The organism is Flavobacterium sp. LC2016-12 (assembly GCF_015351595.1).
GTDB lineage: Bacteria > Bacteroidota > Bacteroidia > Flavobacteriales > Flavobacteriaceae > Flavobacterium.
In genome coordinates this window covers 173,015-374,244 of sequence record NZ_JADKPT010000004.1, presented here as the reverse complement: position 1 = coordinate 374,244, position 201,230 = coordinate 173,015, and the positions used below count along the sequence as shown (strand labels likewise).

The 201,230-nt window shown below is 34.0% G+C and carries 167 protein-coding genes, 3 tRNA genes and 1 other RNA gene; 81 read left to right on the top strand and 90 right to left on the bottom strand.

The window, feature by feature from the left end; all coding sequences use genetic code 11:
• Nucleotides 1-90: 90 nt before the first annotated feature.
• From IRZ99_RS09710 to IRZ99_RS09690, 5 genes are read right to left on the bottom strand one after another with little or no spacing between them, the layout of a single operon-like run.
• A complete protein-coding gene (locus tag IRZ99_RS09710) occupies nucleotides 91-1,326 on the bottom strand; it encodes a glycoside hydrolase family 26 protein (RefSeq protein ID WP_194657087.1) in 1,236 nt (411 codons plus the stop codon).
• Between the two features lie 40 nt (nucleotides 1,327-1,366).
• On the bottom strand, nucleotides 1,367-2,557 hold the full coding sequence (locus IRZ99_RS09705) for an AGE family epimerase/isomerase (protein WP_194657086.1): 1,191 nt from the start codon (nucleotides 2,555-2,557) through the stop codon (nucleotides 1,367-1,369).
• Between the two features lie 6 nt (nucleotides 2,558-2,563).
• Complete coding sequence (locus tag IRZ99_RS09700; protein WP_194657085.1) at nucleotides 2,564-3,754, bottom strand: glycosidase; 1,191 nt, start codon at nucleotides 3,752-3,754, stop codon at nucleotides 2,564-2,566.
• Between the two features lie 27 nt (nucleotides 3,755-3,781).
• On the bottom strand, nucleotides 3,782-5,173 hold the full coding sequence (locus IRZ99_RS09695) for an MFS transporter (protein ID WP_194657084.1): 1,392 nt from the start codon (nucleotides 5,171-5,173) through the stop codon (nucleotides 3,782-3,784).
• A 35-nt stretch (nucleotides 5,174-5,208) separates the two neighbouring features.
• Nucleotides 5,209-6,348: a glycoside hydrolase family 26 protein gene (locus IRZ99_RS09690; protein ID WP_194657083.1), complete on the bottom strand. Its 1,140-nt coding sequence runs from the start codon at nucleotides 6,346-6,348 to the stop codon at nucleotides 5,209-5,211.
• Nucleotides 6,349-6,652: 304 nt separating this feature from the next.
• Here IRZ99_RS09690 and IRZ99_RS09685 point away from each other — a divergent pair, with 304 nt between their 5' ends.
• The 8 genes from IRZ99_RS09685 to IRZ99_RS09650 all read left to right on the top strand — a co-directional run bounded on the left by IRZ99_RS09685 (nucleotide 6,653) and on the right by IRZ99_RS09650 (nucleotide 19,024).
• Entirely contained in the window at nucleotides 6,653-7,531 is an 879-nt protein-coding gene (locus IRZ99_RS09685; protein WP_194657082.1) for an AraC family transcriptional regulator, read from the top strand.
• Nucleotides 7,532-7,845: 314 nt separating this feature from the next.
• Nucleotides 7,846-11,013, top strand: coding sequence for a TonB-dependent receptor (locus IRZ99_RS09680; RefSeq protein ID WP_194657081.1), 3,168 nt, complete (start codon nucleotides 7,846-7,848; stop codon nucleotides 11,011-11,013).
• 11 nt (nucleotides 11,014-11,024) lie between these two features.
• Nucleotides 11,025-12,587 carry a RagB/SusD family nutrient uptake outer membrane protein gene (locus IRZ99_RS09675; RefSeq protein ID WP_194657080.1) on the top strand — a complete coding sequence of 521 codons (1,563 nt, stop codon included), beginning with the start codon at nucleotides 11,025-11,027 and terminating at the stop codon, nucleotides 12,585-12,587.
• Between the two features lie 20 nt (nucleotides 12,588-12,607).
• On the top strand, nucleotides 12,608-13,684 hold the full coding sequence (locus IRZ99_RS09670) for an IPT/TIG domain-containing protein (protein ID WP_194657079.1): 1,077 nt from the start codon (nucleotides 12,608-12,610) through the stop codon (nucleotides 13,682-13,684).
• Between the two features lie 84 nt (nucleotides 13,685-13,768).
• Nucleotides 13,769-15,034: a fasciclin domain-containing protein gene (locus tag IRZ99_RS09665; RefSeq protein ID WP_194657078.1), complete on the top strand. Its 1,266-nt coding sequence runs from the start codon at nucleotides 13,769-13,771 to the stop codon at nucleotides 15,032-15,034.
• Nucleotides 15,035-15,120: 86 nt separating this feature from the next.
• Complete coding sequence (locus IRZ99_RS09660) at nucleotides 15,121-16,362, top strand: glycoside hydrolase family 27 protein (protein WP_194657077.1); 1,242 nt, start codon at nucleotides 15,121-15,123, stop codon at nucleotides 16,360-16,362.
• A 6-nt stretch (nucleotides 16,363-16,368) separates the two neighbouring features.
• Nucleotides 16,369-17,334 carry a glycoside hydrolase family 5 protein gene (locus tag IRZ99_RS09655; protein ID WP_194657076.1) on the top strand — a complete coding sequence of 322 codons (966 nt, stop codon included), beginning with the start codon at nucleotides 16,369-16,371 and terminating at the stop codon, nucleotides 17,332-17,334.
• Between the two features lie 613 nt (nucleotides 17,335-17,947).
• Nucleotides 17,948-19,024: an outer membrane beta-barrel protein gene (locus IRZ99_RS09650; protein ID WP_194657075.1), complete on the top strand. Its 1,077-nt coding sequence runs from the start codon at nucleotides 17,948-17,950 to the stop codon at nucleotides 19,022-19,024.
• A gap of 354 nt (nucleotides 19,025-19,378) precedes the next feature.
• On the opposite strand, the gene IRZ99_RS09645 is transcribed toward IRZ99_RS09650, so the two are convergent.
• The 5 genes from IRZ99_RS09645 to IRZ99_RS09625 all read right to left on the bottom strand — a co-directional run bounded on the left by IRZ99_RS09645 (nucleotide 19,379) and on the right by IRZ99_RS09625 (nucleotide 24,965).
• Nucleotides 19,379-20,284 (bottom strand): N-acetylmuramoyl-L-alanine amidase, encoded by a 906-nt coding sequence (locus tag IRZ99_RS09645; protein WP_194657074.1) that lies wholly within the window; start codon nucleotides 20,282-20,284, stop codon nucleotides 19,379-19,381.
• 33 nt (nucleotides 20,285-20,317) lie between these two features.
• Nucleotides 20,318-20,869, bottom strand: a complete 552-nt coding sequence (locus tag IRZ99_RS09640) for a hypothetical protein (protein WP_194657073.1) — start codon at nucleotides 20,867-20,869, stop codon at nucleotides 20,318-20,320.
• Between the two features lie 41 nt (nucleotides 20,870-20,910).
• On the bottom strand, nucleotides 20,911-22,224 hold the full coding sequence (gene rimO, locus IRZ99_RS09635; protein ID WP_194657072.1) for a 30S ribosomal protein S12 methylthiotransferase RimO: 1,314 nt from the start codon (nucleotides 22,222-22,224) through the stop codon (nucleotides 20,911-20,913).
• Nucleotides 22,225-22,445: 221 nt separating this feature from the next.
• Nucleotides 22,446-23,951 (bottom strand): OmpP1/FadL family transporter, encoded by a 1,506-nt coding sequence (locus IRZ99_RS09630; RefSeq protein WP_194657071.1) that lies wholly within the window; start codon nucleotides 23,949-23,951, stop codon nucleotides 22,446-22,448.
• A 48-nt stretch (nucleotides 23,952-23,999) separates the two neighbouring features.
• Nucleotides 24,000-24,965: a hypothetical protein gene (locus tag IRZ99_RS09625; RefSeq protein ID WP_194657070.1), complete on the bottom strand. Its 966-nt coding sequence runs from the start codon at nucleotides 24,963-24,965 to the stop codon at nucleotides 24,000-24,002.
• A 101-nt stretch (nucleotides 24,966-25,066) separates the two neighbouring features.
• Here IRZ99_RS09625 and proS point away from each other — a divergent pair, with 101 nt between their 5' ends.
• The 5 genes from proS (at nucleotide 25,067) to rpsT (ending at nucleotide 27,331) form a co-directional block, all read left to right on the top strand.
• Entirely contained in the window at nucleotides 25,067-26,545 is a 1,479-nt protein-coding gene (gene proS, locus IRZ99_RS09620) for a proline--tRNA ligase (protein WP_194657069.1), read from the top strand.
• 77 nt (nucleotides 26,546-26,622) lie between these two features.
• Nucleotides 26,623-26,694, top strand: a tRNA-Glu gene (locus IRZ99_RS09615).
• 44 nt (nucleotides 26,695-26,738) lie between these two features.
• Nucleotides 26,739-26,810: transfer RNA gene (locus tag IRZ99_RS09610), tRNA-Glu, on the top strand.
• 43 nt (nucleotides 26,811-26,853) lie between these two features.
• Nucleotides 26,854-26,925: transfer RNA gene (locus IRZ99_RS09605), tRNA-Glu, on the top strand.
• Nucleotides 26,926-27,079: 154 nt separating this feature from the next.
• Nucleotides 27,080-27,331, top strand: coding sequence for a 30S ribosomal protein S20 (rpsT, locus tag IRZ99_RS09600; RefSeq protein ID WP_007803459.1), 252 nt, complete (start codon nucleotides 27,080-27,082; stop codon nucleotides 27,329-27,331).
• Between the two features lie 156 nt (nucleotides 27,332-27,487).
• Here the strand turns inward: rpsT and IRZ99_RS09595 are convergent, their stop codons facing one another.
• Together IRZ99_RS09595 and IRZ99_RS09590 are read right to left on the bottom strand one after the other, a co-directional pair.
• Nucleotides 27,488-27,904 carry a response regulator gene (locus IRZ99_RS09595; RefSeq protein WP_194657068.1) on the bottom strand — a complete coding sequence of 139 codons (417 nt, stop codon included), beginning with the start codon at nucleotides 27,902-27,904 and terminating at the stop codon, nucleotides 27,488-27,490.
• A gap of 6 nt (nucleotides 27,905-27,910) precedes the next feature.
• Nucleotides 27,911-29,620 (bottom strand): PAS domain-containing protein, encoded by a 1,710-nt coding sequence (locus tag IRZ99_RS09590; protein WP_194657067.1) that lies wholly within the window; start codon nucleotides 29,618-29,620, stop codon nucleotides 27,911-27,913.
• Nucleotides 29,621-29,787: 167 nt separating this feature from the next.
• On the opposite strand from IRZ99_RS09590, the gene typA reads away from it, so the two are divergent.
• Nucleotides 29,788-31,584 carry a translational GTPase TypA gene (gene typA, locus IRZ99_RS09585; protein WP_194657066.1) on the top strand — a complete coding sequence of 599 codons (1,797 nt, stop codon included), beginning with the start codon at nucleotides 29,788-29,790 and terminating at the stop codon, nucleotides 31,582-31,584.
• Between the two features lie 101 nt (nucleotides 31,585-31,685).
• Here typA and IRZ99_RS09580 read toward each other — a convergent pair whose 3' ends face one another.
• The 5 genes from IRZ99_RS09580 to IRZ99_RS09560 form a co-directional block, all read right to left on the bottom strand.
• Nucleotides 31,686-34,130: a T9SS type B sorting domain-containing protein gene (locus tag IRZ99_RS09580; protein ID WP_194657065.1), complete on the bottom strand. Its 2,445-nt coding sequence runs from the start codon at nucleotides 34,128-34,130 to the stop codon at nucleotides 31,686-31,688.
• Nucleotides 34,131-34,304: 174 nt separating this feature from the next.
• A complete protein-coding gene (locus IRZ99_RS09575) occupies nucleotides 34,305-36,773 on the bottom strand; it encodes a T9SS type B sorting domain-containing protein (RefSeq protein ID WP_194657064.1) in 2,469 nt (822 codons plus the stop codon).
• A gap of 172 nt (nucleotides 36,774-36,945) precedes the next feature.
• On the bottom strand, nucleotides 36,946-39,294 hold the full coding sequence (locus IRZ99_RS09570; RefSeq protein ID WP_194657063.1) for a T9SS type B sorting domain-containing protein: 2,349 nt from the start codon (nucleotides 39,292-39,294) through the stop codon (nucleotides 36,946-36,948).
• A 15-nt stretch (nucleotides 39,295-39,309) separates the two neighbouring features.
• Entirely contained in the window at nucleotides 39,310-40,146 is an 837-nt protein-coding gene (locus IRZ99_RS09565) for an ABC transporter permease (RefSeq protein WP_194657062.1), read from the bottom strand.
• Nucleotides 40,147-40,149: 3 nt separating this feature from the next.
• On the bottom strand, nucleotides 40,150-41,061 hold the full coding sequence (locus IRZ99_RS09560; protein WP_194657061.1) for an ABC transporter ATP-binding protein: 912 nt from the start codon (nucleotides 41,059-41,061) through the stop codon (nucleotides 40,150-40,152).
• 109 nt (nucleotides 41,062-41,170) lie between these two features.
• Here IRZ99_RS09560 and IRZ99_RS09555 point away from each other — a divergent pair, with 109 nt between their 5' ends.
• Both IRZ99_RS09555 and IRZ99_RS09550 read left to right on the top strand, forming a co-directional pair.
• Nucleotides 41,171-42,223: a hypothetical protein gene (locus IRZ99_RS09555; protein WP_194657060.1), complete on the top strand. Its 1,053-nt coding sequence runs from the start codon at nucleotides 41,171-41,173 to the stop codon at nucleotides 42,221-42,223.
• A 130-nt stretch (nucleotides 42,224-42,353) separates the two neighbouring features.
• Nucleotides 42,354-43,214, top strand: a complete 861-nt coding sequence (locus IRZ99_RS09550; RefSeq protein WP_194657059.1) for a hypothetical protein — start codon at nucleotides 42,354-42,356, stop codon at nucleotides 43,212-43,214.
• Nucleotides 43,215-43,339: 125 nt separating this feature from the next.
• Here IRZ99_RS09550 and IRZ99_RS09545 read toward each other — a convergent pair whose 3' ends face one another.
• A complete protein-coding gene (locus tag IRZ99_RS09545; protein WP_194657058.1) occupies nucleotides 43,340-47,074 on the bottom strand; it encodes a metallophosphoesterase in 3,735 nt (1,244 codons plus the stop codon).
• 26 nt (nucleotides 47,075-47,100) lie between these two features.
• Here IRZ99_RS09545 and IRZ99_RS09540 point away from each other — a divergent pair, with 26 nt between their 5' ends.
• Together IRZ99_RS09540 and IRZ99_RS09535 are read left to right on the top strand one after the other, a co-directional pair.
• Entirely contained in the window at nucleotides 47,101-48,279 is a 1,179-nt protein-coding gene (locus IRZ99_RS09540; protein WP_194657057.1) for a Pycsar system effector family protein, read from the top strand.
• Nucleotides 48,280-48,377: 98 nt separating this feature from the next.
• Nucleotides 48,378-48,617 carry a hypothetical protein gene (locus tag IRZ99_RS09535; RefSeq protein WP_194657056.1) on the top strand — a complete coding sequence of 80 codons (240 nt, stop codon included), beginning with the start codon at nucleotides 48,378-48,380 and terminating at the stop codon, nucleotides 48,615-48,617.
• A gap of 166 nt (nucleotides 48,618-48,783) precedes the next feature.
• Here the strand turns inward: IRZ99_RS09535 and IRZ99_RS09530 are convergent, their stop codons facing one another.
• Nucleotides 48,784-51,150, bottom strand: coding sequence for a GAF domain-containing protein (locus tag IRZ99_RS09530; RefSeq protein ID WP_194657055.1), 2,367 nt, complete (start codon nucleotides 51,148-51,150; stop codon nucleotides 48,784-48,786).
• Between the two features lie 227 nt (nucleotides 51,151-51,377).
• Between IRZ99_RS09530 and IRZ99_RS09525 the strand changes: the two genes are divergently transcribed.
• A complete protein-coding gene (locus tag IRZ99_RS09525; RefSeq protein WP_194657054.1) occupies nucleotides 51,378-52,130 on the top strand; it encodes a glucose 1-dehydrogenase in 753 nt (250 codons plus the stop codon).
• Between the two features lie 72 nt (nucleotides 52,131-52,202).
• Complete coding sequence (locus IRZ99_RS09520; RefSeq protein WP_194657053.1) at nucleotides 52,203-52,784, top strand: TetR/AcrR family transcriptional regulator; 582 nt, start codon at nucleotides 52,203-52,205, stop codon at nucleotides 52,782-52,784.
• Nucleotides 52,785-52,877: 93 nt separating this feature from the next.
• On the opposite strand, the gene IRZ99_RS09515 is transcribed toward IRZ99_RS09520, so the two are convergent.
• From IRZ99_RS09515 to IRZ99_RS09465, 11 genes are all read right to left on the bottom strand, one after another.
• The gene (locus IRZ99_RS09515; protein WP_026984812.1) at nucleotides 52,878-53,936 is read right to left on the bottom strand and encodes a nucleoid-associated protein; all 1,059 of its coding nucleotides are present in this window, start codon (nucleotides 53,934-53,936) and stop codon (nucleotides 52,878-52,880) included.
• 43 nt (nucleotides 53,937-53,979) lie between these two features.
• Nucleotides 53,980-54,339 carry a four helix bundle protein gene (locus tag IRZ99_RS09510; protein WP_194657052.1) on the bottom strand — a complete coding sequence of 120 codons (360 nt, stop codon included), beginning with the start codon at nucleotides 54,337-54,339 and terminating at the stop codon, nucleotides 53,980-53,982.
• Between the two features lie 113 nt (nucleotides 54,340-54,452).
• Nucleotides 54,453-54,992 (bottom strand): hypothetical protein, encoded by a 540-nt coding sequence (locus IRZ99_RS09505; RefSeq protein ID WP_194657051.1) that lies wholly within the window; start codon nucleotides 54,990-54,992, stop codon nucleotides 54,453-54,455.
• Nucleotides 54,993-55,088: 96 nt separating this feature from the next.
• The gene (locus IRZ99_RS09500; protein ID WP_194657050.1) at nucleotides 55,089-55,688 is read right to left on the bottom strand and encodes an HPP family protein; all 600 of its coding nucleotides are present in this window, start codon (nucleotides 55,686-55,688) and stop codon (nucleotides 55,089-55,091) included.
• Between the two features lie 5 nt (nucleotides 55,689-55,693).
• The gene (locus IRZ99_RS09495; RefSeq protein ID WP_194657049.1) at nucleotides 55,694-56,971 is read right to left on the bottom strand and encodes a chloride channel protein; all 1,278 of its coding nucleotides are present in this window, start codon (nucleotides 56,969-56,971) and stop codon (nucleotides 55,694-55,696) included.
• A 229-nt stretch (nucleotides 56,972-57,200) separates the two neighbouring features.
• Nucleotides 57,201-57,590, bottom strand: coding sequence for a VOC family protein (locus IRZ99_RS09490; protein WP_194657048.1), 390 nt, complete (start codon nucleotides 57,588-57,590; stop codon nucleotides 57,201-57,203).
• A gap of 3 nt (nucleotides 57,591-57,593) precedes the next feature.
• A complete protein-coding gene (locus IRZ99_RS09485; protein WP_194657047.1) occupies nucleotides 57,594-58,166 on the bottom strand; it encodes a sugar O-acetyltransferase in 573 nt (190 codons plus the stop codon).
• An 8-nt stretch (nucleotides 58,167-58,174) separates the two neighbouring features.
• Complete coding sequence (locus IRZ99_RS09480; RefSeq protein WP_194657046.1) at nucleotides 58,175-58,630, bottom strand: YciI family protein; 456 nt, start codon at nucleotides 58,628-58,630, stop codon at nucleotides 58,175-58,177.
• Between the two features lie 10 nt (nucleotides 58,631-58,640).
• On the bottom strand, nucleotides 58,641-59,264 hold the full coding sequence (locus IRZ99_RS09475) for a hypothetical protein (protein ID WP_194657045.1): 624 nt from the start codon (nucleotides 59,262-59,264) through the stop codon (nucleotides 58,641-58,643).
• Nucleotides 59,265-59,274: 10 nt separating this feature from the next.
• On the bottom strand, nucleotides 59,275-59,733 hold the full coding sequence (locus IRZ99_RS09470; protein ID WP_194657044.1) for a DinB family protein: 459 nt from the start codon (nucleotides 59,731-59,733) through the stop codon (nucleotides 59,275-59,277).
• A gap of 74 nt (nucleotides 59,734-59,807) precedes the next feature.
• Complete coding sequence (locus IRZ99_RS09465) at nucleotides 59,808-60,536, bottom strand: carbon-nitrogen hydrolase family protein (RefSeq protein ID WP_194657043.1); 729 nt, start codon at nucleotides 60,534-60,536, stop codon at nucleotides 59,808-59,810.
• 147 nt (nucleotides 60,537-60,683) lie between these two features.
• On the opposite strand from IRZ99_RS09465, the gene IRZ99_RS09460 reads away from it, so the two are divergent.
• The 9 genes from IRZ99_RS09460 to IRZ99_RS09420 all read left to right on the top strand — a co-directional run bounded on the left by IRZ99_RS09460 (nucleotide 60,684) and on the right by IRZ99_RS09420 (nucleotide 67,597).
• Nucleotides 60,684-62,849 (top strand): TonB-dependent receptor, encoded by a 2,166-nt coding sequence (locus IRZ99_RS09460; protein ID WP_194657042.1) that lies wholly within the window; start codon nucleotides 60,684-60,686, stop codon nucleotides 62,847-62,849.
• 298 nt (nucleotides 62,850-63,147) lie between these two features.
• Nucleotides 63,148-63,771: a hypothetical protein gene (locus IRZ99_RS09455; protein ID WP_194657041.1), complete on the top strand. Its 624-nt coding sequence runs from the start codon at nucleotides 63,148-63,150 to the stop codon at nucleotides 63,769-63,771.
• A 21-nt stretch (nucleotides 63,772-63,792) separates the two neighbouring features.
• On the top strand, nucleotides 63,793-65,151 hold the full coding sequence (locus IRZ99_RS09450; protein WP_194657040.1) for a 2TM domain-containing protein: 1,359 nt from the start codon (nucleotides 63,793-63,795) through the stop codon (nucleotides 65,149-65,151).
• Nucleotides 65,152-65,153: 2 nt separating this feature from the next.
• Nucleotides 65,154-65,456, top strand: a complete 303-nt coding sequence (locus tag IRZ99_RS09445) for a 2TM domain-containing protein (protein ID WP_194657039.1) — start codon at nucleotides 65,154-65,156, stop codon at nucleotides 65,454-65,456.
• A 2-nt stretch (nucleotides 65,457-65,458) separates the two neighbouring features.
• Nucleotides 65,459-65,767 (top strand): 2TM domain-containing protein, encoded by a 309-nt coding sequence (locus tag IRZ99_RS09440; protein ID WP_194657038.1) that lies wholly within the window; start codon nucleotides 65,459-65,461, stop codon nucleotides 65,765-65,767.
• A gap of 2 nt (nucleotides 65,768-65,769) precedes the next feature.
• Nucleotides 65,770-66,099 (top strand): 2TM domain-containing protein, encoded by a 330-nt coding sequence (locus tag IRZ99_RS09435; RefSeq protein ID WP_194657037.1) that lies wholly within the window; start codon nucleotides 65,770-65,772, stop codon nucleotides 66,097-66,099.
• Between the two features lie 2 nt (nucleotides 66,100-66,101).
• Entirely contained in the window at nucleotides 66,102-66,407 is a 306-nt protein-coding gene (locus IRZ99_RS09430) for a 2TM domain-containing protein (RefSeq protein WP_228519062.1), read from the top strand.
• Between the two features lie 18 nt (nucleotides 66,408-66,425).
• Complete coding sequence (locus IRZ99_RS09425) at nucleotides 66,426-66,794, top strand: 2TM domain-containing protein (protein ID WP_194657035.1); 369 nt, start codon at nucleotides 66,426-66,428, stop codon at nucleotides 66,792-66,794.
• Between the two features lie 35 nt (nucleotides 66,795-66,829).
• Nucleotides 66,830-67,597 (top strand): LytTR family DNA-binding domain-containing protein, encoded by a 768-nt coding sequence (locus IRZ99_RS09420; protein ID WP_194657034.1) that lies wholly within the window; start codon nucleotides 66,830-66,832, stop codon nucleotides 67,595-67,597.
• On the opposite strand, the gene IRZ99_RS09415 is transcribed toward IRZ99_RS09420, so the two are convergent.
• The 3 genes from IRZ99_RS09415 to IRZ99_RS09405 form a co-directional block, all read right to left on the bottom strand.
• Complete coding sequence (locus IRZ99_RS09415) at nucleotides 67,578-68,603, bottom strand: heme A synthase (RefSeq protein ID WP_194657033.1); 1,026 nt, start codon at nucleotides 68,601-68,603, stop codon at nucleotides 67,578-67,580. The genes IRZ99_RS09420 and IRZ99_RS09415 overlap by 20 nt on opposite strands.
• Nucleotides 68,604-68,929: 326 nt before the next feature.
• Nucleotides 68,930-69,217: a hypothetical protein gene (locus tag IRZ99_RS09410; RefSeq protein ID WP_194657032.1), complete on the bottom strand. Its 288-nt coding sequence runs from the start codon at nucleotides 69,215-69,217 to the stop codon at nucleotides 68,930-68,932.
• An 85-nt stretch (nucleotides 69,218-69,302) separates the two neighbouring features.
• The gene (locus IRZ99_RS09405; protein WP_194657031.1) at nucleotides 69,303-70,733 is read right to left on the bottom strand and encodes an HD domain-containing protein; all 1,431 of its coding nucleotides are present in this window, start codon (nucleotides 70,731-70,733) and stop codon (nucleotides 69,303-69,305) included.
• Nucleotides 70,734-71,159: 426 nt separating this feature from the next.
• On the opposite strand from IRZ99_RS09405, the gene yaaA reads away from it, so the two are divergent.
• Complete coding sequence (yaaA, locus tag IRZ99_RS09400; protein ID WP_194657030.1) at nucleotides 71,160-71,918, top strand: peroxide stress protein YaaA; 759 nt, start codon at nucleotides 71,160-71,162, stop codon at nucleotides 71,916-71,918.
• Between the two features lie 260 nt (nucleotides 71,919-72,178).
• Here the strand turns inward: yaaA and IRZ99_RS09395 are convergent, their stop codons facing one another.
• The 24 genes from IRZ99_RS09395 to IRZ99_RS09280 all read right to left on the bottom strand — a co-directional run bounded on the left by IRZ99_RS09395 (nucleotide 72,179) and on the right by IRZ99_RS09280 (nucleotide 96,866).
• A complete protein-coding gene (locus IRZ99_RS09395) occupies nucleotides 72,179-73,768 on the bottom strand; it encodes an MDR family MFS transporter (protein WP_194657029.1) in 1,590 nt (529 codons plus the stop codon).
• Between the two features lie 4 nt (nucleotides 73,769-73,772).
• A complete protein-coding gene (locus tag IRZ99_RS09390; RefSeq protein ID WP_194657028.1) occupies nucleotides 73,773-74,852 on the bottom strand; it encodes an HlyD family secretion protein in 1,080 nt (359 codons plus the stop codon).
• A gap of 12 nt (nucleotides 74,853-74,864) precedes the next feature.
• Nucleotides 74,865-76,187 (bottom strand): TolC family protein, encoded by a 1,323-nt coding sequence (locus IRZ99_RS09385; RefSeq protein ID WP_194657027.1) that lies wholly within the window; start codon nucleotides 76,185-76,187, stop codon nucleotides 74,865-74,867.
• Nucleotides 76,177-76,806 (bottom strand): TetR/AcrR family transcriptional regulator, encoded by a 630-nt coding sequence (locus IRZ99_RS09380; RefSeq protein ID WP_194657026.1) that lies wholly within the window; start codon nucleotides 76,804-76,806, stop codon nucleotides 76,177-76,179. Before IRZ99_RS09380 ends, IRZ99_RS09385 begins: the two co-directional genes overlap by 11 nt.
• Nucleotides 76,807-77,140: 334 nt before the next feature.
• Nucleotides 77,141-77,902, bottom strand: a complete 762-nt coding sequence (trpA, locus tag IRZ99_RS09375) for a tryptophan synthase subunit alpha (protein WP_194657025.1) — start codon at nucleotides 77,900-77,902, stop codon at nucleotides 77,141-77,143.
• A 253-nt stretch (nucleotides 77,903-78,155) separates the two neighbouring features.
• Nucleotides 78,156-78,890 (bottom strand): carbon-nitrogen hydrolase family protein, encoded by a 735-nt coding sequence (locus tag IRZ99_RS09370; RefSeq protein ID WP_194657024.1) that lies wholly within the window; start codon nucleotides 78,888-78,890, stop codon nucleotides 78,156-78,158.
• A gap of 8 nt (nucleotides 78,891-78,898) precedes the next feature.
• Entirely contained in the window at nucleotides 78,899-79,216 is a 318-nt protein-coding gene (locus IRZ99_RS09365) for a gamma-glutamylcyclotransferase family protein (RefSeq protein WP_133524612.1), read from the bottom strand.
• 58 nt (nucleotides 79,217-79,274) lie between these two features.
• A complete protein-coding gene (trpB, locus tag IRZ99_RS09360; protein WP_056195987.1) occupies nucleotides 79,275-80,456 on the bottom strand; it encodes a tryptophan synthase subunit beta in 1,182 nt (393 codons plus the stop codon).
• A gap of 12 nt (nucleotides 80,457-80,468) precedes the next feature.
• Nucleotides 80,469-81,101: a phosphoribosylanthranilate isomerase gene (locus IRZ99_RS09355; protein ID WP_194657023.1), complete on the bottom strand. Its 633-nt coding sequence runs from the start codon at nucleotides 81,099-81,101 to the stop codon at nucleotides 80,469-80,471.
• Nucleotides 81,102-81,257: 156 nt separating this feature from the next.
• Nucleotides 81,258-82,037, bottom strand: a complete 780-nt coding sequence (gene trpC / locus IRZ99_RS09350; protein ID WP_194657022.1) for an indole-3-glycerol phosphate synthase TrpC — start codon at nucleotides 82,035-82,037, stop codon at nucleotides 81,258-81,260.
• Between the two features lie 89 nt (nucleotides 82,038-82,126).
• Nucleotides 82,127-83,119, bottom strand: coding sequence for an anthranilate phosphoribosyltransferase (gene trpD / locus IRZ99_RS09345; protein ID WP_194657021.1), 993 nt, complete (start codon nucleotides 83,117-83,119; stop codon nucleotides 82,127-82,129).
• Nucleotides 83,120-83,220: 101 nt separating this feature from the next.
• Entirely contained in the window at nucleotides 83,221-83,787 is a 567-nt protein-coding gene (locus IRZ99_RS09340; protein ID WP_133524606.1) for an aminodeoxychorismate/anthranilate synthase component II, read from the bottom strand.
• Nucleotides 83,788-83,873: 86 nt separating this feature from the next.
• Complete coding sequence (locus IRZ99_RS09335; protein ID WP_194657020.1) at nucleotides 83,874-84,317, bottom strand: hypothetical protein; 444 nt, start codon at nucleotides 84,315-84,317, stop codon at nucleotides 83,874-83,876.
• 217 nt (nucleotides 84,318-84,534) lie between these two features.
• Nucleotides 84,535-85,935, bottom strand: coding sequence for an anthranilate synthase component I family protein (locus IRZ99_RS09330; protein WP_194657019.1), 1,401 nt, complete (start codon nucleotides 85,933-85,935; stop codon nucleotides 84,535-84,537).
• Between the two features lie 299 nt (nucleotides 85,936-86,234).
• A complete protein-coding gene (locus IRZ99_RS09325) occupies nucleotides 86,235-87,515 on the bottom strand; it encodes a hypothetical protein (protein ID WP_194657018.1) in 1,281 nt (426 codons plus the stop codon).
• 216 nt (nucleotides 87,516-87,731) lie between these two features.
• Nucleotides 87,732-90,149: a mechanosensitive ion channel family protein gene (locus IRZ99_RS09320; protein WP_194657017.1), complete on the bottom strand. Its 2,418-nt coding sequence runs from the start codon at nucleotides 90,147-90,149 to the stop codon at nucleotides 87,732-87,734.
• Nucleotides 90,150-90,415: 266 nt separating this feature from the next.
• Entirely contained in the window at nucleotides 90,416-90,982 is a 567-nt protein-coding gene (locus IRZ99_RS09315) for a YceI family protein (RefSeq protein ID WP_194657016.1), read from the bottom strand.
• 31 nt (nucleotides 90,983-91,013) lie between these two features.
• On the bottom strand, nucleotides 91,014-91,646 hold the full coding sequence (locus IRZ99_RS09310) for an NAD(P)H-dependent oxidoreductase (protein ID WP_072972877.1): 633 nt from the start codon (nucleotides 91,644-91,646) through the stop codon (nucleotides 91,014-91,016).
• A gap of 4 nt (nucleotides 91,647-91,650) precedes the next feature.
• A complete protein-coding gene (locus IRZ99_RS09305; RefSeq protein ID WP_194657015.1) occupies nucleotides 91,651-92,112 on the bottom strand; it encodes a MarR family winged helix-turn-helix transcriptional regulator in 462 nt (153 codons plus the stop codon).
• A 705-nt stretch (nucleotides 92,113-92,817) separates the two neighbouring features.
• Nucleotides 92,818-93,591, bottom strand: coding sequence for an alpha/beta hydrolase (locus tag IRZ99_RS09300; protein WP_194657014.1), 774 nt, complete (start codon nucleotides 93,589-93,591; stop codon nucleotides 92,818-92,820).
• Nucleotides 93,592-93,679: 88 nt separating this feature from the next.
• A complete protein-coding gene (locus IRZ99_RS09295) occupies nucleotides 93,680-94,195 on the bottom strand; it encodes a GNAT family N-acetyltransferase (protein ID WP_194657013.1) in 516 nt (171 codons plus the stop codon).
• A 27-nt stretch (nucleotides 94,196-94,222) separates the two neighbouring features.
• The gene (locus IRZ99_RS09290) at nucleotides 94,223-94,702 is read right to left on the bottom strand and encodes a DUF6691 family protein (protein ID WP_194657012.1); all 480 of its coding nucleotides are present in this window, start codon (nucleotides 94,700-94,702) and stop codon (nucleotides 94,223-94,225) included.
• Between the two features lie 10 nt (nucleotides 94,703-94,712).
• A complete protein-coding gene (locus tag IRZ99_RS09285; protein WP_194657097.1) occupies nucleotides 94,713-95,276 on the bottom strand; it encodes a YeeE/YedE thiosulfate transporter family protein in 564 nt (187 codons plus the stop codon).
• Nucleotides 95,277-95,447: 171 nt separating this feature from the next.
• Nucleotides 95,448-96,866, bottom strand: a complete 1,419-nt coding sequence (locus IRZ99_RS09280) for a rhodanese-like domain-containing protein (protein WP_194657011.1) — start codon at nucleotides 96,864-96,866, stop codon at nucleotides 95,448-95,450.
• Between the two features lie 359 nt (nucleotides 96,867-97,225).
• Between IRZ99_RS09280 and IRZ99_RS09275 the strand changes: the two genes are divergently transcribed.
• From IRZ99_RS09275 to IRZ99_RS09260, 4 genes are all read left to right on the top strand, one after another.
• A complete protein-coding gene (locus tag IRZ99_RS09275; protein ID WP_194657010.1) occupies nucleotides 97,226-97,822 on the top strand; it encodes an HD family hydrolase in 597 nt (198 codons plus the stop codon).
• 283 nt (nucleotides 97,823-98,105) lie between these two features.
• Nucleotides 98,106-99,452, top strand: coding sequence for a cytochrome ubiquinol oxidase subunit I (locus tag IRZ99_RS09270; RefSeq protein ID WP_194657009.1), 1,347 nt, complete (start codon nucleotides 98,106-98,108; stop codon nucleotides 99,450-99,452).
• Nucleotides 99,453-99,454: 2 nt separating this feature from the next.
• The gene (gene cydB / locus IRZ99_RS09265; protein WP_194657008.1) at nucleotides 99,455-100,531 is read left to right on the top strand and encodes a cytochrome d ubiquinol oxidase subunit II; all 1,077 of its coding nucleotides are present in this window, start codon (nucleotides 99,455-99,457) and stop codon (nucleotides 100,529-100,531) included.
• 161 nt (nucleotides 100,532-100,692) lie between these two features.
• Nucleotides 100,693-101,400 (top strand): Abi family protein, encoded by a 708-nt coding sequence (locus IRZ99_RS09260; RefSeq protein ID WP_194657007.1) that lies wholly within the window; start codon nucleotides 100,693-100,695, stop codon nucleotides 101,398-101,400.
• Nucleotides 101,401-101,591: 191 nt separating this feature from the next.
• Here the strand turns inward: IRZ99_RS09260 and IRZ99_RS09255 are convergent, their stop codons facing one another.
• Both IRZ99_RS09255 and IRZ99_RS09250 read right to left on the bottom strand, forming a co-directional pair.
• A complete protein-coding gene (locus tag IRZ99_RS09255; protein WP_194657006.1) occupies nucleotides 101,592-102,377 on the bottom strand; it encodes a sulfite exporter TauE/SafE family protein in 786 nt (261 codons plus the stop codon).
• A 197-nt stretch (nucleotides 102,378-102,574) separates the two neighbouring features.
• A complete protein-coding gene (locus IRZ99_RS09250) occupies nucleotides 102,575-103,207 on the bottom strand; it encodes a Crp/Fnr family transcriptional regulator (protein ID WP_194657005.1) in 633 nt (210 codons plus the stop codon).
• Between the two features lie 431 nt (nucleotides 103,208-103,638).
• On the opposite strand from IRZ99_RS09250, the gene IRZ99_RS09245 reads away from it, so the two are divergent.
• The 4 genes from IRZ99_RS09245 (at nucleotide 103,639) to IRZ99_RS09230 (ending at nucleotide 109,246) form a co-directional block, all read left to right on the top strand.
• A complete protein-coding gene (locus IRZ99_RS09245; protein ID WP_072972856.1) occupies nucleotides 103,639-103,950 on the top strand; it encodes a rhodanese-like domain-containing protein in 312 nt (103 codons plus the stop codon).
• 77 nt (nucleotides 103,951-104,027) lie between these two features.
• Nucleotides 104,028-105,608 carry an NADP-dependent glyceraldehyde-3-phosphate dehydrogenase gene (locus IRZ99_RS09240; protein ID WP_194657004.1) on the top strand — a complete coding sequence of 527 codons (1,581 nt, stop codon included), beginning with the start codon at nucleotides 104,028-104,030 and terminating at the stop codon, nucleotides 105,606-105,608.
• A 425-nt stretch (nucleotides 105,609-106,033) separates the two neighbouring features.
• Nucleotides 106,034-107,905, top strand: coding sequence for a M1 family metallopeptidase (locus tag IRZ99_RS09235; protein WP_194657003.1), 1,872 nt, complete (start codon nucleotides 106,034-106,036; stop codon nucleotides 107,903-107,905).
• An 84-nt stretch (nucleotides 107,906-107,989) separates the two neighbouring features.
• Nucleotides 107,990-109,246 carry an alpha/beta hydrolase-fold protein gene (locus IRZ99_RS09230; RefSeq protein ID WP_194657002.1) on the top strand — a complete coding sequence of 419 codons (1,257 nt, stop codon included), beginning with the start codon at nucleotides 107,990-107,992 and terminating at the stop codon, nucleotides 109,244-109,246.
• Nucleotides 109,247-109,384: 138 nt separating this feature from the next.
• On the opposite strand, the gene IRZ99_RS09225 is transcribed toward IRZ99_RS09230, so the two are convergent.
• On the bottom strand, nucleotides 109,385-109,948 hold the full coding sequence (locus IRZ99_RS09225; protein WP_194657001.1) for a hypothetical protein: 564 nt from the start codon (nucleotides 109,946-109,948) through the stop codon (nucleotides 109,385-109,387).
• Nucleotides 109,949-110,131: 183 nt separating this feature from the next.
• Here IRZ99_RS09225 and IRZ99_RS09220 point away from each other — a divergent pair, with 183 nt between their 5' ends.
• The 9 genes from IRZ99_RS09220 (at nucleotide 110,132) to IRZ99_RS09180 (ending at nucleotide 120,962) form a co-directional block, all read left to right on the top strand.
• Complete coding sequence (locus tag IRZ99_RS09220) at nucleotides 110,132-110,539, top strand: GNAT family N-acetyltransferase (protein ID WP_194657000.1); 408 nt, start codon at nucleotides 110,132-110,134, stop codon at nucleotides 110,537-110,539.
• A gap of 256 nt (nucleotides 110,540-110,795) precedes the next feature.
• Nucleotides 110,796-111,176 (top strand): hypothetical protein, encoded by a 381-nt coding sequence (locus IRZ99_RS09215; RefSeq protein ID WP_194656999.1) that lies wholly within the window; start codon nucleotides 110,796-110,798, stop codon nucleotides 111,174-111,176.
• A 176-nt stretch (nucleotides 111,177-111,352) separates the two neighbouring features.
• The gene (locus tag IRZ99_RS09210) at nucleotides 111,353-112,435 is read left to right on the top strand and encodes an efflux RND transporter periplasmic adaptor subunit (RefSeq protein ID WP_194656998.1); all 1,083 of its coding nucleotides are present in this window, start codon (nucleotides 111,353-111,355) and stop codon (nucleotides 112,433-112,435) included.
• Between the two features lie 112 nt (nucleotides 112,436-112,547).
• Nucleotides 112,548-115,715 (top strand): efflux RND transporter permease subunit, encoded by a 3,168-nt coding sequence (locus IRZ99_RS09205; RefSeq protein WP_194656997.1) that lies wholly within the window; start codon nucleotides 112,548-112,550, stop codon nucleotides 115,713-115,715.
• Nucleotides 115,708-117,147 (top strand): TolC family protein, encoded by a 1,440-nt coding sequence (locus IRZ99_RS09200; RefSeq protein WP_194656996.1) that lies wholly within the window; start codon nucleotides 115,708-115,710, stop codon nucleotides 117,145-117,147. The genes IRZ99_RS09205 and IRZ99_RS09200 overlap by 8 nt, the downstream gene beginning before the upstream one ends.
• A gap of 405 nt (nucleotides 117,148-117,552) precedes the next feature.
• Nucleotides 117,553-118,524 (top strand): hypothetical protein, encoded by a 972-nt coding sequence (locus IRZ99_RS09195; RefSeq protein WP_194656995.1) that lies wholly within the window; start codon nucleotides 117,553-117,555, stop codon nucleotides 118,522-118,524.
• Between the two features lie 150 nt (nucleotides 118,525-118,674).
• Nucleotides 118,675-119,091 (top strand): hypothetical protein, encoded by a 417-nt coding sequence (locus IRZ99_RS09190; RefSeq protein WP_194656994.1) that lies wholly within the window; start codon nucleotides 118,675-118,677, stop codon nucleotides 119,089-119,091.
• 137 nt (nucleotides 119,092-119,228) lie between these two features.
• Nucleotides 119,229-120,029: a hypothetical protein gene (locus IRZ99_RS09185; protein ID WP_194656993.1), complete on the top strand. Its 801-nt coding sequence runs from the start codon at nucleotides 119,229-119,231 to the stop codon at nucleotides 120,027-120,029.
• A gap of 159 nt (nucleotides 120,030-120,188) precedes the next feature.
• A complete protein-coding gene (locus IRZ99_RS09180) occupies nucleotides 120,189-120,962 on the top strand; it encodes a DUF1835 domain-containing protein (RefSeq protein WP_194656992.1) in 774 nt (257 codons plus the stop codon).
• Between the two features lie 78 nt (nucleotides 120,963-121,040).
• Here the strand turns inward: IRZ99_RS09180 and IRZ99_RS09175 are convergent, their stop codons facing one another.
• Entirely contained in the window at nucleotides 121,041-122,750 is a 1,710-nt protein-coding gene (locus IRZ99_RS09175; RefSeq protein WP_194656991.1) for an ATP-binding protein, read from the bottom strand.
• 70 nt (nucleotides 122,751-122,820) lie between these two features.
• Nucleotides 122,821-123,018 carry a hypothetical protein gene (locus IRZ99_RS09170; protein ID WP_194656990.1) on the bottom strand — a complete coding sequence of 66 codons (198 nt, stop codon included), beginning with the start codon at nucleotides 123,016-123,018 and terminating at the stop codon, nucleotides 122,821-122,823.
• Between the two features lie 644 nt (nucleotides 123,019-123,662).
• Between IRZ99_RS09170 and IRZ99_RS09165 the strand changes: the two genes are divergently transcribed.
• The 5 genes from IRZ99_RS09165 (at nucleotide 123,663) to IRZ99_RS09145 (ending at nucleotide 126,913) form a co-directional block, all read left to right on the top strand.
• The gene (locus IRZ99_RS09165; protein ID WP_194656989.1) at nucleotides 123,663-124,295 is read left to right on the top strand and encodes a hypothetical protein; all 633 of its coding nucleotides are present in this window, start codon (nucleotides 123,663-123,665) and stop codon (nucleotides 124,293-124,295) included.
• A 352-nt stretch (nucleotides 124,296-124,647) separates the two neighbouring features.
• Entirely contained in the window at nucleotides 124,648-125,016 is a 369-nt protein-coding gene (locus IRZ99_RS09160) for a hypothetical protein (RefSeq protein WP_194656988.1), read from the top strand.
• Nucleotides 125,017-125,046: 30 nt separating this feature from the next.
• Nucleotides 125,047-125,541, top strand: coding sequence for a hypothetical protein (locus tag IRZ99_RS09155; RefSeq protein WP_194656987.1), 495 nt, complete (start codon nucleotides 125,047-125,049; stop codon nucleotides 125,539-125,541).
• A 73-nt stretch (nucleotides 125,542-125,614) separates the two neighbouring features.
• Nucleotides 125,615-126,148 (top strand): hypothetical protein, encoded by a 534-nt coding sequence (locus IRZ99_RS09150; RefSeq protein ID WP_194656986.1) that lies wholly within the window; start codon nucleotides 125,615-125,617, stop codon nucleotides 126,146-126,148.
• Nucleotides 126,149-126,217: 69 nt separating this feature from the next.
• Nucleotides 126,218-126,913, top strand: a complete 696-nt coding sequence (locus tag IRZ99_RS09145; RefSeq protein ID WP_194656985.1) for a hypothetical protein — start codon at nucleotides 126,218-126,220, stop codon at nucleotides 126,911-126,913.
• Nucleotides 126,914-127,005: 92 nt separating this feature from the next.
• On the opposite strand, the gene IRZ99_RS09140 is transcribed toward IRZ99_RS09145, so the two are convergent.
• From IRZ99_RS09140 to IRZ99_RS09110, 7 genes are all read right to left on the bottom strand, one after another.
• Nucleotides 127,006-127,170 carry a hypothetical protein gene (locus tag IRZ99_RS09140; protein ID WP_194656984.1) on the bottom strand — a complete coding sequence of 55 codons (165 nt, stop codon included), beginning with the start codon at nucleotides 127,168-127,170 and terminating at the stop codon, nucleotides 127,006-127,008.
• A gap of 34 nt (nucleotides 127,171-127,204) precedes the next feature.
• Nucleotides 127,205-128,557 carry a GH1 family beta-glucosidase gene (locus tag IRZ99_RS09135; protein ID WP_194656983.1) on the bottom strand — a complete coding sequence of 451 codons (1,353 nt, stop codon included), beginning with the start codon at nucleotides 128,555-128,557 and terminating at the stop codon, nucleotides 127,205-127,207.
• A 459-nt stretch (nucleotides 128,558-129,016) separates the two neighbouring features.
• Nucleotides 129,017-129,427, bottom strand: a complete 411-nt coding sequence (locus IRZ99_RS09130; protein ID WP_194656982.1) for a hypothetical protein — start codon at nucleotides 129,425-129,427, stop codon at nucleotides 129,017-129,019.
• Between the two features lie 76 nt (nucleotides 129,428-129,503).
• A complete protein-coding gene (locus tag IRZ99_RS09125; protein WP_194656981.1) occupies nucleotides 129,504-130,568 on the bottom strand; it encodes a type I restriction endonuclease in 1,065 nt (354 codons plus the stop codon).
• A gap of 144 nt (nucleotides 130,569-130,712) precedes the next feature.
• Entirely contained in the window at nucleotides 130,713-131,381 is a 669-nt protein-coding gene (locus tag IRZ99_RS09120; protein WP_194656980.1) for a response regulator transcription factor, read from the bottom strand.
• A gap of 7 nt (nucleotides 131,382-131,388) precedes the next feature.
• A complete protein-coding gene (locus tag IRZ99_RS09115) occupies nucleotides 131,389-133,098 on the bottom strand; it encodes a tetratricopeptide repeat-containing sensor histidine kinase (RefSeq protein ID WP_194656979.1) in 1,710 nt (569 codons plus the stop codon).
• Nucleotides 133,099-133,149: 51 nt separating this feature from the next.
• Nucleotides 133,150-133,347: a hypothetical protein gene (locus tag IRZ99_RS09110; protein ID WP_194656978.1), complete on the bottom strand. Its 198-nt coding sequence runs from the start codon at nucleotides 133,345-133,347 to the stop codon at nucleotides 133,150-133,152.
• A 353-nt stretch (nucleotides 133,348-133,700) separates the two neighbouring features.
• Here IRZ99_RS09110 and IRZ99_RS09105 point away from each other — a divergent pair, with 353 nt between their 5' ends.
• Nucleotides 133,701-134,639, top strand: a complete 939-nt coding sequence (locus IRZ99_RS09105) for a hypothetical protein (RefSeq protein WP_194656977.1) — start codon at nucleotides 133,701-133,703, stop codon at nucleotides 134,637-134,639.
• A gap of 59 nt (nucleotides 134,640-134,698) precedes the next feature.
• Here the strand turns inward: IRZ99_RS09105 and IRZ99_RS09100 are convergent, their stop codons facing one another.
• The gene (locus tag IRZ99_RS09100) at nucleotides 134,699-136,324 is read right to left on the bottom strand and encodes a murein L,D-transpeptidase (RefSeq protein ID WP_194656976.1); all 1,626 of its coding nucleotides are present in this window, start codon (nucleotides 136,322-136,324) and stop codon (nucleotides 134,699-134,701) included.
• A 281-nt stretch (nucleotides 136,325-136,605) separates the two neighbouring features.
• On the opposite strand from IRZ99_RS09100, the gene IRZ99_RS09095 reads away from it, so the two are divergent.
• Nucleotides 136,606-137,391: a hypothetical protein gene (locus IRZ99_RS09095; RefSeq protein ID WP_194656975.1), complete on the top strand. Its 786-nt coding sequence runs from the start codon at nucleotides 136,606-136,608 to the stop codon at nucleotides 137,389-137,391.
• A gap of 7 nt (nucleotides 137,392-137,398) precedes the next feature.
• Here the strand turns inward: IRZ99_RS09095 and IRZ99_RS09090 are convergent, their stop codons facing one another.
• On the bottom strand, nucleotides 137,399-140,029 hold the full coding sequence (locus IRZ99_RS09090) for a glycoside hydrolase family 3 protein (RefSeq protein ID WP_194656974.1): 2,631 nt from the start codon (nucleotides 140,027-140,029) through the stop codon (nucleotides 137,399-137,401).
• Nucleotides 140,030-140,559: 530 nt separating this feature from the next.
• On the opposite strand from IRZ99_RS09090, the gene IRZ99_RS09085 reads away from it, so the two are divergent.
• The 11 genes from IRZ99_RS09085 (at nucleotide 140,560) to IRZ99_RS09035 (ending at nucleotide 156,134) form a co-directional block, all read left to right on the top strand.
• On the top strand, nucleotides 140,560-142,722 hold the full coding sequence (locus IRZ99_RS09085; RefSeq protein ID WP_194656973.1) for an alpha-glucuronidase family glycosyl hydrolase: 2,163 nt from the start codon (nucleotides 140,560-140,562) through the stop codon (nucleotides 142,720-142,722).
• 18 nt (nucleotides 142,723-142,740) lie between these two features.
• Nucleotides 142,741-143,478, top strand: a complete 738-nt coding sequence (locus tag IRZ99_RS09080) for an SDR family NAD(P)-dependent oxidoreductase (protein ID WP_194656972.1) — start codon at nucleotides 142,741-142,743, stop codon at nucleotides 143,476-143,478.
• 17 nt (nucleotides 143,479-143,495) lie between these two features.
• Nucleotides 143,496-144,668: a mannonate dehydratase gene (gene uxuA, locus IRZ99_RS09075; protein ID WP_194656971.1), complete on the top strand. Its 1,173-nt coding sequence runs from the start codon at nucleotides 143,496-143,498 to the stop codon at nucleotides 144,666-144,668.
• A gap of 153 nt (nucleotides 144,669-144,821) precedes the next feature.
• Complete coding sequence (locus IRZ99_RS09070) at nucleotides 144,822-145,958, top strand: endo-1,4-beta-xylanase (protein WP_194656970.1); 1,137 nt, start codon at nucleotides 144,822-144,824, stop codon at nucleotides 145,956-145,958.
• 190 nt (nucleotides 145,959-146,148) lie between these two features.
• Nucleotides 146,149-147,582: an MFS transporter gene (locus IRZ99_RS09065; RefSeq protein WP_194656969.1), complete on the top strand. Its 1,434-nt coding sequence runs from the start codon at nucleotides 146,149-146,151 to the stop codon at nucleotides 147,580-147,582.
• A 32-nt stretch (nucleotides 147,583-147,614) separates the two neighbouring features.
• A complete protein-coding gene (locus tag IRZ99_RS09060) occupies nucleotides 147,615-148,643 on the top strand; it encodes a glycoside hydrolase family 43 protein (protein ID WP_194656968.1) in 1,029 nt (342 codons plus the stop codon).
• 603 nt (nucleotides 148,644-149,246) lie between these two features.
• On the top strand, nucleotides 149,247-150,257 hold the full coding sequence (locus IRZ99_RS09055) for a GntR family transcriptional regulator (RefSeq protein ID WP_194656967.1): 1,011 nt from the start codon (nucleotides 149,247-149,249) through the stop codon (nucleotides 150,255-150,257).
• A gap of 3 nt (nucleotides 150,258-150,260) precedes the next feature.
• Nucleotides 150,261-151,748 (top strand): xylulokinase, encoded by a 1,488-nt coding sequence (locus IRZ99_RS09050; RefSeq protein ID WP_194656966.1) that lies wholly within the window; start codon nucleotides 150,261-150,263, stop codon nucleotides 151,746-151,748.
• Between the two features lie 5 nt (nucleotides 151,749-151,753).
• Nucleotides 151,754-153,079, top strand: a complete 1,326-nt coding sequence (gene xylA, locus IRZ99_RS09045) for a xylose isomerase (protein ID WP_194657096.1) — start codon at nucleotides 151,754-151,756, stop codon at nucleotides 153,077-153,079.
• Between the two features lie 351 nt (nucleotides 153,080-153,430).
• Nucleotides 153,431-154,087, top strand: coding sequence for a fructose-6-phosphate aldolase (gene fsa / locus IRZ99_RS09040; protein WP_194656965.1), 657 nt, complete (start codon nucleotides 153,431-153,433; stop codon nucleotides 154,085-154,087).
• Nucleotides 154,088-154,220: 133 nt separating this feature from the next.
• A complete protein-coding gene (locus IRZ99_RS09035; protein WP_194656964.1) occupies nucleotides 154,221-156,134 on the top strand; it encodes a sialate O-acetylesterase in 1,914 nt (637 codons plus the stop codon).
• Nucleotides 156,135-156,258: 124 nt separating this feature from the next.
• Here the strand turns inward: IRZ99_RS09035 and IRZ99_RS09030 are convergent, their stop codons facing one another.
• From IRZ99_RS09030 to IRZ99_RS09000, 7 genes are all read right to left on the bottom strand, one after another.
• Nucleotides 156,259-160,272, bottom strand: a complete 4,014-nt coding sequence (locus tag IRZ99_RS09030; RefSeq protein ID WP_194656963.1) for a PAS domain S-box protein — start codon at nucleotides 160,270-160,272, stop codon at nucleotides 156,259-156,261.
• Nucleotides 160,273-160,284: 12 nt separating this feature from the next.
• Complete coding sequence (locus tag IRZ99_RS09025; RefSeq protein WP_194656962.1) at nucleotides 160,285-160,734, bottom strand: response regulator; 450 nt, start codon at nucleotides 160,732-160,734, stop codon at nucleotides 160,285-160,287.
• A 422-nt stretch (nucleotides 160,735-161,156) separates the two neighbouring features.
• Nucleotides 161,157-161,897, bottom strand: coding sequence for a ZIP family metal transporter (locus IRZ99_RS09020; RefSeq protein ID WP_194656961.1), 741 nt, complete (start codon nucleotides 161,895-161,897; stop codon nucleotides 161,157-161,159).
• Between the two features lie 70 nt (nucleotides 161,898-161,967).
• Nucleotides 161,968-163,398: an anion permease gene (locus IRZ99_RS09015; RefSeq protein ID WP_194656960.1), complete on the bottom strand. Its 1,431-nt coding sequence runs from the start codon at nucleotides 163,396-163,398 to the stop codon at nucleotides 161,968-161,970.
• A 22-nt stretch (nucleotides 163,399-163,420) separates the two neighbouring features.
• Nucleotides 163,421-164,572 (bottom strand): porin, encoded by a 1,152-nt coding sequence (locus tag IRZ99_RS09010; RefSeq protein WP_194656959.1) that lies wholly within the window; start codon nucleotides 164,570-164,572, stop codon nucleotides 163,421-163,423.
• 257 nt (nucleotides 164,573-164,829) lie between these two features.
• Complete coding sequence (locus IRZ99_RS09005) at nucleotides 164,830-165,723, bottom strand: dienelactone hydrolase family protein (RefSeq protein WP_194656958.1); 894 nt, start codon at nucleotides 165,721-165,723, stop codon at nucleotides 164,830-164,832.
• Nucleotides 165,724-165,808: 85 nt separating this feature from the next.
• Nucleotides 165,809-167,398 (bottom strand): hypothetical protein, encoded by a 1,590-nt coding sequence (locus IRZ99_RS09000; protein WP_194656957.1) that lies wholly within the window; start codon nucleotides 167,396-167,398, stop codon nucleotides 165,809-165,811.
• Nucleotides 167,399-167,606: 208 nt separating this feature from the next.
• Between IRZ99_RS09000 and IRZ99_RS08995 the strand changes: the two genes are divergently transcribed.
• The 11 genes from IRZ99_RS08995 (at nucleotide 167,607) to IRZ99_RS08945 (ending at nucleotide 181,847) form a co-directional block, all read left to right on the top strand.
• Nucleotides 167,607-167,861 carry a hypothetical protein gene (locus IRZ99_RS08995; protein WP_194656956.1) on the top strand — a complete coding sequence of 85 codons (255 nt, stop codon included), beginning with the start codon at nucleotides 167,607-167,609 and terminating at the stop codon, nucleotides 167,859-167,861.
• Nucleotides 167,862-167,942: 81 nt separating this feature from the next.
• Complete coding sequence (locus IRZ99_RS08990) at nucleotides 167,943-169,169, top strand: DcaP family trimeric outer membrane transporter (protein WP_228519060.1); 1,227 nt, start codon at nucleotides 167,943-167,945, stop codon at nucleotides 169,167-169,169.
• Between the two features lie 48 nt (nucleotides 169,170-169,217).
• Nucleotides 169,218-170,666: an aspartate ammonia-lyase gene (locus IRZ99_RS08985; RefSeq protein ID WP_194656955.1), complete on the top strand. Its 1,449-nt coding sequence runs from the start codon at nucleotides 169,218-169,220 to the stop codon at nucleotides 170,664-170,666.
• A gap of 23 nt (nucleotides 170,667-170,689) precedes the next feature.
• A complete protein-coding gene (locus tag IRZ99_RS08980; protein WP_194656954.1) occupies nucleotides 170,690-171,757 on the top strand; it encodes a type II asparaginase in 1,068 nt (355 codons plus the stop codon).
• Between the two features lie 18 nt (nucleotides 171,758-171,775).
• The gene (locus IRZ99_RS08975; RefSeq protein ID WP_194656953.1) at nucleotides 171,776-173,086 is read left to right on the top strand and encodes an OprO/OprP family phosphate-selective porin; all 1,311 of its coding nucleotides are present in this window, start codon (nucleotides 171,776-171,778) and stop codon (nucleotides 173,084-173,086) included.
• Nucleotides 173,087-173,436: 350 nt separating this feature from the next.
• Entirely contained in the window at nucleotides 173,437-175,758 is a 2,322-nt protein-coding gene (locus IRZ99_RS08970; RefSeq protein ID WP_194656952.1) for a TonB-dependent receptor, read from the top strand.
• Nucleotides 175,759-175,944: 186 nt separating this feature from the next.
• On the top strand, nucleotides 175,945-177,930 hold the full coding sequence (locus IRZ99_RS08965) for an ATP-binding protein (protein WP_194656951.1): 1,986 nt from the start codon (nucleotides 175,945-175,947) through the stop codon (nucleotides 177,928-177,930).
• 75 nt (nucleotides 177,931-178,005) lie between these two features.
• Entirely contained in the window at nucleotides 178,006-178,371 is a 366-nt protein-coding gene (locus IRZ99_RS08960; RefSeq protein WP_194614705.1) for a response regulator transcription factor, read from the top strand.
• Nucleotides 178,371-179,585 carry a YaiO family outer membrane beta-barrel protein gene (locus IRZ99_RS08955; RefSeq protein ID WP_194656950.1) on the top strand — a complete coding sequence of 405 codons (1,215 nt, stop codon included), beginning with the start codon at nucleotides 178,371-178,373 and terminating at the stop codon, nucleotides 179,583-179,585. The genes IRZ99_RS08960 and IRZ99_RS08955 overlap by 1 nt, the downstream gene beginning before the upstream one ends.
• A gap of 1 nt (nucleotide 179,586) precedes the next feature.
• Nucleotides 179,587-180,405, top strand: coding sequence for a hypothetical protein (locus IRZ99_RS08950; protein WP_194656949.1), 819 nt, complete (start codon nucleotides 179,587-179,589; stop codon nucleotides 180,403-180,405).
• 11 nt (nucleotides 180,406-180,416) lie between these two features.
• Nucleotides 180,417-181,847 (top strand): glycosyltransferase, encoded by a 1,431-nt coding sequence (locus IRZ99_RS08945; protein ID WP_228519059.1) that lies wholly within the window; start codon nucleotides 180,417-180,419, stop codon nucleotides 181,845-181,847.
• Between the two features lie 39 nt (nucleotides 181,848-181,886).
• Here IRZ99_RS08945 and ssrA read toward each other — a convergent pair.
• Both ssrA and IRZ99_RS08935 read right to left on the bottom strand, forming a co-directional pair.
• Nucleotides 181,887-182,282: a transfer-messenger RNA gene (gene ssrA, locus IRZ99_RS08940) on the bottom strand.
• Between the two features lie 66 nt (nucleotides 182,283-182,348).
• Nucleotides 182,349-183,551 (bottom strand): serine hydrolase, encoded by a 1,203-nt coding sequence (locus tag IRZ99_RS08935; protein ID WP_194657093.1) that lies wholly within the window; start codon nucleotides 183,549-183,551, stop codon nucleotides 182,349-182,351.
• A gap of 240 nt (nucleotides 183,552-183,791) precedes the next feature.
• On the opposite strand from IRZ99_RS08935, the gene IRZ99_RS08930 reads away from it, so the two are divergent.
• Nucleotides 183,792-184,994, top strand: a complete 1,203-nt coding sequence (locus IRZ99_RS08930; RefSeq protein ID WP_194656948.1) for an NAD(P)-dependent oxidoreductase — start codon at nucleotides 183,792-183,794, stop codon at nucleotides 184,992-184,994.
• Nucleotides 184,995-185,159: 165 nt separating this feature from the next.
• Here the strand turns inward: IRZ99_RS08930 and fumC are convergent, their stop codons facing one another.
• Nucleotides 185,160-186,545 (bottom strand): class II fumarate hydratase, encoded by a 1,386-nt coding sequence (gene fumC / locus IRZ99_RS08925; RefSeq protein WP_194656947.1) that lies wholly within the window; start codon nucleotides 186,543-186,545, stop codon nucleotides 185,160-185,162.
• Nucleotides 186,546-186,934: 389 nt separating this feature from the next.
• Here fumC and IRZ99_RS08920 point away from each other — a divergent pair, with 389 nt between their 5' ends.
• A complete protein-coding gene (locus tag IRZ99_RS08920; protein ID WP_026984685.1) occupies nucleotides 186,935-187,108 on the top strand; it encodes a hypothetical protein in 174 nt (57 codons plus the stop codon).
• A 153-nt stretch (nucleotides 187,109-187,261) separates the two neighbouring features.
• Here the strand turns inward: IRZ99_RS08920 and IRZ99_RS08915 are convergent, their stop codons facing one another.
• Together IRZ99_RS08915 and IRZ99_RS08910 are read right to left on the bottom strand one after the other, a co-directional pair.
• Complete coding sequence (locus IRZ99_RS08915) at nucleotides 187,262-189,724, bottom strand: outer membrane beta-barrel family protein (RefSeq protein WP_194656946.1); 2,463 nt, start codon at nucleotides 189,722-189,724, stop codon at nucleotides 187,262-187,264.
• Between the two features lie 88 nt (nucleotides 189,725-189,812).
• Nucleotides 189,813-190,163: an ArsC/Spx/MgsR family protein gene (locus IRZ99_RS08910; RefSeq protein WP_194656945.1), complete on the bottom strand. Its 351-nt coding sequence runs from the start codon at nucleotides 190,161-190,163 to the stop codon at nucleotides 189,813-189,815.
• A gap of 112 nt (nucleotides 190,164-190,275) precedes the next feature.
• Between IRZ99_RS08910 and IRZ99_RS08905 the strand changes: the two genes are divergently transcribed.
• Nucleotides 190,276-191,208: a CPBP family intramembrane glutamic endopeptidase gene (locus IRZ99_RS08905; RefSeq protein ID WP_194656944.1), complete on the top strand. Its 933-nt coding sequence runs from the start codon at nucleotides 190,276-190,278 to the stop codon at nucleotides 191,206-191,208.
• A gap of 6 nt (nucleotides 191,209-191,214) precedes the next feature.
• Nucleotides 191,215-192,258, top strand: a complete 1,044-nt coding sequence (locus tag IRZ99_RS08900; protein ID WP_194656943.1) for an AMP-binding protein — start codon at nucleotides 191,215-191,217, stop codon at nucleotides 192,256-192,258.
• Between the two features lie 85 nt (nucleotides 192,259-192,343).
• Here the strand turns inward: IRZ99_RS08900 and IRZ99_RS08895 are convergent, their stop codons facing one another.
• From IRZ99_RS08895 to IRZ99_RS08885, 3 genes are all read right to left on the bottom strand, one after another.
• Complete coding sequence (locus IRZ99_RS08895) at nucleotides 192,344-193,558, bottom strand: RsmB/NOP family class I SAM-dependent RNA methyltransferase (protein WP_194656942.1); 1,215 nt, start codon at nucleotides 193,556-193,558, stop codon at nucleotides 192,344-192,346.
• Nucleotides 193,559-193,705: 147 nt separating this feature from the next.
• Nucleotides 193,706-195,679: a KUP/HAK/KT family potassium transporter gene (locus IRZ99_RS08890; RefSeq protein ID WP_194656941.1), complete on the bottom strand. Its 1,974-nt coding sequence runs from the start codon at nucleotides 195,677-195,679 to the stop codon at nucleotides 193,706-193,708.
• Between the two features lie 129 nt (nucleotides 195,680-195,808).
• A complete protein-coding gene (locus tag IRZ99_RS08885) occupies nucleotides 195,809-197,218 on the bottom strand; it encodes a hypothetical protein (RefSeq protein WP_194656940.1) in 1,410 nt (469 codons plus the stop codon).
• A gap of 120 nt (nucleotides 197,219-197,338) precedes the next feature.
• On the opposite strand from IRZ99_RS08885, the gene IRZ99_RS08880 reads away from it, so the two are divergent.
• On the top strand, nucleotides 197,339-198,400 hold the full coding sequence (locus tag IRZ99_RS08880; RefSeq protein ID WP_194656939.1) for an oxidoreductase: 1,062 nt from the start codon (nucleotides 197,339-197,341) through the stop codon (nucleotides 198,398-198,400).
• 84 nt (nucleotides 198,401-198,484) lie between these two features.
• Here the strand turns inward: IRZ99_RS08880 and IRZ99_RS08875 are convergent, their stop codons facing one another.
• From IRZ99_RS08875 to IRZ99_RS08860, 4 genes are all read right to left on the bottom strand, one after another.
• Nucleotides 198,485-198,940 carry a sensor of ECF-type sigma factor gene (locus IRZ99_RS08875; RefSeq protein ID WP_194656938.1) on the bottom strand — a complete coding sequence of 152 codons (456 nt, stop codon included), beginning with the start codon at nucleotides 198,938-198,940 and terminating at the stop codon, nucleotides 198,485-198,487.
• A 17-nt stretch (nucleotides 198,941-198,957) separates the two neighbouring features.
• Nucleotides 198,958-199,374, bottom strand: a complete 417-nt coding sequence (locus tag IRZ99_RS08870; RefSeq protein ID WP_194656937.1) for a hypothetical protein — start codon at nucleotides 199,372-199,374, stop codon at nucleotides 198,958-198,960.
• 33 nt (nucleotides 199,375-199,407) lie between these two features.
• The gene (locus tag IRZ99_RS08865) at nucleotides 199,408-199,950 is read right to left on the bottom strand and encodes an RNA polymerase sigma factor (RefSeq protein ID WP_194656936.1); all 543 of its coding nucleotides are present in this window, start codon (nucleotides 199,948-199,950) and stop codon (nucleotides 199,408-199,410) included.
• Nucleotides 199,951-200,052: 102 nt separating this feature from the next.
• Complete coding sequence (locus tag IRZ99_RS08860) at nucleotides 200,053-201,192, bottom strand: SRPBCC family protein (protein WP_194656935.1); 1,140 nt, start codon at nucleotides 201,190-201,192, stop codon at nucleotides 200,053-200,055.
• Between the last annotated feature and the right edge of the window lie 38 nt (nucleotides 201,193-201,230).

Below are 201,230 nucleotides of genomic sequence, written 5' to 3'. Positions count from 1 at the left end.
ACAAGTAACTCTACAAAGATTGGCGATTCACTGGGCGGAATTACTTGTGGGGATTCCTCGTTCCTCGGAATGACATACAGAGCGAATATATTACTTCGGCAACTCATACATCTTAGGCAAAGAATTCACCAATGCCGATTTTGTTTTAGAACTAAAAGTTTTAAAATCACTTGCATTTGAAACCGTGCCATTTGGTACCCAATAAGCATCTTTAGTATTATTCCAAAACATAACATAGCTCACTTCAATACTATTCGATATCAAAGCACTGTATAAATAGGTTGAAAACCAATCTGTAACCGGTGGTTTTGTACTAGTAACCTGATAACCGGTTTCAGTCAAAGCGGCAATTTTCACTTTCGTTTTAGCCAAATCAGCTATTATTTTTAATTTAGAATTCGCTCTGCTAGCTCCGGTTGAACCCTGATTATCAAAATCACCATAATTGTCCATTCCAATAACATCGACATAATTATCACCGGGATAACGGCTTAAATAATCTGCTTGAGTGGTGTATGAATTATCAGGAGAAAAAGCATATAAAATGTTATGGACGCCTTTGGTATTCTTCAAATAATCAACCGTAAACTGATAGGCTTTTTTGTATTCATCGGGAGTTGAAAAATTCGCGCCCCACCAAAACCAGCTTCCGTCAAATTCATGAAAAGGCCTGAAGATTATCGGAATCAGTTCGCCATTTGTTCCTTTTAAATTAGAAACTACACTAGCAATTTTGTCCAGTTTTTTCTTGTACCATTCGTGATTCGCTCCGCCTGGTAAAATACTTTTAAAGGCAGTAGCTTTTTGTTCCGATGTCAGATCGGCAGCATAAAACGATTCTTCTTTATTAGGTTCTCTTAAATGCCAGCAAAAAGTATTGATCATGCCTTTGGTGTAAGCAAGTTTCACATCGGCTACAATTTTTACTTCCTCCCCATAAAACCAGTTACCTACTTGGTTGTTGTTTCCTTTATCAGCAATAAACATAAAGTCTGAACCTAAAACAGCGGGATCATAACCGGTATTCTTTTTGATATCAGAATCACCGCCTGCATCCTGGTAAAAACTATTAAAAGCTGCCTGCTGACCAATTGCAAATTTGGTTTTGGCTAGTTTTTTTAAATTATAAAACAAAGCCACGGTTTCTTTTGTTGCATTTGCGTCAACTAAATAGGTTGCTGCATTTGAAGTGGTCAACGGATCAGTATCAACAATAACGGGTGGATCAACGACAACTTCCGGATCTGATTCCTCATTAGAAGAACATCCTGAAATTGTCAAAATCGATAAGCTTATAAAAAGAATATTTAGAAGATTTTTTTTCATTTTGAGTTGTTTTAAAAAAGCTTAAATTGAAATAAATGTTTTAGTCTTTTATTCTCTGAATAAGTTCCAGACAAGCGCGACTATTGTGATAAGGACATTTCCAGAAACCTGCTTTGTCTTTTTCTATCAATGAATAATCGCGATAAAGTCCCCAAAACCATTCTCCGTTTTGCTTATCTAAAATGTATTTTTTTGTAAAATCCCAGTTTTTCAATACAATGTCTAAAAACCTTTCATTGCCCGTTAATTGATAAGCATTATAAAAACCAATTAAAGCCTCAGCCTGAACCCACCAATGTTTTTCGGCAATCAGTTCATTATTTTTTGGATCTAATTCATACCATAGCCCTCCATCAGTATCCAAGCCTTCCTTTGTAACTTCGGCCATCTGAATTGCGTGTTTTTTATAATTCGCAATTAGATTTTCATCTTCTGAAATTTCGGCACATTGTAATAAAAGCCAGGCTGCTTCAATATCGTGTCCGTAGGAGATCATGTCTGGTTTTTCAATCCAGTCTTCGTTAAAAAATAAACGTAAATGCCCTGTTTCTGTATTAATGAAATGTTTTTCTATCGTCTCTAATAATTCAGTAATGGAGTTTTGTAGCTTTTTGTCTTTCCAAACCTTAAATAAATTGGCATACGCTTCCACAATATGCAAATGCGTATTCATGGTTTTCTTTTCGTTCGCATCTTTCTCACTCAGACGCAAATCGGCAATGGGTTTCCATTCCCGTGTAAAAGCTTCTAAGTAGCCTCCGTTTACTGAATCGTAGCTGTGTCTTTCTATTTGTAAATATAAATTGATGGCTATCTCTAATGCCTTTTCCTCTTTAGAAATAACATAATATTCTGATAGACCGTAAATCGCAAAAGCTAAGGCATAAATCTGATTTTTAGTGTCTTTTGGTGTTTTGTCAGCATTAATACTCCAAAATAAACCTCCAAATTCGGCATCGTAAAAATGTTTTGAAAGAAATTCAAATGCTCTTGTAGCTATTTTTTTATGTTCTTCATTTTTAGTAACCTGATAACTGGCAGAAAAGGACCATAAAATTCGGGCGTTTAAGACAGAACCTTTTTCTGCATTAGCAATCAAATTATCGTTAAAATCAATCTGACCAATAAAACCTCCATTTTGATTGTCAAGAGTATGTTCTGACCAATATTTTAAAATGGAATCAAGTTCGGCAGTTAATTCAGATTTAAGTTCCTTTAGTTTTGTTGACACGTCTAATTATATTGCGTTATTTTTCTCAATCTGATTGATAATTGTTTTCACAGAACCTGCTGAAATAAAAGTGTCAGCTGGTGTATTGGTTACATAATCAACCAGTTTTGCTACAGATGAAACGGCAACGTGCATTCTAGTATCTGACGATGCATAATATACATAAACAGTTCCGTCAGCATCTTCAATCCATCCGTTAGAGAATAAAACATTCGATACATCGCCAACTCTTTCAATACCTTCAGGACCCATAAAATGACCCGCCGGAACGTGTGTTACTTTTGTAATATCATTCAAATCAGTCATAAACATATAAAGCGTGTAACGTAATCCTGCAGCAGTATTACGAACGCCATGCGCCAAATGCAACCAGCCTTTATCTGTTTTGATAGGAGCGGGGCCAAGACCATTTTTCAATTCATAAATGGTATGATATTGTTTTCCAAAAATGATTTTTTCCTCTTTTACAACAGGATTCGTCATGTCATCCACATATCCTAAACCAATTCCGCCACCAGCGCCAACATCAATAAAACCATCTTGTGGACGTGTGTACAAAGCATATTTTCCATTTACGAATTCCGGATGCAAAACTACATTTCGCTGTTGACCTGTATTCGAAATTAAATCAGGAAGCCTTTCCCAGTTCACTAAATCTTTTGAACGTACAATTCCGGCATTGGCTACAGCCGAACTAGTGTCACCTTTTGGTGCTTTTGGGTCTTTTCTTTCGGTACAAAAAATACCGTAAACCCAGCCGTCTTCATGATTGATCAAACGCATATCGTAAACGTTCGTATCCGGTTCATCTGTTTGCGGAATAACGCAAGGTTTCTCCCAAAACTTGAAATTATCGACTCCGTTTGGACTTTCCGCAATAGCGAAAAAAGATTTTCTGTCAATTCCTTCAACACGAACTGCTAGCAGATATTTGCCCTTCCATTTCATGGCTCCAGCATTAAAAGCAGCATTCATCCCGATTCGTTCCTGTAAAAACGGATTTGTTTTTTCGTTTAAGTCAAAACGCCAGTTCAGTGGTACATGAGCCGCTGTAACTACCGGGTTTTTATAGCGTTGGTATATACCGTTTCCAGCATTTTCTTCTGGAGTATTTTTTTGCTCCGTCAGTGTTTTATGTTCTTTCTCTAATGCTACTTTTCTATCCTGAAATGTAGTGGAAGTGGCTATTGTTGTCATAGTAATCTATTTCTGATGTCTTTATAATTAATTGGTATGGTCTCTTTTTTCGTTTAAATCTTGTTCTATGGTTTGTAGTTTTTCTTCAGATAAAGGATAAAACAAAATAAAAGCGACTGATATAAATGCTGCGATGGCAGGTAGTATGCTTAACATTAATTGTATTCCGTTTTGGGCCACAGCAGTTTGTTCAACATTGGCCTGAAAACCATAATAACCTAAAAGCCATCCGGCTCCGGCACCTCCAATGGTCCATCCAAATTTTTGTGACATTGAGGAAGCGGAAAAAACTAATCCTGTTGCTCTTCTTCCCTGTTTCCATTCTGAATAATCAGCGCTGTCAGCATACATCGACCAGATTAAAGGGAAAATACAACCTGCACAAATGCTGATTAAAACCTGAAAACTTAAGATTAAGAAAATATCTTCTTTTCCGAAGAAATAAAATACTAAACTCAAAATGGCTGCTAAAGCCATAGCACCAAAAAAGGTTTTCTTTTTTCCGATTTTATTGGCAATTGGTGTGGCAATAATTACTCCGATGATATTGGCAGCCTGACCCAGAACTAAATAAATAGAAGTGGGTGTCATGTGAAAGTCTGTTCCAAAAAGCGTGAAATCAAAGTTGATACTGCTGCTTACATAGTATTTAAAATAATAAACGGCAGCACCATCCCTAATAGAATTGAAAACTAAGGCACCAATTCCGGCTCCCAGCAAAATCCACCACGGTTTATTTTTCCACAAGTCTTTTAAATCTTCTTTTAAGTTCGATTGTTCATCAGAAATTGGTTTTACTCTTTCTTTTGTGAATAAAAAACAAGCCCAGAAAAAAGCGGTTGTAATTACTCCAAAAACGGCAATTGTAGCCAGCCAGCCAGACTTAGAATTTAGGTTTCCGCCGAAATAATTTACAAGCGGTTCAATTAACCAAAGTGCCAGTAAACTTCCTCCAAATGCAAAAACCATTCGGTAAGAAGACAACGTGTTTCTTTCTTTTCTGTCAGACGACATTACGCCTAAAAGTGACGCATACGGTACGTTGATTAACGAGTAAATCATCATCATTAAAGAGTAGGTAACGTAGGCATAAATTATTTTTCCCTTTGCATCAAAATCAGGTGTGTAAAAAGTTAAAACACCGATTACGGCAAACGGTATGGCAACCCATAATAAATAAGGCCTGAATTTTCCCCATTTGCTTTTGGTTCTGTCGGCGATGATTCCAACAATTGGATCAAAGCAGGAATCCCAGATTCTGGTGATTAAAAACATGGTTCCTACGACGGCAGGTGCCAATCCGAAAACATCGGTATAGAAAAAGAGCAGGTACATACTGAAAATTTTCCAGAACATGGATGATGCAGCATCTCCAAGACCATAACCTACTTTTTCTTTTAAACTAATTTTGTCGTGCATTGGGTTCTTTTTAGAGGTTGTAATTTAAGTTGGGGTTATTTTTTTAATGCTTTCTGAATGTCTTTTTCAAATAAAGTTTTGTCGAGCTTATAAAAATCAACAAAATCCTTTTCGCTTATTTGCCCTGTGTATGGAGCGTAATAATGCATTTTTTGTTCTTTTTCCTGCCAGCCGTGGTTTCGCCACAACAAAACATAAGAGATTTTGTAATCGCCAATGGCTTTTGATAAAGTTCCGGTCCACCATTTTGGATCTGGAACTGCTTCGTAACCTGCTTCTGCAATCGCGATTAATTTATGTTTATCAGCACCAATTTCATTTATGATTTTAAGTTGATTCTGAACTTCACTAATAAATTTAGCTCCTTCTTTGTCATCATTATTCTGATAGGAATCGAAACTCAAAACATCCGCATAATTATCACCTGGATAATGGGCTAAGAAATCTTCTTTTGAATTGAAACTGCTTGTATTGTAAATATAAATTAAATTGTGAACACCTTTTTTCTGAAGATATTCAATGGTGAATTTCCATAAAGATTTAAATTCTTCCGGAGTACAATTTCCTTTTCCCCACCAAAACCAGCCTCCGGTAAGTTCATGATAAGGTCTGAAAAGAATGGGAATGTTTTTTCCTTTTTTATCTTTTAAGGATAAAAGATAGTTGGCTGCTTTGTCTAGCCAAATGGTAAATTTTTGATGATTTTCGCCGCCAGGTAAAACGGTTTTTGCAGCATTTGGAGTATTGTCCCAGGCGCTTTTTCCGGTTGCTGGATTATCAAAGTGCCAGCTTATAGTTGTAATTCCGCCTCTTGCATGACTTTCTTCTATATATTGTTTCATTTTTGTAAATGGAATTCCATCGATATTGTTAGGGCTGTCTTTTTCCAGTCCGGCTAAGTCCCAACCATAGACTGCAGGATAATCTCCAACCACATCTTTTATATCACTTCTGTCGTTTTCGTATTTCCAGTTTACACCATAAGCTAAGTCATCCTGATGTCCAAAAAGATACCCTTTTTGAGTTAATTGATTTAGTTTTTTATAAAGCGAAACAGTTTCAGGTGTTGCTTTCTTATCTGAAAGTGACAAATTAGTATTATTAATAATGGCCTTAGAAGAACATGAAGTTCCTATAAGTACTGTTGTTATTAGTATCAGTATGTTTTTTTTCATTCGAAATCAGTTGTTTTTCAGTGTGATAAGTGTATAAGTAACAATTGATAAATGTATTATAAAACGGTCAATTTTTCAATCTTTAAATCAATATTGTTTTTCCACTAAAATTATTAAAACTTTAAAAAGTTATTATATTAAAAATGATTAATGTTTATTATTGATATACTTTTTAGAAAAATGATAATTCTATTTTTCAAAGATAATCCGATGTTTATCGTGTAATTAATATTATTTTATCAATTATATATCATATTATTGCAAAACAAAAAGGATAAAAAACTTCATAAATAAGATTTTAAAGATGAGTAGTGCTAAAAATTTTTACAGGGAAATTGCTCCACTTTCGGCTGGAGATAGTTTTTTAGTTTTCGACAGGGTTAAAGATAGTTTTGATTTTCCGGTACATTATCATCCGGAATTTGAGATCAATTTTATTTTAAATGGAAAAGGAGTAAAGCGGGTTGTTGGGGATAATATAGAAGAAATTGACAGTGTTGAGTTGGTTTTAATTGGGCCAAATTTATATCACGGTTGGGAATTAAATAAATGTACAAGTAAAAAGATTCACGAAATTACCATTCAGTTTCATAACGATTTATTTCATGAATCTTTGCTTTCAAGACGAATTATGAATCCAATTCGAGATATGTTTAATCGTTCAATTCACGGTATCTTGTTTTCAAAAAAAGTAGCTGAAGAATTAACTCCAAGACTTGTAAGGCTTTCTAAATTAGATGGTATGGATTATTTTTTGGAAATTACTTCCTTATTATATGATTTGGCTAATTCGAGAAATCAGCGTTTGCTTTCTACTTATACTGTAGATTATGACACGTTTGATGATTATGATAAAATGAAATTGGTTTATGAATATGTGCAAAAACATTTTGCTGAAAAAATTACCTTAGAAGATGTTGCCGGTGTTGCCAGTATGTCGATAATTTCCTTTAATAGATTTATAAAAAAACGTACGGGAAAAACTTTTGTCAATTATATAAATGATATCCGAATTGGATATGCGGCACGTTGGCTGGTTGAGAAAGACATGAGTGTTTCTGAAGTTGCTTTTAAATCAGGTTTTAATAATATTGCAAACTTCAATCGTAGTTTTAAAGCTACTAAAAATTGTACACCTAGTCAATATAGAGAAGATTTTTCTGGGTTAAAGCGTATTTTATAGTGATACTTTTTTAGCACAAACAAATATTATTTTTAACGAAATCGTTTGCTTTTTTAATGATTCGTTAATTTTTGTTTATAATTCGTACTGGATTAAGGGATGATTGTTGCGAAAAATGCATTTTTTCATAGTTTTTATTTTCATATATGTTTTTTTAAGATGATATAGTAAAAATATTATCATCAAATGATATAATACTATCGATTTAATGTTTGGTTCTGTTATAGATTTGTTAAATAATTTAGATAATAAATCACACCCTTTTTTATTACTTCATTATGAACTAACAAATTTAAACTAACCAAACATTTATTATGAAAAAACTAATGACTAACTTTATTCATTGGAATGCTGGCCACAGAGCAGTTCCTTTGATTTTATTCTTGTTACTGACGAGTAATTTTATTACTGCTCAGGTAAAGGTTTCGGGAACAATATCTGATGATAAGGGCTTAGCTATTCCTGGAGCTAACATATTAGTTACGGGAACAAAAAAGACGGCTTCAACAGATTTTGATGGAAAATATTCTATTGAAGCACCCGCAAATTCTACAATCTCTGTTTCATTTATTGGCTACAATACGCAGACAATTAATGTAAAAAACGGAGGGACCATCAATGTAATCTTAAAACTTAGTGCCGAAGATTTACGTGAAGTATTAGTAAATGTCGGATATCGAAGTGTCAAGAAAAAAGATTTAACCGGAGCTATTTCTACGGTTGGAGCCAAGGATATTGCAGATTCTCCTCAAGTATCAGTAGATCAGTTATTGCAAGGACGTGCTGCAGGGGTGTCAGTTACCAATAACTCTGGTCAACCAGGAGGTAGTGTGTCAGTAAAAATACGTGGAACGACTTCTATATCCGGAACTAACGAACCATTATATATTGTAGACGGGATTCCGATTTCAGGAGATGCTGCCAATACAAATACAGGAGGTTCAATTGTTAGTGGTTATTTGGGTGCAAACACAGGAAACGTAACTTCGAGTCCTATTGCATTTTTGAATCCTAATGATATTGAAACAATGGATATTTTGAAAGATGCTTCAGCGACTGCAATTTATGGCTCAAGAGCGTCGAATGGAGTTGTAATTATTACTACAAAAAGAGGTAAGAAAGGTACGGGGAAAATCACTTATGATTCCTATTTTTCTATTCAAAATGTAACTAGTTTGTTGGATACCATGACTTTGAGTCAATACGCGACGCAACAAAATGCTTTAGCTGCTGTTTACGGTGTAGCGCCAAGAGATGAATTTGCTGTTCCTTCAGTTCTTGGTAAAGGAACAAATTGGCAGGATGAGATTTATAAAACGGCGGTGATGAGTAATCATCAGGTTTCATTTTCAGGGGCAAAAGAAGGTACTACGTATTATATTTCAGGAGGTTATGTAGATCAGGAAGGTATTGTTATTGGTTCTGGTTTTAGAAGATATAATTTTAAAACAAACGTAGATAGCAAAATAAAAGATTGGCTGACTGTTGGCGTTTCTATTGGCGCAGGTATAACAAATGAGGATATTACAATTAATGGTGCGAGCAATGGTATTATTAGTACTTCTATTTTATCTACTCCTGATGTTGCAGTAAAAGATACTAATGGAAATTATGCAGGTCCGCCGGCAGATGGGTCAATTGGGGTTTGGATTAACCCTGTGGCTTCAGCTTTGATGAATACTAATAAGTTGATTAAAAAGAACTTCATAGGAAATTTTTATGCTAATTTTAGAATAGCAAAAGGACTTGATTATCGATTTGATTTTGGAGGATCTACAAATATTGATAATTTTGAAGGCTTTCAGCCTACTTATGTTTGGGGTGCTGCCGTTAAAGAAACAAATCAGTTAGTAGAGAGATCGAACAATTGGTATGGTCTTAATATTAAAAATGTTTTAACTTATAAGATTGATACAGGCGCACATCATTTTAATGTCTTAGCTGGTCAAGAGGCTAATGATAGTCATTGGACAGGAAATTCGCAATCAGTTTCTGGCTTGGTAAGTAATGATATTCACTCTATTAGCTTGGGAGATCCTGACACACTTACAGCTTCAGAATACAAAGGGAGCTCTGGATTGTACTCTTTCTTTGGGTCTTTTAATTACGATTATGACAATCGATATGGTTTGCAGGCAACAATGAGAGCGGATGGAAGTTCTAATTTTGGTCCAGGCGAAAAATGGGGTTACTTTCCTTCATTTTCAGGTTATTGGAAACTTTCAAATGAAAAATTCATGGAAGGAACCGAAGAATATGTTGATAATATCAAATTTAGGGCTGGTTATGGTGAGACTGGTAACCAAAATGTTGGCGGCGCAGGTTACATGAGTACAGTTCGTGCAATAAAATCAGCATTAGGTAATTTCTTTACCGTTAATAATATTGCAAATCCTGGATTAACATGGGAGACTTCTAAGCAAACAAACTTTGGTTTGGATTTTACGCTTTTTAAGTCAAAACTTCAGGCTACATTTGATGTATATAGAAAAGAGTCAGAAGGATTTTTATTTGTTTTACCATTGCCTTATTATGTTACAGGAACAGATACTTACCAAGGAGGTTTAGGAGCGCCAAATGTAAATTTAGGAAGCTTAAGAAACGAAGGTTTTGAGATGACTTTAGATTATAATGATAAGTTTGGGAAAGATTTTACCTGGAATTCAAAAGTAATATTTTCTACAAATAGGAATGAATTGTTAAGCTTACAGGATAATTTTGATTTAACAAAAGATGTAATGCTTAATGATTATACGAATAAAGCAGTAACCAAAACAGTGGTTGGTCAGCCAGTTGGTCAATTTTACGGATACCAGGCAGTTGGCATTATCAGAACCAATGAACAATTGGCAAATGCACCTATTCCTTACACAGGAAATAAAGCGGTGAAAAGTCAATTGGGAGATGTTGAGTATGTAGACCAAAATAAAGACGGTTTAATTGATGACAAGGATTTAACTTACATTGGTAATCCTCAGCCGAAATTTACTTATGGCTTCAATAACACTTTTAAATACAAAAACGTTGATTTAGGGGTCTTTTTACAAGGATCTTATGGTAATAAAGTTATGAACTTAACCAGACGTGCCGGTACTAAAAACCAACGTTTGTATGAAAATCAATTAGCAGAAGCTGCCGATTTTTGGACACCGGAAAATGTTGATGCAAAATATCCAAGACCTGATGGTGGAGACGGACATCCAAATATAGCAATCTCTGATCGTTATGTAGAAGATGGGTCATATCTGAGAATTCAACAAGTAACTTTAGGTTATAACATGCCTTCGGATGTGATTTCAAAAGCGAGTATTAGTAAATTAAGATTTTATTTCGGTATTCAAAATCTTTACACATTTACAAAATATACTGGTTATGATCCAGAGATAGGAGCGTACAATCAAGATCCATTATTAGTTGGAATTGATTCAGGGCGTTACCCGACCAATCGCAGTTTTACTTTTGGAATGAATTTAGAATTTTAATTACTACTCTTATGAAAAAATATATCAATATAAAGACCTTAGTTTTATTCTTAACACTAGGTTTGGTAACTACTTCCTGCAGCGAAGATTTCCTGGATCGCCCATCTGAAGATAGTTATAGCAGTGACCAATTTTATAATAGTGATGAGCAGGTAGCGAGAACAACTTATGGTATGTATGGCGCAATGTGGGCTCCTTATTACACTAAAAACTTTTATGCATTGGCAGAGTTGTCATCAGGGAATTGTTTAGCATATGCAGATGGACCAGAGCTAATTCAATTTAAATTAACTTCTGATAGCCCAATTTTATTAGATCCATGGAGAGCCTGTTTTGCTATAGTTGCACAGTCCAATAATTTAATTAATAATATTGAAAAAGATGCTACTGCAAATGTGAGTGCGGCTGTAATTAAAAATACTGTTGCAGAAGCACATTTTTTTAGAGCTATCGCTTATTTCTATTTGGTGCGTTTATATGGAACGGTGCCTATTATTGAAGATAATTTAGCTTTGGCAAAAGATCCGCTGGTTAATACAAATAGAATTGAGGATGTTTATACATTTATTGAAAACGATTTGAAATATGCAGCGGCAAATCTAAAATCAAAAATTAGATCCAGAACTCCGGGTGGTGAAAATATTTTTGTAACACAAGGTTCTGCCGAAGCATTTCTGGCTAAAATTTATTTGTATGAGAAAAAATACGCAGATTCTAAATTAATGGCTGAAAAAGTTATTAATTCTGGTGAGTTTGGTTTGGTGCCAAATTTTGCAGATTTGTTTTTGACAAGTAAAAATAATAACGAAGAGTCTATTTATTCCTGGCAATGGTCTGGTGCTATCAATACTTATGGCGGGGGAAATTTTTCAAATATTCAATATGGTTTGGATATTTTGAATGATAACGCTTCCTATGGTGCGACCTACGTACCAAGTAATGATGTTCAGGATGCTTTTGAAATTGGAGATTTAAGAAGAAAAGAATCTTTTATGATTTACGGTGATTCTTACCCTAATTTAAAAGCTAAAGGAGAGGTAGGTTTTGTAATGGATAAGGATAAATATGGTGATGTTTTAGCTAATACAGGTGCGGCGGTTAAGAAATATGTTGTAGGACAGGCTACTAGTGAAACAGGACCTGCTGATCAATGGGGAGGCATGAATAATTGCAATTATATTATGCGTTATGCAGATCTTTTATTAATTCATGCTGAGGCTATTATGGCTGGAGCCGATGAAACTGCAAATCCTGCGGCGAAAGAATCGTATAATAAAGTGAGACGAAGATCAGGTCTTGCTCTTTTAGGAACTAATGTGCCTTTAACAAGAGCAGTTTTGTTTCATGAGCGTAGAGTTGAGTTTGCTTTTGAAGGAGAATTTTGGTTTGATTTAGGCAGACTGCCACGTCAGGAAGCAATTAGTATAATCTCTCAACAAGATAGAGGTTTTGATTCTCAAGGTGTAACACATTATACTCCGACAGCAGCTGACTTTACCTATCCAAAACCAGATATCGAAGTTAGAAAAAATCCAAAATTGAAAGAGGCACCAGTTCCTTACGATTTCAAATAATTTTTTAAAAGTATATAACTATGAAAAATATAAAAAATAGAATGTTATTGAAGTTGTATTTTTTGGCTTCAATTTCAATTTTACTGTTCACTACTTCCTGTTCAAATGATTCAGGAGATTCCTCTGCCGGAAAGATTGAAGTAACAGGAATAACTAAATCTGTTGTTGATGATCCTTTGGTTGACGGGGATAGAGAAGTTGATGTTCCTACATATATTATTAACGCTGGAAATTATTATATCATTAGAGGATCAGGTTTTAGTACATTAAAATCAATTTCGTTTAATGGATTAGAATCCTATTTTAATCCAACATTCGTAACAGATAATGCTATCGTTGTTTTAGTGGACGAAAAAACGCCCTATTATAATGAAATGGATGAAATGAAAATAGTTACTAATATAGGTACTTTGAAATATAAAGTGGCCATCAGGCCTCCAAGTCCTAATATTCAGGGATTTCCAATCAATCCTAATGCTGGAGATATAATCACGATCAAAGGAGAATATTTTTTACGTCCTGTAGTAAATTTTGGAACTACGAAAGTGGAACCTATTGAATCATCGTTGACTGAAATAAAAGTTAAAGTTCCGGATGATTTTAAATATAAATACCTATCGATAACGAACGTTTCAGGAACAACTGTTGCTAATCAAGCATTTGGTAGTGCGCTTTATGATGATGCTCCTACTAATATCTGGGGTTGGGATGAAAAATGGGATGGAACTAATGTTTTCGATTTGGCTTATACTAAAGACTTTAGCCAGGGATCTAAATGTATTGAATGGAAATCAGGTGAGTGGGATGGTTATCTTATTGCTCTTGCTTCCTGGAATTTTACAGATACATATAAATTTAAAGCTGTAAGGTTTTCTGTTAAGGGTGCAAAAGCTGGAAAAGTAAAGTTTTTCATTAATGGAAATGCAGATAGTAATTTCAAGGTGGTAGAATTTAAATCTGATTCATGGACTTATATAGAAATTCCTTTTAGTGACGTTGGTAATCCGGATGTATTAAGTAAAATAGGATGGCAGGAATTTGGTGGTTTTGGTGGGAATACCATTTTACTTGATGATATTGGATTGGTATTAAAATAATTGTGAAGGATTCAAAAAAATAAATATTAATGGTCAAGTTGACTTTGTTTATAAGGATCCATAATTAAAAACTAAAAGAGAAATATGAAAAATATATATAATAAAGTAAAACATATTGCTATATGTGTCTTTTTGATTGTTGCAGTTTCTTCTTGTGATAATGATATTAAAGATATTGGAGGAGCGCAGCAAAATTATAACACGGCATACGGATTGCTTCAGGCAAATAGTAATTTATCTACTTTTGTAAAAGCAATAGAATTAACAGGATTGCAGTCAACATTAGACACGCCGGATGATTATACTTATTTTGTTCCTAATGACGAAACTTTTGCTGCTTATTTAGTTGCAAATGGTTATGTAAATGATTTGGGATATCCAGATATTAATTTGGTTCCGGTAGAAGATTTAAAACAACTTGTTTTGAGTCATGTTATTAAAGGTGTTAAAAAACGAGTAGCCGCACTTGAAGGTGTCGAAGCTGATTATTTAACAACTGGCGAGTATTCTACAATGGCAAATGCGGTAAATCCTGATTTGTATTTATTGAGTATAAATGTAACCAATAATGTTTTAAAGGTAAACGGATCTGATAAAGCAGCACCGGGCTTAGATTATTATGGGACAAATGGTTTTATAAATGTTTTAAGTAATGTAATTGAATTAACTCCTCCGGCTCCGGTAATTTCAACTCTTTCGCAAGTATTAGCTTCGCCGGGAGATGTTATTACTATTAAAGGTCAGAATTTTGTTAAGGTTGAAAGTGTGAAATTTGGAGCTACAGAGGCTGCGTTTACAGTAGTATCTAAAACAGAAATTCAAGCAACTGTTCCAGCTGATTTTGGTTCTTACGCATCAATTGTGGTCGAGACTGAATTTGGAGTGTCTGCTCCGAGTAGTATAGGCATTACATACCTTTTGTATGCTGATGATACATCTAAAATTAGTTACCAATGGGATTGGGGTGGTAGTTTTGATATGCTAAATACCGAGCAGGTAAGTAGAGGTACACATTCTATTAAGAAAATTACTGGGCCTTGGTCGGGATTTTATATAGGTTTTAAAGAAACTTTGAACACAAGTGATTATCAATTCGTTAAAATATCTGTGTATGCTACAGAAAGTACAAAAATATTAGTAAGTATTCATCCTAAAGGAAATGAGAATGATGCTTTTGGAACGACCGTTCAGTTAGTTGCCGGACAATGGAATAATATTTCAATTCCGATGTCAGATTTGAAGCTGGATCAGGTAGGGGCTACTTTTAATAATGTGTTTATTAAAGAGTATTCTGGAATATCACTTACGCCAGGAAATACTATCTATTATGACGATATAGGATTTTTATAAAATATTATTTGTTTTGAGTCAGTTTGAAAATGTTCCCTTATTGAAAAATTAGGGAACATTTTTTTGAATATTTAATTTGAAAAAGAATGAAAAAAATTGCTTTATTACTTGTTTTAAGTATATCCGGGATCTGTTTTAGTCAAGGAAATACTCATAATCAGCAAGCCGGAAAATTTGAAGGTTTGGCCATGACGCCCCCAATGGGCTGGAATTCCTGGAACACTTTTGAAACTAATATCGACGAGAAGTTAGTAAAAGAAACAGCCGATATTATGGTTTCGTCCGGAATGGCAGCAGCAGGATATAATTATATAGTGTTGGATGATGGCTGGATGACCAAACAACGTGATGAAAACGGAGATTTGGTTCCGGATCCGGTTAAGTTTCCAAGCGGAATGAAAGCTGTCATTGATTATGTGCATAGCAAAGGTTTAAAATTTGGACTATATAATTGTGCAGGAACGCAAACTTGTGCCGGTTATCCAGGAACACGCGGTTACGAATATCAGGATGCTCGTTTTTATGCTAAACTAGGTATAGATTTCTTAAAATATGATTGGTGTAACACACAAGGAATTACAGCTAAAGAAGCTTATGCAACAATGAGCAATGCTCTTAAAACAGCGGGTAAACCAATTGTTTTTAGTCTTTGTGAGTGGGGAGACAACCAGCCATGGGAATGGGGGAAGCCAGTTGGTAATCTTTGGAGAATTTCAGGAGATATTTATCCTTGTTTTGATTGTGAATACAAACATGTAGAAGGAAATTGGTCTTCGTGGGGATTTATGAAAATTGTTGAGATGAGAAAAGACATCCGAAAATATTCAGGTCCGGATCATTGGAATGATTTTGATATGATGGAAGTGGGTGACGGAATGACAAATACAGAAGATAAATCTCATTTTGCTATGTGGTGTATGATGGCTTCACCATTGATTGCCGGAAATGATTTCAGAAAAATGTCTAAAGAAACGCTTGCTATTTTAACTAATGAAGAATTAATTGCAGTGAATCAGGATAAATTGGGGATTCAGGGATTTAAATTTTCTGCTGAAGATGGATTGGAAGTTTGGGTAAAACCTTTATCAGATGGAAATTGGGCTGTGACATTTTTAAATAGAAGTGACGTTTCTAAAAAAATCAATTTCGATTGGAAAAAGAATGCAGTTAAAGATGTTGATTTCGGATATGACGCCGATTTTAATAAAATGTTTTTTAAATTAAAAGATCTGTGGAAGAATAAGGAGGCAGGAAATACTAAAAAGAATTTTCAGGCAGATATTGCCTCTCACGATGTAATTACATTAAGATTAATTCCAGTAAATTGATTTAAAATGAAATCAAAAGCTAATTTTTTTACACTTATAATGGTGTTTGTATTTTGTGCTTCAAAAGCGCAATTTGTAAAACATCATGGGCAACTTCGTGTGGAAGGAACTCAGCTAACAGATCAAAATGATAATCCAATTGTATTGCGTGGAATGAGTTTTGGCTGGCACAGTATGTGGCCGAGATTTTATAATGAGAAAGCAGTAAATTGGTTGAAGAAAGATTTTAGTTGTAATGTGGTTCGCGCGGCAATGGGAATAGAATTGGGGAAAATGTCCTATATAAAGGAGCCGGAATTTTCAAAAAAGAGAATTGAAGCTGTTGTAGATGGCGCGATCAAATCGGATGTATATGTTATTATCGACTGGCACAGTCATAATATAAATCTAAAAGAAGCAAAAGCCTTTTTTGCAGAAATTTCTAAAAAGTATGCCAGGTATCCTAATATAATATATGAGGTTTTCAACGAGCCTGATGATGAAAGTTGGCCAGAAGTTAAGGCTTACGCCGAAGAAGTAATCAAGGTAATTAGAGAAAATGATCCGAATAATATTATTTTGGTTGGTTCTCCGCATTGGGATCAGGATGTTAATCTTCCTGCTGCTGATCCTATAAAGGGATACAGTAATATAATGTATACGATGCATTTTTACGCCGCAACGCATGGTAAAGATTTACGCGACAGAACAGATGAAGCCTTAAAAAAAGGTCTGCCAATATTTATTTCTGAGTCTGCAGGAATGGAAGCATCTGGAGATGGACCATTAAACATGAAAGCCTGGAAGAAATATATCGATTGGATGGAAGATCGAAAGCTGAGTTGGATAACATGGTCAGTTTCTGATAAAGAGGAAACATGTTCTATTCTTAAAAAATCTGCAAAGTCAGATGGGAAATGGAGAGAGGAAGATTTACAAGAATCCGGAATACAAGTTCGTGAATTTTTAAGAAAGTATAATTCGCAAGAGTAGAAGTGGTTACTTATATTTCAAAAAAAGCCTGTTCAGTTTGAGCAGGCTTTTTTGTTTTTAATTGTAAAACTTTTTGCTTTTGATTTAAAAATTATGCTGAGTGTTTTAAGCTTCTCAGGATGTTTTTTGGTGTTTATTTTTGTAGGAATTTTTGTTTTTAAGAGAATGGTTTTGTTAGGGTTTTGTAAATTTTTAAAATAAATCATGTTTTTAATATTAAATACACATACCCTATGTTTTTTAAGGGGTTTTATTTTTTTATTATCGTTTTATGGCTGTTTTTTGGTTGTTTGTTGGTTTTATTTTGTTGTTTACCCTAAAAATTTTCTGATTTTTACTGAAATTGCGTTAGTGAATTTTCAAAAATAAAACAGTATTAATGTCAAATAACGATTATTGTGAATTTAATTTTTGTAATCCATAATTCTGCTTGTAAAACGTCAAAAAAATAGATTTCAATTCTTTTACTCATACAAAAGTTAATAAATTCGCTAATGAAAATGAAGAGGTTTTAGGGGGAGATTAAAGGTTTTAGAAGTGACTTATAGTAGAATATACATATATAAAAGATTAACTAACCAGAATCAATTAATAACTAAAAACCAATTAAAACATGAAAAAAGTATTACACATTTTAGCCGCGATGTTAACGAGTTCTTTTGCATTTGCTCAAGAAGATGCCGAAACTCCAGTTTCACCTGCGACAACTTGGGGAGGATCAGCGGATGCTTACTATAAATATGATTTTTCAAAACAAATGAATGGATTAACGAGCTTTACCAACTCTCAGGATTCATTTGAATTAGGAATGGCATCTATTAATGCAGGTCATACTTTCGGAAAAGCATCTGTATTTGTAGATTTAGGTTTCGGAAAAAGAGCAGGAGAATTTTCATATAATGAAACAACAGATAAAGACATAAATGCAAAATTTTTAATTAAACAGTTATTTTTTACATACCAACTTACAGAAAAATTTAAATTAGTTGCGGGAAGTTTTGGAACTCATATTGGATATGAAGTGCTTGATGCAGTAGGTAATAAAAACTACAGTATGTCATACGCTTTTTCTTACGGACCATTTTTTAATACTGGGGTAAAAGCACAATATACTTCAGGGAAATTTACTGCAATGTTTGGTATAACTAATCCAACTGATTTTAAATCGGCTATGGATGCAGGTTCTTCTCAAAAAACATATATAGGTCAATTAGGGTATATAGGTGAAACAGGTAGTGCTTATCTAAACTTTACATCAGGAAGTAGTAATCCGGCTTCTGAAGATAATAAAACACAATTTGATTTAGTAGCTTCAAAAACAATAAGCGATAGTTTTGGTCTTGGTTTTAATGCAACATATGCTAAAACTAAAAATGATATTTCAAGCTTAGGTGATGGTGAATGGTTTTCATTAGTAGGATATGCTAATTATTCTTTTAGCCCGTCTTTACTATTGGCTTACAGGATAGAATATTTTGATGCTAAAGATGCTGCTCCGGCAAGTTTAGGGACATTAACAGGATCAAATGTATTTGCAAATACTATTTCATTGAACTATAAAGTTGGAAAACTTACTATAATTCCTGAGTTTAGATATGATGCTGCATCAGAAGATATCTTTTTAGATAGTGATGCTGCTCCAACAGGAGGGTCATTCTACGGATTAATTGCTACAACATACTCTTTCTAGAGATAAAGATTGATATTTTTTTTTTTTTTGGAGCTGTCAAAACATGTAAATGTTTTGGCAGCTTTTTTATTTGTTCAAGATGGGGTATTAAGAGTAAAGAGTAAAGAGTAAAGAGTAAAGAGTAAAGAGTAAAGAGTAAAGAGTAAAGAGTAGAGAGTAGAGAAGAAATATCAGTTAGGTGTGGTATATACAGATATAAATAGTATTTTAAGAAAGCTTAAATATAACTTCAGTTCATTTGTATTCTTTGTTCTGTGCTCTTACATCTTTCATGATTTATAAGGTATCTAGAAATAAAAAAAGCGCGTTTCTAAAGTATAGAAACGCGCTTTTGTATATAGGTGTAAAACTCTTTTATTGAATTTGCTTTTTGTAAATCGAATAAATTGTATCTATTGTTTTTCTATCTAAAACTGATGTAGCATCTGTTTGAATATAGTGCAATTTAAAAGCTTGAATTGCAGCTGAAAGATTCTTAGTATTGTAACCAATAATACGTAAAGCGGGTTCTATTTTAAAGTCAAAAGGGGCTTCTTCCAGAATTTCATCTGGCCATATGCCAAAACCTTTCTCTGCTAAAGTTTTCCACGGAAATAAAGCGCTTGGATCTTGTTTTCGTCCTGGTGCTATATCAGAATGTCCTAATATATTTTGAGTCGGAATATTATAATCTTTTTTCAATTTTGTCAAAAGCGCTACAAGACTGCTAATTTGTGCCTCGGTAAAAGGTTTAAAGCCATTATTATCAATTTCAATACCAATTGAGGATGAGTTTAAATCTGTGTTTTTACCCCAGGTAGAGGCACCTGCGTGCCAAGCTCTTAAATAGTCGTTTAACATCTGTACCACTTTTCCATTTTCAGAAATTATATAGTGGGCACTTACTTGTGTTCTTGTTTTGGTAAATGTGCTAATAGTTTGTTGTACTGAATCTTGTGCAGTATGGTGAAGAATGATAAAACTCGGCTTTCTTAAATTAAAATTAACTGTACCAATCCATTCTGTGTTAATACCGTTTAACAAGGCAGTTGAACCTGTTTTTGATAAAGTGTCCTTTACAATTCCTAATTGCGAAGCATATGAAGTATCAATAACGACTGGACTAACAGCGGGAATTGTTTTTACTTCTTTGCTTGTAATCTGGTTTTCTAAGGTTTTAAGCTGCTGATCGTAGACTTTTTCAGTTGATTTATAAGGATTCGTTGAGCAAGAAGTTATTATAATTGCTAAAATCAAATAATAAAAATGCTTTTTCGCCATGGTTAATTACATTTTAGGATTAGGTTGAAACAATTATTCGTGAACTTTTGTCGCTTCTGTTTCCTCTTTTATTTCTTTTACTTCTTTTGTGTCAGAATCTTTTTTCTTTTTGTTTTTTGTTTTCTTGATCTCTTTAAAATTTGCCATGAAAGTGGTATATTTTTCTATTTGATCAGGGTTCAGAAAAGCAGTGATTTTTTTGGTTGTACTTTCTCTCAAAGCTGTCATTTGCTCAATTTTTTGATCCTGGCTGCTATTTTCGTTTTTCAAAAGAATTCCTTGTTCTCTCATGCTGTCAGCAATAACATTCGTAATTGCTATAGCTTGCAAGTCATCAAGTTTTACCTCCGGTTTCATTTGTTCAACAATTTTTGCGGCAGTTTCTTCAGCAGGGATTTCTTTAGGTTTGCTAGGAGAACTTTGTGGACCCGACATCATACTTCTATCCATTCCCATTCCGCCGCCTCTGCCGTAACCGCCACCACCGCCGTAGCCATTATTATATCCATTTCCATATTGTGCCGAAACAGAATTGAAACACAATAAAGTGAAAACTAAAATAAAAAGTGTTTGTGTAGGTTTCATAAAAATGATTTATCTAAAATTGATAATAGTTTACCGTAAATTTAAGCAGGTTCTCCGTATAAATCAAATTCTGTTGCTTCAATTATGCGGATATTAACAAATTCTCCTGTTTTTACATAATGTTTAGAGGCATCGATCAAAACTTCATTGTCTACATCCGGACTATCAAACTCTGTTCTCCCTACAAAGTGTGCGCCTTCTTTTCTGTCAATAATACATTTGTAAACTTGTCCAACTTTTTCCTGGTTTAAATCCCATGAAATTTGAGATTGCAATTCCATGATCTCATTAGCTCTGGCTTGTTTTACATCATCCGGAACATCATCTTCCAATAAATATGCGTGTGTATTTTCTTCGTGCGAGTAGGCAAAACATCCCATTCTGTCAAATTTCATTTCCTGAACAAAGTCTTTCAGAATTTCAAAATCTTCCTGAGTTTCTCCAGGATAACCAACGATCAAAGTAGTTCTGATAGCCATTCCTGGAACAGCTGCACGGAAATCTTTTAATAATTGAGTCGTTTTAGCCTGAGTTGTACCGCGACGCATCGATTTTAGGATTGAATCTGAAATATGTTGCAACGGAATGTCGATATAATTACAGATTTTAGGTTCACGTTTCATAACTTCCAAAACATCCATTGGGAAACCAGTAGGGAAAGCGTAATGCAAACGAATCCATTCAATTCCTTCCACTTTTACCAATGCTTCTAAAAGTTCAGCTAGATTTCTCTTTTTATAAATATCAAGACCATAGTAAGTTAAGTCCTGAGCGATTAAGATTAATTCCTTTACGCCATTTTTAGCTAATCCTTCAGCTTCTTTAACTAATTTTTCAATAGTTTGAGAAACGTGTTTACCACGCATTAAAGGAATTGCGCAAAAACTACAAGGTCTGTCGCAGCCTTCTGCAATTTTTAAATAGGCGTAGTTTTTAGGAGTTGTAGTTAAGCGTTCTCCTAATAATTCATGTTTATAGTCGGCTCCTAAAGCTTTTAATAGTTGAGGTAATTCAGTTGTACCAAAATATTGATCGACATTTGGAATTTCTTTTTCCAGATCTGGTCTGTAACGTTCCGATAAACATCCGGTTACAAAAACTTTGTCAACTAAACCTTTGTCTTTTTTATCAGCATATTCCAAAATCATGTTTACTGATTCGGCTTTAGCGTTATCAATAAAACCACAAGTGTTGATTACGATAATGTTTCCTTCTTCTGCCGCAGGAGCTTCATGTTGAACCTCTTTACCATTGGCACGAAGTTGTCCCATTAATACTTCACTGTCATATACATTCTTCGAACACCCAAGAGTGATTACGTTAATTTTGTTCTTTTTTAAAGACTTGGTTCTCATACTTTTATAAATTGGAGTGCAAAATTACACTTTTTTATTCAAACACAACTGGTTTCGGTTTCTTTTAGATGATTTTTATGAAGGCATCTCCCGAATTTTATGGATTTGTTATTTTTTTTTCTGATAAATGAAATTGGAAAATCAATGCAGCTTCATTATGGCAAAAAAAAACCGTTAAGCGTGGCCTAACGGAAATTTCAAATTAATCTATTTTAATTTAATTACAATTCAAATAATAAAGTCAAAGAAACATTATTAAGTTTCGATGAAATGTTGGCGCCATCCGTAAATCCGGTGGCAAAAAATCCCTGATTTGATTTTCGTTCTAAATAAGAATAAGCCAAATCTAATTTAGTCGCTCCAAAGCTATAGCCTAAACCTCCTGAGTAGCTGTTTAAATCTCCAATAGTTGATCCATTTTTATAAGGACTTCCTTCAAATCGGTAACCACCTCTTAAGCTTAATCGGTTTATTTTGTATTCGGCACCAATTCTTAATTCGCCATTAGTAGTTAATTGATTGCTGATGTCTCCATTTAATCCGCTAAATCCCGGATCGCTCGTTGGTTTGTATTTAGTATTTGAATAATCTTTAATCGCATAATCAACACTAATTAAGCCTGATTTTCCAAATACATAAGCGCCGCTGAATGTCCATTTTGCTGGAGTTTGTAAAGTGTAACGTTCGTAAACGTTTACAACATTTGGATTGATATTTTCATTTATTGGTTGCGCTCCATTGGCTTGTCTTGTTGTTTGTAGGCTTTGAGCGGTTTCATCATAAAGTTCATACCACGTGTTTGATTCATATGCTAAACCAAGTCTGAAAGCCTCAGTAACTTTAGCAATGGTTCCTAATTGAAAAGAGAAGCCATTTCCGTAAGTATAAAGATCATTATTAAAACGTAAGTTAGATATAGTTTCTGTTTGTTCTAATGGCTTGTTATTGTCTTCATAAAAACTGCTTGACCTTCTGTAGTCTGTAATATGCGCATTTAGATTTGCTCCAAAATAGATTTTGTCTTTGTATGAAGTTGCGATATTGAAGCTAACTTTACTATTGTATCCACTGGTGTATACTGAATTTTCCTGATAATAATTTCCGCCAGCAGGAATATTTGTGGTGTATTGCGTGTTGTCTGGATCATTCTCATTAACTGGGTCTATAACATGTCCCCAGTAACCTAAGTGTGCTTGTTGTTCATTATATAAGAGGTCTCTGTATTCTAATCCGTCAATGATATGTAAAGGAATTCCATTAGCAAAAGTCAAAAAATATTGATCGATAGAATTTTTTGGGTTAGTTCCTGCTGAAAAAACTTCATTATTAAAGTTGTTTGTATTTTCATAAGTTCCTCCAATGGCAATTTTTTTCCAATTACTATTTGGATTTCGGTCATTGAAAACAAAAACACCGCCAGCCTGATTTAGAATAAAAGAATTTTCTTTATCACTGGTTTGGGTTCCAAAATAATTGGAATTATTTTTAATGCTTTGATTGCTAAAAGTTGTTCCAAACTGATTGTTATTGAATATTGCAGAACCGGCAGGGTTTACAGTTAGAGATGATAAATCTCCTCCAACAGCACCAAAGGCACCACCCATAGCTCTGAATCTTGCAGTTCCGGTTATATTATCTTGTGCATAACGCACAGCATCTGATACTTCCTGAGAATGTGAGACGCTAAAAGTTAGTCCTGTAATAAAAAGGAAAAGTATTTTTTTCATGTGGTTAAGTTTTAAATGTGAGTTATCCGATTAGTGAGAGGGGGGGAATTATCTTCTTCCACCACCACCGCCAGATCTTCCACCACCGCCACCGCCGTATGATCCTCCACCAGACGATCTCATGCTTCCGCCGCTGCTATTCATCGAACGAGATGGGCTAGGAGAGTATGATCTTGTTGAGTTACTGTTGGTATTGTTGTAACTTCTGTTTGTAGTTGTGCCAGATCTTCTGTAGTCATAACTGTTGCTTTGACCTTGTGCTGTCCCTCTTCTGTTTGTGAAAGTCGGGCTTGTTGAGTAGCTTCTGCCGTTTGCATTAGAGCTTCTTCTGAAGTCAGAGTAGTCTGTACGTCTGTTGGTTGTGTACCCGTTTCTGTTTGTGGTATAGTTTCCTCTTCCGGCATAATTTCTGCCAGTATTGTAGGAGCTTCTTGTAGAATATCCTCTTGATCCGTAGTAGGCAGCAGATCCTCTTCTTCCATAGTTGTAAGAGTAGTTGTTGTATCCGTAACCATAACCAGGGTAATAACCTGGATAGCCCCAACCTGGGTAATATCCTGGGTAGCCCCATCCGTAATAAGGATAACCCCATCCGTAGCCATAGCCATATCCGTAATATGGGTATCCCCATCCAAATCCAATTCCCCATGACCACATTGGGTCAGAGTAAACGGTTACAGATACATCTGTATTAGCGCTTCCCCAAGCAGGATAAGCTTTTGCTGCAGTTTGTGTACTGTCGTTTTCTGCATAATTACCATAGTTGTCTACATCAGTGAAGATTTCTGTAGGCTGGTCGTCAGTGTCTTGTAGTGATTTGAAATAATCTTTATATTGGCTGTTAGCAGAAGTGTTTGTTGATTGTGCGTATGTTCTTGTCGAACCACCATAAACGCCATCATTGTCCTGATAGGATGTATTTTGATAAGAACCACACGAAGCAACTAATAAACTCAGTAGTCCAATTAAGTAAAAATGACTTGAGTTTTGGCGGAGAGTAGTAGAAGTTTTCATATCTGTGGTGTTTTTTATTGTTGCACATTACAAAAATAGTTAGTTTTGTCAAACTATTTAGTTAAAATTATTAAAACAAAATTTGTGCCAAACTATTCAATATGAGTAAGAACCTCACTACAAGATCAGAAGATTATTCGAAATGGTATAACGAACTGGTTGTTAAAGCAGATTTAGCTGAGAATTCAGGAGTTAGAGGCTGTATGGTTATTAAGCCGTACGGATATGCTATTTGGGAAAAAATGCAGGCGGAGTTAGATCGAATGTTTAAAGAGACAGGACATCAAAATGCATATTTTCCTTTGTTCGTGCCGAAAAGCATGTTTGAAGCGGAAGAGAAAAATGCAGAAGGATTTGCAAAAGAGTGTGCAATTGTAACACATTATAGATTAAAGAATGATCCGGACAAACCCGGAAAATTAATGGTTGATCCAAATGCTAAATTGGAGGAAGAACTTATTGTTCGTCCAACCAGCGAAGCTATTATTTGGTCTACCTATAAAGGATGGGTGCAATCTTATAGAGATTTACCTTTATTGATTAATCAATGGGCAAATGTGGTTCGTTGGGAAATGCGTACGCGTTTGTTTTTAAGAACGGCAGAGTTTTTATGGCAGGAAGGACACACGGCGCATGCTACAAAAGCGGAAGCTTTGGAAGAGTCTGAGAAAATGATGAATGTTTATGCAGATTTTGCAGAAAACTTCATGGCAATTCCGGTTGTTAAAGGTATAAAAACAGAAACAGAGCGTTTTGCAGGTGCAGATGAAACTTACTGTATTGAAGCATTAATGCAGGACGGAAAAGCTTTGCAAGCTGGTACTTCTCACTTTTTAGGACAAAACTTTGCAAAAGCTTTTGATGTAAAGTTTGCGAATGCTGAAGGGAAACAAGAACACGTTTGGGGAACTTCATGGGGAGTTTCAACTCGTTTGATGGGAGCTTTGGTTATGACGCATTCTGATGATCAGGGATTGGTTTTGCCTCCTAATTTGGCACCTATTCAAGTTGTTATTGTTCCTATATATAAGACAGATGAACAATTGGCTGAAATTACAACTGCTGTTAATGATTTAACTGCGAAGTTGAAAAAATTAAAGATTTCAGTTAAATACGATGACAGAACAACTCAAAAACCAGGATTTAAATTTGCTGAATGGGAATTGAAAGGTGTTCCTGTTCGAATTGCTGTTGGGCCAAAAGATTTAGAAAATGGAACTTTTGAGGTTGCGAGACGGGATACATTAACAAAAGAGGTAGTTTCTGCTGAAGGAATTGTTGCTTATGTGAATGATCTTTTAGAGCAGATTCAGGCAGACTTATTTAATAAAGCACTGGACTATCGTAATACACATATTACAGAAGTAAATAGTTTTGAGGAATTTAAAGAAGTTTTAGAAGGTAAAGCAGGTTTTGTATCCGCTCATTGGGATGGTACGGCTGCTACTGAAGAGAAAATAAAAGACTTGACAAAGGCAACGATTCGTTGTATTCCTTTGGATAGTGTTGAAGAAGCAGGAACCTGTGTGTTTACTGGTAACCCGTCAACAAAAAGAGTGTTGTTTGCGAAGGCATATTAATTTTTTTTGATTTTTTTTGCATCAGGTATTGTACATCTTAAAAATAGTTGTATTTTTGCATCCGCATTAGAGAAGCAGGCCCGTTCGTCTATCGGTTAGGACGCATGGTTTTCATCCATGTAAGAGCGGTTCGATTCCGCTACGGGCTACTACTTTTTATGCGAAATTGTTCTTAAAATACTGAGAATAAAATGGCCCGTTCGTCTATCGGTTAGGACGCATGGTTTTCATCCATGTAAGAGCGGTTCGATTCCGCTACGGGCTACAATAATACCTCTATTTAATTATAGAAAAACTTAGAAGGATATGGTCTGTTCGTCTAGGGGTTAGGACTCCAGGCTTTCGTCCTGGTAACAGGGGTTCGATTCCCTTACAGACTACTGAATTAGTTGTAAATAAGTTTTGTAAAATAAAAGTTGGTGTCTCGATTTTTGTTTTATTAGTTAAAACCAAAGTGATTGTTTTGCAATTGTGGGAGGTTTTTCTTTTTTAACTAGTATTTATAATAATTATTACATCTAAAATTAAGAAAAAATGGCAAATCATAAGTCAGCATTAAAAAGAATCAGAAGTAACGAAAAAAGAAGAGTTCTTAACAGATACCAACATAAAACTACTCGTAATGCAATTAAAGCATTAAGATTAGCTACTGAAAAATCTGATGCAGCTTCTAAATTATCAACTGTAATCTCTATGATTGATAAGTTAGCTAAAAAGAACATCATTCATGATAATAAAGCTTCTAACTTGAAGTCTAAATTAACTAAGCATGTTGCTAAATTGTAATTAACTACAATTTCCTAAATATACGAAAAGCCCTCTTTAGAGGGCTTTTTTGTTTGGATAAATAGCGTAAATTTTAAATTCCAAATAAGAAATTCCACATTCCAATATTGCTTTTAAATGAAGTTTAGCATTGGAATTTCTTATTTGGAATTTTTTTTACAGATCTATCTTCTTTTTAAGATATTCCAGCATTGGCAGGGTAATTGGTTTGGAAAGGAAATCGATAATTATGGGGTATTTTTTTGCTTTGGCTAAATCTTCAGGGTCAATTGTAGAGGATAAAACAATAACGCTTGCTGCGTTGCTGAACTCGGTATAGTCTCCGGATGTAAAATGATCCAGGAATTCCCAGCCACCCATGACCGGCATGTTTAGGTCTAAGAAAATTAATTCGGGTTTTTTGCTTACTTTGTTTTTGTTGTTTGTATATTTTAGGGTATTGAAGTGGAGTAGTGCTTCTTCGCCATTTTGAGCCGTAATAATTTCATTCGAAAACTCGGATTTTGAAATTACTTTTTTGCATAGCATTAATGTGATTGGATCGTCATCAATGCATAAGATTTGCTCAAGCATAATAGGTTAATTTTTAAATGTTATTGTAAATGTGGTTCCTTTGTTGACCTCGCTTTCGATGCTTATGGTGCCACCCATGGTTTCAACCTGCGATTTTACCAGATATAATCCTAGCCCTTTGCTGTCAGGATAATTGTGGAATCTTTGATATAGTCCGAAAACTTTGTCCCGGTTTCTTTCTAAATCGATACCAATTCCGTTGTCTTTAAAAGTTAATATGGCTTTATGATCAATTTGTTCGGCCATTATTGATATTTTTAATTTTCGATTTTCTGATTTGTATTTTATGGAATTCGTTAGCAAATTAAGTAAAATACTTTCTATGTAAGCTTTGTTTGTGTTTAATAGAGGAACTCTGTCGAACTTGAGTTTGATGATTGGTTTGTGTAATTCTATTTGAAATGATAATTGACTAAATACGTTTTCGAATACTTCTTGTAAAGAGACTTCTTCTTTTTGCATTGAAGGGTTGTCTTTGATAATGATGACTTTTACCAGGTCATTGATTGTTTCGTTTAGCAGGTGTGTCGATTTTGTGAATCCTGCAATGATTTCTTCGAGTTCAGTGTTTTCGACAGGTATGTCTTCAATAAGATTTAAAAGACCGATTAAATTAGATAGTGGGGCTCTAAGATTGTGTGATGTAATGTATGAGAATTGTTTTAAATCCTTGTTATTTTGTGTTAATTCGCGAATAAGATGTTCTTTTTCTGTTTCTAATTTTTTCTCATCGGTAATATCTCTTTGTATGGAGATCCAGTGTGAAATAACGCCTTCATTATTGAAAATTGGAATCATTGAAAATCGTACCCAATATTCTTCTTTTTGTTTTGTGTAGCTAATTGTTTCTATTAAGCATTCTTCTTCATTTTTAATGGCTCTTAAAAGTTTTTTTAGCTCATCTGAATCTGATTTTGGTCCTTTGAAAATATTTGGAGATTTTCCTATTATTTCATTAGACTGGTATCCTGACATTTGAGAAAATGCCGGGTTTACATAAACAATCTTTGGGATCCTGCGGGCAACAGAATTTGCTTCTGTGATTAAAATGGAGTCTTTAGATTGTGTAATTACAGTTTCTAAAAGTTTTAATCGTTGTTCTTCTTCTTTTTGTTTCGTGATGTCCTGAATAGCTCCAATCATCCTGATGGCTCTTCCTTTTTCGTCTTTTAGCAAAAAGCCTCTGTCTAATACATATTTATAAGTTCCGTCTGCACATCTAAAACGGTATTGATCTTGCCATTTTTCGGTTTTTTGCTCAATAAACGAATATAACTTAATCGACATCCTAATGCTGTCTTCGGGATGAATTTTGTCAAACCACCATTTTGAAGTTTTGCCGACATCTTCCGGGTTATAGCCAAATATACCTTCGATACCTCTGTTCCAGCTGATGCTGTCTTCCTGGATTTTCCAATCCCAAATGGTGTCGCTTGTTGCTTTTGCTACAATATCATATTTTTCATTAGATTCTTTGATTTCTTCGTTGGTCTGTTTTAGTTTTTCAAAAACAGATTTATTCTTGACTTCATTTTTTGAGAGTATATATTTGAATACCAGTCCTGTGGCTAAAATAAAAAAAATGTCTTTGACGAGGAATAAATTATAGTTTTCTATTGGTGAAAAGTAAATAGTGAGTAATTTATGACAAACTATAGCCATAAATAACGAAATGATAATATAAATTAGAGTAATTTGGAGAGTTTTACTTTTCATTACTCAAATATAGTTAAATTAACGATAATTCAGCAATTATTGAATGTCAATTTGACAGTTAAATTCAAATTGATTATTGAACTAATTACTTGGATATACGCAAACTATCAAAGAAACGTTTTTTATATCAAAATAAAGTGTACCTTTGCACCCATTAAAAATCTCAGATGGAATCTATTAGAAACATTGCAATTATTGCCCACGTCGATCACGGTAAAACCACTTTGGTTGATAAAATTATGTATCACTGTCAATTATTTCGTGACAACGAAAACACAGGTGATTTAATTCTTGATAATAACGATTTAGAGCGTGAGAGAGGTATTACTATTACTTCTAAAAACGTATCAGTTCAATATAAAGGAACAAAAATCAATATTATTGACACTCCAGGCCACGCGGATTTTGGAGGTGAAGTAGAACGTGTATTGAACATGGCCGATGGTGTATGTTTGCTAGTGGATGCTTTTGAAGGTCCAATGCCACAAACTCGTTTCGTATTACAAAAAGCTATTGACTTAGGTCTTAAGCCATGTGTAGTTATCAATAAAGTAGATAAAGAAAACTGTACTCCTGAAGAAGTTCACGAAAAAGTTTTTGACTTAATGTTTGAATTAGGTGCTGAAGAATGGCAGTTGGATTTTCCAACAGTTTATGGTTCTGCTAAAAACAACTGGATGTCTGATCATTGGGAAAACGTAACTGATAATGTTGAAGCATTATTGGATATGGTTGTTGAAAATGTACCTGCTCCTAAAGTTTCTGAAGGAACACCACAAATGTTAATTACTTCTTTAGATTTCTCAGCTTTTACAGGGCGTATTGCTATTGGTCGTTTAGAAAGAGGAATTCTTAACGAAGGTATGCCAATCTCATTAGTTAAAAGAGATGGTACTATATCTAAATCTCGTATCAAAGAACTTCATACTTTTGAAGGACTTGGTCGTAAAAAAGTACAACAGGTTATTGCTGGAGATATTTGTGCAATCATTGGAGTTGAAGGTTTTGAAATTGGTGATACTATCGCTGATTTTGAAAATCCAGAAGGTCTAAAAACGATTGATATCGACGAGCCTACTATGAGTATGTTGTTTACAATTAATGACTCTCCTTTCTTTGGTAAAGAGGGTAAATTTGTAACTTCTCGTCATATTAGAGAGCGTTTGACAAAAGAATTAGAGAAAAACTTAGCTATGAAGTTAGGTGAAACTGATTCTGCTGATAAATTTATGGTTTTTGGTCGTGGTGTACTTCACTTATCTGTTCTTATTGAAACAATGAGAAGAGAAGGGTATGAGTTGCAAATTGGTCAGCCACAAGTTATTATCAAAGAAATTGATGGTAAAAAATGTGAGCCAATTGAAGAGTTAACAATTGATTTACCAGAATCACTTTCAGGAAGAGCAGTTGAATTCGTTACAATTCGTAAAGGAGAAATGCTTTCTATGGAAACTAAAGGTGATCGTATGATTGTGAAATTTAATATTCCATCACGTGGAATTATTGGATTGCGTAATCAATTACTTACTGCAACAGCTGGTGAGGCTATTATGGCGCACCGTTTTATAGGATATGAGCCTTACAAAGGAGAAATTGCCGGACGTAACAAAGGTTCATTGATTTCTATGGAAAAAGGAAAAGCTATTCCTTATTCTATCGATAAATTACAAGATCGTGGTAAGTTTTTTGTTGAACCAAATGCTGAAATCTACGAAGGTCAGGTAATTGGAGAAAACTCTCGTGGTGATGATATGTGTGTGAACGTAACTAAAGAGAAAAAACAATCAAACGTACGTTCTTCTGGAAACGATGAAAAAGCTAGAATTATTCCTCCAATTATTTTCTCTCTTGAAGAAGCTTTAGAGTACATTCAAAAAGATGAATATGTAGAGGTTACTCCTAAATCTATCCGTTTAAGAAAAATTTATTTGACTGAAACTGATAGAAAAAGATTTAAAATCTAATATTTTTAAATTTCAATATAAAATCCCAAATTCCTTATGGAGTTTGGGATTTTTTTTTCTTTGAGAATATTAGATTTTTAAATTTGGTGTTTATTTCAGTTTTATCTTTTTAAACTAAAATGCCCTTTTGTTTCTCGTCCATCTTCAAGTTTTAAACTATACCAATAATCATCTGCAGGCATTGGGTTTCCAGTAAAGGTGCCGTCCCAACCTAAATCTGAGGGGTAAATTTGTTTTAGTAATTTCCCGTACCTATCATAGATATATATAAGAGATTTTTTGTTAGCACTTGTATTCAGTCCAGTTATATTCCAATAATCATGATAACCATCGTTATTTGGTGTAAAGTAATTTGGTGCTCCAATTACAGCAACGGTTTTGTTTATTAAACCACAATTTTTCTTGTCATTAATGTAGATTTCATGAATGCCAGAAATGACGTTTTCAAATACATTAGATTTCTGAAATGGCCCGTTGGGCATATTTAGACTAAATTCATAATCTCCTTTTCCTGTTACATTTACTGTGATTTTATTCGAATTGTCTACTAATAAATCAATAATATCAATACTGGTAATTGTTGCTATATCCGAAGCGGTAACTTCTATTGTTCGTGTTTTTATGCAATTAGAATTATTTTTTACAGATACTTTATATATTCCAGTTTCATTTATATTTAATTTTGAAGACTTTTCATTGGGGATTTCAAAATTATCTTTAGTCCAGGTAAATGTAAAATTGTCTATTGCTGCATAGTCAAGTATTCCTGCGTCTAAAGTTGTGAAATATGCCTTATTATTTTCGCAAACATTAGAAATTGTATTTGTTTTAAGATGTGGAAGTTTATTTACTTCGAGTTTGATTTTGCTGATACCGTAACAATCATTTCCTTCTTCAATTCTAGCGTAGACAAATTGATTGTAAGGAGTTTCATTTTTATAGGAAGTAAAATTTTGAATAGGATTTTGTTCTAATAAAGCATGATTTTCATTTGCATAGTATTTTATGTTTTGTGTGTTGGAAAAAGGAATACTCGCATTATTCAAATCAAAGACATAAAATCCATCTTCGTCACCATCGTCATCGCAAACAGGATCTAAAGCATATAATGTTTCAGAAATAGCATTTACTTTTAGAGTAAGAGAATTAATCGTTGAACATCTGGTCTTATTGTTTGAATTTCGAACAAATAGTGTTTGAGGATTGCTAGTGTTAGTATATGTTGTGTTGACAGGGTTTATGTTTTCTAGGGCATCTTCTTTGGTAATATGATAGGTTGTTGTGATATCTGAGTTGTTATTATTAAATATCGGAGTTGCTTCGTTTAAATTGAAGTCACATAAGCCATCAGGGTTTATTCCGATTTCACATTGAACTAATGTACTGTTTAGTGATTTCGGGAGACTATTAACGATTATTTTAATTTCTTGTATAGTTGTACTTGATTTCTCGGTGGAAGCTTTTGCAAAAATGGATTGTTTAAAAGAAATACTATTGGTGAAAGAATTTAAAATTGGATTACTATTTGTTTTCGCATCATTTTCACTTAAATAATAATTGATTGTTAAGTTAGATGTGTCTTGATTGGCTAAAATGCTCGCAGTAATATCGCTTAAATTAATTTTTGTTTTTCCGTCGGTAGTATTTGTATCATTATCATCACAAGTTTCATATTGTGTTTCTGTAAAAATAATTTTATCACTGACTTTAATTGTAAAGGAGCTCCAGTTATAACACTGGGTAAGTGTATTTGTAATTCGTGCGTAAATTGTTTGCGGATTTTCAATATTTTTATATTGTGAAGGATCAGTAATCGGATTTGAATTTATTATTGCATCAGTTGATGAAGTGTGATAAGTTACTGCGACATCAGTTTGTCCGTCAATTATTGTTTGGTTGTTTTTCGTTAAATCAAATGGTAGTGATTGATTTGCTGTTCCAATTTTATCTGCTTTTTCCATATTTAAAGCTGTAATATTTGGAATATTCAAAGTAGGGGGACTATTGAAGGTAGCACTTCCTAACCATTGTAAAGAAAAATTACTGCTTCCAATTGGCCTGTCGACAACTAAAAAATAAGATTCTCCAGGAGTAACATTTATCCATTTTACATAGCTATTTCCATCGCTGCCTGGACCTTCAGTAGTATCACTTTCTGCATTGGTCATTCCTGTGTAGTTGTGGTTGAGATTTGCCTCTTTCGGATTTGTAGATGAACATCTTAATGCTTGACCAAGCGAATTACATGTTGCATTTGGACCAAAGATGATAAAGTCAAAATCTTCATTTAAATCGGGACTTTCAGGCTTTAAAATAAAACCTAATGTTCCCGCAGTTTTAATCGAGAGCCTGAGCCATATACTATTAGATTCGACTAGAACGCAGCTATTTAAACTAGAATATTCAATTATTTTTCCCTGGCCTAGTGCTTTTAAGCCTTGAAATCCTGAATTTCCACAAACGACAATTGCATCACTGCAATCATTTTGTGCATAGATGACATTTGAAAAGAGAAATAAAAACAAATAAATTTTAACTAGATTCATCTTATAAAAATATGATGTAAAAATAAGATAATACAGCTGTTATCTTATTCCTTGGCTCTGTTGTTTGTTGAGAGTTTTGAGCTTTATGTTGAATTTTTTTTTGATTATTGTGTTAAAAAGAATATTATCTTTTAATTTTATTCTTAAAATATTGTTCTTGATAAATTTTTGGCTTTACCTTTTTAAACTAAAATGGCCTTTTGCTTCTCGATTATCTTCTAGTTTTAAAGTGTACCAGTAATCATCGGCAGGAAGAGGGTTGCCAGTAAATGTTCCGTCCCATCCTAAACTTGAAGGTTGGATTTGTTTTAATAATTTCCCATATCGATCATAAATTAATATAATGGCATTTTTACTGTTGTCATTTAGTCCTTCGATATTCCAGTAGTCGTGATAACCATCATCATTTGGGGTGAAATATTTTGGAGCTCCAATTACTGCAGTAGTTTTATGTACAGTACCGCAGTTTTTCCTGTCGTTTACGTACACTTCATATATTCCAGGCTCCACATTATTGAAAATGTTAGATTCTTGAAAAGGACCATCGGGTAAATTCAAACTAAATTCATAATCACCTTTTCCAGATACATTTACTGTGATTTTATTTTCGTCTGATAAATCGAGAATTTCTATGTCTTCAATAGTTGCTGTGTTCGATTCAAAAACCTCTATAATTCTCGTTTTGGAACAATTTGTTTTATTAGTTACTATGACGGTATAGATTCCCGTTTTGTTGACATTTAAAACAGAAGTTATTTCATTCGGGATTGTTGTTCCGTCTTTTGTCCATTTATAGAAAAAATTGGTTATTGAATTATTGATTAATCCAGCATCTAAATGCACTTGATACAAAGTGTTGTTTTCGCATACATTAGTACTTGTATGCGTTTGTATGTTTGGTAATTGATTAACCTCTAATTTTATTTTACTAATTCCAAAACAGCTATTTTGTTCTTCAACCCGTGCAAAAACAAATTGATTGTAGGGTGTTTCATTTTGGTAGGAAGCAGGATCTGTAATCTTATTTTGTTCTAATAAAGCATTGTTTTCATTAGAATAATATTTTATATTTTGTGTTGTGTTATACGGAATATTCGCCTTGGTTAAATCAAATACATGAATTCCATCTTCGAGGCCGTCATCATCACAGACTGGATCAATAAAATATTCTGGCAGCGTAATTGGATTTGTTTTTAATGTTACAGTACCAATACTCCAGCATTTAGTTTCTAAATTGGTTATTTTGACAAAAAGGGTTTGTGGATTTATAGTATTATGAAAAGCTACTTCAAGAGGATTTTGGTTATTTTTAGCATCAAAATTACTAAGAAAAAACTGTGTTGATAATCTTGAATCATTATTAGTCAATTCAGCATTGGCCTGATCTAAATTATATAACACTAGTCCCGTTTGATTTTTGCTTGAATCACATTGAATTAATGTAGCATGTGTTATAGGGGGGAGCATATGTACTATTAATGATATTTTTTGTATCGTTGTACAGTATTTATGGGTATAAGCTTTAGCGTAAATATATTGCTGATTTGGAGTTGTATTGTAAAAGGAGTTTACGAGCTCATTTGAATTTGTATTGGCATCGTTTAGAGCTGCGTAATATTTAATAACTAAACCATCTTTCTCTGCATTTGGGAAAAGTGTTTCTGTAATATTTTTGAAATAGAAGACAGCTTTTCCATTTGTACTGCTTCCATCGCTCGAGTCATCACAGTTATTAACTGAAGTAATAGGAAACTGAAGTTTGTTTTTAGTGACCTTTATTGTGAATTCTGTTGTTGAAAAACACTTTGTTAATGTATTTTTTAGTCTCATGTAAATTTGCTGACTAATTGATGTGTTTGCAAATGCGCCGGGATTTTGAATGGCATTCTCGCCTGTTATTACATCATTGGCAGTTGTGTGAAATGTAACCTCTATATCTTGCAGGTTATCAACAGCAGCTTTAATGTTTGGAGTTAAATCAAATACAGTGGAGTCATCATCGACAGTATCAGTATCGCATTTTTCGAGATCGAACGTGGTGCCAGGCTCCGGAGTTTTAAAAGCTGGTGGTTCAAATAATAGTGCTGTTCCAATCCATTTCATTGAGAATTTTGCGGTACCTGAAAATCGAGAAATGACAATAAAATAGCTTTCGTTATCGTTTGTATATAACCATCTGACAAAACCATTTCCGCTATATCCTAAATCTTTACAATCATCTCTTGTACCAATTCCGTCAAAACTTTCAATTGCTGAACCATTCATTCCTGTAGTATTATCAGGAAGATTTGCAGCCACTGGACTTGTATAAGAGTATCGTATTGGAGTCTTTAAATTATCGCATGATACATTAGGACCAAATACAAAAAAATCAAAATCAACATCGAGATCTTTGTTTTCAGGAGTTAATATAAATCCTAATGTTCCACCCTTTTTTACATCGATTTTTAACCAAAGACTATTATATTCTCCAATTTTACAACGACTAATATTACTGAAATCCTCAATTAAGCCAGTTCCTTCAGCTGTCAGATCAGATAAATTGCTATTCCCGCAAACCGTTATCATGTCGTGACAATCATTTTGCGCATAAAACAGGTTTGAAAAGAAAAATAAAAGCAAAGAAATTTTAAGTAGATTCATCTTATAAAAATAAGATGCAAAAATAAGATAATGTGGATGTTATCTTATTTTTTAGCACTGCTGTTTGTTGAGTGTTTTGAGCTTTATGTTGAATTTTTGTAATTATTGTGTTAAAAAAAAGGTTATTTATTGATTTTGTTATTAAAATCTTGGTATTAATAACTTTTTGGTTTTACCTTTTTAAACTAAAATGACCTTTGACATTTTTGCCGTTATCAAAAGTTAAAGTAAACCAATAATCATCTGAAGGTAGTTCCTGACCATTAAATTGTCCGTTCCAACCAGTGCTGCTTTTGTTCATTTGTTTCAATAATTTACCGTAACGATCAAAAATAAAAATTTTATAATCAGGAAGCAGATTAGAATTTTCAATTGCCCATAAATCATGATAAGTATCTCCGTTTGGTGTAAAGTATCTTGGATAGTCTAAAACAATTACCTGAAAAGTATTAGATGGTCCGCAACCATTTTTATCTCTTGCAATTGCATTGTAGATACCTGGTTTTACATTGTTGAACATTGGGCCTTCCTGAAAGTCCAGGCCATCTATTGAGAATTCATAATTTCTAGCTCCGGTATACTCAAGTATAACCGAATTGTCATTAGCTGAAAAATCCTTAACTACCGCTCCTGTTATTATTGCAGGTTCTGATAAAATAACTTTGAAAGTTTTAGTCTTTTCACAACCATTAGAATCTTTAACGGTAACCGAATAATCGCCAGCATTATAAATAACTAATGAATTAGTTGTATTTGTGGGGTCAGTGTTCCATGAATAGCTATTAAAACCCGGATCGACAGTTAGTGTTATATTGCCATTTTTACATAAAATTACTGAATCGTCATCAAAATTAGGCGGATCAAAAGTATTTACAACAAGTGTTATAGGTGTAATATCATAACATTCTGGCCCATTTACAACTCTCGCATAAATGGTCTGGGAAAAAGCAGTGGTATTTTTAAAGATAGTTGGAACTTCATTGGTTTCTGTTACAGCATCATAGGGAGCTAGGTAATATTGTACAGTTAGTCCGTTTGGTAGCCCGAATAGGATTTGCGAAGTTGCTTCGTTCAAATCAAATTGATAAAAACCATCCTGAATTCCATCTGCATCACAGGTTTCTATTGGGTTTTGATTTGCTATAGTATTGTTGGAAATTTGTAATGTAACTTCTGCAATTTTATAGCAGCCGTATTTATTTTCTAACCTTGCATAAACAACTTGATTGAGCGATTTATTTTGATATTTATCAGGAGTTGAAATAGGATTTGTTTTTGCTTCAGCATTGGCCGCTGATTCATAATAACCGCTATTTAAAATTTCGGAATCATTATTTTTTACAATATTATCGGCTTTGGTTAAATTGAAAATAGATATCCCATCTGTATTATCATCACATTGTACCAGAGAAGTATTTGTTGAAGGAATTTCCGGAGCATAATCAATCTTTATTTCACCCGATAGTATACATGTTGTACTTATAACAGTTGCTTCAACCTTGTAGGTTCCGGTTTCTGTAACTTCAAAAGTTGAACTTGTACCTAGGATGGTAGCAGGATTGTCTTTTTTATACCATTTAAACGTATAGTCTGCAGGAGAAAGTTTGCTGTCTAAAAGGATTTTTTCTTGAAAACAAGCGGGATTGTTGGCTGCCATTGTACGATCTTCTCCAAGAACAATTTTTGAAGCAAAACTACCTGCTTCGAGGAAAATTGCTGAATTTTGATATCTAAAATCAGCATCGCCGATTACCAATTTTACATGGTATTTTTTTCCAGTAACTACAGTGCTTTGAGCAGTCATAACAACTGTTTGTCCCGCATAATTTATTGGGCTGGTATTGGTATTTAATCCATTAAAATAGCTTTCATTTGAAGCTTCACAGCCTGTGTAAGAAATACCACCGGGTCTTGTTCCAGGTTCAATTTTTGGATGAATGTTTATAGAAGAAACGGGTATACTGGTATTGGGTATTACAGCTAAATTTTTATACGGATCAGTAGTTCCTGCTTCTTTTATTAAAAAGGCAAATCCGTCAGAGTATTGGCAAGGATAATTATATTGATATTCATTTGAAGCAAAAACATAATTAAAACTTAATAAACTTGTATAAGCGATAAAATCAAACTCTAAAACTGTCGTATTTAAAGAATTAATGCTGAGTATCGCATCAAGATCGCTGTCGTTACCCCACTGAGGACTATCACTAGCACCTTCATTTGCATCACTAGTAAATGGCCCAACTGCACTTTGAGCTGTTGATGTTACTAAAACAATACCTTCATTAAAAGGAAAATTGCTTCCGTTGCTATTAAAATAAGCAAAACTTTGTTTTCCTTGGGTAAAAGTGTCTCCGCTACCAGAAAAATTTGAAGCGGAGGCACAAGAGCTATTGACTAAAGTGTTTTCAATAAGTTGTTGCGGTGATCTTTGATCATCAATAGTTATGACCTGTGCATTTATCTTTGCAGACAGACAGCATAAAAATAAAACGATTAAAAAACTTTTTGCCTTATTCATAGTATAACAAATATACTATAAATCTCGATTTTTTAATAATTTGTAAGAGAAGTAAACAAATAAAAATGTCCAGACTGCGACAATTATAATGGAAGAAAAATGTACATCATAATCTTTGATATTGTCAACTCCCATTTGAGTTCCAATGTTTCTAATTACAGATAATCTTGTAAAAGGTTCGACAATTAAATTGGACATTGCTTCTAATGGAAAAAACTTCATTATAGTATATCCTATAGTGCTTTCGGGAAAGATTTTGAAGACTAAAACTCCTTTTGCTATGGCCTCAAAAATACTCCAAACCAATAAAAAACCTAAGGCAAAAGCAGAACGTTTAACTAAAATTCCCAGAAATAAACAGAAAGAAAAGAAACCGGTAAGTTTTACAAAAAAAGCCAGAAGGTAATCTAAATCACTAAAAACAATTCCGAATTCGGTATAAGATGAGAAACTTAATCCAAGAATTAAGCTCATAACGAAAATAAAAATGGTTGAAAACAAAGCGAAAACAACAACGGTTAAGAATTTGGATAAGATGAATTCTTTTTTACTTAATCCGTCAATTAAGTTTTGTTTTAAGGTACCATAACTATATTCATTTGCCATCATGGAAACAATTACAATTGCTAAGAAAAATTTCAGCCAAGCGGCGATATAGGTATTAAAATGCCAAATAAAAGGGAAGTTGAATATTCCCATTTCGGCTAGATGAAATTTTATAACTCCAATGTCAAATTTTATAGATGCGATTAAAGCAATGAAAGAAAGTAAAATAAAATAAGTTAAGGTAAGAACACGGCTGGCTTTGTTTTTCCAGATTTTTTGAAGTTCTATAGAGATAAGTCTGTTCATGGTTTAGTTTTTTTGGATAGTGGCGTTTTTTGTTAATTCTAAAAATTGTGCTTCTAAACTGTTTTTGCGTTTTACTAAATGACTCAAAGCAATATTTTTAGAAAACAAAAATTGATTTAATTCTGAAGCTGATAATTCTGATTTTAAGTACACCAAAACTCTTCCATCTTCTTCGGTAATTCTGTCGATAGCAGGATGTTCTTGTAAAGTTGTTTTCAAAAGTAAATTGTCATCGGCCTGAACTTCAAAGAAACCTTCATTAGCCGACATTTCGTCAACTGAACCGGAATATAAAATTTCGCCTTTTCTTAATACAATGACATGAGAACATACTTTTTCTACTTCATCCAATAAATGGGAAGCCAGTAAAATAGTAGTTCCTTGTGAAGCTATTTTTTTTATAATATCACGAATCTGATGAATTCCCTGCGGATCTAAACCATTTGTTGGCTCATCTAAAATCAAAATTTCAGGATCGTTCAATAATGCCGAAGCAATGGCTAAACGCTGTTTCATCCCTAATGAAAAAGTACTGAATTTGCTGTCTTTTCTTTCGGATAGCCCAACCAAATCAAGCTTTTCATTGATTTTAGTATAATTGATGCTTTTTATTTTACAAACCAGTTTCAGGTTTTCTTCGGCTGTCATGTACGGGTAAAAGTTAGGTCTCTCAATAATAGCTCCCACTTTTTTCAAAGCTTCGTGTGTTTGCATTTGTCCGTTGAACCAACGGTAATCGCCTGAACTTCTGTTTACAACACTAAGAACAATTCCTAAAGTAGTCGATTTCCCGCTTCCGTTAGGGCCCAAAATGCCGTAGACACGGCCTTTCTGTATTTCAAAAGATACATTTTTTAAGGCTTGAATACGCCCGTATCTTTTACTAAGATTTTCAATGGTAAGAATGGTTTCCAAATTTATTTCGGTTTTAGTTTTTAGTATGACGATCCAACTTGTATATTGTTACGCTAAATTTATTTATATCATGCGATTGATGTAAATTTGTGCTAAAGATATTTAAAAAATGAGTGAACCTTTAATGGTTTTGAAAAAACCGTCTTATCCTTTAAGACCTTCTCTTTTAAGTTATTTAGAACGTTACGAACGGATCTCGAAAGTATCTGTGTTCTATGACGATTTGTTGCGATTTGCCGGTTCTATAAATGTCTATGATAAAAATGAAACCGATACTTTGTGGATTCGTGTTTATTATAGTGAATTCGAAAGAAATGAAATTGACTTAAATCTGAAAAAAATCTATTCGCTTTTGCATTCTGATGGAAACAGTGAGATTATTCAGTTTCTAAATATTGATGCAATTGATTATTGTACTTTCGGAAACTCAAAACCTTTCCGAATTAAGGTCCGAAATATTCTGAATGATAATTACGTTCATTTTTATATCAAGAAAGCAGATGCCTCAAGAATTTATGGTTTAGAATTAGAGGATATTCTTTCGCCTGACAAAATCAACTTTTTAGTTTTTAAAGATACTTTAATCGAAGAGCACATCATCGGAATTCCGGGTGACGTTTTCATGGATACTTTATTGGATAGCTGTACTGAAACTGAGAAGTCTCAAATTGCAAAAGAGTTTGTGAAGTTCAACGAGCGTTGCATGATTCGACTTTTAGGCGATATGCGAGCGTATAACTATGTAATTGTCCCAATTCATGATTTTGATCAGGTAGTTTATAAAATACGTCCTATTGATTTTGATCAGCAATGTTACGAGGGGAATTTTAAAGTCTATCGCCCACAGTTTTTCAAGGAAAACTATCCGATGATAAAACTAATTAAAGAGAAATTAGAAGAACGTTCGATTATTCAGTATAAAGATGAAGAAAGAGCAATTTTAGCGAAACGTATTCATTCTGCCGAAAACCGAATTAAAAAGCTATTGAATATAATGTGTCACGATACCATTTCGACAGAGGAACATCTTAATCAACTAAAAATGGAATTGTACCGTTATACCAATGATATGAAATTTAAAAATGCCAAATCAATGGGACATATTATGTTCGCGGCATTTGAATTTATTACACGTAACTTTAAAAACACGAATTTAATATAGTACATAATATTGTCCTCCTGAGCAACGAAGGATCACACAAGATGCTCAGTACAGTAATTCTCCACTCTTTGTCGAGCTACTTGTGTGATCCTTCCTCCGTCAGGATGACAAGAACAAATAAAATAATCTTATGAAAAAGTCTCTTTTATTGGTAGCGTCTATTTTTTTATTAGCTTGTCAACAACAATCAGATAATAATTTGAAAACGCTTTATTCGCTTCCAAAAAAATTAAAAGAAGTTTCCGGAATTACTTATTTTCCTGAAAAGAAACTAATTTATACTTTAGAAGACAGTGGAAATAAAAATGCGATTTATGCTATAAATTCTGACGGTAAATTAGATAAAACGATCACGATTTCAAATGCAAAAAATGTAGATTGGGAAGATATTACCAAAGATAAAAGTGGGAATATTTATATTGGCGATTTTGGAAATAACGACAATGAACGAAAAGATCTTTGCATTTATAAAGTAAATAAAAATCAGCTTAATAAAGATCAGGCTTCCGCCGAATATAAAGTTTCATTTTCATATCCGGAACAAACAGAATTTCCTCCAAAGAAAAAAGAAATGTTTTACGATGTTGAAGGTTTCTTTGAATATCAAAACAACTTTTATTTATTTACAAAAAACAGAAGTAAAGGATTTGAAGGAACTGCTTTTATTTATAAAATAGCAAATAAGCCCGGAACTCAAAAAGCAACTAAAATTGGTGAGTTTAAAACTTGTAATAATTACAATCATTGTGTGTTGACAAGTGCAACCATTAGTCCTGACGGTAAAAAAGTAGTTTTATTGAGTCATGATAAAATTGTTTTGTTTAAAGGTTTTAAAGGAGATTTATTCCACAAAGGAACTCAAACAGAAATAAAGCTAAATCACTTTTCTCAAAAAGAAGCCATAGTTTTTAAAGACAATAATACCTTACTTATCGCTGACGAAAAAACAAATAAGGTAGGGGGAAATGTCTATGAATTCAAATTAAAATAAAGTAAGGTTCTAAGATGCTAAGAAAAAGTTAGCCACGAATTCACGAATTATTTGTAATAAAAATTCGTGAATTCGTGGCTAAAAAAATCTTTGTTACTTTGAGCCTTTGCAACTTTGAACCTTTCCTAAAAACTATATGCCGCACCAAAAATAACTCTTCCCACTTCGTCAGGAGATTGGAAATAAGAAATTCTTGCTGTAATCACATTGATGGCATTTAACCAAAGTCCACCTCCGTAATCCTGATGCCATTTTTTAGAGTCTTCACCGTCAAGCCAAATTCTTCCATAATCAAAACCGCCTAAAATACCATAGGTTAAAGGAGCAACAGTACGCTGGATTTTACCAATAGTAAGTCTTAAATCAGAACTCTGAGAGAAATACGAATTTCCTAAAAAGCGTTCATTTCTATAACCACGCAAATCGGTGTCTCCACCTAAAGCAGCACCTTGATAAAATTCGTAATTGTTGTTTAAGATGGCTTTTCCTTTTAAGATAGTAGCTAAAACTAACTTTCCATTTTTGTCTATTTTATGTGTAAATCCAAGAATACTTTCCAGTGTAGGGAAATTTTGTTTAGTTTCGTTTAAGTTTGCTGTCCAGGTGGCTGCAAACATAAAGGCCATTCCTAAAGTAGGTTTTGCAGCAAAATCAGCATTTTTAAAAAGATATTTTACTTTTAATCCTCCATAATTCTGACTGTCGAAAACAGCCGGATTAACTATATTCGGAGTATCGATATATCTATTTTCTGTTTCTTCAACCGTCATTCTCTGATAAATAGGTTGCACGCTAAACTCGCTGCCATAACGCCCCACGTGTCTGATTGCGCCAGAAACATTAAATTTTCTGATGCGAACACGGTTGTAATCCAATCCAAGTTCATCATCATTATTTACAGTCTCATTTCCATACCCAAAATAGTTCATCGCAAAGTTTGGTGTAGTATATAGTGATTCAACATCAATAACCCACTTACCTAATAAACCTGGGAAATGAGCAGCATAATTAAACTCTAAACCGCCAGTAGCAAAATAGTAAAAGGCATTAAAAATATGTCTTTGTGTGTACGGATTTTGTTTAAAATTATTTACAGTATAATTTACATTAATACCAACTTTTACACCGTCATCAGGGTTGTAACCAATATTTGGAAGACCTGAAATTACATTATATTTTGGTTTTTCATAATTGTATAAATTCACATCATAATCATCTGTAAGTTCCGTTTTTGTTTTGGAATCCAGGTTATAAGTGTTTTCTTTTGATTTGAAATCGTAAACAATAACTTTTGTTCCGTTTTCGATATTGTATGTATCGTTGTTTTGACCACCAATCAAACGGATTTTTATATCAGATTTTTGTTTTCCGGTAACCTGAAAAACATCAGCATCATCTAAGCCGTAAATCCATAGATTTTCAGTTTTGTCATCTTTTACTGTTTTAGTATAAATCAATTCATCGCCTTCTTTCTTCATTCTGTAAACCTGAATTTCAATACTTTTTCTGGCGTTATGATTTAAAACAAATTTGTCTTTTTTATCTGTCCCTGCAATCATTACCGTTTTATTAAGAACATCTGAGTATTCCGAAGCATATTTTTGAAGCTCTTTTTTTCTGCTTTTTAGCTTTTGTTTGATGTCTTCAATCGTTCCGTCCTGAACTTCTTTAGGTAAATTTTTAAAGGCGTTATCTATGTCGCTGTCTGATAAATTTTCCTGAATGTATTTAGCCTGGTCAATCCAGTCTTTTTTTTCTGCGGTTTTTAAGAAAGCTAAATCTAATGGATAAGGTTCTCTATTAAGCCATTTTACATTGTCAATTTTGCTTTTAAAAGTTCGCATATGGCGAATCGCCGGAACGTTCATTAAGATTGAAAGTAATGTTCCGTCGTATTTAGGAAAAGCCTGATCACGATCGCGTGGAATAGCTTTGTAAACTACTTTATCGCCAATTTTGTGTTCTGCCCAACGCCATTGATCACTATGTCTGTCCCAATCGCCAATAAGCATATCAAATAAACGGACTTTCATATATTCTTTTTCATCTACTGAATATTTTTCGTCTTTATGGAGATTGGCCATCATATCATCTGTACTAATAATGTTAATTGGTTTTCCAAAGTTCTTTCCATCAAGATGATTGTCTGCTGGTCTTTCTTCAACCATGTACAATTGATCTCCAAAATTCGAATTAAATTCCTTTAAACCTTCCTGTTTTGGAATATAATATAAAACCGGATTTGTATGCAGAAGTCCCAATTGATCAGACAAACTTGCAATTGCAAAAGGCGTGTAGGGGTGTGTTGTAGTGTAAAAATCTAAAAGAAAATCTTCAGCATAGGTTTGTTCAAAATCGTTTACAACATATTGATCTTTAAAAGCAACAGACTGCAAAAACACAGTGGCGCTTTTTTTCATCGCACGCATTACATATTCTCTTCCTTTTGGATCAGACATTCTTAACGAAACAGATTGATGTCCCCCGCCTTCGCGAATAGGTTTTAAACCGCCCTTCAGCGTGTCTAAAGTAGCGGTTCTGGCTTCAATAGGCATACTGTAATATTTTCTGTAATGCTGACCGAATAAAAATTTGTGAAAGATGCCTTTATCAGTCATCTTAGTCGAATAAATAGAAGTGGTTACTGTTGGCGGAAATTTATTCGGAACATTTGCAGCCCAATTTATCTCTTTGGCTTTTATAATTTCACGCTCAAAAAGCATTTTTTCGTGATTATTTTCGTTTCCAAAGAAATTTACTTTCGCATCACCGCTTTTAAATAAAGTCAGGGTTGCATATCCATTTCCACCATATGAAAAATCAGTTGGATTGACAGCTCTTGCTGCTTCAGATTTAGATCCTGCACCGCTAATAATCTGCGTGATGTTTTCGTTATTGATATATTGCAAATTATGATCATGTCCTGAAACTACGATAACATTTTTTTGGCCTTGTAATAATGTTTTTATTCGCTTGGCATAAACGATATATTGTTTGTTTTGAAGATCCTGCGGGCTTACTCCGGAAGTCTTTCGAAGTAAATTAATAAAAGAACCAATTACTGGCAGTGGAATTTTTTTCTCCAAAGGGAATAATTGTTTTTCCCACGAATATTGTCCACCGTGTGATCCATTGCTTAATAATGGATGATGAATCGCCAGAATAACCGTTTTCTCCTGATTTTTATTTAAAATGCTTTCAAGCTCTTCAAAAAAAGCTTCACGGGTTTTAATATCACAATTGTCGTTTATTGTTGGGTGATTGTCCCAATCTTCCAGAAACCATTCACTGTCAATGGTAACTAGTGTCGCGGTACTGTCAATTTTTACATCTTCTATCGGACAACTTTTTCGGGGAAGAAATGCTTTTTTATCATTAAGATATTTGGTCACAAAATCAGACTGATTTTCTAAACCTTTTATGCCACTGTACCAATCATGATTTCCCGGAATTATAATGGTTTTTCCTTTAAATCCCTTGGTTAATTTTAATTGATTGGTAAGTTTGGTTTCGGCTAAAGCCTTTTGTGAATCATTTTTATCCGCAGGAAAACCTTTCGGATAAATATTATCTCCCAGAAAAACCAAAGTCGATTTCTTATTGGCTTTCTTTAGTTTTTCGTGTAATAGTTCTAAGGTTTGCTGTGCTTGCTCTTCATCGGCATTTCCTGCATCACCAACTAAAAAAAAGGTGTGGGCAATTTTTATAGTATCTGTTGCGTTCTCCGTTTCGTTAGCACTTATATTTTTACCATATTGAGCTTTATGTGTCGCACAGGCATTTAATAAAAGCAGTAGAGTTATTACAAAAGAATACGTTTTAATCTTCGTAATAAAATGGTTATACAAAAACAATTTCATAATTTAGTGGTATAAAAATATTCTCAATGAATCTTATAGAACAATCCGAAGATTTCGTCAGTAATTTACTCAAAGATAAACTTTCTAATTTATATTCTTATCATAATCTCAATCATACTTTAACAGTTGTAAGTGCTGTAAAAGAGTTGTGCAAAAAAGAAGAAGTAAAAGGAGAAGAAAAAGAACTTTTGCTTGTGGCAGCCTGGTTTCATGATACTGGATACATTGTAGGTTTTGAAAATCATGAAAAGGAGAGTGTAAAAATTGCAACTGCTTTTTTGAAAGAGAAAGACCAATCTGATGATTTTATCGAAAAAGTTTCTAAACTTATTTTAGCAACAGTTAAAGAATATATTCCGAAAACGCTTTTAGAAAAAATTATAAAAGATGCCGATTATGCACATCTTATGGGCACTGAGTATGAGATTACCTGCGAATTACTACGCTTGGAGCTAAAAAATGCTTTTAATATTTCGTATTCAAATGCAGATTGGGCGAAAGAAAATTTGAGTTTTTTAATGAACAAGCATCGTTTTTATACTGATTTTGCATTGAAAAAATGGCAGCCCCTTAAAGAAAGAAACATACTTTTGGTTCAGAAAAGAATTGAAAAACAAGAACAGAAAGAGGCTGATAAAATTGAAGAAGAAAATAAAAAGAAAGATAAAGTCGAGAAACCTGATCGCGGCGTTGATACTTTATTCCGCGTAACTTTGGGAAATCATACTCGATTAAGTGGTATTGCTGACAGTAAAGCGAATATTTTGCTGTCCGTAAATGCCATTATAATTTCGATTGCACTTTCGTCTATTATTCCGAAGCTAGATAGCCCGAAAAATGCGCATTTGGTGATTCCGACTTTCATCATGCTGATTTCGAGTGTTATTACAATTATTTTTGCGATTCTTTCGACGCGACCAAAAGTAACTTCCGGATTTTTTACACGTGATGATGTTGAGGCCAAAAAAGTGAACTTAATGTTTTTTGGGAATTTCTACAAAATGCCATTGGTAGAATACGATTGGGCCATGAACGAAATGATGAAAGATCGTGATTATCTGTATTCAACCATGATCAAAGATTTGTACTATCTCGGATTGGTTTTGCAGCGAAAATACAACCTATTGCGAATTGCCTACAATATTTTTATGGTTGGACTAATCGTAACGGTAATCTCGTTTGTGATTGCTTTTAAATCAATTTAATTTTAAACTCCTAGAAGCATAGATATTGAAAACTGGAAAAGGCAGGCACTTGTCCAGCAAATAATTAGCAACTATTGTAGAAACATACACCGACAATAATGGGGAAAATTAGGATTACAAAAGACAATATCAAAAAATGGCCGAAGTTTGAAGCGTTACTTAATGACGGGAAGATAAAGTTCGATTCAACTGGACGACTTAGATATTTACATGGTGCTCCTGTTGGTGACTTAATTCAAGCTAAAATTGACAAAAATGGGCTTCCAATCTTTCACGAAAATACAGAAGAATGGTTCGACCCGGAAAGTCAAAAAGCAAAAGAATTTGTTTGGGAATAGAACTTAAACGATTAATTATTAAATCCGATTTTTATATATGACGTTTTGTTGCTAGCAGATAGTAAAATCAATTTAATTCCAAACCCACTGTAATCATAGAATGCTATCAATGACTTGAATTAAAATTTTAGACAGAATATAATATCCAAAAAAAAGCTCAACTAAATTAGTTGAGCTCATCTAATAAATCCTGATAGGTAATTTTTTTTGCAGGACTTGCAGTATTGTTAATGACTTTGACACGTATTGCTCTCAAGCCCGAAACACCCTGAAGATCTTCAACTTCAAATTGTTCGATAGCGGGTTCCAGAATTTTTTTGTGCTGTAGATATTTGATGTATTTCAAATACTCCGTTTCTTCGTTATTCTGAGAATAAACAATTGTAATTTTTTCTTTTTCTGTAATTCGTTCTTGTGTGCCTTTGATATTTGCCTTGTCAATTCGTTTTTTCACGACTTCATATCTGGCATTATAAGTGCCGTCAACATCAAAACGTTTTTCATCCATTCTGAAACGAATCGAAAGCGGTGCACTGAAAACCAAAATTAAAGAAGTTACATCCAATTCATATGGAAGCGATTCTTTAAGTTGATGATGCTCCAGTTCCATTTCGCATAAAGTCTGCAACTGCCACAAACGTAAATTGTGCAGATACATAATATCAAAAGGTTTTGTTGGCGAAATAGACGCTCCAATGTATAAATTATGCTCGACACCATCGGTTTTAAAACGCTCGTAATAATGCGGATAAATTTGCTGTGCGTCCAATTGTTTTCTATCTAGAACAGAAGCTAGTTTCTTGTTTATAATAGACATTGCATTATCAAACTTCTTTCTCTCCTGATAAAACAGACCTGTTTTTTCATCCAGGTTTTCAAAATACAATTCTTCTAATTTTTCGTTTTTAGCAGAACCTTTTGTGTTTTTTAAAATCGGGTGAATTTCTTCTTCAATATATCTTTGAATATGTTGCTCTGTATCTGCTTTTAACGGAAAATCCAATTCGTTTCGAAGCGATTCCAACTCAAATTTTCTTTGTTCCAAAAGAACCAGATTGGTATTTGGTTTCTGATTATCAAAAATTTCTAAAAGGGTACTCAGCTGACTTTTTAAATCTCTTTTTACCGTTTCATTTCGATGCTCAGATGAACCTTTAATATCAATTTGACCATACAAAGGGTATACATTTTTGAAGACAATTTCCTTAAAAATATAATCTTTTGTAGGATTATTATTTTGGAAATAATTCTGAGATTCTTTTCTGAATTTCCAATAAACACTAGGGTGTATCGTAGTATATTCACGTTGAATGATCGCTTCAATCTGGTGTTGCATATCCGTATTATAACGATCAATAGTATCTGTTAAATAGGGAAGGACCAATTCCAGTTTTTGAGCATTTACACTATTTAAAGCTCTTGAATTTGAAGAAACCAATTCTAAAACGCCCAATAAATGATCGTCTTTAATTACCGGTGCAAAAATACAGCTTTGAATATTTTGACTTAGCAAATGTTCTCCCAATTTTCTATTTGGAGATTCTGCTATGAATTTGTTTACATTCGAAATAACAAACGGCTCTTTATTATTTAATAGATTTTCAAAAGAACAACCAAAGAAAGCATTTTTACAATCAATTTCCTGATCGTGTGAAAGTAAAAAACTCTTCAACTGACTTTCTAATTTTGCAGGTTTGACAAATTTTTCTTCTTCAGGATTGTATATAATGAAACCTACTTTTAGATCAGGAATTTTAAATATTGATCTGAAAATATTAGCTACAACTTCGTCAGTTGTAACAGATTCTCTATCTTTTTTCAATAAATTACTTTTCAAATTAGAGATAGAACTTTCTGTAGTGGCATCAAACAAAGAAACAATTCCGAAACCTTTTAATATCCAGCTTCCTTTCGGAAATTTAGATTTCCAAAGTTCAATATCATCGTAATTGTCAATTAAGTTATCAATATCATCCTGAGTTAATTGAATTGCATTTTCTGTTGGAGTAATTTCCATAAAATCTGCATTGTACAAAATGCGATAATGTTTTTCGATACCTTCTTCATCTGGAATGTCATAGAAAAAAGGTCTGTTGAAATCGATGTGTTGTTTGTAATAACTACTAAGAATTAAACAACAGTTGTTGATATAGAACTGATGATCGTCAAAATCACGAATTTCCATATAAAATTCATCACCGGCATTACGCAGGATTTTTTTAAAACGCTCGGTATAATTAAAAGATATATTTTGAAAAGGAATCGTAACTGCTTTTATTTCATTTTGAGTTAAAGCTGTTGGAAATAGATCAGCTAAAATATATTTAATTAAACCTTCATTATTTTTAATTATAGAATAATCCTCAATTCCTGTTCTCAACTCAGGTATTGATTCTATTTGTTTTAGTATGGCCTTAGCATAGTTTGCACGATAATCGATATCTGAGGAAGCAATTTCTTCAAAAGATTCGATTAATTTATGAAAAGAAATGATCGTTTTAAAAGGACTTTCGTTATGTAAATGAATATCCATCTTTTTTGTTTTTAGGCTACAAAATTAAGCATAAATTAAGAATGTTTTGCATTTTATAATTTCTTTCGTTTATGGTTCGATAGATAAAGTGCCTGTGTTTATTGGTATTTTTTACGAGGTTAATTATTTTAACTAAATATTAACATTAATAATAACGGAACGATCGTTCCGTTATTATACCTTTGTACCATAATAATTGAATAATCAATAACTTAAAACAAATAAAAATGAAAAATTTAGAAAACAAAGTTGCAATAGTAACTGGAGGAAACAGCGGAATTGGATATGCAGCAGCAGCTGAATTAGTTGCTAAAGGTGCAAAAGTAATTGTGACAGGAAGAAATAAAGAAGCTTTGGTAAAAGCAGAACAAGAATTGAATGTGACAGGAATTGTTTCAGATCAATCAGACCTGAAATCTATTGACTCATTAGTAGAAGAAGTAAAAGCAAAATTCGGAAAAATCGACATTCTGTTTTTAAATGCTGGTATTGCATCTTTTGCGCCAGTTGAGTCTGCTTCAGAAGAACATTATGACAGTATTATGAATGTCAATGTTAAAGGAGTTTATTTTACAGTTCAAAAAGTATTACCAATATTAAACGATGGAGGTTCTATTATTTTTAATACTTCTATAAACGCTCATGTTGGTATGCCAAATTCAAGTGTTTACGCTTCAAGTAAAGCAGCAGTTTTATCTTTAAATAAAGTTTTTGCTACCGAATTAGCACCAAGAAAAATTAGAGTAAACGCCGTTTCACCTGGTCCTGTTGAAACTCCTCTTTATGGAAAATTAGGTTTAGAAAAAGAACAAGTAGAGGGATTTGGAGCCGTTTTAGGAGAGAAAATTTTATTGAAACGTTTTGGACAGGCTTCTGAAATTGCTAAGACTGTTGGATTCCTTGCTTCTGATGATGCATCCTTTATTACAGGATCAGAAATTGTAGTTGATGGTGGTCTTACTGTTAACGCTGTAGTCTAATTTTTTTGCAGAAATTCAGGAATGATTGTTCCGTATTTTTGTATCTTTGTAAAGTAATTTAATTTTGAAGTCATGGCTAGAACAAAAGAATTTAATGAAGATCAGGCTTTAGACAAAGCGATTGAAATATTTTGGCACAAAGGTTACAACGGAACGTCGGCGCAGGATTTAGTAGCACATTTAGGTTTAAGCCGTTCTAGTTTGTACGATACTTTTGGCGATAAGCAAAAGCTATTTAGCCAGTCTCTGCAACGTTATCAAAAACAATCGCAGGATCAGGTTATAAAACTTTTAGACGAATCTCAGAATATCAAAGAAACGCTACATGATCTTTTTAAACAAGCTGTTATAGAAAGTTTGGAAGACCGAATTACAAAAGGTTGTTTTATGGTAAATTCTTCTGTAGAGCTTGCCATGCATGATGAAGAAATAGCAAAAATTGTTAAAAATAACAGCCAGGTCATGGAGGAAGTGTTTACAAAAGTAGTTCAAAAAGGGCAGGAGGCAGGACATATTTCCAAAGCTAATGAGGCCAGGGTATTAGCCCGATTTATTTTTAATAATTATTCAGGAATTCGTGTTTTGGCCAGAACTGGAGAAAGAGATAAGCAAGTGTATGATGATATAGTAAAAGCGCTGTTTTCTATCTTGTAAAATCTGAAGCTACCTAAATAAAAAAACGGCAGATACAATTTGTATCTGCCGTTTTCTTTTGTAGTAAGTAAGTAATAGAAAATGAATGACTTCTTAGCTTTTTTCTTCTTTATTGAAATACACTAAGTAGTAATACATTTGTTTTTCTTCATCCCAGCCTTTTTCAACAAATTTCTCTGCGCTTTCAGGATTGATGAAATCCATTTTAATCTGAATATGGGTATCCAGGTTAATAACGTTTTTAATCGATTTTCTGGCGTCAGAAACTGCTGCATTGGCAATAGGGAATGAGGTTACATCTTCGATGCTGTATTTTTCTCCTTTATCAACTTTATAGTTTTTAAATTCAGGAATTAAGTCAGGATTGTCTAATACTTCATTCAGGAAATTTTGTTCTTCAAACTGATCGTTTTTAGCGAAATAATTCACAGATCGGTTCATAAACATTACTTCCTCTTTCTTGTCTTCTGCTGGTAAAACAACGTCTTTTGCGAAGTTTTGGCAGAATTTTAAATATTTTTTAGTGATGAAGTTTTCATCTTCAAAAGCATCAACAGATAAAAAGTGCTCTAACCAGTAACGCGCATCATAACGGTTACTATCAACAGTCAGAATTTTATATCCTTCTTCTTTTTTATAGTTGAAAATCAAACATCCTTTATCTAATTTACTCAGGTTGATACCTTGCTGTAAAATCATTTCCAGGTTGCTGTCTTTTTCTTCAAATTGTAAAAAGTCAGCTTGTAACTCACTTTTAAAAATCCCGATAGCATCTACAACATTATTGTCGATACTTAAATTCGTTAAGTACGTTACATAAACCTCTCCGTTTTTTATATGCGGATGATTTGATTGCTCAAATAAATGTGTTGTAATTTTTTTTGAGATCTCTTGTAAATTCCCCGGATTAGTAAAAATCTCAGTTGCATATTTAAACATGTCGTTGTAATCCAAATCGACTTCATGCGCAAACTGATAATAGTTTTCTTCTTTCTCTCTAAAAGGTTTAAAAAAGTACTCTTTTATCAAAGGCACAATTTCATCATTCAAATTAAAAGGCTGTTCCGATAAAAAAATCGCTTCGTTTCTGCTTTTGTTTCCTACGCGGTGTATCGCAAGCGTCTCGATGTGGGTGTTGAAAAGGTTGATCATATTTTTTAGGTTCAGAGTTGCAGAGGTTCAAAGGGGCAAAGGTTTATTTTCGGTCTTTTATTTTTCTGATAAAAGCACTTAACATTCGCTCTATTTCCCTGCTTTCTCCATTTGTCTTATTAAATTGAATTTGATTAATATATTTTAGATTATATGAAATTTCAAGTTGTGTTTGTATTTCAAACAGTGATGAAATAGAGATGTTTAAAAATCGTAAATAATCACTATTTCCATCTCTTCCGTAACCTTCTGCTATATTACTTGGTATTGATATTGCACTTCTTCGAATTTGTGAAGATAGCCCATAAATTTCTTCTTTAGGAAATGAATTTGTTATTTGGTAAATTTCAGTTACCAGGTTCATTGATTTTTGCCAGATTAAAAGGTCTCGAAAAGTTTTCATATTTGCTATTTAAAAAATTAAACACAAAAATAAAAATATTCCTACATTTTAAATCAAAGATTTAAAACAAAAACCTCTGACCCTTTGAGCCTCTGTAACTTTGAACCTTTCTCCTAATTCCAGTTTTCCTCAAACCCATAATCCTCAAAGCTGTCATCGCCTTCGAACATATCTAAGTCGTCTTCGTCAAGATCGTCTTCAAATTCCCCGTAGATGTCGTCGTGCATATCGGCTTCGAAGGTTTTTTCTGTAGCTTCATCCGGCATTTCTCCGTGAGAGAATAATGTTTCAGGATAAATGGCACCAGCAGATTCTTCATCAATAGCAGCCAATTCGACTAAGAAAGTCCACATACTGATAAAATCATATACGTAGATGATTTTGGTATTTTCTTTATCTAAAATAGACGATAAAGGATAATCGTTCATGGTTCTTTGTTCACCAGGAACATCGCCAGTATCAAAAAGTGGAATTTCATCTTCCTGGTTCCAAGTTTCATCGCAAGTATAAAATGAAGCAACTTCCGTTCCGTCAAAACCAAAAGCGTTGAAGATCGCATTGTGTAAATCTTCAAGCGTATCATCTTCAAGAATTGCAATGTCTCTAAAAATATCTTCTTCGGCGTCTAGAATTACTCTAAATTTATAAACCATAATCTTTGTTTTTATTGAAAGGTCAAAGGTAAAATATAATTAATGATTTACGAATTAGGAATTGTGATTTGTTGAAAAGATTTTAATTGGTAAAATCTATTTACCTGATAAGCGTTTTCTAATCTTATGATAATGTTTATGATAAGTGCTGTGACTAGGGTAAGTTCTGCTCGAAGTCATATTATTAAAAACCAGAGCGGTCAGAAATAGAATTAAACACCCAACTAAAACGGGAGAAAACACATACATATAACCCAAAGCTTTTATTTTATCAGAACCAATAACAGCGATAAGTGCCGTTGCGCCTCCTGGTGGATGTAGTGTTTTAGTAATCTGCATACAGATAATAGCAAATGAAACAGCTAAAGGAGCGGCAATCCAAATAACATCCGGAGCCATTTTATGAACGGTAACACCAATGAAGGCGGAAATAACATGACCACCAATTAAATTTCGAGGCTGTGAAAACGGACTTTGAATGATTCCGTAAACCAAAACACTCGACGCGCCAAAAGAACCAATTAAGTAAACCGCATCATTTCCTGAAAAATGTATGGATTGGATATAAGCCAGAATTCCGATGCCGACAAATGATCCTAAAAAAGACCAAAAGTGTTCTTTATAATCTACTAAAGTTTCCTTGTAAAGAATGTAACGCGTTTTGCGATATCCTCTTTTTATTTTTTGAACTGGCATTTTTTTTATTTTAATAAACTCGGAGAGTAGGTGTAAACCGTATGTGGATAAATCATTTTTGCTGTGTATTTAGAAATCAGACAAACTACTAAAATTGGTAAAAACAAAGTGTAATCATTTGTCAAGCCGCAAACTAAAAATATGGCCGTAAAAGGCGCATGAATACTAGCACTTAAAACGGCCGCCATTCCGATAATCATGAAGTTAACGGGAAGCACATTTACATGGAAAAAGGTATTTAAAATAGAGGCTAATAATAATCCTAAAAAGGCTCCAATAAATAAGCTGGGAGCAAATACACCACCATCACCCCCTGACGCTAATGTAATTGAAGTTACAATTGGTTTTAAAAGTAAAATTCCAATAAAAGTTAAAGCTAAAGTAAATGTCATTATTTGATTTGGAGCAATGAAACTGGTTTTAATAGCATGATATCCTTCTCCGTATAATTGAGGAAAAATAAACAGTGAAATACTTAAAATAGCTGATCCTAAAATGATTTTATAATAATGAGTATCGATTTTTCCGAATTGAGATTTAAAAAACAAAACGCATTTTGTTAGGTAAACCGAATTCATTCCTGCTACAATTCCCAAAAGGATAAAATACGGAATCGCTTTTAAATGCCAGGTTGTAATGGAAACGGCAAACAAAGGTTCTTCTTTTAAAATAGTAAGTAATCCAAAAGCAATTGAAACCGCAATGACATTTGAAATGATAAAAGCACGAGTCACTTTTCTGGAGATAACTTCTAGGGCAAATAAAATTCCGGCAATCGGGCTGCTGAATAAAGCGGTAACTCCCGCTGCAACACCCGCACAGATTAATTCGGTTTTATATTGACGAAAAACATTTTCTTTTTGTTGTGCTACAGAACCAATGGTGGCTGTAGCAACCACGGTAGAAACTTCGATTCCCGTTGAACCTCCAAAAATAACCGTTAATAATCCGTTTATAAAGTGCGATGGAATTTTATAGGAAGGAAGGTTTTTTGAAGTTGATTTGGTACTTTCGAAAACCTCTTTAATGCCTTTGTTTTCTTTCTTTTTGAAAAGATATTGTCTCAGAAAATAAATTACAGATAAACCGAAAACAGGAAAAATGATATAGAAAATCGGATTTACCGAGACTTCATGAAAGAAGATCTCTTCGTAATATTCGGTAATTTTTTTAAGTGAGATTCCGAGAAAGGCAGAAAGAAAGCCAATTAAAACAGAAACAATAACTAATTTTCGGAATTTAATAAATTGATGATTTTTCTTGATTTGCGCCGTTTTGTTCATCAGAAGTAAATTTGTAAACCGCAATATTTTTATGCAGATTACAAAATTAGAGATCAAAATTGGTTTTTACTAAAAAATACTCAGTATAATATGTTAAAATTGAGAATATAAGAAAAATCTTTCAGTGTGCTTTTCTTGGAATATCGCTTATTTAGGTACAAAGTTACAAAGTGCCAAAGTTTTTTCTTTGTACCTATGAACCTATGTGCCTTTGAACCTTAAAAAAAGATTACCTCTCATAAAACTCAATCGGCAATAAATCAGGATCGGCAATAAACGTAAATCGCTTATCGGTAGTTTCATCAATTCTTATAGGCTCTGATTCTATATTCTTTGAATCCAAAAAAGCGATAGTTTCTTCTAAATTAATTACTTCAAAAGCCAAATGTCTTAAACCAACAGCTTCCGGTCTTGACGGACGTTTTGGTGGATTTGGAAACGAGAATAGTTCAACTACATAAGTACCATTCAAAGCCAAATCCAATTTATAAGACTGACGTTCTTCTCTGTAGATTTCTCTAATAATAGTTAAGCCCAGAACCTCTGTATAAAAAGTTTTAGATTTTTGATAATCGGAGCATAAAATGGCAATATGATGAACTTTATTTAAGGTAAGCATTATTTATTTTGATTCAGGTTCTTGATTTAATTTTCTAATAATTTTCGCTGGATTTCCAACGGCTAACGAGTTGTCCGGAATATCTTTTGTTACGACAGATCCCGCACCAATAACACAGCCTTTTCCGATAGTTACACCCGGACAAATTACGGAGTTTCCGCCAATCCAGCAATCATCTCCTATCGAAATAGGCAAAGCATTTTCTAACGTTTTTCTTAATTCGGCGTCAAGCGGATGGGTTGCTGTATAAATTTGAACATTTGGTGCAATAAAGACATTGGATCCAATAGTTATAGGCGCGCAGTCTAAAACGACACAATTGACATTGAAATAAACGTTGTCGCCGCAAACAATATTGTATCCGTAATCACAATGAAAAGGTGGTTCTATATAAAAACTCTTTCCTGTATTCGGAATTAATTCGGCCAGGATTTCTTTGGCTTTTTTGGTCAAACGATATTCGGTTACGTTCAGGCGATGCAATAAATTTTTGGCTTTTCGACGTTCTTTTACTAAAACAGGATCACCCGCAATGTAATATTCTCCCGAGATCATTTTTTCTTTTTCTGTTTTCATATAGTAATCTACATTTTTTTCTTAGATATTTTCTCGTGAATTTTTACAGTTTCCTGCAAAGCCGCTGTCGCATACCAAGGCGTTAATTCGGCTTCGAGTAATTTTGCCTGTATCGCCGGGTCCGTTGCAACAAGTGTTTGTGCTTCTTCAACAGTTTCAACATTAAAAATGTAAATGCCTCTGTAATTTCGGTCGTTTTTCATAAAAGGTCCGGCAACAACCAATTTTCCTTCTTTGGCTAGTTTGTTGATATTCGTCATATGACCTTCAAACAATTTTTTAGTTTCTTCTTTTGAAGCCGTTTTATTAGTTCCGGATTTCAAGAGACAGAAAACGTATTTCTTCATTCCGTATTCATCAGCGTTTAAAGATTTTGCCAAACTTTCGTCGAATTTCATTTCTGTTTCCTGTGAAAATCCCTCACAGCAAAACAAAAGAAATAGAATTAGTATAGATTTTTTCATCTTCAGCGTATTATTTATTTAGCATTCTGTTTTTTGTCAATTCCAAATTCCTGATCGAGGCTACAGGTGCAATCTTGACTGTCGGATTTCCTTCTGATAAATAAAAGTAGTATGCAGTATTAGAACCAATTACATAAACATTTTCAGATTTATCATTCGTATAATTTAGCTTATAATTATAGTCAATTTTATTGTTTTTTATTTTTTGAGAAATATATCTGCCATCAGCAAATCCGTATCCAAGGAAAATGGATATTAGAAAAGCAGCAAGAAATTCTATTGCAACGTTGTTATAATAATCAATTCTTTCCTTTTCCGGAACTTCATTTTTAGTTTTCTCAGTTTTAGTAATCTTCGATCCAAAAACCTTATGTAGCCCTTTTTTATCTTCATTTTTTAGCAAGATCTGTGGAAGCTTAAACGAAAAAATAAATAAAAGCAATACGGTTACAAAGAATACAGGATGTGAAGTAATTGCGGCTACCGGACTTATTAAAATGTCCATGATAGATGAATACCTAACGATGTTTATTCCAATTTGATAATAAAATATGCTTTCTTTTGCTATTCCTAAAAGTATAAGAAAAAGATATCCTAAAGGAAGTAAATTTTGTACTTTATCAATGTTTTTCATATGGAATAGTTTAGACTAGCTTCTTTAAAATAACAATCTGTCCCAGATGATAAACATCATGCTGAATAATGCCATGAATATCTTCATAAAAGTTATGATTGTTATTTGGATCTATTTTATCAAAATCAGCATCATTAAAATCATTAAAAAAGGCGGTCCATAATTCTTGAGATTTTGCGAGACTTTGCAGAGATTGCTCCCAGGCAGCTTCAGATGAATCTATAATTGGTACAAAATAATTATGATCCGGAGTTGTAACAATTTCACCCTGGACCCTTCTCAAAATATTCCTTCTCCATTGTATAAGATGATTGACAATTTCCCAAATCGTATTCAGATTAGGATTTGCTTTTTTGTAAGCTTGCTCAGCAGTTACATTGCTTAAAGTGTCAGCCAAAGTGACTTCCAGCCACGGATTTCCATTATAAATGGATTGATATAAATTCGAAACTCTTTTACTTTCTGACATAGCTAATAGGGATTAATTGTGTTTTTTAATATGTTTTTTTAAGCTGATTTTCAGTTGTGTAAATCAAATTTTTGCTAGATAATCTGCTTTATTACTTCTTCAGTTGTTGTATTAAAAACAAGTATGCCTTCGTTTTTGTTGTCGAGTTGTTCTGCTAGTTTTCCTTCTTTTGTCCAAACAGAACTAAAACCAATACTTACAAAATTATCACATTCTCCAATACAATTTGACATTAAAACGGGCATGGAATATTTTTTTGCCATTTCCGGGTAGTGTATAAAGGCTTTTTCTACTCCATTTTTTGATTTGGCTACGCTGGCAACATAAATTTCACCTCCAAGATTACTTCCTTTTTCGGCATGTTCTATTTGTAAGCTTTCATAGCAAATTGCCGGGATAATTTTTTGGTTTTCAATTTTAATTATGATTTGTTCAGTACCATTTTCAAAATATGGAAATTCATCTTCATGAAGCCGTTGCTTTGAATAGGAGATTCTCTGTTGATTCGGTTGAAACACAATCATACTAATTTGTAGTCCACTTTTTGTTTTTGTTGGAATTCCAACTCCAATTGTTATCTTTTTTAGATTGCTAATTTCCTGAAAAGTGTCAAAACGATTATCATCTTTGTCAGTTGCCAGATCTTTGGCTAAATCAGGTTCATATCCTGTTAAGGAGAGTTCCGGAAAAAAAATAGAATTTGCATTTAATGAAGAAGCAAGTTCTACAAATTTAAGGTGTTTTTCTATGTTAGCTGAAATATCTCCCTTTGCAGGTTTTATTTGTGCGACTGCTATGTTCATTTACTGTTTTTTATTAAATAAGAAGAACCAATAGCTAAGATACAAATAAGTATTTTACAACTCATCCCCAAAATTCTACAATTGGGTTATTTAATATTTTTTAACAAGTATTGTTAAAATACATTTGCTTCATCAAAAACCAATACAATGAAAACCAAAATACTTTTTACAATTACCTTTTTATTTTTAACAGCATTCCTTTTTGCGCAAAACACCATTTCCGGAAAAGTGGTTGACCAAAAAGGAAAACCAGTTCCAGGCGCTAATATTTATATCGACGGAACTTACGACGGAGCGACAAGTTCTGAAACGGGTGAATTTTCTTTTGAAACTGCCGCCGCAGGAAATCAATCTATAATTGTTAGTTTTTTACTTTACGAAACATTCAAAACAGAAATTGATGTTACCAATTTTAAAAATCAAATCATAAAATTAAGAGAAAATGTAAATGCACTTGATGCCGTTGTTATTACGGCCGGAACTTTAGAATCTGGAGATAAAGCAAGAGTTTCGGTTTTAAAACCTTTAGACATTGTAACCACAGCAGGTTCTGCAGGAAACATTATTGCAGCTTTGCAAACTTTGCCAGGGACTCAGACAGTAGGTGAAGACGGGCGTTTGTTTGTACGCGGAGGAGAAGCCAGCGAAACACAAACATTTGTTGACGGAATTCGTGTAGCTCAACCATATGGAGCAACAACTAATAATTTACCAACCAGAGGAAGATTTTCTCCTTTTTTATTCAGCGGAATTGCTTTCTCGACCGGAGGTTATTCGGCTGAATATGGCGAGGCTTTATCGAGTGTTTTATTATTGAATACACAAGACGAGCCAGATATGAATAAAACCGACATCGCTTTGATGACCGTTGGTTTGGGTTTGGGAAATACTCAAAAATGGGAAAAAAGTTCGTTGAGCGTAAACACTGCATATATCAATTTAGCACCTTATCAGGCAGTAGTTCCGCAAAATGTTGATTGGAATAATCCGTACCAATCTTTGTCTGGAGAAACGGTTTATCGTTACCATTTTACTAATGGAATTTTCAAATTATACGCTGCTTTCGATTCGGAGAAATTTGATTTAAATCAGAAAAATGTAAACTTTGAAGATAAAATCAGAACCGATTTAAACAACAATAATTTCTACCTGAATGCTTCTTACAAAGGAACTTTTGGAACAGGATGGCAATTAACGTCAGGAATCAGCTACGGCTACAACAACAATAAAGTAAAATATGATATTAATGATGTTGACAGCAATGAAAATGCAGCACAATTGAAATTGAAACTAAGGAAAAATGTTTCAGATCATTTTAAATTGTCTTTTGGAGCCGATTATTTCATTACCAAATTCAATGAAAATTTCGACGATAATGCTTCTATTCAGGTTGCAAACGGTTACAATTCGAACATCGCCGCTTTTTACACCGAAGGAGATATTTTATTTTCTAAAAATTTAGCAGCAAAAGTAGGTTTCAGGCTTTCAAATAATAGTTTGTTAAATGAAACCAATATTGCACCAAGAGCTTCTATAGCTTATAAAGTTTCAAAAAGCAGTCAGTTTTCTTTCGCTTACGGAGATTTTACTCAAACGCCTGTTGTTGATTATATTAAATATTCGAAATACCATCAATTTGAAAGTGAAAAAGCAAGACATTATATCTTAAATTATCAATTTACAAAACCAGGACAAACTTTTAGAGCCGAAGCTTATTATAAAGATTACAGTAATTTAGTTCAGTACGATACTAGAGATATTGCATACAATTCGGTTTTCAATAATAACGGTTCAGGATACGCGAAAGGATTAGATTTATTTTGGAGAGACAGCAATTTGTATAAAAACTTAGAATATTGGATTTCGTATTCTTACATCGATTCTGAAAGAGAGTACAAAAACTTTCCAACAATGGCGACACCAAGTTTTATTGCCAATCACAGTTTATCAATTGTAACCAAATATTTTATCACCGATTGGAAATCGCAAATTGGTTTTACGAACAGTTACAGTTCAGGACGTCCATATAATGATCCAAACCAAACACAATTTATGAATGGAAAAACAAAATCATATAACAGTTTGAGTTTTAACTGGGCGTATTTATTGACAACACAAAAAATCCTGTATTTCTCGGTTTCAAATGTATTAGGAAGCCAAAACGTATTCGGATATGATTACGCTAAACTGCCAGACGCAAACGGGGTATATCAGAGACAAGCCGTTGTGCCAACTGCAGATCGTTTTTTCTTCGTAGGTTTCTTTTGGACGATTAGCAAGAACAAAAATGAGAATCAGTTGAAGAATCTTTAGAGGAAGGTACAAAGTGGCAAAGGTTCAAAGGAACAAAGGTTTTCTTTAAGATTTCAAAACCTCCAAATTTCGTAGAATTTTAGTAAAAAACCTTTGTCGCTTTGTAACTCTGAACCTTTGTCCCTCAAAAAAGAAACAATTCAGTCACCAAATTCAACAACTCAGTATCATTTAATTTTTAAACAGTACAAACCGATATACTTTTGAAGTATAAATTATAAGAAGGGTTTCAATCGTCAATCATTAAACCTGAAACCTGAAACTTGAAACAAATAAAAACAATTTAAAACTAAGAGTCATGACCAAAATTATTACAATTACCACTTTATTTATTTGCAGTTTATTATCTGCACAAACACAATTTGAACAAGGAATGGGAAAAGCTTTTGGGCTTTGGAAAGAAGGGAAAAATGCAGAAGCTTCGGCAATGTTTGAAAGAATCGCTGCGGCAGAAAAAACAAGTTATTTGCCAAATTATTATGTAGCTTTAATCAACACTACATCGGCTTTTAATGAGAAAGATAAAACAAAAATCGATTTATTATTGACAAAAGCACAAGACGCCTTAGATGTAGAATTCATTAAGGATCAGAATAATGCAGAATTATATGCGATGCAGGCTTTGATTTATACGGCTTGGGTAGTTGCAGATCCGATGACAAACGGAATGAAATATTCAGCTAAAGTAATGGAAGCTTACACGAAAGGAAAAGCAATAGACCCGAACAACCCAAGAATCGTTTTTGGTGAGGCAGATTATCAAATAGGAGGAGCAAAATGGTCAGGTGTTGATACAAAACCGCTTTGCGCACAAGTTGATAAAGCTATCGAACTTTTTGCTACTTTTAAACCAGAAACGCCTTTTTCGCCAAAATGGGGATTGGAAAGAGCTTTGGAAACACAGAAAAATTGTAAAAAATAAAACTAATTCAAGCAGAATATAATGAAAGAACATCGAAATACATTTTCAAATTTAAAAAGTGGAACTATCGTCTGTTTAAGGATTTCTATGGTTTTTACAGTAATATTCTCAGCCTTTTTAGGCGCTGATCTTACGGTTGAAAATGTATTAATAACGTTCTTTTTGAGCTGCCTTTATTCTTTCGGACTAGGTTTCGGAAATGGTTTTATTAATGTTCTTTTAGACAAAAAATGGGATTGGCTGGAGCAAACAAATCTAAGAGTGTATTTCGGAATTTTATTTACCGTTTTATACACAGTTCCAGCTGTTTTAGCAGTTAATTATATTGTCTTTGTAGTAATACAAGATATGCCGGTTACGAATTTTTTTAGTGAAAGAATGATTTGGGTGAATCTTTTTTATATCATTTTATCTCTTGGAGTCTCGACCTTTATGCAGGCAAGGAGTTTTATGGTAAAATGGAAACAAGCCTCAAAATTTGAGATAACACAGCAAAAGATTATCGCTGGGACGGCAAATGCGAAATTCGAAAGTTTAAAAAATCAAATTGATCCTCATTTTCTTTTTAACAGCCTAAATGTATTAAGTTCTTTGATTGAAGAAAATCCGGATAATGCACAGCGATTCACCACTTCTTTATCTAAGATTTATCGCTATGTTTTGGAGCAAAAAGACAAGGAATTGGTTTCAGTAGAAGATGAATTGTCGTTTGCCAAAACCTATATGAACCTGTTGAAAATGCGTTTCGAAAACAGTTTGTTTTACGAATTGCCAACGACAGCAATTAATCCGGAAGCAAGAGTGGTTCCTTTGTCTTTACAGCTTTTACTCGAAAACACAGTAAAGCATAATGTGGTAAGTGAACAGAAACCATTGCATATTCGAATTTTTATTGACGGAGATTATTTGGCAATTCAAAATGATTTTCAGAAAAAAGAAGTTTTACAAGACAGACAAGGAGTTGGATTGCAAAATATCGTAAATCGATATGGGATTATAACCAACAGAAAAGTATTGATTGAACAAAATGAAGAAACATTCACCGTTAAGATTCCGATTTTAACGAAACAAATAACAGTTATGGAAACAAGTGCAGACTATAGCGATGAAAATAAGGCTTATTTCAGAGCTAAAAAAAGAGTAGAGGAGTTAAAAGGGTTTTATGGAAATGTAATTTCATATTGTTGTGTTATTCCATTTTTAGTTTTTATAAATTTGAGGTATTCTCCTGGATTTCAGTGGTTTTGGTTTTCGGCTTTAGGCTGGGGATTTGGAGTTGTAATGCACGCTTTTAAAGTTTTCGGTTACAGTTCAGATTGGGAAGAACGAAAAATCAGAGAGATTCTCGAAAAAGAAAACAATAAGCAAACCTGGAAATAATTATGGAAACAAATTATGCTGAAGCAGAACGTTATTATCAGGCTCAAAAAAGAGTAAAGGAAATTAAGGATTTTTATGCTCACTTGACTGTCTACTTTCTTTGTAACCCGATTGTTATAGCTGTAAATCTTTTGACTTCTCCTGGCTATTTATATTTTTGGTATTCTTTGCTTGGCTGGGGATTTGTAATTGTCATGCATGGATTGACAGCCTTTAGAGTTTCACCTATTTTTAATAAAGACTGGGAAGAACGAAAAATTCGCGAGATTATGGAAAAAGAAAAGAAAACGCAAAATTGGGAATAGTTATGGAACCAGATTATAATGAAGAAAGACGCTATCATCAGGCTCGAAAAAAGGTGAAAGAGATAAAAGATTTCTATCAGCATTTGGCAGTTTTCATTCTTGTAACTATAATGTTACTTGTTATAAATCTAATGACTTCGCCAGAATATTTATGGTTTATTTGGTGCATACTTGGATGGGGTGTAGGAGTCCTATTTCACGGATTGAAAGCTTTTGGAGTTTCACCATTTTTTAATAAAGAATGGGAAGAACGAAAAATTAGAGAATTTATAGAAAGGGAAAAAGAAAGTAAAAAACAAACCTGGAAATAGTCATGGAAACGAATTGTAATTATAATCAGGAAAAATTTAAATTTGAAGCGATTTTTAGTAAAAAGATAGTCAAACTAAGATCCTTTTATTTACATGCATTTATTTATGCTATTGGATTAATTATTTATGTTTTAAAAGAGTTTTATGGTATATCTCTAAATTTCTTTCCGATGATATATTTGAACAGTGTTGTAATGATTATTTGGACCAGTGTATTTTTAGTGTCTGCAATTGACTTATTTGCGTATTATAAAATCTTTGGAGAAGAATGGGAAGAACGCAAATTGAAAAATATTTTAGATAAACGAACAAAAACACAAAAATGGGAGTAATTATGGAAGTAAATTTTAATGACGAGGATAAATATTATTTGGCTAAAAAGAAAGTCGAGAATATAAAAGGATTTTATGGTAATTTAACTTCTTTTATTATTGTTAACATAGTTTTGATTTTTATCAATTTATATACAACACCAGATCATTTATGGTTTTACTGGCCTTTAATGTGGTGGGGAGTAGGGGTCGTTTTTCATGGTTTGAAAGTTTTCGAAGTATTTCCGGTATTAGGAAAAGGCTGGGAAGAAAGAAAGATCAAAGAGATCATGGATAAAGAAAAAGAGAATCAAAGCAAGTGGCAATAATTTAAAATTAAAAAAAAAATGGGACGTTTTAGAACACGCATGTACGAAGAATACGCACAGGAATTTAAGAATGACGAAAGTTTTGAAAGGGCATACAAAAAAGTAAAAAAAATAAAAGGCTTTTACTCGCACCTGAAGGTTTACATTATTATTAATATTTTAATCATTATTTCGAATTTGGATGGAGATTTTTTTGGATGGAACCTTCAGGAAAATGGTTTATTAGATTGGCATACTTATTCGACAGCATTTTACTGGGGTATTGCTTTAGTGATCCATGCTTTTACAGTATTTGGACCGGATATTTTTTTCAATGGGGATTGGGAGCAAAAGAAAATTCAGGAATATATGGATAAGGAAGCTTCAAATACCAATAAATGGGAGTAATTTTAAACTATTTTTTAAATTTTTCAGTTTAGTACATGACCACATTAATTATAGAAGACGAAAAACCGGCAGCAAGATTATTGCAGCGAAAGCTTGAGAAACTGGAAATTGCCGTAGAAACCATGTTGCACTCTGTGGAGGAATCTGTAGAGTGGTTTACCAATAATGAACATCCTGATTTAATATTCCTGGATATTCAATTATCTGACGGTTTGTCGTTTGAAATTTTTGAAAAAATAGATATTAAAAGTGCTATTATTTTTACAACAGCGTATGATGAATATGCTTTAAAAGCGTTTAAGCTGAACAGTATAGACTATCTTTTAAAGCCAATTGACGAAGATGATTTGGAAGTGGCAGTTACTAAATTTAAAACGCGTTTACCAAAATCAAATTCAGAAAATCAAAATCTTCAACTTGACTTTGAACAAATACGAAGAATGCTTTCAAATCCTTTTGAAAAGAATTTTAAAAAGCGATTCACAGTTAAAATTGGACAACACTTAAAAGTAATAACTACTGAAGAAATTGAATGTTTCTTTAGTGAAAATAAAGGAACTTACATTCATACTTTCGATAATCGAAACTATTTAATCGATTCGACTTTAGAAATTCTGGAGCAGGAATTAGACATGAAGGATTTCTTCCGCGTTAGCAGAAAATTCATAGTGCCGCTTCAGGCTATAAAAGAAATTCAGGTGTACACCAATTCTCGCCTAAAAGTAATTTTACCTTCATACAAAGAAGATGAGGTAATTGTAAGTCGTGAAAAAGTTCAGGATTTTAAGAGTTGGCTGGGGTAGGTTTCTTAGCTTCCAAAATCATATAAAACTGAATTCCGAATAGGATAGAAGCTAATACCAAATGTATCGCCTGGCTTCCTATTGGGAAATCAAGATATGCCATTGCCATTCCGGTGAGAATTTCAACTCCAATTATTGCAATTACCCAGTTTATTTTTGAATACCCCAAGCCAAATTTGGTGTTTTTAATGTATAAATAAACATTTACTAATAACACTAAAATAGAAAAAGAGCGGTGAACATAAAAAGTAACTGATGGATTTTGTAACCATAGAATACTTGCAGTCAAACCATTTTTAACTTGCTCGTCTACAAACTGACGCACTTGTGTTCCAATGGCTACCTGAATTAAAGTCAATAGAAGCGAAAACAAAAGCACGTTTCTAAAAGTAGAATTGTATTTTACAGTAGCTAATTTTGGTCTTGCCAATTGAATGATGTATAAAATTACGGCAACAATTACCAAAGCCATAACCATGTGAACTGTTATTTTTATTGGGTTTAATACAGAGTAAACCACTTTTGCGCCCAACCAGGCCTGAAAGCCCATCATAAATACTACCAACCAGGAAAGTAAAGTGATTTTTTTATTTTGTTTCCAAAATCTGAAAGAAGCGATAGCCATAAAAAAACAAGCCATTCCTGCCAAAGCACCACAAAGTCTGTTGATGTATTCAATCCAGGTATGCAACGGATTAAAAAGCGCGTAATCGTGTTTGGTATATTTTTCCCAATGTGAAGGATCAAAAGAAGTTTCAGTAGTAAAATTATCTTTTGCAACCAAAAGACTTTCATCTTTAATAATTACCTGTCCTTTTTCAAATGCACGGTTCGGCTCCCAGGTCAATTCTTTTAAATCTGTTGGTGGAATGTAATATCCAAAACATTTCGGCCAATCCGGACAACCCATTCCAGATCCTGTCATACGAACTAAAGCTCCTGCGACAATTACTAAATAAACTAAAACTAATGCTGTTTTTGCGATTGTAGGGAAATGTTTTTTCATTCTTTTTTTAGTGACTAAGATTCTGAGATGCTAAGTTTTTTAATTTTATTTAAATGGAAAATTATCAGGACGTTGCCTAGTATCCCAGATGTCCAGAACGATAATTTCGGTTGGCGTTATTTTATAAGTTAATTCAAAATGACTAATAATTATGAATTTTATATCTGAGTTATTTATGGAATTACCAAATTCAGGAAGCCTTAAAACAATTTTTAAATTTTCATTAAAAAGGACATTCAATTTATTGCTATATATTTTTGATTTATTTCGAAAATTCCAATAATCAAAAATACTCTTCCTTGAATTTTGAGCAGTAATTGACCAAATTAATCTTCTAACCATGCCTGTATTTCTCGTTGAGCTTCTTCATCAGAAATACATTCGCCATTTTCGTATTCTCTTAATGCCTGATCTATTTTTCTTTGTTCTTCGGGAGTAAAAATCCGTATATTTTTTTCATACTTTAAAGCTGGTTCATTGACTTCAGCTAAGCTTTCTTCTGATACGGCATAATTATTCTCTTCTAATAAAGATTTTATTCTTAACAATAAATCGATATCAGTTGTTTCTATTATTTTTTCTAATAAATAGAGTTTTAATTCGGATGCTGTCATGACTTATATTTTTTACAAAATTAAGTAAATTTTCCTACAATTTTAAAGTAAAGTTTTAAACCGTTGTTGCTTCGTGCCTTTGTTACTATGTACCTTTTTTTAAACCCATTTTTTCAGCTTTTTTGATTATAAAATCATAAGCAGCCTGATATTCATTCGGGATATCACCTTCTAAAATTGCTTCTTTTACAGCTTCTTTTAAAACTCCAATTTCACGGGAAGGTTTCAAGTTGAAGATTTCCATGATTTCTTCACCAGAAATTGGTGGCTGAAAATTACGAACGTGATCGCGTTCTTCAACTTCAACAATTTTCTTGCGAACAATATCAAAGTTTTTATGGTACTTCTTGAACTTTGCCGGATTTTTAGTTGTAATATCCGCTTCGCACAAAGTCATTAAATCTTCCACATCTTCACCAGCATCAAAAACCAAACGGCGAACAGCGCTGTCTGTTACAATATCTTGTGCCAAAACAATAGGACGCGAACTCATAATCACCATTTTTTGCACAAACTTCATTTTATGGTTCAATGGCATGTGCAAACGTTCAAAAATTTTCTTAGCCATTTTTCCTCCTAAGAATTCATGACCGTGAAAAGTCCAGCCTTGTTTTTTAGTGAAACGTTTTGTCGGTGCTTTTCCAATATCGTGTAACAAAGCCGACCAACGCAACCAAACATCATCTGTGTTTGGACAAATATTATCGACAACTTCTAAGGTGTGGTAAAAGTTGTTTTTATGGGTATGACCTTCAATTTCTTCTACCTGATTTAAAGCTGTTAATTCAGGAAGAATAATATCTAAAAGTCCAGTTTGGTACAAAAGTAAAAATCCGATCGAAGGTTTATCTGTCGAAAGAATTTTGTTCAATTCATCGACAATTCTTTCTCCGGAAATGATTTTAATTCTCTCCGCGTTTTTAGTAATCGCATCAAGAGAATTTTTCTCAATCTCAAAACCTAACTGATTCGCAAAACGAATGGCACGAAGCATTCTCAACGGATCATCAGAATAGGTAATGTCCGGATCTAAAGGTGTTTTAATTGTTTTATTCTCCAAATCAGCCAACCCATTAAAAGGATCAGAAAGATCTCCGAATGTTTTTTCGTTTAATGATAGAGCCAAAGCATTGATTGTAAAATCACGACGATTTTGATCATCTTCTAAAGTACCATTTTCAACAATCGGGTTTCGGCTGTCAAAATTATAAGATTCTTTTCGTGCACCAACAAATTCTATATCAGTATCTTCAAAACGAAGCATTGCAGTTCCGTATGTTTTGAAAACCTGTACTTTTGGTTTTTTTGGAAGCAATTCAGAAACTTTCAAAGCCAATTCTATTCCGCTTCCAACGGCAACAACATCAATGTCTTTTTTAGAACCTCGGTTTAAAAGCAAATCACGTACAAAACCACCAATAACGTAACTGTCCACGTTTAGTTCCTGAGAAGCCTGCGAAATAATTCCGAAGATTTTATGTTGTAAAGCTGTTTTATAATTTGTTTGTATAGCCACGAATTCACGGATTTTAAATAATACGTTTCTTTTCTTGAAGAGGAATGAAACGTGTGCAAATTTACAACATAGAAAATGCCTTTTATAATCTAATGTGTACTTTTTTGAAGAAATTAATAGTTTCGATTATCTTTTTTTGCCAAAATAGCATTTATGCGATTTAAAGCTCCAGAGGAGCAGAATGTTTATAGCTAAATTTATTACGTTTTGATTAAAGCTCCATTGGAGCGATATAAAAATTACAGAACGTTTATTATTTCACCCTCTGGGGTTTTGAAGTGCTGTAGATTTTCTTTTCTATAAACATTTTGTCCCGCTGGGACTTGTTACGATATTTCGCTTTTATACAGCTATCAAACAAATCAATTCTGATACCTCATTTTTAAAAATTCAATTTGTATTTTTGAATCATAGAAAAACGTACAAATGAAAATTGTTATATCGCCAGCGAAGTCACTGAATTTCGAAAAAGAATTACCAACTACTCAATATACTGAACCGTCTTTTTTAAAAGAAGCACGCCAGGTTCATAAAATTTTAAAAACTAAAAAACCAGCCGAATTATCTGAATTAATGTCAATTTCAGATAAATTATCCGACTTAAACTGGGAGCGTAATCAAAAATGGAAAACACCTTTTTCTCCAGAAAATGCACGTCCTGCCGTCTATACTTTTGATGGCGATGTTTATACAGGATTGGATGCTTATACAATTCCGTTAGAAAAATTAGAAGTCTTACAAGATAAACTTAGAATTCTTTCTGGACTTTACGGAGTTTTGAAACCATTAGATTTAATGCAGGCGTACCGTTTAGAAATGGGAACAAAAATGCCAATTGGGGAATATAAAAACTTACACGAATTTTGGAAACCAGCCGTTACAAAAGCTTTGAATAAAGAATTGAAAAAAGGGGAATTATTCGTGAATTTAGCCAGTAACGAATATTTTTCTGCCGTTGATGTAAAAGCCCTAAAAGTTCCCGTAATCACTCCGGATTTTAAAGATTACAAGGACGGAAAACTAAAAATGATCAGTTTTTTTGCGAAAAAGGCGAGAGGTATGATGGTGCGCTATATAATCGATACTAATGCCGAAACTATTGATGATTTAAAAGGTTTCAATTATGAAGGATATCAATTTGATGCGAATCTATCTAAGGGAAATCATTTGGTTTTTACGAGATAATTTTTAAGATGCGAAGGTTCTAAGTTGCTAAGATACTAAGATTTTTGACTGAGAGTCGTAGACTCTATCCATATTGTAGGCAGGGATTTCAATTCCTGTAATCTTGATATCCATATTGTAGGCAGGTCCTGAGGCTTCGGGATCAATCCCTGTAATCTATACCAGAAGATTAATTCAAAAAAAAATAAAAAAGCCGGGTTAAATGAATTACCCGGCTTTTTCGTATTATAATTTATAAATCAATTATTATATTAACGCTATTAATGCATTGCATCAGCAGGATTAATCTTGTTTTTACCTCTTTTGATAAAAAGGATAATTGGAATACAACATAAGAACATGATTCCTAAATACATGAAAATGTCTATGTACGACATTACAGTACTTTGTTTCATGATTGAATAATCTATTGCCTGATAGGCTTTTTTAAGGGCAACATCGGCACTATATCCTTTTGCCATAAATGCATGCTGCATTCCTAAAATACGCTGTTGTACATCGTATTTTGCAGGATCCAAATTCGTTAACAAATTAACTCTGTGTTCCTGACTTAAACGGGTAATAAAAGTGGTAATAATCGCGATACCAAATGAACCTCCCAATTGTCTCATCATTCCTGTAAAAGCGGCACCTTCCCCAATATGTTTTCCTTTTAAAGTGGAAAGCGAAAGTGTAGTAATTGGCACGAAAAGCAATCCTAAGCCAATTCCTCTTAAAATCAAAGGCCAATACATATGTTCTACACCGGTATCAGGTGTCATACGAGTTTGCATCATAAAAGTAAAGAAGAAGAAAACTAAAAATCCAACTCCTACCATATAACCTTGCGGAACTCCTTTCTGGATCATGTTTCCAACAAATGGCATCATGATCGCTGTCGTGATTGAACCTGGAATCAATAATAATCCGGCGTCAGTTGCGGTCCATCCTAAAATTGACTGCGTGTAAATCGGAATAATTAAAGTCGATCCGTATAATCCGAAACCTAGAATAAAACACATTACAGTTCCAATTCTTAAGTTACCATCTTTTAAAACACTTAAGTTTACAATTGGATGTTTATAGGTTAGCTCTCTCCAAATGAAAAGCACTAATCCAAGAACCGTAACAACACTTAAAGTTACAATAAGAGAATCATTAAACCAGTCGTCTTGTTGACCATGCTCTAAAACGAATTGTAAGGATCCGATAAAAGCGGATAACAATATAATTCCCCACCAGTCAACCTGATTTGCTTTCAATTTTTCTCCATATTTTGGACTTCTAACAAAAGTTAATGCCAAAATAGTTGCAATAATTCCTAGTGGAATATTGATGTAAAAGATATAAGGCCAGGAATAATTATCTACTAAATAACCTCCTAAAGGTGGTCCCAAAGTTGGTCCTACAATTACACCCATTCCGTAAATAGCTTGCGCCATACCACGTTTTGCAATGGGGTAACTTTCAGTAATAATGGTCTGGGCTGTTACCAGAAGGGCACCTCCACCCATTCCCTGAACAAACCTAAAAGCCACCAATTCCCAAATATTCGTTGCATTACCGCATAAAAAGGAACAGACCGTAAAGATTATGATAGAAGCCACAAAATAATTACGTCTTCCAAATTGCTGCGATAGCCAGCTCGTCATCGGAATTACAATAACATTCGCAATAGCGTATGCTGTAATTACCCACGCCACATCCGTCAAGGTAGCACCAAGACTTCCGCGCATGTCTGTAAGAGCTACGTTTACAATCGTAGTATCTACAATTTCCAGCAAAGCACAAAGTACTGCTGTAATTGTAATAATAACTCGTCTGTAACCGTATTCTACTAAATCGTCGTCTGCTTGTACTGCTGTTGCCATTTATTTATTTTAAATGTACGTCTACATCAACATTCATTCCTGGTCTCAATAATTTTACTTTCTCAGGGTCATTCGATGGATCTAAACTAATTTTTACCGGTAATCTCTGGATTGTTTTTACGAAGTTTCCTGTAGCGTTATCAGGAGGTAATAATGAAAAACGAGATCCTGTAGCAGGAGAGAATGAAGTTACAATTCCTTTAAACTCATAGTTTGGATAAGCATCTACTTTTAAGCTTACTTTTTGTCCCACGATCATTTTGTTTAATTGTGTTTCTTTAAAGTTAGCTACAACCCAAGCCTCATTGTTATTGATGATGTAAAATAAAGATTGTCCTGGCTGAACCAATTGTCCTGGCTGAATATCAACTTTAGAAACCTGACCATCAATTGCAGCTGTTACAACTGTGTAAGTAAGATTTAAGTGAGCAACATCCAACATTGTTTTAGCTCTTTTAATGTTTGCTGCAGCAACTTCTGTTTGTTTGTCAGAAGCTTTAGATTTAGATTCAATTACCGATTTTTGGTAAGAACTAGCTCTTTGTTGTTGCTCCAAAACACGAACTTGATTCTCAGCTTCTTCTTTTGCAGTCAAAGCTTGCTCATATTGTTGTTTTGTGATAGTATGTGTTTTGTACAAATTATTGTAACGGTTGTAATCGTTTGTAATTTGTCTCAATCTAATTTTAGCACTTTCAATTGAACCACTTGCAGATCTCATTTGAGCATCAGAAACTGAAATACTTGCATTTGCACTTCCGATATCTGCTTTTGCAGCTTCGTATTGACCTTCAGCACCTAACAAAGCAGCATTTGCTTCATCAATCTTCAATTGATAATCTCTTTTATCGATAGTAAATAAAGTATCTCCTTTTTTTACAAAGTCGTTATCTTTTACATACACTTTACTAATATATCCAGATACTCTCGGAATAATTGGATTCATTTTTTTCTCAATCTGAGCATCATCCGTTTCTTCGTGAGCCTGTCCGTGTAAGTATTTTGATATTCCGTAAGTTCCTCCTAATAAAACCAAAACGGTTAGTATAATGATGAATTTAGTATTTGTTTTTTTCTTTTCCATGAGAACGATCGATTATATTTTAGAAAGATTGAATGATTGTGATAATTGGCCTGATACTGAAAGTAATTCGTAATATTTTTGAATAATGGTTGCTTTAGACAAAGCAGTATTAATTTTGGCATTTAGATGTTCAACATCGGCTTCGACCAAATCATTAGTGTCAGACAATCCATTATCAAATTTATCTTTTACAAGTCTATAGTTTTCAGATGCTTGTTGAAGTGCTTCGTCATAAACCACACTTTGGTTAATGGCTAAATCATAATCTTCAAGAGATTTCTGAACTTCATTTTTAATACGATCAGTCAAAATTGCTTCTGAACTTTTTGCTTCTAAAGCCTGACTTTCGGCAACTTTTACATGTGCACTGTTTTTATAAAGTCCTGAAATATCGTATGATAAACCAAGTCCAAAATTCATTGCATATTTTACAGTAATAAAATCTTTAAGATCCAATGCTGTATAACCACCTAGTAAAGCTAATGTAGGATAATAACCTGCTTTTGCTATTTTGATGTTAGCCTCGCTTGCTTTTTGTTGCAAACGAATTGCTTCTAAATCCTTTCTGTTTTCAAGTGCAACCGCATCAGATGATGGAGCATTGCTTGTTTTTAGACTAAAGAAATCACCTTCATTAACAGCCAATTTTACATTTGGATCTAACTTAAGTAAAGTAGTCAGATAAAAATTAATGTTATTGATATTGTTATTCGCTTCATCAATAGATAATTGCGTTTTTGAAACCAATAATTGCGCTTTCAATAAATCATTTCTTGGTATGATTCCGTTTTTCTCTAGTTCTGTAAAATCAGTAACGCGCTGTTTCGCTTGTTTTTGATTTTCGTTTAAAAGATCCAACGTTTTTTGTGCTTTATATAATGCAGTATAATAAGTGATTACACGTAAAGCAACATCCTCTTTTGTTTTGGCAGCATAAGCACTTTCAGCTTCATATAAATTATCATATGCTTTGATGCTGTTCTGAATTTTAAAACCTGAAAATATTGGCAAACTTAGAGTTGCCATTCCTAACAACGCCTGATCCGGAGATGGCATTGGCTCGGCACTAGCCTCATCATTATGCATGTCAATTGAAGCTTTTGTTAAGCGTTGGTATTGACCAGAGATTTTAATATCTGGATATTGATTGTTTTTAACCTCTTGTAATTCGTATTTTTTTGAGTTTACCTTAGTGTTGGCAAGCGTAACTTCGTTACTTTTTTCCCAAGCCAGTTTTACGGCTTCGTCTAAGGTTAAACTTGTTTTTTCTTGTGCTTCTATTGATGAGATTCCGATGAAGAATATACCAAAGAGCAATAATGGATTAATTTTCATAAACAAGTAGCGCTTTTATAGTTTGTTGAATGTGCTTTGTAAGACTGGTTTTAATGTAATTATTATACATTTCTTCTGTTTTTAAATTCAGTAATTCCACAAAAAAAGATTTATTCATGTGAAAGTGAAAAAAGGTTCCAATGATCGTTGGCGTAAGAAGCGGAATTATAACATCTTTTCTAAAAACGCCTTTTGACTGGCCTTGAGCTATAATACTTTCTACCGATTTTAGATTTCCTTTTTTGAGTTCGGTAAAGGCAATCATGCTTTTTTCTCTCTTTTCTGAATTGATTTCGAAGTGTAAAACTCTGAAAATCCCTTTGTTACAACTGATTCTGTTAATGTAAATTTCGATTAATTTATTGACTTTTTCAATAGGTTCGAGATTTTCTTGCAATAAATTTTCGAGTTGTAGTTTTAAATCGGAAGTTTTGTAAAGAATTAAAGCCTCCAGTAGTCTTTCTTTTGAACCAAAATAATACGAGACCATTGCAATATTAATTTTTGCATGTTTTGAGATATCCCGTATCGATGTCCCCTCAAATCCTTTCTCAGAAAATAGCTTTTCAGCAACTTCCAGAATCTGAATTTTTTTATCGTTTAATTCGATGTTTGACATGGTAGTGTTTCTAATCGGGTACAAAATTAAACAAGTGTTTAAATTAAACGATCGTTTAATTTTTGTTTAACAAAATATTAACATAAAACGGTGTAGTTGTTTTTTGTTAAATTATGCTTTTTTAAAGGTATTGTTAAGAAATAAAAAAGCTGGATTAACATTGTAAGATGTTAATCCAGCTTTGTGCAGTTATGCGTAATTTTGTCATTTCGACGAAGGAGAAATCCTCGCAAGCAGCTCTATTCCTAAGGGTCAATCTTTGTCGAGTTCCTAACGAGGATTTCTCCTTCGTCGAAATAACTATGCGTTTGGACTTTAAATCAGAAATATATTCTTATCGAATCTCCCCAACAAATTCCGAAATTTTCCCAGAACCACTTTCACTCAAATGTTTGATAAAAGCACTTCCAATAATGGCACCTTTTGCAAATTTCGTAGCCTGATTAAAAGTTTCTTTATTCGAAATTCCGAAACCAACAATTTGTGGGTTTTTCAAATTCATGTTTCCGATTCTTTCGAAATAGCTTTCCTGAATATTTCCAAAACCAGATTGAGAACCCGTTACACTGGCAGAACTTACCATATAAATAAATCCGTTTGAAACGCTGTCGATAAAGCGAATGCGTTCGTCTGAAGTTTGAGGTGTAATCAAAAACACATTGATTAATCCGTATTTCTCGAAAATTGCTTTGTATTCATCTGCATAAACATCAACCGGTAAATCCGGAATAATTAATCCGTCGATACCGATTTCTGCGCATTTTTTACAGAATGCTTCAACTCCATATTGCAGCATCGGATTAAAATAGCCCATGATAATCAAAGGAATTTTTACGCTTTCGCGGATGTTCTTCAGCTGATCAAAAAGAATTTGAGTTGTCATTCCGTTATGAAGCGCTGTTGTTGAACTCGCCTGAATTGTTGGACCATCCGCCAAAGGATCACTAAAAGGCAAACCAATTTCAATTAAATCAACGCCATTTTTTTCTAAATCCTGAATAATCTGAACGGTATCATTTAAGTTAGGATATCCGGCAGAAAAATAGATAGAAAGTATCTTTTTGTCTTCTTGTAATTTTTGAGTTATTCTGTTCATTATTTTTATTTTTTATCCTAGCAGGTTTTCAAAATCTGTTAGGTATTTTATTAAGTTATTTTTTTGCCACTCCCGATAGCTATCGGGATAAATGATTTTCATTGATTACAGCGGTAAATTTATTTCACGCAGATTTAAAAATGGATTTAAGCTGATTTGCGCAGATCTTTTTAATTAATTTAAATCTGCTCTAATCTGCCAAATCTGCGTGAAAAAAATCTTTCTAATCTGTGCAATCTGTGGCATTTATTTTTTAAATCTTCACAACTTTACTTGTCCAATTATCATTTTTATTCTCAACCAATAATAATCCGGAATTCGAATCATTCATTTGTCTAATCAATTCTCCTTTATTATTCCAAAAAGCGCTTTGTCCCGCTGATGGCGAACCCCATGATTCTCCGCTGAAATTCGACATCAAAACATTCATTCTGTGTTTCGCAGCATAGCTTTGTAAATCTCGATACGCATTCAGAATCCCGTTTGGCGAAAAGAAAATACTGGCAATATAAATGTCAGTAGCTTTTTTACAAGCATTTTCGGGATGTAACGGATTATCAATATCAGCACAAATAGCAAATGAAATTTTTTGATCTTCAATCGTAATCATCGGATTATAATCAAATGAAGATTGAAACTCATCTTCGCCTTCATGCAAAAACTGCTTCGTATAAATCGAAACGGATTGATCCGGAGAAATAACAAACTCTCCGATAAACATTTCTTTTTCAAATTGAATTGGCGCACCGGCAACAATGATAATATTATTTTCAGAAGCCAGTTTTTTCAAATGATCTAATCGAGAATCGTTTTTTTTGAAAGCTAATTTTTGAGCATTTTCTCTTTCATAACCTGTAATAGACATTTCAGGAAATGCAATTAATTGCGCTCCATTTTGCACCGCCAATTCGATAAGACGATAATGATCTAATAAATTAGCTTCAATATTTCCCCGGGTTGGTTTTGTTTGTGCTGCTGCTAAAATCATTTTTTTTCTTAACTTTCTATATAAATCCAGGCAACGATTCCCGACTTCAATTTAACTTCCACTCTTTTATAAGCATTCGATTCGAATATATCTACTTTAGCTAAATCAGAAGGAGAAATATTGTAAACAATACCATGTATAGGATCTGAAGCATCTTCTGTTGGCACTGCAACAACATAATCTGCCATTCCAAATTCTTCTTCTATTTGAAGACTTTTTAGTTTGTGCCCTAAAAGCTGATCTTTAGTTCCGGTTAATACCTTATTAAAAAGCTGCATTTGAATTTGTTTTGAACGTAAGGTTCCGTATGAGAATAACTGTTCCATAATTATTATTTTTCTCGTTATTTGGTTTTATAAGCGAACGCCCAAATTACGATTTTTATTACAATTTAAAATAGTCGATATAATTGTCTAAATCTTTATCGCCACGTCCCGAAAGGCTGATCACAACAATATCAGTTGGTTTAAATTTCTTTTGATCTAAAACCGCAAAAGCGTGGGCACTTTCGATCGCCGGAATAATTCCTTCTAATTTTGTCAATTGCAAACCAGCGTTCATTGCATCGTCATCGGTAACGGAGAAAAATTCACCGCGTCCGGTTTGTGCCAAATGCGCGTGCATTGGGCCAACTCCTGGATAATCTAAACCTGCAGAAATCGAATACGGTTCCGTAATTTGTCCGTCTGGTGTTTGCATCAAAAGGGTTTTACAACCATGAATAACGCCTACTTTTCCTAATTTACTTGTTGCCGCGCTATGACCGCTGTCAACACCTTTTCCTGCAGCTTCAACTGCTATGATTCCAACCTCAGGCTCGTGTAAAAAGTGGTAATACGTTCCGGCGGCGTTACTTCCGCCGCCAATGCAAGCTACAACATAATCAGGGTTTTCACGTCCTTCTTTTTCTTTTAACTGCCATTTTATTTCTTCAGAAATAACACTTTGAAAACGCGTTACCATATCAGGATAAGGATGCGGTCCAATCGCTGATCCGATAATATAATGTGTATCAACCGGATTATTGATCCAGTCACGAATTGCTTCGTTTGTTGCATCTTTTAAAGTTCTGGAACCCGAAAGTGCCGGACGAACTTCTGCACCTAACATTTTCATACGTGCCACGTTCGGCGCCTGACGCGCAATGTCAATTTCACCCATATAAACGATACATTCCAGACCCATTAATGCACAAACAGTAGCTGTTGCAACGCCATGCTGGCCAGCTCCGGTTTCAGCAATAATTCTTTTTTTGCCTAAACGTTTTGCAACCAATATTTGCCCGATAGTATTGTTGACTTTATGTGCGCCTGTATGATTTAAGTCCTCTCTTTTTAGATAGACTTTGGTATTGTATTTTTCAGATAAACGCTTCGCAAAATAAAGCGGACTAGGGCGTCCAACGTAATCTTTCAACAATTGATCGAACTCAGCTTTAAAATCAGGTTCGCTTGTTATTTTTAAATAATTCTGACGTAATTCTTCTACATTCGGATATAGCATTTCGGGAATATAAGCTCCTCCAAATTCTCCGTAATATCCTTTTTCGTTAACGTTAAAGTTCATTTCGTTTAAAGTTTAAAAGTTTGCAACATCAAATTTTCGTTTGAAATTGCTAAATAGATTTTTGTTTTTCAGCCCCGGTTCGATTTCAAATTTACTATTTACATCGATAGCATAAATAGGTAAATTACTTTTTGAAATTTCTTCGATCGCTTTTAATTCATTTATTCCAATACCACCACTCAAAAAGAATGGTTTTTTAGACTTGTATTCTTTTAATATAGTCCAGTCAAATGTGGTTCCGTTGCCGCCTGGTAGTTTTCCTTTTGTATCAAAAAGAAAGTAATCGCAGACCGCTTCGTAAGGTTTTAAAATCTCAAAATCAAAATCATTATCTGCAGAAAAAGCTTTTATGATTTGGACTTTCTTTGGTAATTGCTTTTTTAATTCTGATAAAAATTCAACCGACTCATTTCCGTGTAATTGGACGGCTCGTAATTTATATTTCTGAACTTTTTCCAGAATTTCTTTCTGACTCTGATTTACAAAAACGCCTACTTTTTTGACCGTTTCTATCAGTTCCGGAATTTCTCCGTTAAAGTATCTCGCGGATTTTTCCCAGAAAATAAATCCCATATAATCGGGTAGGAGTGTGCCTACTTCGAGTATGTTTTCAGGATATTTCATTCCGCATATTTTGAGTTTCATTTTTTTTGATGCTTTAAGCTATAAGCAATAAGCTTTAGGCTTTTTTGCTTTGTGCTGATTTTTTTTTAATGCTTTTCGCTTTAAGCAATAGGCTTTTTGCTTTGCGCAGATTTTTATTTATTTTTTGCTAAAAGCTTACAGCCTATAGCTTATTGCCTACAGCTGACTTATAAAGTCAATAGCTGCTTGGCCGGCGTTATCAGTTTTCATGAAGTTTTCTCCAATTAAGAAGCCGCTGTAACCATATGGTCTTAATTCTGAAATGGCTTCTATTGATGAGATGCCGCTTTCAGAAACTTTTACGAATTCATCCGGAATTTGTGATGCCAGTTGTTTGCTGAAATCTAAACTTACTTCGAATGTTTTTAGGTTTCTGTTGTTTACGCCAATCATGTCTAAACTCGGCATAATTGATTTTTCTAATTCTTCCTGATTATGAACCTCAAGTAAAACTTCTAAACCTAATTTCTTTGCAAATTCGGATAATGATTTGATTTCTTCACGAGTTAAAACCGCGGCGATCAATAAAATTAAATCGGCTCCAAAAGCTTTTGCTTCCAGAATTTGGTATTCGTCAACAATAAATTCTTTTCGTAATAGTGGAATATTAACACTCGCTCTTGCCAATAGTAAATCATCTAAGGAACCTCCAAAATATTTTCCATCAGTTAAAACCGAAATTCCGCACGCTCCTGCATTTTCATAACCTTTTACGACTTCTTCAACAGTAAAACTATGATTGATTACTGATTTAGATGGAGAGCGACGTTTGTGTTCTGCAATAATTCCGGTTGAACTTGTTCTCAATTTCTGACTCAAAGAAATCGTTTCTCTTCCAAAAAAAACAGAACTTTCCAATTGTGAAACCGGAATGATTGATTTTTTAAGAACGACTTCACGCTGTTTATCAAATATTATTTTATCTAAAATGTTCATGTTGTATTTGTTTCAGGTTTCAAGTTTCAAGTTTCAGGTTACGTTCCAACAACTTGAAACCTGAAAAAAAGAAAACTTGAAACTATTTTTTACTTACTTAATTCTTGTAATGTTTTCAATGCCTGAAGTCCTTTTCCGGAGAATAAGCTTTCTTTTGCCAGTTCAAATCCTTCTAATGGAGAACATTTTGTAACGGTTGCAATTGCCATTGCCGCGTTGGCCAGAACGACATTGTTTTGGGCTTCTGTTCCTTTTCCTGAAATAATATTGGTGAACATTTCTGCCGATTCTTCAATCGTTTTTCCACCTTCAATTTCAGTTTGAGATAGAAGCCTAACTCCAAAATCAGAAGGGTTTAACATGCCTTCCATGTGTGATGTTATCGTTTTGGTTGGACCTGTTAAGGAAATTTCGTCATATCCATCAAGAGAATGTAAAATGGTAAAATTGATATCGGTGTTTTGGTATAAATAAGCATACATACGAGCTAATTCCAAATTGAAAACACCAACCAATTGATTTTGTGGAAACGACGGATTTACCATTGGTCCCAACATATTAAAGAACGTTTTTACCGCCAATTCTTTTCTGATTGGTCCCACATTTTTCATTGCGGGGTGAAATAGGGGAGCGTGTAAAACGCAGATTCCTGCCTTGTCAATACATTTCTCTAAAAAAGAAGGATCATTGCTGAATTTAATTCCCATTTTTTCCATCACGTTGCTTGATCCTGAAATCGATGAAACTCCGTAATTACCATGTTTTGCTACTTTTATTCCAGCTCCTGCTGATATAAACGATGCTAAAGTGGAGATGTTAAAAGTATCTTTTCCATCGCCACCCGTTCCGCATAAATCGATGGTGTTGTAAGCTGATAAATCAACTCGAACGCATAATTCCAACAAAGCTTCACGAAAACCCGAAAGCTCATCAATAGTAATACTGCGCATCATAAATACGGTCAAAAATGCCGAAATCTGACTTGGATTATAATTTCCACTTGAGATATTAATCAATACGTCTTTGGCTTCTTCTTTTGTAAGCACTTCGTGGTTGATTAATTTATTTAATATAGTTTTCATTTTTTTTAAGGTTCTAAGTTGCTAAGAGACTAAGGTTCTAAGTTTTTGTTTCAGGTTTCAGGTTTCAAGTTTCGCTAACCTGAAACTTGAAACAAAATAAACTAACTTTTAATCCAGTTCTCCAATATCAATTTTCCTTTTGGAGTCAACACACTTTCCGGATGAAACTGAACACCTCTTACATCAAAGGTTTTATGTCTTAAAGACATAATTTGTCCGTTTTCGTCAATTGAAGTCGCTTCTAAAACGTCTGGTAAATTTGCATCAACAACCCAGGAGTGGTATCTTCCTACTTCGAATTCGTTTCCTAAACCTTCAAACAAAATTTCATCAGAAACAACTGTTTTTACATTGGTTGCCACACCGTGATATACTTTATCAAGGTTTGAAAGTGTTCCGCCAAAAACTTCTCCAATTGCTTGTTGTCCTAAACAGACGCCTAAAATGCTTTTTGTTGGAGCATATTTTTCTATTACTGCTTTTAATAACCCAGCTTCATCTGGGATTCCAGGTCCCGGAGAAAGTAATATTTTATCGAAAGAAGCGATTTCATCAATTTCGAATTCATCGTTTCTGTAAACGGTTACTTCGCAATTCAAATCTTCTAAATAGTGCACTAAATTGTAAGTGAAACTATCGTAATTGTCTATAACTAATATCTTTTTCATGAGTTTTTTTGTTTCAGGTTTCAAGTTTTTTTTGTTTCAAGTTCCAACAACGTGAAACCTGAAACTTGAAACTTGAAACTATTTTTTTATTTTTCTCGAACGTACTTTTCTGTAATAATTCGATTGATTCCTAATTTTTCTACTTTTTCGATTCCTTTTTGAGTTAGCGTATCATTTTTGATTTTTACAACGAACTCAAATTTTCCATTTTCCCATTGACGGTTATTGAAGTACTCCAGGTTTTCGGTGTAAACACTGTCTTTCAAAGTATATTTTCCGCCTCCGCCAAAAAACACGGCTGCCGTGCTGTCTTTTCCGTTATTCAAATCATGATTGAAAAAGGCAAAATGGGTATCATTTATAATTTTAATCATTTTTGTTTTTGGATTGAAAGTCGAGAAAGTCGAATCTTTTTCGGTCGTTTCAGCTGATATAAGACGCCAGGTTCCTTCAATTGGATTTTCTTTTTTTTCGGAATTACAAGCTGTTACGCAAATGATTAATAATAAAATTGAAATTGCTTTTTTCATGATTATTTATGGTTTTTATGGTTTGTTTTTTAATTGTTTCATCGGGTTTTGTCAATCCTTATCTCCAACGGTTGAAACCGTTGGCTATGCTTATAAAGCATTCTTTTCATATTTGTTTTTCAAACATTATCCGAGGTTTCAACCTCGGGAGACATAACGCTGAATATTCTGTATTTCTTTCTCTGCGACTGAATACTAAAAAACTGAATACTGATTACTATATTTTCTCTGCCATTTCCAGCGCTGTATTCAAAGCTCTTAATTTATTATAAACTTCCTGCATTTCACTTTCTTCGTCAGAGCTGGCAACAATTCCGGCTCCGGCCTGACAATGCAATTGATGGTTTTTGCTTAAGAAAGTACGAATCATAATGGCGTGGTTAAAGTTTCCTTCAAAATCCATGAAGCCGATTGCGCCTCCGTAGAAATTACGATTTGTTTTTTCGTAGTCTTCAATCAATTGCATCGCTCTGTGTTTTGGTGCTCCGCTTAAAGTTCCTGCTGGGAAAGTATCGGCAACTACTTGCATCGTTGTCGCTTTTTCATGTAAATGCCCTGTAACTTTAGAAACCAGGTGAATTACATGCGAGAAAAACTGAACTTCTCTGTATTTCTCAACGTTAACATCATGTCCGTTTCGACTTAAATCATTTCTGGCCAAATCGACTAACATTACGTGTTCGCTGTTTTCTTTTTTATCTTCAGAAAGTTGTTTGGCTAAAACCGCATCGTGCTCGTCATTTCCTGTTCGTTTGAACGTCCCGGCAATTGGATGAATTTCGGCTTTTCTGTTTTTTACGATAATTTGCGCTTCGGGTGAAGACCCAAATATTTTGAAATCTCCATAATCAAAAAAGAATAAATAAGGAGATGGGTTTATACTGCGTAAAGCTCTGTAAACATTGAATTCGTCACCTTTGAAACCTTGTGTGAATCGACGTGATAAAACCAACTGAAATACATCACCACGGAAACAATGTTTTTTGGCTAGAGCAACATTGTGTTTGAATTCTTCATCAGTTAAGTTCGAAAAACCTTCTCCTTCTTTGGTGAATTTATAGGATGCAATATTTCTTGATTGTAACAATTGCTCAATTTCAGAAATGTTGTTTTTTCCATCAACACTATGACAAAAGATATAGGCTTCATTTTTGAAGTGATTGATCGCAATAATGTTTTGATAAACCGCATAAAAAACATCTGGAATTAAAGTCGCACTGTCTTTTTTAGCAATTGAAACTTTCTCAAAATAGCGAACAGCATCATAAGAAATGTATCCGAATAAACCGTTATTAATGAATTTAAAATCATTTTTCTCCGATTTAAACTGACTTGAAAATTGCTGAATTACTTCTGGTATATTAGTCGAAGCATCGATTGCGATTTGTTCTGTAGTTCCATCAGGAAAAGTTTTGGAAATGATTTCGTTTTCAATCTTAATTGTCGCAATCGGGTTGCAGCAAACGTAAGAGAAACTGTTATCATTTCCGTGATAGTCACTACTTTCCAATAATAGACTATTTGGGAATTTATCTCTTATTTTAAAATAAATACTTACTGGTGTGATAGTGTCTGCCAGAATTTGTTTGTAGTGTGTGTTGAGTATAAAAGGTTTCAATGTATATAGTTTTTTAATTTTTAGAATATTTCAGTTTAGTTTTAACCAAAAAAAAAGGCTTGTCGTGATGACAAGCCTTTTATATTTATAGTTTTGAAAATACCATAGGAAGCTTAGTTCACGACGTTTGACGTAAATTGTTCCACCACCAAGTATTGTTCATTAATGTTTTCATTTTCTTATTTTGATATGACAAAGATATAAATGTAATTTGGAATTGGTGACATAAAATTTCAAAAAAATCTTTTCTTAATTTGAAAATTTGTTAAATTTTACCAGAAACGATCGCTTTTAAAATCTTAATTTCCAATAGCAAGCGTGTTGTTAACATTCATTCTAAAGTCTGGATTGCCTTTAATATTAGGCATTGTAAACAATTCGCTATTTTTAAGTTTAGTGTAATCCAGGAAGAAAGTTGGGTTTCCGTAAAATCTTTGAATTGTAGGGTTTCCACTTGCAGATTCGCTCGTAATTCCGCCATTGCAATTATTAATTATAAGATTATTGAATGTTATTTTTGATAAATTAGCGTCACCGTCTCCGATATTTCCTTCCAATAAAACAAAAGGAGTGAAGCCTGAAACAATACTATTAGACAGATTAAAAAAGGTATTTTCTCTAACATAAATAGATTCCCTCACCAGTCCCTGATTGTTTTCTTCTAAATTAACCAAAGTGATATTACTCGCATTTATTTTAGTTAATTTTTTAGTCATATCCGTATTTCCTATTTTATCATAAGAATCTACTTCAAAACATCTTGACCCGGAAACATCTGATGAAAAGGGGTGGCGAATGGCGATACTGTTGTTAATATTGATTTGTGCTCCCTGAGTAAAATCGAAATCATCATCTGTAGTACGATATGAAATTAGGTTATTCATGTTTAAATCACCACCATAACATTCAAAAGAATCATCATTAGAATAACTAACCTGAATATTGCTTAAGACCGTTTTTCTTCCAACTCCTGCTAACGAAATTCCGTTAAGTTCTTTTAGCGAACTTAATTTTCTACCTGCATATTCAACTCTTACATATTTTAAGATTCCGGAATTGTCTTCAGCATCCTGACCTCCGTAGTGATTTAACATTGGTTCTAAATCAAAAGGAAGAATGTGAATTCCGCCAATAGTATTTATGGGAGCTTTTCCCAAAATAATAATTCCGCCCCAGTCGCCAGGCTTTCTTTCTGCAATCTCTTTGTTTGAAGTAAAAATGATAGGATCAGTTTCTAAACCTTCTGCCATAATTTTGGAACCATTTGTAATAACAAGAGTTCCACAGGTTTTATCATCACCTCGAATAACAGTTCCGGGTTCAATAGTTAAAGTTGCGTTATTGGTAACATAAACTACTCCAACAAGTTGATAAGTATTACGTTTTGTTAATCGGGTATCTTTATCTATAGTTCCGGCAATAATATTGGTTGCTTCGCTATATTCTATTTTAGCTGGATTAAAAGCGGTCCAGTTGGTCATCCAGTTGGAGTTACCGGTAATTCCTTTCGGTTGTTGTTGGGCTTGTATAAAAAAACTGCTCAGCAGCGTTAGAATTGCAATTGGTAGTTTTGTTTTCATAACTGTGATTTGATTTCTAGTTTCTTTTTTTTAGTTGCCCAAAATTAGAAGTCGAATGTTAATCAAACCATGATAAGCTATTACCAAAGTGTTATTTAAGTATTAAGAACGTTATGTTTTTGAAAAGAAAATCTCTTTTATTAAAGAGTGACAATTGTAAATTAAACTTTTTTAACGTAGAATTGAGAATGATTTGTGAGCCTAAACACAAATGCTTTAATCTTCAGGCTCTGTATTTTTATTTATAATGTGAATATCCTGTTGCGAAAATGGTATTACAATTTTGTTTTGTTTTAATGCTTTGTCAATGGCTATAATCATTTCACTTTTAACATCATAGTCAAAATCGAAATGTTTGATCCAATACATTACCACTAAATCAATAGAATTATCCCCAAATTTGGTAAACCAAATGGTTGGTGCCGGTTTCATTAGAATATTTTTATTTTTCTCCAGGATTTCTAAAAGTATTTTTTTTGTCAATTCTAAGTCGGTTCCATAGGCAACTCCAAATCGAATTTGTGATCGTCGCTGGTTGCTGCCCAGAGTCCAGTTAGTTAAATTTTGATTTAATAATTCTCCATTTGGGATCACGACATCAGCTCCGTCATATGTTGTAACAACACTGCTCCGAATACCGATTGACTTCATTTTTCCGGATTGTGTACCTACTTCAATAATGTCGTTTAGATTTACCGGTTTTTCAAAGGCAATAATTAATCCGCTTATCAGGTTGTTGACAAGGCTTTGCATACCAAAACCGATACCGACTCCAAGTGCACTTATGATTAGTGTTATTCTGTCTAACGGAATGCCGGTCGAAGCAAATGCGACCAGAACACCTACAGTTACAATTGTAATTCTTGACAAAAACATCCAGCTTCCTATGTTTTTAGCCTTGTCTTTGTTTTTAATAACCTGATTATCGCTTGCTAAAAAGGAAACTACCTTGGAAATAAAACCAGACAATAAAATAATAAGAATGAATATGATGATATTTTCAAATGTAAAGGAGATATTTCCAATATTTCTAGTCTCTGAAATAGAGTTTCTAAAAGGATCAACGATACTTTGAAAAATATAGGTGTTTCTAATCATTAGAATAAAACAAGCAACAAAAAGAAGTAGATAAAAGCTAAAGTTAAAATTATGCGGGATGCCTTTTATCATTTTTTTCGAACTATCTTCGTCGGTTGTTTTTAAAATTTTGGAAACCAAATTAATCTCTTTTACAACGATTAAAGTATGGTAAAGAGAAAAAATTACCACTACGGAATAAACGGCTTTTGTCATTAAAAATTTTCCTAAATTATAGTGGCCGTTTACCAGATAATAGAAGGAGAAAATTTGAAGAATGGCGCCTGCAACAATATACCATAAATAGATTTTTCTTTGAAATTGACCCCTGTTCAGTAAGGAGTAAATGCCTATACTTATCCCTAGAATGTTTATCGCTAAGATTAAATAAGATTCTCCGACAAAGTGAATTAATATTATAATATCAAAAAAGGCTAATAAATTAAGGATAAAGATAGAAATCATTACTTTCCAGACAAATGTCTTTATCGTATGCAGCATCATTATGACCAATGCAATAGTTGATATAGTCCAGATAATTATGGAGAAAATAAGTGGAGGCATTGGAAGTACAAATTGATATAAATTCAACACAACCAAAATGGCGGCAGAAATGGGACTGTTTAAAATATTGATGTCAAGTAACATTTCTTTTTTAAAGCCGAGATCAATAAACTTTCCTTTTTGTAATCTGAAATATATTGCGGTTCCAATTATCAAAAGCAACATGGTAAGGATTGAATTTTTATTGTTTATCAAATAAAAATACATCACAAGAGCGTTTGTTCTTATAGAAGTAGCAAAGGGATCTGTATTGATAAGAGGGCGCTCAAAAACTGGGACTTTTTTGGTAAACAATTGATCGAGTTCTAGTTTTCTGAGCCTGTTATTTTCAATTATATCCGATTCAATTTTATATTTCAATTGGTCTCCCATGATTTCCAATGTCTGGATGCTGTCGACTGCATTTTTTAACCTTTCGGAAATCAGAGTGATATCTTTACTTGTCCTTTCTGATTGAAGACGGTAAATTTCTCTTGAAACAGAATCACTTGGAATATAGTACAGGCTTTTTTGAGCAACCAGAGAATCTATTTTTTCCTGAGTTCGGCTCAGTTGTTGGTTTTCAAGACTGATTTTTTTTAAACGATCGGTGGACCGGTTTAATAATTCGTCGAGAAGAATAGAAGTGGAGCTAAGATTTCGATCCGTTAAAACTCTAAATTTTCTTCCAACAATTCCCCTTACTGCAAATTCTTCCCAATCTTTTAATTGATAAATTTCTCCAGCTACATCTTTGTAATTGAATCCTTTGGTTAAAAGAAATTTTGCATTCTGAATTTCGAGTTCAATTAAATTAAATAGTTTGTTTTGTTTTTGAACATTTTGGTAGTTAATGTATTTTTCCTCTCTCATTTTTTTTTCTCTTTCGGCCTGGCCTTTAAGTAAAATAAGAGAAGCTTTATCTTTGATTCCTAATTCCTTAACAATCGAATCCAATTTACTTGTTGTATTTTGAGAAATACCAGACAAAGAGGATAACGCGGTGAATGCCATTAAAAAAAGTTTGAAACTAATACTTTTGTATTTCTTTGCGAGGTTTGGGAATAGAAATACAAAATTTGACATTTGGCTATAGTTATTTCATTAGTTATTTTGAAATAGTTACTCGATGCATCAATCAAATTTAACAAAAAAAAATATCTTTTTATATTATATATGTTTTAAAAAGAGTTAGTTAGGAGGTTATGTCGTTTTTAAGCATAAAAAAACCTGAACTTTCATTCAGGTTTTTTTTATAAGAATTAGTAAGTCTTAAAATATTAGAATTTTAAAGCTACTGTCAATTCGAAATCGTCATTGATAGTTTTGTCTCCTAAGTTTTCGAAGAAGTTACCAGAGTTGTATTTGATATCGTATTTAGTTCTGTCAACTTTGAAAGCTGTTGTAGCAGTGTTTCCAGCTACAGTGATGTCAAAAGTTACTGGTTTAGTGATTCCTTTGATAGTTAAATCAGCTGTTACAGTATAAACGTCAGTTGCTTTAGCTCCGATAGTTTTGAAAACTAATTTTGCAGTTGGGAATTTGTCAGTTCCAAAGAAATCGTCAGCTTTTAAGTGACCATTTAATTTTCCTTGGTATTCTCCAGTTAAGTCAGTTGCAGTTAATGAAGTCATATCAACTGTAAAGCTTCCTCCAGTTAATTTTTTTCCTTTGAAAACTACAGCTCCGTCTTTAAAGTTTACAGTTCCAGAGTGCTCTCCAGTTACTTTTTTACCTACCCATTTAATAGTAGATGCTTTTACGTCGATTTTCTTTGTTTGAGCATTTACTGAAATACTAGCCACCGCTACGAATAATGCTATTGCAATTGTTTTGAAATTTTTCATTTTGTTAAAATTGATTTTGGATTAATAATAATTATATAGTGATAAATAATTCCTCGTGAGATTTTCTAACTTTTTTGTAATGCTGAGCGTCGTCCTCATCATGTCTGTAACCAACAGTTGCGATAACTGAAGCGTTTAAACCTAATTTGTCAAAACCTAAGATTTCATTAAATGCAGCAGCATTAAATCCTTCCATTGGAGTTGCATCAATTTTTAATTCAGAAGCAGCACTTAATAAAGTTCCTAAAGCAATATAAGTTTGTTTTGCTGTCCAGATGTTTTTGTTGTCATCTGATAAATTGGCGATAGTACCTTTCATCATGTCGCTAAATCCAGCTAACGCATCAGCAGGAACACCTCTTGTTTCGCTAATATTTTTGATGTAATCGTCTACAGAAACCGCGCCAAGATTTAAATCATTCGCAAAAATAAACAATTGCGAAGCGTCTGTAATCTGAGTTTGGCCGTAAGCCGCAGCTTTTAATTTTTCTCTAATTTCCGGATTTTCAACAATAACAACTTTGTAAGGTTGTAATCCGTATGAAGAAGCACTTAGTCTAACCGCTTCTTTTAAAGTATTTAAATCTGAAGCAGAGATTTTTTTAGTTGCATCAAATTTTTTGGTTGCGTATCTCCAATTTAGATTTTCTAATAGTGTACTCATAATATTAATTTTGTTGGGTTCGGTATTTTTCTAATAATTGATTTAATAATTCTAATTCTTCCTGACTTATATTGTTAGCAAACGTGCGCTCGTGCTCATCTACTTTCGGATCTAATTCTTTTAATATATCTAATCCTTTTTGTGTGATTAGAACTTCTATTTTTCGTCGGTTGTCCGGGCAAACATTTCGGGTCACATAATCTTTTAGTAAAAGCTTGTCTACCAATCGGGTTGTGTTACTCGTTTTAGCCAACATACGTTCCTGTATCACGCACATATTAGCGGGCTTTCCTTTTTGTCCTCTTAATATACGTAGCACATTATATTGCTCTCCAGATAAATCATACGGTTTCATCAACTCGCTGAAATGATCCTGAATTACATTCTGCGTGTACATGATATTCAGAATAACTTTTTTCGCATTATCCATCTTAACTGTACTTTTTATAACCTCTTCAATTGTCATAGTCGTAAGTGTATAATTTGTATATACAAATGTATAACTTTTAATAGTTGTATATACAAATGTGATGTTAAATTTTCGTTAATTCATTTAACACGAAATTTTTTAACTATACTTAATCTATAAAGTTAATGTAAATGTAGTATAAAATTTTAATTTAAAATAGTGCTTTTATAATGTTTGCTACTGAATTTGCTGAAATATTTTTCGTTAAGTATTGCAATAAACAAGATCTTTTTAGGAGTTTTGGTCGCGTGAGGGATAGGAGGAAGCTACCGAAGTAGCGCGGATAGCCCGACAGCATTTAAGAAAAGGCCTAATGAGCGCAAACTGCATTAGGCCTTTTTTTAAATGGTGGCACGCCCTAATTGATATAGGTTTCAGGTTTCAAGTTTCAAGTTTCAGGTTTCAGGTTTCATGTTATATTGAAAGCTGGAACACAAAACCCGACAGATTTTTTAAACCTGTCGGGTTTAGAAAATCTAAAATCTAAAATCAATAGGGGCGTGCCACCATGCCGATGAGAGGGCAAACATACTTTGTGCGTATACGCCCTCTCATCGGGATGCTGTCGGGCTATCCACACTGCTTCGGCAGTTAGCTCCTATCCCTCACGCGAGCATAGAATACAAGAAACCCGACAGGTTTTCAAAATCTGTCGGGTTAGCTAAACGTAAACTAGTAGGTTTTAAATTCAGATTTACAACTTTACTTATTTAGATACCCTTCAATATAGGTATTTATTGTTTTTCGTTGTTCGCTTGTCGCGTCATTATCCATATCTCTATGCTCAATAGAAGTGGATTGAACTGTCATTCCATATTTTTTCTGCTCTTGCTCCGTTGGTAATACAAATTCATCTGCGGGATAATTGCTGGAACGTAGCGTATATATTTGAGGATGATTAACTCTTGGAAGCGGCATTCTTCGATTATCCATCGTTATAATCTTAGAAACCAATTTTGGATATTCTGTAGCAAACAAAGCTGTCATATCTCCACCATTCGAATGTCCTATTAAAGTTAAATGCTTAAAGTCTAATTCTGGTTTTGTTTTTTTAAATTCATTAATGACAAACAAAATATTTTTACAGCCTCTTTCCCAATTAGGTCTTCTTGTAATCTTTAAATCACCGTCCATGGCAAGAAGATCGTCGTTAGGCAATTCGTGTTGAATGCTTATAACAAAATATCCTTTTGAAGCTAAGTTCTCCGTCAAATAAGAATATATTCTATTATCCCCGCCTTTATTCTCTCCATAACCATGGCTAAAAATAATTACTTGCTGTCTATTTATTTTCTTATTTGTCTTTGGATAGTAAAGCGCAACCGGAATTTGTCGATTTCTTGATTTGTCAAATAATTCCAGACTATCCAGTTTAACATCATAAATAGGATTTGATGCCTGAACGTTTGCTTTTCTGTTACCAGAACAACTTAATAATAGGAAACAAATTAAAAGTAGAGAATATATTTTGCTCATTTGTTGGTGTGTTTTTTAGAATTATTAAACCCGACAGTCACGAAGCTTCGGGATTGTCGGGTTTAATGTAATATTGACTTTAATTATCTTATGATAATTGTTTCTCGTAAGCTCTTCGTGCGCCGCCTCTAAAATAAACCTCACCACAATAAGTATAGCTTAATTTGTCTAAAATTTTAAGCATCGGAACATTGTCAAAGTTAGTATCTACCTTAATACTATAGACGTTATTTTTAATACTTAAACCTTCAATGTGTTCAAAAAGTTTGGTAGCAATGCCTTTTCCTTTTGCCAATTTTGAAACGGCTACACGATGTACCACAACATAATCGCCATTCGTAAGCCATTTGCCTTCGATTTCTTCGTAAGCCGGTTCTATGTCGAAAATAATGGCAGCGTAACATAAAATGGTTTCGTTTTCGGTAAGCACGTAGCCAAAACCATTATTTATATCATTTGTAATTGAAGTTTCGTTAGGGTAACCGTCCTGCCATTGTTTACTTCCTTCTAATCGTCTTTGTTCTATAGCATCTTGTATAATTTCCCAAATTTGAGGAACTTCTTCAAGAGTTGCTTTTCTTAATTGTAATTCTGTTATACTCATTTTTCTAATCTAACTATATATAAGGTATTAATGAGGCAATTTGTCTTTGATAAAACCATAAAACCAGGTTCCTGCAATCGCACTTAATAAAGTAATGACAATTACAGTAACTCCAGTCCCGATTTGAGCAAACAAAGGCCCAGGACAAGCTCCCGTAATAGCCCAGCCAAATCCGAACATCAGTCCGCCATAGATTTGCCCTTTACTGAAAACCTTTGGCTGAATTTCGATTTTTTCTCCGTGAATGGTTTTAATATTGAATCTTTTAATGATTTGAACTGAAATTACGCCAACTACCACCGCACTCCCGATTACGCCATACATAAAGAAAGACTGCAATTGAAACATTTCCTGAATACGGAACCAGCTGATGATTTCGGCTTTTACGAATACAATTCCGAAAAAGATTCCAACCAAAAGATATTTTAAGTTTGAGAAACCTGAATCTTTTATTTGACTTCCGTTGATTCCTTCTGTATCGGTATTTTTATTTTCTAAATTATTCATTTTTGAAATTTTAAAGTGAAAGAATGTATGGCAATATCAAGTTGGCCATAATAAAACCGCCAATCATAAAACAGATTGTCGCTACCAATGAAGGCCACTGTAAATTTGAAATTCCCATAATTGCATGTCCGCTCGTGCATCCGCCAGCGTAACGCGTTCCGAAACCAACTAAAAATCCGCCAACCACAATCATGATAAAACCACGAAGTGTGAATAAGCTTTCCCAGGAAAATAATTCTTTTGGCAATAATCCTGAATGATCGGTAATCCCGTAAGAAGCCAATTGCTCCGAAAGCTGCGGCGTAATTTCAACGGGATTTGGATTCGCTAAAAGATAAGCAGCGATTATTCCGCCAAGAAAAATCCCGAAAACAAAAAATAAATTCCAGCTTTCTTTTTTCCAGTCGTATTTAAAAAACGAAATATTCGCCGGAATACAAGCCGCACAAATATGTCGCAAAGAAGAACTAATCCCAAAAGATTTATTTCCGATAATCAACAAAATAGGAACAGTCAGTCCAATTAACGGACCCGCAATGTACCAAGGCCAAGGTTCTTTTATAATTTCGAGTATACTCATGTTTTTATATTAAATGTTTTTTTTTACAATATAAGTGATATAAGTAATTATAAGCTGACCTTTAGAGAGCGTTGAACTTATATGAGCTCATATAAGTTTACCCAAGACAAAGCTACGCACAGCAATTAAATGAACTTATATAACTTATATGGTGGAAAATTTTGTTTATGCTTTCAACACTTTGCTTTGACAAACGAAATCTGATTTTGGAATATCCGTTTTTGCAATGGCTCCAAAACCTCCGTCAATTTCGGTAAAATTTCTGAAACCGCGCGCTTGTAAAATAGACGCTGCAATCATACTTCTGTAGCCACCTGCGCAATGCAAATAAAAATGTTCGTTCGGATTAATGTCTTTTACCCAGTCATTAATATAAGCCAAAGGTTTACTGTAAGCGTCTTCGATATGTTCTGCTTCGTATTCCGTTTCTTTACGAATGTCGATTACTTTGTCTTCTTCTATTTTAAATTCAGCTGCAAATTGTTCAGCTGAAATTCTGTTTACAGTATCCACTTCAAAACCAGCTTTTTCCCACGCATCAAAACCACCTTCTAAATGTCCGATAATAGAATCAAAACCTACACGGCTTAAACGCGTTACGGTTTCTTCTTCTAAACCATTTTCGGTTACTAATATAATAGGTTGTTTTACATTGGCAATCAAAGTTCCCACCCACGGCGCAAAATCACCATTGATACCTATATTAATAGATTGCGGAATAAATCCTTTATAGAAATCTCCGCTTTTTCTGGTATCTAAAATCAATGCTCCGGTTTCTTCGGCAACAGCCTCAAAATCTTTAACAGCAATACCTTTCATTCCGTTATGCAAAACCGATTCAAAGCTTTCGTAACCACCTTTATTCATCGCCACATTCATACTGAAATAAGCTGGTGGAGGCAATAATCCGTCGGTAACTTCAGTAATAAATTCGGCTTCGGTCATATCGGCACGCAAAGCATAATTCGTTGCTTTTTGGTTCCCGATTGTCGAAACAGTTTCTTTACTCATGTTTTTCCCGCAGGCACTTCCCGCACCGTGCGCCGGATAAACAATTACGTCATCTGCCAAAGTCATAATTTTATCTCTCAACGAATGAAATAAAATCCCGGCCAATTGATCCTGTGTCATTCCAGCCGCTTTTTGCGCTAAATCCGGACGGCCAACATCGCCTATAAATAAAGTATCTCCGGAGAAAATCGCATGATCTTTTCCGTTTTCGTCAATCAATAAATAAGTCGTGCTTTCCATGGTATGTCCCGGAGTGTGCAATGCTTTTATGGTAATTTTTCCGATTTTAAATTCTTGTCCGTCTTTTGCTGAAATGCAGTCGAATTCACAAGCAGCATTAGGTCCATAAACGATTGGTGCTCCGGTTTCTTTGCTTAAATCAATATGCCCCGAAACAAAATCGGCGTGGAAATGCGTTTCAAAAATGTATTTCAACTTAACCTGATCGCGGTCTAAACGATCCAGATAAGGTTGAATTTCCCTTAACGGATCAATAATTGCCGCTTCTCCGTTTGACGTTATATAGTATGCACCCTGCGCAAGGCATCCGGTGTAAATTTGTTCAATTTTCATGATATGAAATCTAAAATAAGTTCCACAAAGGTAACTTTGTTTTTTCGGAAAATAAGTGACTAATGTTACAGAAATTTGAGTTTTATGAAAAAAGGTTGGGCGGGGTTTTACCATATAAGTCATATAAGGAATTATAAGCTGGAGTTTAGATCGTGCCGAAATTATATGAGCTCATATAAGCTATATTGTAGGGATTGTCTTTTTATACTCACTTCATACTAAGTAAGTATTTAGAATACTTAAACTTATATGTTCTAACCGTACGCTGAAGTATATGCGCAAAAAATTAAAATGAACTTATATCACTTATATGGTGAAAAAAAAAATCTCCGTAATTTTACGACTCTACATTAAACATTATGAACACAAAAGACTTATTAGATCAAATTGCTTTTATAAAAGAGATTGATAAAGTAAAATACATTCAGCGAAAAACGAAGCTCTTTAATAGCGACCGAAATGAAAATGATGCAGAACACAGCTGGCATTTGGCGTTGATGGCGATTGTTTTGGCAGAACATTCAGATCAGCCGATTGATGTTTTGAAAGTGGTAAAAATGGTGCTGATTCATGATATTGTAGAAATCGACGCAGGAGATGTTTTTCTATACGATACCCAAATAAATCATTCGAATACCGATGAAGAAAGATTGGCTGCAAATCGTATTTTTGGACTGCTTCCGAAAAAACAAGCTGAGGATATGATTGCTATTTGGGAAGAATTTGAAGCTGGCGAAACCAACGAAGCTAAATTCGCAAGATCGATGGACAGACTAGAACCCTTATTACAAAACACATCCAATGACGGAGGAACCTGGAAGGAATTTGGCGTGCCCTATAAAAAAGTTTACGAAAAGAAATGCGTCATAAAAGAAGGCTCCACAACTTTATGGAACTACGCCGAAGGTTTAATAAATGAAAGCGTAGAAAAAGGAATTTTGAAAAAGGAATTTTGAAAAAGGAATAAATATTAAACACATAGAATCATAGTTTTTCATAGCTTAAAAAAAGGCGTTTCACTAATTTAAAGACACATAGCTATGTGTTTTGAAGCAAGTGAAACGCCTTTTTACGTTTCCAAAATCCTATGTCTCTATGCGTTTAATATTTTAGCTTTTAAATTTTTCAAAATTGTTGAAAAGTTTAACAAATACCAGCATATAAACTTTTTTTAAAGGCAGGAATTTCGGGTTTTAATGGGTAAATTTGTGGAACTTCATAAAACCAAATACCACTATAATGGAAGAAATGCTTTTTTATGACCGAATGCAATTCGCCTTCACAATTACCTTTCACTACCTTTTTCCGCAACTTACAATGGGTCTTTCTTTGATCATTGTTTATTTCAAATGGAAGTATCTTAAAACTCAAAACGAACAATACAATCATGCCACACACTTCTGGATGAAGATTTTCGCCCTGAATTTCGCGATGGGCGTTGTAACCGGGATCCCGATGGAGTTTCAATTCGGAACCAATTGGGCGAAATTCTCCGAATTAACCGGTGGCATTATCGGTCAGACTTTGGCGATGGAAGGGATGTTCTCCTTCTTTTTAGAATCTTCATTTCTGGGTATCTTTTTATTTGGAGAAAAAATCCTCGGACATAAATGGCATTTTGTAACCGGAGTGCTAATCATGATTGGTTCCTGGGCCAGTGGTTATTTAATTATTGCCACACATTCGTGGATGCAGAATCCGGTGGGTTACGAAATTCTGGAAAACGGAAAATTTGTATTAACTAATTTCAAAGCTTTATTTTTAAATCCGTGGCTTTGGCCTTCTTATTTGCACAATCAGGCCGCTTCTTTGGTTACGAGTTCTTTTGTCGTAGCGGGAATTGGCGCTTTTTATATTTTGAGTCAGAAGAATGTTTCTTTCGGACGATTGTTTCTTAAAACCGGCGTTATTTTCGGATTGATTTCAAGCATAATCGTTGCCGTTCCAACGGGAGATTTACTGGCCAAAAACGTTGTGAAATATCAGCCGGTAACTTTTGCCGCAATGGAAGGAATTTTTCACACAGAGAAAAAAGGTTCTGAAATTGTATTAATCGGTCAACCTGATGTAAAAGATAAAAAATTAGACAATAAAATTGCAGTTCCTAATATTTTGAGTTTCCTTACTTATGGAAATTGGGATCAGGAAATCAAAGGTCTGGATCAATTTGAAGAAGATTTACATCCAACAAATATTTCAGGATTGTATTATGCTTATCATATTATGGTCGGGCTCGGAACTGTATTTATAGGTCTGATGGTTCTTTCTCTTTTTCAATTAATCAGAGGAAAATTGTTTGAAACCAAATGGATTTTATGGTCGCTTATGTTCATGATGCCGTTTCCGTATATCGCCAATACTACAGGCTGGTACACTGCCGAATTAGGAAGACAACCGTGGCTCGTTTACAATTTAATGCGAACCGCTGCCGGCGCATCGCCAACCGTTTCGTCCGGAAATACCTTGTTTACTTTATTAGGTTTTATAGGATTGTATCTTTTACTCGGAATGCTGTTTTTGCTTTTGATTGGAAAAATTATCAATAAAGGACCTCATCATGTGGAACTTTCAACAGAAAAAATATAAGTATGGAATTTTTTTGGTACATCGTTTTAATGGGAATTCTGGCCGTTTATATTGTCTTAGACGGTTATGATTTTGGAGCAGGAATTATTCATTTGTTTTTTGCTAATACAGAAAAAGATAAAAAAGCAATTACAAACGCAATTGGTCCGTTTTGGGATGCCAACGAAGTTTGGATTATCGCTGCTGGAGGTGTTTTGTTTTTTGCCTTCCCCACTTTATATGCATCGTCTTTCAGCGGCTTTTATTTGCCGTTGATTATGATTTTATGGTTGTTGATTTTCCGTGCTATCGGTTTAGAAATGCGAGGTCAGGTACATCATCCAATGTGGGAGGCCATTTGGGATAAAGCTTTCGGAATCGCGAGTTTACTTCTGGCTTTGTTCTTCGGAATTGCTTTGGGAAATATCGTTCGTGGTGTCAATCTCGGAATGGTGCAAAATGGCGTTTCTACACAGGAACCTCATTTTTTCTTTTTGCCTTTATGGAATCCAACTTTCAGCCCGCAGGCAAATGAATTGGGAATTATAGATTGGTTTACCCTTTTCCTCGGAATTGTAAGTGTTGTGGCTTTAACGATTCACGGCGCCAATTGGATTATCTTTAAAACCAATTCATCTTTGAATGCACAGCTTAAAAATATCGTTTTTAAACTGAATTTCTTTTTATTGCTTTTAGTTTTTATTTCCTTGGGAATTTGGCATTTTATTGAGCCGGAACCGTTTCATAATTTTGTCGAAAACCCAATTTTGTGGTTTTTCCCAATTATGACTTTTGTTGGTATTTTAGGATTGTTCAAAGTACGTTCGTTTAAAAAAGATGGCCAGGCCTTTATATTTTCGACCTTATTTTTAGTGGGAGGATTTGCTTCGACAGCGGTTTCGATTTTCCCGAATGTTCTGCCTTCGACTAATAACGTAAATCCGTCGTTGACGATTTATAATACTGCTGCCGGAGAATACGGATTGAACGCTGGCCTAAGCTGGTTTTTTATCGCTTTGTTTTTAGTGATTGTTTATTTTATTATTCAATATCGTGTTTTTAACGGGAAGATGGATGATGTTGGGTATGGGGAGCATTGAGAAGTTATTTACACATCAAAAAAAAAAGAGCCACTTTTTAGTGGCTCTTTGCATTTCTTAAACTTAATTACGTTACCATAGGTAAGAGGCTTTATCAAGTATCATAGTACAAATGTAAGAACTTTTTTCTACGTTTGAAAATTATAATATTAATCTTACAAATGAGATTTCAAAAAGTTCAATTATATCTTTCCCCTTCCCGGATTGAAAGATATCAAATAGCTACTGGATATAGATCAACAAAATCTGTTAAATTATATAAAGCAAATTTAAAAATATCTCAATCCTTTCATCCAATTCTAGGGATATTAGAAGTTATATTAAGAAATAGAATAAATATAATTTTGGCTGGGTATTTTGTAGATCCTGATTGGATAATTAATCAAAAAAACGGATTTATGATTGATCCTTCATTAACATATCTAGATCATCGTACCAGAAGAGTAATCACAAATGATTACCTAAAAACATCTGTTGAAAAATCCGAAAATAGAATTAGAAGAATTAGAATTCCTATAACCAGTGGCAAAATAATTGCTGATCAAACTTTAGGATTTTGGACAAATTTATTTGAATTATCACATTATAGAATTTTACGTGGCAGGCCAATACAAATTTTTAATCATTTACCTTCCGGTATTGGGAGAATTCAGGTATGCGACAGATTGAATAAAATTAGAGAATTTAGAAATCGGATTAATCATAATGAACCAATTTGTTTCAATGGAAACAATATTGATTTTAGTTATGTAGAAGATGTTTATAATTCAATTATTCAAATAATAAATTGGATAGATCCTGATTTAATAAATTGGATTAAGGATATGGATTCTGTAATGATTAAAATCAATAATGCAAAACGAATATAAGTAGTTTTTGAAGTTCATATTTAGTGAATAATTTTCGCCGATGCGAAAACGCCAAAAAAATACAAATCCGTTTACTCTTAAGAATAAACGGATTTTTTAGTTTTCGTCTACAAGTAAAACTAAAATTGATATCATAAAATAAAAAGATCTGTAAAATCTGCTCCCGATAGCTATCGGGACTGCGAGAAACTTTAAAACAAAACCTCCTTAGTAATAATATAAAACCCCATTATCAAAACAAACCAACCAAAAATAGGTTTCAGTTTAGTTCCGTCGATTTTTTTAGAAAGCTGGCTCCCTAATACCATCCCGAGAAGCGCCATTGCGGACACACCTAATAGAAAAGGATAATTGATAGGAGTTCCGATGTATAAGTCGCCTGCAAAACCTATTGAAGAATTAATGCTGATGATTAGTAAGGAAGTTCCAACGGCTTGTTTCATGGGTAATTTCGCGAAAAAGAGCAGAGCAGGAATAATTAAGAATCCGCCCCCGGCACCAAGAAATCCGGTTATAATTCCGACAATGAAACCTATAAAACTGAGTTGAATGTAATTCGTTTCTGCGCCTTTTATTTCGGGTTGGTTTTTTCGAATCATCGAAATTGCCGCCGTAATCATCAACACCGAAAAGATAACCATAATCAGAAAATCTTTGGAAACGGAATAAGAAGCGATTGAAAAAAGGGTAGAAGCTATCTGCGGAAAAATAACTTCGCGAATAATCAAAATCGAAATCACAGAAGGAATCGCAAAATACAATGCCGATTTGAGTTTGAGATTTCCCATTTTGTAATGGCTGTAACTCCCAAACATAGCAGTCAATCCAACAATAAACAAAGAATAAGAAGTCGCCTGCTCCGGATTTACTTTAAACAAATACACTAAAATCGGAATGGTCAGGATCGATCCACCACCGCCAATTAGGCCCAGCGAGATTCCGATAATAATCGAAGCAAAATAACCCAGATATTCCATTGCATTTGTTTTTATGCAAAGGTGGTTTGATTAAAAGAAATCTACAGTAACATTTATCACATAGAACTTACTAAACACGAATTTCGCGAATTTTCACAAATTTATTTCGGTGTGACATCGAGCGGAGTCGAGATGCGTTGTTCTCGACTCCGCTCGAACTGACAATTCCTTCGTGTTAATTTGTGAAATTCGTGTTCTTATACCTTTTTTAATAACTCAATTTGGTTGCGGTTGAGTTTAACCAAACCTCTTTGTTCCATTTTTTTGAGTAATCTGGAAACGACTTCTCGGGAGGTGTTTAACTCGGTTGCGATTTCCTGATGAGAAAGTTTTACTTCAGAACAGCCACAGGCATCCGAATGTCTTTTGAGATAAAACTCCAAACGCTCATCCATCGAACGGAAAGCAATATTATCAACAACTTCTAAGACTTCTTCAAAACGACTACGATACGTTTCGATTACAAATTCGTACCAGGAACGGTGTTCCATCATCCATTTGTCCATCATTTGCAACGGAATCATCATGACGGAAACATCTTCGACGACTTTGGCCATGATTTGGCTTTTTTCGCTTTTGACGGTGCAGATCATCGAAATGGCGCAGGCTTGTCCGGGTTGTAAATAATACATTAAAAACTCGCCACCATCTTCGCCTTCACGGTAAATTTTGATTTTTCCTTTGGTAATTAAAACGGTGTTTTTGATGTATTGTCCGGTTCGCATTAAAATAGTTCCGGCTTCAAAATCCTGTGCGCTTCCGTTTTCTTCAATGGTTGAAATAAGTTCAGCAGAGAAATTCGGAAATATATCTTTTAATGTATTTTGCATTTATATGAATGATTTTGTCACATCGAGCGGAGTCGAGATGTTTTAAGGTTCTCGACTCCGCTCGAACTGACAGTCGTTATTTTTCTCGCTACTAATATCAAGAATTCACAAGAACTAATTAGTGCTAATTCGTGAATTCGTGGCAAACAATTTTTATCAAAATGAAATTAAAACATCTCATTTAATACAAAGATAGCAGATTGAAATGGTATAAATTATCAGAAAACCATATTTGACAGTATTTTATGAAAATGAAAAAATCCTATTTTCTATCGATTTTATAGGGTGTATTTTTAAAAATAGTGAGTAAATTTGTGTTTCACTGATTATAATACTTTCTCTAAAACGTTTTCTGAGAATAATAATCGAAATCGCATTTGGCACGTTTTTAATTAATAGAAACGTCGTAATTTTACAAAAACACATTTATTATGAATTTATCACAAGAAGATTGGGTTAATCAGCTTGCTGCTGACGAGAATGCAGTTATACTGGACGTAAGAACTGAAGACGAATTTAATGACGGTTATATCGAGAATGCCGTAAACATTGACATCAATAAAGGTCAGGGTTTTATTTATGAAATCGAAGAGTTAGATAAAAACAAAAATTACTATGTGTATTGCCGTTCTGGAGCGAGAAGCGCCAAAGCATGTCAGATTATGAACGAGTTAGGTATAAATAATGCCTATAATCTGCTTGGTGGAATTCTGGACTGGGAAGGGGATACCGTAAATCCATAAATTAGAAGAAGAGGCAAGAAAAAGCCTCTTTTTTCGTTTAAAATGCTATTAATAACCAAACTATAAATTACCAGATTATGAGTTTAATACCCGAAGAATATCAGATTACAAACCTGATAAATCAAGATACTTATCTTGTAAATGGAGAATTGAAACAATGGACAGGGCAAACCACACCTGTGTTTTCAACTATTTCTTCTACAGAAAAATATACGCCGACCTTATTAGGATCTATTCCGTTCATGGCAGAAAAAGAAGCTGCTGAAGTGGTTGAAGCTGCAAACGCTGCTTATAATAAAGGACAAGGTTTATGGCCAACAATGAAAGTAGTTGACCGTATTAAATGCATGGAAAATTTCGTAAGACAGATGAAGGAAACCCGCGAAGAAGTGGTGAAACTTTTGATGTGGGAAATTGGAAAAAACCTTGGCGACTCTCAAAAAGAATTTGACAGAACAGTTGAATATATTCAGGATACTATTGCCAGTTATAAAGAACTAAACGGACGCAGTTCACACTTTGAAAAAGTGCAAGGTGTAAACGCGATGATTCGTCGTGGGCCTCTTGGAGTTGTATTGTGTCTTGGACCTTACAATTATCCTTTAAATGAAACTTTCTCGTTATTGATTCCGGCTTTGATTATGGGTAATACTGTAATTTTTAAACCAGCTAAACACGGGGTTTTATGTATTTCGCCTTTGTTGGAAGCTTTCAGAAGCAGTTTTCCAAAAGGGGTAATTAATATCGTATACGGAAGAGGCCGCGAAGTAGCTTCTCCGATTATGAAATCTGGAAAAATTGATGTTTTGGCATTAATCGGAAATAGTAAATCGGCGATTGCTTTGCAGGATCAGCATCCAAATAAAAACAGACTGCGTTTGATTTTAGGTTTGGAAGCGAAGAATCCAGCGATTATTTTACCGGACGCCGACTTAGATTTGGCTATCCAAGAGTGTATTGCAGGAAGTTTGTCTTTCAACGGTCAGCGTTGTACGGCTTTGAAAGTATTATATGTTCATGAATCTATAGCAGAAGAATTTAACAGACGTTTCTCTGAAAAAGTAGATGCCTTAGGATTTGGAAACCCTTGGGATAAAAATGCTTCTTTAACGCCGCTTCCTGAAACAGATAAACCAGCTTACATTCAGGGATTGATTGATGATGCAGTTCATAAAGGCGCAAAAATCCTAAATGAAAAAGGTGGAAAACATACGGACAATTTTATTTTTCCGGCAGTTCTATATCCTGTAAATAAAGAAATGAGAGTGTATCATGAAGAACAATTTGGACCAGTTGTGCCAATTATTTCTTTTAAAGATATTAACGAGCCTCTTGAAGATATGGCCGAATCAAACTACGGTCAACAAGTAAGTTTGTTCGGAAAAGATATTAAAACTTTAGCACCGCTTATCGATGCTTTGGTAAATCTTGTTTGTAGAGTAAACCTCAACAGTTCTTGCCAAAGAGGACCGGATGCTTTCCCATTTACAGGTCGTAAAGATTCTGCTGTTGGAACTTTAAGTATTCCGGATGCTTTGCGTTCTTTCTCAATCCGTACGTTCGTGGCTTCAAAAGATATCGCTTATAACAATGAAATTCTACAGGAATTGCTAAACAGCAAAGAATCGAACTTCATCAATACCGATTATATTTTGTAGCTATTAAGGTTATATATTAATTGTAGATACCGTCTTTTTTCGCCAGAGAAAGACGGTTTTGCTTTTTAAGGGTCTAAGTTGCTGAGGTACTAAGGAGCTAAGGTCTTGCCACAAAGACGCTAAGGCGCTAATGTTTTTGTTTCAGCAAATTGTTTCGCCTGTTTGCTATCGCTCGGAATGCAGATTTTTTAATCCTTTTTATTTTTTAATCTGTGGCTATATAAACACTTTGCGCCTTTGCGTGCAATAATATCCAATGGTAATAAAAATAAACTTTGCGACCCTTGCGCAATTCTTAGCGGCCTTTGCGGTTAAGGAAAATCAACATAACAAAAAGCATAATTTTAAAAAGAAGTGTAACATTAAGTTAAAAAAATCCACTAATATTATATCAATATTAAATCATCAAAATCTTAAAACAAGTTATGAGAAAAGAATTACTTCAATTAGTGGTAGTTGCATTTGTTTTTCTTGCACAAAACAGCTTTGGACAGGAATTGTATATGCCACGAAACATAAAAGAGGCCTATGCAAAAGGCACTCGTTCTATGGACGGAAAACCAGGAAAAAACTACTGGCAGAACCATGGAAAATATACCATGGAAATTACTGTTGATGCCAAAACAAAAATTGTAAGCGGAACAGAAACTATTATTTACGAAAACAACAGTAATGATACTTTAAGAAATCTTCCAATTCGTTTTGTCAATAATCTTCATAAGCCATCTTCTCCAAGAAGTGGGAATGTGAGCCAGGATTTTTTAAGCGACGGATTAACAATTACATCTTTAAAAATTGCAGATGAAATTTATAAGGAAGATGGAAGAAAATGGGGAACTGTAGGAAATGTGAAATTGAAAAAACCAGTACCTCCTCATTCTAAAGTTACACTTAACATCGATTGGAATTATCCATTGTCTAAAGAGAGCGGAAGAGAGGGACAAATTGACGAGACTACCTTTTTTGTAGCTTACAGCTATCCTCGTGTTTCTGTTTTTGATGATTATAATAAATGGGACAGATTACCTCATACAGATCGTCAGGAGTTTTATAACGACTTTAATGATTATACCTATTCTGTTAAGGCACCAAAAAACTATGTTGTTTATGCAACCGGAGATTTATTAAATCCTGATGAGGTTTTACAGCCTGAATTTGCGGCTCGTCTGAAAAAGTCTTATACCGCTAATGAAGTAATGCATATTGCTAACGAACAAGAAATGAAAAGCGGTGCTGTAACCAAACAAAATGAGTGGAACGTTTGGAAATTTGAAGCTAAAAATATTGTAGATGTTTGTTTCGGATTGAGTGATCATTATTTATGGGATGCAAGTAGCGTTTTAGTAGACAAAAAAACAAATCGTCGTGCTAGCGTTCAGGCCGCTTATGATATAAAAGGAACTGACTTTGTAGCTTCTGTCAAAAACAATCAATATGCGCTGGATTATTTTTCAAATAAGTGGCCTGGTATTCCCTATCCGTTTTCAAAAATGACTGCTTTTCAGGGATTTGCTGATATGGAATACCCAATGATGTGTAATGATTCTCAAATGGGAGATCCTAAATTTGCTCAATTAGTGCAAGATCACGAAGTGGCACACACCTATTTCCCTTTTTACATGGGAATTAACGAAACACGTTACGCTTTTATGGATGAAGGTTGGGCAACCACTTTTGAATATTTAATAGGAATCGAGGAACATGGTAAAGAAGCGGCCGATAAATTCTACAAAGAATTTAGAGTAGAATATTATATAAAAGACCCTTCAACAGAAGAAGATCAGCCTATCATCTCAATGTCTTCCCAGGTTTCAGATGCAGGTTACGGAAATAACTCTTATGGGAAAGCATCTCTTTCTTACCTGGCTTTAAAAGATATGCTTGGAGATGATTTGTTCAAAAAATCATTGCACGCTTATATGGAAAATTGGAATGGAAAACATCCAATTCCTTGGGATTATTTCAATTCTATAAATACAGCTTCAGGAAAAAAATTGAATTGGTTCTTTAACAATTGGTTTTTTACCAATAACTATATTGATATAGCAGTTAAAAATGTTGCTAAGGACGTAGTTTCTGTAGAAAATGTTGGTGGTTTTGCGATTCCGTTTGACCTTAATATTGTTTATGCAGATGGTTCGAAAGAAACTGTTCATCAAACTCCTGCTGTTTGGGAAAACAATCAAAAGCTGGCAACGATTACTTTGAAGAACAAGAAACAAATTAAACAAATTGCGCTTGATGGAGGTATTTTTATGGATGCCACACCAAACAATAATAATTTAGAATTGAAGTAAAATTAACTAATTTCTAAGCCGCCTTTTTTATTAAGAAAGGTGGTTTTTATTTTTAGTATGAAAAGCATTAAACTAAATCAACTTATGAAAAGCAATAATTTTAAATGTGTATTTGGATTTAAGTTAGTACTATTTTTTTTAATGATTGCTAGTTCTGGGTTTGCTCAGAATAGAAACAACATACAAATTGGTACTGTTGACAGTATTTCTTCTAAAGTTTTAAATGAGGAAAGAAAAATTTGGGTGCATCTTCCAAGAAGTGCTCAGAATACCGGTTTTGCAAAACAAAAATATCCGGTAGTTTATCTGTTGGATGGAGATGCTCATTTTAGCTCAGTTGTGGGTATGATTGAAGAATTGAGTGAAATAAACGGAAATACCATTTGCCCTGAAATGATTGTGGTAGGAATTACCAATACCAATAGAAATCGTGATTTAACTCCAACTCATTCTTCTGTTGATCCTCCTTTTGTTACGAAAGGCCTTAGTGAACAATCGGGAGGCGGAGAAAAGTTTGCGGAATTTATTGAAAAAGAATTGATTCCGTATATCGATAGTAAATATCCAACGGCGCCTTACAGAACTTTAATAGGACATTCTTTTGGAGGATTGACGGTAATGAATATTTTGACGAATCATACCCATTTATTCAATTCTTATATTGCAATCGATCCGAGTATGTGGTGGGATCATCAGAAATTTTTAGCAGAAACAGAAAAAAAACTTTCGAGTAAAAAACTATCTAATATTTCTTTGTTTATGGCCGCTGCAAATACAATGGATGATAATATGAATATTGTAAAAGTAAGAAGAGATACCACCGCTTTTACCAAACATATTCGATCTATTTTAGATTTGAATGATTTTCTGAATAAAAATAAAAAGAGTGGTCTCAATTATGAATATGAATATTATAACAATGATAACCATGGATCAGTTCCTTTAATAGCGACTTATGACGGACTTCGTTTTATCTTCAAATTCAATCAATTGAAATTATCTGTTTCTGATCAGGTCAATTTTAATAAAGCTGTTTTTACTAAAATAGAAAAGCATTTTGATAATGTTTCAAAGCATTATGGATACAAAGTAAGTGTGCCGGAAAATACCGTAAATGCTTATGCTTATCAGTCGTTGGGTAAAAAAGACATGGAATTTGCAGGTTATTTATTTAAGTTGAATGTCGCTAATTATCCACAAAGTCCTAATGTTTATGATTCCTTAGGGGATTTTTACCAAGCCAATGGAGATACGAAAAATGCAATTTCAAGCTATGAAAAGGTATTAGTTCTGGATAAAAATTTCCCTGAAACAAGAGGGAAATTAGAAAAACTAAAATAATCTATAAATAGAATAGCAAAAGCAAGAGTATGAAATTGAAAAAGTAACTAGTAATTATTTAGAACGCTTTTCATAACAGGATTAAATATTAAAAAAGGGAATCATTTTGATTCCCTTTTTTAATTATATGAGGAGTTTTTATAAAAACTTAAAGCCTACGGATAAATTAGAAATTCCGGTTTTGATACTGCGTCCTGAAGGATCGAGATCTGTTACACCGGCGAGATAGCGATAGTCTACAGTAAATCGCCATAAATCTACACCAGCACCGCCAAGAAAACTACTATTGTTGTTTTCAAATGCAATGTAATTGAGGTTATTACTCGCTTTTATATCAGAATAGTTTTTCCAGTTGTAACCTACAAAAATTCGGATGTTTCCCATTTTTCCTAACGGAACAATTTTGAAACCAGCAATTAAGGTGGCGTCAGTTCCTCCCAATGTATATTCGGTTTCTCCTATTCCGGTTTGTGAAACACTAAACTTAGAAGAGGAATACCCAAATTCGCCCTGACCATAAAAAAGTAATAAATTCACTCTTACAAAACCAGCAAAACCAACGTCGGTACCAGAGCTTTTGGAACTAAAATCATCAGTAACGACCGAAGTGATATTGGTAGAGAATTGAGGTCCAATTTGTATCAATTGTGCAAAACCATTCACACTAATACATAATAATGCTGCTAAAATGAATTTTTTCATAATCAGATTTATTTGTTTTACATACCATAAAAATAATTATTATTAATCAGAATTGTATCATAATTTGAAATTTATTTTCACGTATCTTTTTGATTATTAATGTTATGTGTGTCGTTGATGTACTATGTAGAATGCTATAGAAATCCTGTAAATTTGTTTGGAATAATAAACAACAATTATTGCATGGAAATTAAAGCAATCGAAGCTTCAGAAACCTGGGAAATTCGCCATAGAGTCATGTGGCCTAATCAGCCATTCGAATTTGTGAAATTAGAAGAAGATAATTGCGGAATACATTTTGGACTATTTGATCAGGAAAAATTAATTTCAATTGTTTCCTGTTTTATTGTTGGTGATGCAATGCAATTTCGAAAATTAGCAACCTTAGAGGATTATCAACGAAAAGGGATAGGCTCACTATTATTAAATCATATTTTGAAGTTTGCCAAAGATAAAGGCCTACGGAAGGTATGGTGTAACGCAAGAAGCAATAAAAAATCATTTTATGAGAAATTTAGAATGACAGATACTGGAAAAACTTTTACCAAGTCAGGTCAGGAATTTTCAATAATGGAAATTTTGCTTTCTTAAGTAAATGTTTTTTAAGGAATAAAATATTAAAGGTTAAATATTTATGATTTCGATTGTATTTGGTATAACATGTTGTTTTTATTAGTACGATTTCGCCTACATATTGTTTTATTTATGAGATTTTGCAAGAAATTATTAAGCTTTTATTATAATTTCTGAGTAAAAAAACAATGAAAACGTTTTCGTGTTTTTTTAATGTTAAAGCTTATAAAAATTTCTTTTTTTGTATAATTACTTTGCTTACTTTCGCACCCAAATGAGAAAGTTAGTAGTATTTTTAGTGTTTATGAATTTCCTTCTGCTAGGCGGAGGGCAATATCTTAATGCTGAAACGCACCAAAGTTCTCATCACTATCTGGAGAAAAGACACCGCGTTAAATTCACCAATCAGGATCAGGGAAGTTCTATCATAGAAGATGCCGATGTAGATCTTGATGAAGAATTTCTTGGTAATGATACTCTAAAGGATGGTTTAAGTACTAAATTTTTTGCAACAACTTATAGCTTATTAGATAGCTGGTATTTGACAATCTCATGTCAGATCGTTGTAAAATCTTTTAATCGTTTTGAAATTTTCGGCTCATCTTGTGGCCAATCAAATCCTATCTATATTACTCAACGAGTATTAAGAATTTGATTTACTGTATACATCAGTCACCTTGGTTGTGATCGTGCATATCTTTTGATGTATATTTTTTCTACTTCTTCTTATATGGAATTTTAAGATCTGACTTAGGCTTGCTGATGCATTTTTTCATCTCAAGGAATCGTTGCATTCCAAGCATTTCAATCGCTTAAATTTCCATTAAAATCATGAAAAGAATTATCGTGTTAACGGGCATGCTTGCCTTGTTGTGCCTAACCAGTTGTACATCAAAAAAAGAAGAGAAAGAAGAAGTTGAAAAATTTACAGTGACAAGCCCTGTAAAAATCGATACTTCATTTACCAAAGAGTATGTTTCGCAGATTAAATCTGTTCGAAATATCGAACTCCGCGCCCAGGAAAAAGGGTTTCTACAAAACATTTATGTTGACGAAGGTCAGTTTGTAAAAAAAGGACAGTTGTTGTTTAAAATTATGCCAAACATGTATCAGGCAGAATTACTTAAAGCGCAGGCTGAACAAAAATCAGTAGAAATTGAATTGCAAAATTCGAAATTACTGGCAGATAAAAATATCGTTTCTAAAAATGAATTAAGTGTGGCTCAGGCAAAATTGCAATCTGCAAAAGCTGAAGTTGCATTGGCAAAACTTCATTTATCATTTACAGAAATCAGAGCTCCTTTTGATGGAACAATCGACCGTATCCCATTAAAATTAGGAAGTCTTATTGATGAAGGTGAATTGTTGACCAGCCTTTCAGACAACAGCCAAATGTTTGCTTACTTCAATGTTTCGGAACCTGAATATCTTCAATACCAAACCGATGTAAAAGATCGTGCAGAAAATAAAGTGAATTTACTTTTAGCTAATGGCGAATCTTTTAAATACAAAGGAAACGTAGAAGTTATCGAAAGTGAATTTAACAATGAAACAGGAAACATTGCTTTCAGAGCAAGATTCCCTAATTCAGAAAAATTACTTAGAAATGGTGAAACAGGAAAAGTTCAGATGCTTGTTCCTCTTAAAAATGCTATTGTAATTCCGCAAAAAGCAACTTACGAAATTCAGGATAAAAAGTATGTTTTTATAATTGGTAAAGACAATAAAGTGAGTTCAAGAGAAATCACCATTACAGGTGAAGTACCTGATTTATATGTAGTAAAAACAGGACTTACTGAAAATGATAAAATTCTGCTTGAAGGAGTTCAGAAAGTAAAAGAGAACGACAAAATTAATTTTGAATTCCAATCTCCACAAACGGTAATTAATCATTTGCGCGTAAAAGCAGAATAAGTTTTGTTTCAGGTTTCAAGTTTCAGGTTTCAGGTTCAGTGCGAAACTTGAAACCTGAAACTTGAAACTAAGAAAACTTTTTACATGGTTTAATCATTTAAAAAATATAAAAATGTTTAATAAATTTATACAAAGACCAGTACTGTCGATAGTAATATCGCTGATTATTGTCTTTTTAGGAGTATTGTCGGTGATGAATTTACCTATCACGCAGTTTCCTTCCATCTCTCCACCGATGGTAAACGTTACGGCAGATTATCCTGGATCTAATGGTGAATTGATGATCAAATCGGTTGTTATTCCATTAGAAAGAGCTTTGAACGGAGTTCCAGGAATGAAATACATGACTTCTGATGCCGGAAATGATGGTGAAGCAAGTATACAGGTAGTATTTAATTTAGGTACCGATCCCAATCAGGCTGCAATTAACGTACAGAACCGTGTAGCTTCGGTTACTAATAAACTGCCTCCTTTGGTAGTTAGAGAAGGTGTTAAGATTACCCGTGAGGTTCCGAGTATGTTAATGTATGTGAATCTTTATAGTACGGATAAAAATACCGACATGAAGTTCCTTTATAACTATGCCGATATCAATGTATTATCAGAGTTGAAAAGGGTAAATGGGGTTGGATCTGGAGATATTCTAGGAACACGTGAATATGCGATGCGTATTTGGTTAAAACCTGATCGTATGTTGGCTTACAAAATTTCTGCTGATGAGGTAATGGAAGCATTGTCAAGCCAATCTTTAGAGGCTTCTCCAGGTAAAACAGGAGAAAGTTCGGGTAAACGTTCTCAGGCATTTGAATATGTATTGAAATATTCAGGACGTTTTACAACTAAAGAACAATATGAGAATATCGTTGTAAAATCAAATAGTAATGGAGAACTTTTACGTTTGAAAGATATTGCCAAAATTGAATTTGGCAGCTCGATGTATGATATTTATTCTAATTTGAATGGAAGACCATCTGCGGCAATTGTATTGAAACAATCTTTTGGTAGTAATGCGAATCAGGTTATTGAAGACGTAAAAGCCAAATTGGAAAAAATTAAACAGAAATTTCCAAAAGGGATGGATTACGAAATCTCTTACGACGTTTCTAAATTCCTTGATGCTTCTATCGAAAAAGTAATTCACACTTTGATCGAAGCCTTTATTTTGGTTGGTTTGGTAGTATTCCTTTTCTTAGGAGACTGGAGATCTACGGTAATTCCGGCAATTGCGGTACCGGTTTCGTTGGTTGGAACCTTTGTGTTCATGACCTTCTTTGATATATCATTAAACTTAATTACGTTATTTGCTTTGGTTCTGGCGATTGGAGTCGTCGTCGATGATGCGATTGTGGTTATTGAGGCCGTTCACGCCAAGATGGAGGAGGAACATCTTTCGCCATTGAAAGCAACTAAAAAAGCGATGCACGAGATTGCAGGAGCTATTGTGGCGATTACATTCTTAATGGCAGCGGTATTTATTCCGGTTGCGTTTATGTCTGGTCCGGTTGGAGTATTTTACCGACAGTTCTCGATTACAATGGCAACGGCGATTATCCTTTCAGGTATTGTAGCTTTGACTTTGACACCGGCACTTTGTGCAATGATGTTGAAAAACAATCACGGAACACCTAAAAAGAAAACGCCTGTAAACCGATTTATAGATGGTTTCAATAACAAGTTTAACCTTGCTCAGGGTAAATACCAAAATGTATTAGCTAAAATCGTAAACAGAAGAGCCGTTACTATTATTGCGCTTCTTGGATTTTGTGCCGGAACATGGTTGATTAGTAGTACTGTACCTTCAGGATTTATTCCGAATGAGGATCAGGGAATGTTTTATGCTATTATCCAGACGCCTCCGGGTTCATCATTAGAAAGAACCAATAATATTGCAGAGAAATTGCAAAAAATTGCTGAAACGGTAGAAGGAGTAAAATCTGTTTCTTCATTGGCTGGTTACGAAATTTTGACGGAAGGTACCGGATCGAACGCCGGAACTTGTTTGATTAACTTAAAAGACTGGAACGATCGTAAACAATCGGTTCAGGAGATTATGATCGAACTGGAAGAAAAATCGAAAGATATTCCGGGTGCTAATATCGAATTTTTCCAACCGCCTGCAGTACCAGGATATGGAGCAGCAGGAGGATTTGAGCTTCGTTTACTGGATAAAACGGGAGCAGGTGATTTCAAAAAAGTAGAAGAAGTCAATAAAGAGTTTGTTGAAGAACTGAACAAACGTCCTGAGCTATCAAATGTATTTAGTTTCTTTAGTGCGAGTTTCCCTCAGTACATGATGAAAGTAGACAATGACTTGGCACAGCAAAAAGGAGTTTCTATCGAAAATGCGATGAACACCTTGTCAACTCTTGTGGGAAGTAACTACGAAATCAGTTTCATTAAATACGGAATTAACTATAAAGTAATCGTTCAGGCTGCACCAGAATATCGTGCGCAACCAGATGATATTTTGAAACTATATGTGAAAAATAACCGTGATGAAATGGTTCCTTTTTCGGCCTTTATGAAATTAGAAAAAGTATACGGTCTTTCAGAAATTACGAGACATAATATGTATACCTCAACTGAAATTAGTGGTGGTCCTGCTCCTGGATATAGCTCCGGAACGGCGATTAAAGTTATTCAGGAAGTTGCGGCTAAAAAGTTGCCTAGAGGATTTGATATTGACTGGGCAGGTATTTCTGCCGATGAGGTAGCACAAGGAAATCAGGCGATTTGGGTATTCCTAATTTGTTTAGGATTCGTTTACCTGGTTTTGGCTGCGCAATACGAAAGTTTCATTTTACCATTATCAGTAATTCTTTCTTTACCAGCCGGTATTTTTGGAGCTTTCCTTTTATTGAAAGTGACAGGATTAGAGAATAATATTTATGCTCAGGTTGCCATGGTAATGCTTATTGGTTTATTAGGTAAAAATGCCGTTCTGATTGTAGAGTTTGCGATACAGCGACATGCAGCCGGTAAAACTGTTCTTGAAGCAGCAATGGAGGGAGCGAAAGCGAGGTTCCGTCCTATTTTGATGACTTCATTTGCATTTATCGCGGGATTATTACCACTTGCATTTGCTACTGGACCGGGTAGAATTGGTAACAGAACCATTGGTACTGCTGCTGCCGGAGGTATGCTTATCGGAACTATTTGTGGAGTATTTGTAATTCCGGGATTGTACTACATTTTTGGAAGAATTGCAGAGAAACATAAACTGGTTAAAAATGAAGAAGAGAATCCATTAACTGAAGAAATTGATAACAATCATGTCTAAATTCAAATTATATCAATATAGTGTTGCGGTAGGTTTATGCCTTGCTGTTGCGGGCTGTAAAGCTCCAGCAGCTGAGACGGCGACGACCAGCACACCTGTTCCTGAAGCATTTGGTATTGCAAAAGCTCAGGATACAACCAATACGTCTACTGTAAAATGGAATGAGTTCTTTAAGGATCAAAACCTTGTTGATTTGATTGATGTGGCCCTGAAAAACAATCAGGAGTTAAACATGACGCTACAGGAAATCGAAATAGCAAAAAATGATATTAGGGTTCGCAAAGGCCTTTTATTACCAACTGTCGGAGTACGCGCCGGAGCTGGAGTAGAGAAAGTAGGTAGGTACACCAGCCAAGGGGCTGGTGATGCCACTACAGAAATAAAACCAGGTGTGGAAACGCCTGATCCGCTTGGAGATTTCACTATTGCTGCTTATGCTAACTGGGAAGTAGATATCTGGAAAAAACTACGAAATTCTAAAAAAGCAGCCGTAAACAGATATTTGGCTACGGTTGAAGGGAAGAACTTTGTAGTGACTAATCTTATTGCTGAAATAGCTGATTCTTACTATGAATTATTGGCTTTGGATACGCAACTGGATATTGTAAAACAAACGATCAAATTGCAGTCAAATGCCTTGGAAATTGTAAAAATTCAAAAGCAAGCGGCGAGAGCAACAGAATTGGGTGTTAAGAAATTTGAGGCTGAGGTTTTAACTTCAAGAAGTTTGGAGTTTGATATTCTACAGCAAATCAAAGAAAACGAAAATAAAATTAATTTCTTGTTAGGACGTTATCCGCAGGAAATTAAAAGAACAAACAGCAACTTTTTGACTTTGTTGCCAGCTTCAGTTAGTGCCGGTATGCCATCTCAATTGTTGATGAACCGACCTGATGTGAAACAGGCCGAATTAGAATTGGTTGCTGCCAAATTAGATGTAAAAGTAGCCCGTGCCGAATTTTATCCGTCACTTGATATTTCTGCAGCGTTTGGAGTTCAGGCTTTCAAACCTTCTTATTTGTTCACGTTCCCAGAATCTATTTTATATTCTCTGGCCGGAGATCTTGCTGCGCCTTTGATCAACAGAAATGCAATTAAAGCAGAGTTCTCAAGCGCTAATGCAAGACAGCTTCAGGCTTTATACAATTATGACAAAACTATTTTAAACGCTTATTTAGAAGTATCTAATCAGCTTTCTAAAATCGATAACCTTCAAAAGAGTTATGATCTAAAATCACAACAAGTTGATGCGTTAAACACTTCGATTGATGTGTCTAATGATTTATTTAAATCGGCCAGAGTTGATTATTTTGAAGTTTTAATGACACAACGTGACGCATTAGAATCGAAATTAGAACTGATCGATACTAAAAAAGAACAACTCAACGCTGCAGTTCATGTTTACAGAGACTTAGGCGGGGGTTGGAAGTAGAATACCATTTTAATTAGTTATTAGTAGAGGCCTCTCAGAAGTAAAATTCTGGGAGGTTTTTTTTGTCTAAAGAATAAAGAGGAAAGAATAAAGAGGAAAGAATAAAGAATAAAGAACAAAGAACAAAGAACAAAGAATAAAGAGGAAGACTATAGATTGACTTGTTTTTATGGGAAGTTAAAGGTTCTTACGGAAATGAGTGTTCTGGAGTGGACAGGAATAGGATTTTTTAAAATGTTTTTGTTAATGGATATTTGTTTGTAATTTGAGAAAAGAAAAATAATATATTTGGAAGAAAATATATATGATTAACATTAATATATATCTACGTTGATTCACGGGGCTTTGTATGATTTTGTAATACATATAAATAATTTAGTGGCAGTAATACAGATTTCAAAAAATATGAAATACTACACTTTAATCATCATTACTTATGTAATGACTTCTTGTTATGACAGCAAACAAGAACCAAAAAATAATGTCTATAGACCAGAGTTTGACATTTCAAATGATAATAAAAATATTATTTGTTCATATTATGAAAATAATAAAGGATACATCTATAAAATTGACATTATTAATAATCAAAAAAGAAAAATATCTCTTGAATCAAAATACTCATTAATAAAACCAATATACTCTCCCAATAACAAACAAATAGCTTGTCTTGCAACAACATTAACAGAAGAACCGAAAAGCAAAATATGTTTAATTGATATTGAATCGAGGAAAATGGTTGATTTGACAAATGATTCATCATTAATCCTTGAATACGTTTTTAGTCCAAGTGGAAAATCAATTTATTTTACAGTAGCAGGGCATTTCGGTAACTATTCTCCAATAGCAAGTAAAGCCCCACACGGCATAGATATTTATACAATTGATATTTCTACTAAACGAATTAAAAAAATTACAGATTTAAATGCTTATAACTTACACGGGCTTTCAATTACAAACAATAATGATAGTTTACTTTTTCACTTGACCACTGTTGATAATAAGAGTGGTTTATTCGAAATGGATATCAAGAGTAAAAACTTACTGAAAGTAAATGCGGTTAATGATCTAAGGGCTAAAGATAACGTAAGTCCATATGAATATTATGGACCAGTTCTTTCAAAAGACAATTCAAAAATTGCTTTCTCCGAACCATACGAATTATATATTATGGAGAAACAAACAAAAATATCAAAACTCATTTTCAGAAGAGAGCCAAATATTGTAAATGTAGGGGATGTAAAATTTTTCTATTCAAATAATTATTTAATGATTAGCCTTCCAACTGATTCAAAAACATCTAATAGCACAGGAGAGAATTTTGGCTTTTACACACTAAATCCTGAAACAAATGTGCTAAAAGAACTAAATTTATAAAAATTACTGGCACAACAGGTTTAGGCAATCAAATTAATATAAATTTGGTTTTTTATTTGGAAAATTGTGTTTAACTGAAAAATCTCTCATCTTTTTTCCTCAATCTCACCAATTGCCAGAACGTTATCACTCATTTTTAAAACTGCTCCAATGAAAAATATACTTATTATTCTCTTCTGTTTTTTCTTTATTAGCTCAAATAAATTAGAAGAAAATCTTGAGTTAAGAATTTATAATAATAGTAAATTCAAAATAGAAAAACTAAAATTGAAGTATAATGGTCAGGAAACAGAATTCAAAAATATTGAGCCAAAAAGTTACAGCGAAATAAAGAAAATTAAAGGATTATGGGAAGACAATTGTTATGATTTAACAGTGTTCAAAAAGAAACTGTTTAGAGAAAATTTTTGGGCTCATCAAATTTGTTTTCCAATCGACGATATCGGAAATAATAAGATTGAAAGTGGAAAATATATACTAAGTTTAAAAATCAAACAGACTGAAAAAGATAAGGTTGAAGTTGAATCGGAATATATTATTGACAAAAAAACGAGTGAAACCAACTAATACAACCGATTTTGGTAAATGGAAAGTTGGTTTTGTACTTGTAGTGATTTGGCAAATCCGAAGAATGGGCTTAATTTAGTACCAAACCCGGTAGTCCCAGGACGTTGTTGGCAATTATAAAAAATGTATTGTAGAAAATGAAGTTAAAAAAAACAATAATAATTTTACTTGTACTTTTAAAAAATCTTATTTCGTTTGGACAATATAAAACTTTTTTGACATCTAATAAATATAAATATGTTGACAGTTTAAATATTTACAGACAAGATAAAAACTCTGAAATTATATTATTTAGTATAGATAAGTCACTAACTGAAATAAAGAGAAACAATGTTTGGGAAAGAGCATATCAAAGAGGAATAATTTCAAAATATACCAATGATAATTTCTTAAAAAATGGTGTTGAAAAAGATGTTTGTCAGTTTGATGTAGGTTTAGAGAATAGAATAAAAATTCTTTATTGTGGCAATAGTAATAAAACTGATATTATTATTGCTAGATTTTATAATCAAAATATTGAGTTAAGCAAAAAAATAGATACTCTGTATTTAAATTATGATACTAAAAATATTGAAAATTCAAAAATGAAAAAAATTTCTGATTATGAAACAATAATTTCAAATTTCACCTTTAAATCATTTTCATGGATAGAAAAATCACGAATAGAATTTAGAAATGAGCTTATCAATAATAATATTATTGATTCACAAAAAATTAAAGATGCACTTAACAGTTATCAAATTGCAAGTGGATACGATACAGGAGTTGGGCAGATATTAGCTATGAAAGACTTTATATTGGAAGGAAATAAAATTGTAATTACCAAGTGGTTATGGGATAAAAACATAACAATAACTAATATTGAACAATTAAGAGGATTGATTCAAAGCTACGACCCAGTAATTGATATTATTAACAATTCAGAATTTAAAGAATAGCGGCCACCAACTACTACAACGGATTTGAGCAATAGGCTAAATGGAAAGTTGGTTTTGTATTTGGAAGATTTGGCAAATCCGAAGAATGGGCATACTTTGATACCCAACCCACTGCGGTATACAGAACCTTAGAGGTAAAGCGAAAAAAACATCACAAACATGATTTATAATATTTTAAATGGTGATTCTCTTGCTTACAGTTTTCCTGAGACTAAAATTGAAGGAGATATAATCGTTGTTAGAGAAGCACTTATTGACGGAGATTTATCAGGCAATGATTTGCAAAACTTTTGGCATTCAAGAGCAAAGTATTTGGAAGTTACAGAAGCTGAGTATCACGACAAGGTTGTAAATGAATTTGAAAAAATAATGAATGTGCGCGGCGATTCCGAATTCAACCTTTGGTTTGAGTATGACCTATTCTGCCAGGTAAACATGTGGTTTATTATTTCAGTGATCAATAGTTTGCCAGTAAAGAGAAAAGTGTATGCCGTTCACACTTCCTATTTAGACAGGAACAATAAGTATTTTTGGAATGGATTTGGACCAGCTAATTTAAGTCAGCTTCAGGCTTGCTTTGCTGATAGAGTTCTTTTAAGTTATGCCGACTTACAATTAGGACAAGAATTATGGACTGCCTATAAAGACAATAACTTTGAACAATTAATTTACCTAGCAAAAAATCAATCTTTTGCTTTTCCATATTTGCAGGAAGTAGTAAAGGCTCATATTGAACGTTTCCCAAAAGTTGGCTCAAAAGGAAGACCCGAAAAAGTTATTGAAGACATTATAAAAAATGTTTCAACTGACTTTCATAAAGTGTTTAAAGAGTTCTGTAATAGGGAAAGTATTTATGGCTTTGGTGATACTCAAGTAAAAGTCATTTATGATAAAGTAATGCTTTATCAGGATACAAATGATAATTGTTTTTAGTTATAAAGTATAGAATATAGAGTATAGAATTTGGGGTTTGGAATTTAAAATTTAGAATTTAAATATTGGAATTTCACTTTATTTCGGCATCGATATTTTGACCTTAAACCCTTTTTCAGGTTCTGTATCAAAATCAATAGTTCCTTTAACAGCCTGAATACGGCTTTCCATGTTTAGGAGACCATTTTTTATCATCTTCGTTTTTTCGCATCCTATACCATTATCAGTATACTGTATCAAAATAGATTTGGGGTCATTTTCAAATTTTATTAGAACTAGACTTGCCTTACTGTGTTTCTTCATATTCACCATTAATTCCTGTAAAATGCGACTAATGGTAATCTTTTTAGTATCATCGATAATTTCCCAGTTGATATCTTCTAAATTATTGACAATAATGTTTCTTTCAGTTGTATTATAAGTCGAAAGCATTTCCTTCATGCTCTTGGTAAAGTCGATTCCTGTCTCAATTCTATTGTTTTCTTTCGAAATTCCTCTCACGCGTCCGTAAATATCATCTAATTTCTGGAGTAAATTCTCTTTGGTACTTTCCGTTGATAAGGACTGAGATTCGGCAAAAGCAATAACATGATAGACATCGTTTGCTAGTTCGTCGTGGATTTTTTTCGCAATTCGGGTTTCGGTGTTATATGAAGTTTTAAATTCTATAGCCTTGTTTTTATTTTTATAATAGCGAATTAAAATGGCTATTAAAATGACTAAAAAGATAAAAGCAATTACAAATACAATTCGCAGGTATTTTTCTTTCTGAAGTGATAATAGATTTTCTGCTTTTTCTAAACGAAGTTTTACGTTTTCATCTTTTTCTATTTTAGCATCGTATTTGATTTTTGCAAATTTATTTTTAAAATTATTTCTAACCTTAATGATGCTATCGTTTAGTGTAAAATACTTTTGCACGTATTTGCTGTGATGCGCGCTGTGATTATTTGAAATTATAATTTGGAGCGCTTCCAATCTTTCATCAACACTATTTAGTTTTGTAGCAATATTGTAAGCCGTAAAAGCATTTTCATCTGATTTTTGAATGTCTTTTTTGGAAAAGTAATCAGCCAGGTGTAAATAACTTTCAATACTGCCATAAGTATCCTTCATTTCGTTTCTTGTCTGGAGGGCTTCACTCATTAAAAAGAATCCTTTTTCATTCATTCCGTTTTTAAAATAGGCATAACCTAAATTGTCTTGTATTCGGGCTTTAGTAGATGCTCCGGCTTCATCTTCCAAAAGTTTCTTGCCTAAAATTGATTCAAGAAGTGTAATGGCCTTATTGTATTTTTTTTGCTGAATATAAATTGGTGCCAGATTACTTAGAGGGATTTGTTTTTCGATAGAATCGGTGTATTCTTTTGCAGACTCTTTATAGTAAAAAATGGCATCACTATAAAGAGAAAGCTCTTTGTCAGCAATACCAAGTATATTATAAATGTAAGCGGTATAAACGCTATTTTTTTTAAAATAAGTTAATGCTTCAGTCACGGTCTCCTTACTTCCGTAATAGTCTCCATTGACTTGCTGAATAGAGGCCATTTGAATAAGTATATAGCCGATATTGGTGCTGTCTTTTAATGTTTCAAATAATATTTTGGATTTGTTAAACTCATAAAAAGCAACGTTAAAATTTTGTTTTCCATAGTTTGTGATTCCCTGATCTCGTAAGCTCCCTGCTTCTTTTTGTATGGATTCTAAATTAGTAGTAATGGTCTTTTTTTCCTGACAGGAAAAAAGAAAAAGAAGTATAATGAAATAAAAAAACGGGGACCGTAACATATAAATTTACTTTCCCCGAAAATAGTAATTAATTAAATACTAAAAATATATATTTATTGATCTTAATCTTTTATGGTTTCGTTGGAATTGGTGGAGTTGGTGGGGGCGGAGTACCGTCACCAGGACCATCAGGATCAGGGCTACCAGCCTGGATAGGAGTAGTAATCTTTTCGATTTTCTTTTTAGGTTGAGTTTCAATCTCATCCGGAGTACAAGAAAATATAGTAAATAGTAAAGCGAAAGCGCTTAAAAGTATTAGTTTTTTCATTTTAATTTAATTTAGAAATTAGACATAGGTATGGCCGTCCGGAGTATTCCGGCGCTTGTTAATGGCGACACCAAATTGATTTTGGGAAGTAAACGGTGTAGAACTGTAAGACGTTATTTATACTTCCCGAATAAACTCGGTCTTACTGTTTTCCACAATGTTAATTTGAACTAGTTTTAAATTTTTGTTTTAATCTGCAGACAAAACTTGAACTAATTTCTGATGCAAAGAAAAGGCGCTTTTGGCCCTTTGTTTATAAGGGATTCCCAGAATTCCCGCGTTTTCCTGAGATTCCCGCGAATTCCTAAAAAACAAAATACAATGCATACTAATTTAGGTTTGTTAGAACATGTTATGTGAATGTAAAACCAAACTTGACCTTTATTTAATAGAGATAAAAAACACTAAAAAGGTTGTCTGGGATTATTAAAAAAAAGATAAAAAAATGGCGTTTTGAAGAAATCAACTCGCTTACGGTTTTCCACATTTTTAATTTGAACTAGTTTTATATATTTGTTTTAATCAGTACATAAAACGTGAACTAATTTCTATGGAAAAATAAGGGCGCCTTGAAGTCTTTGTTTATAGAGGATTATCAGAATTGTTACGTTTTTCTGAGATTCCAAAAAATCTTAAAAAATACCATGCATCATACATTAGAAGAATATAAAAAAGCGATTAAAATTAAATACGAGATAGAAAAAGAAGCAGAACATTTTGATTTTTTATATAACCCGTCTCGCGGAAAACTCCGCGATTTATGCTGGCTTATTTTCGAGAATAACCCAACGAAAGAGGATTTAAATGTTTTTAGAAATTTATTTTGTTTAGATTTTGATCACACAAAAAAAAATAAGTTTAAGGAACAAAAAGACAAGTTCAGGCCTATTGAAACTTTCTTTAAAGGCGAAACAGATCCATCAAATATTGATGCAATAAATCTCGCAGCAGTTATGGTCGATTTTCAACCGCGACCTTTTAAAAAATTTAATGAAAAATGTAGAATTGAAGAAGCAAAACAAATTGAGATTGCGAATAAAGCTAATGCAAGTGTTGAAATAGAGAAAGAAGTCATAGGCGTAGAGTGTTTAGTGAAAAAGGAACATGAAGAGTCAAAAGAGCAACCTAAAAAAGGAAATCTTTGGTTTGATTTTGCAACTACATTTTCTAAAAAAATAGGTCAGAAAATATATCCACGAAAAATAATTACGATAGGAATTGGAGCGGTTGCTCTGATGTCTTCTGCGCTTTTATATTTTGTGCAGAAAAAAGATTAGAAAGCAAAGTTTCTAAATAAAAAAAGGATGCATTTTGAAAAATAAAATGCAGAAAAGAATAAATTTTTAAGAAGGAATTTGGGCGTTGAAATAGTTTGTTTTTTGGCATATATGATCTGTTATTTATACTATAAAGATAAGAAAAATAATTCGTTAAACCTAATAAATATCAAGGAAATAGCGATTTTTTTTGCTCAAAAACGCATATTTTTTATGAATTTTTTGTTGTCGAATAAATGCTATGAAAAATGATAAAATTTGCTTTATTACAGATAATTAAATTGTAATAAAATTATTTATATTTATAAAACATTCAACAGATTTTGATCACTTCTAACTAAAAACATTTTTCATGAAAAAGCTTCTAATACTACTACTTGTTTTGTGCGCTTTCGGTTGTAAAAAATATGTTGTCTCGTTTGAACAGCCAACGAATATGAAACTTGATAAATTAAAACTTGAAATACTTCTGGATAAAAAGAAAGTTCAGGATATTAACTTGAATGCAACAAATGCGCTGCCTTCATATGAAACAGTTGCTTTGTCAACATCTGGTGATGGAAAACACCTGCTTCAGGTTAAAGTAAAAGATACGGTCTTTATTTATGATGTAAAGTACCCCGAAGAAAAATTTATTCTTTTGACTGCGCATTTAAAAGAGAACGGCAAGATTCATATTGGCATTTTAAAACAGCAGTATAAATTTAGATTTCAAAGATAGTTGGTTTTATTTCAAATATATAGAACATAGATGTTAAACAGTTTAAATAAAAATCAGCTTTGCATATCAATAGCAATATCATTTGTGTTATTCACTATATTGAATTTTATAATAGGACCAACTTCTATTTTTGGACTTGCTAAATTTATACAAAACAAAACAGGATACTTTTTTGGTGTTGGCACAAATACTCTTGATTATTTTATTATATCGTTAATACCATTTATTGGATTACTAATTAATTATAAAAGAAAAATAAATAGCTTAGCAGAAATATTAAAAGTTGATTTAATGATATTATTAAGCTGTATCGTAACTTTTAGTATTGGATTATGTTTGTTACTTTCGAAAATAGGAAGTCCAAGTGAAAATCCGCTACTTCCAGAATATTTGCGTGTGGAACCTTTTAAAGAATACTCCGCATTTTTAATTGTCTTAGGAATTATTTTAGCTTTTTTATTGGTTAAGTATGACGTTAAAGAGACGGATAATAGAATTGAGCAAATTGGTGTGGAAAATAAATAAGACTCTAGATAGATTCAAAGAACAGCAGAAAAAGAAAAATATAATTTGGTCTAATATAATTATAAGATAAATTATGAAGCAACTCTTCCCATTTTTTGCATTTTTATTAGTATTAATTTCCTGCAGTCAAAAAGCAAAAGAAAGTAAACATTCTTCGGAACATAAAAATCCCGATAAGAAAATTGAAAAAGAAGTCATTCAGGAGCAGTACATTGCAAACGATACTTTATTAGCCAAAATGGAAACTGATTTAAATGAGCTTGTCAAAAGCCCAAAATTTACAATTGAAAAAGAGTTGGTTAATAATAGACATGTAGACAATGTAATAGATACAATTAAAACTTTTAAATTTGATAAAATCAATATTAAATCATACAAAGCGGTAAGTGAAGAATGGATATTTGAAGCAAAAATTCTCAATTCAGAATTTGAACTGGCAAATTCTATAAAAATTGGAATCAATAAAAAAGATTTTGAAAAAATAGTAAAGACAAAATTGAATTCTAATTTGGTAAAAGTTGGAGACTCAGAAGCAACATCGGCATTCATTTTTAAATTTGAAAATTATAGCCTTAAAGAGATAGATTATGAAGGTTATGTTGATTAGAAACAAAAGGCTTAATTTAGTCGCAAATGCGTTGTAGCAAGAACATTGATAGTCATTATAAAAAACTGAATGAAATCAACATTAATCATATTATTAACATTTACATTTATTAGTTGCAAGCAGAAAGAAGTTGAACAAAAAACAATCATTCAAAGTTTGCAAAATATTAAAAACAAAACTGATATAAGAGATTGTAAATGTTATAATGAACTTAAAGAAAAAACTATAAAAATATTTACTTTTTCAGATAATAACTCAATTTCTATTTGTGGTTATGAAGAAAATAATGAATACTTTGAATTTGGAATATTTGATTGTAAATCCAAAAAACTAATCAGTGGTTACGATGCAATTCAAACTTGTGAACTTAAATTTGAAAATGATAAATTACAAATAATCGAACTTAACAAACTTCCAACAAATGACAAATGGGAATGGAATAACGTAAAAGTTGCTGAAGAAATTATTACTATTAAAAACAATTCAATAATTTCTCTTGGCGTAAAGCCTTTGAAAGTTGAAACAAAAATTTCAGAAAAAACACAAACAGAATTTCTAAATTCATTAGAAACAGAAAAATATAAAAAATTTGATACTGAGGAAGTTTTAGCCAGACTTGAAATTCTATCCATAATCGGAAATGAACGAGCTAAAAAGAAATTATTATCTATTGAAAACGATAAAAATTATGAATTGGATGGTGCTTATATGGAACAATATAGGAGCGCAATTGCATCTATTAAATGGCGAGAAAAAAAGTTGTAATTTGTGCTACCAGCGGGTACGATGAATTTGAGTAATTAGTTTTAAGGTAAATTATGTGGCAAAAGTGGTTTGATCTTCTTACTAAAGACTCCTTATAAATTATGATCATCATTAATCTCCACTTCCTCAGATTCTTTAGTATAGTTTAACTCTTCTTCGATCTTTTTGCGGTCTTTTTTATTTTGCTTGATTAGAAAATAAACTAATATAGCAACTCCAATTACGATTGCTGAAATAATAAGCCAATTGATTTCCATAAGATTGCTATTTTAAGTTTATCAGAACGTTTATTTAAGATAAGAAATCGCGAAACCATAAACCGGAATGCTTGATGGTTCTTTTTTGTGTTTCAAAGTCAACGTGTATTAATCCGAATCTTGCATTGTAACCTTCGGCCCACTCAAAGTTATCCGTAAGGCTCCACACAAAATAACCTTCAACATTCAAACCGTCTTCTTTGGCCTTCAGAATTTGCTCTAAATGATCCTGAATAAAGTGCGTACGTTTAATGTCGTAAACTTTTCCATTGGTAACAGTGTCCGGAAAAGCGGCGCCATTCTCTGTAATTATAATTTTTCGAATGCCTTCATATGCATTAAATCTTTTTAAGATATGATATAGGGCAGGAGGGTAAACTTCCCAACCCATATCGGTGGCGATGACATTTCTTTTTTCGGCACTGATTAATTCGGCACCAATGTAGGGCGTCAATAACGAAGCTTTTACTACTTCGCGCGTGTAACATTGAAGTCCGATAAAATCAAAATCAAACGCCAGATTGTTGAGGTCATCTTCTTTGATATAATTGTTCAGTTTTTTAAGTACTGCCAAATCATTTTGAGGATAACCCAGTCCTAAAATAGGTTCTATAAAAGTTCTGTTCAGTAAAGTATCAACGCGTTTTGCGGCTTCGATATCTTTTGCGTTTTGAGAAAAAGGCTCGATATGCGTACAGGAAAAAGTAGTTCCGATGTTAGCATCAGCTACTTTATCTCTAAGTATTTTGCCGCCGGCAGCTGTGGCCAAGGTTACATGATGCATGGCTTTTAGGTAATTGGTAATTCCTTTTTTTCCGGGAGCGTGAATTCCCAGAAAGTAACCCGCTCCGGTAAAAACGGAAGGCTCGTTAATGACCATCCAGTTTTTTACACGATCGCCAAAGTGTTTTGCACAAACCTCGACATAGTCAGAAAACCAGGAAACCGAATCACGATTGGTCCATCCGCCGTTTACTTCGAGTGCGTGTGGCAAATCCCAATGATAAAGCGTTACCCAGGGCTCGATACCTTGTTCGAGTAAAGAATCAATAATTTTGTTGTAATAGTCAATTCCGGCCTGATTTACAGGATGCGTTCCGGTTGGCATAATTCTGGGCCAGCTGATCGAAAATCTGAAATTCGGAATATTTAAATGACTTATTAAATCAATATCTTTTTGGTACGAATTATAAAAATCGCAAGCCGTTAAGGCATGATGACCGTTTTTTACTTTTCCCTTTTGTGAGGTAAAAACGTCCCAGATTGAAGAACCTTTTCCGTCAGCATCATGTGCTCCTTCAATTTGGAAAGCAGCGGTAGAAACACCCCACAAGAAATCTTGTCCAAATTGGTCTTTGTGTAAAAATGACTTCTCAACTTTATTCATTCAATTGACTTTCCTTATTTTTTAAACTAATAATTTATTTTAAACTAATAAATTTATTAGTGAAGGAAAGTAGAATGCATCGCTCTTAAAAAAAGCCATTCTTTGAATGAAACCAAGAAATTTAGATTAAAGAATTTCATAATATTTAGTTTTACTCAAATTAATAAAACTAATGTGAATTGATCGTAATGGTAAGATTATTAAATTGTTAAGAGATTTTGTTTAGGTTAAAAAGTTATCAGTCTTCCCAACCGCAGAGTGTTAATCCGTAGCCTTGTGCCTGGGCAAGTGTTACTTTTGTTAGTACGTGCCTACAGGCGGTGAGTCCGCGGCAATTTTCATTATAATGATATTTCTTTGCTCCCGTTGGACCGCAGATATATACTTTGGTCTCAACGGGATGAAAAGAGGTCAGGAACATAAATAAAAAGAGTAGGGTATATTTCATTCGGGCGACTTTTATTTGACGATTAATTGGTATTCATTTCCTTTTTTATCAGTTGCTTTTAGTTTTCCAAAAGAGATCCACTCGGTATTAATTTCAAGATCAGAAATAGAATCATTAATCAATATTCCGGCACCATATTTTCCGGAAACGTTAATGTTTCCGAAAACAGAATCACCAACGCTGTTTATTCCTTTTACGTCATAATTATATTCATAATGTCCGGAATTCCCTGTCCTGTATTTGTATTCATAAACATTATCTACATGATAGGTTTTAGCTTCTTCCGGAGTAATAGTTTTGCGATCGTCAGCCGTAATCACCTCCTTGTAAAACGTGTTTATTTTTTGAGGAGGTGGATCAGCTACTTTTTTGCAGGAAACGATAGTTACCAGGAAAAATGATAGTAAGTAGTTTTTTAGCATAGGCTTTTTGTAAAGTATTTAATGCCCGATAAAAGTAATTGGAAAGGATATTTTATAAATGCGTATTTATACGGGATTAATTACTTTGTTCGGTTTCATATAACGCAACAGTTTCTAATAATTCTTTTTCAAATTGATAAATGTCGTCGATACTTGAAAGAGCGGATTTTGTTTCATTCTTATTGTCGTTAAAAAGACTAATATATTTTTTACCTCCATTTAAATGAAGTCTGCATAAAGGTTTACGATTATTGTCATCTAATAAAACTCCAAAATAAGATTGCGTATCGCGATGTACTATTCGGTTAGTTGGCAATTTTCGTCGCAAAATGGCAACTACGATACGATAGCCGTCTAGTTCTTCATCAGTTGTATTAACTTTATTATCTTCTTCGACTGCTGTAATTTCTTCGTCCTGCTGTTTAATGGTTTCCTTAGTAAGAGCAGCATTTAATCTATCATTAATTTTTTCATTAATATATTGGCTAACTGATTTTTGAACTAAATCTTTAAATTCATCCACGACTTTTTCCGTAAGTCTTCCGGTATAAACTTTATTCGCAAAAAGTTTAGTGAAATCATTAGAAGGATTTTCTAATTCGGCGTTGATTTGCTTTTTAATTTCTTTGATATATTTCAGCGAACTGGCATTACTTACAATATTGTCAACATTAAAATTTGTTTTATGAAATTTTGCAATTTCATTGATGGTATTTTCTTTAAGGTTGGTAATATCAAATTCCAAAAATGGTTTTTCATCCATTTTATTTTGATCATCCAAATCCGTAAAGAATTGATAAGTAATTCCATTTGTTAATAGTGCAAATCTTGTTTTAGTAACATGGAAATATCGAAATAATTGCGAATTATGAACGGTCAATTTTTCTTTCCAACTTTTACATTCAACAATAATAATGGGCTCACCATTTTGAAAAATTGCATAATCTACTTTTTCTCCCTTTTTAAGTCCCAGATCAGCTGTAAATTCTGGAACAACTTCTAGTGGATTAAAAGCATCATATCCTAAAATATGGATAAAGGGTAATACAAAGGCATGTTTTGTAGACTCTTCGGTCTCAATTTTGCTTTTAAGCTGTGTGATTTTGTCAGCCAGTGATTTAAGTTGAATGTTGATTTCCATATTTTTTGAGTTTAGATTAATAATCCAAACTTAAACCTATTTAAAACCAGTATTTTACGGAAATCCATAATCTCAAAATTTTAAGTTTTCAGAAATAAAAAAAAGCCCCCGAAGGAGCTTTGAAAATTGTGAAGTAATGAGATTTTAAATAATACCCATATCTTTTGCAATAAAAACCAATTGCACGGTATTATTTGCTTTGAAAAAATCTTTTAGTTTAGAAAGTCTTTTTTCCATAGCACTTTTGCTGTTGGGTTTTATACCTAAATCTTTAAAAATCTGAATAATTTCATCTTGCGGAGTTCCGGATGATAAATGTTTTAAAATCTGAATGTCTAAATCATCTATTTCAAAATTGTTCTTTTCCTGAAGGGCAGAAGCAACTTCGGGCGAAATAAATTTTTGATCTGAAGTTGAGGTAATGCGAATTGCTTTTTTCAATTCTTCAATACTGTTGAGGCCTTTTAATACAAAAGCATCAATTTGGGCATGGTCAAAAAGAGATTTAATTCGGTAATTTTTATCTTCAACCGAATAGGCTATAATTTTGATGTCAGGCTGTAACTCCCGAACTTTCTGGACCAATTCGTCACCATTGGCAATTTTTACTTCCCGTTGATTTGTCTTAAAGGAAAGGTCACTAATTAATAAATCATATGGTTCATTTTGATGAATAGCCGCGCGTATTTTAAGAAAAGCATCATCACAATATTTTGAATGATGAAAATCTGCAATATCTAAATCTTTTACGACTTGTTCGACTCCTAAACTGATGGCATCCAGATCTTCAGCTATTATTACTTTTTTAAACATAAGGCATTTATTTAGGCATGGATATTTTTACTTTGAATCCTTTTTCTGGTTCAGTGTCAAAAGTAATAGTTCCTTTTATGGCCAGAATACGGTTTTCCATATTTTGTAGGCCATTTTTGGCAATTTTATTTTTTTCAAAGCCTTTTCCGTTGTCTGTATAATGAATTGTGATAGCATTTGCAGTATTTTCAAACTTTAAAACTACTAACGAAGCTTCGCTGTGTTTTTTCATATTTACCATTAATTCCTGAAGCACTCTGTGAATAGTTATTTTTTTAATTTCATCAATAGTGTCCCAATTTACTTTTTCGATACTATTAATAATAATATTTGTACTGTCGCTATTATAGGTAGAAAGCATTTCTTTTAAGTGAATTGCATAATTTGCTCCGGTTTCAATAGTATTGTTTTCTCTTGAAATGCCACGAACGCGAGTATAAATATGATTGAGTTTTTGCAGTAAAGTTTCTTTTATATCTTCTTTCGTCAAAGATTGTGTTTGTGCAAAAGTGATGGCATAAAAAACATCATTGGCGAGTTCATCATGAATATCCTTCGCAATTCGGGTTTCAGTATCGTATGATGTTTTTATTTTTTCAATTCGGCTTTGATTTCTATAATATCGTACCAAAATTACTATTACAATAATCAAAAAGATGATTCCGATTCCAGCTACTATCTTTTGATATTTTGCTTCCTGAAGTGATAACAAGTTTTCCGCTTTTTCTAGACGAAGCTTCTGATTTTCATCTTTTTCTTTTTTCGAATCGTATTTAATCTTTGCAAATTTGTTCTTGAAGTTGTTCCTGATTTTGATAATACTGTCGTTTAAAACAACATATTTTTTTGCATAAGCTGTATTGTTACTAGAATTGTTTGTCATTAAAAAAGATAGAGCTTCTAATCGTTCATCAACGCTATTGAGTTTTGTGGCAATTTGGCAAGCTAATTGGGCATATTCATTAGACTTTTTAGAATCGGTTGTAGAGTAATATTCGGCTAAATGCAAATAACTCTGAAGACTGCCGTATGAGTCATCGTTTTGATTTCTTATTGCAAGACTTTGATTGATTAAAGAAAGTCCTTCTGTATTTTTCTCTATTTTAAAATAGGCAAATCCCAAATTGTCCAGAACTCGCGCTTTACTTTTAGATGATAATTTACTTTTGGATGTTTCTTGTTGAAGAATTGATTCTAAAATTGGAATCGCTTTGTCGTACTTTTTCTGCAGTACATAAAGAACCGCAATATTGTTCAAAGGAGGTACTTTTGAAGAGGAGTCTTGCAGATCTTTTATCGCTTCATTATAATAATAAATAGCATCATCATAATTGGAAAGTTCTTTATCAGCGATCCCAAAGAAGTTATTAATTGAGGCACTGTAAATGTCTTTCTTTTTCAAATAAGGCAATGCTTCAGTTAAGGTTTCTTTACTTCCGTAATAATCTCCATTAATTTGTTGGATAGAAGCCATCTTAATCAAATTGAAAATAATGTTGGCACTATCTTTTAAAGTTTCAAAATCAATTTTTGATTTATTAAAGTTGTAAAAAGCACTGTTGTAGTTTTTCCTCTCTAAATTCGCTATTCCTTTATCTCTTTCGGCGGTAGCTTCTTTTGCAATTGGCCCATTATTATTAATAGGTCCAAATGTTTTTTCTTTACACGAAATGAAAAACAGGAAAAATAAAAGATATAAAAACGGGGATCGTAGCATAGAAGTTACTTTCCCCGAAAATAATCATTAATTAGAAATTAAGATCGTTATTTATGGTTTTTTTACTGGTGGTACCGGGACCTCAATAGGGTCATCATCCGGACCTGTTGCATAAGTCGTTTCCGTGGTATCTTTTTCGACCACGATCGTAGTTTTGCCTTTGCTTTCGTTTTCAAAATCATCAGACGTACAAGAGAAAATTGTAAGACTCAATAGCGCGCACGCTCCCAATGTAAATAATGTTTTCATTTTTTTATGATTTAAAATTTAGTTAAAGGGCATTGCCGTTCAGAATGGTTCTGAATTTTGTTATAGCAACACCAAATTGCTTGGGAAGTGAAGTATGTAGAACAGTAAGATTTTATCTATACTTCCCGGATAAACTCCGTCTTACGGTTTTCCATACTTTTTAAGTGAACTAGTTTTGTACATTTGTTCTTATCGCGATATCGAACAATAACTAATTTCTGATACAAAGGAAATACGATTATAATTCTGTATCGATACGGAAATCCGGGATGTATTAACTTTCCTGAGATTCCTGAAAAAATCCTGAAAATCCTAAAAAATTTGAGATAAGATCCTAAAAATCCTAAAGGCCTATGAAAAAAATTACTCAAAATGAGATTGAAAATGTTTACAAGGAAGCTATTAGAAAAAAATACAGAAGTGTAAAAACTGAGGGAGAACATTCACATTATTTAAATAATCCTTCGCAGGCACTTTTAAGAGATTTGTGTTGGGAAATCTTTAATTCGAAACCTAACGAACATGATTTAATTGTGTATCGTAATTTTTTTAAATCTGAATTCAATTCAAAAGAGGAAGATACTTCAATTCCATATACCAATAAATTTAAGAAAGTAGGAGCTTTTTTAAGAGGAGATAAAGAGCCTGCAAAAAGTGCCACTTTTGAATTGGCTGCAATTTTGGTGGGTTTTGAAGATCGTCCTTTTTATAAATTTAAAAAAACTATTAGTATAGGAAGTGGAGAAAGTGAGGAAAAGGAAGAATTGGGGAGCAATATTTCTTTAAAATCGGATGTAAATAAGGAAGGAAGAAAAGAAGACGATAAGATTGTTATAGAAAGAGAAAATTTACCAATAAGTTTTCAAAGTAACATTAAACACAGTTTCTTAGAAAAGTTATTTAACAGATCAAAACTAGCTATGATTATTACATCCGTTATTTTTTGTTTAATAGCAGCAACAATTTATTTTGCTTTCACAAGAAATAAATGCATGCAGTGGGCACACGATCATTATGAAAAAGTCGATTGTGATTTGAGCACAGATGAATTTTTGGTTAATAATGGAGTAGAAGCATACAATGAAAATAAATTTGCTCTTAAAAAAATTATCGTTTATGATACTACAAATTGTTTTAAAAACGGTGAAGCAATTATCTGGTACGCCAAGATAGGTAACAGAGCAGATTTCTTTAACACGCACGGAAGACATCCTGAAAACGATAAACCACTCAGACCTGTAACGCGATATATTTTGGATAAATACGCAGAGAAAAGTAATTCTAAAAAATAAAAAACATCAATCTTTATTCTTTATTCTTTGCTCTAATACTCTATTTTCTAAAAAAAAATCTACTTATTCGCCGTCTTATACCCGGTATCCAAAGGAAAAAGCAAGGCGTTCAACTTAACATCACGTTCATAAACATCGGGAAAGAAACCAATATCCCCTTCTTTACTTACCCAGGCAGTGAAATAACCTATATAGATTGGGATTTTTTTAGTTAGCTTGAATGGCGTTTCTTTTTCACCACTCATCGCCGCATTAATCTTATCAATCGTCCATTCCGGATAATCTTTCATCATGGCAACAGCCAGATCTTTTGCTTTTTCGACATTGATACAGCCGTGACTAAAAATACGTTTCTCAAATCCAAACAAAGTTTTAGAAGGCGTGTCATGCATATAAATATCATTCGGATTTGGGAACATAAATTTTACAAGTCCCAAAGCATTTTCAGGACCTGGCTTTTGTCTTACGTTTCCGCCATTCCATTCCATATTATGATCCGCTAGATAATTTTTATCTTCCGCAATTTTTAACTGTAATTCATTTTTAATGATACTTGCGGGAACATACCAATAAGGGCTAAAAACAATGCGATCAATCTGACCACTAAAGATGACGGTTTTGGTCAATGGCGTTCCAATAAAAACTTTGGATACGATATCGTAATTTCCATTTCGGACAAAATACAACCTAAACGACGGAATGTTAACCATTACATATTCATCCTGATTTTCTAATGTTGGCGGAATCCATCTACAGCGTTCCATATTTAGCATCAAAGTTTTAATACGGTCGCTAATAGGTTCGTTCATTTGATTAATATGTTCTTTTGTAATAATATAATTTGGAGTAAGGACGTGGCGTAGTTTGTACTTCATAACACCATCCATTAATTCCTGATCATAAAAATTACTTTTAGAATCCTGTGCCAAATCACCAATTACAAAAAGTCGTGTTCTTACGTCCTGAATTGTGACTCCCGTATCATCTGGTCTCAAATCTTTGTACGGATCCGGCATTGTTATAGTTTTCCAGGTATTGTTTTTTTCAATTTCCCTGTATTTTTTTAGAACATCCTGAAGTTTGTAATATTGACTAAAAAGGATATGATTATTTTGATCTAATAAATTTGGATTGGTAACAATCGAATCTAATAAGGTCTGGTAAGAAAGTTTTTTCTTTGGTAAATACCATTCGATTTTATTTTGTTCAGCCGCATCCATTCCCTGAAATACATGTTTTGCATATAGTATATACATAGAACTTAATAAAAGTTCTGTGTCGGTGTCTGAAATCTTTTCAGTTGTATCTTCATCAAAAACCTTGTCGATTTTATCTTTATACGGAATCCTCACCTGAACACCTTCTTCGTAAGTAGAGTTCAGTTTATGATACATTAAATGCCCAAATTCGTTTATGTCATTCCCATCATACCAAATTGACTTGTAAGATCTCTCTTTGTATAACGTCGAGACATCGTTTTGATAGTCTTTTAATTGAGAATATTTTTTAAAGAACGCCACTATGGTTGCATCGCTAATAGTAGGCGCAACATATTTAGTGCCAGCACTATAGGGAATAAAAAAAGCAAATCTCTTGTTTTCCAAAAGAGAATTATCCTTTGAAAACCCAAAGGAAGAAACAATAAAGAAGGAAATTAAAAAGATTGTTAGAGTAAAATTTTTCATTTTTTTTCATTTTTCGTTACTACTATTTGCCAAAAAAGGTCAATGCAGGTTGAGGTAATAAAAAAAATGATTTGGGGAAATCGTATAGAAAGCAAATTTCTACAATCAAATTTAGAAAAAAAATCTTATTATTTTTCTTTTTTCGTTCAGAATAATGTTTGATTTAATTTCAAATAGAAAAGAAAAATAATAATTGTAATATTTTGAAAGTCAATAGGTTTTGGATTTCGGAATAAAGATTATATTTGATTAGCCAGTTTTAATCCAAATACGAAAGAACAATGATTAATGTAAGTTTTTTTGAGATCCTGGGAATGTTTATTATTCCTTTCTTAAGTATTTTAATACCTATTCTTGCAGGCCAATATTACGGTTTGTTTGTTAAGAATAAATCAGGGAAAGTAAATGATTCTCCGGTAGGATCAGTAGTGGGAGCGGCACTTGGACTTTTGGCTTTTATGCTGGCTTTTACTTTTCAGATTGTAGACAATCGTTACAATAACAGAAAGGAGCTGCTGCTTGAAGAAGTGACTACTATAAGAACGGCCTACTTACAATCCGGATTAATACCGGAACCGTATCGTTCTTCTTCTCGAAAACTTTTAATAGAATATACAGACTTACGTGCTACTTTGTTTAAAGATCTCTCAGTTAAAAATTTAGAAAACCTGAAAACAAAATCGCAAACTATTCTAGATTCACTTTGGAGCTATTCTGAAGCTTTAGCAGCACAAGATCGCAGTTCGGAGGCCTATTCACTTTATACGGGTTCAATAAACGAATTGATTGATGTTTACAACAAACGCGTGACCTTTACATTCGAATATCGTATACCTGTCACAATTTTATGGGTCCTGTTTATCATAACTTTATTTACGATGCTCATTCTCGGTTATCAATTCGGAATTTCAGGCAAAAAAAATCATGTTCTGGCAGTTTTTATTTCTATTATTTTTGCATCGGTGATGTTTCTAATTTTAGCGTTAGACCGACCGGAAACGGGAATAATGAAATTAAATCAGGCTCCTGTGCTAACGCTTCATAAACAACTTCATAGTAAAGATTAGTTTTGTGTTATTGAATTAAAAGGGTTGAGGTCAAAATAGTACTGGTCGATTTATTAGGTTCATCAGGCTGATGACCGCCAATTGCAATTTTAATTTTGCCATTGAATTCCTGATAAATACCTTCTTCAGTAACGTGCGACAAATCTTCAGGAGAAAGTGTAAAAGTTATCGTTTTACTTTCACCTGAGTTAAGATTAATTCGTTCAAATCCTTTCAAAGTTTTTAAAGGCGCTTTTATGGCTGAATTTTGATTGATAACATACAATTGCGCGACTTCTTCACCAGCCATTTTCCCTGTATTCGTAATGCGTACAGAAACAGAAACAGGCTTTCCTTTACTAATTTTTGATGGCATTTTTAACTGATCATATTTAAAAGAAGTATAACTCAAACCGTATCCAAAACCATAAAGCGGTGTTCCTTTAAAATAACGATACGTTCTGTTATCCATTTTATAATCTACAAATTCTGGTAAGTCAGAATCGCCTTTGTAAAAAGTAATGGGCAATCTTCCGGCCGGATTATAATCGCCAAAAAGAATATCAGCAACCGCAGTTCCCGCTGCCTGTCCGCCATACCATGCGTTTACAATAGCAGAAACATTTTGAGCTTCCCAAGGAATCGCAATTGCGCTTCCCGTCATCATCACAAAAATAACTGGTTTTTCGGTCTTTTTGAGTGCTTTCATTAAATCGGTTTGTACTGCAGGCAACAAAATCGAAGTACGATCCCCTCCTTTAAATCCCGGAAAATTCACTTTCATTTCTTCGCCCTCCAGTTGAGGTGAAATTCCACCTGCAAAAACAAAGGCATCGACATCTTTTAAGCGATTGACAAGAACCATAAAATCTGTTTTTTTATAATTGCCGGCATTCAGGGCAACATTTCCTTTTCCTTCTCCCTGCCAGTATTCAACAACCAAATTATAAACGGTTCCTTTTGTTGTTTTTAATTCAAAAGTTTGCCCGCCCCATCTGTTTTTTGACCAGGCATTTAGTTCTTCTTTTCCATTCACAAGAAAACGATAGCCATCATCTGCAGTCAGTTCAAAAGTGATGCTTCCATTTTCAGCTGCCTTAAAGTTGGTCGTATATCGTGCCGAAAAATTATTGGCATTGATGTTTGAAACCACTGCCTGGCCTTCCTGCCAAAAATGATTTAATTCGGTTTCTGTTCGTGTAATTTCCGGTTTCCCTGCAAGATCCTTATTGTTGAAATATTCTGCTTTAAAACCTTGTTTTCCTTCAAAAGCATATTGGTTTTTAACATCGGCATATACTAATAAAGTATCATTTGTAAAGTTGATTGCTTTCTCATAGATAACTTCGGTATTTGCGCCTAATTTATCTTTAATTCCTTGTAAAACAGTAGTTAATTTTGAGGGAGTTCCGTTGTAATTTCCTAAAATAGAAATATGGTTATCTGCGTTTGGTCCTAAAACAGCTATCTTTTTAATTTTTTTGTTCAGAGGTAATGTATTGTTTTCATTTTTAAGCAAAACCATCGATTGTCTGGCCATTTTTAAAGCATGTTCCTGATGTGCAGGACTTTCTAAAACAGAAGCTGGTGTTTGGGCATATTTCACCATTTCGACAGGATCAAACATTCCTAATCTAAAACGGATCATATATAGGCGTTTTACCGAAATATCAATTTGGGATTCCGGTATTTTTCCGGTTTTTACTACTTGTACCAAAGCTTTATAAGCATCCGTTCCACAGTCGATATCTGTTCCGTGAAAAACGGCATCGGCGGAAGCTGAAGCTGCATCCGGATGTGTTTTATGATTTTTAAAGAAGTCGTCAATCGCCCAACAATCGGATGTTACATAACCCTCAAACTTCCATTGATTGCGTAAAATATCAGTCATTAAAATATCGCTGGCACAACAAGGCTGGGTTCTAAAAGCGTTGTAGGCACACATAACACCTGCAACTTTTGATTCGGTTATCAGTTTTTTAAAGGCAGGTAAATAGGTATCCCAAAGTTCATAAGGTGTTACATCAACATCAAACGTATGGCGCAAAGGCTCCGGGCCGCTGTGAACCGCATAATGTTTAGCACATGCTGCCGCTTTTAAATATTTTGGATCATCGCCCTGAAGTCCTTTAACAAAAAAATCTCCTAAAGTTGCAGTCAAGAACGGATCTTCACCATACGTTTCCTGTCCGCGTCCCCAGCGAGGATCACGAAAAATATTAATATTGGGTGTCCAATAGGTAAGACCAAGATATCGTTCGTTTGTTCGGCCTGATTCAATGGCTTTATTATAAATCGCCCTTCCTTCTAAAGCTGAATAATCAGCCATTGTAAAAAGCGAATTTTTATCAAAAGTAGCCGCCATAGCAATCGCCTGAGGGTAAACGGTAGTTTTAAAAGGAGTTCTTGCAACGCCATGAAGTGTTTCATTCCACCAGTCATAAGCCGGAATACTCAATCGCGGAATAGCAGGTGAAGAATTCAGCATTTGGGATACTTTCTCTTCCAGTGTTAAATGGCTAACCAAATCATTTGCGCGGGCTTCAAAACTTAAATTTGAATTCTGAAAAATGTATTTTTCTACGGTTGTTTGTGCATTACAATGAATTGAAAGGCATAAAATTATAATAGTTTCAAAGAAGAGGAGTGATTTTTTCATAAGATGTTTATTAATAGATTAATAACTATAATTTTATACCGCAAAATTATTTCGCAACCGATTGTGTAAAGAAAGAAAAATAATTTAATTATGACAAAAAAGAGTAGACAAAATTCTATGTGTTATTTTTAGAGAGCTATTCTGTAGAGAAGCCTGGTTTTTATTTTATGATCCTTATTATCCATTTTACTGAAGGAGTGAAAATATCTATTTATCAATTAATTAGTATTTAATTTTTTATGGAGAACAACAAAGATGTTACTATTTATGCTTTTGCTGAACGAATGACTCTTTCCACTTCGACACTACTGAAGTTACTTTTTTAAATACTCAGGTTGTACTTCGGGCATCTTCTAAGAGAAAATAAATTAGCTGAATATAGTGACAGTTTCTTGTCAATCATTCCCTTTTTTAACAGAAGAATTTGTATTGTGTGAAAAATTTTGCAGTAAAATTTTTTTGTTAAAACACAATATCATATTTTTACGCAACCGATTGCAATTTTAATTTATTCATTCAAAAAAAATCTGATGAGATATCAAAAGAAACATTTATTTATACTTACCATTTTTCTGCTTTTGTTTTCATTTAAAACAATGGCTCAAAAGGATTATAAATTGTGGCTTCAGTATGATAACAAAACAGATGCGGAATTAGTTTCCAAATACCTTTCTGATGTTCAGGGAATCGTTTCTTTAGGGAATTCAGAAACTTCAAAAATTGCTTCAAATGAGTTGCGCTTGGGTTTACAAAATATGTTAGGGAAGAAGTTCGAAATTAAAGCAAAAATTGATTTAGATAAAACTTTAATTATTGGTTCTAAAGAATTACTAAGTGCTGAAATTCAAAAGGAAATTGGAAATTTTGATCAGATAAATGAAGAAGGATTTTTCATCAAAACGATTTCATTAAAAGGAAAAAGTCAAATTGTAATTACGGGTAAAAAAGAGGTTGGGGTTTTGTATGGAGTTTATAGTTTTTTGAGATTAATTCAAACTGATAAATCTATTAAAAATTTAAATATTGTTGATTCGCCAAAAACAAACATCCGAATTCTAAATCACTGGGATAATTTAGACCGAACAGTAGAACGTGGTTATGCGGGTTTCTCTTTATGGAACTGGCAAAAATTGCCTGATTTTATTGATCAGCGTTATATTGATTATGCAAGAGCAAATGCGTCTATAGGAATTAACGGAACAGTTTTAACTAATGTAAATGCGAATGCCTTAATCTTAACGCCACAATATTTAGAGAAGGTAGAAGTTCTGGCAAATGTGTTCAGGCCTTATGGAATAAAGGTTTATTTAACCGCTCGCTTTTCAGCACCAATAGAAATTGGAGGTTTAAAAACGGCTGATCCAAAAGATGCTGACGTAGCCAATTGGTGGAAAAATAAAGCTCAAGAAATTTATAAAAAAATTCCGGATTTTGGAGGCTTCCTGGTAAAAGCAAATTCAGAAGGACAGCCTGGACCTCAAAATTATGGTAGAGATCATGTTGATGGAGCCAATATGCTGGCCGATGCTGTTGCACCTTTTGGCGGTGTAATTATGTGGCGCGCTTTTGTGTATTCGGAACATGACGCTAATGATCGTGCAAAACAGGCTTACGCCGAATTTGTACCTTACGATGGAAAATTTAAGGAAAATGTAATTGTTCAGGTAAAAAATGGTGCAATTGATTTTCAGCCTCGTGAACCTTTTCATCCTATGTTTGGTGCGATGCCAAAAACACCTTTGATGATGGAATTTCAAATCACGCAGGAATATTTAGGTTTTAGCACGCATTTGGTTTTTCTGCCAAAATTATTTCAGGAAGTTTTAGAATCAGATACCTATCGAAAAGGAAAAGGGACGACTGTTGCCAAAGTTATTGATGGTACTTCAACAAAAACAAAACTGACTGGTATTGCTGGAGTTTCTAACATAGGAAATGATTTAAACTGGACCGGTCATCCTTTTGCGCAAGCTAATTGGTACGGCTTTGGAAGATTGGCATGGAATCCGCAATTGGATTCTGAGGTTATTGCAGATGAATGGTTGAGATGTACTTTCTCTAATGATGAAAATTTCATTAAACCAGTAAAAGAAATGATGATTGAATCGCGTGAAGCGGTTGTAAATTATATGACGCCGCTTGGTTTGCATCATATTATGGATACAGGGCATCACTATGGGCCGGGGCCTTGGGTTTCAAATCTATCCCGACCAGAGTGGAATCCTGTGTATTATCATAAAGCAGATAAAAACGGAATTGGTTTCGATCGTTCTAAAACGGGAACTAATGCCACAGCACAATATGCTCCCGAAGTAGCCAAAATTTTCTCTACTTTAGAAACCTGTCCAGAAAAAGATTTATTATGGTTTCACCATGTTTCCTGGGATTATAAATTAAAAAACGGACAAACGCTTTGGAACGGTTTGGCTCTGAAATATCAGGAAGGCGTAAATCAGGTAAAAGAAATGCAGAATGTTTGGAATAAAACCGATAAATATGTTGATGAAGTCCGTTTTAAAGAAGTGCAAATGTTATTAGAAATTCAGTATAAAGAAGCAAAATGGTGGAGAGATGCGTGTTTACTTTATTTTCAGCAATATTCTGGTAAAGAATTGCCGGCTGGAGTAGAGAAACCAACACAATCTTTAGACTATTTTCAATCCTTAAAATTCCCTTTTGCACCGGGAAACTAAACATTCAAATTAAAAAAGATGAGTACAAAAACAGCAATTGTAACGGGAGGGAATGCAGGTTTGGGTTTTGCAACGGCAAAGAAATTATGCAACAACGGAATCAAAACTTATATAATTGGAAGATCAAAAGAGAAGACAGAAGAGGCTTGTAAAGAGATTGGAGGAAATGCAATTCCGGTTATTTATGATCTAAATGATCTTGCAGGAATTCCAGCCATGATTGAAAACATTACCAAAGAGAACCCAATTGATATTTTAGTAAATAATGCGGGAATCAATCTTAAAAAAGAATTTTTGGATGTTACAGATGAAGATTTTTTATCTATAATTCACACTAATCTTTTGAGTGTTTTTGCGGTTAGTAAAGCTGTGGTAAAAAACATGAAAGAAAATGGGGCAGGAAGTATTATCAATATTAGTTCGATGGCATCGCAATATGGTATTCCAAAAGTAATTGCGTACTCGGCAAGTAAAGGCGCAATTGAATCGATGACCAGAGCAATGGCGGTAGAATTAGCACCTCTTGGGGTTCGCGTAAACTGTATCGCTCCGGGATTTATCAAAACCAAAATGTCTTCTACAGCGCTTGATAATGATCCGGAAAGGAAAAATAAAGTACTGGGAAGAACGCCAATGGGATTCTTAGGAGAACCATCAGACATTGCAGATGCGGTTTATTATTTCGCTTTAAGCGAATCAAAATACACAACCGGAACCGTTTTGCCTGTTGATGGCGGAAATAGTATTGGGTTTTAATTGAAAAGAAGAATATCATGATAAAAATGCAACAAACCATGCGTTGGTTTGGCCCTCAGGATAATGTTACTTTAAAAGATATTAAGCAGGCCGGAGCAATCGGAATTGTAACGGCTTTGCATCAAATTCCGGTTGGGGAAATCTGGACAATTGATGCTATAAAAGAAAGACAGCAAATCATTAGAGAAGCCGGATTGGAATGGTCTGTTGTTGAAAGTCTTCCGGTTCATGAAGAAATAAAACGTGCTACCGGAGATTATTTGCAATACATTGAAAATTATAAAATCAGTTTAAAAAACCTGGCAGATTGCGGTATTAAAATCATCACCTATAATTTTATGCCAATTTTAGACTGGGTGCGAACCAATCATAATTTTATTAATGAAGATGGAAGCAAGGCGTTGTTGTACAATCAAGTTGCTTTTACTTATTTTGATGTTTATTTATTGAAAAGGCCTAATGCTGAAAATGATTATTCGGATGAAGAAAAAGCAAATGCATTAAAATTCGGAAACCAACTTTCTGAAGACGAGAAAGCATTACTTTTTAAAAACGTTTTATTAGGATTACCGGGTAGTAAAATTAATTTTACGGCGGAACAGATTCTATCATTATTGGATAATTATGCAGAAATTGATAATACTAAATTAAGAGAAAACCTGATTTGTTTTTTGTCTGAAGTGGCTCCGGTTGCTGAAGAATTAGGTTCGAAATTGGCTATTCATCCTGACGATCCACCGTTTTCGGTTTTAGGCTTGCCCCGAATCGTATCTACTGAAAAAGATATCAAAGCGATTTTTGAAGCCGTACCTTTAAATGCAAACGGACTTTGTTATTGCACGGGTTCACTGGGAGCAGATCCAAAAAATAATCTGGGGCAAATTATTGACGATTGTGGAGATCGAATCCACTTTTTACACTTGCGAAATACCTTCCGCGAAAGCGAAAACATTTTTAGGGAATCTGCCCATTTAGAAGGAGATACAAAAATGGAAGTCATTATTGAAAAACTGCTTTTATTGATGAATAAAAGAAAAGTGAGTTTGCCAATGCGTCCGGATCATGGCTTTTTGCATGATGTGGATGAAAAAACAGAAACGTATCCAGGCTATTCCTTAGTGGGAAGATTAAAAGGTCTTGCCGAATTAAGAGGATTAGAAATGGGAATTGCTTATAAATTGAAAAACTGAGGGTATGGGATTCTGACCTAAAGATTTTTAAAATCTGTCAGATCTTAAGGAAAAGAATTATGTTCTTTTAAGAAGTGAAACACCTTGTAAAGACAAAGAAAATCCATGTATCTAAGTGTTTTGGAATTAACTATCAACCAAAAAATAAAAAAAATGAAATTAATTAAACCCTGTTTACTGGCAATAACCACGTTGCTGTTCGTAAATTGTACGGCGCAAAAAAAAGCCAGCTCCCTGAAAGAGGCGTATAAGAAGGATTTTTATATCGGTACTGCTTTAAGCGCGAATCAAATTGAAATGAAAGATGCCAAGCAAGACGCATTGATTCGTAAAGAATTTAATGCGATTACCGCAGAAAATATCATGAAATCGATGTTTGTGCATCCTCAAAAAGACAAATATGATTTTGCATTGACTGATAAATTTATAGCCTATGGCGAGAAGAATAAAATGTTTATTCACGGTCATACTTTAATCTGGCACAGTCAATTAGCTCCCTGGATGGAGAAAATCAAAGATAGCACAGAAATGAAAGCTTTCATGAAAGATCATATCACGACGATTGTTTCAAAATACAAAGGAAGAATTGGTTCCTGGGATGTTGTGAATGAAGCTTTAAACGAAGATGGAACCTTACGAAAATCCGTTTTTTTGAATACACTTGGCGAGCAATATCTTACTGATGCTTTTAAGTTGGCCGCCGCTGCAGATCCCAAAGTAGATTTATATTACAACGATTATAACAATGAAGAACCTGCAAAGAGGGAAGGTACAATCAATTTAATAAAAAAAGTTAGAGCAGGAGGAGGAAAGGTTGACGGAGTTGGTATTCAGGCGCATTGGCGATTGGAGAGTCCTTCATTACAAGAAATTGAAGAAAGTATTTTGGCTTATTCTGCAATAGGTTTAAAAGTCGCTTTTACAGAATTAGATATCACTGTTTTGCCAAATCCATGGGATTTAAAAGGAGCTGATGTAAATCAGAATTTTGAAGGAAGTGCCACAATGAATCCGTATCCTGAAAAACTTCCAGCTGATGTACAGGACAAGCTTGCACAACGTTATGCATCTATTTTCAAATTATTCCTGAAACACAAAGACAAAATCAGCAGAGTAACTTTCTGGGGCGTTTATGATGGGCAATCCTGGTTAAACGATTGGCCTATAAAAGGGCGTACGAATTATCCTTTATTATTTGATGCACAATTACAACCGAAGAAAGCCTATGATAGCATAATGCAACTAAAGAGTCAAAATAATGTCAGCATTGACAAAGGATTTAAAGATTAGTGCAACAGGTTGTTTTTCAAAAAAATATGCAATAAAGCAAAGTAAATTTGCATGATATATTTTTTTTGCTAATTTTACACAACCGATTGCTTAAATAGAAGCCTTTTGAAAACAGTATACTAGCTAACTAAATAATCAAATTTAAATCAACTTTGATTATAAAATTAACCAAAATAACCACAAACAAATAATGAATTTTAATTCTCAAAAACTATCCATAAAAGAAAAAATTGGATACAGCTTAGGCGACCTGGCGGCAAATTTAGTTTTTCAGACACTGATTACTTACCTCGCTTATTTTTACACCGATATTTACGGATTATCGCCTCAGGATTCTTCTATAATTATGTTGGTTGTCGGTTTGATAGCAGCTTTTGTTTTTAATCCAATTATTGGGGTTTTGGCAGACAGAACCACTACCAAATGGGGAAAATTCAGACCCTGGATTTTATGGACCGCAGTACCCTTGGGAGTTATTGCTTTGCTAGCTTTTACAACACCTAATTTTGCGTATCACGGTAAAGTGATTTATGCGGTTGTGACGTATACTTTTTTGCTATTGTTTTATGCCGGTAACAATTTGCCGTATTCTGCCTTAAGTGGTGTAATTACTGGTGATATGGGCGAACGCAATAGTTTGTCGTCTTATCGTTTTGTGGCCGTCATGTTTGCACAGTTTTTTGTTCAGGTTTTTATGCTTGGTATTATCAAAAGTGCCGGAAATGGTGATAAAGCAATTGGTATTGAAAAAGTAATGACAGCCTTGGCCATATTTGGTACCATTATGTTATTAATTACATTTTTTACAACAAAGGAACGTATCGTTCCAAAACCAGAGCAAAAATCAAGTATTAAAGAAGATCTAAGCGATTTGGTAAAAAATAAACCGTGGTTAATCATGTTAGCCTTGACGACTTTGGTATTTATTACTTTGGCAATGAAAGGCAGCGCTTATGTATTTTATTTCGAAAATTACGTAGACAAGCAACAACTGGCCATTTTTATTCAGCCAATATTAGATGGTTTAGCCGGTATTGGATTGAATCAGTTTGGGAATGATCCTATTGCGGCTGGCTTTGGTTTGTTTAATGCTGGCGGAATTATCTTTATGATTGTTGGAATCACTTTATCAAAAAGACTAGCCGATAAATATGGTAAAAGAAATGTTTTCGTTTCCTTTTTGTTCGTGTCGACTTTATTCATTTTAGCCTTTTACGTGTTTCCATCCAAATCAATCAACCTAATTTTTTTGTCCCAAATTTTACATGGATTTTTCTACGGAATCACCATTCCAATTCTTTGGGCGATGATTGCCGATGTGGCTGATTACTCAGAATGGTTAAATAACCGTCGCGCTACCGCAATCATATTTTCGGCTATGATGGTAGGTTTAAAAGCCGGTTTGAGTATTGGTGGCGCTTTGACAACTTCATTATTAGGCTATTTTGATTACGTTCCAAATTCATTAACACAAACACCTGTAGCTATTAACGGAATCAAATTACTGGTAAGTATTTTTCCTGCGATACCTTTTCTAATTGGTGTTGGATTACTGTTCTTTTATAAAATCAATAAGAAAATGGAAATTCAGATTGAAGCTGATTTGAAAGAAAGAAGAGTTTAATTATTTAAATAAAATAAAAAATAGAGAGCAATATGCCTGAAGATAGCATTGAAAATATTGATTTTGCAGCGTTAGACAAACGTGCGATATCAAATCCGTTAGTAAATCATATGTATACCGCAGATCCATCTGCGCATGTATTTAATGGAAAAATATACATTTACCCATCACACGATATTGATGCCGGAATTCCTTTTAATGACAATGGAGATCATTTTGGAATGGAAGATTATCATGTCATTTCAATGGAAAATGTAAATGCGGAAGCTGTAGATAACGGTCTGGCTTTACATGTAAATGATGTTCCCTGGGCCGAGCGACAAATGTGGGCGCCGGATGCCGCCTGTAAAAATGGAAAATATTATTTGTACTTTCCAGCCAAACGTGCCAACGGAATTTTTCAGATTGGAGTTGCGATAAGCGATGCTCCAACGGGGCCTTTTACACCGGAACCAGAAGCTATTAAAGGAAGTTATACTATTGATCCGGCCGTTTTTGAAGATAATGACGGAAAATATTATATGTATTTTGGTGGAATTTGGGGAGGCCAACTTCAAAAATACCGTGATAATAAATATGATGGACAAAACGAAGAACCTTCCTCAAATGAACCAGCATTAGGTCCAATTGTTGCTTTACTTTCTGACGACATGAAAGAGTTTGCAGAAGAGCCGAAAGAAATCAAAATTCTAGATGAAAATGGAGCTGTTTTATTAGCAGGAGATAATGATCGTCGTTTTTTTGAAGCTTCATGGGTACACAAGTACAATGGAAAATATTATTTCTCGTATTCAACAGGAGATACTCATTTTATCTGTTATGCGATAGGAGATAACCCATATGGACCTTTTACTTATAAAGGAAGAATCCTGAATCCCGTAATTGGATGGACTTCGCACCATTCGATTTGTGAGGTTGAAAACGAATGGTATTTGTTTTACCATGATTCAAGTCTATCAAAAGGAGTGACACATTTAAGATCTATCAAAGTAACAAAAATTGAATATAATGCTGACGGTTCGATTGTTACGATTGATCCTTATAATAAAAAAGATAAATAAGCATTAAAAAAATTTCACGAATATCACAACCGGTTGTTTTTATAAATTTTGATAAAGTAATCGTTTAAAAGAGACCGAGTGGGGTGAAACGGACCTCATCGGGGTGATATTATAGACCGTGATATCGCTCCGCTGGAGCTTTTAGAAAGCTGAGGAATTGTTGTTATAAATATTACGCTCCGCTGGAGCTAACGATGTAGTATAATTTTTTTATGGATTAAAAAATCAAGTATTATTGTGTCCCATCGGGACGCCATGTTTATAGAATTGATAAGATTAACGTAAGTAGCGATGATATCATAGACCGTGATATCGCTCCGCTGTAGCTCCTATAAAGATGAGGGATTTTTTGCTATATCATAGTACGCTCCGCTGGAGCTTTTGAAAATTATTATCCTGTCACCTCTTTTGGAAACGATTTGCGTGAGGGATAGCAGTGGAAAGCCCGGAGCCTGACGAAGGAAGTGCGAGGACTTGAAACGGATAGCCCGGCCCGGAGGGAAACGTCCAAATTATTTTAAAAGTTAACATTTTTAATGTAAAAAGTATTTTTTTATTACAAACATTTACCTACTTTAGCATACCAGAACAGAACGGAACAGTATGTTAAACGAAGAACAGGAAAAATTTGTATTTATAATCAATCACGACAGTGATATTCCGAAATACCAGCAATTGGTTAACGGAATTAATAATGCCATTGCAGAGAATATTTTGCAAAAAGGAGATTTGCTTCCGTCGGTAAATGCGATTTGTAAAGAAAATCAGTTGTCTAGAGATACTGTTTTTAAAGCGTATACTATTTTGAAGGATCAGAATGTAATTGATTCTGTTCCGAATAAAGGATACTATGTATCAGGTGAAACCAGAAAAGTGCTTTTGGTGCTAGATACTTTCAAGGCCTATAAAGAAGTTTTGTATCACTCGTTTGTGAACAATTTACCGGATAATGTTATTACAGATGTACAATTTCATCATTATAATATTGATGTTTTTAAAACGATCATAAACAATAGTGTTGGTAAGTATTACAAGTATGTGGTGATGAATTTTGATCACAAAGAAGTATCGCCAACATTATCGGCAATTTCGAATGATAAATTGCTTTTGATTGACTGGAATATTCATTCGAAAAAGGAAAATAATTATGTTTTTCAGGATTTCGGAAAAGCGTTTTATAATTCGCTTAAAGATGCAGCTGATTTGTTTAAAAAGTATAAAAACATAGAATTTATTTTTCCGGATTACACGAATCACCCAAAAGAGACATTGGAATCCTTTAAGAAATTTTGTGCTGATTTTCATTTTAAATATGACATTGTTACAGATTCAAAAAAGTTCAATATCGAAAAAGGAATCGCTTATATAAGTGTTAGTGACAGGATTTTAGGGCACTTTTTAGAGCAGTGCAAAGAGAAGGATTTAGAGCCGGGAACAGATGTTGGTTTTTTATCATATAATGAAACACCAATGAAGAAATTTATTTATAAAGGAATCTCGGTGGTGTCAACAGATTTTAAAGAAATGGGAACAAAAGCCGCAACATTTATCACAACAGATGAAACGGTGCAGCAATATATAGCAACAAGTTTAACAATAAGAGAATCATTATAAAGTATGTATTATATAGGATATGATATTGGAAGTTCTTCGGTCAAGGTTGCCTTGGTAGAAGCAGCAACAGGCAAAAAAATAATCGTTTTGCACGAACCGCAAAACGAAATGGAGATCGTTTCATTGCATGCTGATTGGGCAGAACAGGATCCTGAAATTTGGTGGCAACACATTTGCACAGCGACAAAAAGAGCAATTCGTGAAGCAAATATCGAAGCTTCTAAAATTCAGGGTGTGGGTATATCGTATCAAATGCACGGATTGGTTATTGTGGATGACGCATGCAACCCATTGCGCAACGCTATAATCTGGTGCGATAGTAGAGCTGTAGCTATTGGAGATAAAGCTTTTGAAGAAATTGGAGCCGAAAAATGTTTCGGTCATTTATTGAATTCTCCTGGGAATTTCACGGCTTCAAAATTAAAATGGGTTAAAGAAAACGAACCTGAAATATACAGTAAGGTTTATAAATATATGTTGCCGGGTGATTATATCGCTTACAAACTAACAGGCGATGTTACGACAACTAAAAACGGACTTTCTGAAGGAATGCTTTGGGATTATAAAGAGAACAAAGTGGCTGATTGGTTGTTAGATTACTACGAAATTGACGAATCTTTAACGCCTGTAATTGTGGAGAATTTCACAAATCAGGGAGTGTTAAATGAAAAAGGAGCAAAAGAATCGGGACTTCCAAATGGTATTCCAGTCGTTTATAGAGCCGGTGATCAGCCTAATAATGCATTGGCTTTAAATGTGTTAAACCCTGGTGAAGTGGCTGCAACTGGAGGAACTTCGGGAGTTTTTTATGCGGTTAGTGAAATGTCAGCCGGAAATAAAAGCACTAGGGTAAACAACTTTGTTCATGTTAATTATGAAGTAGCTAAACCAAGAATAGGAAAATTACTGAATATTAACGGAGCCGGAATTCAGTACAGATGGTTGCGAAATAATATGGGTGATGAAACCTATGAATCAATGAACCGCAAAGCATCAAAAATTGATATTGGTTCTGATGGCGTTGTCGTTATTCCGTTTGGAAATGGCGCTGAACGTATGTTCAACAATAAAAACATCGGAACACACTTTTTAAACCTGAATTTAAACATTCATAGCAGCTCACATTTGTTCAGAGCTTCTTTAGAAGGAATCGCTTTTTCATTCGTTTACGGAATGGAGTGTTTAAAAGATGACAATGCTACAATTGGTGTAATCAGAGCTGGAAATGATAATTTATTCCGCTCCGAAATTTTCTCTAATACTGTGGCAACATTAATTGGACACGAAATTGAAATTTACAATACAACAGGAGCAGTAGGTGCAGCAAGAGCAGTTGGTTTGATCGATGGCGATTTTGAAAAGTTCGGTTCAAGTATTACAACGAACGATCACGTAATGACCTTTTTACCGCTGCAAAACAAAGAGCCGTATGTTCAGGCTTACCAAAAATGGAAACAGGAATTAGAATTAATATTAACATACAAAAAATAAAAGATATGATAGTTTTAGGCAATAAAGAATACTACAAAGGTATAGGCCAAATTAAATTTGAAGGTAAGGAGTCTGATAATCCATTGGCATTTAAATATTATAATCCAGGGCAGGTTGTGGCTGGAAAAACAATGCGTGAGCACTTTAAATTTGCGATCGCTTACTGGCATACTTTCTGTGGTCAGGGTTCAGATCCATTCGGACCAGGAACACAACATTTTCCTTGGGATCAGCCTACAGATGCCATCGCTGCCGCAAAAGAAAAAGCAGATGCAGCATTCGAATTCATTACTAAAATGGGATTTGACTATTACTGTTTTCACGATTATGACTTGGTTAACGAAGGAGCTACTTTCGCTGAATCAGAAAGCAGATTGGCTACCATTACTGAATATTTGAAAGAAAAACAAGCAGCTTCCGGAGTGAAATTACTTTGGGGAACGGCAAACTGCTTTTCTAATCCAAGATATATGAACGGTGCCGCAACTAATCCAGATTTTAATGTATTGGCAAGAGCTGGAGGTCAAATAAAATTGGCATTGGATGCTACCATTGCTTTAGGAGGAGAAAATTATGTATTTTGGGGAGGTCGTGAAGGTTATATGACTTTGCTGAACACAGATATGGGAAGAGAATTGGATCATATGGGACAATTCCTGGCTCAGGCAAGAGACTATGCAAGAGCACAAGGATTCAAAGGAAATTTCTTCATTGAGCCAAAACCTATGGAGCCAATGAAACATCAATATGATTTTGACTCGGCTACAGCTATTGGATTTTTGCATAAATATGGCTTAGAGAAAGATTTCAAGATGAACATCGAGGTGAATCACGCTACATTAGCGCAACATACTTTTCAACACGAAATGGAAGTGGCTGCCAAAGCTGGAATGTTAGGAAGTTTAGATGCCAATAGAGGTGATTACCAAAACGGATGGGATACAGATCAATTTCCAAATAACATTCAGGAAGTTACAGAAGCAATGTTGGTTTTCTTAAAAGCTGGCGGACTGCAAGGTGGAGGAGTTAATTTTGATGCCAAAATCAGAAGAAACTCTACTGATATGGAAGATGTATTCTTAGCTCACATTGGTGGAGCCGATACTTTTGCCAGAGCATTATTGACGGCTGACAAAATTATTACATCTTCTCCTTATGATAAATTAAGAACAGACCGTTACAGTTCTTTTGATTCTGGAAACGGAAAAGCTTTTGAAGAAGGAAAATTAAGTTTGACTGATTTGTATAAAATTGCACAGGAAAATGGTGAATTGAATTTACAAAGCGGTAAACAAGAATTGTTCGAAAATATCATCAATCAATACATTTAATTGATTGACGACAGAAAAATAATTTTCGGTTAATCCTAAACCGAAATCAAGATTGTTTTTTGTAGTTTTTTTGTCTCTGGCAAAATATTTTGGTTAGTGTATTTGCCAGGAAAAATGAAGTGAATTATTTAGTAATTATGGCCGTTGATATTGAAGAGGTCAACGGCCATTTCACTGCTTTCTTATTCAAAACAGATAGTTTTTCAACTTGTCTTCGCAGTGATTTCTTTCTCTCTCTTATTCAAATTTTAAATTATATTTTCAAATCAAATCACTTGTTTCTAATTCATTTTTATTGAATTGGAATACAAGACTATTACATAATCAAAAATAAACTTAAACCAAAAACCAATGAAATTTTTTATTGACACAGCAAATTTAGAAGATATTAAAGAAGCCCAGGCGCTTGGGGTTTTAGATGGTGTTACGACGAATCCGTCTTTAATGGCCAAAGAGGGAATTACAGGAAAAGACAATATTTTGAAGCATTATCTGGCAATCTGTAATATTGTAGATGGCGATGTTTCCGCAGAAGTTATTTCAACCGATTTTGACGGAATGATCAGAGAAGGTGAGGAGCTTGCAGCATTGCACGAGCAAATAGTAGTGAAATTGCCAATGATTGCTGACGGAATCAAAGCTTGTAAATATTTTTCAGACAAAGGAATCAGAACAAATGTTACTTTGGTTTTCTCACCTGGACAAGCTTTATTGGCTGCAAAGGCAGGAGCGACTTATGTTTCTCCATTTTTAGGAAGACTAGACGATATCTCAACAGACGGAATGCATTTGATTTCAGAAATCAGAGAAATTTACGATAATTACGCTTTCAATACACAAATACTTTCAGCTTCAATCAGACATACAATGCATGTAGTGAATTGTGCCAAAGTTGGATCTGATGTAATGACCGGACCATTATCGTCTATTAAAGGATTATTGAAACATCCTTTGACTGATATAGGTTTGAATCAATTTATTGAAGATGCTAAAAAAATGCAGCTTTAAAACAAAATACAAATAGTCTGTCCCGATTATTTTTGAACAAACTATTTGTCATTCGAATTTTCTACAGTACCTCTTGTGTAAACCTGGTTTTCATGCCGTAAATTGATCGTTGATTCCTGAAATAAGAATAAATATGAAAAAAATAGTAATCATTATTGCCTTCTTCCTTTGCAGTGGTATTTACGGGCAGATAAAACTCCCTCGTTTAATTAGCGACGGAATGGTTTTACAACGCGATATTCCACTAAAAATTTGGGGTTGGGCGTCGCCGAATGAAAAGATTGAAATTAATTTCAATCAAAAGAAATTCATAACTATAGCGGCAAAAGATGGAAACTGGATGGTTATATTGCCAGCCCAAAAAGCAGGCGGACCATATGAAATGACTTTATCGGCCAGTAATACTATTGTCCTGAAAAACATTTTGATTGGTGATGTCTGGCTTTGTTCCGGACAATCTAATATGGAGCTTCCAATGGAACGTGTTAAGGATAAATACAAAGATGTAATTGCGAAAATTGATAATAGCAATATCAGACAATTTTTGGTTCCTGATCAGTACGAATTTGCAAAAGAAAACGTAGATCTTTCTTCGGGAGAATGGCTTTCTGCAAATCCTGGGAACATTTTAAAATTCTCTGCTGTTGCTTATTTTTTTGCGGATGAAATCTATCAAAAATATAAAATTCCGATCGGGTTAATTAATAGCGCATTAGGTGGCTCGCCTGCAGAATGCTGGATAAGTGCCGAAGCAGTTAAAAAGTTTCCAGAATATGATGCTGAATATCAAAAGTTTAAAGACGGAACTTTAGGTACTCAAATCGAGGAAAGTGATAAAAAAATCAGTTCAACCTGGTATGCTACAATCAACAAAGAAGATGAAGGTTTGAAGAATAAATGGTCCAATCCTGAATTAGAAGATTCAAACTGGAAAAACATGAATATTCCGGGATATTGGGCTGATACTGAATTGGGAAATGTAAATGGTGTACTATGGTTTCGAAAAGAATTTGCAGTTTCAAGTTTAAAGGAAAGCAATGCAAGACTTATTTTAGGAAGAATTGTTGATGCCGATTCAGTTTACGTAAACGGTCATTTTGTGGGTACAACATCTTATATGTATCCGCCAAGAATTTATCCTTTTGATGCAAAGTTTTTAAAAGAAGGAAAAAATGAGATTGCCATTCGTGTCATTAATAATACCGGAAGAGGTGGTTTTGTTGAAGACAAATCATACGAATTGATTCTTGGTAATGAAGTTATAGATTTGAAAGGTTCCTGGAAGTATAAGTTAGGTGTAAAGATGGCGGCTTTACCAGGACAGACTTTTATCAGATGGAAACCAGTCGGGTTGTATAATGCGATGATTGCGCCATTGAAAAATTATGGATTAAAAGGTGTGCTTTGGTATCAGGGCGAATCGAGTACTAAAAAACCGGAAGAATATTCGGCTTTGATGGAAACTTTAATTACAAACTGGAGAGCAGAGTGGAAGCAGGGTTCGTTTCCGTTTTTATACGTGCAGCTTACTAATTTTATGGCGCGGAAAACAGAACCGGGAGAAAGTAATTGGGCAGCCTTAAGGCAACAGCAAAAAAATACATTAGCGGTTCCGAATACAGGAATGGCTGTTACTATTGATCTTGGAGAGTGGAATGACATTCACCCTTTAAACAAATACGATGTCGGGAAACGACTTTCTTTATTGGCCAGAAAAATGGTTTATGGAGAAAAGAATCTTGTTGCTTCGGGGCCACTTTTTAAGGCAATGGAACAAAAAGGAAACCAACTTGTTTTAAGTTTTACGGATATTGGAACAGGTTTAGTAACCAAAGACAATCAACCTCTGAAAGCATTTGAAATTGCTGGAAATGACGGGAAATTTGTTTGGGCTAATGCGGCTATTGAAGGAGATAAAATTATCATATCAAATGAAACAATTTTAAATCCAACGAGAGTAAGATATGCGTGGGCAGACAATCCGGATCAGGCTAATTTATACAATAAAGAAAACTTACCGGCTTCTCCTTTTGAAGGCAGTTTGTAAAATCATAATCGAATTAAAGTAAAAAAAAGCGGGAGTTCTAAAATAGACTCCCGCTTTTATATTGAATTTAAGTTTTGAAGTTTACGTTTTGGAATTTGGAATTTAAAAATTGGTATTTAATTCATTATTGAACCGGAAGATAAATATCAAAAGTAGCTCCTTTGTTCTTTTCGCCGGTGGCCGTAATAATACCACTATGGTTGTCTACAATTTTTTTCACAATGGCAAGTCCAATTCCAGTTCCGGTATATTCTAATTTTCCGTGTAAACGTTGAAAAACTTCAAAAATCTTGGAGCTGTATTGCTGCTCAAAACCAATTCCATTATCGGAAATTTTAATATGACAATAGTCGGTGTCTTTTTCCAATTTTCCATTATTTAAAAGTGCTCCTTTTTTAATTTCACTTTCAATTTTTATGACAATTGGTGTTTCAGGATTGGAGAATTTAAGCGAATTGCTCACTAAATTATACAAGAGTTGTCTAAATTGAAACGGAATAATATTAGCTTCGCAATTCTCACAGTTTTCAATTGTAGCATTTTTTTGCTCAATTTCTTCTTTTAAATCGTCTTTAACTTCATCAATAATTTTAGAAAGATCTGTTTTCTCAAAAACGCGCTCTTGAATATTTGTTCTCGAGTAGGAGAGTAAATCATTAATTAAGGTTTGCATACGTTGCGCAGCACTTTGCATGCGCTGAAATTTATCTTTTCCGCTATCAGTTAAATTTTCAAACTCTTTTTCCAAGATGAGCGTAGCAAAAGTTTGAATTTTTCTTAACGGTTCCTGTAAATCATGACTAGAGATATAGGCAAAAGACTGTAACTCCTGATTCATTTTTTCGAGTTCTATGTTTTTTTGCTCGAGCTCTAAGGCATTTAATTTTAATTTATCATTTGCTTTCTTTTTTTCTGATAGATCATGTGTCACTTTTGAAAAACCAATTACATGACCTTTTTTGTTGTGAACCGCAGTAATAACAGAACTAGCCCAGAAATAGGTTCCATCTTTGCGAACGCGCCATCCTTCATGGCTTGATTTTCCTTTTTCTATAGCGACGTTTAGCAGTTTTTGAGGAAGATTTTTCTTTATATCTTCTTCTGTGTAAAATTTAGAGAAATTGTGGCCAATAATTTCATCGGCTTTATATCCTTTTATCTTTTGAGCACCTAAATTCCAATTTTCTACAGTTCCTTGATGATCAAGGTATAAAATGGCATAATCCTGTACTTCTTCCACCATTAAATGATAACGTTCTTCACTTTTTTGAAGTGATTCGTTCATTATATTCAATTCTTTGGTTCTGGCAGCTACTTGCTGTTCGAGTTCATGTGTAAAGGCTTTTTCAGTATGAATATCGGTGAAGGCGCCCACCCATTTTAGAATTTTACCATCAATATCTAAAACCGGCTCACCAATTACGGCATGCCATCTGTAATTGCCATCTTTTCTTCTAACGCGAACATCACAGCGGTAAGCTTCTCCTGTAGCTAAACTATGACTCCATATTCTGGCATTTTCCTCAAAATCATCGGGATGAATCATCGCTCTCCATTCGGGTTCACCGTCGGGATGAATTCCGGTGTATTCAAACCATTTTCCTGATGCGAACAAGGCATTTCCTTTTTCATCAGTTTCCCAAATCAGCTGCGGAATACTTTCGGTTAAAGAACGAAATCTTTTCTCGCTTTCTTCGAGTTCGTGTTGATGGTTTTTTTCATCAGTGATATCTCTAATGGTTCCAATTAACTTTTCAGGTTTATTATCTTCATCGTAGAAAAGTTTTCCTTTTCCTTCTATCCAGTGAATTGAACCATCGATCCATATTGTTCGTGCTTCATAATTAAGATATCCTGAGATAAGAGATTCTTTAAAAGCTTTATTTCGAATGTGCATATCATCAGGATGAAGATGTTTCAGCAATTGGTCATGGGTTAATTTTAAATTATCCTTGTATCCACCAACAATTTCAAGATATCTATGAGAATAAATAGGTTCTCTGGTCTTTACATTCAATTCCCATGTTCCCAGTTCACTGGCTTCCACAATTATTTTCAGCCTTTCTTCATTTTGCTCTATTTCTTTTCGTGTTTCAACTTTTTCGCTGACTTCTGTAACAGTTACAATAATTCCAGAGATGGTTCCATCTTCTTCTTTTAAAGGAGAATATAAGAAATCGAAATACGAAATTTCCAATTTTCCATAGCGATTTAAAGGAATCGGCACTTCATATCCATGAAAAGGAATTCCTGTTGTTAAAACATCTTTTAAAAGAGAACTTACGCTTTCTTCAACTTCTGGTAAAGAATCAAATAGCGGCTTTCCGACAAAAGTATGCTCTTCTCTGTCGACTAATTTTAGATAGGCATCATTTGCCATTTCAACAAGATAGTCTGAACCACGCAGAATAGTAATTCCAATTGGTGCTTGTTTTACAGTATTACGGAAACGTTTGTCTGCTTTTTCAATTTCTTGTCTTGCTTTTACCTGTGGTGTATTATCAAGCACCCAAATAGCAACTTTTGTTACTTTTCCTTCTATATTTTTAAGAGGTGCATAGACAAAAGTCACATATACAATTTCTTCCTTGCCATGACGCACAAGCATCATTTCTACTTCATTTGCATAAAACGGAAGGCCTTCATCTATAACTTTTTGTAAAGCTTCTTCGTAGTAAGGTTTAACTTCGGCAAAGGATTCCCAATAGTGTTTTCCTGCAATTTGATCGTATGATTTTCCTGCAACTTCAATAAAGCTTTCGTTTACAATTTCGCTTATCAAAGTTTTAGCATCTAAAACACAGATACCAATTGGAGCTTCCAAAACCATGCTTCGCAAATTATTCTCGTTTTCTTCTATTCTTTTCTTTGCGAGATTAAGGTCAGTTGTTTCGGCTGCAGTATTCATTACCCCATAAATGTTCCCATTTATATCGTATAATGGCGTAAAACTATAATCAAAGTAAAAAGTTTCTAATATGCCATTTATAGTCAGATCAATACGGGTATTTTTGGAGTGAAAAGATTCACCAGTATCAAACACGTGACTAATCTGATCAAAAACCAATTGATTGTCAAGTTCCGGTAAAATTTCGGTGTATAATTTCCCAATGACATCATTTCCTTTTCCCCAAACTTCCATAATGGATTGGTTAGCAAGTTCAATTCGTTTTTCTTTTCCCACATATACACCAATCGGAAAAGGGGCATTTTCGACAAGCTGTCTTACTTTTTGTTCACCTTCGTGAATTCTTTCTCTGGCTAGAACCTGTGTTGTTACATCGATAGCAATAGCTACAACTCCAGAGATACTTCCGTCGCTTTCTTTAAGGGCATCATAAACAAAATTCAGATAAAAAGTTTCAGTTTTTCCGTTACGGGGCAATTGAACCGGGCGTTCATTTGCAATAAATTTTTCACCCGTGCTATAGACCGTATTGATTAAATTTTCTAAACCCTGATCTTTTGCTTCTGGTAAACCTTCAAAAATAGGTTTATATAAGACCTTTTCAGCAGTGGTTCCCCACAATTGAATCATTTTTTCATTCGCAATTTCTACAATATGCTCTTTTCCTCTAAAAACACACATTGCAACGGGAGCCTGCATAATATTATTTAAAAAACGGGAATTGCTTTCCTTTAAGGCGTCAGTGGCCCGTTTCTTTTCTGTCGTCTCAATAACAGTAACAAGCACACCGCCAACGGTACCATCTTCTTTTCTAATGGGACTGTATGAAAAATCGAAGTAGCATTCTTCTACAAAACCATTTCTGTTTAAAGGCAGCATAAAGTCTGGAAAACCAATAGGTTTACCTTCCATAACACCATCAAACATAGGACCTATTATATCCCAGATTTCAGAGAAGGTTTGTCTGGTACTAATTCCGAGAGCATCGGGATGTTTGGTCGAACCTAAAATAGGACGATAGCCATCGTTATACAATTGTGTATAATCGTCACCCCAGGCAATATACATTCCAAAAGGGTTTTCCAGCATAACGGCCACCATAGTACAAAGACTTTGGGGCCAGGTCGAAGGATCTCCTAAAGATGTTTTGCTCCAGTCTTTGGCACGAATTAATTCGCCCATTTCGCCACCACCGGCTAGAAAATAATGTTCCTTGTTTGTACGGCTCATTCTCAAAACTATTTAAGGTTGAAGAACAAAATGCTCTCGTACAGGTTGTTTTAATTTATTTTCAGAAACTACATTCAGGGCGTTGCCAATGACTTTTTTTAATTTAGAAAATTCGCCGGGTTTCCGAATATAGTAAGTCGCGCCTTTCTGGTACATCAAATCAACAATTTCTGTATCCAGGGATGTTGAGAAAATAATTACCGGCAGCGAATTCAGTTCGGCAATTTCTTTTATTTCTTTTAAACATTCATGCCCATTTTTACGAGGCATATTAAGATCAAGAAATAACATATCTGGTAAATTATCAGAAGAATGGGCAGCTAAATAATCCATAAGCTGGACGCCATCATTAACAACAGCAAGAGATACCGGAAGCGACAGTTCATCAAGGGCTTCTTTAAAAAAAGCGCAATCATCTTCATCGTCGTCCGCAAGTAAAAGATTGTAATGCTGTTTATTCATTGTATTATAGGATATAATCTGGGTTAAAAGGTTTTTTTATTAAATGATTTCATCCTGAATAGGTTAGATGATATTCTTACTGTTTTGTTTCTGCTAAGATAGCACTAATTACACACTTAGGAATCAACAATAAGGCAATAAATTTAACGATTTAAACTAGAAATTCACAATCTTTTTTTGATTTTACTTTTTTTAATTTATCAATAAGGTAATTTTTAAGTGTATAAATATTTTAAAAATAAAAGCCTTCAAATCAAGTAATTGAAGGCTTTTATGAAATTTATCTTTTAGAAGAAAACAGAAAGGAAAAAAGTTTGAAAGCAAATAAATGCTGTTTGTCACACATTTATAAGGACAAATCTAATTATCACTAAGGCTACTTTTTATGACTCAAATTATAAGAAGGAAATTGATTCTATTTTTTAATGGAAGTTCTCAAAAACAACCAGACAAACAGAAAGGAAAAAGCCTAAAACGGTAAAGACTCCAGCTAGTTTTCCTCCATGTTCATAAGCTTCGGGAATCATGGAGTTGGCCAACATCATTAAAATTGCTCCGCCCGCAAAAGCCTGAATAAACGAAAGCCATTCCTGTGAGGCACTGCTAAAAACGGAGAAACCTGCTAGTGTTGCCAATGCACAAAGCAATGCAATACAGATCCAGAGCAATATGATTTTTTTATTACTCCAGCCACTCGATTTCATTCCGGAAGATCCTGCGATAGCTTCCGGTAAATTAGAAATGAAAACCGCTACTAACATCGTAAGATTTCCTGAAACTCCTTCAAAGATTCCTAAGCCGATGATGATGGATTCTGGAACACCATCTAAGATAATCGCTAATACCATCGGGATTATTAAATTGGAGTTTTTGCTAGCTCCTAACTTCATCGGATTATTGGTTCCAAAATTGGCAATAAGCTTGTCTGAAAAATAAAATATGGATGCGCCTGCAAAAAAGCCAAAAGCCGGATACATAGTACCTCTCCCTAGTTTTACGGCTTCAAAAATTAACTCATACGATATGGCCGAAATTAAAGTTCCGGCGCCAAACCCCATAATCACACCAATAGCACGATTACTTAGCGAATACCGAATTGCCAGTATTCCGCCAATAATGAGGGATGAAGTCGCTAATAAACCTGTGATAAAAGCTTGTAGCATAATAACGATGTTTTATTGCGTGACCTTCTTTTAAATTGCTGATTTTTAACCTATTTATCTTGTATTGTCTTTAGAAATATCCAATAACTCTCATCCATAATCCGCCAATTACCATGTAAATAAGTAACATGACAAGTCCGGTAATTAAGCCTTTAACCCACCAGCTTTTTAAATCGACATAACCGCTACCAAAGAAAACGGGTGCTGGTCCGTGACCGTAATGTGTTAATGTTCCATATAAGGAACCCACGAATCCAAGCATGAAAGCAAGCAGTAATCCCGGAATTCCGATAGAAATACCAACGCCTAATAATGCAGCATACATGGCAGCCACATGTGCAGTTGCGCTGGCAAAAAGATAATGACTAAAGAAGTAAACCAAAATAATAATTGGGAAAGCCATTTGCCAGCTTAAACCGCCAATTTCCGCTTTTACCTGATCGCTAAACCAGCCAATAAAACCTAATTCGTTCAGTGAGCTTGCCATCATTACCAAAACAGAAAACCAAACAATGGTATCCCAGGCACCTTTTTCGGCCTTAATATCTTCCCAGGTTAATACAGAGGTTAGTAATAATACAACTAAACCAATAAAAGCAGTTGTTGTTGCATCGATAGAGAATAAATCACCTGTTATCCAAAGAAATAACAAAATGAAAAACGTTAGTAACATTAACCATTCATTTCGGGAAATTGGTCCCATTTCTTTTAGTTTTTGACTAGCAATTTGTGGAGCGTCTCCAGTACTTTTGAGTTCAGGAGGATAAATTTTATACAATACAAACGGAATGACAAAGAAGGAAACAATACCGGGAACAATCGCCGCAGTTGCCCATGACATCCACGAAATTTTAATTCCTAAATTAAGGGCAAACTTTTGACACATGGGGTTACTGGCCGTTCCTGTTAAAAACATGGAAGAGGCGATCAGGTTCATGTTATAACTATTCAGTGTTAAAAACGCACCTAATTTTCGATGTGTTTCCGGTTGATCCGGCATGGAGCCAAAACTCATAGACATTGATTTCATGATAGGATAAATAATTCCCCCACCTCTTGCGGTATTACTTGGTACCGCTGGAGCTAAAACCACATCGGCAAGTCCTAGACCATAAGCTAATCCAAGGGAGCTTTTACCGAATACTCTGATGAAAAGAAAAGCGATTCTGTTTCCCAATCCCGTTTTAATAAAACCTCTAGCAATGAAGAATGAAATTCCGATTAACCAGATTACTTTATCTCCAAAACCTTTTAATGCCAGTGTGATCGATTTACCAGCTTCTCCTGGTGCAAGAACTTGTGTAAAGGCAGTCAAGGCAATCGCAATCATACACATGGTTCCCATTGGAGCCGCTTTGAGAATGATTCCGAGAATAGTAGCCACAAAAATCGCAAATAAATGCCAGGCTTCAATTACAACACCCTGTGGAGCCGGAATAAACCAAATAATAAGTCCAACGGCAAATGTGATGATGGTTTGGGTAATTTTTACTTCTTTCATAATGAACGAGAATTAAATTAAACTAAAGGCGGCATTGCAGTTGAATTAAAAATAAATTGCTGCTATATGTCGAGGTATCCGGAATGTCTTTTTCATAGTTATCAAGTGTAAATCCTAACTCGATGCGGCCGGTGTAGGCTTTACCAAATTCAAGACTAATCATTGGCGTATAAGTTTGTCTTACGTTTGAGTTGATTTTATAACTGGAATCAAAAGTTTCGTAGCGACAGGATACTTCTATAGAAGATAACCTGTTGTAAGCTATTGCATATCTTAAATTAGGCAAAAAATAAAAACCTCGCATTTGATAATCTGCAACACTTGTGGTTCTGCCGTCAACGGGTAATGAAAAATATAAATTATGATTTGTTCCTTGTTTATATTCAGCTTGCAGTTCTAAATGAAACTTATCTGCAAGTTTAAAATTACTGGTTATATCAGCTCCAATTGCAAAAACTTCCTGTGTTGAAACTCTTCCGGTTCCTCCGTTTAAACCCAGATTTATGTTGTTCTTTTTTGATAAACCGAAAACCCATCTTGTAAAATATTGTTTTCCGTTATCCTTATCTTTTTCCTGATTCTTTCCATTTCCATTGACAATAGTAAAAGCATAATTTACAGGAACTTTTCCAATATCAACTGATCCCAAAACTGAAGCACCAATTTGAAAACTGGTCCAGCCATTTTTTCCAAATTCATAATATTGGTTAGAGAAATCAAACGATTTTATGATATCTACTGAAACCTGATCCTCAATACCAAATGGAGCTCTAAATTGTCCACCAACTAATGCCGCATATTTATTAAATGTATATTTCGCGTAAGCATTTTCTAAAACTTTTCCTTTTGGATCCGATTTAAAATCGGCTAAGTTTACCAGAATCACGACTTCCGTTTCCGGACTAATTTTAGTTGTAAGACCAACACGCATTCTTTTAATATCAAAGGAAGTTTGTGTAACTTCTCCAGTGGTATGTTGAACTCCCAGTACATCAACATTATCTGTCATCGCTGCCAGAAATCTTCCCTGAAAAAGTCCTCTAAATTGAAACTGAGGATATTTTATTTCGCTCTCGGGTTTGGTAGTTTCGGTAGTTTGGGCATTTATTATAATTGGAAACAGTAAAAAAATAAAACAGATAATTGATGTTATTGGCGTGCAGATACATTTCATAAATAAAAATTAAGTTTTTATTATTGATCTTAAATTCGATAATTCAGGAAAAGGAAAAGTATTGTAACTATTTGCTTATCAGTATTGATAACGCTCTACTAAAGTAATGAAAATAATAATGTCTTGTAAAAAAAATAGCACTAAAATTGTGTTAGCATTTTATAGAAAAAACGTTCAACCCACATCTTTTATTTGAAAACGGGTAGCGTTTTATTCGAGTTGGAAAAAAAATAAACATTTGGTAATTAGATTTTTAGTTATTTGTTTTTCAATTTCAATTTAAAAAAATCAATAGTTCTTGTCCAGGATAAAGTTGCAGCTGCTTCATCATATCTTGGTGTGGTATTATTATGAAAACCATGATTAACTCCCGGATAAAAATAAGCTGTGTTTTCAACTTTGTTTTTTTTCAAAACTTTTTCAAAAGCCGGCCAGCCTTCGTTAACTCTTGTGTCTAAACCAGCATAATGCAGCATTAGCGGAGTCGTTATTTTTTCGGCTTCTTCTTTGGTTGGCTGTCCTCCGTAATAAGGAACCGCGGCAGACAAAGTTGGTATTTTTACTGCCATCATATTAGATATCCATCCACCAAAACAAAATCCTACAACGCCTACATAACCGTTACAGTCTTTATGCGTTTTTAAGTATTCGTAAGCGGCAATAAAATCTTCCAGCATTTCTTCACGGGTACGTTTCTTTTGCAATTCGCGTCCTGCATCGTCGTTTCCGGGATAACCTCCTAATGGCGATAAGGCATCTGGAGCAAGCGTGATGAAACCTTCAACAGCAGCTCTTCTGCCAACATCTTCAATGTATGGATTAAGGCCTCTGTTTTCATGAACGACAATAATTCCGGGTAATTTTTTTTTGGTTTCAACAGATTGTGACAGAAGTCCTTTAATAGATCCGCCGCCTTTAGGAGATTGATAAGTAATATAGTCCGATTTGATTCTTGGATCTCCGGGTTTAATTAAAATACTGTCTTCATAATTTGGCATAATAAAACTTAAAAGCGATGGAAGTGTAAGTGTTCCTACTGCGAAAATGGATAGTTTTTCGATAAACTGTCTGCGCTCAATTTTGTTGTGAGCATAATCATCATAGAGGTCAAATACTTCTTGTGAAATATCTTCTTTGGTTAATTTCTGCATGGCGTTAATTTTTTGAAACTAATTTAGAAAATAAAATGGTTTGTTTTTGCAAGGGTACAACTAGTTGATTTTTAGTATTAATAAATCAGTTGTTTTGAATTAATCCGATTATTCTAACCGCTTCAATTATTTCAGTTACTAAATCTTCTGAAAGAATTAGGCTTGAAAGTAATGGATGGATTTTGTTTGTTATATCAGGCTGTAAAGCTAAAAGTTTCGAAAGATATTTTTTTGCTTTAATGTCTTCGTTGATCAAAGATAATGTAGCAGCTTTTAGAAGCGGATCCCAAAAACTTTCTTCAGAATCCATTTTTTCAGCCCATAGAAAAGCATTTTTATATTCTTTTTTGGATAAATAATAGCAACAAAAACCAATATTAATCCACCATGGACAATAGGGATTTTTTTGAATTGCATTTTGCATAATAGTAAAACCTTTCTCAAAATGTCCTGCGAGAACAAGCATACACCCAACGCCGGAAACGATACCCGATGCGTTTGGATTAATTTTAATACATTGTTCGGCAGAATAAAGACAGGCTTCAGGATCTTTTTTAAACAAATTAATCCCGGTCAAAGTATGCCACGCATGTTGGCAATGCTGATCTGTTTTTAAAGATTTCATTACACATCGGTAAGCTTCCTCAATAGTATTTTCGTCGTTGTCAATAGCAAACGCAACTCCGTCAAGGTGCAATTCGCCTAACATAGCCCAGGTTGCTGCATGATTGGGATGCAATTTTGTTGCGTCAGCAAGATTTCTGAAAGCCGACCAGTAATTTTCAAAAGAACACTCACATTGGAATTTATAGTAACTGTAAATTCCTTTCCAAATACTCAAATTATCACTAATTCTGGAGGGCGAAGTTTTAATTATTTCTTTAAAAATACTACCATAATAGCCGCCTATTTCACTAACAATACTGTGTGTGATTTCACTTTGTATTTGATGAATGTCTTTAATATCAATATGATCGAAAGATTTCGTCATTACGAATTCTCCTGTCTTTGAGTTTAATAGGTTCACTCTTATTTGGAGTGTTTTATCATTGCATTGAATATTTCCGGTAATAATAAAATCGGCACCTATTGCTTTAGCTGCCTCCATAATATTTTGATTTATTTTTGAAATCATTTCAGATGAAAAATTCCCCACAACGGAAATATCTTCAAATAATGATAGTTCTGCACTTAGCTCTTCGCACAGCATTAGCGAGAAAATATCTAAATTTTGTTTGTTGGTGATTGATTTAAATGGGAATATGGCAATGATTGGATTTGTGTCGTCATGAGGAGGCACAATGGGTCGTGCATCTTCTTTTCGATGATACTCCTTTCGAATAAATCTCGGAATATAGCAGCCTTTCGGAATATCTATTATTAAGGAATTGTTTTGGCCGATGGTCAAATAATATTCGTTCAGAATTCTTCTTAACCGGCCTGCATGAATACGTACAACGGCATCATCGTTAGAATTAAAATCAGCTGGTCTGTTAAGTACATTTATGGCAATGGAATATTCCTTGATAAACTGCTGATTTTCATTAAGTGTTTCCTCCACAATATACCTTAGAAATTTACTTAAGATAGGAGAGCTTTTTAATGATGTAAATGTTAAAACAGATTCTAGTTCGGTAAAAATTTCTTCATGTGTGTTTTTTTTGACATTCTCCATGTAAGTTGCATTAAATGAGAATAATAGGGTGAAAATATGGTACCTATAAAGTTAAATAATTTATTTTCATTTTATGATAAAATTGTATTTTTTGTAAGAAAATTTATCAAAAAATAAGATTTTTCTTTCATTTAACGGTTAAATTTAACGGTTTTTAACTCTTTTTCACTGTTTTGGTTTTTTATATTTGATTGAATATCAGTATGTAATGAAAGATAAAATGTCAATTCCGGAGAAATTATACAGCGAAAAACTTTCCAATTATCAAGAATCAATCAAAGTTTTGTATTTGGTCGATGATGATTTCAAAACGATGTGCGATGATTATTGTTGCAGTAAAATCAATGTTGAAAAATTCAAAAAAAAAATGCAGGAGGATTTTCATCTGAAGGTAGAGTATGAAAATCTGACCAAAGAACTGGAGGAGGAAATAGTGCAATACATAGAAAAAAACATGGAATAAATTTTTCCCACAAACTTGAATCCCATTAAAGTGCGTGGTATGCTCAACTAACTAAGCAAACAATTTTAAACCAAAATAATTATGAAAAAAAAGCTTTTACATGTGGCAATGATCCGGTATCTCGCCGTCATAATTTGTTTTCTTGCCGTAAACTTAACGTATGGGCAGGAAGATGAGGCTAAAAAAAGTATGGAAATTTATGGGTTTATCATGACGGATATTGGCTATAATTTTAATCAGATTCAGCCAGATTGGTATGATGCCGTGCGACCTACCAAATTACCATCTTATAAAGACGAGTATGGAGTAGACGGCAGTTATTATGCCTCCGTACGTCAGACACGATTTGGTATAAAAAATTATTTTGATACAGGAGTAGGAGAGTTGAAAACGACATTCGAATTCGAATTGTATGGAACTGGCGTCGATGCGGGTCAAACTACTTTTCGTTTACGACATGCTTACGCGGAATTAGGAAAATTTGGAGCCGGTCAGACATGGAGCCCTTTTATGGATATTGATGTTTTTCCGAATACCTTAGAATATTGGGGGCCAACAGGAATGGTATTCTTTCGTAACGTGCAAATCCGTTATATGCCAATTCAGGGCGATACCCGATTAACTATTGCACTGGAAAGACCTGGAGCAAGTGCTGATCAGGGGATGTATGCAAACCGTATAGAGCTTCAGGGGGTAAATGCCAGATTTCCATTACCCGATCTATCTGCTGAATATCACCATGGTTTTAATTGGGGTTATCTTGAATTAGCCGGAATACTTAGAAAAATTGAATGGAAAGATCAAAACAATGATCAGTTTGATTTATCTGGAGATGCTTTAGGCTGGGGTTTGAATTTAAGTACTAATATTAAATTTGGACAAAGTACTGTTTTTAAAGGGCAGGTTGTTTACGGAGAAGGAATTCAGAACTACATGAATGATGCTCCGGTAGATATCGGAATAGAAACTAATCCGGGAAACCCAACAGAACCGGTAAAAGGTGTTGCACTTCCTCTTGTTGGGGTTGTGGCTTTTATTGATCATTCGTGGAGTGAAAAATTCACCAGCTCACTTGGATATTCTATGATTGATATTGATAACGCTAACGGACAAACTCCTGATGCTTTCAAAAAAGGGCAATATGTAGTGGGAAATATATTGTATTCTCCGGCAAAAAATTGTCTGGTTGGAGCTGAATTTCAATGGGGGGATCGTGAAAATTTTAGCGACGGTTGGAGTACGTCAATAAATAAAGTGCAATTATCATTTAAGTATAACTTCTCGCAAGCATTCTACAGAAAAAATTAAAAAGAAATAGCTCTCTAAAAGTTACCAAAAACTAAAAAACAGAACACCATGTGTAAAAAAATACATTATGTAATCCTCTTCGGATTATACATCAGCTTCCTTAGTGCTCAAACCCGAACTGAAAAAGATCTTTTGGGTGAGAAGCAAATTCCGAACAATGCTTACTACGGAGTTCAGACCGCCCGCGCTCTTGAAAATTTTCAGATCAGCGGAATGACGACACAATTTTATCCCGATTATGTAAAAGCTTTTGCGATGGTAAAATTGGCGGCTGCCCGTGCTAACGCAGAAGATGGCCGACTTAAAAAAGACAGGCTCGCTGCCATAGAGAAAGCGTGCCAGGCTGTGATGGATGGAAAATACCACGATCAGTTTCTGGTAGATTTGTATCAGGGTGGTGCAGGTACTTCGGCAAATATGAATGTCAATGAAGTTCTTGCTAATATCGGTTTAGAAATGAGCGGCCACAAAAAAGGGGAGTATCAATATTTAGAACCGCATGACGATCTAAATATGGGACAATCTACAAATGATGTGTATCCGACAGCGATTAAAGTGGCGCTGTTATTACACAATGATAAACTGATAAAAGAAGCTGATTTACTGGCCAAAGCATTCCATAAAAAAGGAGATGAGTTTAAAGATATATTAAAAATGGGGCGTACAGAAGGACAGGATGCGGTACCAATGACAATGGGGCAGGAATTTCACGCTTTTGGAAATCAGCTTGACGCAGAAATTGCCGCTTTACGAAAAGTAGAGGTGTTTTTATGTGAACAAAATATGGGAGCGACAGCAATAGGAACCGGAATTACAGCGTCACCAGGTTATGCCGAAAAGGTGGCCACGCATCTTGCTAAAATTACAGGAAAACCTATAGTGATGAGTAAAGATCTTATTGCTGCTACTTCTAGTCAACAAGGATTTGTAATTTATTCTTCGACACTTAAAAGTATGGCAGTAGCCATGTCAAAAATAAGTAGTGATCTTATTTTCCTGGCCTCGGGACCACGCGCTGGGATATTTGAAATTAATTTACCGGCACTTCAACCGGGATCTTCGATTATGCCGGGTAAAGTAAATCCTGTAATGCCGGAGTTAATGAATGAGGTTTGCTTTAAAGTAATAGGGAATGACCTGACTGTGACGCTTGCTGCACATTCCGGTTTACTGCAATTGAATGCTTTTGAACCAGTCGAAGCTATAGCCATGATGGAATCGCAAGGATTGTTTTTTAAAACCTTTCCCTTATTCAGAAAAAATTGTATCGAAGGCATTACAGCAAACAAATCTGTGCAAAACCATTATATGGAAAGAAGTGTAGGTATTGTTACCGCTCTTAATCCGGTACTGGGTTACGAAAAAACAACAGAACTAGCCAAAGAAGCTCTTGAAACTAACAAAGGAATTCTCGAAATTATACGCGAAAAGAAATTGCTTACAGAAGATCAAATTAAAAAATTGCTTGATCCAGCCAGTTTAACCGGACAAAAATAACCATCAACTAAAAAATCTATATCATGAAAGTATATACAACCTCTTATAAAAAACTATTTCTTATTATCCTACTATCAGTAAGTACGGGTATAATGGCTCAAACGAAGCCTAAAGTTCTAATTCTGGCAACAGGCGGTACCATTGCAGGTTCTGCGGCAAGTGGCGTACAATCGGGTTATACTTCCGGACAAGTTACTATAGATGCGATGGTAAATGCAGTACCGGACGCTATGAAACTGGCCGATATTAAAGGAGAGCAAATTTCAAATGTAGGATCTCAGGATATGTCATTTGAAATCATGCTGAAAGTAGCCAACAGAATCAATGAATTAGCCGGAAGTAAAGATGTTGACGGTTTTGTGATCACACATGGAACTGATACTATGGAGGAAACAGCCTATTTTCTAAATCTGGTGGTAAAAACAGAAAAACCTGTTGTACTTGTAGGATCGATGCGACCATCGACTGCAATTAGTGCTGACGGGCCTTTAAATTTGTATAATGCTATTGCTGTGGCTGCAGATCCTAAAGCAAAAGCCCACGGTGTGCTTTTGGTAATGAATGACTGGATACATTCGGCACAATCTTTAACTAAAGTGAGTACAACAGCGGTTCAGACTTTTATGTCTCCAATACGCGGACTTATTGGAACTACTTCTTACGGAGTAAATGATTTTTACCATTATCCTGATCAAAAATTCGGAAAAAGCTCTGAATTCGAAGTGAAAGGAGTAACGACTTTTCCTCGTGTTGATATTATTTATGCTGATGCCGATATGAAACCGGATTTGATCGATGCTTCAATTGAAAAAGGCGCAAAAGGAATTGTAATTGCCGGTGTTGGAAACGGAAACATGAATAAAGCTTCTCTTGACGCTTGTGCAAGAGCAAGTAAAAAAGGAATTATTGTAGTACGAAGCACACGTGTTGCAACGGGTATTGTAGGGCGTAATGTGGAATGTAATGATGATGAATTGGGTCTTATAGCTTCTTATGGATTAAATCCGCAAAAATCAAGAATCCTGTTGACCGTAGCCTTACTTAAACCAAGAAAATTGGATGAATTGCAAAAAATATTCCTGGAATATTAATCTATAAATAACGGTATTTTGAAAGCAAAACGAATCATAGCTAATTGTTCCGTTCTGTCGCAATTGCGGGTTGGTTTGGTTGTCTTAATAATGCTGCTTTTACCTTGTCGTTCACTAGGTCAGGAGCTGCCAAAAACAGTACCTGACGGAACTGAAGGTGATGTGTTACAGGCTGCAGACACTACAAAGGCTGAAAAACTGCCCTGGAATATGTTTGACACCAGTTTTACAACGATCAAATTGGGTGCTGGTTTTTTATATGAATATGCAGGATACACTCAGGATGCAACCGGGAAGCGACAAATGGATTCTATTGGCGAAGAGCTTAAATACGATTTTGATGTTCGTGACTTTAGGGTTTTAATCGGTGGCCAGCTGAAAACAAAAAGAACCATAACCTGGAAAGCCGGTTTCATGTATGACGGAGATGCGAAAGAATGGTATGTTCGCGAGTCAGGAGTAATGATCGCAACTCCGGAAATCTGGGGAAGCGTTTTCATCGGTCGAACTAAAGAAGGTTATTCGCTTAGCAAAGTTATGAACGGTTACTCGGGAGAATCTTTGGAACGTCATATGGCAATTGATGCAATACCGATTTTGGGTGATGGTATAAAATGGCTGGGCTACCTTCCTAAACAAAGAATCGTCTGGAATATGGGGATTTTTGCAGACTGGCTATCGCACAATCAGGGTTTCAGTACGTATAGCTGGCAATTTATAACAAGAGCGGCATGGCTTCCAATTCATTCTGAAGAAAAACAAACTACGCTTCATATTGGAGGTAATTTCAGAATAGGACAGCCGGAAGACAATAAGATCAGACTTAAATCAAGACCCGAATCCAACACAGCTCCCATTTTTATAGATACAGGTAGTTTTTCATCCAATCAGGGAACTTTTGTCGGTTGGGAAATCTACTATAATAAGGGACCATGGTTGTTTGGAACTGAATATGGCTGGCAAATGTTTAATTCAAAAGAAAAAAACGATCCGGTTTTTCATGGTGGAGAAGTAATGATGAGTTACATTTTTACAGGAGCAAGCAGACCGTACACAACGACAAGTGGAATTTATACTTTCATACCGGTTAAAAAATCTGTTTTTCAGGGAGGATTAGGAGAAATCGAGGCTGCATTAAGATATTCGACCAATGAATTAAATGGTGGATTAATCGAGGGCGGACGATTCTGGAGAATAACACCTACGTTTAACTGGTATCTTTCTGCAAACTTAAGATTTGAATTTGCTTATGGCTATGGAATATTAGACCGGTACAGTCTGAAAGGGGCAACCCAGTTTTTTCAGTCCAGAATTCAGATTTTACTGTAATAAAATAAATATTTAAAAAAAAATAAAGGTTGGCTTAAATTGTTTCATTTAAAATTGTTTTTTAGTTGAATATAGCGAAGTGGGTTTTGTTATATTGATGAATAATAAGGCCCATTGCGCTATATGAATTAAAGAAGTTAGAAAGAATTTAAAATACAAAGGTCCTGTAGAACGCTAGTTTTGCAGGCCTTTTTCGTTTGTATAAGTAATGTAGTGGGAGGTAAGTATTTAATTACTTTAGTTAAATACCATTACACAAAATAAATACTTGTTAAACAATTATTAATTTTTACATTTGCGCTGTTTTTATTAATTCTAAATAAAAATAAACTAATCAAATTTGAAAATCAATGAAATATCTTAGTTTAAAAACAGTTCTCTTTTTATGTATTATCACTCTTTTATTTTCAGTCCATTCCTTTTCACAGAATCATGGAAAAGTAAAAGGACAAATCACAACTTCAGATGGGGCTCCGGCAGCAGACGTAAACATTACGCTTAAGAACTCAAAATATAATACATCAACAAATGATGACGGAAGTTTTGAATTGAACAGAGTAAAAGCCAATACCTATACGTTGCAAATATCCCTTACAGGTTATGAAACTTCGGAACAGGAAATAAATGTTGCAGATAATGAAATGACTACAATTAGTTTGCAATTGAAAGTATCGAACAAAGAATTACAGGAAGTTGTTATTAATAGCAGAAAAAGCATTTTATCAAAAAAGACAACTTATGTAGCCAGAATGCCTTTAAAAAATCTTGAAAATCCACAGGTTTACAGTCTGGTTCATAAAGAACTTTTGCAAGAACAAATTGCAGTCGAGATTGGGAGTGCTCTTAGAAATTCACCCGGAGTAGTACCGCTTAATTATCCATCGGGTGGTTTTGCAGCTATTTTTAGAGGATTTACAGTCGGGGTAAATTCAAGAAACGGAATGGAGACATTATCAGGCCGTTCTTCCGTTGGGATTGCGAATGTAGAACGAATCGAAATTTTGAAAGGCCCTTCGGGAACTTTGTTTGGATCTTCGGCATCTTCATTTGGAGGAGTAGTTAATTTGGTAACCAAAAAACCTTTTGAAACTGCAGTAACCGAAATCGCCTACACAGGAGGAAGTTTTGGATTAAATCGTCTGACAGCAGATATTAATACGCCGCTTACAAAAGATAAAAATGTATTATTCCGACTAAATGTTGCGGTGAACAGAGAAAAAAGCTTTCTGGATTATGGTTTCAATAATACCCTCGAATTTACGCCAAGCATTACCTATAAAGCATCAGAGAAACTTACCTTTAATATCGATGCGGAGTTGTTTAATACGAATAACACAAAACCTTTATACCCTAATGCAACTGCCACATCTGGTATAACAAATCCCGGCGATGTAAAACTGGATTATAAAAAAGCATTAGTTCACGACGATGCAGATGCTAAATCATCGTCAGCAAAAGCTTTTGTGCAGGGAGAATATCAAATCAATGATAACTGGAAATCGACTACCTTATTTTCTTATGTAAGTGAGAACGTGGACTACAGTTATCAGGCTTTGCCAACCTGGACTTCACCAACAACAGTGACAATGCGCGCTACCGTTTTTGGACCTATATCAAGTAATTATACCAACATACAAGAAAATATCAATGGTGCATTTGCAACCGGATTTCTAAAACACAAATTACTAACGGGTGTAAATTACAGATATTATTCTGATACATTTTCAACTGTTACGACTCCTGTAGCTCCTTTTAGAACCATTGATGTGACAACGAACTTTGTTCCCGTGAGAAAAAAAGAGATTGATGATGTATTGGGAAATCCAACGATAAGAGCAGGCAGGGAAGAATTTACCTTTAGTGCCTATGTTTCTGATGTTATCAGTATCGCTGACCGATTTTCTGCCATGCTGAGTTTACGTGTAGATAATTTTGATCGTAAAGAAAGCGGTACTACGCCGGCTTATAATCAAACTTCTTTGTCTCCTAAATTAGGATTGGTGTATCAGATCGTTAAAGATCAGGTTTCTGTGTTTGGTAATTATTTAAACGGGTTTCAGAACCTTGCTCCTGTAAACCAACCTGATGGCGGACAGTTGATTTTAGATCCGCTTTATGCAAATCAGTTTGAGGCTGGTATAAAAGCGGAAGTTTTCAATAAGAAATTAAGTACTACAATTAGTTATTACAACATTACCAATGACAATGCTGTAATGCGATATGCCGATTTAACCTACGAACAAGGAGGAAAACAGGTAAGTAAAGGTTTTGATTTTGAGTTAATTGCCAATCCTATTCCGGGATTAGACATTATTGCCGGATATGCATACAACGATAATAAGATCGTAAAATCCACAACTTTTGAAGGAAATAAAGCGGCAGATGCACCTGAAAATGTAGTGAACTTTTGGGCTTCTTATAAATTCCAAAACAAGATAAAAGGCTTAGGCTTAGGTTTTGGAGCAAATTATGTAGATGAAACCTATATGTCTACTGCCAATACTTTCTATATTCCATCTTATACTATTTTAAATGCGACTGTTTTTTATGAGCGACCAAATTGGAGAATCGGAATCAAATTAAATAATCTAACTAACGAGAAATATTGGAGTACCTGGGGAGCTCCACAGGCTCCAACCAATTTCCTGGCTAATCTTACTTTTAAATTTTAGCCTGCTATTTATCTTATAAAAACACCTTTTTTATTAAAGGTGTTTTTGTTTTTTAAAGCGCTCATTTTTATGAATATTGACCCAGACAGAAAAGCATTTGTAATGTTAAAAACGCTTTCTCTTTCTTTTTTTTGATAAAGTTTTATCTTAAATTATTTATATTTATACATTTTACTTTTTAAGAGAATGAATACAGAAATTCCAATACCACACAACGAATTAGCGCGTTTGGCAGCCTTAAAGCGCTATAATATTCTGGACAGTTTACCGGAGCATGCTTTTGATGATGCAACCAAACTTGTTTCGTATATCTGTGGCGTGCCAATAGCCCATATTTCTTTTATTGATGAAAGCCGTCAATGGTTTAAATCTGAAATTGGAATTGGAGTATCAGAGGTGCCAAGAGAAATTAGCTTTTGCCGATACACCATTATGGAGTCAAATATGGTTGAAATACGGGATACGCATCTAAATGAAAGACTTAAAGACGACCCTAATGTTACCGGTGGTTTTAAGGTAAGGTTTTATGCAGGGGTTCCGCTAACAACACCCGACGGTCATAATATTGGGACTCTTTGTGCCATAGATCATGTTACTAAAGAACTTAATGAAAATCAGCGTAACGCACTTTCTATAGTGGCAAAACACGTGATAAATCAATTGGAATTAAGAACAAAAAACATTGAACTCGACGCCCAGAAAAAAATAGCGGAACGTGCCGTATTGGCAAAAGATAGTTTTTTGGCCAATATGAGCCACGAAATCAGAACTCCTTTAAATGCCATAATTGGTTTTACAGACCTTTTAGCCCAGACCAAATTGGATACGGTTCAACAGGATTACATTGGCAGTGTTCAGGTAGCAGGGGAAAATTTGCTTTTGATCGTAAACGATATTTTAGATCTTTCTAAAATAGAATCTGGTAATTTGGTTATTGAAGCGCAGCCCTTCAATTTAAAAAAGACACTTAAACATATTTATAAGCTGCTAAAAGTAAAGGTTCCAAAAGATATTGAATTCAATCTTTTCTTGGATGCCGATATGCCCGACAATGTAATTGGTGATCAGGGAAGACTAAATCAGATTTTGGTTAACCTTACAGGAAATGCCCTAAAATTTACCGAAGAAGGAGAAGTAACAGTTTCTGTAAAATTAGTTGATGAAACAGAGGGTCATTATGCACTCCGATTTTCAGTTAAAGATACCGGTATTGGTATACCTGAGGATAAACTGGCGACTATTTTTGAACGTTTTAAACAAGCAGAAGAAAGTACAACTAGAAGATTTGGCGGTACCGGTCTTGGTCTCAATATTGTCAAACAGCTGGTTGAATTGCACGCAAGTGAAATTCAGGTGAAAAGCAAACCGAATAGAGGCTCGGAGTTTTTCTTTGTGTTTCAGTATAAAAAAGTAAACCATGACGAAATAGCTGCAGAAGCAGTTTCAGAAGATAAACTGGGTAAACTTAAAATACTGCTTTGCGAGGACAATCTTTTAAACCAGAAATTGGTAAGGAGTGTTATTCAAAATTTTGGTTTTGAATTGGATATTGCCGAAAATGGGGAAGAAGGAATAGCATTGTTATCCAAAAACAAATACGATCTGGTGCTGATGGATCTTCAGATGCCTGTTAAAGATGGTTATCAAACGACAGAATACATCAGGAATGAAATGAAATTAAACATTCCGATTATTGCTATGACGGCGCACTCGCTGGTAGGTGAGCAGGAGCGTTGTTTTGATGTCGGCATGGATGCTTACGTACCAAAACCATTTAAGCAACCGGTACTTTTAAAGGCTATTAAAACCGTAATGAACAAAGATCTTAATGCAGTAAAGAAGAGAAAAATAGACTTTTCTTATTTAGACGAGATGGCCTGTGGTGATCCGGCGTTTAAAAAAGAAATGATAAATCTTTTTATAGAAAAAATCCCTGCCGAATTTGAGCAATTAGAAGAAGCATTCAATAGTGAAAGTCATGATAAAGTAAAGAAACTATCGCACAACATGAAGTCTAGTGTAGACATGTTTATGCTTACGGATCTTAGTCATTCTTTATCTATTATTGAGGAAGAAGCTTCACTGGGACATTTCACTTCTGAAGCTGGAAATCAAATGAACCTATTAAAATGTGGCGTTAATGAAGTAGTTAAAATTCTGAATGAGCTATGAAAAGTGAGTAATATACTCTAGCTTTACGTTAGATCCAAAAGTTATAAAGTCAAATTTGCCTCAAATTAATAACCTATGAGAATCATTTTATCTGAAGATAATGATATGCTGCGTAAATCATTATCCTTTTTCCTGGAGTCTAAGGGATTTACCGTTGACCAGTTTTCTGATGGAAAAGAAGCATTAGATGCAATCGAAACAAATAATTACGACTTAATCCTTACGGATATCAACATGCCCGGCATAAGCGGAATGGAAATTACGCAATATGTGAGAGAAACCATAGGCTCTGATGTTCCGATCATTATATTTACTTCGTCAGGTGTTGAGCAAACCGAACTCGATTCATTTGATCTTGGGGCAAACGAGTTCATTGCGAAACCTGTGAGTCCTGCTGTGCTTTTAGTGAGAATTAATAAACTTCTAAAAACACGTGCTTAATGAAGTTTCTATATTATACAATTTTCCTGCTGCTTATTTCTCCTGTCGTATTGGCACAGGAAAACACTATTGATGATGTACTGAGGCACGCAAAGCGTGAAGTAGAGAAAGGTAACTACGATGCTGCCTTAGCACTCACTGAACCTTTAAGCGTAAAATTTCCTGAGAATGAAGAAATAAAAATTTACAACGGACGTATTTACAGCTGGAAAAAAGACTACAATAGTTCTATTAAAATTTTAGCGCCTATGGCAGACAGGACCAATCCAAGTCCCGATGCTTTATTGGCGATTATAAATACTTATTTTTGGTCAGAACAGTTCGATAAATGTATTGATTATTGCGATCGATACTTAGCAATAGAGCCAAATTCGCTTGATGTTTTGAGGATAAAAGTAAATTGTCTCGAAAAATTAAATCGCAACGAAGAAGCTTTAGCCATTATCGAAAAAGTATCGATTACAGATAATAGTACTCAGGCCTTTAGAGGAGTGAGAACACTGATTGGCCAAAAGGCAAAAAATGCAATAGCAGCTTCTTATTTAAATATATCTACATCGAATCCCGGACAATCTCCATTGCATTATGGTTATGTCGAGTACTCTCATAAGTTTACCAAGTCAGCACTTGTAGGACGTGCTAATGTGGGTCATGTAAATGGCGATACGCAAATGCTGTTTGAAGCAGACTATTATCAAACCTTTGCTAAAAAGAACTATTTGTATGTAAATGGTGGTATTTCAACAGGAGAGACTGTATTTCCTGTAGCAAAAGCGGGTGTTGAATATTATTTCGTTCCACATAAAAAATTTGATTATGCCCTGGGTATTCGATACATGCATTTTGAAACAGAAGATGTAACCTTACTAACAGGACAATTGGCCTACCACATTGGTGTCAATACAATTGCGTACAGACCTTATTACGATACGACAAACGAATTATTTTCTCATGTCTTGAGTTTTCAGAACACAAATGACGAAAAAGAAAGGATTATTAGATTAGAATTGCAATACGGTAATGTCCCTTATCTTTATCTTTATAATAGTCTGACACAACCTTTAAAGTCCTACAGAGCTGGTATACAATACCAACATCGTCTTGGTAATTCTTTTTTTGTGAGACCTGTTTTTCTTTATGAGTACGAAGAATACCTACCTGACGAATTCAGAAATAGATTTAATGTTCAGGTTATCCTAACAAAACGCTTCTGATATGAAACTGTGGGAACTTTATAAAAGCGGAACCTGGGTGGAGCCTTTTTTAACGCTGTCAATTTGCTTGTTTATCCTAACATCTATTATTCTTTATTTAATAATTATTAGTAGCCGAAGCAGAAATATTAGAAGAAACAAACGGCTTACCGAGTACAATAAAATAATTGAAAATTTGATGTTTTCGGTAGTTTTTCAGGATGTACCTTTTTCAGAAGTGAAGACGGATGTGAATTTTAGTAAACTCTTTCGTAATTCCTTTTTCAGGGAAGTTATGATCGATTCGATTATGAATCTTCATAAAAATTATGAAGGAAATTATGCCGTAAAGCTAGAGCAGTTTTACAAAGATTCAGGGTTGATAAATGATTCCTTCAAAAAACTCAGGAGCCTGAGGTGGGAAGTAAAATGTAAAGGAATTACAGAATTATCAGAAATAAATTGTGCTGACGCTTTTGACAGGATCATAAAAGCATCTCAAGGCGGAAATAAAATTTTAAAAATCACAGCCGTAAATGCCGCTATCAAGCTTGGAGGGACAAAAAGCCTACCGTATCTCATAGAACATCCAAACCCAATTGATGACTGGACACAGATCAATATCATAAATGCTTTCAAAAAGCACGATATTGGTGACACTAAAGGAGTTGAGTTATTGCTTGAATCTCAAAATACAACCGTAATTGCACTTGGGCTTAAGCTTATAAAAGAGCTTAAACTGACACAAAAAATTCCTTACGTAACAAAGCTGGTTGCCAATGCTCCCAATACATTAATAAAGTACGAAGCACAAAATGTACTTCAGTTATTAACTGTTTAATAGAATAAAAAATGACTTTTTTTACTACTGAATTAGCACTGTTTTTTGAGGAATATCTAATCCTTATAATTGGTTATGCGGTATTAATTATGTCTTCTTATCTTGTACTAGCTCACTTGTCTACCAGAGAACTTAGAGATTATCTTAAAAAAAATAGTTTTGTTGATTATGATGTGCTTCTTACAAGTGAATTTGCGCCCAGTCTCTCTCTAATAGCTCCTGCATACAACGAAGGTTTTACAATTGAAGAAAATGTAAAATCGCTGCTTTCTCTTAATTACAATAATTACCAGGTGATTGTAGTCAATGATGGGAGTAAGGATAATTCTATGGAAATCCTGATTAAAAAGTACGATCTTCTGTTGACGGAACTTGATATTCATCCAAAAATAGAAACAAAAAAAGTTAGAGGAATTTATGCTTCCAGAAATGCTGCTTTTAAAAAACTGATAGTTGTAGATAAAGAAAATGGAGGTAAAGCCGACGCACTTAATGTCGGACTTAATATTGCCCAGAATCAATATGTGGTTTGTATTGATGTTGATTGTATTCTGGACAAAGATGCGTTGCTCAAGCTAGCAAAACCTTTTCTGGAATCTTACGGAAAACGTATTATCGCTACTGGTGGCGTAGTCAGGATAGCAAACCAGTGTGTTATTAAAAACGGTCGTTTGGTTGAGGTAAATATTCCGGATAAGATGCTCCCAAGAATACAGGTTTTAGAATATTTGAGAGCGTTTCTTTTAGGCAGAATGGCATGGAGCAGACTGGATGGCCTATTGCTTATAAGTGGTGCATTTGGTGCCTTTGATAAGGAAATTGCTTTACTGGCTGGCGGTTATAACACAAAAACAGTTGGTGAAGATATGGAACTGGTCGTGAGAATGCGCCGTTATATGCTGGAAAATAAAATACCGTATGGTGTTAGTTACATACCGGACCCGCTCTGCTGGACAGAAGCACCTGAAGATTTTAAAATATTTAAGAAACAGCGCAGCCGCTGGATGAGAGGAACAATTGAAACACTTAGTCTGCACAAAAAAATGTTTCTGAATCCTAAGTACAAATTGTTGGGTATGATTAGTGTACCTTACTGGACCTTGTTTGAATTCCTGGCTCCTGGAATAGAATTTATTGGTCTTGTCATAACACTTGTATTTATTATAATGGGTTTACTCAACTGGCATTTTTTCATATTGCTGGTTCTTTTTGTTTACTTTTTTGCTGTTATGTTTTCGGTTATAGCGCTTTATAGTGAAGAGTATTCTTATCACAAATACCCAAAACAAACTGATTTTTTTAAACTTTTAATAGCAGCTTTCATAGAACCTATTTATTTTCATCCGCTAACAGTTTACGCCGCTTTGATTGGTTACAAAGAAAAAATTATGGGAACCAAAGGCTGGGGGGAAATGACCAGAAAAGGTTTTACTAAGAAATAAAAAAAACCGTAACGACTTTTTTAGTCAATTACGGTTTTTTTGTGGAGTCGCCGGGAATCGAACCCGGGTCCAAACAAGCAACTAAAGAGCTTTCTACACGTTTATTTCCTGATTGGATTTTCGATGTTAAGCTAGGTCAGGAACAACCACTCAACACTTATCTTCTTAATTTCGATCTCCACCCGAAGCTCATGGAAATCTAGGTTTATTTTTACGGTTCCCCTAAACTGACCGCCACAAACCAAGGCTTTCAAGGAGAATCCAGCTTCCCTATCTTATAGGGACGTGGCTAATCTTACTATAATTCGGATTATGCAGCTAAAGCGTAGTTATTTTCGCCGTGTAAAATTGTAAGATCTTATATTTACGAGCAAGGTCTCAATGCTCGACGTGCTTACTTTCCAATTCGACTTGCTGTCAAAACCAGTCGACCCCAAAAATGAGTTTGCAAATTTATACTATTTGCGCTTAGATAAATAATAAATTTCACTTAAAATTATATTATTCTTCGTCTTTGAAATTAAAAGGATAATCTCCAAAAATTGGTGCCAGTTTACGAACCGCATAAGTGTTTCTGGTCATTTTATTAGACAAGGCAATAATCGTAACATTTTCCTTCTTTAAAGTAATGTAAGATGAGGTGTTACCATGCCACCAGCCATTATGAAAATAGAAATTTTGTCCGGTCTCCCAATTGATCATTCGGATACCTAAACCATAATTTTTTGTTCCTTTTCGCTCGTTGCTGTAACCTGTATAGACTTCTTTTAATAAAGCAGGCTTCAAAAAGTCAGGCGAATTTCTTGCTCTGTCAAATTTTAAAAGATCGCGTACAGTCGAAAATACGTTTTTATCGCCGTAAACATTATCCAGATAATCAAAACCAATCTCGGCACCATTACCTTTATAAGATGGAACAATTGTTTTTCTGTCTTTGTCATCGTCAAAAACATAAGTGTGTGTCATTCCTAAAGGTTTGAAAATGATTTCAGACATGGCTTGCTTATAAGTTAAGCCTGTGATTTTTTCGATTATAAGGGCCAGCATGGCATAATTGGTATTGCAATAGCCAAAACGTGTTCCGGTTTTGGATTCCAGTCCAATATCTTTTGTGGCCAATATATCTAAGATATCCTTATTGGTAAGCTGATTATGTCTGTCCCAAACCGATTTGTCGTGATCAGTGAAATAGGCATAATTACGCATACCGCTGCGATGCGTTAAAAGCATTCGCACCGTACAATCTTCGTACGGGAAAGTTTTTAAGATTGTATTTACTTTCTGGTCTAATTGTAGTTTACCTGCATTGACTAATTTCAATACCGCTGTTGCAGTTAATACTTTACTGACAGAAGCAATTTGTACCGGTGTTTCTGCCGTTATTTTTGTGCCTTCATTTTTGTTGGCATATCCATTATATTTTTCAAAAATAATCTGACCATTGCGGGCAACAAGAAAGCTTCCGTTCATGCTGTTGTTTGGCCAGTTTTTATTGTAAAAATGATTTATTCTCCCTTTTACTGAATTGATATAGGCTTGTGAAATTCTTTTTTCAGGACCTAACGGCTTCATTCTTGGCATTGTATCTTCAACTGTTGAAGCGGTATCAACACTTGTTTTTTTATCTTTTCCGCATGAACTTAAAACTAAGATTAGGAAAAGTATTTGTGGTATATTTGTTTTTTTTAGGAGACTCATTTTCATCATTCTTTAAAAACAAATATATAGAATTCAATATTTATGTTTTCGGTTTTTGACTCTTTCAGAAATCTGATTTTAACATTGTTTTAACTTCTTTTTTTGTTAGTCGATTGTACATCAGCTATTAGCGTTATAAAAATGTTTAAAAAGAGAAAATAACAACAAAATTTTAACTAATTTTGTTATATTTGAAACAAATTGAATCTAAAAAGTTATATAAATATCTATCTTAATCTCGTATAAATGAAATTTGGAATTATAAAAGAAAGAAAATCCCCACCAGATAGACGTGTTGTATTTTCACCAAGTGAATTGGCTAAATTAAAACAGCTTTATCATGACGCTACTGTTGAAGTAGAAAGTTCTGATATTCGAATTTTTACTGATGTGCAGTATAAAAGTATGGGCTTAACAGTGACAGATAACGTCGCTGATTGCGATGTTTTATTTGGGGTAAAAGAAGTTCCTGTTGAGAATTTGATTCCAAATAAGGCTTATTTCTTTTTTTCGCATACCATAAAAAAGCAACCTTATAATAGAAAATTGTTGAAAGCAATTTTGGAAAAAAACATCGATTTATACGATCACGAAACTATTGTGGATGCTGAAAATCGTCGTTTGATTGGTTTTGGGAAATACGCCGGAATGGTTGGTGTTTACAACGGAATTCGTGCTTTCGGAATAAAATTTGAATTGTTTAAATTGCCAAAAGCAGAAACCCTTGCCGGAAAAGAAGCTTTAATCGCGCAATTAAAACGTATTACTTTACCGCCTTTAAAATTTGTACTTACAGGAACTGGAAAGGTAGGAAGTGGAGCAAAAGAGATTTTGGATGCTATTAAAGTAAAAGAAGTTACTGTCGATAATTATTTGACTAAAAATTATACGCAGTCAGTTTATGTGCAATTGGATGTTTTAGAATACAATAAACGAATAGATGGACAGGTTTTAGATTTCAATGATTTTACCTCACATCCAGAAGCATATGTTTCTGATTTTGAAAAATTCACGAAAGTATCTGATATATATTACGCAGGTCATTTTTATGACAATGCTGCACCAATGATTTTAACTCAGGAAATGTTGAATGCAAGTGATTGCAAACTAAGAGTTGTTGCTGATATTTCATGTGATGTTAACGGACCAATTGCCTGTACGTTGCGTTCTTCTACTATTGAGGAGCCTATTTACGGTTATTTCCCGTTAGAAAATAAAGAAGTTGATGTTTTTCACCCGGCAGCAATTGTTGTAATGGCGGTTGATAATTTGCCATGCGAAATTCCAAAAGATGCAAGTGAAGGTTTTGGAGAACAATTTATGGAACATGTTATTCCGGCATTTTTTAACGGAGATAAAGATGGAATTTTACAAAGAGCTAAAATTACTGATAAAGGAAAGCTAACTCCAAGATTTGCATATTTGCAAGATTATGTAGACGGGAAATAGTTTAAAGTTTCAGGGGGCTTTACTTTGAACATAAATTTAACCGCAAAGTTCGCAAGGTTTTTGCGCAAGGTTCGCAAAGAAAATAACTTTGTGTACTTAGCGTAAAAACCTTGCGAACTTTGCGGTTAGATCACACAAGCCGAAACCTGAAACCTGAAACTTTTTCTAAACCATCTCTTCCGGCTTCACCCAGGCATCAAAATCTTCTGGGGTTACATAACCCAAACGTACAGCTTCCTCTTTAAGAGTTGTTCCGTTTTTGTGAGCGGTTTGTGCTATTTCTGCGGCTTTATAGTAGCCGATTTTTGTGTTTAAAGCGGTGACTAACATTAAAGAATTGTCTACTAATTCTTTGATGCGTTTGTAGTTTGGTTCGATTCCCTGAGCACAATGCTCGTCGAATGAAATACAGGCATCTCCCAATAATCTTGCTGACTGAAGGAAATTTGCCGCCATAACCGGCTTGAAAACATTTAATTCATAATGGCCCTGCATTCCGCCAATAGCAATTGCCATATCATTTCCTATAACCTGGGCACAAACCATTGTCAAGGCTTCGCATTGCGTTGGGTTTACTTTTCCCGGCATAATGGAAGAACCCGGTTCGTTTTCAGGAATATGAATTTCACCAATCCCGGATCGTGGTCCTGAGGCTAACATTCTAACATCATTGGCGATTTTATTTAAGGAAACAGCCAATTGTTTTAGAGCGCCATGCGTTTCTACAATAGCATCATGTGCTGCTAATGCTTCAAATTTATTTTCTGCCGTTACAAAAGGATGATTGGTGAATTTTGCAATATATTCGGCAACTTTTACATCGTAGCCTTTTGGCGTATTGAGTCCCGTTCCAACAGCAGTTCCGCCTAAAGCAATTTCTGATAAATGAGCTAAAGTATTTTTCAAGGCTTTTAAACCAAAAGATAGTTGAGCGGCATATCCTGAAATTTCCTGACCTAAAGTTAATGGCGTTGCATCCATAAGATGTGTACGGCCAATTTTTACCACATCCTTAAATTCGGCTGCTTTTGCTGCTAAAGTTGCATGTAATTTCTCAACTCCCGGAATAGTCGTTTCTACAACCATTTTATAAGCTGCAATGTGCATTCCGGTTGGGAAAGTATCGTTTGAGGATTGCGATTTGTTCACATCATCATTTGCTTTTATAAATTGTTCGTCTTCGCCAATTTCAAAACCTTTAAGAACCTGAGCGCGGTTAGCAATAACTTCATTTACGTTCATATTGCTTTGTGTACCTGAACCGGTTTGCCAGATTACAAGCGGAAATTGATCGTCTAATTTTCCTTCTAAAATTTCGTCACAGACTGCTGCAATAGCATCTCTTTTTTCAAGAGGTAAAACTCCAAGATCGTAATTTGCATAAGCTGCCGCTTTTTTTAGATACGCAAAACCTTCAATGATTTCTGGTGGCATGGAGCCCGATGGTCCAATTTTGAAATTGTTGCGGGAACGTTCTGTTTGAGCGCCCCAATATTTATCTGCAGGGACTTGTACTTCGCCCATGGTATCTTTTTCTATTCTGTATTTCATTTGTATATAGTTTGTTGTAAAATGCTGCTGGTAAATTGAACGCGGATAACACGGATTTACTTCGTAAAAACGCGGATTAAAAACGGATTTTTTTCTTTAATGTTTAAATTTTTTTTTGAAAATGAATGCCTAGCCCCGATAGTAGTGAAAATCCTTTTATATTTTTTCTTTAAAAATATAAAAGATTGTAACGAATAGCGGGAAATAGCTCCTGAAAATACTCATATTCTTCTGATTTAGATAGTTAAATAAAAATGATAAAAAACCCTTATTTAAAATGAGTTTAAATATACGGATAATTGTGTTTTTATAAAAATTGATTTGGATTTTATTGCTAAGGAAAAATATAAAACTTACATTTGTCCTTACATTCAAAAATTCCGGAAAACATGTTTGAATTTTCACAGTACTTAGGCTTTTTACTTTTCTTGACCATACTAACTATAGGGTTTTGGTTGATGTTTTTCTTAGTTGGTTTCGTATCTTATTGGGTTACGGGAGCAAGCTGGGAAATGTTCAAAGAGAAAAGAGCAAAAAAGAGACAAGAAGAGCAATCAATTTAATTTTAAATTGACTTCATAAAGAAAGGACCCGTTTTAAACGAGTCCTTTTTTTTATGCTAAAAAAATAAAAAATTCCAATAAAAAAATCCAAATTCCGATCAGTAATTTGATTCATTGGAATTTGGAATTTTTAATATTGGAATTTAAATGATATTATCCTTGAAATTCTCCACCGCCGTCACCTTCGTTTCTCGGCTGTGCATTCTTTTCTCTTTCGTTTTTAGGTTTGTTGAAACGATATGTAAACGATAAGTTGAATTGACGTTTACGGAATTGCATTTCACCATAAGAGGTTTGGCTTTCATTAGTTGTATCGTTTTCAAGATAAGTGTATGATCTCATGATTCTTGAGTTGAAAATATCGCTTATGTTGAAAGCAATAGTTCCTTTGTCTTTCATTACATCCTTGCTAAAAGCGGTATTCATACCAAACTGACCTAAGTTTTTACCTTGAGCTGTTTTTTGTTCACCGTTATAAGTGCCGTTTAATTGCCAGTCTATTTTGTATGGTAGCGTTATTTTTGAACTAATTCTGGCAAACCAAGTATTCGCTTGGTTATCAAGATCCTGTACAACTTCCTTTCCATTGTTGTCTATATAAGTATTTGATCCGGTAGTTTTTACGTTGTAAAGATTGAAGTTGCTGTTCAATCTCCACCATTTGTAAGGATTGTAATTGAATGTAAATTCAAAACCAAATTTTTGCTCTTTCCCTAAGTTGATCGGTCTGCTTAGGATAACCGGAATACCGTTAACTTCTTCGCCATTTGGAGTTCTCACAAAGCTAAAAACATCTTTTGTGTCTTCAAAATAAGCAGAAGTTGTAAACGTTACTTTGTCCCAACGTTTGATATATCCAATATCATATTTATCTGTTAAAGAGGGGTCTAGGTCTGGATTTCCCTGAAAGATATTAACGTTACTAGAATAGTTTACCGCAGGGTTCATAAAACGCCCTCTTGGTCGCGTTAAACGTTTACTGTAACTGGCTGTAAAGTTGCTTTGGTCTGAGATTTCATAACTGATAAAAGCACTTGGAAACAAGTTGTTGTATTTTTTAGTGTTGAAATCGTTAGTATCTAACAAGTTAACCTCAATGTTAGTGTCTTCCCAACGCAAACCGAATAAATAAGAGAATTTGTTTACTTTAAAACCGTATGAAGTATAAAGTGCATTGATGTTTTCTTTGTATTCTAAAGTGTTTGATAAATTTGGATCATTTTCACCCTGATCGTCAGTAACGAAATATCTATTATTTAAATCCCCGAAGCTTCCTTTATATCCAGCTTCAAATTGACTTCCTTTTCCTAGTGGTAAAACGTAGTCAGCTTGTACCTGGATTTGTTTCTGAACCTGATCGTTTAAAGTCGTATTGTAATTTGGTGACGCTGTAATAATACTATTACTATCGTCGGTATTTCTTGAAATCGATAAATCGGCAGTAAGTTTATGTCCTTTATCGTTGAAATTTTTAATCAAGTTAGAAGTATATTCAACATTTTCGCTTCCTGTATCACCATTATTTAAACGGAACGAAGATCCGGTAAAAGCATGAGCCGCATCATAATTATTATAATTGATTAGATCTGTTGTATTTCCTGAATTTTTTTGATAGTTAATAGCATTTGTCCAAAAAGTATTTGGTGCCACTGTCCATTCGATACCGGCTCGTCCGTTAAACCCGTCGTTTGTTCTTTTCGTATCACGATCTTCATCTAAAAAGCCTTTTGGTGTACCATCAGCATTAAAGTATGATGTATTAGTTTCACCACCACCTTCGTTAGTTCTATAATTGTAACCTGCTGTTGTGAAATAGTTTAATTTTTCTGTTTTATAGTTTAAATTAGCGCTTAAACCATAAGTTTCAGGAAGTCCGGTAGAGGCAATAAAAGTTCCGTTGAAGCCTTGATTTTTACCTTTTTTAAGGATGATATTAATTAATCCTGAACCACCTTCAGCATCATAACGCGCTGATGGATTTGTAATTACTTCCACTTTATCAATCGCATCTGCAGGAAGCTGACGTAAAGCTTCGGCAATATTTATCGCGTTTGACGGTCTTCCGTCGATTAAAATACGGATATTATCACTTCCTCTTAAACTTACATTTCCTTCTGTATCAACAGAAACTGATGGTACATTGTCTAAAACGTCACTCACAGTTCCTCCTTTTACCATCATGTCCTGACCAACGTTGTAAACTTTTTTATCTAGCTTTATTTCAACCGTCGATTTTTCTGCACGAACAACAACTTCATTCAATTGTGCTGCATCTTCTGATAAATTTACAACTCCCAAATTAGTATCGTCTGAAATGTTTTTTCCTTTGATTTCGGTTGATTTAAACGAAATAAATTCAACTTTTATGTCATAAGTTCCAGGAGCAACAGCTACTTCAAATTCACCTTTTGGGTTGGTGATTCCGCCTGCAATAACTTTGGTTTCGTTTGGAGCCATAATCGAAATTGTAGCATATTCAAGTGGTTGTTTACTAACTTTTTCGAATACTTTTCCGGTAACTTTTACCTTGTTTTTACCTGTTGGAGGCTGCTGTGCGTAATTGTAAAAACTTGTAAAAAAAAGAACAAGTAATACAGCAAATTTGATTTTTTTCATTGTTATTTTTGGTTTCATTTACTCTTAGACCGCAAAAGTAGCCTTTGGTTTAATGAATGAAATCACAAAAAAATGTTAATGTGATACTTTATATTGAATCTAAAAAAGAAGCAAGAAGATTTAGATCTCTTCCAATAATTGCTTTTCCATCTTTTATCACAATCGGACGTTCAATTAAAATTGGATTGTCTACCATTGATTGAATGATTTCGTCATTACTCAATGTTTTTCCTTTGTAATTTTCAATCCAGATTTTTTCTTTAGTTCTGACTAATTGAAGTGGTTCAAGATCTAATTTTAGAAGTAAAACTTTTAAATCATCAAATGTTGGGGTTTCAGTTAAATAGGGAATAATTTCATATTCCTCCTTTGCCTGATCCATAAAAGCAAGACAAGTTCGTGATTTTCCACAACGTGGATTATGATAAATTTGTATCATTTTGTTATATTTAGGATGTTGTAAGAATAGTTAATGCAAAAAAAAGTATTTTAGCAACACCAAAAGTAAGATTTACTTATTAAATTGAATCCTCATTTTTAAATTTTAAAATATGTTTTTAGAACAGGGAATTAAACCACAAAATAAATTTTGGCTATATCTAATCGGGTCAGTTTTGATTATTATTGCATCGTTTATAGGGCAAATTCCTTTTTCGGCAGCACTTTTGTATTCCAGTTTTGTAAACAAAAAAGCTTTTCCTACAGACAACGCTGGGGCTATGAGTGTTTTTGATCCCAATCTTACTTTGTTTTTGGTCATGATTTCTTTTGCTTTCGCTTTCATCGGAATTTATTTTGTTGTTAAATATTTGCATAACCAAACGCTTTTGTCCGTAACGACATCACGTCAAAGGGTAGATTGGAGCCGTATTTTATTTTCATTTGTGTTGTGGGCTTTATTTTCCGCTCTTAGTTTTTGGGCAATCTACATGAGATCTCCAGAGAATTTTGTCTGGAATTTTAAATTGATTCCTTTCCTCATTTTAATAGTAGTGGGTACCATATTTATTCCGATACAAACGAGTACTGAAGAATATGTTTTTAGAGGATATTTAATGCAGGGATTTGCTAATCTGGCTCAAAATAAATGGTTTCCGCTTCTAATGACTTCACTGATTTTTGGATCAATGCATGTTTTTAATCCTGAAGTTGCAAAAATGGGTTATGTTATTATGATTTATTATATTGGAACCGGATTGTTTTTGGGAATCATCACGTTAATGGATGAAGGAATGGAATTGGCTTTAGGATTTCATGCTGCTAATAATTTGGTTGGAGCTATATTAGTTACTTCAGATTGGTCAGTGTTTCAGACTTATTCTATCTTTAAAGATATGTCAGAGCCTTCAGCTGGACTGGATGTGATTCTGCCTATTTTTGTGGTTTACCCAATTTTGCTGTTTATTTTTGCTAAAAAGTATAAATGGAGCAATTGGAAAGAAAAATTAACCGGGAAAATTAGTATATTAGAGACATCAAACTAAATACTTATGTTAGAATTAACACATAAAAACGTCCACAACCATTTTAGGATAAATGGATACCATTTAAATGCAACTGATTTGTGCCGGGTGGCTTATGATTATATAAAAGAAGGTGATGCAAATGAACAGGCGATAGGCGAATTTTTACTGGATTGGTTCGATCATAAAGACTATATCGAAATGAGAACTTCGGGGACAACCGGACTTCCTAAGACAGTAAAGTTAGAGAAACAAGCTATGATTCAATCGGCATTGGCTACTGGAGATTTCTTTGAATTAGAGCCTCGTAATAAAGCTTTGCTGTGTCTACCGGTAAAATTTGTTGCCGGTAAAATGATGCTGGTTCGAAGCTTGATTTTAGGTCTCGATTTAGATGTTGTAACACCAAGTACAGAACCGTTAGCGCTAAATGAAACCAAATATGATTTTGTTGCAATGGTACCTTTACAGGTTCAAAATTCGATTGAAGAATTGGTAAATGTAAAAAAGTTAATCATTGGAGGAGCAAAATTGGATTCGGCACTTGAAGCTAAATTATTGCCTTTGAAAACAGAAATTTACGAAACCTATGGTATGACAGAAACCATTACCCATATTGCTGCTAAAAAATTAGGGGAAAATGTGTTTACTGTTTTGCCAAATGTAAAAATAGCACAAGATGCTCGTGGTTGTCTGGTGATTACGGTTCCGTCAATTTCAGATGAGCCGATTGTTACCAACGACTTAGTTGAAATAATAAGAGAAAATCAATTTATCTTTTTAGGAAGAATTGATAATGTGATTAATAGTGGAGGAGTGAAGCTGATTCCTGAACAAATAGAAGCAAAGTTAATTGAAAAATTAAATTCCAGATTTTTTGTAACCGGAATACCGGATGCTGCTTTGGGAGAAAAATTAATTTTGGTGATTGAAGGTGAAAAACAAGATTTTGCCTCTGATTTTTTTGATGTTTTAGATAAGTACGAAAAACCAAAAGAAATAGTTTTTGTTCCGAAATTCAAGGAAAACGAAAATGGAAAGTTATTAAGAAAGCCAAGTTTGCAATCATAAAAAGATAATTTATTATAAAAAAGAAAAATCCCAAATTCCAATTTAATATCTGGAATTTGGGATTTTTTTATTTTGGAATTTAAATCTAAGCTTTACGTTCTAACAACGCCATGTAAAACCCATCAAAACCAGACTCAGAAGCCAAAATTTTACGATCTTTTATGAATGTAAATTGTTTTCCGATTTCAGTTTTTAAGAATTTCTCTACTTGCTCCTGATTCTCTGATGGTAATACAGAACAAGTTGCGTAAACTAATTTTCCACCCGGTTTTACAATTTTAGAATAACTTTCTAAAACTTCACTCTGAACTTTACGAATGTTATCAATAAATTCAGGTTGTAATTTCCATTTTGCATCAGGGTTTCTTTTCAAAACGCCTAAACCGCTGCATGGTGCGTCAATTAAAACTCTGTCTGCTTTTTCGTGTAATTTTTTGATCACTTTTGTAGTGTCAATTATACGATATTCAATATTGAAGGCGCCGTTTCTTTTGGCTCTTAATTTCAATTGTTTCAATTTGCTTTCGTACAAATCCATTGCAATCAATTGTCCTTTATTTTCCATTAAGGAAGCAATATGCAATGTTTTTCCTCCGGCTCCGGCACAAGTGTCAACAACACGCATTCCTGGCTTTACATCAAGGAAACCAGCAACCAATTGTGAGTTAGCATCCTGAACTTCAAAAAGTCCCTGTTTAAAAGCATCTGTTAAAAATACATTTGCTCTTTCTTTTAAAACCAAAGCTTCCGGCTGATCTTTTAAATATTCTGTTTCAATATTTAAATCCATCAGGGTGTTACGTAAGTTTTCTTTAGTTCCTTTAAGAGTATTGGTTCTTAAAATAACTTTTGCAGGTTGATTCTGAGCTGTAATTTCTTTAGACCAAACTGCTTCGCCAAGTTCTTTTACACCCAATTCATCCATCCAGTCTGGAATAGATTCTTTAAGCGCTCTGGTTTTTGAAAGTTCGTCAAAACGACCTTTTATTTTTCTTTCAGGAGTTCCTTCCAATTGTCTCCAATCCGGAATTGGATATCCTCTTAAAACTGCCCAAACGGCAAACATTCTCCATAAATTGTCTCTGTCAAACGGTTCTTTAACTTCGGCAATTTCAGCGTATAATCTTTTCCAACGAACAATTTCGTATATCGTTTCAGCAACAAACTTCCTGTCAGAACTTCCCCAACGTTTGTCTTTTTTTAATGCTCTTGCTACCACTTTATCTGCATATTCTCCTTCATTGAAGATCGCGTTTAAAGAATCGATGGTAGTATAAACTAAATTTCTGTGTAATCTCATTTTAATTATTTGAGTTGCAAAGGTACTATTAATTGATTGAAAGTTAAATTTTTAATTTTGATTCTTATTTTTCGACTTTCAGTAAAAGAAAAAAAACACTCTGATAAAGTTTAAAAGAGTGTTTTTCTAAGTTATTTTATAAATGATTTATTTAATAATTCGGGTCAATCCGATGTTTTCCGGAGCATGAAGCACCATTGGGAATTTCTCGATTTTTACAGAACTACTATCTAAACCAAATGCTCTTTCTTCAGACAAACTCAGTTTCTTTATAAAGAAATAAGAGTTCATGATAATGTTTTCGTGCCATCTTAAATCATTGTCATTTGATAAAAACTTCTCAGACAATACAAATTTAAAGTCACCAATAATATTGTTTTTGTTCAAAGATTCGTAACGGCTTGTAATATCAACTTCTCCACGTTTTACCATGTCGCGAATTACTTCTCTGAACATTAAATTGATTTTGGTAGGTTCTCTAAATCCTAGATTAAAGTCAATTCTGTAAATATCGTCTTTCGCTATTTCAGTAACTTTATATTGTGTTTTATAAGGTTCCGTTAAAATGTTTACATGTACGAACCAGTATATATCAGCTCTTTTTGGACGTTTCTGCAAGATGGAGTATATTACTTTTTCCTCCAATTCATCAACACGATTCGCATTGGTCATATATACTAAATGTGTTGCATATTTAGGGATTGAAAGATCTTCGCTCAACTCCATTAAAACTTTCTTATAATCATCGATTTTGATGATTTTAGTGTAGCTTTTATTAATTTTCTTAGCCAAATACCAAATCGTCATGATTGAAATAAGCAGTATTGCAATGATTAAAGTCACATAACCACCTTCTGCAAATTTGGTAATATTAGCAAAAAGGAAACTGAATTCAATTAATAAATAAATCGTGATTAGCGGAACCATAAAGTATAGTTTCACACGCTTCATGATTAAGTAATAATTCAGCAAAATAGTTGTCATGATCATACATAAGATAATGGCAAGACCATAAGCGTGTTCCATATTTCCAGATTTTTGAAAGTGCAATACGATGCCCACACAACCAAAAAACAATAACCAGTTAATTGATGGAATATATAATTGTCCCTTAACTTCAGTAGGATATTTGATTTTTACTTTAGGCCAGAAATTCAAACGCATTGCTTCGTTTATCAAAGTAAATGAACCACTAATAAGAGCCTGCGAAGCAATTACAGCCGCTAAAGTAGCAACAACAATTCCGAATGGTAAGAACCAATGTGGCATGATAAGATAAAATGGATTTCCGTTTTCTCCGCCTAATTGCTGTAGCGTACTTCCTTCGTGATGAATTAAATAAGCTGCCTGACCAAAATAATTTAAAACTAAAGTTGTTTTTACAAAAATCCAGCTAATTCTGATGTTTTTTCTTCCACAGTGACCCATGTCAGAATAAAGTGCTTCAGCTCCGGTAGTACATAAAAATACAAAACCTAGAACGAAGAAACCATCTGGATGTATTGATAGTAAATGGTAAGCGTAGTAAGGATTTATAGCTTTTATGACTTCTGGATGATTCAATACTTGTATTGTACCCAATGTTCCTAACATTGCGAACCAAATTAACATCATAGGAGCAAAAAACTTACCAACTAGTTTAGTTCCAAATTGTTGGATAGTAAATAATATGAATAAAATTCCGATTACAATATAAACAATGGTTGAAGTTTCCATTGTTGGATAGAATGCCCTGATTCCTTCTACAGCAGAGGAAATCGAAATGGGTGGAGTAATAATTCCGTCGGCAAGCAATGCACTACCTCCAATAATGGCGGGCACAATGAGCCATTGAATTTTAGTTTTCTTGACCAGGGCATACAAAGCAAAAATACCACCTTCACCATGATTGTCAGCACTTAGTGTAATAAGAACATATTTTATAGTAGTTTGTAATGTCAGAGTCCAGAAGACACACGAAATTCCACCTAAAACAATATCAGCATTAATTGCATATTCACCAAGTATGGCCTTCATTACATACAATGGAGATGTACCAATATCTCCATAAATAATTCCTAATGTGATCAATAAACCTCCAATAGACAACTTACTGTGTAAGTTTTTATGCGCTGCGCTCATGTATATTTTTATAAAAGACGGTTGCAAATTTACTGTTTTAAAATAAATTAGCGTCAATTAATAGTAAAAATAAAAAAAAGCACAATTAAACAATTGTGCTTTTAGTTTTTATTGAAACCTATGTTTCGATTATATTCTTCTACCGTTACCTCTTGAACCACCAGAGTTGCTCTCTCTTTGTGGTTGACCTCCTCCTCTTGATTCCTGGCTTACTCTTGGCGCTTCAGATCTTTGAGGACTTTGAGTAGTTTGCGGTCTTGCAGTATTGGCTCTGTTTTCAGAATAGTTTCTTGGAGCTTCTGCTCTTGGAGATGAAGCTGTTCTGTTTGTACTCATTCTGTTTTCTGAATTCCCTCTAGAGTTATTCGTATTATAGTCTGAGTTTCTTGGAGCTTCTGCTCTTGGAGATGAAGCTGTTCTGTTTGTACTCATTCTGTTTTCTGAATTCCCTCTAGAGTTATTCGTATTATAGTCTGAGTTTCTCGGAGTTTCTACTCTTGGAGTTGCAGTAGTTCCGTTTGTATTCATTCTGTTTTCAGAATTTCCTCTTGAATTATTGTTTTCAGTATAATCACGTTTTGGTTCAGCAGTTCTTTGTGTACTTTCAACTCTTGAAGGTGTGCTTACTCTGTTTTGATTATCTCTTGATGAAACACGATTTGAGTTGTAGTTTCTATCAGAGTTTGTTCTATTTTGACTATAATCTCTGTTTGAATTTGTAGTATTATTAGATACTCTATTCGTGTTAGATCTGTTGCTGTTGTAAACATTAGAATTTCTGTTTGTTTCTCTGCTTGCAACACGTCTTTGATCTAATTCATATCTATTACTAACATTTGAATGTCTTTGTGCAAAACTATTGTTCGGACGCATTCTTTCATATCCGTAAGTACGTCTTGATTCGTACAATGCAGGAGCTCTGTAGCTTCTTCGGGTGTTAACATAATTGTAATGATTATTTACGTTAATGCATACGTTGATATTATTTCGGTATCTGTAAATTGGATAAGGTCTCCATGCATAATAATAAGTTGGATAATAACCCCAAGTCCAGTTAGAAATATAAGGTCTGTAGTTTGTTATCCAAAATGAGGTGTAAATTACCGGGACAACACTGTAAACTGGTTCATAAATATAGTTTGCTCCATATAAATAGCTGTTTCCTACAACCTGTACGTTTACCTGATTATAATTATCTCGTTCTACATCAATTGTCGCAATATCCTGATATACATCACGATCAAGTACTGCCTGAATAATTACGACGTGAGTTCGGGATTCTACAGATTCGATTACACGAAGATAATCAACCTGATCATCTCCATTTAAATCAAGATTTGAGATTTGATATTTTGGATCATTTAAACGTCTTTCAAAATCCTGAAGATTAGCTGATTCTCCAAAAATGGAAGCAACTGCTCTTAAATCTAAATTATCGCTGATATCTGAATTTTTCGCATATACTGTGGTTTGGCTTTGTACAGAACAAGAGCTAAGACCTATTGCTAAGAACACTAAAAAAAGTACTTTGGCTTTCATGGCAAATCATATTAAGATTAATATTCTGGGATATCCAATTACTGTGCCAGAAAAAAAAACAAAAGCTATTTTATATGTTATAATTAATTGTATTTTAGCAACACCTAAATCTCTACCTATATGAAGAAAGTATTATTGTTTTGTTGCGCTTTTGTTTTATTCGTGTCCTTTAAAACACTGAATAATAGCGATAAAAAGCTGTTTTTTAATGGTTTTACATCGATGCAGGTGGATACTTTGTTTAAGGATAAAATTAGTATTAGAGCCATTTCTATTGATAAGGATAAAATTTGGTACGGTGGAGATAATTCTCGTTTTGGATATTATGATTTAGAAAAAAAAGAAAAATTTGAGGAGCATATTTACCGCGATACCTTGAAGTTAGAGTTTAGAAGTATTGCTCAAAATTCAAAAAATATCTTTTTATTAAGCGTAGGAAATCCCGCACTTCTTTATCAGGTTTCTAAAAAAGATCACAAAGTAAAATTAGTTTATAAAGAAATTAATCCTAAAGTTTTTTACGATAGTATGCAATTTTGGAATGATAAAGAAGGGATTGCCATAGGAGATCCGACTGAGGATACTTTCTCTATTATTGTTACACGTGACGGAGGTGAATCCTGGACAAAATTATTATCAGATAAATTACCGACTAATGCTCAGGGTGAAGCGGCTTTTGCAGCAAGTAATACAAATATTGTAATAAACGGAGATGAAACCTGGCTGGTTTCAGGAGGTAAAAAAGCACGTGTCTTTTATTCTCCTGATAAAGGGAAAACATGGAAAGTAACTGATACTCCTATTGTGCAGGGGAAAACAATGACTGGTATTTTTACTGCTGATTTTTACGATTCTAAACACGGATTTATTGCCGGTGGCGATTATGAGCTTCCTAACAATAAATCTGGAAACAAGGCCTTTACTACTGATGGTGGAAAAACCTGGCAGATAATTGGTCAGAACATGGGATTTGGGTATGCATCATGTGTGCAATATGTTCCGGGAGGAAATGGTAAAGAAATTATTTGTGTTGGTTCAGAAGGAATACAATATTCTCAGAATGGAGGAGAAAACTGGACGCAATTATCAACTGATTCAAAGCTTTTTACAATTCGTTTTATTAATCGAAATACTGCAATTGCGGCAGGTCATAATAAAATGGTAAGACTGCGCTTTAAATAGAAAATAAATAGTTTAAAATAATAAGCCCCCTAAATAATAAAGCAAGTATTATTATATAGGGGGCTTATCGCTGTTGTTCCTTTATTATTTTCCGGCCTTATCGCGATATTGTTTTAGCAATTTGCGATTAAAATCATCTTCTGATTTTTTAAGCTTTAGTATTTTTTTTGCCGAAAGTATCTTTTTAAGATTTGACATGTATTTTTCACGCAAAAGATAAAGTTCTTTGTCTGTGCTTTCTATTTGATATAGCAGACTAGCGGCTTCTTTTTCTGAGATTGAATTAATTTTGTCATCATCAAGCTTACGCAGATAAGTTTTCATTTTCTCATGACGCAACTCATATTGTTTGTCATCAAAAGCATTATAAATAGGCCAGAATTTTTCTGCTTCTGTAGAAGTAAGCTCCAGTTCTGTTGTTAAAAATGATACTTTGTAGGCTTTAATTTTCTCGCGTTTTTCATCTACTTTATCATTTTGGGCATAAAATGAGAAACTGATTAAGAACATCAATAGCGGTAGTATGTTTTTAATTTTCATCTTTTTAAGTTTTTGTTTTATTCTGAAATTAAGTTTTCAAGATTAGGATTTGATGACAAAATATCTTCAAGAGTTTCCTGCTCCAGAGCAACGTTTTTGCCAAGTTTTTCAATGTCTTTAGTATCAAGCTCTTTTGCTAAATCATATTGATTTAAATTGGATTGATAAGATAAGTAAGTCTCTAAAGTAGCTTCGTCCAGTTCTTTTGATGTTGCATTGTAATTGTTTACTACAGGAATCATCAGAGTTACTACAACTGCGGCAGCAGCAACCAGTGAAAGTACTTTTTTACGTTTGTAAATCGGAATTACTTTTACTTCTTTTTCCTCGTTTATCTGTTGTAAAACTTTTGCCGATAAAGTATCAAAATAATGATCCGGAGTTTTAAATCCGGTTTGTATTTTCGGTTCGTTTTCTAATTTAAATGCTTTCATAATGTCTATAAGATAGGTTTAGTTACAAAAGGTTTAATTTGACGTAACATATAATTCAATTTTTTTAACCGCATGATGATAAGAAGCTTTCAATGCACCGACTGATGTTCCTAAAATTTCTGCAATTTCTTCGTATTTTAATTCTTCAAAATATTTCATTTTAAAGACTAATTGTTGTTTTTCCGGTAAGGTGACAATTGCTTTCTGGAGTTTAATCTGAATTTCGTCCCCGTCAAAATAAGTATCAGCTTTTAAATTATCTATGGCTTTATTTTGTAAAGCTTCGGATGTTATTCCGTTTAGCTTTGCTTTTTGGTTTAGGAATGTCAAGGCTTCATTTGTTGCAATGCGATATATCCAGGAAAAGAGTTTGCTTTCTCCCTTGAAGCTTTTTAGGTACTGAAACACTTTTACAAAAGTATTTTGTAAAACATCATCGGCATCATCATGATTCAAAACAATGTTTCGAATATGATTATACAAAGGTTTTTGATAATCAGACAAGAGTTTTTGAAACGCAATATTTTGCGTTTTAGGATCTAATAATTGTGCTATAAACTCCTTCTCGTTTGTCAAGCTTTAACCTTTATCTTGTTACAACATATAAAGTTAGGAATTTTAACCTTATAATGATTAGAATGAATTAGGAGCAAAAGGTTTAATTGGCTTTACTTTTTTTTAGAATTCTGAGTCTTCTTCTTCAGTTGTTTTTGGTGTAGCAGGAGCCGGAGTCGCTGGTTTAGCAGTTTGAGTTTCTGTCTGAGGTTGATAAACAGGAACTTTTGCAACCGGAATTACTTTAGGTTTTGTTGGAAAATAGATTTCCGTCATTAGTTTTGATGGGCTTTTTGTATCCAATTTACTAATAGTCAATATTTCCAGATGTGACCAGCTTAAATCCGGAATAATTTTTTCATTATTGATAAAAGCAGTTGTTTTGGCAATTGCTTCATTTGTATGAATGTAATCTCCTTTTAAAGTTGTTTTTACGGCTTCAAATCCATTTAGTTTTCCTGCCGTAATATCACTTCCTGCACTTGTTGAGATTTCTTTATTTATCGGTAAACAGATTGAAATTTTTGCCAATCCGCTTGCAGTGTCATAAGTATGGTAAATGATAAAAGGTTTTCCATTAGTTGATAAACTATTTGTCTCACTGAATTCTATAAGCTTTGGAATTACGATTCGTGCATTTTTATTTACCTTCGAAATTTCACTTGTAAAAGTCTGTTTGATATATGGGGTTTCTATTTTTTTAACTACTCCATTAACTTTTATCGCATAAGTTCTGGTTTCGTAATCCAGATTTTTATCGATGTTTGCCAAACTTTTTTCAGAAATAGTTCCAATGATATTATCTGAACCACCATTTAAAGCAGTGTAAATTTTAAATAAGAAACTCATAGTTCCTTTGGCTTTCCAGGTTACTTTTGTTTTGCCTGCCAAAGTATCTTTAAATGTCCAGTTGACATCTGCTGCTGTACCATCAAAATTCATTTTTTGCTGAATGCTTTCTCCTTCTTTTGTTTTTAAGGTTATGGCATTCCCTTTTCCCTCAGAACCTTCCCAATAAAAAGAGGCGCCATTACCAGCTGTTTTGTTAGGAAAAGTCATTCTCATTGTAGGATCTTCTACCGACCAGGATTCAAAATCTTCATAATTTCTAAAATCGTTTACGTAGTTGTAAACAGTCGCTCGGGGAGAGTTGATGACTTTGCTTCTTTCTACAGAAAAAATCCCTTTTTGTGTAGCAACAAAAACGGTTAGCGCAACTAAGCTTAATAACGATAAAAGAAATAAATATTTTAAAATCTTCATTGGTGGTAGGTTGATTGGTGTCGTAAAGTTATAAATTT

Excerpts from the sequence above, each read along its gene's own strand:
- IRZ99_RS09120 (WP_194656980.1), bottom strand. The coding sequence starts at position 131,381 with ATGTTTAAAAAAGTAATAATAGCTGAAGATCTGGATGCCATCAGTTTA.
- IRZ99_RS09070 (WP_194656970.1), top strand. The coding sequence starts at position 144,822 with ATGAAATTAATTAAACCCTGTTTACTGGCAATAACCACGTTGCTGTTC.
- IRZ99_RS09465 (WP_194657043.1), bottom strand. The coding sequence starts at position 60,536 with ATGAACATAGCAGTCGCACAAATAAAACCTGCAAAGGGAGATATTTCA.
- IRZ99_RS09460 (WP_194657042.1), top strand. The coding sequence starts at position 60,684 with ATGAAAACCAAAATACTTTTTACAATTACCTTTTTATTTTTAACAGCA.
- IRZ99_RS09645 (WP_194657074.1), bottom strand. The coding sequence starts at position 20,284 with ATGGCGAAAAAGCATTTTTATTATTTGATTTTAGCAATTATAATAACT.
- trpD (WP_194657021.1), bottom strand. The coding sequence starts at position 83,119 with ATGAAAACTATATTAAATAAATTAATCAACCACGAAGTGCTTACAAAA.
- IRZ99_RS09415 (WP_194657033.1), bottom strand. The coding sequence starts at position 68,603 with ATGAAAAAACATTTCCCTACAATCGCAAAAACAGCATTAGTTTTAGTT.
- IRZ99_RS08970 (WP_194656952.1), top strand. The coding sequence starts at position 173,437 with ATGAAATATCTTAGTTTAAAAACAGTTCTCTTTTTATGTATTATCACT.
- IRZ99_RS09660 (WP_194657077.1), top strand. The coding sequence starts at position 15,121 with ATGAAAAAAATTGCTTTATTACTTGTTTTAAGTATATCCGGGATCTGT.
- IRZ99_RS09295 (WP_194657013.1), bottom strand. The coding sequence starts at position 94,195 with ATGAGTATAACAGAATTACAATTAAGAAAAGCAACTCTTGAAGAAGTT.
- IRZ99_RS08955 (WP_194656950.1), top strand. The coding sequence starts at position 178,371 with ATGAAGTTTCTATATTATACAATTTTCCTGCTGCTTATTTCTCCTGTC.
- IRZ99_RS08995 (WP_194656956.1), top strand. The coding sequence starts at position 167,607 with ATGAAAGATAAAATGTCAATTCCGGAGAAATTATACAGCGAAAAACTT.
- trpC (WP_194657022.1), bottom strand. The coding sequence starts at position 82,037 with ATGAACATTTTAGATAAAATAATATTTGATAAACAGCGTGAAGTCGTT.
- IRZ99_RS09130 (WP_194656982.1), bottom strand. The coding sequence starts at position 129,427 with ATGCTAAAAAACTACTTACTATCATTTTTCCTGGTAACTATCGTTTCC.
- rimO (WP_194657072.1), bottom strand. The coding sequence starts at position 22,224 with ATGAGAACCAAGTCTTTAAAAAAGAACAAAATTAACGTAATCACTCTT.
- IRZ99_RS08935 (WP_194657093.1), bottom strand. The coding sequence starts at position 183,551 with ATGAAAATGAGTCTCCTAAAAAAAACAAATATACCACAAATACTTTTC.
- IRZ99_RS09340 (WP_133524606.1), bottom strand. The coding sequence starts at position 83,787 with ATGAAAAAGATATTAGTTATAGACAATTACGATAGTTTCACTTACAAT.
- IRZ99_RS09665 (WP_194657078.1), top strand. The coding sequence starts at position 13,769 with ATGAAAAATATATATAATAAAGTAAAACATATTGCTATATGTGTCTTT.
- IRZ99_RS09680 (WP_194657081.1), top strand. The coding sequence starts at position 7,846 with ATGAAAAAACTAATGACTAACTTTATTCATTGGAATGCTGGCCACAGA.
- IRZ99_RS09570 (WP_194657063.1), bottom strand. The coding sequence starts at position 39,294 with ATGAATAAGGCAAAAAGTTTTTTAATCGTTTTATTTTTATGCTGTCTG.
- IRZ99_RS08860 (WP_194656935.1), bottom strand. The coding sequence starts at position 201,192 with ATGAAGATTTTAAAATATTTATTTCTTTTATCGTTATTAAGCTTAGTT.
- IRZ99_RS09015 (WP_194656960.1), bottom strand. The coding sequence starts at position 163,398 with ATGAAAGAAGTAAAAATTACCCAAACCATCATCACATTTGCCGTTGGA.
- IRZ99_RS09185 (WP_194656993.1), top strand. The coding sequence starts at position 119,229 with ATGAAGTTAAAAAAAACAATAATAATTTTACTTGTACTTTTAAAAAAT.
- IRZ99_RS09525 (WP_194657054.1), top strand. The coding sequence starts at position 51,378 with ATGAAAAATTTAGAAAACAAAGTTGCAATAGTAACTGGAGGAAACAGC.
- IRZ99_RS09180 (WP_194656992.1), top strand. The coding sequence starts at position 120,189 with ATGATTTATAATATTTTAAATGGTGATTCTCTTGCTTACAGTTTTCCT.
- IRZ99_RS09625 (WP_194657070.1), bottom strand. The coding sequence starts at position 24,965 with ATGAAAACTTCTACTACTCTCCGCCAAAACTCAAGTCATTTTTACTTA.
- IRZ99_RS09110 (WP_194656978.1), bottom strand. The coding sequence starts at position 133,347 with ATGAAAACATTATTTACATTGGGAGCGTGCGCGCTATTGAGTCTTACA.
- IRZ99_RS09270 (WP_194657009.1), top strand. The coding sequence starts at position 98,106 with ATGGAAGAAATGCTTTTTTATGACCGAATGCAATTCGCCTTCACAATT.
- IRZ99_RS09480 (WP_194657046.1), bottom strand. The coding sequence starts at position 58,630 with ATGAAAAAATCTATACTAATTCTATTTCTTTTGTTTTGCTGTGAGGGA.
- IRZ99_RS09165 (WP_194656989.1), top strand. The coding sequence starts at position 123,663 with ATGCATCATACATTAGAAGAATATAAAAAAGCGATTAAAATTAAATAC.
- IRZ99_RS09655 (WP_194657076.1), top strand. The coding sequence starts at position 16,369 with ATGAAATCAAAAGCTAATTTTTTTACACTTATAATGGTGTTTGTATTT.
- IRZ99_RS09195 (WP_194656995.1), top strand. The coding sequence starts at position 117,553 with ATGAAATACTACACTTTAATCATCATTACTTATGTAATGACTTCTTGT.
- IRZ99_RS09640 (WP_194657073.1), bottom strand. The coding sequence starts at position 20,869 with ATGAAACCTACACAAACACTTTTTATTTTAGTTTTCACTTTATTGTGT.
- IRZ99_RS09530 (WP_194657055.1), bottom strand. The coding sequence starts at position 51,150 with ATGGATATTCATTTACATAACGAAAGTCCTTTTAAAACGATCATTTCT.
- IRZ99_RS09200 (WP_194656996.1), top strand. The coding sequence starts at position 115,708 with ATGTCTAAATTCAAATTATATCAATATAGTGTTGCGGTAGGTTTATGC.
- IRZ99_RS09255 (WP_194657006.1), bottom strand. The coding sequence starts at position 102,377 with ATGGAATATCTGGGTTATTTTGCTTCGATTATTATCGGAATCTCGCTG.
- IRZ99_RS09440 (WP_194657038.1), top strand. The coding sequence starts at position 65,459 with ATGGAACCAGATTATAATGAAGAAAGACGCTATCATCAGGCTCGAAAA.
- IRZ99_RS09335 (WP_194657020.1), bottom strand. The coding sequence starts at position 84,317 with ATGAAAAAAGCAATTTCAATTTTATTATTAATCATTTGCGTAACAGCT.
- IRZ99_RS09310 (WP_072972877.1), bottom strand. The coding sequence starts at position 91,646 with ATGAGTACACTATTAGAAAATCTAAATTGGAGATACGCAACCAAAAAA.
- IRZ99_RS09170 (WP_194656990.1), bottom strand. The coding sequence starts at position 123,018 with ATGAAAAAACTAATACTTTTAAGCGCTTTCGCTTTACTATTTACTATA.
- IRZ99_RS09495 (WP_194657049.1), bottom strand. The coding sequence starts at position 56,971 with ATGAACAAAACGGCGCAAATCAAGAAAAATCATCAATTTATTAAATTC.
- IRZ99_RS08930 (WP_194656948.1), top strand. The coding sequence starts at position 183,792 with ATGAAATTTGGAATTATAAAAGAAAGAAAATCCCCACCAGATAGACGT.
- cydB (WP_194657008.1), top strand. The coding sequence starts at position 99,455 with ATGGAATTTTTTTGGTACATCGTTTTAATGGGAATTCTGGCCGTTTAT.
- IRZ99_RS09135 (WP_194656983.1), bottom strand. The coding sequence starts at position 128,557 with ATGAATAAAGTTGAGAAGTCATTTTTACACAAAGACCAATTTGGACAA.
- IRZ99_RS09675 (WP_194657080.1), top strand. The coding sequence starts at position 11,025 with ATGAAAAAATATATCAATATAAAGACCTTAGTTTTATTCTTAACACTA.
- IRZ99_RS09060 (WP_194656968.1), top strand. The coding sequence starts at position 147,615 with ATGCCTGAAGATAGCATTGAAAATATTGATTTTGCAGCGTTAGACAAA.
- IRZ99_RS09020 (WP_194656961.1), bottom strand. The coding sequence starts at position 161,897 with ATGCTACAAGCTTTTATCACAGGTTTATTAGCGACTTCATCCCTCATT.
- IRZ99_RS09685 (WP_194657082.1), top strand. The coding sequence starts at position 6,653 with ATGAGTAGTGCTAAAAATTTTTACAGGGAAATTGCTCCACTTTCGGCT.
- xylA (WP_194657096.1), top strand. The coding sequence starts at position 151,754 with ATGATAGTTTTAGGCAATAAAGAATACTACAAAGGTATAGGCCAAATT.
- IRZ99_RS08870 (WP_194656937.1), bottom strand. The coding sequence starts at position 199,374 with ATGAAAGCATTTAAATTAGAAAACGAACCGAAAATACAAACCGGATTT.
- IRZ99_RS09090 (WP_194656974.1), bottom strand. The coding sequence starts at position 140,029 with ATGAAAAAATCACTCCTCTTCTTTGAAACTATTATAATTTTATGCCTT.
- IRZ99_RS09650 (WP_194657075.1), top strand. The coding sequence starts at position 17,948 with ATGAAAAAAGTATTACACATTTTAGCCGCGATGTTAACGAGTTCTTTT.
- IRZ99_RS09235 (WP_194657003.1), top strand. The coding sequence starts at position 106,034 with ATGAGAAAAGAATTACTTCAATTAGTGGTAGTTGCATTTGTTTTTCTT.
- fsa (WP_194656965.1), top strand. The coding sequence starts at position 153,431 with ATGAAATTTTTTATTGACACAGCAAATTTAGAAGATATTAAAGAAGCC.
- IRZ99_RS09540 (WP_194657057.1), top strand. The coding sequence starts at position 47,101 with ATGAATCTTATAGAACAATCCGAAGATTTCGTCAGTAATTTACTCAAA.
- IRZ99_RS09690 (WP_194657083.1), bottom strand. The coding sequence starts at position 6,348 with ATGAAAAAAAACATACTGATACTAATAACAACAGTACTTATAGGAACT.
- IRZ99_RS09210 (WP_194656998.1), top strand. The coding sequence starts at position 111,353 with ATGAAAAGAATTATCGTGTTAACGGGCATGCTTGCCTTGTTGTGCCTA.
- IRZ99_RS09190 (WP_194656994.1), top strand. The coding sequence starts at position 118,675 with ATGAAAAATATACTTATTATTCTCTTCTGTTTTTTCTTTATTAGCTCA.
- IRZ99_RS09555 (WP_194657060.1), top strand. The coding sequence starts at position 41,171 with ATGAGTGAACCTTTAATGGTTTTGAAAAAACCGTCTTATCCTTTAAGA.
- IRZ99_RS08945 (WP_228519059.1), top strand. The coding sequence starts at position 180,417 with ATGACTTTTTTTACTACTGAATTAGCACTGTTTTTTGAGGAATATCTA.
- IRZ99_RS09010 (WP_194656959.1), bottom strand. The coding sequence starts at position 164,572 with ATGAAATGTATCTGCACGCCAATAACATCAATTATCTGTTTTATTTTT.
- IRZ99_RS09260 (WP_194657007.1), top strand. The coding sequence starts at position 100,693 with ATGAGATTTCAAAAAGTTCAATTATATCTTTCCCCTTCCCGGATTGAA.
- IRZ99_RS09225 (WP_194657001.1), bottom strand. The coding sequence starts at position 109,948 with ATGAAAAAATTCATTTTAGCAGCATTATTATGTATTAGTGTGAATGGT.
- IRZ99_RS09140 (WP_194656984.1), bottom strand. The coding sequence starts at position 127,170 with ATGGAAATCAATTGGCTTATTATTTCAGCAATCGTAATTGGAGTTGCT.
- IRZ99_RS09385 (WP_194657027.1), bottom strand. The coding sequence starts at position 76,187 with ATGAAAATTAATCCATTATTGCTCTTTGGTATATTCTTCATCGGAATC.
- IRZ99_RS09425 (WP_194657035.1), top strand. The coding sequence starts at position 66,426 with ATGGGACGTTTTAGAACACGCATGTACGAAGAATACGCACAGGAATTT.
- IRZ99_RS08960 (WP_194614705.1), top strand. The coding sequence starts at position 178,006 with ATGAGAATCATTTTATCTGAAGATAATGATATGCTGCGTAAATCATTA.
- IRZ99_RS09055 (WP_194656967.1), top strand. The coding sequence starts at position 149,247 with ATGTTAAACGAAGAACAGGAAAAATTTGTATTTATAATCAATCACGAC.
- IRZ99_RS08875 (WP_194656938.1), bottom strand. The coding sequence starts at position 198,940 with ATGAAAATTAAAAACATACTACCGCTATTGATGTTCTTAATCAGTTTC.
- IRZ99_RS09710 (WP_194657087.1), bottom strand. The coding sequence starts at position 1,326 with ATGAAAAAAAATCTTCTAAATATTCTTTTTATAAGCTTATCGATTTTG.
- IRZ99_RS09670 (WP_194657079.1), top strand. The coding sequence starts at position 12,608 with ATGAAAAATATAAAAAATAGAATGTTATTGAAGTTGTATTTTTTGGCT.
- IRZ99_RS09080 (WP_194656972.1), top strand. The coding sequence starts at position 142,741 with ATGAGTACAAAAACAGCAATTGTAACGGGAGGGAATGCAGGTTTGGGT.
- trpB (WP_056195987.1), bottom strand. The coding sequence starts at position 80,456 with ATGAACTTTAACGTTAACGAAAAAGGATATTACGGAGAATTTGGAGGA.
- IRZ99_RS08985 (WP_194656955.1), top strand. The coding sequence starts at position 169,218 with ATGTGTAAAAAAATACATTATGTAATCCTCTTCGGATTATACATCAGC.
- IRZ99_RS09515 (WP_026984812.1), bottom strand. The coding sequence starts at position 53,936 with ATGATCAACCTTTTCAACACCCACATCGAGACGCTTGCGATACACCGC.
- IRZ99_RS08895 (WP_194656942.1), bottom strand. The coding sequence starts at position 193,558 with ATGAGATTACACAGAAATTTAGTTTATACTACCATCGATTCTTTAAAC.
- IRZ99_RS09325 (WP_194657018.1), bottom strand. The coding sequence starts at position 87,515 with ATGAAAACAAAACTACCAATTGCAATTCTAACGCTGCTGAGCAGTTTT.
- IRZ99_RS09595 (WP_194657068.1), bottom strand. The coding sequence starts at position 27,904 with ATGCTTGAGCAAATCTTATGCATTGATGACGATCCAATCACATTAATG.
- IRZ99_RS08920 (WP_026984685.1), top strand. The coding sequence starts at position 186,935 with ATGTTTGAATTTTCACAGTACTTAGGCTTTTTACTTTTCTTGACCATA.
- IRZ99_RS09390 (WP_194657028.1), bottom strand. The coding sequence starts at position 74,852 with ATGGAAAAGAAAAAAACAAATACTAAATTCATCATTATACTAACCGTT.
- IRZ99_RS09160 (WP_194656988.1), top strand. The coding sequence starts at position 124,648 with ATGAAAAAGCTTCTAATACTACTACTTGTTTTGTGCGCTTTCGGTTGT.
- IRZ99_RS09700 (WP_194657085.1), bottom strand. The coding sequence starts at position 3,754 with ATGACAACAATAGCCACTTCCACTACATTTCAGGATAGAAAAGTAGCA.
- IRZ99_RS09395 (WP_194657029.1), bottom strand. The coding sequence starts at position 73,768 with ATGGCAACAGCAGTACAAGCAGACGACGATTTAGTAGAATACGGTTAC.
- rpsT (WP_007803459.1), top strand. The coding sequence starts at position 27,080 with ATGGCAAATCATAAGTCAGCATTAAAAAGAATCAGAAGTAACGAAAAA.
- IRZ99_RS09550 (WP_194657059.1), top strand. The coding sequence starts at position 42,354 with ATGAAAAAGTCTCTTTTATTGGTAGCGTCTATTTTTTTATTAGCTTGT.
- IRZ99_RS09105 (WP_194656977.1), top strand. The coding sequence starts at position 133,701 with ATGAAAAAAATTACTCAAAATGAGATTGAAAATGTTTACAAGGAAGCT.
- IRZ99_RS09435 (WP_194657037.1), top strand. The coding sequence starts at position 65,770 with ATGGAAACGAATTGTAATTATAATCAGGAAAAATTTAAATTTGAAGCG.
- IRZ99_RS09050 (WP_194656966.1), top strand. The coding sequence starts at position 150,261 with ATGTATTATATAGGATATGATATTGGAAGTTCTTCGGTCAAGGTTGCC.
- IRZ99_RS09300 (WP_194657014.1), bottom strand. The coding sequence starts at position 93,591 with ATGAGCAAAATATATTCTCTACTTTTAATTTGTTTCCTATTATTAAGT.
- IRZ99_RS09150 (WP_194656986.1), top strand. The coding sequence starts at position 125,615 with ATGAAGCAACTCTTCCCATTTTTTGCATTTTTATTAGTATTAATTTCC.
- IRZ99_RS08885 (WP_194656940.1), bottom strand. The coding sequence starts at position 197,218 with ATGAAAGCCAAAGTACTTTTTTTAGTGTTCTTAGCAATAGGTCTTAGC.
- IRZ99_RS08980 (WP_194656954.1), top strand. The coding sequence starts at position 170,690 with ATGAAAGTATATACAACCTCTTATAAAAAACTATTTCTTATTATCCTA.
- IRZ99_RS09500 (WP_194657050.1), bottom strand. The coding sequence starts at position 55,688 with ATGCCAGTTCAAAAAATAAAAAGAGGATATCGCAAAACGCGTTACATT.
- IRZ99_RS09115 (WP_194656979.1), bottom strand. The coding sequence starts at position 133,098 with ATGCTACGATCCCCGTTTTTATATCTTTTATTTTTCCTGTTTTTCATT.
- IRZ99_RS09315 (WP_194657016.1), bottom strand. The coding sequence starts at position 90,982 with ATGAAAAATTTCAAAACAATTGCAATAGCATTATTCGTAGCGGTGGCT.
- IRZ99_RS09410 (WP_194657032.1), bottom strand. The coding sequence starts at position 69,217 with ATGACAGCATCCGAATTAAAACTCTATTTATTAGAAAAAATAATAGAA.
- IRZ99_RS09510 (WP_194657052.1), bottom strand. The coding sequence starts at position 54,339 with ATGAAAACTTTTCGAGACCTTTTAATCTGGCAAAAATCAATGAACCTG.
- IRZ99_RS09230 (WP_194657002.1), top strand. The coding sequence starts at position 107,990 with ATGAAAAGCAATAATTTTAAATGTGTATTTGGATTTAAGTTAGTACTA.
- IRZ99_RS09085 (WP_194656973.1), top strand. The coding sequence starts at position 140,560 with ATGAGATATCAAAAGAAACATTTATTTATACTTACCATTTTTCTGCTT.
- IRZ99_RS09370 (WP_194657024.1), bottom strand. The coding sequence starts at position 78,890 with ATGATTTTAGCAGCAGCACAAACAAAACCAACCCGGGGAAATATTGAA.
- IRZ99_RS09380 (WP_194657026.1), bottom strand. The coding sequence starts at position 76,806 with ATGTCAAACATCGAATTAAACGATAAAAAAATTCAGATTCTGGAAGTT.
- IRZ99_RS09490 (WP_194657048.1), bottom strand. The coding sequence starts at position 57,590 with ATGCTTACCTTAAATAAAGTTCATCATATTGCCATTTTATGCTCCGAT.
- IRZ99_RS09305 (WP_194657015.1), bottom strand. The coding sequence starts at position 92,112 with ATGACAATTGAAGAGGTTATAAAAAGTACAGTTAAGATGGATAATGCG.
- typA (WP_194657066.1), top strand. The coding sequence starts at position 29,788 with ATGGAATCTATTAGAAACATTGCAATTATTGCCCACGTCGATCACGGT.
- IRZ99_RS08965 (WP_194656951.1), top strand. The coding sequence starts at position 175,945 with ATGAATACAGAAATTCCAATACCACACAACGAATTAGCGCGTTTGGCA.
- trpA (WP_194657025.1), bottom strand. The coding sequence starts at position 77,902 with ATGAACAGAATAACTCAAAAATTACAAGAAGACAAAAAGATACTTTCT.
- IRZ99_RS08880 (WP_194656939.1), top strand. The coding sequence starts at position 197,339 with ATGAAGAAAGTATTATTGTTTTGTTGCGCTTTTGTTTTATTCGTGTCC.
- IRZ99_RS09565 (WP_194657062.1), bottom strand. The coding sequence starts at position 40,146 with ATGAACAGACTTATCTCTATAGAACTTCAAAAAATCTGGAAAAACAAA.
- IRZ99_RS09450 (WP_194657040.1), top strand. The coding sequence starts at position 63,793 with ATGAAAGAACATCGAAATACATTTTCAAATTTAAAAAGTGGAACTATC.
- IRZ99_RS09575 (WP_194657064.1), bottom strand. The coding sequence starts at position 36,773 with ATGAATCTACTTAAAATTTCTTTGCTTTTATTTTTCTTTTCAAACCTG.
- IRZ99_RS08905 (WP_194656944.1), top strand. The coding sequence starts at position 190,276 with ATGTTTTTAGAACAGGGAATTAAACCACAAAATAAATTTTGGCTATAT.
- IRZ99_RS09420 (WP_194657034.1), top strand. The coding sequence starts at position 66,830 with ATGACCACATTAATTATAGAAGACGAAAAACCGGCAGCAAGATTATTG.
- IRZ99_RS09520 (WP_194657053.1), top strand. The coding sequence starts at position 52,203 with ATGGCTAGAACAAAAGAATTTAATGAAGATCAGGCTTTAGACAAAGCG.
- IRZ99_RS09245 (WP_072972856.1), top strand. The coding sequence starts at position 103,639 with ATGAATTTATCACAAGAAGATTGGGTTAATCAGCTTGCTGCTGACGAG.
- IRZ99_RS09485 (WP_194657047.1), bottom strand. The coding sequence starts at position 58,166 with ATGAAAACAGAAAAAGAAAAAATGATCTCGGGAGAATATTACATTGCG.
- IRZ99_RS09095 (WP_194656975.1), top strand. The coding sequence starts at position 136,606 with ATGATTAATGTAAGTTTTTTTGAGATCCTGGGAATGTTTATTATTCCT.
- IRZ99_RS09320 (WP_194657017.1), bottom strand. The coding sequence starts at position 90,149 with ATGGCATTCACCGCGTTATCCTCTTTGTCTGGTATTTCTCAAAATACA.
- IRZ99_RS09000 (WP_194656957.1), bottom strand. The coding sequence starts at position 167,398 with ATGGAGAATGTCAAAAAAAACACACATGAAGAAATTTTTACCGAACTA.
- IRZ99_RS09025 (WP_194656962.1), bottom strand. The coding sequence starts at position 160,734 with ATGAATAAACAGCATTACAATCTTTTACTTGCGGACGACGATGAAGAT.
- IRZ99_RS09175 (WP_194656991.1), bottom strand. The coding sequence starts at position 122,750 with ATGTTACGGTCCCCGTTTTTTTATTTCATTATACTTCTTTTTCTTTTT.
- IRZ99_RS08890 (WP_194656941.1), bottom strand. The coding sequence starts at position 195,679 with ATGAGCGCAGCGCATAAAAACTTACACAGTAAGTTGTCTATTGGAGGT.
- IRZ99_RS09470 (WP_194657044.1), bottom strand. The coding sequence starts at position 59,733 with ATGTCAGAAAGTAAAAGAGTTTCGAATTTATATCAATCCATTTATAAT.
- IRZ99_RS08990 (WP_228519060.1), top strand. The coding sequence starts at position 167,943 with ATGAAAAAAAAGCTTTTACATGTGGCAATGATCCGGTATCTCGCCGTC.
- IRZ99_RS09275 (WP_194657010.1), top strand. The coding sequence starts at position 97,226 with ATGAACACAAAAGACTTATTAGATCAAATTGCTTTTATAAAAGAGATT.
- IRZ99_RS09215 (WP_194656999.1), top strand. The coding sequence starts at position 110,796 with ATGAGAAAGTTAGTAGTATTTTTAGTGTTTATGAATTTCCTTCTGCTA.
- IRZ99_RS09475 (WP_194657045.1), bottom strand. The coding sequence starts at position 59,264 with ATGAAAAACATTGATAAAGTACAAAATTTACTTCCTTTAGGATATCTT.
- IRZ99_RS09240 (WP_194657004.1), top strand. The coding sequence starts at position 104,028 with ATGAGTTTAATACCCGAAGAATATCAGATTACAAACCTGATAAATCAA.
- IRZ99_RS09220 (WP_194657000.1), top strand. The coding sequence starts at position 110,132 with ATGGAAATTAAAGCAATCGAAGCTTCAGAAACCTGGGAAATTCGCCAT.
- IRZ99_RS09065 (WP_194656969.1), top strand. The coding sequence starts at position 146,149 with ATGAATTTTAATTCTCAAAAACTATCCATAAAAGAAAAAATTGGATAC.
- IRZ99_RS09545 (WP_194657058.1), bottom strand. The coding sequence starts at position 47,074 with ATGAAATTGTTTTTGTATAACCATTTTATTACGAAGATTAAAACGTAT.
- IRZ99_RS09100 (WP_194656976.1), bottom strand. The coding sequence starts at position 136,324 with ATGAAAAATTTTACTCTAACAATCTTTTTAATTTCCTTCTTTATTGTT.
- fumC (WP_194656947.1), bottom strand. The coding sequence starts at position 186,545 with ATGAAATACAGAATAGAAAAAGATACCATGGGCGAAGTACAAGTCCCT.
- IRZ99_RS09145 (WP_194656985.1), top strand. The coding sequence starts at position 126,218 with ATGAAATCAACATTAATCATATTATTAACATTTACATTTATTAGTTGC.
- IRZ99_RS09355 (WP_194657023.1), bottom strand. The coding sequence starts at position 81,101 with ATGAAACTCAAAATATGCGGAATGAAATATCCTGAAAACATACTCGAA.
- IRZ99_RS09695 (WP_194657084.1), bottom strand. The coding sequence starts at position 5,173 with ATGCACGACAAAATTAGTTTAAAAGAAAAAGTAGGTTATGGTCTTGGA.
- proS (WP_194657069.1), top strand. The coding sequence starts at position 25,067 with ATGAGTAAGAACCTCACTACAAGATCAGAAGATTATTCGAAATGGTAT.
- IRZ99_RS08950 (WP_194656949.1), top strand. The coding sequence starts at position 179,587 with ATGAAACTGTGGGAACTTTATAAAAGCGGAACCTGGGTGGAGCCTTTT.
- IRZ99_RS09590 (WP_194657067.1), bottom strand. The coding sequence starts at position 29,620 with ATGAAAAGTAAAACTCTCCAAATTACTCTAATTTATATTATCATTTCG.
- IRZ99_RS09155 (WP_194656987.1), top strand. The coding sequence starts at position 125,047 with ATGTTAAACAGTTTAAATAAAAATCAGCTTTGCATATCAATAGCAATA.
- IRZ99_RS09125 (WP_194656981.1), bottom strand. The coding sequence starts at position 130,568 with ATGGAAATCAACATTCAACTTAAATCACTGGCTGACAAAATCACACAG.
- IRZ99_RS09280 (WP_194657011.1), bottom strand. The coding sequence starts at position 96,866 with ATGAAAATTGAACAAATTTACACCGGATGCCTTGCGCAGGGTGCATAC.
- IRZ99_RS09455 (WP_194657041.1), top strand. The coding sequence starts at position 63,148 with ATGACCAAAATTATTACAATTACCACTTTATTTATTTGCAGTTTATTA.
- IRZ99_RS08910 (WP_194656945.1), bottom strand. The coding sequence starts at position 190,163 with ATGATACAAATTTATCATAATCCACGTTGTGGAAAATCACGAACTTGT.
- IRZ99_RS09430 (WP_228519062.1), top strand. The coding sequence starts at position 66,102 with ATGGAAGTAAATTTTAATGACGAGGATAAATATTATTTGGCTAAAAAG.
- IRZ99_RS08900 (WP_194656943.1), top strand. The coding sequence starts at position 191,215 with ATGTTAGAATTAACACATAAAAACGTCCACAACCATTTTAGGATAAAT.
- IRZ99_RS09535 (WP_194657056.1), top strand. The coding sequence starts at position 48,378 with ATGGGGAAAATTAGGATTACAAAAGACAATATCAAAAAATGGCCGAAG.
- IRZ99_RS09250 (WP_194657005.1), bottom strand. The coding sequence starts at position 103,207 with ATGCAAAATACATTAAAAGATATATTTCCGAATTTCTCTGCTGAACTT.
- IRZ99_RS09580 (WP_194657065.1), bottom strand. The coding sequence starts at position 34,130 with ATGAATCTAGTTAAAATTTATTTGTTTTTATTTCTCTTTTCAAATGTC.
- IRZ99_RS09365 (WP_133524612.1), bottom strand. The coding sequence starts at position 79,216 with ATGGAACAGTTATTCTCATACGGAACCTTACGTTCAAAACAAATTCAA.
- IRZ99_RS09035 (WP_194656964.1), top strand. The coding sequence starts at position 154,221 with ATGAAAAAAATAGTAATCATTATTGCCTTCTTCCTTTGCAGTGGTATT.
- IRZ99_RS09205 (WP_194656997.1), top strand. The coding sequence starts at position 112,548 with ATGTTTAATAAATTTATACAAAGACCAGTACTGTCGATAGTAATATCG.
- IRZ99_RS09005 (WP_194656958.1), bottom strand. The coding sequence starts at position 165,723 with ATGCAGAAATTAACCAAAGAAGATATTTCACAAGAAGTATTTGACCTC.
- IRZ99_RS09290 (WP_194657012.1), bottom strand. The coding sequence starts at position 94,702 with ATGAATAATTTAGAAAATAAAAATACCGATACAGAAGGAATCAACGGA.
- yaaA (WP_194657030.1), top strand. The coding sequence starts at position 71,160 with ATGAAAATTGTTATATCGCCAGCGAAGTCACTGAATTTCGAAAAAGAA.
- IRZ99_RS08915 (WP_194656946.1), bottom strand. The coding sequence starts at position 189,724 with ATGAAAAAAATCAAATTTGCTGTATTACTTGTTCTTTTTTTTACAAGT.
- uxuA (WP_194656971.1), top strand. The coding sequence starts at position 143,496 with ATGATAAAAATGCAACAAACCATGCGTTGGTTTGGCCCTCAGGATAAT.
- IRZ99_RS09630 (WP_194657071.1), bottom strand. The coding sequence starts at position 23,951 with ATGAAAAAAATACTTTTCCTTTTTATTACAGGACTAACTTTTAGCGTC.
- IRZ99_RS09030 (WP_194656963.1), bottom strand. The coding sequence starts at position 160,272 with ATGAGCCGTACAAACAAGGAACATTATTTTCTAGCCGGTGGTGGCGAA.
- IRZ99_RS09505 (WP_194657051.1), bottom strand. The coding sequence starts at position 54,992 with ATGGTTTATAAATTTAGAGTAATTCTAGACGCCGAAGAAGATATTTTT.
- IRZ99_RS09445 (WP_194657039.1), top strand. The coding sequence starts at position 65,154 with ATGGAAACAAATTATGCTGAAGCAGAACGTTATTATCAGGCTCAAAAA.